This is a genomic window from Paenibacillus alvei DSM 29 (genome assembly GCF_000293805.1).
GTDB classification, from domain to species: Bacteria; Bacillota; Bacilli; order Paenibacillales; family Paenibacillaceae; genus Paenibacillus_B; species Paenibacillus_B alvei.
Genome location: NZ_AMBZ01000004.1, coordinates 145,001 through 375,686, shown reverse-complemented (window position 1 = coordinate 375,686; position 230,686 = coordinate 145,001). Strand labels below are relative to the sequence as shown.

The 230,686-nt window shown below is 47.6% G+C and carries 193 protein-coding genes, 13 tRNA genes, 2 rRNA genes, 11 pseudogenes and 1 CRISPR repeat array (1 of these 220 only partly in view); of the genes and pseudogenes, 28 read left to right on the top strand and 191 right to left on the bottom strand.

From position 1 onward, the window contains the following. Positions 1–125 precede the first annotated feature (125 nt). Positions 126–245, top strand: a complete 120-nt coding sequence (locus PAV_RS36175) for an IS3 family transposase (RefSeq protein WP_238555833.1) — start codon at positions 126–128, stop codon at positions 243–245. A 974-nt stretch (positions 246–1,219) separates the two neighbouring features. Here the strand turns inward: PAV_RS36175 and PAV_RS15455 are convergent. After that, on the bottom strand, positions 1,220–1,480 hold the full coding sequence (locus tag PAV_RS15455) for a hypothetical protein (protein ID WP_238555832.1): 261 nt from the start codon (positions 1,478–1,480) through the stop codon (positions 1,220–1,222). Positions 1,481–1,496: 16 nt separating this feature from the next. Here PAV_RS15455 and PAV_RS15450 point away from each other — a divergent pair. Further along, positions 1,497–1,887 (top strand): annotated as a pseudogene (locus tag PAV_RS15450) (IS3 family transposase); the annotation flags it as partial. A gap of 71 nt (positions 1,888–1,958) precedes the next feature. Here PAV_RS15450 and PAV_RS15445 read toward each other — a convergent pair. From PAV_RS15445 to PAV_RS15420, 6 genes and pseudogenes are all read right to left on the bottom strand, one after another. After that, the gene (locus PAV_RS15445; RefSeq protein WP_005547785.1) at positions 1,959–2,738 is read right to left on the bottom strand and encodes a tetratricopeptide repeat protein; all 780 of its coding nucleotides are present in this window, start codon (positions 2,736–2,738) and stop codon (positions 1,959–1,961) included. Positions 2,739–3,324: 586 nt separating this feature from the next. Further along, a pseudogene (locus PAV_RS37635) lies at positions 3,325–3,423 on the bottom strand (RHS repeat-associated core domain-containing protein); the annotation flags it as partial. Positions 3,424–3,571: 148 nt separating this feature from the next. Next, positions 3,572–3,928 carry a transposase gene (locus PAV_RS33465; RefSeq protein ID WP_238555831.1) on the bottom strand — a complete coding sequence of 119 codons (357 nt, stop codon included), beginning with the start codon at positions 3,926–3,928 and terminating at the stop codon, positions 3,572–3,574. Positions 3,929–4,152: 224 nt separating this feature from the next. Continuing rightward, positions 4,153–4,542: a hypothetical protein gene (locus tag PAV_RS15430; RefSeq protein ID WP_005547781.1), complete on the bottom strand. Its 390-nt coding sequence runs from the start codon at positions 4,540–4,542 to the stop codon at positions 4,153–4,155. Positions 4,543–4,556: 14 nt separating this feature from the next. Continuing rightward, on the bottom strand, positions 4,557–4,940 hold the full coding sequence (locus PAV_RS15425) for a hypothetical protein (protein WP_005547778.1): 384 nt from the start codon (positions 4,938–4,940) through the stop codon (positions 4,557–4,559). A gap of 21 nt (positions 4,941–4,961) precedes the next feature. Beyond that, positions 4,962–6,626: an RHS repeat domain-containing protein gene (locus tag PAV_RS15420; protein ID WP_005547776.1), complete on the bottom strand. Its 1,665-nt coding sequence runs from the start codon at positions 6,624–6,626 to the stop codon at positions 4,962–4,964. Between the two features lie 5 nt (positions 6,627–6,631). Here PAV_RS15420 and PAV_RS37630 point away from each other — a divergent pair, with 5 nt between their 5' ends. Then, positions 6,632–6,811: an IS3 family transposase gene (locus tag PAV_RS37630; protein ID WP_040735994.1), complete on the top strand. Its 180-nt coding sequence runs from the start codon at positions 6,632–6,634 to the stop codon at positions 6,809–6,811. 660 nt (positions 6,812–7,471) lie between these two features. On the opposite strand, the gene PAV_RS15410 is transcribed toward PAV_RS37630, so the two are convergent. From PAV_RS15410 to PAV_RS15360, 12 genes are all read right to left on the bottom strand, one after another. Beyond that, entirely contained in the window at positions 7,472–8,164 is a 693-nt protein-coding gene (locus tag PAV_RS15410; protein WP_005547774.1) for a hypothetical protein, read from the bottom strand. A 13-nt stretch (positions 8,165–8,177) separates the two neighbouring features. Next, the gene (locus PAV_RS34210; RefSeq protein ID WP_040735992.1) at positions 8,178–8,732 is read right to left on the bottom strand and encodes a hypothetical protein; all 555 of its coding nucleotides are present in this window, start codon (positions 8,730–8,732) and stop codon (positions 8,178–8,180) included. A 166-nt stretch (positions 8,733–8,898) separates the two neighbouring features. Next, entirely contained in the window at positions 8,899–9,030 is a 132-nt protein-coding gene (locus PAV_RS37625) for a helix-turn-helix domain-containing protein (protein ID WP_081505752.1), read from the bottom strand. 508 nt (positions 9,031–9,538) lie between these two features. Further along, positions 9,539–10,087 (bottom strand): hypothetical protein, encoded by a 549-nt coding sequence (locus PAV_RS15400; RefSeq protein ID WP_005547770.1) that lies wholly within the window; start codon positions 10,085–10,087, stop codon positions 9,539–9,541. Between the two features lie 26 nt (positions 10,088–10,113). Continuing rightward, positions 10,114–15,996 carry an RHS repeat-associated core domain-containing protein gene (locus PAV_RS15395; protein ID WP_005547768.1) on the bottom strand — a complete coding sequence of 1,961 codons (5,883 nt, stop codon included), beginning with the start codon at positions 15,994–15,996 and terminating at the stop codon, positions 10,114–10,116. 95 nt (positions 15,997–16,091) lie between these two features. Then, positions 16,092–20,462 carry an IPT/TIG domain-containing protein gene (locus PAV_RS15390; RefSeq protein WP_005547766.1) on the bottom strand — a complete coding sequence of 1,457 codons (4,371 nt, stop codon included), beginning with the start codon at positions 20,460–20,462 and terminating at the stop codon, positions 16,092–16,094. Between the two features lie 644 nt (positions 20,463–21,106). Continuing rightward, positions 21,107–21,826: a 5'-methylthioadenosine/adenosylhomocysteine nucleosidase gene (locus PAV_RS15385; protein ID WP_005547764.1), complete on the bottom strand. Its 720-nt coding sequence runs from the start codon at positions 21,824–21,826 to the stop codon at positions 21,107–21,109. Positions 21,827–21,839: 13 nt separating this feature from the next. Next, positions 21,840–22,688 carry a MetQ/NlpA family ABC transporter substrate-binding protein gene (locus PAV_RS15380; protein WP_005547762.1) on the bottom strand — a complete coding sequence of 283 codons (849 nt, stop codon included), beginning with the start codon at positions 22,686–22,688 and terminating at the stop codon, positions 21,840–21,842. A 49-nt stretch (positions 22,689–22,737) separates the two neighbouring features. Beyond that, the gene (locus tag PAV_RS15375; protein WP_005547760.1) at positions 22,738–23,508 is read right to left on the bottom strand and encodes an SDR family NAD(P)-dependent oxidoreductase; all 771 of its coding nucleotides are present in this window, start codon (positions 23,506–23,508) and stop codon (positions 22,738–22,740) included. A gap of 5 nt (positions 23,509–23,513) precedes the next feature. Next, positions 23,514–23,975, bottom strand: coding sequence for an S-ribosylhomocysteine lyase (locus PAV_RS15370; protein WP_005547758.1), 462 nt, complete (start codon positions 23,973–23,975; stop codon positions 23,514–23,516). Between the two features lie 89 nt (positions 23,976–24,064). Next, complete coding sequence (locus PAV_RS15365) at positions 24,065–24,745, bottom strand: methionine ABC transporter permease (RefSeq protein WP_005547756.1); 681 nt, start codon at positions 24,743–24,745, stop codon at positions 24,065–24,067. Then, entirely contained in the window at positions 24,742–25,809 is a 1,068-nt protein-coding gene (locus PAV_RS15360) for a methionine ABC transporter ATP-binding protein (protein ID WP_005547754.1), read from the bottom strand. The genes PAV_RS15365 and PAV_RS15360 overlap by 4 nt, the downstream gene beginning before the upstream one ends. Before the next feature lie 602 nt (positions 25,810–26,411). Here PAV_RS15360 and PAV_RS15355 point away from each other — a divergent pair. Then, positions 26,412–27,650, top strand: coding sequence for a chitinase (locus PAV_RS15355; protein WP_005547752.1), 1,239 nt, complete (start codon positions 26,412–26,414; stop codon positions 27,648–27,650). 260 nt (positions 27,651–27,910) lie between these two features. Here PAV_RS15355 and PAV_RS15350 read toward each other — a convergent pair whose 3' ends face one another. Then, a complete protein-coding gene (locus PAV_RS15350; protein ID WP_005547750.1) occupies positions 27,911–28,975 on the bottom strand; it encodes an LLM class flavin-dependent oxidoreductase in 1,065 nt (354 codons plus the stop codon). A gap of 259 nt (positions 28,976–29,234) precedes the next feature. Between PAV_RS15350 and PAV_RS15345 the strand changes: the two genes are divergently transcribed. After that, positions 29,235–30,062 (top strand): nucleotidyltransferase domain-containing protein, encoded by an 828-nt coding sequence (locus tag PAV_RS15345; RefSeq protein ID WP_005547748.1) that lies wholly within the window; start codon positions 29,235–29,237, stop codon positions 30,060–30,062. Positions 30,063–30,123: 61 nt separating this feature from the next. Here the strand turns inward: PAV_RS15345 and PAV_RS32400 are convergent, their stop codons facing one another. From PAV_RS32400 to pdxR, 3 genes are all read right to left on the bottom strand, one after another. Further along, entirely contained in the window at positions 30,124–30,300 is a 177-nt protein-coding gene (locus tag PAV_RS32400) for an aspartyl-phosphate phosphatase Spo0E family protein (RefSeq protein ID WP_157266866.1), read from the bottom strand. A 379-nt stretch (positions 30,301–30,679) separates the two neighbouring features. Beyond that, positions 30,680–31,027, bottom strand: a complete 348-nt coding sequence (locus PAV_RS15335) for a hypothetical protein (RefSeq protein ID WP_005547742.1) — start codon at positions 31,025–31,027, stop codon at positions 30,680–30,682. 93 nt (positions 31,028–31,120) lie between these two features. Further along, positions 31,121–32,599 carry a MocR-like pyridoxine biosynthesis transcription factor PdxR gene (pdxR, locus tag PAV_RS15330; RefSeq protein ID WP_005547740.1) on the bottom strand — a complete coding sequence of 493 codons (1,479 nt, stop codon included), beginning with the start codon at positions 32,597–32,599 and terminating at the stop codon, positions 31,121–31,123. 130 nt (positions 32,600–32,729) lie between these two features. On the opposite strand from pdxR, the gene PAV_RS15325 reads away from it, so the two are divergent. Further along, positions 32,730–33,365: a pyridoxamine 5'-phosphate oxidase family protein gene (locus tag PAV_RS15325; protein WP_005547738.1), complete on the top strand. Its 636-nt coding sequence runs from the start codon at positions 32,730–32,732 to the stop codon at positions 33,363–33,365. A gap of 258 nt (positions 33,366–33,623) precedes the next feature. On the opposite strand, the gene PAV_RS15320 is transcribed toward PAV_RS15325, so the two are convergent. From PAV_RS15320 to hppD, 9 genes are all read right to left on the bottom strand, one after another. After that, positions 33,624–34,736, bottom strand: coding sequence for an NADH:flavin oxidoreductase (locus tag PAV_RS15320; RefSeq protein WP_005547736.1), 1,113 nt, complete (start codon positions 34,734–34,736; stop codon positions 33,624–33,626). Between the two features lie 232 nt (positions 34,737–34,968). Further along, positions 34,969–36,147, bottom strand: a complete 1,179-nt coding sequence (locus PAV_RS15315) for an acetyl-CoA C-acetyltransferase (protein ID WP_040735990.1) — start codon at positions 36,145–36,147, stop codon at positions 34,969–34,971. Between the two features lie 125 nt (positions 36,148–36,272). Continuing rightward, positions 36,273–37,388 carry a histidinol-phosphate transaminase gene (gene hisC / locus PAV_RS15310; RefSeq protein ID WP_005547732.1) on the bottom strand — a complete coding sequence of 372 codons (1,116 nt, stop codon included), beginning with the start codon at positions 37,386–37,388 and terminating at the stop codon, positions 36,273–36,275. Positions 37,389–37,408: 20 nt separating this feature from the next. Further along, positions 37,409–38,083: a 3-oxoacid CoA-transferase subunit B gene (locus PAV_RS15305; protein WP_005547730.1), complete on the bottom strand. Its 675-nt coding sequence runs from the start codon at positions 38,081–38,083 to the stop codon at positions 37,409–37,411. Beyond that, a complete protein-coding gene (locus PAV_RS15300; protein ID WP_005547729.1) occupies positions 38,080–38,808 on the bottom strand; it encodes a CoA transferase subunit A in 729 nt (242 codons plus the stop codon). The genes PAV_RS15305 and PAV_RS15300 overlap by 4 nt, the downstream gene beginning before the upstream one ends. 46 nt (positions 38,809–38,854) lie before the next feature. Next, positions 38,855–40,042, bottom strand: a complete 1,188-nt coding sequence (locus tag PAV_RS15295; protein WP_005547727.1) for a homogentisate 1,2-dioxygenase — start codon at positions 40,040–40,042, stop codon at positions 38,855–38,857. Between the two features lie 56 nt (positions 40,043–40,098). Then, positions 40,099–41,034 (bottom strand): fumarylacetoacetate hydrolase family protein, encoded by a 936-nt coding sequence (locus tag PAV_RS15290; protein ID WP_005547725.1) that lies wholly within the window; start codon positions 41,032–41,034, stop codon positions 40,099–40,101. Positions 41,035–41,059: 25 nt separating this feature from the next. Next, positions 41,060–41,671 (bottom strand): flavin reductase family protein, encoded by a 612-nt coding sequence (locus PAV_RS15285; protein ID WP_005547723.1) that lies wholly within the window; start codon positions 41,669–41,671, stop codon positions 41,060–41,062. Between the two features lie 30 nt (positions 41,672–41,701). After that, the gene (gene hppD, locus PAV_RS15280) at positions 41,702–42,814 is read right to left on the bottom strand and encodes a 4-hydroxyphenylpyruvate dioxygenase (RefSeq protein ID WP_005547721.1); all 1,113 of its coding nucleotides are present in this window, start codon (positions 42,812–42,814) and stop codon (positions 41,702–41,704) included. Between the two features lie 319 nt (positions 42,815–43,133). Here hppD and PAV_RS15275 point away from each other — a divergent pair, with 319 nt between their 5' ends. After that, positions 43,134–43,427, top strand: a complete 294-nt coding sequence (locus PAV_RS15275; protein WP_005547719.1) for a YerC/YecD family TrpR-related protein — start codon at positions 43,134–43,136, stop codon at positions 43,425–43,427. A gap of 213 nt (positions 43,428–43,640) precedes the next feature. On the opposite strand, the gene PAV_RS15270 is transcribed toward PAV_RS15275, so the two are convergent. From PAV_RS15270 to PAV_RS15145, 28 genes and pseudogenes are all read right to left on the bottom strand, one after another. Then, positions 43,641–44,105, bottom strand: a complete 465-nt coding sequence (locus PAV_RS15270; protein WP_005547717.1) for a GNAT family N-acetyltransferase — start codon at positions 44,103–44,105, stop codon at positions 43,641–43,643. A 155-nt stretch (positions 44,106–44,260) separates the two neighbouring features. After that, the gene (pckA, locus tag PAV_RS15265; protein ID WP_005547715.1) at positions 44,261–45,841 is read right to left on the bottom strand and encodes a phosphoenolpyruvate carboxykinase (ATP); all 1,581 of its coding nucleotides are present in this window, start codon (positions 45,839–45,841) and stop codon (positions 44,261–44,263) included. Between the two features lie 332 nt (positions 45,842–46,173). Further along, positions 46,174–46,938 (bottom strand): LamB/YcsF family protein, encoded by a 765-nt coding sequence (locus PAV_RS15260; RefSeq protein WP_005547713.1) that lies wholly within the window; start codon positions 46,936–46,938, stop codon positions 46,174–46,176. A gap of 15 nt (positions 46,939–46,953) precedes the next feature. Continuing rightward, positions 46,954–47,930, bottom strand: a pseudogene (locus PAV_RS15255) (5-oxoprolinase subunit C family protein). Beyond that, the gene (pxpB, locus tag PAV_RS15250) at positions 47,915–48,610 is read right to left on the bottom strand and encodes a 5-oxoprolinase subunit PxpB (protein ID WP_005547706.1); all 696 of its coding nucleotides are present in this window, start codon (positions 48,608–48,610) and stop codon (positions 47,915–47,917) included. Before pxpB ends, PAV_RS15255 begins: the two are co-directional and overlap by 16 nt. 179 nt (positions 48,611–48,789) lie before the next feature. Continuing rightward, positions 48,790–48,912 (bottom strand): hypothetical protein, encoded by a 123-nt coding sequence (locus tag PAV_RS36905; RefSeq protein ID WP_262866989.1) that lies wholly within the window; start codon positions 48,910–48,912, stop codon positions 48,790–48,792. A gap of 397 nt (positions 48,913–49,309) precedes the next feature. Then, positions 49,310–51,830: a CRISPR direct-repeat array (repeat unit 32 nt; unit sequence ATTTCAATCCACGCATCCGCGTAGGATGCGAC). A 177-nt stretch (positions 51,831–52,007) separates the two neighbouring features. After that, positions 52,008–52,298, bottom strand: a complete 291-nt coding sequence (gene cas2, locus PAV_RS15245) for a CRISPR-associated endonuclease Cas2 (RefSeq protein WP_005547704.1) — start codon at positions 52,296–52,298, stop codon at positions 52,008–52,010. A 10-nt stretch (positions 52,299–52,308) separates the two neighbouring features. Next, positions 52,309–53,340: a type I-C CRISPR-associated endonuclease Cas1c gene (gene cas1c / locus PAV_RS15240; RefSeq protein ID WP_005547702.1), complete on the bottom strand. Its 1,032-nt coding sequence runs from the start codon at positions 53,338–53,340 to the stop codon at positions 52,309–52,311. Next, positions 53,324–53,995, bottom strand: a complete 672-nt coding sequence (cas4, locus tag PAV_RS15235) for a CRISPR-associated protein Cas4 (protein WP_005547700.1) — start codon at positions 53,993–53,995, stop codon at positions 53,324–53,326. Before cas4 ends, cas1c begins: the two co-directional genes overlap by 17 nt. Further along, entirely contained in the window at positions 53,985–54,845 is an 861-nt protein-coding gene (gene cas7c / locus PAV_RS15230; RefSeq protein ID WP_005547698.1) for a type I-C CRISPR-associated protein Cas7/Csd2, read from the bottom strand. The genes cas4 and cas7c overlap by 11 nt, the downstream gene beginning before the upstream one ends. Beyond that, positions 54,842–56,794 (bottom strand): type I-C CRISPR-associated protein Cas8c/Csd1, encoded by a 1,953-nt coding sequence (gene cas8c / locus PAV_RS15225; protein WP_005547696.1) that lies wholly within the window; start codon positions 56,792–56,794, stop codon positions 54,842–54,844. The genes cas7c and cas8c overlap by 4 nt, the downstream gene beginning before the upstream one ends. Then, positions 56,791–57,510 (bottom strand): type I-C CRISPR-associated protein Cas5c, encoded by a 720-nt coding sequence (gene cas5c / locus PAV_RS15220; RefSeq protein ID WP_005547694.1) that lies wholly within the window; start codon positions 57,508–57,510, stop codon positions 56,791–56,793. The genes cas8c and cas5c overlap by 4 nt, the downstream gene beginning before the upstream one ends. A 244-nt stretch (positions 57,511–57,754) precedes the next feature. Continuing rightward, positions 57,755–58,423: a hypothetical protein gene (locus PAV_RS15215; RefSeq protein ID WP_005547692.1), complete on the bottom strand. Its 669-nt coding sequence runs from the start codon at positions 58,421–58,423 to the stop codon at positions 57,755–57,757. A gap of 282 nt (positions 58,424–58,705) precedes the next feature. Continuing rightward, positions 58,706–58,912, bottom strand: coding sequence for a hypothetical protein (locus PAV_RS32395; RefSeq protein ID WP_005547688.1), 207 nt, complete (start codon positions 58,910–58,912; stop codon positions 58,706–58,708). Further along, complete coding sequence (locus tag PAV_RS15210) at positions 58,902–59,558, bottom strand: DUF4062 domain-containing protein (protein WP_005547686.1); 657 nt, start codon at positions 59,556–59,558, stop codon at positions 58,902–58,904. Before PAV_RS15210 ends, PAV_RS32395 begins: the two co-directional genes overlap by 11 nt. A gap of 404 nt (positions 59,559–59,962) precedes the next feature. Further along, positions 59,963–62,410, bottom strand: a complete 2,448-nt coding sequence (locus tag PAV_RS15205; protein WP_005547684.1) for a CRISPR-associated helicase/endonuclease Cas3 — start codon at positions 62,408–62,410, stop codon at positions 59,963–59,965. Between the two features lie 848 nt (positions 62,411–63,258). Continuing rightward, positions 63,259–64,560 carry a pyrimidine-nucleoside phosphorylase gene (locus tag PAV_RS15200; protein WP_005547682.1) on the bottom strand — a complete coding sequence of 434 codons (1,302 nt, stop codon included), beginning with the start codon at positions 64,558–64,560 and terminating at the stop codon, positions 63,259–63,261. Between the two features lie 150 nt (positions 64,561–64,710). After that, entirely contained in the window at positions 64,711–65,418 is a 708-nt protein-coding gene (gene deoD, locus PAV_RS15195; protein WP_005547680.1) for a purine-nucleoside phosphorylase, read from the bottom strand. 25 nt (positions 65,419–65,443) lie between these two features. After that, positions 65,444–66,625, bottom strand: a complete 1,182-nt coding sequence (gene deoB, locus PAV_RS15190) for a phosphopentomutase (RefSeq protein WP_005547678.1) — start codon at positions 66,623–66,625, stop codon at positions 65,444–65,446. Positions 66,626–66,705: 80 nt separating this feature from the next. Continuing rightward, positions 66,706–67,884 (bottom strand): NupC/NupG family nucleoside CNT transporter, encoded by a 1,179-nt coding sequence (locus tag PAV_RS15185; protein ID WP_005547676.1) that lies wholly within the window; start codon positions 67,882–67,884, stop codon positions 66,706–66,708. A 91-nt stretch (positions 67,885–67,975) separates the two neighbouring features. Beyond that, positions 67,976–68,392 (bottom strand): annotated as a pseudogene (locus PAV_RS15180) (cytidine deaminase); the annotation flags it as partial. A 64-nt stretch (positions 68,393–68,456) separates the two neighbouring features. Continuing rightward, positions 68,457–69,122: a deoxyribose-phosphate aldolase gene (deoC, locus tag PAV_RS15175; RefSeq protein WP_005547674.1), complete on the bottom strand. Its 666-nt coding sequence runs from the start codon at positions 69,120–69,122 to the stop codon at positions 68,457–68,459. 253 nt (positions 69,123–69,375) lie between these two features. Beyond that, positions 69,376–70,308 carry a sugar-binding transcriptional regulator gene (locus PAV_RS15170; protein WP_040735988.1) on the bottom strand — a complete coding sequence of 311 codons (933 nt, stop codon included), beginning with the start codon at positions 70,306–70,308 and terminating at the stop codon, positions 69,376–69,378. Between the two features lie 310 nt (positions 70,309–70,618). Beyond that, a complete protein-coding gene (locus tag PAV_RS15165) occupies positions 70,619–71,218 on the bottom strand; it encodes a TetR/AcrR family transcriptional regulator (RefSeq protein ID WP_005547669.1) in 600 nt (199 codons plus the stop codon). An 83-nt stretch (positions 71,219–71,301) separates the two neighbouring features. Then, positions 71,302–71,724: a hypothetical protein gene (locus tag PAV_RS15160; RefSeq protein WP_005547667.1), complete on the bottom strand. Its 423-nt coding sequence runs from the start codon at positions 71,722–71,724 to the stop codon at positions 71,302–71,304. Positions 71,725–71,956: 232 nt separating this feature from the next. Then, on the bottom strand, positions 71,957–72,838 hold the full coding sequence (locus PAV_RS15155; RefSeq protein WP_005547665.1) for an MFS transporter: 882 nt from the start codon (positions 72,836–72,838) through the stop codon (positions 71,957–71,959). Between the two features lie 193 nt (positions 72,839–73,031). Then, positions 73,032–73,871 carry a DUF4097 family beta strand repeat-containing protein gene (locus tag PAV_RS15150; protein WP_005547663.1) on the bottom strand — a complete coding sequence of 280 codons (840 nt, stop codon included), beginning with the start codon at positions 73,869–73,871 and terminating at the stop codon, positions 73,032–73,034. Between the two features lie 152 nt (positions 73,872–74,023). Beyond that, the gene (locus tag PAV_RS15145; RefSeq protein ID WP_005547661.1) at positions 74,024–74,734 is read right to left on the bottom strand and encodes a 4'-phosphopantetheinyl transferase family protein; all 711 of its coding nucleotides are present in this window, start codon (positions 74,732–74,734) and stop codon (positions 74,024–74,026) included. A gap of 430 nt (positions 74,735–75,164) precedes the next feature. On the opposite strand from PAV_RS15145, the gene PAV_RS15140 reads away from it, so the two are divergent. Continuing rightward, positions 75,165–75,779 (top strand): TetR-like C-terminal domain-containing protein, encoded by a 615-nt coding sequence (locus tag PAV_RS15140; protein WP_005547659.1) that lies wholly within the window; start codon positions 75,165–75,167, stop codon positions 75,777–75,779. Positions 75,780–76,002: 223 nt separating this feature from the next. Here the strand turns inward: PAV_RS15140 and PAV_RS15135 are convergent, their stop codons facing one another. The 28 genes and pseudogenes from PAV_RS15135 to PAV_RS15000 form a co-directional block, all read right to left on the bottom strand. Continuing rightward, positions 76,003–76,770 (bottom strand): DODA-type extradiol aromatic ring-opening family dioxygenase, encoded by a 768-nt coding sequence (locus PAV_RS15135; RefSeq protein ID WP_005547657.1) that lies wholly within the window; start codon positions 76,768–76,770, stop codon positions 76,003–76,005. A gap of 144 nt (positions 76,771–76,914) precedes the next feature. Next, a complete protein-coding gene (locus PAV_RS15130) occupies positions 76,915–77,550 on the bottom strand; it encodes an NAD(P)-dependent oxidoreductase (RefSeq protein ID WP_005547655.1) in 636 nt (211 codons plus the stop codon). A 183-nt stretch (positions 77,551–77,733) separates the two neighbouring features. After that, positions 77,734–78,171 (bottom strand): Rrf2 family transcriptional regulator, encoded by a 438-nt coding sequence (locus PAV_RS15125; protein ID WP_005547654.1) that lies wholly within the window; start codon positions 78,169–78,171, stop codon positions 77,734–77,736. A gap of 714 nt (positions 78,172–78,885) precedes the next feature. Beyond that, positions 78,886–79,740, bottom strand: coding sequence for a phenylacetic acid degradation operon negative regulatory protein PaaX (gene paaX, locus PAV_RS15120; RefSeq protein ID WP_005547652.1), 855 nt, complete (start codon positions 79,738–79,740; stop codon positions 78,886–78,888). Positions 79,741–79,865: 125 nt separating this feature from the next. After that, positions 79,866–80,288, bottom strand: a complete 423-nt coding sequence (locus tag PAV_RS15115) for a thioesterase family protein (RefSeq protein ID WP_005547650.1) — start codon at positions 80,286–80,288, stop codon at positions 79,866–79,868. Between the two features lie 51 nt (positions 80,289–80,339). Continuing rightward, positions 80,340–81,539, bottom strand: a complete 1,200-nt coding sequence (locus PAV_RS15110) for a thiolase family protein (protein ID WP_005547648.1) — start codon at positions 81,537–81,539, stop codon at positions 80,340–80,342. Next, on the bottom strand, positions 81,517–82,287 hold the full coding sequence (locus PAV_RS15105; RefSeq protein ID WP_005547646.1) for a 3-hydroxyacyl-CoA dehydrogenase family protein: 771 nt from the start codon (positions 82,285–82,287) through the stop codon (positions 81,517–81,519). The genes PAV_RS15110 and PAV_RS15105 overlap by 23 nt, the downstream gene beginning before the upstream one ends. Further along, entirely contained in the window at positions 82,277–83,155 is an 879-nt protein-coding gene (locus tag PAV_RS15100) for a 3-hydroxyacyl-CoA dehydrogenase family protein (protein ID WP_005547645.1), read from the bottom strand. Before PAV_RS15100 ends, PAV_RS15105 begins: the two co-directional genes overlap by 11 nt. Positions 83,156–83,158: 3 nt before the next feature. Next, entirely contained in the window at positions 83,159–83,965 is an 807-nt protein-coding gene (locus PAV_RS15095; RefSeq protein WP_040736060.1) for an enoyl-CoA hydratase-related protein, read from the bottom strand. A 14-nt stretch (positions 83,966–83,979) separates the two neighbouring features. Beyond that, positions 83,980–84,762: an enoyl-CoA hydratase-related protein gene (locus tag PAV_RS15090; protein WP_005547642.1), complete on the bottom strand. Its 783-nt coding sequence runs from the start codon at positions 84,760–84,762 to the stop codon at positions 83,980–83,982. Continuing rightward, positions 84,759–86,115, bottom strand: a pseudogene (locus tag PAV_RS15085) (phenylacetate--CoA ligase family protein). Before PAV_RS15085 ends, PAV_RS15090 begins: the two are co-directional and overlap by 4 nt. A gap of 11 nt (positions 86,116–86,126) precedes the next feature. Next, positions 86,127–86,939, bottom strand: a complete 813-nt coding sequence (locus PAV_RS15080) for an enoyl-CoA hydratase-related protein (RefSeq protein WP_157266909.1) — start codon at positions 86,937–86,939, stop codon at positions 86,127–86,129. Positions 86,940–87,111: 172 nt separating this feature from the next. Then, the gene (locus PAV_RS15075) at positions 87,112–87,543 is read right to left on the bottom strand and encodes a PaaI family thioesterase (protein WP_005547636.1); all 432 of its coding nucleotides are present in this window, start codon (positions 87,541–87,543) and stop codon (positions 87,112–87,114) included. After that, complete coding sequence (locus PAV_RS15070; protein WP_005547634.1) at positions 87,540–87,842, bottom strand: EthD family reductase; 303 nt, start codon at positions 87,840–87,842, stop codon at positions 87,540–87,542. Before PAV_RS15070 ends, PAV_RS15075 begins: the two co-directional genes overlap by 4 nt. Positions 87,843–87,908: 66 nt before the next feature. Further along, positions 87,909–89,369, bottom strand: a complete 1,461-nt coding sequence (locus PAV_RS15065; protein WP_005547633.1) for an NAD-dependent succinate-semialdehyde dehydrogenase — start codon at positions 89,367–89,369, stop codon at positions 87,909–87,911. Positions 89,370–89,669: 300 nt separating this feature from the next. Next, on the bottom strand, positions 89,670–90,158 hold the full coding sequence (gene paaD / locus PAV_RS15060) for a 1,2-phenylacetyl-CoA epoxidase subunit PaaD (RefSeq protein ID WP_085981368.1): 489 nt from the start codon (positions 90,156–90,158) through the stop codon (positions 89,670–89,672). A 27-nt stretch (positions 90,159–90,185) separates the two neighbouring features. Then, on the bottom strand, positions 90,186–91,019 hold the full coding sequence (gene paaC, locus PAV_RS15055; protein ID WP_005547631.1) for a 1,2-phenylacetyl-CoA epoxidase subunit PaaC: 834 nt from the start codon (positions 91,017–91,019) through the stop codon (positions 90,186–90,188). Between the two features lies 1 nt (position 91,020). Beyond that, positions 91,021–91,362, bottom strand: coding sequence for a 1,2-phenylacetyl-CoA epoxidase subunit PaaB (gene paaB, locus PAV_RS15050; protein WP_005547629.1), 342 nt, complete (start codon positions 91,360–91,362; stop codon positions 91,021–91,023). Next, positions 91,359–92,342, bottom strand: coding sequence for a 1,2-phenylacetyl-CoA epoxidase subunit PaaA (paaA, locus tag PAV_RS15045; RefSeq protein ID WP_005547627.1), 984 nt, complete (start codon positions 92,340–92,342; stop codon positions 91,359–91,361). The genes paaB and paaA overlap by 4 nt, the downstream gene beginning before the upstream one ends. Next, positions 92,335–93,777, bottom strand: a complete 1,443-nt coding sequence (lpdA, locus tag PAV_RS15040; protein ID WP_005547625.1) for a dihydrolipoyl dehydrogenase — start codon at positions 93,775–93,777, stop codon at positions 92,335–92,337. The genes paaA and lpdA overlap by 8 nt, the downstream gene beginning before the upstream one ends. Beyond that, positions 93,778–95,106: a dihydrolipoamide acetyltransferase family protein gene (locus PAV_RS15035; protein ID WP_005547623.1), complete on the bottom strand. Its 1,329-nt coding sequence runs from the start codon at positions 95,104–95,106 to the stop codon at positions 93,778–93,780. A gap of 22 nt (positions 95,107–95,128) precedes the next feature. Further along, a complete protein-coding gene (locus PAV_RS15030; RefSeq protein WP_005547621.1) occupies positions 95,129–96,112 on the bottom strand; it encodes an alpha-ketoacid dehydrogenase subunit beta in 984 nt (327 codons plus the stop codon). Further along, positions 96,109–97,200 (bottom strand): pyruvate dehydrogenase (acetyl-transferring) E1 component subunit alpha, encoded by a 1,092-nt coding sequence (gene pdhA / locus PAV_RS15025; protein ID WP_051135149.1) that lies wholly within the window; start codon positions 97,198–97,200, stop codon positions 96,109–96,111. The genes PAV_RS15030 and pdhA overlap by 4 nt, the downstream gene beginning before the upstream one ends. Before the next feature lie 101 nt (positions 97,201–97,301). Continuing rightward, positions 97,302–98,090: an ABC transporter ATP-binding protein gene (locus PAV_RS15020; protein WP_005547619.1), complete on the bottom strand. Its 789-nt coding sequence runs from the start codon at positions 98,088–98,090 to the stop codon at positions 97,302–97,304. Continuing rightward, positions 98,077–99,027, bottom strand: a complete 951-nt coding sequence (locus PAV_RS15015; RefSeq protein WP_005547616.1) for an ABC transporter permease — start codon at positions 99,025–99,027, stop codon at positions 98,077–98,079. The genes PAV_RS15020 and PAV_RS15015 overlap by 14 nt, the downstream gene beginning before the upstream one ends. A 27-nt stretch (positions 99,028–99,054) precedes the next feature. Further along, positions 99,055–100,056 carry an ABC transporter substrate-binding protein gene (locus PAV_RS15010; RefSeq protein WP_005547615.1) on the bottom strand — a complete coding sequence of 334 codons (1,002 nt, stop codon included), beginning with the start codon at positions 100,054–100,056 and terminating at the stop codon, positions 99,055–99,057. A 678-nt stretch (positions 100,057–100,734) separates the two neighbouring features. Then, positions 100,735–101,259: a hypothetical protein gene (locus PAV_RS15005; protein WP_005547613.1), complete on the bottom strand. Its 525-nt coding sequence runs from the start codon at positions 101,257–101,259 to the stop codon at positions 100,735–100,737. A 107-nt stretch (positions 101,260–101,366) separates the two neighbouring features. Continuing rightward, positions 101,367–102,128 carry a DUF3891 family protein gene (locus PAV_RS15000; protein WP_005547611.1) on the bottom strand — a complete coding sequence of 254 codons (762 nt, stop codon included), beginning with the start codon at positions 102,126–102,128 and terminating at the stop codon, positions 101,367–101,369. Positions 102,129–102,268: 140 nt separating this feature from the next. On the opposite strand from PAV_RS15000, the gene PAV_RS35295 reads away from it, so the two are divergent. Both PAV_RS35295 and trhA read left to right on the top strand, forming a co-directional pair. Then, a complete protein-coding gene (locus PAV_RS35295) occupies positions 102,269–102,445 on the top strand; it encodes a hypothetical protein (RefSeq protein WP_005547609.1) in 177 nt (58 codons plus the stop codon). Between the two features lie 134 nt (positions 102,446–102,579). Continuing rightward, positions 102,580–103,227, top strand: a complete 648-nt coding sequence (trhA, locus tag PAV_RS14995; RefSeq protein WP_005547608.1) for a PAQR family membrane homeostasis protein TrhA — start codon at positions 102,580–102,582, stop codon at positions 103,225–103,227. Between the two features lie 244 nt (positions 103,228–103,471). Here the strand turns inward: trhA and PAV_RS14990 are convergent, their stop codons facing one another. Both PAV_RS14990 and PAV_RS14985 read right to left on the bottom strand, forming a co-directional pair. After that, positions 103,472–104,515: a GntR family transcriptional regulator gene (locus PAV_RS14990; RefSeq protein WP_005547606.1), complete on the bottom strand. Its 1,044-nt coding sequence runs from the start codon at positions 104,513–104,515 to the stop codon at positions 103,472–103,474. A 198-nt stretch (positions 104,516–104,713) separates the two neighbouring features. Further along, the gene (locus tag PAV_RS14985; RefSeq protein ID WP_005547604.1) at positions 104,714–105,271 is read right to left on the bottom strand and encodes a GbsR/MarR family transcriptional regulator; all 558 of its coding nucleotides are present in this window, start codon (positions 105,269–105,271) and stop codon (positions 104,714–104,716) included. Positions 105,272–105,596: 325 nt separating this feature from the next. Here PAV_RS14985 and PAV_RS14980 point away from each other — a divergent pair, with 325 nt between their 5' ends. The 3 genes from PAV_RS14980 to PAV_RS14970 are packed head-to-tail and all read left to right on the top strand — an operon-like array spanning position 105,597 to position 108,641. Further along, a complete protein-coding gene (locus PAV_RS14980) occupies positions 105,597–106,880 on the top strand; it encodes a quaternary amine ABC transporter ATP-binding protein (protein ID WP_081505763.1) in 1,284 nt (427 codons plus the stop codon). Continuing rightward, a complete protein-coding gene (locus PAV_RS14975) occupies positions 106,861–107,700 on the top strand; it encodes an ABC transporter permease (protein WP_005547600.1) in 840 nt (279 codons plus the stop codon). Before PAV_RS14980 ends, PAV_RS14975 begins: the two co-directional genes overlap by 20 nt. A gap of 5 nt (positions 107,701–107,705) precedes the next feature. After that, positions 107,706–108,641: a glycine betaine ABC transporter substrate-binding protein gene (locus PAV_RS14970; protein WP_005547598.1), complete on the top strand. Its 936-nt coding sequence runs from the start codon at positions 107,706–107,708 to the stop codon at positions 108,639–108,641. A gap of 223 nt (positions 108,642–108,864) precedes the next feature. On the opposite strand, the gene helD is transcribed toward PAV_RS14970, so the two are convergent. Next, positions 108,865–111,162, bottom strand: coding sequence for an RNA polymerase recycling motor HelD (gene helD / locus PAV_RS14965; RefSeq protein WP_005547596.1), 2,298 nt, complete (start codon positions 111,160–111,162; stop codon positions 108,865–108,867). 79 nt (positions 111,163–111,241) lie between these two features. Continuing rightward, the gene (pcp, locus tag PAV_RS14960) at positions 111,242–111,901 is read right to left on the bottom strand and encodes a pyroglutamyl-peptidase I (RefSeq protein ID WP_005547593.1); all 660 of its coding nucleotides are present in this window, start codon (positions 111,899–111,901) and stop codon (positions 111,242–111,244) included. A gap of 84 nt (positions 111,902–111,985) precedes the next feature. Between pcp and PAV_RS14955 the strand changes: the two genes are divergently transcribed. The 3 genes and pseudogenes from PAV_RS14955 to PAV_RS14945 all read left to right on the top strand — a co-directional run bounded on the left by PAV_RS14955 (position 111,986) and on the right by PAV_RS14945 (position 116,982). Further along, entirely contained in the window at positions 111,986–112,438 is a 453-nt protein-coding gene (locus PAV_RS14955; protein WP_005547591.1) for a DUF441 domain-containing protein, read from the top strand. Positions 112,439–113,091: 653 nt separating this feature from the next. Further along, positions 113,092–114,825: pseudogene (locus tag PAV_RS14950) on the top strand (ABC transporter ATP-binding protein). 18 nt (positions 114,826–114,843) lie between these two features. Then, the gene (locus PAV_RS14945; protein WP_051135132.1) at positions 114,844–116,982 is read left to right on the top strand and encodes an ABC transporter ATP-binding protein; all 2,139 of its coding nucleotides are present in this window, start codon (positions 114,844–114,846) and stop codon (positions 116,980–116,982) included. Between the two features lie 77 nt (positions 116,983–117,059). Here the strand turns inward: PAV_RS14945 and PAV_RS14940 are convergent, their stop codons facing one another. The 13 genes and pseudogenes from PAV_RS14940 to PAV_RS14895 form a co-directional block, all read right to left on the bottom strand. Beyond that, the gene (locus PAV_RS14940) at positions 117,060–117,248 is read right to left on the bottom strand and encodes a hypothetical protein (protein ID WP_005547588.1); all 189 of its coding nucleotides are present in this window, start codon (positions 117,246–117,248) and stop codon (positions 117,060–117,062) included. Between the two features lie 332 nt (positions 117,249–117,580). Further along, positions 117,581–117,814, bottom strand: coding sequence for a hypothetical protein (locus tag PAV_RS34685; RefSeq protein ID WP_005547586.1), 234 nt, complete (start codon positions 117,812–117,814; stop codon positions 117,581–117,583). Between the two features lie 6 nt (positions 117,815–117,820). Then, on the bottom strand, positions 117,821–118,621 hold the full coding sequence (locus PAV_RS14935; protein ID WP_005547585.1) for an ABC transporter ATP-binding protein: 801 nt from the start codon (positions 118,619–118,621) through the stop codon (positions 117,821–117,823). A 2-nt stretch (positions 118,622–118,623) separates the two neighbouring features. Further along, positions 118,624–119,535, bottom strand: a complete 912-nt coding sequence (locus PAV_RS14930) for an ABC transporter permease (RefSeq protein WP_005547583.1) — start codon at positions 119,533–119,535, stop codon at positions 118,624–118,626. Between the two features lie 217 nt (positions 119,536–119,752). After that, positions 119,753–120,643: an ABC transporter substrate-binding protein gene (locus PAV_RS14925; protein WP_085981364.1), complete on the bottom strand. Its 891-nt coding sequence runs from the start codon at positions 120,641–120,643 to the stop codon at positions 119,753–119,755. A gap of 8 nt (positions 120,644–120,651) precedes the next feature. Beyond that, positions 120,652–120,807 (bottom strand): hypothetical protein, encoded by a 156-nt coding sequence (locus tag PAV_RS36170; protein ID WP_157266863.1) that lies wholly within the window; start codon positions 120,805–120,807, stop codon positions 120,652–120,654. A 416-nt stretch (positions 120,808–121,223) separates the two neighbouring features. Next, a complete protein-coding gene (gene sda / locus PAV_RS33450; RefSeq protein WP_081505748.1) occupies positions 121,224–121,364 on the bottom strand; it encodes a sporulation histidine kinase inhibitor Sda in 141 nt (46 codons plus the stop codon). A 10-nt stretch (positions 121,365–121,374) separates the two neighbouring features. Continuing rightward, on the bottom strand, positions 121,375–122,811 hold the full coding sequence (locus tag PAV_RS14920; protein ID WP_005547579.1) for an NAD-dependent malic enzyme: 1,437 nt from the start codon (positions 122,809–122,811) through the stop codon (positions 121,375–121,377). 39 nt (positions 122,812–122,850) lie between these two features. Further along, positions 122,851–123,987, bottom strand: coding sequence for a M20 family metallopeptidase (locus PAV_RS14915; protein WP_005547577.1), 1,137 nt, complete (start codon positions 123,985–123,987; stop codon positions 122,851–122,853). 13 nt (positions 123,988–124,000) lie between these two features. Next, positions 124,001–124,818 (bottom strand): annotated as a pseudogene (locus tag PAV_RS14910) (ABC transporter permease). Beyond that, positions 124,815–125,678 carry an ABC transporter permease gene (locus PAV_RS14905; protein ID WP_005547574.1) on the bottom strand — a complete coding sequence of 288 codons (864 nt, stop codon included), beginning with the start codon at positions 125,676–125,678 and terminating at the stop codon, positions 124,815–124,817. Before PAV_RS14905 ends, PAV_RS14910 begins: the two are co-directional and overlap by 4 nt. Before the next feature lie 3 nt (positions 125,679–125,681). Next, complete coding sequence (locus tag PAV_RS14900; RefSeq protein WP_005547573.1) at positions 125,682–126,791, bottom strand: ABC transporter ATP-binding protein; 1,110 nt, start codon at positions 126,789–126,791, stop codon at positions 125,682–125,684. 40 nt (positions 126,792–126,831) lie between these two features. Continuing rightward, entirely contained in the window at positions 126,832–127,926 is a 1,095-nt protein-coding gene (locus PAV_RS14895; protein ID WP_005547571.1) for an extracellular solute-binding protein, read from the bottom strand. Positions 127,927–128,160: 234 nt separating this feature from the next. On the opposite strand from PAV_RS14895, the gene PAV_RS14890 reads away from it, so the two are divergent. Then, positions 128,161–128,910 (top strand): IclR family transcriptional regulator, encoded by a 750-nt coding sequence (locus PAV_RS14890; protein WP_005547569.1) that lies wholly within the window; start codon positions 128,161–128,163, stop codon positions 128,908–128,910. Positions 128,911–129,047: 137 nt separating this feature from the next. Here PAV_RS14890 and PAV_RS14885 read toward each other — a convergent pair whose 3' ends face one another. The 5 genes from PAV_RS14885 to PAV_RS14865 all read right to left on the bottom strand — a co-directional run bounded on the left by PAV_RS14885 (position 129,048) and on the right by PAV_RS14865 (position 135,771). Beyond that, positions 129,048–130,580: a copper amine oxidase N-terminal domain-containing protein gene (locus PAV_RS14885; protein WP_040735987.1), complete on the bottom strand. Its 1,533-nt coding sequence runs from the start codon at positions 130,578–130,580 to the stop codon at positions 129,048–129,050. Between the two features lie 342 nt (positions 130,581–130,922). After that, positions 130,923–131,786 (bottom strand): hypothetical protein, encoded by an 864-nt coding sequence (locus PAV_RS14880; protein ID WP_238555830.1) that lies wholly within the window; start codon positions 131,784–131,786, stop codon positions 130,923–130,925. Positions 131,787–131,938: 152 nt separating this feature from the next. After that, a complete protein-coding gene (locus PAV_RS14875; protein ID WP_005547562.1) occupies positions 131,939–133,561 on the bottom strand; it encodes a UDP-glucose--hexose-1-phosphate uridylyltransferase in 1,623 nt (540 codons plus the stop codon). A gap of 13 nt (positions 133,562–133,574) precedes the next feature. Beyond that, positions 133,575–134,561: a UDP-glucose 4-epimerase GalE gene (gene galE / locus PAV_RS14870; RefSeq protein WP_005547560.1), complete on the bottom strand. Its 987-nt coding sequence runs from the start codon at positions 134,559–134,561 to the stop codon at positions 133,575–133,577. 4 nt (positions 134,562–134,565) lie between these two features. Next, positions 134,566–135,771, bottom strand: coding sequence for a galactokinase (locus PAV_RS14865; RefSeq protein ID WP_005547558.1), 1,206 nt, complete (start codon positions 135,769–135,771; stop codon positions 134,566–134,568). Between the two features lie 181 nt (positions 135,772–135,952). Here PAV_RS14865 and PAV_RS14860 point away from each other — a divergent pair, with 181 nt between their 5' ends. Together PAV_RS14860 and PAV_RS14855 are read left to right on the top strand one after the other, a co-directional pair. Beyond that, on the top strand, positions 135,953–136,906 hold the full coding sequence (locus PAV_RS14860) for an AraC family transcriptional regulator (RefSeq protein ID WP_005547556.1): 954 nt from the start codon (positions 135,953–135,955) through the stop codon (positions 136,904–136,906). 42 nt (positions 136,907–136,948) lie between these two features. Next, positions 136,949–137,164 (top strand): hypothetical protein, encoded by a 216-nt coding sequence (locus tag PAV_RS14855; RefSeq protein WP_005547555.1) that lies wholly within the window; start codon positions 136,949–136,951, stop codon positions 137,162–137,164. A gap of 90 nt (positions 137,165–137,254) precedes the next feature. Here the strand turns inward: PAV_RS14855 and PAV_RS14850 are convergent, their stop codons facing one another. The 5 genes from PAV_RS14850 to PAV_RS14835 all read right to left on the bottom strand — a co-directional run bounded on the left by PAV_RS14850 (position 137,255) and on the right by PAV_RS14835 (position 143,287). Further along, positions 137,255–138,739: an FGGY-family carbohydrate kinase gene (locus tag PAV_RS14850; RefSeq protein ID WP_005547553.1), complete on the bottom strand. Its 1,485-nt coding sequence runs from the start codon at positions 138,737–138,739 to the stop codon at positions 137,255–137,257. Positions 138,740–138,743: 4 nt separating this feature from the next. Beyond that, on the bottom strand, positions 138,744–139,406 hold the full coding sequence (locus PAV_RS14845; protein ID WP_338010904.1) for an NAD-dependent protein deacylase: 663 nt from the start codon (positions 139,404–139,406) through the stop codon (positions 138,744–138,746). Further along, positions 139,337–139,522 carry a hypothetical protein gene (locus PAV_RS37295; RefSeq protein WP_005547549.1) on the bottom strand — a complete coding sequence of 62 codons (186 nt, stop codon included), beginning with the start codon at positions 139,520–139,522 and terminating at the stop codon, positions 139,337–139,339. The genes PAV_RS14845 and PAV_RS37295 overlap by 70 nt, the downstream gene beginning before the upstream one ends. 423 nt (positions 139,523–139,945) lie before the next feature. Next, entirely contained in the window at positions 139,946–142,252 is a 2,307-nt protein-coding gene (locus tag PAV_RS14840; RefSeq protein WP_005547546.1) for a thiamine pyrophosphate-dependent enzyme, read from the bottom strand. Between the two features lie 24 nt (positions 142,253–142,276). Further along, complete coding sequence (locus tag PAV_RS14835; RefSeq protein ID WP_005547545.1) at positions 142,277–143,287, bottom strand: 2-oxoacid:acceptor oxidoreductase family protein; 1,011 nt, start codon at positions 143,285–143,287, stop codon at positions 142,277–142,279. Between the two features lie 993 nt (positions 143,288–144,280). Between PAV_RS14835 and PAV_RS14830 the strand changes: the two genes are divergently transcribed. After that, a complete protein-coding gene (locus PAV_RS14830; RefSeq protein WP_005547543.1) occupies positions 144,281–145,372 on the top strand; it encodes an acyltransferase family protein in 1,092 nt (363 codons plus the stop codon). Positions 145,373–145,668: 296 nt separating this feature from the next. Then, entirely contained in the window at positions 145,669–147,354 is a 1,686-nt protein-coding gene (gene ilvD, locus PAV_RS14825; RefSeq protein ID WP_005547541.1) for a dihydroxy-acid dehydratase, read from the top strand. A gap of 173 nt (positions 147,355–147,527) precedes the next feature. On the opposite strand, the gene hcp is transcribed toward ilvD, so the two are convergent. The 9 genes and pseudogenes from hcp to PAV_RS14780 all read right to left on the bottom strand — a co-directional run bounded on the left by hcp (position 147,528) and on the right by PAV_RS14780 (position 159,538). Beyond that, positions 147,528–148,820 (bottom strand): hydroxylamine reductase, encoded by a 1,293-nt coding sequence (hcp, locus tag PAV_RS14820; RefSeq protein ID WP_005547539.1) that lies wholly within the window; start codon positions 148,818–148,820, stop codon positions 147,528–147,530. A 164-nt stretch (positions 148,821–148,984) separates the two neighbouring features. Further along, complete coding sequence (locus PAV_RS14815) at positions 148,985–150,916, bottom strand: fructose-bisphosphatase class III (protein WP_005547537.1); 1,932 nt, start codon at positions 150,914–150,916, stop codon at positions 148,985–148,987. A gap of 334 nt (positions 150,917–151,250) precedes the next feature. Continuing rightward, positions 151,251–151,801, bottom strand: a pseudogene (locus PAV_RS14810) (dihydrofolate reductase family protein). Between the two features lie 178 nt (positions 151,802–151,979). Continuing rightward, on the bottom strand, positions 151,980–152,948 hold the full coding sequence (locus PAV_RS14805) for an ABC transporter ATP-binding protein (protein ID WP_005547531.1): 969 nt from the start codon (positions 152,946–152,948) through the stop codon (positions 151,980–151,982). Beyond that, positions 152,945–153,928 carry an ABC transporter ATP-binding protein gene (locus PAV_RS14800; protein ID WP_005547529.1) on the bottom strand — a complete coding sequence of 328 codons (984 nt, stop codon included), beginning with the start codon at positions 153,926–153,928 and terminating at the stop codon, positions 152,945–152,947. The genes PAV_RS14805 and PAV_RS14800 overlap by 4 nt, the downstream gene beginning before the upstream one ends. Before the next feature lie 9 nt (positions 153,929–153,937). Then, on the bottom strand, positions 153,938–154,858 hold the full coding sequence (gene opp4C, locus PAV_RS14795; protein WP_005547527.1) for an oligopeptide ABC transporter permease: 921 nt from the start codon (positions 154,856–154,858) through the stop codon (positions 153,938–153,940). 16 nt (positions 154,859–154,874) lie between these two features. Beyond that, positions 154,875–155,831 carry an ABC transporter permease gene (locus PAV_RS14790; RefSeq protein WP_005547525.1) on the bottom strand — a complete coding sequence of 319 codons (957 nt, stop codon included), beginning with the start codon at positions 155,829–155,831 and terminating at the stop codon, positions 154,875–154,877. 84 nt (positions 155,832–155,915) lie between these two features. Beyond that, positions 155,916–157,646, bottom strand: a complete 1,731-nt coding sequence (locus PAV_RS14785) for an ABC transporter substrate-binding protein (protein ID WP_005547523.1) — start codon at positions 157,644–157,646, stop codon at positions 155,916–155,918. A 518-nt stretch (positions 157,647–158,164) separates the two neighbouring features. Next, entirely contained in the window at positions 158,165–159,538 is a 1,374-nt protein-coding gene (locus PAV_RS14780) for a polysaccharide deacetylase family protein (protein ID WP_040736045.1), read from the bottom strand. A gap of 189 nt (positions 159,539–159,727) precedes the next feature. Here PAV_RS14780 and ytvI point away from each other — a divergent pair, with 189 nt between their 5' ends. After that, entirely contained in the window at positions 159,728–160,876 is a 1,149-nt protein-coding gene (ytvI, locus tag PAV_RS14775) for a sporulation integral membrane protein YtvI (RefSeq protein WP_005547519.1), read from the top strand. 42 nt (positions 160,877–160,918) lie between these two features. Here ytvI and PAV_RS14770 read toward each other — a convergent pair whose 3' ends face one another. The 17 genes and pseudogenes from PAV_RS14770 to cymR all read right to left on the bottom strand — a co-directional run bounded on the left by PAV_RS14770 (position 160,919) and on the right by cymR (position 180,907). Beyond that, positions 160,919–162,739, bottom strand: coding sequence for a peptidoglycan D,D-transpeptidase FtsI family protein (locus PAV_RS14770; protein ID WP_005547517.1), 1,821 nt, complete (start codon positions 162,737–162,739; stop codon positions 160,919–160,921). 228 nt (positions 162,740–162,967) lie between these two features. After that, a pseudogene (locus PAV_RS14765) lies at positions 162,968–164,307 on the bottom strand (peptidase U32 family protein). A 17-nt stretch (positions 164,308–164,324) separates the two neighbouring features. After that, a complete protein-coding gene (locus PAV_RS14760; RefSeq protein ID WP_040736043.1) occupies positions 164,325–165,260 on the bottom strand; it encodes a peptidase U32 family protein in 936 nt (311 codons plus the stop codon). A gap of 17 nt (positions 165,261–165,277) precedes the next feature. After that, on the bottom strand, positions 165,278–166,339 hold the full coding sequence (mltG, locus tag PAV_RS14755) for an endolytic transglycosylase MltG (protein ID WP_005547513.1): 1,062 nt from the start codon (positions 166,337–166,339) through the stop codon (positions 165,278–165,280). A gap of 96 nt (positions 166,340–166,435) precedes the next feature. After that, on the bottom strand, positions 166,436–166,735 hold the full coding sequence (locus PAV_RS14750) for a DUF1292 domain-containing protein (RefSeq protein ID WP_005547511.1): 300 nt from the start codon (positions 166,733–166,735) through the stop codon (positions 166,436–166,438). Beyond that, positions 166,732–167,031: a DUF1292 domain-containing protein gene (locus tag PAV_RS14745; RefSeq protein WP_005547509.1), complete on the bottom strand. Its 300-nt coding sequence runs from the start codon at positions 167,029–167,031 to the stop codon at positions 166,732–166,734. The genes PAV_RS14750 and PAV_RS14745 overlap by 4 nt, the downstream gene beginning before the upstream one ends. A 9-nt stretch (positions 167,032–167,040) precedes the next feature. After that, the gene (ruvX, locus tag PAV_RS14740) at positions 167,041–167,457 is read right to left on the bottom strand and encodes a Holliday junction resolvase RuvX (RefSeq protein WP_005547506.1); all 417 of its coding nucleotides are present in this window, start codon (positions 167,455–167,457) and stop codon (positions 167,041–167,043) included. A gap of 56 nt (positions 167,458–167,513) precedes the next feature. Then, positions 167,514–167,774 (bottom strand): IreB family regulatory phosphoprotein, encoded by a 261-nt coding sequence (locus PAV_RS14735; protein WP_005547503.1) that lies wholly within the window; start codon positions 167,772–167,774, stop codon positions 167,514–167,516. Positions 167,775–167,930: 156 nt separating this feature from the next. Then, the gene (gene alaS / locus PAV_RS14730; protein WP_005547501.1) at positions 167,931–170,567 is read right to left on the bottom strand and encodes an alanine--tRNA ligase; all 2,637 of its coding nucleotides are present in this window, start codon (positions 170,565–170,567) and stop codon (positions 167,931–167,933) included. Between the two features lie 443 nt (positions 170,568–171,010). Further along, on the bottom strand, positions 171,011–174,349 hold the full coding sequence (locus PAV_RS14725; protein WP_005547500.1) for a SwmB domain-containing protein: 3,339 nt from the start codon (positions 174,347–174,349) through the stop codon (positions 171,011–171,013). Positions 174,350–174,572: 223 nt separating this feature from the next. After that, the gene (locus tag PAV_RS14720) at positions 174,573–175,637 is read right to left on the bottom strand and encodes an AI-2E family transporter (RefSeq protein ID WP_005547498.1); all 1,065 of its coding nucleotides are present in this window, start codon (positions 175,635–175,637) and stop codon (positions 174,573–174,575) included. A 68-nt stretch (positions 175,638–175,705) separates the two neighbouring features. After that, entirely contained in the window at positions 175,706–176,239 is a 534-nt protein-coding gene (gene nrdG, locus PAV_RS14715) for an anaerobic ribonucleoside-triphosphate reductase activating protein (protein WP_005547496.1), read from the bottom strand. Further along, positions 176,188–178,077 (bottom strand): anaerobic ribonucleoside triphosphate reductase, encoded by a 1,890-nt coding sequence (locus tag PAV_RS14710; RefSeq protein ID WP_373399416.1) that lies wholly within the window; start codon positions 178,075–178,077, stop codon positions 176,188–176,190. The genes nrdG and PAV_RS14710 overlap by 52 nt, the downstream gene beginning before the upstream one ends. A 247-nt stretch (positions 178,078–178,324) precedes the next feature. Continuing rightward, a complete protein-coding gene (locus PAV_RS14705; RefSeq protein WP_040735985.1) occupies positions 178,325–178,540 on the bottom strand; it encodes a hypothetical protein in 216 nt (71 codons plus the stop codon). A gap of 47 nt (positions 178,541–178,587) precedes the next feature. Next, positions 178,588–179,070: a PRC-barrel domain-containing protein gene (locus tag PAV_RS14700; RefSeq protein ID WP_005547490.1), complete on the bottom strand. Its 483-nt coding sequence runs from the start codon at positions 179,068–179,070 to the stop codon at positions 178,588–178,590. Between the two features lie 149 nt (positions 179,071–179,219). Continuing rightward, complete coding sequence (locus PAV_RS14695; protein ID WP_005547487.1) at positions 179,220–180,404, bottom strand: cysteine desulfurase family protein; 1,185 nt, start codon at positions 180,402–180,404, stop codon at positions 179,220–179,222. 83 nt (positions 180,405–180,487) lie between these two features. Beyond that, positions 180,488–180,907 (bottom strand): cysteine metabolism transcriptional regulator CymR, encoded by a 420-nt coding sequence (gene cymR / locus PAV_RS14690; protein WP_005547485.1) that lies wholly within the window; start codon positions 180,905–180,907, stop codon positions 180,488–180,490. Between the two features lie 303 nt (positions 180,908–181,210). Here cymR and mnmA point away from each other — a divergent pair, with 303 nt between their 5' ends. Continuing rightward, on the top strand, positions 181,211–182,317 hold the full coding sequence (gene mnmA / locus PAV_RS14685; RefSeq protein WP_005547481.1) for a tRNA 2-thiouridine(34) synthase MnmA: 1,107 nt from the start codon (positions 181,211–181,213) through the stop codon (positions 182,315–182,317). Between the two features lie 90 nt (positions 182,318–182,407). On the opposite strand, the pseudogene PAV_RS14680 reads toward mnmA, so the two are convergent. From PAV_RS14680 to PAV_RS14640, 10 genes and pseudogenes are all read right to left on the bottom strand, one after another. Next, a pseudogene (locus PAV_RS14680) lies at positions 182,408–183,726 on the bottom strand (hemolysin family protein). Between the two features lie 263 nt (positions 183,727–183,989). Further along, positions 183,990–184,298 (bottom strand): ArsR/SmtB family transcription factor, encoded by a 309-nt coding sequence (locus tag PAV_RS14675; protein ID WP_005547475.1) that lies wholly within the window; start codon positions 184,296–184,298, stop codon positions 183,990–183,992. 179 nt (positions 184,299–184,477) lie between these two features. After that, on the bottom strand, positions 184,478–185,035 hold the full coding sequence (locus PAV_RS14670) for a PCYCGC motif-containing (lipo)protein (RefSeq protein ID WP_005547473.1): 558 nt from the start codon (positions 185,033–185,035) through the stop codon (positions 184,478–184,480). Between the two features lie 56 nt (positions 185,036–185,091). Further along, the gene (locus tag PAV_RS14665) at positions 185,092–186,420 is read right to left on the bottom strand and encodes a replication-associated recombination protein A (protein WP_040735984.1); all 1,329 of its coding nucleotides are present in this window, start codon (positions 186,418–186,420) and stop codon (positions 185,092–185,094) included. 14 nt (positions 186,421–186,434) lie between these two features. Further along, positions 186,435–187,178 carry a tRNA threonylcarbamoyladenosine dehydratase gene (locus PAV_RS14660; RefSeq protein ID WP_005547468.1) on the bottom strand — a complete coding sequence of 248 codons (744 nt, stop codon included), beginning with the start codon at positions 187,176–187,178 and terminating at the stop codon, positions 186,435–186,437. Positions 187,179–187,450: 272 nt separating this feature from the next. Then, a complete protein-coding gene (gene aspS, locus PAV_RS14655; protein ID WP_005547466.1) occupies positions 187,451–189,271 on the bottom strand; it encodes an aspartate--tRNA ligase in 1,821 nt (606 codons plus the stop codon). Positions 189,272–189,331: 60 nt separating this feature from the next. Then, on the bottom strand, positions 189,332–190,582 hold the full coding sequence (gene hisS / locus PAV_RS14650) for a histidine--tRNA ligase (protein WP_005547465.1): 1,251 nt from the start codon (positions 190,580–190,582) through the stop codon (positions 189,332–189,334). 702 nt (positions 190,583–191,284) lie between these two features. Continuing rightward, positions 191,285–191,428 (bottom strand): hypothetical protein, encoded by a 144-nt coding sequence (locus tag PAV_RS35290; protein ID WP_005547463.1) that lies wholly within the window; start codon positions 191,426–191,428, stop codon positions 191,285–191,287. A gap of 73 nt (positions 191,429–191,501) precedes the next feature. After that, positions 191,502–191,948 (bottom strand): D-aminoacyl-tRNA deacylase, encoded by a 447-nt coding sequence (gene dtd, locus PAV_RS14645; protein WP_005547461.1) that lies wholly within the window; start codon positions 191,946–191,948, stop codon positions 191,502–191,504. A 168-nt stretch (positions 191,949–192,116) separates the two neighbouring features. Continuing rightward, positions 192,117–194,295, bottom strand: a pseudogene (locus tag PAV_RS14640) (RelA/SpoT family protein). Between the two features lie 356 nt (positions 194,296–194,651). On the opposite strand from PAV_RS14640, the gene uraA reads away from it, so the two are divergent. Further along, positions 194,652–195,914, top strand: coding sequence for a uracil permease (gene uraA / locus PAV_RS14635; protein ID WP_005547458.1), 1,263 nt, complete (start codon positions 194,652–194,654; stop codon positions 195,912–195,914). Positions 195,915–196,013: 99 nt separating this feature from the next. Here uraA and PAV_RS14630 read toward each other — a convergent pair whose 3' ends face one another. The 6 genes from PAV_RS14630 to PAV_RS14605 all read right to left on the bottom strand — a co-directional run bounded on the left by PAV_RS14630 (position 196,014) and on the right by PAV_RS14605 (position 202,659). Further along, positions 196,014–196,532 carry an adenine phosphoribosyltransferase gene (locus PAV_RS14630; RefSeq protein ID WP_005547456.1) on the bottom strand — a complete coding sequence of 173 codons (519 nt, stop codon included), beginning with the start codon at positions 196,530–196,532 and terminating at the stop codon, positions 196,014–196,016. Positions 196,533–196,571: 39 nt separating this feature from the next. Further along, a complete protein-coding gene (gene recJ, locus PAV_RS14625; protein ID WP_005547455.1) occupies positions 196,572–199,001 on the bottom strand; it encodes a single-stranded-DNA-specific exonuclease RecJ in 2,430 nt (809 codons plus the stop codon). Positions 199,002–199,020: 19 nt separating this feature from the next. Beyond that, positions 199,021–199,974, bottom strand: a complete 954-nt coding sequence (locus PAV_RS14620) for a cation diffusion facilitator family transporter (RefSeq protein ID WP_005547453.1) — start codon at positions 199,972–199,974, stop codon at positions 199,021–199,023. A gap of 141 nt (positions 199,975–200,115) precedes the next feature. Continuing rightward, complete coding sequence (secF, locus tag PAV_RS14615; RefSeq protein WP_005547451.1) at positions 200,116–201,027, bottom strand: protein translocase subunit SecF; 912 nt, start codon at positions 201,025–201,027, stop codon at positions 200,116–200,118. Further along, the gene (gene secD / locus PAV_RS14610; protein WP_005547448.1) at positions 201,017–202,297 is read right to left on the bottom strand and encodes a protein translocase subunit SecD; all 1,281 of its coding nucleotides are present in this window, start codon (positions 202,295–202,297) and stop codon (positions 201,017–201,019) included. Before secD ends, secF begins: the two co-directional genes overlap by 11 nt. A gap of 104 nt (positions 202,298–202,401) precedes the next feature. Then, a complete protein-coding gene (locus tag PAV_RS14605; protein ID WP_005547446.1) occupies positions 202,402–202,659 on the bottom strand; it encodes a post-transcriptional regulator in 258 nt (85 codons plus the stop codon). A gap of 127 nt (positions 202,660–202,786) precedes the next feature. On the opposite strand from PAV_RS14605, the gene spoVB reads away from it, so the two are divergent. Continuing rightward, a complete protein-coding gene (gene spoVB, locus PAV_RS14600; protein WP_005547443.1) occupies positions 202,787–204,475 on the top strand; it encodes a stage V sporulation protein B in 1,689 nt (562 codons plus the stop codon). A 2-nt stretch (positions 204,476–204,477) separates the two neighbouring features. On the opposite strand, the gene PAV_RS14595 is transcribed toward spoVB, so the two are convergent. Then, on the bottom strand, positions 204,478–205,239 hold the full coding sequence (locus tag PAV_RS14595) for a YetF domain-containing protein (protein WP_005547441.1): 762 nt from the start codon (positions 205,237–205,239) through the stop codon (positions 204,478–204,480). A gap of 141 nt (positions 205,240–205,380) precedes the next feature. Next, entirely contained in the window at positions 205,381–206,694 is a 1,314-nt protein-coding gene (locus PAV_RS14590; protein ID WP_005547439.1) for an ArsB/NhaD family transporter, read from the bottom strand. A 171-nt stretch (positions 206,695–206,865) separates the two neighbouring features. Between PAV_RS14590 and PAV_RS14585 the strand changes: the two genes are divergently transcribed. Next, positions 206,866–207,264: a TIGR04086 family membrane protein gene (locus tag PAV_RS14585; RefSeq protein WP_005547438.1), complete on the top strand. Its 399-nt coding sequence runs from the start codon at positions 206,866–206,868 to the stop codon at positions 207,262–207,264. Between the two features lie 112 nt (positions 207,265–207,376). Further along, complete coding sequence (locus PAV_RS14580; RefSeq protein ID WP_005547436.1) at positions 207,377–208,234, top strand: phosphatase PAP2 family protein; 858 nt, start codon at positions 207,377–207,379, stop codon at positions 208,232–208,234. Between the two features lie 111 nt (positions 208,235–208,345). On the opposite strand, the gene yajC is transcribed toward PAV_RS14580, so the two are convergent. The 17 genes from yajC to PAV_RS14495 form a co-directional block, all read right to left on the bottom strand. Next, positions 208,346–208,660, bottom strand: a complete 315-nt coding sequence (gene yajC / locus PAV_RS14575; protein ID WP_005547434.1) for a preprotein translocase subunit YajC — start codon at positions 208,658–208,660, stop codon at positions 208,346–208,348. A 103-nt stretch (positions 208,661–208,763) separates the two neighbouring features. Next, positions 208,764–209,900, bottom strand: a complete 1,137-nt coding sequence (gene tgt, locus PAV_RS14570; RefSeq protein ID WP_005547432.1) for a tRNA guanosine(34) transglycosylase Tgt — start codon at positions 209,898–209,900, stop codon at positions 208,764–208,766. Positions 209,901–209,920: 20 nt separating this feature from the next. Continuing rightward, positions 209,921–210,967 carry a tRNA preQ1(34) S-adenosylmethionine ribosyltransferase-isomerase QueA gene (gene queA, locus PAV_RS14565; protein WP_005547430.1) on the bottom strand — a complete coding sequence of 349 codons (1,047 nt, stop codon included), beginning with the start codon at positions 210,965–210,967 and terminating at the stop codon, positions 209,921–209,923. 12 nt (positions 210,968–210,979) lie between these two features. Beyond that, positions 210,980–213,166, bottom strand: a complete 2,187-nt coding sequence (locus tag PAV_RS14560; RefSeq protein ID WP_005547428.1) for a SpoIID/LytB domain-containing protein — start codon at positions 213,164–213,166, stop codon at positions 210,980–210,982. Between the two features lie 64 nt (positions 213,167–213,230). Beyond that, positions 213,231–214,241, bottom strand: coding sequence for a Holliday junction branch migration DNA helicase RuvB (ruvB, locus tag PAV_RS14555; RefSeq protein WP_005547426.1), 1,011 nt, complete (start codon positions 214,239–214,241; stop codon positions 213,231–213,233). A gap of 14 nt (positions 214,242–214,255) precedes the next feature. Beyond that, positions 214,256–214,882: a Holliday junction branch migration protein RuvA gene (ruvA, locus tag PAV_RS14550; RefSeq protein WP_005547424.1), complete on the bottom strand. Its 627-nt coding sequence runs from the start codon at positions 214,880–214,882 to the stop codon at positions 214,256–214,258. Then, a complete protein-coding gene (ruvC, locus tag PAV_RS14545; protein WP_005547421.1) occupies positions 214,879–215,382 on the bottom strand; it encodes a crossover junction endodeoxyribonuclease RuvC in 504 nt (167 codons plus the stop codon). The genes ruvA and ruvC overlap by 4 nt, the downstream gene beginning before the upstream one ends. A 137-nt stretch (positions 215,383–215,519) precedes the next feature. Beyond that, positions 215,520–216,695 (bottom strand): cation:proton antiporter, encoded by a 1,176-nt coding sequence (locus tag PAV_RS14540; protein ID WP_040735981.1) that lies wholly within the window; start codon positions 216,693–216,695, stop codon positions 215,520–215,522. A 170-nt stretch (positions 216,696–216,865) separates the two neighbouring features. Then, positions 216,866–217,606 carry a BofC C-terminal domain-containing protein gene (locus PAV_RS14535; protein ID WP_005547418.1) on the bottom strand — a complete coding sequence of 247 codons (741 nt, stop codon included), beginning with the start codon at positions 217,604–217,606 and terminating at the stop codon, positions 216,866–216,868. Between the two features lie 171 nt (positions 217,607–217,777). Then, the gene (locus PAV_RS14530; protein WP_005547416.1) at positions 217,778–217,984 is read right to left on the bottom strand and encodes a hypothetical protein; all 207 of its coding nucleotides are present in this window, start codon (positions 217,982–217,984) and stop codon (positions 217,778–217,780) included. Further along, positions 217,977–218,411: a YxlC family protein gene (locus PAV_RS14525; RefSeq protein WP_005547414.1), complete on the bottom strand. Its 435-nt coding sequence runs from the start codon at positions 218,409–218,411 to the stop codon at positions 217,977–217,979. The genes PAV_RS14530 and PAV_RS14525 overlap by 8 nt, the downstream gene beginning before the upstream one ends. Further along, positions 218,404–218,928: an RNA polymerase sigma factor SigY gene (gene sigY, locus PAV_RS14520; protein WP_005547411.1), complete on the bottom strand. Its 525-nt coding sequence runs from the start codon at positions 218,926–218,928 to the stop codon at positions 218,404–218,406. The genes PAV_RS14525 and sigY overlap by 8 nt, the downstream gene beginning before the upstream one ends. A gap of 181 nt (positions 218,929–219,109) precedes the next feature. Next, positions 219,110–219,186, bottom strand: a tRNA-Pro gene (locus PAV_RS14515). Between the two features lie 6 nt (positions 219,187–219,192). Further along, a tRNA-Leu gene (locus PAV_RS14510) sits at positions 219,193–219,275 on the bottom strand. Between the two features lie 27 nt (positions 219,276–219,302). Continuing rightward, positions 219,303–219,379 (bottom strand) — tRNA-Arg (locus tag PAV_RS14505). Positions 219,380–219,387: 8 nt separating this feature from the next. After that, positions 219,388–219,462: transfer RNA gene (locus tag PAV_RS14500), tRNA-Gly, on the bottom strand. 214 nt (positions 219,463–219,676) lie between these two features. Next, positions 219,677–220,696 (bottom strand): asparaginase, encoded by a 1,020-nt coding sequence (locus tag PAV_RS14495; protein ID WP_005547409.1) that lies wholly within the window; start codon positions 220,694–220,696, stop codon positions 219,677–219,679. 163 nt (positions 220,697–220,859) lie between these two features. Here PAV_RS14495 and PAV_RS14490 point away from each other — a divergent pair, with 163 nt between their 5' ends. Next, complete coding sequence (locus tag PAV_RS14490; protein WP_005547407.1) at positions 220,860–221,726, top strand: AraC family transcriptional regulator; 867 nt, start codon at positions 220,860–220,862, stop codon at positions 221,724–221,726. A gap of 60 nt (positions 221,727–221,786) precedes the next feature. Here PAV_RS14490 and PAV_RS14485 read toward each other — a convergent pair whose 3' ends face one another. From PAV_RS14485 to PAV_RS14415, 15 genes are all read right to left on the bottom strand, one after another. Beyond that, entirely contained in the window at positions 221,787–223,070 is a 1,284-nt protein-coding gene (locus tag PAV_RS14485) for an MFS transporter (protein WP_005547405.1), read from the bottom strand. A 45-nt stretch (positions 223,071–223,115) separates the two neighbouring features. Then, positions 223,116–224,816 (bottom strand): ribulokinase, encoded by a 1,701-nt coding sequence (locus tag PAV_RS14480; RefSeq protein ID WP_005547403.1) that lies wholly within the window; start codon positions 224,814–224,816, stop codon positions 223,116–223,118. A 16-nt stretch (positions 224,817–224,832) separates the two neighbouring features. Beyond that, positions 224,833–225,942: an erythritol/L-threitol dehydrogenase gene (locus PAV_RS14475; protein WP_005547401.1), complete on the bottom strand. Its 1,110-nt coding sequence runs from the start codon at positions 225,940–225,942 to the stop codon at positions 224,833–224,835. A 252-nt stretch (positions 225,943–226,194) separates the two neighbouring features. Next, positions 226,195–227,316 carry an ROK family protein gene (locus tag PAV_RS14470; RefSeq protein WP_005547400.1) on the bottom strand — a complete coding sequence of 374 codons (1,122 nt, stop codon included), beginning with the start codon at positions 227,314–227,316 and terminating at the stop codon, positions 226,195–226,197. A 249-nt stretch (positions 227,317–227,565) separates the two neighbouring features. Next, positions 227,566–227,641 (bottom strand) — tRNA-Lys (locus PAV_RS14465). Between the two features lie 14 nt (positions 227,642–227,655). Beyond that, positions 227,656–227,730 (bottom strand) — tRNA-Glu (locus tag PAV_RS14460). A 33-nt stretch (positions 227,731–227,763) separates the two neighbouring features. After that, a tRNA-Asp gene (locus PAV_RS14455) sits at positions 227,764–227,840 on the bottom strand. A gap of 5 nt (positions 227,841–227,845) precedes the next feature. Further along, positions 227,846–227,921: transfer RNA gene (locus PAV_RS14450), tRNA-Met, on the bottom strand. A gap of 6 nt (positions 227,922–227,927) precedes the next feature. After that, a tRNA-Val gene (locus PAV_RS14445) sits at positions 227,928–228,003 on the bottom strand. A 62-nt stretch (positions 228,004–228,065) separates the two neighbouring features. Further along, positions 228,066–228,141: transfer RNA gene (locus PAV_RS14440), tRNA-Val, on the bottom strand. Positions 228,142–228,144: 3 nt separating this feature from the next. Next, positions 228,145–228,219: transfer RNA gene (locus PAV_RS14435), tRNA-Glu, on the bottom strand. 7 nt (positions 228,220–228,226) lie between these two features. Next, positions 228,227–228,319: transfer RNA gene (locus PAV_RS14430), tRNA-Ser, on the bottom strand. A gap of 1 nt (position 228,320) precedes the next feature. After that, positions 228,321–228,396, bottom strand: a tRNA-Asn gene (locus PAV_RS14425). Between the two features lie 5 nt (positions 228,397–228,401). Further along, positions 228,402–228,518 (bottom strand): 5S ribosomal RNA (gene rrf / locus PAV_RS14420). Between the two features lie 204 nt (positions 228,519–228,722). Beyond that, positions 228,723–230,686 (bottom strand): 23S ribosomal RNA (locus PAV_RS14415); it runs 964 nt beyond the window's last position.

Here is a 230,686-nt window from a genome sequence, read left to right as displayed (position 1 = left end):
CACCATCTTCCATTCCGACCAAGGTATGCACTATACGCACGCACCCTAAAACCCACCTCCTTATCGCCAAAGCTGGATTTAAACAGTCGATATCTCGTAAGGGAAACTGCTGGGATAATGCGTCCATGGAGACGTTCTTTGGCTATATGAAGGATGAGCTTAACTACAAGGACTGTAAATGTCTTAAAGAGCTGCGTCCACGAGTCAATGAGTACATGACCTACTACAATTCTGAACGCTACTAATAGATGACTCCTGATGAATTCAGAAGCCACCTTCTAACTGCTTAAGACTATGTTAACTGTCTTATAATACTGTCCATAAATGGGGTTACAGTTCAGAGGTTAGTCTCGTTTGTGGTTTGGATAAACTACATTAACTTTTTTGTATTTGTAATTTATTTTTACATTTTTATATGCTGACTTATTTTTGAAAACATCACTCGACCAGTACTCAACTGTAAGCTCACAACTCTTACTCCACTCGATGTTAAAATCACCGTATGAGATATAAACATTCCCTTCTTCATTACCTAATTCTGTTCCTTTTTTAGAATTGATAATTGATAACTTTCTTTTGTTGTCGCTCCACAATCTCTCTTGAAAAGGTAAGCTACATACGTGTGATCTGGGGATTCAATCATTTTGACTACTTCATTTGTACATAGGTTACTGGAACAACCAGAGAATAATATTATCAGTAACACTCCAATGACAAGTCTTTTCAAAGAAACACCACCAATATCCCAAAGGTTTATTTCTTGTGCCACTTATTATAAATGCTTATTCCTTGTACTATTCTTGCTTGGTCTCTTGGGTCATCTCCATATGAACTGAAATAACGAATATCCGATGTACCTGCCTTTACTTGCGCATATCCAGCACCAGATTTCAAAACCGCTCTAGTAATGGAATAACACCCCAAATTATACATATAATGCATCAATTGGTTTAACATTGTCAATAACTTCGCCAGCATAAATGAAATGAGAATGTTGCCAATCCGGTAGACTTTTTAAATCCAACTCTGCATGTCCCTTTACAATATCGTAAAAAAGATCCAGGTTTTTGACCCAAGGTAGCTGCTTTCCTCAGTATACATATATTCATAATTCAACATAACACCATTTAGTTTTTTGTTACATCGATGACCGTATAGTAATCCAAACTTTTTGTTTTTATACTGTCTACTTGACAGGGAGCACTTTATCATCCCAAGGTCAAAAGTTTTTGTTTATATCGAAATATTTGCTTTTAATCTGTTCCTTTAAACTCCAATTTTGTAGTTTATTTCTACTATTGCTAAACCATTTCGCACCCTCGCTAATCCATAAATCCCTGTATTTTTCAATAGTCATTGGTTCATCCATAGCATCATCATGAAAACCTGATTGAAAGCCACAACAAGGACAAATACATTGTGTTGCGTATCCCAGTTCATTTTCATGAGCCATTTTTTTAATTAATGGTAACTGTCGCACTTCATATTACAATCCGTCGTATACAATTGAATCCCGCCCCGTCTACTCTCTTGTTTCCAATATGCTGGTCGGAGGCATTTGAACGATTGGATGACGAAGATACTTTGCTTGTTCACTCCGATCGGGGCTGGCATTACCAAATGCATCATTTTCAGAAGACATTGAAGGAACTTAGAATAACGCAAAGTATTTCACGCAAAGGAAACTGTTACGACAATGCAGTCATGGAAAACCTCTTTGGCAAAATAAAGTCTGAGTTCATCTACACACAGGAGTTTGAACGTATTGAACAGTTCAAACAAGAGCTGGATGAATACATGAGATACTATAATCACAGACGGATCAAGGAGAAACTAAAAGGCATGAGCCCCGTACAATACCGGACTCATGCCGTAGAAGTCGCTTAACTATATCGTCTAACTTTTTGGGCTCACTTCAGTTTTTCACTCACATGTGGTTTGAATTGTTTATTCTCTACTTAATCTCCTTTATTGATAATTAACAATTTAACATTTGAAACTAACTTATTCGCGTAAGAATGCGCAGGATCGATATTCAACACTTTCTGTCCCCAATTAATAGAGTTTTCGAAGTCATTTAGTTTATAATAGCAATGAGCGATATCATACAGAACATCTATATCATCAGTCATATCATCGTATGCCTTGAGATAATTATCTAACGCTTCCTTGTAATTACCCATTAAATAATATGTTATTCCCTGATTATAAATTGCATACATGCACTCAGTGTCTAATAAGTAGGCCTGTTTAAATTCATATAGAGCTTTATCAAACACATGTAATTTAAGATGACACAATCCTAAATTTAAGTGAGCTTCAGCTTGCTCACTATCAATAGACAAGGATTTTTCATAACATTTTATGGCTTGTATGTAATTTCTTTCCTGAAAATAATACACTCCAAGATAAAAGTATGCATCCTCACTATCAGGTTCAACTTTAACAGCAGTTTCAAAAGACTTTAATGCTTCCTCAGTATTCCCTAGTTTTAAATTCACCCTCCCAAGATTAATAAACGGTCTTTCCCAAAGTGGATTCTTCGTATTTAAGTCCTGTAATATACTTTTGGCCTTAACTAATTCACCTAAATTCAAATAACAGCACGCGATATAATTTAAACAATCACCAGAATAACTTACAGTAAGTGCTTCCTTAAAAAGAATAAGAGCAGACTGATAATTACCTTCTTCATAGTTAATTTCAGCTTTCTCAAATAATTCATCAAAATCTTTCATAGATTGCATCACCTTCTAAATTTCAAATTTTGTTGAAGTGGAGTGGATTACCCTCTTTTTCACGGAATTGGAATAAGATTTCTTGGCGGAAATAGTCTAGTACCTTCCGAGATAATCCAGTAAATTGCAACCCCTGTACTAACTCCCTTTGCTACTTTTTCGGCAGTATCTGTTGATTGAAAATAGTTCTGTGGTTTCGGTGGCCCGTATACTGTTGCATAATTTCCTTTTTTAACTCGCCCCAACTTTTGTTACTATCGTTTCTTCCACCTTCTTTTGATCTTCGTTCTCTCTCCTTAGATCCTCGTTTACCAAATGCCTGATCAATCTGCTTCTATTCTCTCTTTTTAGCTTCAGATCCTCTACCTCTTTCAGTTATATTTCTATCATACAAGTCATCCCATTGATCATCGTACTTGTCTCCAAAATCAGATTTTAATACACTCAACAATTTAGCGTTTTGTGTAGCTGTACCCGTATACTGCGAAAGCCTATCCACAATTCCATATTGAAGAGCTAATTCGGCTCTTGTATCAAAGGAAGAGCCCCTCCCTATACCTTCTAAATAATCAACTACAGATCCTTTCACATGACCACTTGGGTCAATCCACTTCAACGGATTATTCTGTACATACGTATAAAGATTTAAACTTAGCGGATCATCAATCTGCCCCATATACGTATCCTAGTTTATAAAACGGAACTTAGAATAAAGAAGGTGGCAACTGGCTCTCTCAACCAATTACCACCAATTATATCATCCTACTTGCTCTCTCGGAATCGTCGATATCTCATAAGCTGATCTCTCCTTCATCATTGCATAGATGATATTATCAACTTCCTCGTAATGGCTTGCTGCTTCGTTTTCCCCTCGGATATCCGCTGTAAATAGTAAGCATGAAAATAGGGATTCCTCGGCACTCTTTTAGTGCGAGTAACGGCGATCTGACGGATAGCAAGGCTTTTGATGATGTCATGCAACTCTTGGTTAACTTGCTTACTTTTGACTTATTTCCTGAACCAACCACTATTGGAGCAATACCAGAAAATCGAGCCAACTTATCTCCTGTTGGAAAACGATGAATATCAATCTCTGCCACTAGTTCCGCTATGGTCATAAGATCTATCCCTGTCATGGATTCAAGCTGAAAGCCAAGTTGTCCCATCAACTGCTCGATTTCGATTTTCAACCCTAGCAATCTCTTTCTTGAGAAAGCAATCCTTCTTCCGTCGTCACTTGGGTCAGACGGTTATGGCTGTAGTATGCGTAGCTTGTTCTCTAAATGTTCGGTACCTGATCGCTTTGCAGGGAGCTGCGGTTATCCCGCTGATATAACTCTACACAACTGATAACCCTCATCAAAAAGAACAAGACTGTCGAATTTACTTGGTTTCAAAATACTAAATGCGGTCTTTATTCTTCCTCGTTAAACGCTTGAAGTATTTCTTCATTTGATTTTTCAATTTCTGCGATTACATTATTGATGTATTCAATATCGAGCGAAGATTCTCCACCTCCAGTTATATATAATAATTTTAACCAGAAGGCATTTTCTTCCGAGTAACTTTTGATTGCTTCATAAATATTTTCTTCCGTCAAACTTTTAACGATTATTTTTGGATGAGATGCAGGAATGTACTCTAGATCATTAATTTTCATATATTCTAAAATATTCATTGGCGTAGTTACTACCACACTATAACTAATTCCATCTTCCAACTTAACAAAAACATCAATATTATCATTAAAAATGTCTTTAACTTCACTTAACGGAACTGGATAATTTATACCTTTTATTTCCATATCAGTCTCCTTTACTATTTATAAAGATCTGTCAGTATATCAATTACTGTCTGTTCATTATGCTTATTTGCTTTAGCTAGAATCACCATTTCATCCTTTTCCATTCTAAAGAAAACTCTTGCTCCTTTTTCCCCTCGTAAGTAACTAATATCTTTAAATAAATTTTTCGTTCCGGTTCGTAGACCTGGATTTTTATTACCAGCTAAAAATTTTGCAATTAGATCATTTGCCTCTTTCTGTACTTTAGGATCTTTGCCCATCTTTTCAGCAGCCTTAACAAGATTTGGAGTTCTATTAATAATACTCCTTACCCCTTTTATACGTCCTCCAGCTGTACTAAGCATCATACTTGGTAAATTTTCAATTACCGAATCCAATTCTGCATCTAATTCAAACATCTTTTGCAGTTTTCCTTCAGCTCATTGAGCATTACCTAAGGTATTTTTCCCCTTTTCATAGTATGTACCTGTCGCTAGACTAAATAAATATTTAAACCTATTATTATTATCAGCTATATTCTGCGGTAATCCTGATACCTCACTCCCCAAAATAGATCTAATTTTCCAGTATGCTTCTGAATTTACTCCTTCGGACCTAGCTATTTGAAGATACGTATTCAATTGGATATTATCTACCATATGACCAGTAGAATCTATATATATGAGTGGATTATTATGCACATACGTATACAGATTCAACGTTAGCGGGTTTCCCAATTCCCCTTCATACGTATCCTCTGTAGTAAACCTCCCTATGTTCGGGTTGTACCAGCGAGCGTTGTAGTCCATCAACCCCGTCTTCGGATCGAGAATCTGGCCAGTATAACCAATCATGTTGTACTCAGGCGTAATCGGGGTCATCAGGCTTCCGAAAGCATCGTAGCGATATTGCTCCAGTGTCTCGCCCGTGCGATCCGTGATATGGTTCACCGATCCCAGTTGATCGTTCAAGTAGTACGTCATATCGCCGCGCAGCATGCCGCGTACCTGCGGTCGGCTCCGCTTGTTCAACGGCACGTCAATGTTGTCCCGGCCTGTATATTGAAACGCTCTTCTGGATATGATCTGGCCATTCGCTTCATAATACTGTGCGATAGGCTCCAGATTCTCCCTGTATTCCTTCATCACGTTCAATCCATCGTTCAGGTAGTACATGCGCTGCTTGGTCAGAGCTTCTTCTTTCCCCGCCTGCTGGCGTGGGTCGATTAAGGATTCGGTACGGGCAATCTTATCCAAGAAAGCGTCATATTCGTATTCGACTTTGGACCGGTCGTCATATTGCACACTTTTCAGCTTGTTGTAGCCTGTATAGCTGTACGTGACATGACCTTCCTTGCCTCCACTTTGCTTGATCAAGTTGCCGTTAGCATCGTACTTGAATTGTTCTTTACCCGCTTGGATCATGCGACCTGCAGGGTCGTACTTATAGGTTGTCGTCTTGCCGTCTTCTCTCATCGTCAGGTGGTTGCCGTCTTTGTCGTAGGTGTACTCGACCGTTTGAGACGGAGTCACCATGGCGTTGCGATACGAGTAGGGCGACCAGTTGCGGTACGCTTTCTTGAACGGCAGATCGTAGATTTTCAAAATATCCACGTTCTTCGCTTGCGGATATTCAACTTTCGACACACGATCCAGCGGATCGTAGGCGTAGGTCGTTCGAGCTCCGTCTTCTTCAACTTGAGATTTTTTGTTGCCGACCTTGTCATATTCGTATTTGAAAGAATTATGTGTAAAGCCCCCGCGATTCTCAAGGCCCGTCATCCAATGGTTGGCATTGTAGGTATACGTAGTGTTGATGCCATTCGGACGCTCGATGCTCGTTAGTGCACCTAGCTTGTCATACGCAAACTTCGTAGTAAAATCATCCGGGTCCGTCATCGACGTGAGTCGGTTCAATACATCGTACGTATACGTTATGGTTCGTTTTTCTGGATCGGTTACTGCTGTCCGATTGCCGGCGGCATCGTAGGCGAATTGAACTGCTTTGTTCCACGTTTCGTTATGGATACTTACTAGTTGCCCCCGACCGTCAAAGCTGGAATTCGTGGCAGCCTTATTCCTATAGCCTAGGTTATCCAGGTGCATAGACAATGGGCCAATGGAATCATTCTGGAGAGATGAAATTCGAAATGTATCACCTCAAGAAATTCAATACGTTCGAAGAACTCGAAACAGCAATTATGGAATACATTGAGTACTACAATAATCATCGATACCAAAAAAGACTAAACTGTATGACGCCATTGGAGTTACAGGCAATACCTTCTTAGTTCAGCACATAAAAAATGGCACCAACCAAAGTGTAGGGTCGGTGCCAAAGCTATTTTGTTTTTTATACTGTCTACTTGACAGGAGCACTTCACCCGTAAGAGGTCACTTTTTTCAAGTGTCCATCTTACGGGTTACAGTTCACACAGCATAACGGGTGGTTTTTTGTTTCGTGCGCTTCACGCACTCAACGGGCTAAAGCCCATAAACTAAAAGGCATGAGTCCGGTACAGTACCGAACTCATGCCCAACCAGTCGCCTAATGATATAACCTGTTTAACTTTATGGGCTCACTTCAGCGAGGGTTAGTCGCATTGTGGCTAATTAAAGTCTCTTCGCTACTCGAAGTGGGATAAAAGAACTGCGATTTTATATGGAGAGGCGGGCATGATAAGCTGGTTAGCATCGCGAAGTCCTTATGCTTCGCGGCATTCACGAGTAATCGTGCCTGCAGAGGCTCATGTCAAATCGTTCTATTAGCCTAGCAAACGTGCCTTTAACCACGCAATATAGCGAAGAGCCTAATTAAGCAAGTTCTGGAAAGCAACTATACTTTCATGAAATTCGGAGACAACAAGAGGAATGATTCGTATCCAAAGAACTCATAGCAAATAAAGAAGACATCCCAGGAACAACGAACTTTTTAACGTTCCCTTAGATTATTATGCCCATTGTAGTTGTGATATTAAATCCAACCAATGAATTACATTTACAATAGATGTCTCAGTTTTTGAGTGTACATCTACTTCTCTTTTAAAAATAAAATAGTCCGGCTCACCATCGCAATGATTTACTATCCTGAAATCATACCAATCTCTCTCATAATAATTATTTAATACAGAGAATTTTTGGGATTTAATACTATAAAACACAATTTCTGTAACATAAGGAAGTCTATCTTCAGATATAAAGACGATATAATCATCATTTGCTGTTAAAAACCGATGAAAATTATATGGTTGTATCTTGAAACAGTAATCTACCTTTAAAGTAGGTAGGTGAACCCTCCACATTTCCCCCTTACCATAATCTACCTCACTGAGTATTCCATCTTGATCCGCATCAATAATCTTTACAAAATAAAGATAGTTTCCCGTAACATACACATCATTTATGTCAAAATTACCAAACTGAATGATTTCTTTGCTTACTTCATTCTTAATATCATACATCCAAATAGAAGATATTTGTATTCTATCCTCAACTTTCGGGATAAAATTACCATTAAAATCATATTCCTTCATTTTCATCTTTGAATAAAATATATTATCTTTCAAGCTAGTTAGAATGTTAATGCTTTCGTTACTGAATATTCCCGATATAGGGTTATTTAACTGCAAACTAGAGATATTCAATTTATTCCTCCCCTTATGGTGCAAGTAAATTAGCTGGGATCGTTGGCCATAGTACAGGTACTAAGGAAGGTAGCAACCTAATTCCACGATAGATGATATACCTTCCTGTAACTACAGCTACTCCAGTTTCAAAATCTTTACTATCTATAAAGTTATTAGATGGGGCAGGAGGATTTTGAGCCGCTTCCTTCCATTTATATCTCAATTTCTTCTCCATTTCTTTCTGTACCCATTTAGGTGGCGAGCCTGGACTGTTTCTCTTTCTATCGTGAATATTCCCCTCAATATCACGTGACCATTCTTCTCCTTTAGGCCCAAAAATATGACCATGTCTTTTTGTCCCAGTACTATCATTTTGTGCATCAACTCTTCCCTTGTACCCTGCCCCTGAATCAACATTTTTACCGAAATAGTACCCTGCACTGCTCGCAGCATCAATTTCTCTTTGAGTAGGATCCACTATTGATCCGAAATAATCAAATCTAATATTCTGAGCCGAAAAGTGAATTATACCCCGAAGAGTTTTTATTTTTATTATTTTCCATAAATTATTTTTATTATTATCCAACGATAGTAGTTGACTCTGTAAATCATTCCATCCATCAGTTAAAGTTTCGATTTTTTCATTGTTTCTCTAGGAAGAACCTTATCGCTCTCCACTATTTTCCCACTCGGATCCACATAAATCAACGGATTATTATGCACATATAAATATCGATTCTGACTCTGTGGTGTCAAACTGTCTTTATGAATCTTTTCTCCTCAAGCGAAGTAATAGCAGATTTTACGGTAGACTCACTAATGCCTAAGTTACAAGCAATTGTTTCTAAGGAGGAGAATGCTTCCTCGTTTTTTCCTAAATACATAGAATGTCAAGCAATACTTTCCGCTCATTTATACTTAGTCCATAACACTTTCTAATCATATGAGGAAGCGGAATGTAGTACATATTCTGTTGAAAGGGACATAAGAAATTATGCCACTCTTCGTTTAACGATAATTCTATCAATCTCTCTTGAATACTCTTCGACTTCAATTTATTTCGGAAAAACCGTGAGAAAGCGAAGATATGCTATTTACATCAAAACACGGTGGTATCTGAAGATTTCGGAGTTATGACAATGAAGGAGGTTTGCCATAAAGGGTGGATATTATTCAACACTTATATGTACGCACAACCGTATAAGAAAAATATCATACGGGGTTGATGAGGGTTAGTTCTTTCGGGACATGCCGCCCGATTCATAACCACACGACGTATAGGTTTGAAAAATACTCTTGATTCCTTACATTTAGCATAAAGATAATCTTAAAATTAATAGACCGTCCTTAAAAAAGGAACGGTCTACTCACCTCAGGCAATCTTATTCAATTTTAACGTCGTAAATATAGCCCATGCTCCTTTGCAAGGTTACCCGTGAAAATTAATGTTTCTTCTGTCAAAGAGGAAACGGGGAGAGATAAATCATAATTTCCTATTACAAACATATCTTCCAAGTAGAAAATTGACAACACTATTTCTCTAATTGTTGCCTTTACTAGCACATCTAATTCTTCAATAAACTCGATTTTCAATAGTTGATTTTCATTTTTACTTAACTGCCTTATAAACTTCTGTTCATCCTTTGCTATACCCTTTTTTGATAAATATTTATTTGAAGTGTTGATAGTTGTAAATGGCCTAACGTAGATTGAGCTACCATTCTTTTGGTAGATGTCTCTAAATAATGCCAAATATCTGTGTTCATGTAATTTATACAATTCAAGAAAATCAATATTCTTTGATTCGGCTTCTGTTAGTGTTTTAGGGAAGATATCCAATACTCCATTATAAAATATGGTTTGACCTACCAATTCCTCCACATTTACTGTTGTATACAAGTTATTTATTTGCTGCTTTTCTAGTTCACTACATACTCTCATACCTGTAATCACCTTTAATTTGTTTATTATCTTCTTAAAACTTTTCCATCAACAGTAAGCGTCCATCTTTCTCCTTCACGATTAAACAATTTCCAATAAGATCCTCCATGAGAACCCCCACCACTATTGAGTCCAGTATCTCTACTAAGCTTCCATCCCTTATATTTTCCATTTTCGAAAAGTTCAATTTTAACCCTTTTGCCATCAAATATCTTCTTAGATAAACCTTTATAGAGATCTTTACCGAACAACTGTAAATCCAATTTAAGTAAATACTCTGTAGTCTGTTCAACACTTTTCTTACCCATTGTCTTTGCAGCTAATTTAACTGCACCTTTGTAGGCAAGTGCAAAAGTACCATCAAAAACATAGAATAGTGGGTCATCTAGTAATGGTACTTCTTTAGCATTACCAAACAACAGCTCATTGTACATATCTTTCGTAAGAGATTTATAGACTATTCCATCTTTAAAGAAGTTTGTTCTGTCTACCCTAGATTCGTAATTCAGTCTAAGATAATTTGCTGCGTCATGGGCAGATTGCATTATAAGCAGATTCTTTTCTTTTTGCCCAACAGAAAAGACAGATTGATACCTAAGTAGCGCTTCTTTATCTCCAACAGAAAATTCAAAATGACCTGTTGGATCGAGATATTTTAAAGGGTTATTTTTTACATACGTGTACAAATTCAAACTTAAAGGGCTTCCTAGATCCCCTTCATACGTATCCTCTGTAGTAAACCGTCCTATGTTCGGGTTGTACCAACGGGCGTTATAGTCCATCAACCCTGTCTTCGGATCGAGAATCTGGCCAGTATAGCCGATCGTGTTGTACTCAGGCGTAATCGGAGTCATCAGGCTTCCGAAAGCATCGTAGCGATATTGCTCCAGTGTCTCGCCCGTGCGATCCGTGATATGGGTCACCGAGCCCAGTTGATCGTTCAAGTAGTACGTCATATCGCCGCGCAGCATGCCGCGCACCTGCGGTCGGCTCCGCTTGTTCAACGGCACGTCAATGTTGTCCCGGCCTGTATATTGGAACGCTCTTCTGGATATGATCTGACCATTCGCTTCATAATACTGTGCGATAGTCTCCAGATTCTCCCCGTATTCCTTCATCACGTTCAGTCCATCGTTCAGGTAGTACATGCGCTGCTTGGTCAGAGCTTCTTCTCGCCCCGCCTGCTGGCGTGGGTCGATTAAGGATTCGGTACGGGCAATCTTATCCAAGAAAGCGTCATATTCGTATTCGACTTTGGATCGGTCGTCATACTGCACGCTTTTCAGCTTATCGTAGCCTGTATAGCTGTACGTGACATGACCTTGCTTGCCTCCGATTTGCTCGATCAGGTTGCCGTTAGCATCGTACTTGAATTGTTCTTTGCCCGCTTGGATCATGCGTCCTGCAGGGTCGTACTTATAGGTTGTCGTCTTGCCGTCTTCTCTCATCGTCAGGCGGTTGCCGTCTTTGTCGTAGGTGTACTCGACCGTTTGGGACGGAGTCACCATCGCGTTGCGATACGAGTAGGGCGACCAGTTGCGATACGCTTTCTTGAACGGCAGATCGTAGATTTTCAAAATTTCCGCGTTCTTCGCTTGTGGATATTCAACTTTCGACACTCGGTCCAGCGGATCGTAGGCGTAGGTCGTTCGAGCTCCGTCTTCTTCGACTTGAGATTTTTTGTTGCCGACCTTGTCATATTGGTACGTGAACGAATTGTGTGTAAAGTTCCCGCGATTCTCAAGGCCCGTCATCCAATGGTTGGCATTGTAGGTATACGTGGTGTTGATGCCGTTCGGACGCTCGATGCTGGTTAGCGCACCTAACTTGTCGTACGCAAACTTCGTAGTAAAATCATCCGGGTCCGTCATCGACGTGAGTCGGTTCAGTACATCGTACGTATACGTTATGGTTCGTTTTTCTGGATCGGTTACGGCTGTCCGATTACCGACAGCATCATAGGCGAATTGAACTGCTTTGTTCCACGTTTCATTATGGATGCTTGTGACGCGGCCTAATGCGTCGTAGGAAAGCGACTTCTTATCATGCAAAGTGTCGGCCCCCACGAGTTGCCCTCGACCGTCATAGCGGTAACTCAGTATTTCGCCGTCCGGCAGCCTTATTCCTGTAACCGCACCTCGTTTATCGAACGAATAGGTTGTGGTGCGACCAAGCCCATCTCTCTTCTCTGCTAGCTCTGCTGTCGTTGGGCTATAGCGGTACTGCTCCGTTTCGCCGTTCGGATTCGTTTCTTGCGTAAGACGGCCCAGCAGATCGTACGTCCATTGCGTTTTTGCACCGGAGCCTGTTGTTTTTTTAGAAAGATTTCCTAATGTATCATAGCTATAGGTCGTTTCCTCGCCCAGCGCATTGGTTACTTTCTTGAGTTGCCCCAAGGCGTCGTAGCTGTATGAAGTCTCGTGACTCTTCGCATCTATTTTCTTGAGCAGCCGTCCGACTGCATCGTATTCTTGCTTCGTCGTATTACCCAACGGATCGGTAATCGAAGTGATCCGTCCGAGTGCGTCGTAGCTATATCTTGTCTCTGCGCCCATGGCGTCTTTGGATGCAACAGCGCGGCCAAGCTCATCCAGCTGAATTGTCGTCACGCTGCCCATCGGATCGATGATTTCCGTCAAAAGCCCGCGAGCATCATATCCCATTCTCCAGATCGCTCCGCTAGGCTTAACCGTCTGTTTCAAACGCCCGACTTTATCATACTCAAACTTGGTTTCTTGCCCAAGCGCATCGGTAACCGTAGTCAGTCGGTTGAGTTTGTCGTATGTATACGCCGTCGTTGCCCCAAGTGGGTCGGTTTCTTGTGTCAGGCGTCCGAGCGCATCATGCGCATAGACGGTCACCGCGCCTTCAGGGTCTGTTACCTGCGTGGGCAGGTTGCGCTCATCATACTGAATTTGGGTGATGCCACCGTTCGGATTTTTCTGCCATTCCAAGTTGCCATTCGCATCGAATCGATACTCCGTTACGTAAGCGCGCTTCACGCCATGTTCGTCCGTATAATGCTCCGTCATCGTCTCGGTCCGGGTTTTATCGTTATAGCTATACGTTGTCACGGCCCCATTTGGCGCAATTCTCCGCTTTACCCGGCCGAGCTGGTCATATTCATACGTCGATTGATTACCTAGATGATCGGTTACCGTATGCACTTTATTGAAGGCGTACGTCATGGTTGTCTTGGAACCGGATGCATCCGTGTACGAAATCAGGTTGCTGTCCTTGTCGTAGCCAAATTGCTCGCGATTCCCAAGTGCATCGATCCGCGTTTTGACGCGATCCCGTTGGTCGTATTCTACTTTGGTGATTTGGCCTAACGGATCGATCTGTTCTTTCACACGGTGGAGACCATCGCGAAGCAAGCGCTGCTTAAACCCTGCCGGATCCGTCACATATTCCGCGAAGCCCGCAGGATCATTTCGCAGCTCGACCTTCTCCCCTTGCTCATTCACAATACCGTTCGGCATGCCGTCCGTATCCCGAGTAATGACCGACTGCTGTCCGAGCGCATCTGTCATGCCGATCATATTCCCATGTTGGTCGTAGGAAATTGTTGTGACGTTGCCAAGCGTATCTGTAATCGTCTCTGGCATGTTGAATCTGTTGTAGGTGGTGACAGTCGTATGTTGTAAAGGATCGATTGTCTTCGTCAAATTTCCTTTTTCGTCATACTCGTATTGCCAGTTGTTTCCTTTCCTGTCTACATGAATGGTCATGTTGTCGTTTCTGTCGTAGGCAAATCGTTCAACCGTACCATCCGGATAATGAATAGCGGTCTGACGATACCGATCATCGTATTCGAACGTTTTCTCTTGACCAAGCGGATCGGTCGTGATGGTCTTCCGTTCATTCAAGAGATATCGAACTGTTCCAGTATTTCCGTTAAAATCTTTTTGTCGGATAACCCGCCCATTATCGTCGTATGTATTAACGAGTGTGGAATTCCCCTCTGGGTTCGTCATCTCGGTCATCCGGTGCTTATCATCATATTTGAAGCGAATCACAGCGCCGTCAGGCAACTCGATCGAGATTAGGTCATGCGTGTCTTCATCGTACCCATACTTGACTTGACGCCCCGTTTGGTCGGTTACGGTTGCGATTTTTCCTCCCGGACCGTAATTGAACGTCATCGAAGCTCCAACTGTCTCTACTTTCTGCAATACGGTATTTTGGTAAGTCAGTTGGGTCTGGTTGCCGTTATGGTCTGTGATCGAATAGAGCCGTCCGTCTTGACGGAAAATATATTTCCAATTCCGAGGCGTCTCCATGAGATACGTGCCATCGGCCTGCTTGATGAGCGTATTGTAAGTCCCATCAGGCGTACGGTAATGGCCGTCGCTTGTCGGCTTATAGGTGTATTTGGCCCCCTCTGGCGTAACAACATTCACGATCGTCTGATCTTCACGTTCTACACGCCATTCCCAGGAATGGTGCCACCCGTATCCGATAGATCCGTTATAGTCGTCCCGGCTATGGTACGTTACCGCGAAATCGAGCGGCATGACTGCTTGCAACGACATGTTCGTATGCCTGAAATCGAAGTTGCCCGTTGCCAAGTTGATTGGATCCCACCAGGACGGGTTAGGAAAATTACCGCGTTTCGCAATAGCTTCAGGTGTTAAATCACCTAAAAATTGCTCTAAAATATTCCCTGACAATTGCAAGTCGTGTTGTTGATTAACCGGATGATCCTGAAGAATAAGGTTCCAGCCTTTCTCCATTCTCTGTGGGCAAACCACATTTTCCTTACAGATCCCTAGAGGAATAAGATTGTCATTCGCCATCTCTACAATTTTCTTATCCATCATGGCGATGCTTGTTGCTTTATAATAATACCCTGCCAGTGCACCCCAGCTAACGTCCCAGGCCGGTGCCACAAAACGCTCGACACGTAAATCCGAATAACCTCGCACATCAAAAATGCCGGAACTGTCCGTCAAGGCAGATTGATTCGAAGCAGGGTTGTTCGTATTATAGAACGGATTGCTTGGCAATCTTTCGGTAGTAGCCGTAATGTCTGCTAGTTCATATTCTTTCAGCTCAATCGGAAGCTGCCACTCCCGCACGTATTTAGCTGGCTTGTTATCATCTCTTTCCGGAAAGTCCGTGAAGTATGTGCTGTAATCAAAATCCTTCGACCATGTCAAGTGCGAGCCGTCGTTCTTCCCATTGTCATCGAACGGCACATTGACTTCGTAGGTTACTGTATCACCGCGTACCTGATCATACTTGTTGCCATTTTTCTCTCGTTTCGTGTACTGAATCGACAAACGCACCTTTGTCCCGCGCTCAGCAACCCCTCGAATGATGTGGGACGTCGAGTCCAAGTTAGGCAAAACTTGCAGGTGAGCAGGTTTTGGAGGAACAGGGTTATCGATCGTCACATTAGCAAAAGAAAAATATTTCTCTGCTCCGCTCGGAACAACGCATATCGTATAAGATTCGTTCGTGGCTGAAAGCGGCTTATTGTTCACATATCCGTTCCAGCTCTCCTTATAACTTTTCTGTCCGGTATCTGGAACCGTTCGAATTTGCTCCAACGTTGTACGGGAATATGGAGTAGGCGGTTCTGCTCCCTTAGGAGGGGGAGGCAGCTTAATTGGCTTCACCTTACATATTTCCAATGTTGTGCTGTGAGATCGATCCTGATAGTTCCATGCTATTTCCGTTTTCCCGCTATAGACCAAGTTAAACTTCGATGGGTTAATCGATGCGTTAATCGTCGCGGCATGAGCCTGACCCATTTGGTCTCCAGGGTATAGCGGGATTCCAGAAATGACTACAATAATTGCAATTATACCGCTTAAGAGCGGCTTTACAGCTTTCTTCGCCCATTTATGAAAATACGAATCTCGAACATTCTTTCGGCCGAATGCCGCTTTGATAGCATTCACGTAATAAGTGCCTCCTTGCAGCATGAGTAAAATAGGAAGGAAATGGATTCGAACGCAAGGCGCCGATCCATTTCCTCGTGAAGCTTCTTTAGAACTTATTTAGTTTTGTACGTAAATCCGTCTAGCAAAATACCTTCTTGACCATCCGGATTCACGATCCGGATATCTACAGGACCTGCTACTGCTGCTTTCGGTACTTTTGCTCTAACTCTTGTGTCAGAAACGAAAGTTGCTTCCCCTTCTGTATTGCCAAAGTACGCCTTTGCCCCTGGCATAAAGTTTGAACCATCGATATATAATAGACTTCCGCCAGCAATGGTATCGCTAGTACGCGATAATGTTGTAATTGTCGGAGCACCCGGTTGCTGCGGTAAGTTATAGGTGAACCCGGCTACTACAATGCCTTCTTGACCATCCGGATTCACGATCCGGATATCTACAGGACCCGTTACTGTTGCTTTCGGTACTTTTATTAAAATTCTTGTAGATGACTCAAAAGTTGCTTCCCCTTCTGTATTGCCAAAGTACACCTTCGCCCCTTTCATAAAGTTTGAACCATTGATATATAATAGACTGCCGCCAGCAATCGTATCGCTAGTACGGGATATTGTTGTAATTGTCGGAGCAGACTGTTGCTGCGGTTCGTTATAGGTGAACCCAGCTACTACAATGCCTTCTTGACCATCCGGATTCACGATCCGGATATCTACAGGCCCCGCTACTGCTGCTTTCGGTACTTTTATTAAAATTCTTGTAGATGACTCAAAAGTTGCTTCCCCTTCTGTATTGCCAAAGTACGCCTTCGCCCCTTTCATAAAGTTTGAACCATCGATATAAATATAAGTTCCTCCAGCAATATTATCGCTAGTAGGGGATACTCTTGTAATTGTCGGGGCAGTCGATGGTACGGAATACGTATACGCCATTGGTTTTACGACTTGCTGGCCGTCCGGATTCACGATTTTTACGTCCACAGTTCCACCCTTCATTGCTTTAGGCACCACAACATTTACTTGGGAACTGGATACGCTGTTGACCATAGCTTCTTCCCCACCAAAGTACACTTTCAGACCTTTAATGAAGTTAGTCCCACGAATCGTAACGACGGTACCTCCAGCAATGTCTCCGCTAGTCAACGAAAGATCCGTGATGCCGATCTTCGCTTGTTGACTTGAGCTAGTTGTGGCAAAGCTGATCACATTGGATAGTGCTGAAGTATTCCCTGAATCATCCACTGTCTTAAGCGCAAAGAAATACGTTGTATTTTCATTCAATCCCGTAACATCGAACAACTCGCTCTGTCCTGGAGCGTTCGCAAGCGCCAGGTAAACAGATTGTGTCACAGTTGCCCAGTTCAACTCATCGATCGGAGATGTACTGTAACGAAGATTATACTGTTTTGGTGTCTTCACTTGTCTGTCATCCACTGGCGATGTCCAACTCAATTTTATCGATGAATCGGTTGAAGAAATCGGTGACAAGTTCGTAACCTTACCTAACGGGCTAATAAGCTCATACATCTCAATGTACCCTACGCCCGTTGCCGAAGGATTCCCATTGTTCGTTGTGATGCTTAGGGCATATTTGGTATAGCTTCCCGGATTGGCAATCGTGAACTCCTTCTTCGAACCAAGTACCCAGCCTTTCTGGTCAGTGTAACTTTGAATCGTTATCCATTTGAACCCATCCCAGCCTAGCAGCTCAAAGTCCTTCGGATTCATATCGAGCACTTCAGTTGGATAAATCGCAAACTTAGCGACTTGCTTTGGTTCCCCGAATTCATACCAAACGCGTTGCGGTTCCGCTTGCGTTGGAAGGAAACCAGACACCCAACTGTTTCCTATTTGCACGTTCGGCTCAAAAGCCTTCCATGCTGCATAGAAATCTTTAACACTTGTTGCTCCAGCTCTGCCGCTTGGTGTCGTACTGCCTGTTAGCGTCGGGATGATCGTTGCAGAATATTTCTTCCCATCCGCTGAGGATCCCATCGGCAATGTTGTAGCCATTGCGATATTGGATAGCGATGAAATATTGCCCGACTCATCATGCGTCCTCATTGCTACATAGTACATCGTATCTGGTTCAAGACCTGTCAAAGTATAAGATTCGTCTAAGCCTGCCGCGCGAGGAAACGGTTCGCCATAAACTGCGTTCGTAACGGACCAGTTGTCCTCTGTAATCGGATCCTTGCTATAACGAATGTCATAGTACTTCGATGTTTTGATCGTTCCGTCATCGCCAGGCGCCGTCCATGTTAAATCAATTGTCGTCTCTGTTGGAGAATGAGGCGTTACATTATTGATCGCATCAATCGCCTTCTTGTATTCGTACATTTCGATAAATCCGATACCTGTGAAATCATTGTTTCCATTGGTTGCCGTAATACGAATTGCATATTTGGTATAACTTTGCGGTGCATTGGTCACAATGAATTCTTTCTTGGAACCGAATACCCAGCCGACAACATTCGTATAGCTTTGAATGGTTACCCACTGGACGCCGTCCCAGCCTTCCAGATCGAAGTCTTTCGGGTTGGCATCTAAAATTTCAGTTGGATAAATGGCTAGTTTCGTAATTTGTCTAGGCATTCCGAAATCATACCAAATCCGTTGTGGTTCCAGTTCCGTTGGTGCAAAATTGGAAAGCCAGCTATTCCCCGGTTCGCCAAATATTCCGAAGGCCTTCCATGCCGCATGATAAGCCTTGACACTAGTTGCGTCTGCTCTGCCAGACGGTTTATCCGGTCCTGTCATAAGCGGAATGACGTTGGTCGTATAGCGCTTAACACCCGGATCTGTAGGCAGCGGCAATGTCTTTCCATATACAACGTTGGAGAGTTCCGAGATGTTGCCTGCCTCATCATAGGTCTTCATTGCGAAGTAATACAATCTGTTCGCATGCAGCCCTTTAACAACCATAGATTCTTCTGTTCCAGGAGCACCAAGGAACGGTTCTCCAATCACTTGAGCAGCTTTCATCCAGTTCGATTCGGTAATCGGGATGGTGCTATATCGAATGTCATAGAACTTCTGCGTCTTGACTGTTCCGTCGTCTTTCGGTGTTGTCCACTTCAATTTCATCGAAGATTCTGTAGGTGCTTGAGGTGTCAAATCAGCCACAGCCTCAATCGCTTTCTTGAGTTCAAACATTTCGATAAATCCGATGCCTGTATAGGCTGTATTGCCGTTTGTTGACGTAATACTAATTCCGTATTTAGAGTAGCTGCCCAGCGTGCCTTGCAGCGTAAATTCTTTCTTGGAACCATGTACCCAACCTGTCACGTTTGTAAACCTTTGAATCGTTATCCATTGCGTACCGTCCCAGCCTTGAAGCTCGAAGTCTTTCGGACTTGAATTCAACGCTTCCGTCGGATAAATTGCAAATTTCGCAACTTGCTTTTGCGTATTAAATTCGTACCATACCCGTTGCGGCTCTGCCAATGTCGGCGCAAAGGCTGACAACCAACTTTTCCCCGCTTGAGTCCCTGGTTCAAACGCTTTCCATGCCGCATAGTAATCTTTCACACTTGTTGCTGCGGCTTTACCTGAAGGCAGATTTGAACTTGTCATGATTGGAATAATCGAGTTTGTATATCGCTCAAGGACAGGACCCTTATCAATCGTTACGCCTTTAACCACATTAGAAAGAGCGGAACCGTTATTCGCCTTATCATAAGTTTTCAGGGCAAAATAATAGATCATATTAGGATCCAGACCTTGCACAGTAAACTTCTCCAGCTCACCAGCCAAGCTAGGGACCGGCTCACCGGTTGCCTGAGTCGCATCATTCCAGTTCGCCTCCGTGATCGGCGATGTGCTGTAACGAATATCATAAAAGGCTGCTTTTCCTTTCATCTCATCATCGCCAGGCGCTGTCCACTTCAGGCTAACTGCTGTTGGCGACGTCGAACCTATTAGCAGATTATTTACGCTAGCAGGAGGTATAACATCAGAAGGCGTAATGAGATTGCCGCTCAACTGGCCGCCTGCCTGGCTCCCACCGAAATGAATTGGATGAAGACCGTTGATTGTGTCCACCCATCCATTAGCCGAAATTGTACCCGATGTAACCACAAGCTTTCCTGAATATACACGATCTGAACAATTATTCAGATGTCCGCCGTAAGAAATGTGGTAGGTTTCAGTGGAACCTCTTTGAATAGAAAAAGGGATTCCTGGCTCAATCGTAGATTCCAGCCCATCTATGCTCGTTCCTTTTTCCGTATACAAGCTACCATCTTTCTTAAATAAAAGTAGAGTTACGACTGCTTCAGTATCCTGCGTATTCGTAAATTCTAGGGATAAATCTATAAAGCTTGCTTTACTGCAATAGGTGTTGGCAGGTATTTGAAAATATCCCTGCAGCGTACGATCCTGTTCAACAGTAAATGCATGTACTAGATCTGGTTGCATCATAAGTGCTAATACGCATATGTAGAACATCAACTTACGGATTACTTTTTTCAAAATTTACAATCCTTTCCCCTAATCATGATAAATAAAATGAAGACTACTATGTTGATTCATTCAATTTTCAATGACATTCCAACACTCCTTTTTTACATTGATTTACAAAAAATAGTTTTACATGAATCGATTGGGTTTTATAGGAAATTATCATCGTATTTATTTCCGACTTTTTCACTGAAATTTCCCCAAACATTACTAATCTATAGGATAATAGGTCGAATATCAATCTTTTTTTCGAGGCGTTGTGTAGGTCGAAATATTCAGTAACAAAGACTTCGTGCAGTAAAAAAGTCTTATATATCCCAGTGAATGGAATATATTTGATTTATTAACTTTTAATTTAAAGTCTAAATTGTAGGTAGGTGTATTTGATATCTTTAGTAAACGGAGCTTTGCTTTCAAGTAGAATCCTGTCCAACGACTTGCTTCTTATGATAGGCGGGCTCGAACCTTTCAAAAAGAATACTCTAGTTGGTTTTAAGTAGTACCCGCTCATAAAGTCGTCCGTAACGGAATAAGTCACTTTTTTGAGTATAAACGCAAATAGACCGCCCCCGGCAAAGGTAACGGTCTATTTCTTGAACTGGCCTATTTATTCGCAGGGTACGATTTGCGAATCTGACCTATCTTCTCTATTTTGTTCAACTCGCCAATCTCGACTGCATCTGCTCAACCAGCAACTTCGTAAAATGCGCGGCATGGTCAGCAGCGACATCCAGATTATCATCGAAGCTGTTCGCCGTAACATCGCCATGTCCGGCAATGTCCGATACGGCCTTAACGGATAATACCGGAATTCCGTATTGCGCTGCTGACTGAACAATTGCCAATCCTTCCATATCGGATACCTTGACGAGAGGAAAGGTAGATTTAACCCCCTTCACCCGTTCGGACTCGCTCATAAATGAATCCAAAGTCAGTACCAAACCAAAATCAAGCGAGTATGGGAGATCTGCTGCTGCCGCAGCTCGCCGCGCCACATTCAACCACGCTGCATCCAAATCGTACTTGGCCGGCATTTGCGGAACCTGACCGGGTTCATAGCCAAAGCAGGTGGCATCGACATCACCATATACATATTGGGTAGCGACAATGACATCACCAATGTCCAACCCTGCTGCAAACGCACCTGACGATCCGGAATTAATGATGACATCCGGTTTATACCGTTCAATCACAAGCGTCGCCGCCATAGCTGCATTGACCTTGCCAATTCCACTTTCCACTAGAATCAGGGATTGGCCTTGGTAAATCGCCTCTTCCAAAATAACCTTGCCTACCTGTGTCCTTGCTGTAATTTGGGACTGGCTTCGAAAAGGAGCCATCTCTTCTTCCATTGCTGTTATAATTGCAATCCGCATGAAGCCAGCCTCACTATTCTTTCAGATAGGAGATCGGTTTTTCTACAGGCACTTTTGTGCCTCCGAACTCTTTCTCTATATAATTTTGCGTATCTTTGTTGTGATACAGTTCACCTAACTTCAAAATGCCAGGATCGTTCTGCTTGTCGGAGGTGGTCACGAGAACATTGATATTATGCTTGGTATCCACAGAAATCTCTTCATGGAACAACGAATCCTTTAATACATTCAACCCGCCTTCCATCGCAACTGTATTCCCGATCAATACCAAATCCACATCTTGAATGACCCGTGGGCCTGTCGTATCGTCAATTAGCTTGAATTTCAGATGCTTTGGATTATCAACAACATCACTTTCTGAACCCGTTCCCAGGTTGAACCCATCCTTCAACTTGATGAGTCCCGCTGCCTGCAACAAGCTAAGTCCTCTAGCCGTGTTGGCTGGGTTATCCGCCAAGGCAACAACAGCTCCGTCCGGTACGTTCTTAATATCCTTAACCTTCTCAGAATAGATCCCCATTGGCTCCAAATACGTTGTCGCTACTGCTGCAAGATTAGCTTTACTGTCTTTATTGTAGCTGACCAAGTACGCCCAAGATTGAAATGCGTTGACGTCCACTTCTCCTTCTTTGGTCGCGTTATTCAGCTCTACGCCGCCATTGATCTCCTTGACTTCGATATTGAGCTTAGCATCCTTGGCTGCCTGAGACTGCGCAATATGCTTCCAAATCTGAGCGTCCGATCCCTGGGAACCGATCACGATTTTATCAGCATCGCCTGATGATTTGCCTCCGCAGCCGGCCAACACCAGTGTCAAAGCCAATCCAACCGCTAATCCGCCCCATACTCTCTTTTTGTTCATACGATTTACTCCCCCCTATATGTAAAATAAAGATAAGAGCTTTTCTTGCTTAATGCATCGTCATCCCGCCTGTTACATTAATCGCCTGACCAGTCATATACGAAGACAACGGACTTGCTAGGAACAACACGACATTGGCCACATCCCGAACTTCAGCGGTTCTTCCGAGCGGAACCTGCGAACAATCCTCCGCATAGATTTCCTCTGCGGTCATACCACGGATGACTCCGCCTTCAATCCGCTCCCGATGCTTCATCGGTGTTTCCACAATTCCCGGACATACTGCATTCACAAGAATGTTATGCCGCGCCAGCTCGATCGCCATCACCTTCGTCAAGCCAAGAACAGCATGCTTGGATGCGCAATACCCGCCCATAGCCCGGTAACCGTTCTTTCCTGCTTGGGAAGCAATTTGAATGATTCTGCCCGGCTTCTCGGTATCAACCATTGCTTTGGCAAATATTTTGGAAACCAGGTACACCCCCGTAGCGTTAATGGAGAAAACCTTCTCCCAGTCCTCCAGCTTGCTGTCAATCACATAATCCATTGTGGATGTACCCGCACAGTTCACGACGATATCGGGAACCCCTGCATTCTCTACAACCAATCTGGACCAGCGATCAATATCCTCGGATTTGGACAAGTCCAATTTCGTCTCGATGAGTTGACCGTCAACCTCTCGATAATCAGCTTCGTACGCTAGATCAGCAGAGATGACCGTAGCTCCGCTTTGCAGCAAAATTTGTACAATACCGTGCCCTATGCCTGATCTCCCGCCAGTTACAATCGCTGTCTGATGCGATAGATTGAGCGTAATCATCGCGATTATAGTACTCTTTCAAAAGGATCTCTGCTGATTCCCGCTTCCAGTACAATCTTCGCATATTCTTGTGCAGCGAAGAGCGAATGATCCTTGTAGTTGCCGCATTCCAGTGCAGATACAGCGGGAATCTCTGTTGTCTCTAATACACGCTTCAGCGTGCTTTCCAAGGCGGAAGCAATCTCTTCCGGACTATGCTCATTCCACAGGATCAGATAATAACCTGTTCTGCACCCCATCGGAGAAATATCAATGATTCCTTGAATCTCGTCTCTCATATATGTAGCAAGCAGATGCTCAAGCGTGTGAAGCGCTGCCGTTGGAATTGCATCTTTATTTGGCTGCAAAAAGCGCAGATCGTATTTTTGCACGGTGCTGCCTTTTTCATCATGTTCAAGTCCTGCCGCTCTTACATAAGGAGCCTTTACAATCGTGTGATCCAGTTGAAAGCTTTCTACTTTTGCCATTGTTCTTCAGTCCTTTGCCTGTAGTATGTATTTAATCCAGTACGCGCCTGAGAGGGCATACTGCATAAATCAAGTTCGCTAATCTGCTTCTAATGCATCGTCTTTTTCGTGAAATAGTCACCGATGAATTGGCATACAAATACCAGAATTAAGATCAAAATGGTGGCTACAATGGTGATATCATTTTGAAACCGGTTATACCCTTTGCTAATTGCCAGACTGCCCAAGCCGCCCGAGCCAATCGCACCCGCCATCGTCGTCAGCCCAATCAGGTTTATGACCGTCACAGAGGAAGCACGGACAATAGCGTTCAATCCTTCCTTCAAATAGACACGGAACACAATCTCAATTGGGCCTGATCCCATTGACTGAGCTGCTTCCACAATTCCCGGGTCTACCTCTACCAGCGCATTTTGGATTTGTCTCGCATAAAAAGGAACGATCCCAATGACTAACGGCACAATCGCTGCATGCATGCCGATCGATGTCCCCGCAATGAGGCGAGTAAGCGGAACGACAACGGCGATAAGAATAATGAACGGAATGGAGCGAAACAGATTAATGATTTTGTCCAAGATACTGTAAACGTGCCTGTTCTCCAAAATCCCGCCCTTATCGACCACAATCAGGGTCACGCCCAGCAAGAGTCCGAATAATACCGAAAATAGTGAGGTCACGACCACCATGTAAATCGTTTCATAGATGCTGATCAGAATCTCTTCTCTTAAATTCCAGATGTTCGGAAAGTTGTTCATTAAAAACTCACTCACACCGTTTCACCTACTTTCCCTGTTTGCAGAAGATGGTCATCGAGCAATTCAACGGTGACTTGAATCGATTGCAAATATCGGAGCGCCTCTTCTAAATTGCTTACGGAGCCTGACATGACCACAATTAGATTGCCGATAGGCGTCTGCTGTAGAATTTCTACATTCGCATATAAGATGTTAGTCGTTACCCTGTAGCGAGCGGTTAGTGCCGAAATGATCGGCTCGCTCGTACTGTCGCCAATGTAGGATATCTTGCACAAAATATCATTGTCCTTCCGCTGCATTAATGACGGATGCTGGATAAGCTTCTCTAGTGTTTGTTCCATATGAGTTGCCGTATGGATAAAATCACGAGTTAACGCATTTTTCGGACGGCTGAAGATAGCGACAATATCGCCCTGTTCGATAATTTGTCCGTCTTCCATCACGGCAACCTTGTTGCAAATTTCTTTGACCACCTGCATTTCATGCGTAATGAGCACGATCGTTAACCCTAAGGTTTGGTTCAATTTTTTCAATAATTCCAATATGGATAGTGTGGTTTTAGGGTCTAAAGCACTCGTCGCTTCATCGCATAATAGGATTTCCGGATCATTTGCCAGCGCCCTAGCAATCGCTACCCGCTGCTTCTGCCCGCCTGACAATTGTGAGGGATATGCGTCCACTTTATCCGATAAGCCAACTAATTCAAGCAAATCCTTGACCTTCTGTGAACGTTCCCGCTTAGAAAGCTTAGAGCTTTTCAAGGGATAATCCACATTATCATAGATCGTTCTGGAGTTCATCAGGTTAAAGTGCTGGAAGATCATCCCGATCTTCTTCCTGGCTGTTCGCAGCTCCTTGGGGCTTAACGCCAGCAAGTCCTGACCGTTCACCTCTACACTCCCACTAGCAGGCCGCTGCAGCAGGTTAATGACACGAACCAAAGTGCTTTTCCCTGCCCCACTGTATCCAACGATGCCGTAGACGTCGCCAGCATCCACGTGCAGGCTGACATCCTGAACAGCAGCTACGGATTGAGTTCCCGTGTCAAACGTTACATGAATATTCGATAAAAAGATCATGATGTCCAACCCTTCCTGATCGTTCTATGTACTGTCGAATCAACGAAAAATTAAATTTCAGTAATTATACATCAGTTTACTCGGAATTACTACTATAAGTCTTTCTCCCACCCTGATCATTTTGCTACATAATATCGTTGGAAAGAAAAAAGGCTACAATTTGAGAACCGAGTAGTAAAGGAAGTCAAGAGCTGTGTATACAGCACAAATATCGCTATGGATACCGAACCGCTGACAGACCGAGCTTTTCTTTTATTGGGTGAAGTAGTTCCCGCACATACTATTCAAAAGTAGATAATATGTTTGTTTATTGAAGCCTATTCATAATGACCCCCTATTTTATACATTATTCAATCTTCAATTTATTTAAATTATGATGTAAGGAATGATATTATGGCAAATGCATGGCAAGCGCGTCATGCGAACTGATCTTGACAACCTGATGCGGACAATTGTCGGCCGCACTTTTATGCGTTGGTTACACAGGGAGCGTGTTGGTCTTCCCAAGCTCGCCACAGCAATTTTGTCATATCCAAAATGAAAGCGATATAAATATACATCAATACGATTTGCACTTATTCGAAAATAAAGGGGATGTATTGATGTCCAACGTTTCGTATGCGCTTTCAAAGAAATGGATTCGGTGCACGCTACTGCTGACACTCAGCTCAACGCTGTTTCTCACCCCACTTGTTTTCACAACGACCTCTGCCTCGGCTGCTGACGTTACTTCCATTTCAGGAAAAGCAGATATTGTGTACTTGCAGGACACCAGCTTGTCCGTTGGCGACAGCCGCATTCTGACCAGACAGCAAATTGAATTGCAATGGGATGGAATCGATCCCGACTATACTTCAGACAAGGCAGTTGACGCTGTTCGTTCTACACTCCCCGAGAAGGAATACGAAGCGTTATTCCCAATGCGCCTTGGTTCGAAGGAATGGCATGCCTTCAACAAAGATAAGAAAGACTATAATCCCAATCAGACCGACTACTACTCCTATCAAAATCTCATCAATGCCGTCAGCCATGTCGCCAATGTAAAATATAAAGTCTCTTATCGGGAAGGCAACTATTCTGCTCAAGAAATTTATCGTTTAGAGAAAGAGGGAAAAACCGAAACGCTCCTTGTACGCTCCGATGATTTCAATACACCAGAGAACAAGACCAAGCGCATCATCACGCAAATCGTTGATTACGGCGCCTTCCTGAATGAAGGGTTGGAGAAGGATCGCAAGCGTGATCTTGCGGCGCTGCTCGCCAATCTGTCTCATGAGACGGGCGGAGGCTGGGATACGGCACCGGGAGGCATGCTGCGCTGGGGTCTCTATTGGAATGAGAACATTGCAGGCAGAACGGGACAGAATAAATCGAATTTCGTAGACCCTGCCAGCAGCAAGGAATATCCGGGTGTTCCAGGCAAGCGCTATTACGGACGGGGCCCGATCATGCTGAGCTGGAATTTCAATTACGGGTTAATGAGTGCCATTATATATGGAGATAAAAATGTGCTGCTTCGAAATCCAGAGTGGATTGCGGCTGACGGCAAGCTTGGTTTTGCAACCGCCATCTTATTCTGGATGACGCCTCAAGCGCCGAAGCCTTCCGCGCATGATGTCATGATCGGAAGATGGAAACCGACCGCGGACGACAAAGCGAATGGGTTAGCACCTGCCGGATTCGGCGTCAGCATCATGGTACTCAATGGACTCGAAGCCAATCTGGATGAATCGAATGGCGCCATCAAACGCCGCATCGGCCATTACTTGGACATCACGAGCAAAATGTGCGTGGATGTTGCGGGCGAGAAGCTCAATACGCTTGGCATGCAGCCTTTTTGATCGTGCAGTTGCAAGCCAATAGTCAAGAACACGATTGAGAGGCATTGAGATATTTCAAGTAAACAGGCATTTAGGAATCGATATATTCAGGAAAGCCTGCGTTTCCGCAGTAAGTCAGTCCAGTCATTCCCGTATATAGTGAAAGACGCCTCCAACACCACTTTAATCGTGGAAATGGAAGCGTCTTTTATGCATGGTCATACGATACAGGGGTCCACGATTCAACATTGACTTTTCGGACTGTCCTGTTCGCATTTCGTTTAGCTATTATGACAATTATTTTTTTCCCAGTGAGCTACTTCTTCTCTTACCCGGGGCGCCACTTCTGTGCCGAACAGCCGTATCGCCTCCATAACCTCTTCGTGAGGCATGGTGCCGTGCGGCATATGCAGCATGAATCGTGTAACACCTACGTGCTTGCGGAGATCGATAATTTTTTGCGCTACCGTTTCCGGATCGCCAACATAGAGGGCACCTTCAGGGCTGCAGGCCGCGTCATAATCCGCTCTCGTGTACGGAGGTGCTCCTTTTTCCTTCGCTCTCACATTCGTTCTCGCAAACGTAGACGGGAAGAATGTTTCGATCGCTTGCTTCTGATCCTTCGCAACAAACCCATGAGAATGCGATGCAATTGTCAGTCGGCTTACATCATGGCCCGCTTGAGCTGCCGCGTTCTTGTACAGTTCAGCCTGAGATGCATAATCAAGCGGCTTCACTCCCCCAATGATAGCCAGAACGAATGGAAGTCCCATTTTCCCTGCTCTGATCGCGGATTCCGGACTTCCTGCACTTCCAATCCACACCGGCAATGGATCCTGCACAGGACGCGGAAATATGCCCAGATCATGAATGGCGGCACGGTGCTTCCCGCTCCAGTTCACCTTCTCCGACTTCTGAATGTGCAGCAGCAGATCCAGCTTCTCATCGAACAGCTCCTCATAATCGTTCAAATTACAGCCGAACAAAGGGAACGATTCCAGAAAGGAACCTCGACCGACCATAATTTCCGCACGCCCGTTAGAGAGGCCATCTAATGTTGCGAAATCTTGAAAGACACGTACAGGATCGGCAGATGACAGAATCGTTACTGCGCTGGTCAGCCGAATTTTGGTCGTCATTGCAGCAGCCGCTGCTAATACAACTGCGGGGGAAGATGCTGCGAAATCAGGACGATGATGCTCACCGATCCCATACACATCCAGCCCTACCTGATCCGCGAGTACAATTTCCTCCACCACTTCGCGCAGCCGCTGTGCATGACTCATCGTGATACCTGTGTTGACATCAGGCGTTGTCTCGACAAACGTGCTTATACCTAGTTCCACTATCCATTTCCTCTTTTCCATAGATGTTCATGTTCATAATTACGCACATAGTAGACGGTATATTAATTTATCACTTATTTTCATGAAGTCAAAGGTTGTAATTGGAAACCAATACCGCAGCACCGCCTTATTGTGGCTAGCACGCATTAAAAAAGATTTCAGTTGCCCGTTAACAATGTCCTTGTCCAGTTCTCTCTTTCACGCTACAATCGATGAAATATTTATCAGCCTATTATAAAAATAGAGAGGAGGCACATTTATGAATGACAAAAGCAAGGAACTGTTGCAGCAAGCGTACAGACGTGCAGGCGAACTGTCTAAGCATCCGATCCTCTCCCAGTATTGGAATCAGCTATCACTCGTTGTAAAGGGCAGTGTCTCTCGCGGCAATTGCGATCAGTATTCGGATATTGATTTTGTATTCTTCTGTGATGATAACGTTCGTAAGGCGATTATAAACGGATATCGATCAGCACAGTTGAGCACAAGGGAAGACGGGGTATTCCTGCCAATCGGAGACTGGGAGGGTCATTATCACTTTGAGACATTTGGCATGTTAAACGGCTATTTCGAAGAAAATAATTATCCGCAAGTCTGGGAGTTCCAACTGGCAATCCCGATTCATGACCCTGAATCACGCTTCAAGCATACTATTGCTCAGCAATCGGAGCACTTCTTAGCTCATCCGATTGAGGTTATCAAGCGTCTATACATCAGCTTGCAGCTTACGCTCGATTGGATGCGGCATCCTCTGAAGCGCGGCGATGCAATCGCCACTAACCTGCACTGCTCCCAGATTGTTAAGGAGCTCTGTCAATTGTCCTATATTCTGGACGGCAAAAGCTATCCGCATGACAAGTGGTTATCGACCTTTTTATCTACGACCCGATTAGGAAAGTTGCTAGAAGAGCGGATCATATCTTATTTAAGCGTGATACCGGTTGGAGGAGCGATTACTCCTCATTTGGAGTTGAATGAATATCCATGTTATCAGCAAGCTTGGGAGTTCATTAACGAGTCAGTACATTTTATTCGTGAGCATTATGGGGATTATCTATGGATTGATGAATGGTATTTGTACGGTTAGCTTGTCCGTGATTGACGCACACAGTGAGTCGATACCTTGCTCGTTGGTACAATGGGTGTTTTCAGGAATCGACTCCAGCATGTTTTCCTTGACCTCTATCGCCAGAAGATAAAGTGCACAACTGCTTCTTCTGATATGCTAGTAAATAAACATCTAATTCTTGACTAACCCTAATCACCTCATCGTCCGTAAAATCATTTCTTTCATTTACAATGGAAATAAGCCGTTGCTTAAGCAATTCGATTTTCTCCATCATATATACTTCATGGGGACAGTGGAGAAGACACAACTTCGATCACCTCTCATATGCGGCGTATTGTTATCGATCACTCACTAGCAGCTACATCTGCCGAAGCTCCATTTTCCCCAGCGTGATCGCGATCATATTCACCCTCTATTTCCCATTCTCCGATAGAGCCGCCTCGATTGCAACACACTGCAAACAACGCCCTACTGTTCATGGATAAGGATTAAATAACCAGAAAATCAGCGTTTGAAAATAGAAAGGTAAAATTTTCTGAAAGAAGTGTCTAACAGAACTGAAAAAGAGCACCGACAGCATAAGAAAGAAGTCCATGCTCTGCCAGTACTCTTATTATAACTTTCATCGGGACAATTTACTTTCTGTCCACCTGTAACAGTACCTTAGGCTGGAGCGTGTACGTATCTTTAATGCGCTCCTCCGAAACCACACCAAGCTGAACCAAGCTCTTAATCTTCGTTGTATCCGGCTTGGACAATAAGCGCCAAACCTCCGGATCAGGCAAGGCCGTATACAGCTTGGTATCATCATAATGCCGATGCTGCTGTTGGATAAGCTTCACCTGATACTGACCCGCAATAAGCTCAGCTTCGCCTCGCTCTTCGCAATACTGAATAATACTGCTGCGCAGTTCCGCCAGTTCGTCCTCGATTTCTTTCTGCTGCTGCTTCAGCTTATAATATCTTTTAACCTTCTCGTCCATAAGATCACGCTCCCTCCTTGCACTTTATGCGAGGAAGAGAGGTTCTAAGACAGCGGCGAAGCGTCATTCTTTTCATTTTACAGATGCTTGAATTCAATCTAAACCGATTGCCTGCATTCTGTTGACCCCATAAACGATCTCTTCTTCGGACAAGCGAGGAAAATAAAAATAAGCGCCATACCTAATTCCGTTTCCATCAGCTTGTTCTTCGATGCAGGTCTCCGACCACATAATCCCCGCCGCCAAGCAATTCGAGCGAAACTGTACGTATTGATCAGCAGTACCGTTCCACCATCCGAATATACTTAGCCCGGCATCCCCTTCAACCCATTGAAACCATGACGATAGCTTGGCAGTCAGCAGCTCCCGCAGCAGTTTGAACTTTCTTCCGTAAATTCGTTTCATGCGCCGCAAATGGCGTTCATATTGACCGTTATTCATCCAGGATGCCAATGTACGCTGCTCCAGCAAGTTGCTTGGACTCGGCTCAAATGCAGCTTTAGCACTGGCAAACACTTCGACTAACGATGACGGCAGCACTGCATATCCGATTCGGATATGAGGGAGCAATGTATTGCTGAAGCTTCCGATATAAATCACTCTTCCTTCACTGTCCAGCACCTTGAGCGGTTCGAGTGATTTGCCGCGGTGGCGAAATACACTGTCATAATCGTCTTCCAAAATAAGTGCATTGTTCTCCGAAGCCCATGCCAGAAGCTGCTGGCGGCGCTCCATGTTCAGCACGGCGCCTGTAGGGAACTGGCGATTAGGCGTGACAAAAAGCAGCTTCGCCTTCCATTTGTCTGGAATAATCCCTTGTCCGTCAATCGGAGCATGAATGCATCTTCCACCCTGTGCCCGGAAAACGTCAATGACTCCCCTATACCCCGGACTCTCCACCACTACATGATCTCCGGGATTGATGAACAAGTGGGCTGCTAAGGCAAGCGCCTGCTTGGATCCATTGAAAATCACAATCTGGCTCGCCTTGGCAGCAATGCCTCGGGCGCGTCTCAAATACTGTGCAATGCTGTCTCTAAGCGCTTCGTCACCCAAGGTCGAACCCATCCGGCTTCGTCGTTCTCCATTAGTCAAAAGTCGAGCCTGCGCATACAAGCACCGATTCCACTCTTTGTCCGGGAACGCCTGTATGCCTGGTCCAAATTCCTGAAAATTTACCGCCCTCTGTCCGCCCCCTATTTGAACCTTTATCTTCTCACTTGGTTCAGTTTGCTGTTCCTGCAGTTCCTTCAAACGGACACCCCAGTCGGACAACAAATGCAGCTCTTGACGTGGAAATTCATTGCCTTTCTGCTTAGGCGACTGAAACGATACGAACGTGCCGCGCCCTACCCCGCTTGTAATATATCCTTCGGAGGCCAGCATGGCGTACACTTCGCTGACTGTTCCTCGTGAAAGGCCGTATAAAGCAGCCAACTCCCGACTCGATGGCAATTTCGTTTCCATAACAAGCACTTGCGACGTAATACAGTCACGTATAGCCTGATAAAGTGCCAAGCGCTTGGATGAGCATTGGGCAAGATAAGAATAGTAAGGAATATGGAACTGCATGCGGTTGTCCTCCGTCACCAATGGTCTAGTAAAATTAATCTAAATTGGATCTTTTTAATTGTCAATCTGTGCGGTAAGCTGAATGCAATAAAAGAGATTGCAACCGGATATTTGGAAAGGAGTTTCGCAGATGCGAAGAAAAGAATTCGAAATGATGGATCATGCAGAAACCGAGGCGTTTTTGCAGGAGATGAGCTTTGGCGTTCTAGGAACCATAAATGGAGACGGCTGGCCAGAACTGACTCCTCTTAACTTCGTTTATCACAATGGTCATATTTATTTCCACGGCAGCGTAGCCGGACGAAAAATGAAAAACCTGAAGGCCGATCAACGGGTTACCTTTTCCGTAGCTAAGGAGTATGCCATTATTCCATCCTATTTCACGGAAGAAAAGCTGGCTTGCCCTGCAACTGCCTTTTTCAAGTCTGTGATTATAAAAGGTTTCGCAGAAATCGTTCCGGATCTAACAGAAAAGGCAGAGGCGCTGACTGCATTTATGCAAAAGCTTCAACCGGAAGGAGGCTATGCCCCAATTGATCCGGAGGATCCGGACTATACGGGTCAAATCAAAAGCACCTCCGTTGTCCGCATCAACGTTCAGGAGATGTCAGCTAAGTATAAGTTCGGGCAAAATGCGAAACAGCCTGCCTATGAAAAAATCTCTGATGGTCTGATTGAACGGAATCAAGGCTTGGACAAGGAAACCGTAGCCATGATGGAGGCCCTGTGCCCGCATCACCGAAAGAATGGCGACGATCTTGCTTAAGTTAGGACAAATAGCGGAAATTATATGATGTAGTCAGACACAAAAAATAAAGCCTATGTTGGTTTTTAAGTAAAATGGAAGTTGCCTCGACACCATTTGTACAGAATAAACCAACATGGGCTATTTACAGCTTTTCATTATTGAGAGTGCGGTAGCTGAATACCTTTATCTGCATCTACAAGTACAGGTAATTATAATAACGTCAATGTTGAGGAATGTTTCCAAGAACTCTTTCTTTAAGCGTAGTAAGCAAACGCATTAGAATAATACTCTTGACGCTTCCTTTGTAAAAGGAATTAACTCATCCACTCTTCCCTCGCGTATTTTTACAGCCCATTCAGGATCGACGAGCAAAGCCCGGCCTACCGCTACTAAATCAAACTCATCCAGTTCAAGTCTCTCAATCAACCCGTCAATGTTTACATTTTGGGCCCCTTTACCCTCCGCAAAGAAACTTAAAAATTCACTGTCTAGTCCCACAGAGCCTACAGTTATTACGGGTTTCCCTGTAATCTTCTTCGTCCATCCAGCCAAATTAAGAGAAGAGCCTTCGAATTCAGGTTCCCAAAAACGACGAGTCGAGCAATGAAATACATCTACCCCGGCATCTACCAACGGTGATAAAAATTGAGCCAACTCATCGGGCGTATAGGCCAACTTAGCCGTATAAGGTCTGCTTTTCCATTGAGAGAAACGGAATATGATCGGGAAGTCTGGGCCAACAGCATCTCTGCAAGCTTTCACAATCTCAACTGCAAAACGCGTCCGTTCCGCAATCCCGCCTCCATACTCATCTTGTCGACGGTTCGTTTGTTCCCAGAAAAATTGGTCGATAAGATAGCCATGGGCCCCATGGAGCTCAATACCGTCAAAACCAAGTCTTTGCGCATCTGCGGCACCCTGAGCAAATGCATCCACCACCATGTCGATTTCTTTCTTCGTCATCGGTTCGTTCACCTTCAAGCCATCAGCTGTTATGCCCGATGGCCCAATAGGCAAAGCCTCTGGATTCGGAGCTTGCCCGACTGCACGCTGGGTTCCGACATGCCATAGCTGTGGGATAATTTTTCCCCCTGCCTTATGTACCGACTGAACGATCCTAGACCATCCATCCAGCGCCTCTTCTCCATAAAATCTCGGTATGTTCGGGTGAGACGCTGCAGCGGGATGATTAATGACTGTCCCTTCCGTTATAATAAGCCCAACACCATTCTCTGCACGACGTCTGTAGTATGCTTCCACATTCTCCCCCGGAACACCCTCTGGAGAGAACATGCGCGTCATAGGCGCCATTACAATGCGATTGCTCAGCGTTAGTGAGCCAATCGAGAAAGGCTTAAACAATGCTTCAACCGACGGGGCTTGTTCCATGTTATTCCTCCTGATTTCAATTTGAAGTATACTGCCTCTTTAACATTATACAATAATTTACATTCAAGTGTAGCCATGACGAAGGCATTGTGTCCGCATCATCGGATACAAGATACGTCCGTATAAGCGTAAATCCTTCACGCCTCAATCCTTATGAAAACTTTCTTAATCGTCCTAACAAACGAAAGCACCTCCGACCCAATTAGAATCAGAGGTGCTTCCTATTTTTATGTTATACTTGCTCGACGACGACAGCGACGCCATGGCCGCCGCCGACACACAAGGCGGCGAGCCCGGTAGCTGCCTGCCTGCGCTTCATGGCATGCAGCAGCGTAACGAGGATGCGCGCTCCGCTAGCGCCAATTGGATGCCCAAGCGCAATGGCGCCGCCATTTACATTGACGATCGCTGGATCGATCCCGAGCTCACCGATGACGGCAATTGCTTGGGCGGCAAAAGCCTCATTTATTTCCGCCAGGTCAATATCCGCAAGCGACATCCCGGCCTTCTTAACCGCCACTTGTGAAGCCGATACGGGGCCCATGCCCATAATGGCTGGATCCACGCCGGTGCAGGCATAGCCGCGGATACGGGCCAGCACGGGCAGACCAAGCTGCTTCGCCATACGCCCGGAGCAGACAACTAACGCTGCCGCCCCATCGTTAATGCCAGAGGCATTTCCAGCTGTAACCGTGCCGTCCGGCTGGAAGGCAGGCTTAAGCCTGCCTAGGGCAGCAGCCGTCACATCAGGACGGAAATGCTCATCGGTTTCAATCGTCGCCAGCCCCTTCTTGGTCCGAATCTCCACCGGCACGATTTCAGCAGAGAACTCACTGCGCTCCCATGCCTCTCGAGCTCGCTGTTGACTTGTCAGGGCAAAGGCGTCCTGCTCTTCTCGCACAATTCCGTATTTCGCCGCAATATTTTCCGCAGTTTTTCCCATATGAATGTCGCATATCGAGCAGGTAAGTCCGTCTTTGAGGATGCTGTCTTCAACCACGCCATTTCCAAGCCGGTATCCCGTTCTTCCTTGCGCCAGCACATACGGCGCTAGCGACATATTTTCCATGCCGCCCGCAACAATGAGATCTGCATCGTCAGACTTGATGGCCTGCGCAGCCATTATGACCGCCTTCAAACCTGAACCGCATATTTTATTAATCGTAACGGCTGGCACCTCGCAGGGAAGCCCTGCCTTCATTGCGGCTAGACGTGCTGGCCCTTGGCCGCTGCCCGCCTGCAGCACATTGCCCATTATCACTTCGTGCACCGCTCCCGGCTGCACCCCGGCTCGCCCCAGTGCTTCTGCGATAACCCGCGCTCCCAGATCAACAGCCGGCACTTCGCTCAATCCGCCCATGAACGCGCCGATCGGCGTTCGCACAGCGCTTGCAATTACAACGTCCGACAGACCGTCACCCCCTTATCGCTATGCAAAGAATAATCGTGAATCATCATTGATTTTTTTGTATAACACTGCTCATCAAACTTCCCGTACGACCGTCATAGATAAGCATGCGATGCCATCCGATTCACTCATACCGGCTTGCAGGGGCCAAGTATATGCCGCAGCGCTTCGATGAACACTTGATTTTCCTGCTCTGTTCCTATGGATACACGAATCGTATCCGGATAGCCGAGCAAGCTGCCCGCGCGCACCACTACGCCACGCTCGAGCAAAGAGCGGAATACGTCGTCGCCGGAGCAATTCAGCTTCACCATCAGAAAATTAGCATGCGATGGATAACAGGACAGCCCCAACTGCTTCAATCCCGCAACCAGCTTTGTTCTCTCCGCCTCATTCCGCCGGGCGCAGTCTGCGGCGAACGCCGCATCGTCCAGCGAGGCGAGAGCCGCAGCTTGCGCCATCCGATTCGAGTTGAACGGCTCCTTTACCTTGAGCAGCTCCTGCACGATGCTCGGATGCATCATACCGTAGCCTGCGCGCAGCGCAGCCAAGCCGTAAATCTTGGAGAACGTGCGCAGAATGACCAAATTCGGATAGCTGGCAAGCATAGGCACGGTCTGCAAGTAGTCGGGGTCTGACACGTATTCATAATAGGCCTCGTCGATGACCAGCAAAATATGGCGCGGTACCTGCTCGATGAAGGCAAGCAGGTCGCTGCGTCCTACAATCGTCCCGGTCGGATTGTTCGGGTTGCATACAAAGATCATCTTCGTCCTGCTGCTGATCGCCTTCAGCATCCCGTCCAGATCATGAACGCCCTCAATGAGCGGCACCATAACAGGTACGCCGCCCTCGATACGAACGTTCGTCTCGTAACGTGAGAACGTCACATCGGCCATAATCGCCTCGTCCCCAGCGGCGATATAACTCCGCGTCAATAATCGGATGATTTCATCCGAACCATTGCCGACAATAAAATATTCTGGCTCCACGCCAAGATGGGCTGACAGCTTCACAGCCAATTCGGGAGCGGTGCCTTCCGGATACAGGGCACACTTCTCCATTTCACGTACGACAGCTTGGGCGGCCAGTTCCGAACAGCCGTACGGATTCTCGTTAGACGCAAGCTTGATGATATCCGTAAGGCCGAACTCCCTTTTTACCTCTTCAATTGGTTTTCCCGGTACGTACACGCCCAACGGTTCGATTTCTTTTCTCGTTGGGATCTTGACAGACACTTGCATACACGACCCTCCTAAGCCCTTTACTCCGATGCCCGAGGCGCTGCGTTCTCCGCGTTCAACACAGGACTTACCCGGAATGGCGCCTCGGTTTTGTGCCGAATCTCTTCTACGTCAACTCCCTGCTGTGTCTCGATCAAGACCATGCCTTCTTCGGTAAAATCAAACACGGCCAAATCGGTAATTAACCGGTTGACGACTCGTTTGCCCGTCAGCGGCAAGCTGCACTCGCGTTTGATTTTAGATTCGCCATGCTTATTCACATGCTCCATAATGACAACGATGCGCCGGGCGCCGTTCACCAAATCCATGGCGCCTCCCATGCCTTTAATCATTTTGCCGGGAATCATCCAATTCGCTAAATCGCCCTGCTCCGAAACTTCCATTCCACCCAGAATGGCGAGGTCGATATGACCGCCGCGGATCATGGCGAACGATTCGGCACTGTCGAAGTAGGATGCCCCCTCCACTGCGCTTACCGTCTCCTTGCCTGCGTTAATCAGATCCGGATCCTCGCTCCCTTCAAATGGGTACGGCCCGATGCCGAGCAGGCCGTTCTCCGAATGGAGCATCACATCGAACTCTGGCGGAATGATGCCTGCAATGAGGGTCGGCATGCCGATGCCGAGATTGACTGTCATCCCGTCCGCAATCTCTAACACGGCTCGCCGGACGATGGTCTTACGCGCGTCACTCATGCGTATCCCTCCGTTCTTTGCTGCGCCGCCGACTGGACAACGCGCCGTTCCACCCGCTTTTCGTATCCAGTTCCGTGGAGTATTCGCTGTACATAAATACCGGGCGTATGAATATGATTCGGATCCAATTGTCCCGGCTCTACCAGTTCCTCCACCTCGGCAATCGTAATTTTGCCCGCTGCCGCTGCCAGCGGATTGAAATTTCTTGCTGTCTTCCTGTATACAAGGTTGCCGAGCGTATCACCCTTCCACGCCTTCACGAACGCAACATCGCCGACAATCGCTTCTTCCATCATGTATGTGCGGCCATGGAACTGTTTATGTTCCTTGCCTTCTGCTATCGGCGTACCGACGCCGGTCGCCGTATAGAAGGCTGGGATGCCAGCTCCGCCTGCACGAATACGCTCAGCTAGCGTGCCCTGCGGAACGAGCTCCACCTCCAGCTCACCATTCAAAAGCTGACGTTCGAATATTTTGTTCTCCCCGACATATGAGGCTATCATCTTCTTGATTTGGCGGTTCGCAAGCAGGAGACCGAGTCCCCAGTCGTCCACGCCGCAATTATTGCTGACGACGGTCAAATTTTTCACACCGCTGTCTCTCAGCGCCGCAATAGCCAGCTCGGGGATCCCACATAGGCCGAATCCACCCACGATCAAGGTAGCACCGTCCTGAATTCCCTCTATCGCCTCAGCGGCGGAATGCACGACTTTCCTATCCTTCATGCCATGCGCTCCTTTCATCAGCGTTTCTTGCACTACATACACGCGCTTACACGGTTCGCGACGCTTCTGGCGAACCCACGCACCAGCTATACATGTATTGAGTATCCTCGTAGGATAGTGCTTGCTTGACAACGCGTAACGGACGGAACGTGTCGATCATGACCGCAAGCTCTGTCGTTTCCTTTTTGCCGATGCTGTCTTCGATCTTGCCGGGATGCGGGCCATGCGGGATGCCTGACGGATGCAAGGTAATCGAACCTTCCTTCACTCCCTTGCGGCTCATGAAGTTGCCTCTGACATAATAGAGCACCTCGTCGCTGTCTACATTGCTGTGGAAATATGGGGCAGGAATTCCCTCGGGATGATAATCGTATAATCGGGGCACGAAGGAGCAGATGACAAAGTTATTCCCCTCAAAGGTCTGGTGAATCGGCGGCGGCATATGAATACGGCCCGTAATCGGCTCGAAATCGGCAATATTGAAAATCCACGGATACAAATAACCATCCCATCCTACAACATCAAAAGGATGATGGTTGAATATATGCAGATGGATATATCCCCTAGACTTCGTTCTTACTTCGAATTCACCAAGCTCAGCATAAGTCTCCAGCTTATCTGGACCACGGAAATCCCGTTCACAGAACGGACTATGCTCCAAAAGCTGGCCATGCGGGTTGCGATAACGCTTCGGCGTCGTTATCCAATTGTTCGTCTCCACGACCAGGAGCTTCGTACGCCCACGCCCCGGCTCCGGCATGACGCGGTAGATCGTGCCGATCGGTATGTTAATATAATCCCCTGGCCGGTAATGGAGAGTGCCATACATCGTCTCTACAGAGCCCTCCCCTTCATGCACGAACAACAGCTCGTCCCCATCTCCGTTCCGGTAGAAATAATCCATCGGCCGATCAACGTTCGCAGTCGCGATAAGCAGATCCTCATTGCCTAGCATATAGCGTCTGCCAGCGACGGCGTCGTCCGTTTCCATGCAATCGCCGGTCAATAGATGACGGTGGCGAAGCGCTCCCGGCTCTTCGAACTCAATATCGAAGGCGGCATATACTTCCGCCTTGCTGACAGCCGTCGGCGGATAATGGTGATACAAGATAGACTGAATGCCGGAGAACCCTTTAGTACCCATCACTTGCTCACGGTACAGGGTGCCGTCCGGCTTGCGGAACATCGTATGCCTTTTGTCAGGAATGTCTCCCATGCGGCGATAATAGGCCATGACACGAATCCTCCTCTTCCCAATTCAATACCTGCAAAGCGGCTCCTTCGGCCATTTCAACCGATGGTGTTGCGCAGTAGGCCAAGCCCTGTAACCTCCAATTCAACGATATCGCCGGGCTCCAGCCAGCGATGCACCTCCGGCCCCAGTTCGAGAAGGCAGCCGGTTCCGACCGTGCCCGATCCGATAATATCGCCGGGATACAGTGTGGCGTCCGCTGAAGCCCGCGCGATCATATCCCCGAACGTATAGTGGAGGTCACGCATATTGCCGCGCGACAACTCGGCGCCATTAACGCGAGCCGTCATTGCCAAGTCATGGCGCGCGCCTACGCGATACCGCTCCAGTTCGTCCTTAGTAATCAGACATGGGCCGAGCGAGGTGGCAAAATCCTTGCCCTTGGCCGGGCCAAGGCCGACCTTCACTTCTTCCCGCTGAATATCACGCGCGCTCCAATCGTTCATAATGCAATAGCCGAATATATAGGAATCAGCTTCTTCGGCAGTAATATCGCGTCCTTCCTTGCCGATGACGCAGGCCACCTCCAACTCGTAATCCAGAGCGGAGGTGGCGGAAGGTCTGCGGATAAGCGCGTCCGGGCCGACTATGGCCTGATGGTTGCTGAAATAGAACACCGGGAACTGGTACCATTCCGGAATGATATCGAGCCCCCTTCTCCGCCTAGCCCCGATCACATGCGCTTCGAAGGCATAGAAATCACGGAGGCTCGGCGGCTTCGGAAGCGGAGCGAGCAGAGCGACAGCGGATGCCGGATAGACGCCCTTATGCGCGAGCATCGTTTCCGCATTAGAGCCAAGGCATCTGTCGATTCTCCCTGCCTCCTCCATATAGTCCTCATGTCGGCGTACCAATTCCAGCAATTCGCTCGGCAGGTGCCCGTCACTGACCTCATGCATGTCGACGATGCAGCCTTCCCGCAGCCAACCGGAACGCGGCGCGCCCGTTCCGGTGTCAAATGTCACGAACTTCATAGAACCTCCCGCTTTCCGTACGCCGTTATTTTTTTCGCTCCAGCATGAAGGTGTCAGCAGCGGCACGGGTGTAAACTTGGCCGGCCATGCGTCCGATCGGGAGCAGCTTCTCCATGTTGATTTTGCCGTCTGCATACAACTCGTCGTTTATATGCATCAGCACAACCTTGCCGATAACAAGGCTGCCAGCGCCCGGCTGATCGCCGAAATGGAGAATATCATGAACCACGCACTCCAAATGAATGCCGCTTTCCTTCACCCGGTAAGGGCGAATGACTTCGCTCGGGATTGGAGTCAAGCCCGCAGCCTGGAACTCATCCACCTCGGGATCGAATTCGACGGCCGTTTCATTCATCGGTTCGACGATCTGTTCTCCAACAATATTGACCACGAATTCGCCGGTCGCTTCAATATTGACAAGGGTGTCCTTCTTGCACCCGTCCGTCCCTCGGCGCATTGGGGCAAAGCAGATCAAGAGCGGCTCCGCGCATATTGCCGTGAAAAAGCTGAACGGCGCCAGATTCGCCGTTCCGTTCAGATCGATCGTGGACACAAAAGCAATTGGACGCGGCAGGATGGAGCCTATCATCAGTTTGTAAGCGTCTCTCCAGTGCAGCTCATGCGGTGTAATATCCATGCGGCTTCTACTCCTTCCTGCGGCGCTGGACTACAAGTTGCCGCGGCGTTCTTGCTCCCGTTCAATCGATTCGAACAAGGCCTTGAAATTGCCTTCGCCGAAGCCAATAGCTCCTTTTCGTTGAATGATTTCGAAAAACAACGTTGGTCTATCTACAAGCGGCTTCGTGAAGATTTGCAGCAAATATCCCTCATCATCGCGATCGACCAAAATTTTTAATTCCTGAAGCTTGGCAATATCTTCATCAATGCTTCCAACCCGGTCCGTCAGCATTTCGTAATAGGAATCCGGCGTACTTAGGAACTCGACACCGTTTTCGCGAAGCGCCGTCACGGTTGCAACAATATCGTTTGTCAGCAGAGCCAAATGCTGCACGCCCGGTCCTTTATAATATTCCAGATACTCCTGAATCTGCGATTTGCGCTTGGCAGTCGCCGGCTCGTTAATCGGGAATTTAATTCTGCCCCCATTATGCATCACTTTGGACATCAAGGCCGAATATTCCGTACTAATATCCTTGTCGTCGAAATGAATCATTTGCTTGAAGCCCATCACGTTTTCATAGTAAGCTACCCATTCTTCCATTTGTTCCACGTTGCCGACGACATGATCGATGCCGATCAGTCCGGCAGATTGATGCGGAAGAGTGTCTTCGATCGATTTGTAGCCCGGCAGGAACAATCCTTCGTAATTATCCCGCTCGATCAGCGTATGAATCGTATCGCCATATGTGCCGATGATTGCCTTTTTGACCTTACCGTGCTCATCCGAATATTCGGCCGGCTCCATAATGGCGATTCCGCCGCGTGAGACCGCATCCTTGTAAGCCTTTTCAACATTACTAACCCGCAATGCAACATCCTTGACCCCGTCCCCGTGCAATTTGACGAACTCGGCAATCGGATGGTCATCAGAGAGAGCGCCGGAGAGAACGAACCGAATTTTATTTTGTTCAAGAACATACGATACTTGCTCCCGGTTGCCGGTTTCCAGCCCAGAGTAGGCAATAGGGCGGAATCCGTACCCTTTGACGAAATAGTGCATCGCTTGCTTCGCGTTCCCTGTATAAATTTCAATGTAGTCGATTTCTTGGATCGGGAAAATCTCTTTCTCCGTTATTTCGAAAATCGCTTGTCTTTTCATTCCAACATCCTCCTACACTCGCATTGATTGCTTCCACTGAGAGTATAAGACGGATGCCAATATATAGCAAAAACGTACTAAACCGCGCTTATGCTCCAACGCACGGTGGATGAACCGCGGCTGCACTGGCACGCACAACTTCAGCATAAAAGAACTGCATAAACGCACTATCGTAGTGAAGCAGCAGCGAGTGAAGCAATCTGAATTGAATTTGTGAATTTTTTTCGAACAAACAGGAGGAAATAGAAGGCCCCTTGTCAAAAAGTAAATGGAAGGCGCATTCATGGTATTCATTTCGGAATGGAGTTGATAGGACGATATGTGTGCCAAGCGTTCCGGCGACCCGGCAATTGAGCAATTGCTGGAGGCCATCATCAAGCTGCAAAGCATCGAGGAATGTTATGATTTTTTCGAAGATTTGACGACACCTAAGGAATTGCAGGCGCTGTCCCAACGGCTGGAAGTTGCCAAAATGCTGTTGAACGGCAGCACGTACATGGAAATCGAAGCGGAAACCGGCGCAAGCACAGCCATTATTTCGCGCGTCAAGCGAACCCTGCACTTTGGCAACGGAAGCTATCGACTCATGCTTGGCAGATTGGATCAGCAGTAGCAGCAATAACGGAAATCAAATATGCATCACTCCATTTTCTGCATAACACAAACAGAGGCCAATGATTAGATGGCCTCTGTCCATTTTCTATAATAAAGATTTCTAAACAGTGAAGTGCACGCGAAATGATATTATTTCTTAAGAAAATCGAAGCTATCTTTTTACCCTAGCAGACCTTTAGATAGCTTCGATTTAGATATACTATTTTTTCAACTATGCAGTGCCATCACTAGACTGTTCATACACCAAATTATAAAACCCATCTTCATCCGCTTCCTCTTCCTTACTCAAATAACCAAGAGACTTGAAGCAAGCCAGACATGGCATATTATCTTCTTCGATGCCTGCTACCCATGTCTTTACAGATTCCATTTCCGGGAGCGCCATCACTTCGCGCACCATCGCTTTGCCGATTCCTTGGGAGCGAAGAGCCGGCTCCGTCATGAGTCCAATATATGCCGTTCCATCCTCCAATTCGACAAAGATGGCTCCGACAGGCTGCTCCCCGCGATAAGCCATCCATGCAAAGTACATGACATTGTCCGTCATGTAATCGAACCATTCCTGTAATGGAAGCATCCCGTCCATGCGTTCGCGCACTTCCGAATCTTCAAACCATGCCTCCAGAATCGGCAAATGGCTGTGGTTAAAAACATCCAATCGTTCAATTGACGCCATCAAGACTACACCTCACTTCATTCCCATTTTAGACAATTTCAATCCTTTTCCATCATAATGAAATGCTTTTCTATAAATTATTCTTCGCGCCAAATGAAACGAGGCCGCCTCTGCGTTATATTCATAACACAAGGGCAGCCCCTTCTCACTTATAACTATAGACGCGGGCCGGCAAGCTTGATTGATTCCGCTACATCGCTGAATTTTTCGAAATTGTGAGCAAAAATCTGCGCCAACTGCTTCGCCTTACGATCATAGGCCGATTTATCCGCCCACATATTTCTCGGATCGAGCAGTTCATGGGGAATGAATGGCACCGCATCAGGGGTAAGCATGCCGAATATAGGATGAGGAATGAAGGACGCCTTCTCGATACTTCCATTTATAATCGCCTTGACCATCGCTCGTGTGTGCGACAGATTTATCCGCTCGCCTATCCCATAGGGACCGCCGCTCCATCCTGTATTGACCAAATAAACCTTTACACCGTATTTCGTGATCTTGTCGCCGAGCATCTCTGCGTACACATCCGGTCTCAATGGAAGGAACGGCCCCCCAAAGCACGCCGAGAATGTCGCTTCCGGCTCGGCTACGCCGCGTTCCGTACCCGCCAGCTTAGACGTATATCCGGACAGGAAGTGATACATTGCCTGCTCCTTCGTCAGCTTGGATACTGGAGGCAGCACACCAAAAGCATCTGCGGTCAAAAAGATAATGACATTCGGATGGCCTGCAGTACCGGGGATGATCGAATCTTGAATATAATCAATCGGATAAGCTGCCCGCGTATTCTCCGTCAGTGCATTACTATGGTAGTCAGCCACACCAGTTACGGCATCAATCCACACGTTTTCCAGAACAGAGCCGAACCGAATCGCATTCCAGATTTGCGGCTCTTTCTCCTGCGACAGTCCAATGCATTTCGCATAGCAGCCGCCTTCGAAATTGAATACACCCGCATCGGACCAGCCATGCTCATCATCGCCGATGAGGCGGCGTTCCGGGTCAGCCGACAATGTCGTCTTGCCTGTTCCCGATAATCCAAAAAACAGCGCCGTATCTCCATCCTCACCTACATTCGCCGAACAGTGCATCGGCATGACGCCGCGGAAGGGCAGCAAATAGTTTAAAACGCTGAAAATCGACTTCTTTATCTCGCCCGCGTAATGAGTACCGCCGATAAGCACAGTCTTTCTTTCGAAGGAAATGGCAATGAACGTCTCGGAATTCGTTCCGTCGACAGCCGGATCCGCCTTCATGCCTGGCATTGTAATCACAGTAAATTCAGGTTCATGCGTTAACAACTCATTCGTTGTTGGACGTATAAACAATTGCTGAACGAATAAATTTTGCCACGCGTATTCATTAATGAAGCGAACAGGCAAGCGATAAGCCAGGTCTGCCCCTGCATATCCATCGAACACAAAGAGCTTGCGGCTCTTCATGTAATTGATCGTTTTGTTATACAGCGAGTCGAATTGCTCTGAGGTGATAGCCTGATTCACCTCTCCCCAAGCGACATGGTCAGCCGTGCCCGACTCTCTGACGATGAACTTATCCTTCGGGGAACGCCCCGTATATTTGCCTGTTGTGACTTGCAAAGCGCCTGTCGAAGTTAAATGGCCTTCTCCATTGCGGAGAGCAGACTCCACAAGTTTGGCAACAGCCACGTTTCTTTGAGATTCATCTACATACAGACCAGCCAATTGAGTACTTTCCTTATTTTTCGCGATCACGGTTATCCTCCCTATTCCACTGTTACCGAGTTCTTGTTCTATCCCGACTCCAAACAACAAGAAAATGTATATTTTATCCTTTTCAATTAATGTATAATATAAATAAATAATACGCAATATATAAAAACATATTGACTGAATCTAATTATTTATTACGTCATTTTGAAAATGTTTTCACAAAATCGACAAATAAAAAAGGTGTCAATGCTTTTCTAAGAGATGAACTCTCTAAAAGAGAAGCATAAACACCTTTTTCCCATTTAAGGCCAATTCGCCTGTCTCCTATAACACTATCTCTTCTAGAGTACAAGATAGATAAATTGAATAAACTCCTACTTTGCTAAAACGGATTGCATAACAATCCCTTCCCCACTCAATCGCTGCCGCAAGCTTTGGGCAAAAGCGAACGCGTGCGCACCGTCGCCATGAATGCATACTGTATCGGCTTGTATCGCCACATCAATACCCTGAACAGCGTAGACAACCCCTTCTTTTACCATGCGAATGACCTGCTGAACCGCTTCCTCGGTATCTGTAATCAGCGCATTGGCTTCCCGACGCGGCGTCAATGAACTGTCCCTTTGGTACGTCCGGTCTGCGAATACTTCATGCGCACAACGGAGTCCAACGGCTTGTCTAGCCTTTATGAGTTCACTACCCGACAGCCCGAACAACACCAGCTCTGGATTCAAATCATGGACAGCCCGGGCAATCGCCTCTGCCAGCGCATAGTCGCTTGCAGCCATATTGTACAACGCACCATGCGGCTTCACATGCTGCATCTGTCCACCGGTCGCCGTAACAAATCCGTACAGTGCCCCGACCTGATAGACAACCATATCATAAGCTTCCTCAGGAGTAATATCGAGGTTTCGCCTTCCGAATCCAGCTAGATCAGGCAGTCCTGGGTGGGCCCCAATCGCTACCCCGCGCTCAAGTGCTGCCGTTACAGTCCGCTTCATGACGGTTGGATCGCCGGCATGGAAACCGCAAGCAATATTCACGGACGTCACGAACGGCAATATGGCCTCATCTGAGCCAAGCCGATATGCGCCAAAGCTCTCTCCCATATCGCAGTTTATATCGATTCGATGCATAATACCTCTCTCCTCCTAACGCATCCGCAGGGACAGCCCCTGCCGGAATTGGGCAATTTCTTGTTCCCGCTTCACATACAATTCTTGCGCTTCTTCTTGTGTTACCTCTGTAAATCGAATGCACCCGCCTGGTCTCACTTGGGCGATAAGCGGCAAATCCACACTAATTACATGAGCGATTCGAGGATATCCGCCGACCGTTTGCCGATCCGCCAACAACACGATCGGATTGCCTTCCGGCGGTATTTGAATCGTGCCCATGCTAACGGCAGACGATATCATTTCAACAGGTGCTGCCACAGCAAGCGGCACATCTGCGAGCCGATAGCCCATCCGATCCGACTGTGTCGTGACACGGAACGGTTCCGTCCATAAACGCTGCTTGCTCTCTGCAATGAATTTGTCAAACTCAGGACCACGGACGACGCGAATCACCGGATTCTCTTGGTATGCAGGCCGAATCGAATGACCTGCCCCCCACGGCATGACGACTGTTTTATCGGAGCATGTTTTGAACCATTCCACAGATTCACCTGTTTCCAGCACATCTCCAGCCTCAAGCGCTCGACCATGCACTCCGCCTATTCCTGCCCGCAAATAAGTGCTGCTGCTCCCCATTGCCTTCGGAACGGCAATCCCGCCGCTTATTGCCAGATAGGCTCTACAGCCCGATAAGACTCGCCCGAAATTCAGTGTGCTTCCCGCAGGAACATACACGGGGCGCCAGAGCGGAATGGCCATTCCATCAATGCTAGGAGACAGGTCGCCTCCCGCTAAAGCGATCACGGCTCCCTTTCAAATTCAAGCTGTGGCCCAAGCAGCGTTATCTCCAAAGCCGCCTCGCCCTCTTCATTGCCTGCCAGCAAGTTCGCCATCCTTAGTGCCGCCGCATCCATTGCACCGCTTATAAGTACGCCATACTTTTGCAACCCAAAACGGCCGAGATCCTGAACCGTCGTCAACATGCCCGCCGCTTTTACCCGGATATACATGTCCCGTGCCCCTCCCATTTCTTGTATTCCTCTTCTGTAATCGGCAAAAAGCGTACACTATCCCCTGTCCTAAGCAAGGTTGGAGGATTCATGTCTGGACGAAATAGCGGCACTGGCGTGCGTCCGATCAATTGCCAGCCGCCAGGCGTAACGATTGGATACACTCCTGTTTGCATACCGGCAATCCCGACCGTTCCCGATGGAATCGCAAGCCTTGGTGTGGAGCGCCTTGGTGTGGAAATCCGCTCCGACATGCCGCCCAAAAACGGAAATCCTGGCGCAAATCCAAGCAAATAAACAACATATTCACCGCTGCTGTGAATACGAACAACTTCATCCAGTGATAGCTCGTTATGCGAAGCGACCTCCTCCAAATCGGGTCCAAAGCTCCCGCCGTAACATACCGGAATGTCAACAGTTCGAACATTGCCTTCAAGCTTCATTTGTAACGATTGGGCTGCGGCGCTTTCTAACGCTTTTTGTGCCTCTGAATACCGCAGTAATACCGGATTATAAAATACCGTAACAGTCGTAAAAGCGGGAACATATTCAATCATTCCATACATCGGATGCTCATCAAGGTAAAGCGACAACAACCGAACTTGATCATGAGTGTCCGATCCGATGACGGTACCAAATTCAACGACGATCGCTGTATCTCCAAGCGGAAAAAATCTCATGCAGTTCCCCCTTACGATAGCCCATGATAGCATGTTGACAGTCTATGGTCATGAATCCCCATATACATGCCTCCAACGTTTTAACTGCTCTTTGAATTTCTCACTTACTGAAAACGGATCGAATATCTCCGCTGAAGATCCATACTGCGAGATCCATTTCAGAAAGCTCTGCTCATGATTCAGGTTGCTTCGAACAGCAGGCTGCCGTCAGGCAAGTCATCCATCTTCGACTGAGTGGGGATAATCGATGAGTTGGTGAACCATATGTTTCCCCAATGTACGATTTCATTAGCAGTCAGCACATAGCTTCTTCGTTCATAAGAGAAATGAACGCTATTAAAGATATAACATATTGCTTTGCCCCATTTCAAAATGAGGTATGCCGCTACTATATATCTAACCTATGTCCATTGGGGAATCCCCAACAGATGAATGGCAAGCGGGACAATGATTATCCCAGTCCTTTTAAGTGTTGAAATAAAACAGTAAATATGCTAATAGGGGATAACATTAGGATGAAGCCGCAGCTCAAGAATTGTCGAGTCCATACTACTTTTTCACCTCTATACGATAGAATACCTCTATTATAGAAGCACCAAGTGACAAACTTTGTCAGCGAATATACGTTCTAGTATTCCGTCACGCATCCGCGTAGGATGCGACGACAAAAACGACTGATAACCTTCCCGCTGTTAGACAATTTCAATCCACGAATCCGCGTAGGATGCAACTCAGTAGGCTGACTATCCTACTTCTAACCTCATCTGATTTCAATCCACGCATCCGCGTAGGATACGACTTGCGTTGGATAACAGTTCCCTTGCGCGTCCATAAATATTTCAATCCACGCATCCGCGTAGGATGCGACGGCAGTTGATACTTTTCAGCCCCGTTATTGTAGCTATTTCAATCCACGCATCCGCGTAGGATGCGACGATACGGGACAACGTATAGAAATCACCACCATTGAATTTCAATCCACGCATCCGCGTAGGATGCGACTGCAACCAACCCGTCTATAATCGGTTTTACGAAATTATTTCAATCCACGCATCCGCGTAGGATGCGACGACGTAGCCCGTTTCAGTTTGGTTCCTTGTTCTCGAAATTTCAATCCACGCATCCGCGTAGGATGCGACAAAACGATTTCATTTGCTTCGCCATGTATTCGAATATTTCAATCCACGCATCCGCGTAGGATGCGACCGTATTGCTCTTCGACTGACTGTCTGATCCGCGATTTCAATCCACGCATCCGCGTAGGATGCGACGACTAGCGCCGCTGCTGCTTCCTTTCCCTACTTTAATATTTCAATCCACGCATCCGCGTAGGATGCGACTGCGGAGTCTCGGACATTTGGAAGACCATTCCGAATTTCAATCCACGCATCCGCGTAGGATGCGACCACTTGCCGTCCTTGTTGTTCTTTGCTTTGTCGGTATTTCAATCCACGCATCCGCGTAGGATGCGACATAGAGTGTATTTCTCCGAGGCTGAATATACGACACTATTTCAATCCACGCATCCGCGTAGGATGCGACAAAGTTCTAACCATGTTGTTTTTGCGAAGTCATCATTTCAATCCACGCATCCGCGTAGGATGCGACCGTGCACTCCGGTAAAGCTTACTTGGATGGCAAAATTTCAATCCACGCATCCGCGTAGGATGCGACTATTGTTGTTGTTTTGTTTCTCGACCTCAAATATAATTTCAATCCACGCATCCGCGTAGGATGCGACCCACATCGCCACCTGCGATAATAAGGCCCTCGGAATTTCAATCCACGCATCCGCGTAGGATGCGACTCCCCCGATTTTCGACAGCTGCATAGCCGTATTGTAGTTATTTCAATCCACGCATCCGCGTAGGATGCGACTTCGTCAATCTCTTCTGTCGTAATCAACGTTGTATTTCAATCCACGCATCCGCGTAGGATGCGACGATTTCAGCCTCTTCCTGCGTTTGGACGACTACCAATTTCAATCCACGCATCCGCGTAGGATGCGACGTGGCCGTCGATCCGAAAGGTTTTGACGGTTTGAAATTTCAATCCACGCATCCGCGTAGGATGCGACTTAGTTGGCCGTTAAGCCAGGGCGCGAGTTCGTTCGATTTCAATCCACGCATCCGCGTAGGATGCGACTGACGGATGGCGATGACTCTACATATGGATGGATATTTCAATCCACGCATCCGCGTAGGATGCGACGCATTCATGGGGGTTGTCCTTATCTCTCCAGTGGTATTTCAATCCACGCATCCGCGTAGGATGCGACTTTTTAAATATGCGGAGTGGCGAAAAATCTCTGAAATTTCAATCCACGCATCCGCGTAGGATGCGACGATGATACAAATGAAAAATGATCGTTGTATTTTATGTATTTCAATCCACGCATCCGCGTAGGATGCGACCAAAGTTATACTAAACCTAATGGTTCGGACAAAAAGGATTTCAATCCACGCATCCGCGTAGGATGCGACTTGGGAAGATAAATGACACCACTCCTCCAGCAATTGTATTTCAATCCACGCATCCGCGTAGGATGCGACATTAAGTTGAGTTTGGATAAGTAAAACATGCCTACTTATTTCAATCCACGCATCCGCGTAGGATGCGACATAGATCGTCTGTATCGTTCCAGAGCGTTATCGTATTTCAATCCACGCATCCGCGTAGGATGCGACCTTCTTCAAAATTCGCCGATCCGGTTGTACCAAAGATTTCAATCCACGCATCCGCGTAGGATGCGACTTTGCATTCATGGGGGTTGTCCTTATCTCTCCAGTAGTATTTCAATCCACGCATCCGCGTAGGATGCGACTGCATGATTGTGCCCGTCTCTGGACTGGATGGAGAATTTCAATCCACGCATCCGCGTAGGATGCGACTGATATTCGTGCATCCTCTTATACCTTGTATCGATTTCAATCCACGCATCCGCGTAGGATGCGACGGGTTTTATGACAAAAGCAATAATTAGTGCTGTATTTCAATCCACGCATCCGCGTAGGATGCGACGTGTTAAATGCGATTTTGGCGAAGCTGGAACAGATATTTCAATCCACGCATCCGCGTAGGATGCGACTTACTACGTATGGGCTTACACCGTCCACACCATATTTCAATCCACGCATCCGCGTAGGATGCGACTTAAAAAATTGAGTCCAAATACGACTTATAAATTTATTTCAATCCACGCATCCGCGTAGGATGCGACAGCGATTATTGACTAAAACAATCAAAATGTCTAAATATAATGATTTATTCAATCAAAAATCGCGATTTTAAATAAAAAACAACTGAGAACCATACATTGACATCATGGAACTGGTATAAAAATGGCAAAAAGCAGGTGCGAATGTCCCAGAGAAATCATGTGCACTTCACATTCGCACTAGAAAATCAATGACCCATCCAAATCAATCGATTCCTTCACGCCGATATGCTCAACCTTGTTCTTATAGTTGTTACCTAACTGATAGAATCGAAGACTGTCTTCCTTCTGATCAATGATATCCGCGAGCTGTATCTTGAGAGCAGCGAATTGAGCGGCATCTACATTACATTCGAACACCGAATGCTGCACACGCTGACCATAATTCTGGCACGTCTTCGACACCTTGCGCAACCGTCTCTGTCCATCGCTACTCGTAGTGCTGACATCATACGTAATTAACACCAACAATCCCATACACCTACTTCCATAAAAATGGAGGGTATTCATCCAGATCACCGCGCAAATAGCGAGCTAGCAATAGTGCCTGGGCATGCGGCACCAATCCCCAACTGATGTTCTCTCCAAGGAAAGGATGGCTAATCTTTTCTTGCTTTTTCTTCTGCCACGCATCCAAGAACTTCTTGCGCGCATCATCCGTCATCAGAACAGCGCCATTTTCCTTTTTGAAGAAATCATCTTTGTTCAATATGCGCTTGTTGATCAAGGCCAGAACAAATTTGTCCGCATAGACGCCCCGCAGCTCTTCCATCACATCCAACGCCAAAGACACTCGTCCCGGTCGGTCACGATGCAGAAAGCCGACATAGGCATCAAGCCCCACTGCTTCCAAGGCGGACGCCATATCATGAGCCAGCAAGGTATAAGCAAGCGACAACATTGCATTGACGTTATCGAGCGGCGGTCTGCGCGAGCGTGCATGAAAATAAAAGTCATCCTGCTGCTGCAAGATCATGTGGCCGAACACTTTGTTGTAGCTTACAGCACCCTGACCCTCCAAGCCTCTTAACCGCTCTAAATCTTCGCATGCTCTGACTTCAATCATAAGAGAGGATAATTGCTCCGACACTTTTTTGAATTGTGCCACATCGATCCGCAGCGGATAATCCCGAGTCATTCGCTCGACCATCCATTTATGATTGTAAATCTTGGCTACTATAAAGTTGCGGGCGATCTTCACAGACCAAGATTCATCCTCGGATATCGCATATTGCTTCTTCCTTAGCACAACGTTGCCTTTGCTCTGTCCAATAACCCTAGCCAGAAACCTTCCACTCATCGTCAGAAAAGTAATCGAAATATTCCGATCCGCACAATATCCCATTAAAGCCGGACTAGCACCCGTATACCCGAAAGATATGATCGCTTCCAAATTATGCAGCGGGAGTCTGCCAAGCTTCTCTTGCTCCTTTAGAAGTACGATATTATCACCGTCCAGCGACAAATAAACGTCCGGCTGGGTTATATATAACGTGTTAAGAAGACGCCTCATCCTTGATCTTCCCCTCAATATAGCTTTTGACCGTCCGTTTATTCATCAGTGCGGGCAAGCATATAGAATGAAGCGAACAGCTTTTGCAAAATGCTCCTGTCTTCACTTTCGGCGTAATCTTGCGCTTATAAAAATCTTGCATCTCTACGGCGATCTTCCGTACTTTTTGCTTCACATCATCCGTAAGCGGCACTTCAACCCGATGCTTCAGCTCTTGATAGAAAATATATCCTGTCTGTACATCACATAGCAGCATCTCCTCCAAACAGATCGCCTGTGCTGCTAATTGCAGCACGTCCGATTCATCCTTCTTCGGCTTGCCTCGCTTGTACTCAACCGGATATGCCAAGTATGTGCCGTCCGCTCCGTTGATAGGAACTCCGCGCTCATCTCGAATGAACTCTACGACATCGCACACCCCAGAGAACATCAGTTCATGCGATTTCACTGACATCGCACGAACGACAAGCTTATCGCCACGCTTTTCTCTCGTGAACGGCTGATCTGCATGACGATGGAGATGCTGTCCTTCGATGGTTCTTACATTTTCCTCCCACTGCTGCTCTACATGAATGAGTGCCCATTGCCGCTTGCAGAATTGGTAGTGCTGAATACCAGATAACAGCAAATAATCATCTTCATCCTTATAGGCCATCAATGACCTCTACGCTCAATCCGTCCAGCTCATTCCACGCAATCGTATAATCCTCTAAAGATTTAGGTTCTTCCTTGTTTTTGCTAACCTTCAAGGAACGGTGTACTTTCGCTGAAGAATACTGTCCGAGCTTCGAACGATGCTCCCACCAGAACACTTTCACTACTTCCATACTCCCATCAGGTCTGGCAGAAGAGACGTCATTTTCGAACATCGTTACAAGCGCTTGCTTGATTTTCTCTGCGTCGTCGTTCGTGAATCCCGTCTTCTCTGCCAATTGGGTGTTAATGCTGCCGTAGCATACATATATGCCGAAGTCGACGCGATGCTTCATCCCCATCGTATCCGAACCTTTATCTTTGCCTGGTTCAGAATTCACGCTTTTCGTAATTTGCATACTGGTAATATCAATCGGTTCTACGCTAGTTGCCGTATGAATCGATACTGGCCCGCGCACACCGACGGAGACTCCTTTATCTGATCCTCCTTTGAAAGCGAACACTTGGCCAAAGCTCCGGACATCGATCCATTCCTCACAAGCTATCTTAGCGAACTCCTCGCTTGCCCCGTCTTTTGCCTTCATTATTTTAGCCAGCGCCTCATTCGCTTCGGCACGTTCTCTCAAGCTCTTGAACGAATCCGTATTACGATCATTGGATTGGACAAAAATAGACTCTCCGTTGTCTTGCAATCGATTTCTGATTTTGCGTTTCAAGGCCACATCCGATATCTCGCCATGTCCATCATAGTTCTGACGTGGACGATTCCCATTTAACGGGTCGCCATTGGGATTCGCCTTCGTTACCGAAAATACAACCGCAAAGTCAACTTTATGATCCAAAACTGTCATGATTCCAGCTCCTCTTCATTGGATTGTTCACTTGAACTTTCAGGGCTTTCTTTCTTCTTATAAAGCTCGTGCCGCTGACTATAGAAGCCTAACAGATACTTTCCTGATAATGGCTTGTTATTAAAGTCATCATGATGAAATGCAGAGGCAATCTCGTCGATGATTCCAGATAAATAATAGCCTTTCGACCCTAATCTCGCTTGGTACGGCTGCAAGCTGGCCTGAATCGTTTTCCATGTTCGTTCTGGATGCTGTGCAAATGAATTCATATACCGAATCGCATTACTGGCACGTACATGACTTGACCCTGGTTTGCCGGATCGGCGTGATTCTTCGTCCAACACCCGACGCTCCAAGACATCAGCAACTGCCAGCAACCGCCCGAACAGATAGCTGCGATCCTTATTTTCCTTATCCAATGCCACCTCGTACCCCTCCTTCTTATTTAGCAACTCTCTATTCACCAAGGCGCAAGCGATGCTTAACGTCTTCTCCCATTCCCACTTCTCCATCGATATCGGGTTGGAAGCGCGGCGGATCGCACTTCTGACAATGTCGGACGGAATCACTCTTCCATCTACAATACAAGGCAGCATGCGCTCCATTAATCCCTTCACGATCTTCTCATTCGCCTTGGAACCATAAGCTGCAAATGCAATATCCTTTGTAGACGGCGCACCGGAGAACTGTACAAAATCCCCATTTTCGTCCTTGCGATAACGGTGCAGCCATACACAGCTCGTGTGCCATTTCAACAAACGGTCGAAGTATTGCTGCTTCTCCATCATCCGATAGTAGAGTACAGCCATTCGCCCTGTTGTCGCCGAGTCGAGAACGAGTAGGTTCACTTTGGAATCGGAAGATGCCAGCTTATTGCAATAGCCATCCAATGCCTTGGCAACTTCTTGTGCCAGCTCTGGATTCGTATACGATTTCCGCTGTACTACAAACGGTGTAGGATCGAGTGAGAACGTGTCGTCCTCCGGGGCAGGGACATATAGCGCATCGTTCGCCCATACGAGAAAAACACGCTGATCAATCATCTTGCCTTGCCGCTGAATAAGCCACTTTAATGCATTATGGGCTTTCTGCGATACTTCGTAGCTGATGCTTGCAACTTCAACACTATGACTGTACCTTCCTCTGAACGTGAAGCCGCTCGTATCATTCGCCGAGATGAGCTTAGCTTTATCTGCCGCATTGCGAATCTTATTTGCATGCTTGTCAGTGCTCGGCAGCATGTTGCCTGTTACATAGCAGAGCTTCTCAGCTCCAAGCCTCTGGTTGTAATACTGCACGAACGATTCATACATCTCTGGATCATCCCATACTTTGTCTAAATGCTCACCCGACGAGTAGACGTTAAACCGTATGAAGGCACTATCTTGTTCACCGGTTAATATAGAAAAAATCTGCGGTTTCTCGCTGTACAGAGAGGCATATTTCTTGTCCCATTTTCCGATCAGACGGTTGTTGGCATCCAGTGCGAGCTTCTTGTCCTCCACCAAGTCCTGTATCAACCGCCCTTTGCTCACATACGCATAAATACTTTTCACTTTGGCATGGGCATAGGGAGACGACGCCCAGTCACCTAATTGCTCGATATAAGCGGTGAACGGATCTTCCTTCTTTACTTGACCGCCATAGGTGGTATAATCTCCAGCCACATAGCTAATCTTATCGTGCAGCGGATACGGAGCGACTTTGGAGCCCGCCCGGCTCGCCGAAGCTTCCGTACACGGTATTAACGTACTGGCATCACTCTTATCTACGAAGCTGGAAGAATGAAATTCGCCGTCCTCCGTCACATTCACTTCGATATGTGCCGTCTGCGTCGTATGCGAAATCGGCAGCAGCGTAAATTCTTGCTCGTTGCGCTTCTTTTCTATAACACCTACTCGATCCAGATTCGCTTCATACGTCTCATATAATTGCAGCAGCCAACTCACCTAGCTTCACCCGCTTCCATTTGGGCGAACAGATCATCAACGGATTCCATATTCCCGCTCGTAAACTGCTTAGGCTCCATATCCGCAATAGTACGTACTTGGGTGCAATTGTCCGGCGCAATAAATTCAATAATCCCGTTCCGCATAACTGGATTCCACAATCGTGTCTCCATTTGCCGTCTGCCCGTCTCATCCGGGTAATTAATGCCGTGCACCATCGTTCCGAGATAGATGTCGCCATAATTATTGTAAAAGCTTTCACCTTCTCCGAATACACAAGGTTCCACATACCCTTGACACTCTCGTGACCCTAGGAAAATATCTCGCCGTCCACCAGCTTGCAGAGAACGCTTCAATATATTGTGGTGCTTGTGCTCGTTGCGGTCATATTCCAGATCCGGTCTGTGCGGGTTAAAAATAAAATGTGCTCTACATTGATATCGCACATCTTTCAAATACGTATAGTTAGCCAGTGTATTGCCCCCGCCGTAATCGATTGGCCGAATTCCCTTAGACTCCATGCGAATCGGATTCATGACGCGCACTGCATCCACGATAAACAGCAATGTCGGCTTCCAATAGATCGATTCTACAATTCCCTTCAGTGCTTGATAGGTAGGAACCTGATAAGATAGCTTCTCTCCACCCAGCTTCGTTAACGGATCAGTGAACAATGCATAGTTCCCGTATACTTCGAACTCGATACTATTTCTCATCATAGAGCCTCCTTTCCTTAATTGCGTCTGCTTTTATAAATGCTTAAAACAGACCTACATACCTTAAAAAATCTTTCAACTGAGTTAATAGGTTTTCTTCACTTTATAACAAATTGTTCATCTTAATCAGTAAAATCATTATTGCCTTGAATCAATGTCTGGTTGCTTTCCCTAATTCCGCACCATCCGCTTCAGTAGAATCGAAGTGTATAAATATCGCGTTGGTTAAGAGATTGGAGTTCTGTTAATTAATCATTTTATTTATTCTTTCTCTCGATTTTTCAACCCAAAATGGCTCTTTTGGTAACAGGTTATTAATACTAAATTCCTCTATATTCTTCGAAACATCAGTATGTATTCTCCAAAGCTTCTTTTTAAGATTGGTTCTAATCCATAAATCATCAAAATTGTTCATATTAGGTTCAAAGCAGAAATAGAAAGCCTGTTTTTTGTAGTTTGTACTAATCTTAAACAACTCTTCTAACGTCAAAAGTATATAGGGAATATATTCAATTGATAAATCTTTGTAATACCAAATTTTTTGTTTATTTGCCTTCTCTACTAGATTTCTAAACTCAGCAAAGCGAAGACTACCATCACATAATTGGTCGCATTTCAAATATATATAATAATAGTTTTCAACAAATTCCGACTTTACTTTTATTGCATTTTCTTTATCGATTGTTGTTGGAGTTAGATGGCTATATTTTGAAATGTTTTGTTCAATTGTAGGGCATTTGGTATGGGGTCTATTATGCCAAAAGTGAGCAGTTCTAGCTGATGTATGATCCGCACGAATTTTAAGTGAATTACCGCAAACCATACATTCACCCATATAATTTGGACCAAAGTTAATTAGCCAATCTTTTATCAAATATACCTTCCCATCTTTTCGATTTATAGCTTTGTCCACTGGAAATCCCCCCCTATTTCATAGTTTAATTTTGTTTTCATATTTTGAAATTCTTGAAAGATCATCCACTGTGGGAGACAAAACCCCGCCGTGATGCAGTTAGTCCCCTCCCTCATAAAATCCTCTCATTTTTTCTATGTCGAATTTTTTAAAAAGGCAAGTCATCATCGTTAATTTCAAATGATTTACTAATTTCCTCACTGACAAGCCAATCTTCATTCCACTCATCTGCAGTGAATACTATTAATCTATCATTTTCATCAAAAATCCCTTTAAATATTTTTAATAAAAAATCAAATTTTTGGTTTCATTTTTATAAATCAGATAATCTTCTTCATCTTCATCAGGAAAAAATGGGTCTCTCTCTTTTTCTTGATATCTTCTAGCCTCTAGCCAAGCCTCAAGATCAGACTTGTTTCTAAAAAATATTGGGTAAGGTGTATTTGTTAAATTTTTTAATTTTATAAAAACTGGATGATTACTTAACAATATTTCCTTTATAGCATGATCTGAATTTTTCCTTTCTTCCGTTAAAAAAATTCACTAATTGATTCAATGTCTTTGCAGTTGCATTAATATTTTCAAGAGATTTATTTTCTGACAGTCTTGATTGTTGCTGTAAGAATCTCTGGAACAATCCAGACCATTGTTCTTTTAAAAAGATAACGATTTCATTTGAATGTTCGAAAGTAGATATAGGATTGTTTTGTGGGAGATTTTCTAATTCCTCTATAAATTTATAAACTTTCACATCATCAACATATCTGTACTTAATATCTTTCACATCTTTATTATTAAGATAAGTGTGATACTCAGAGTAAACTGACTTATCAATAAAAATATACACTTGTTTCCCTTGTTTAAGTGCAGTTTTAATTTCCATTTGAGTAATAGAATATTGTGAATTGAAAGATTCGCTTCCATATCTCCCACCCACAATCGCTACAAGTATATCTGTTAATTCAACTTCTTTGTAACAGTATTCTTCTAATCTTTCATCACTCCCATAAGAAATATTTCCTCTTTCATTTAAAACGGGATCATAGCCCATTTCTCGTACAAATCTTTCAATATCAGCTCTTACATATTTTAAATCATAAAAAGTTGAACTGATAAATACCCTTGGCTTAGCCATAATGTCCTCCTTGATTCAATTCAAACCATTAACATTTTATTGTGCTTAAAGTACAGGAGATTTCATTGTTTTATAAAACCTATTTTAGGTACTTGTTCCTTAATCGTTAGGATCAAAACTCTTATACTTTCAATTTCGAAATGCTATAAATTTTCATTTTAAGTTGACATAAAATTTTCAAATTATAATCGAAGAATTATTTACATATCCATATTTTACACAAACCCTCAGCGTCGGTCAATTAAACCTAATTAAATATTATATGAACATAATAAAAATATATATAACAACATTACACCTATTCATTATCTTTATGCTATAATGGATTGTCGCTACAAGCGTGGATTGAAATATATATTATTTTATTAGGAAACCTATCTATTATCAAAGATAGGTTTCATTCGTTAGAAATTCAAAAACTCTATCTCACTATCATTTTCAAGATCCACTCCATAATCTTCACTGTAAGCGCCTTCTTTCAGTACAAGAACACTCCCATCCAAGCAACAATCCAGCCCACTATTGTGGTCAAGTTGATTCAGTTCATGCTTATAGAGATTGACCGTGAATTGCTGCGCTCTCCGGAGCAACCGTGTGAGGTCATCAATCGTGCAAGCACCGTTCAATTCTGCAATAACTTCCCTGCCCTCCCCATATGGGACAATGACAGATGATGTATGGCTATCTATGACCTCAAAATGCTTCGCCGCCGTGCCATAGCTGTTCGCGATAAACAGCGGAAGCTGTGCATTCTTCGTTTGACAGTAGGCTTGATAATATGTGTCTTCCCCGCCCCGTCCTGCGTACAACAATTCTGTCATATTCTTTCTAAGCGTCGGAATCGGATAGTTCAAGTTCAATTTGAATTCCGAATAATACGTCTGGAAATACCACTCCATCGCTCGACGCGACAATATGTCACCACCGTGAGCCGACGAATCACGCTTCATGTCGATGAGCATCTTCTTCGCCGCTTCTTTGCCAACCCTGATTTCCTTCAGCTTGTCCAAGTTCTCTTCCGCATGATCAATGATATAAACCTTTCGAATCGCATCCTTCCCGTGCCGGTTGCAGCGTCCTGCCGCTTGCGCTATCGAGTCCAACCCGGCGAGAGAACGTATGACGCAATCAAAGCTAACATCAACCCCTGCTTCTATTAGCTGGGTGCTAATACAAATGACTTTTTCCTCTCGTTCCAGATGCTCTTTAACTTTCTGCAAAATATGAAACCTGTGCGCTGCGCACATGGAAGTGCTTAAATGATAGAGGGGAATCATCTCGTATTGCGCTTCCTTGAACCGTTCCATTAATTGCTGGTATAAGCTTTTGACAACAGACTTCGTATTCAAAATAACGAGAACACTGCGCATGTCTTCGATCGTCGCCTGCACAAAATCAGCCAGCTTATCGGTATTAAACGTCTCACCTGTCGCTCGATCTACAATGTCGACACGCTTAAATGCTTCAATGACATGGTCTATCTTGCCTATTATCTCGGCGTCTGGATTGATATCGAGCTTCTGCTCAACGAAGTCCAGTGCCGGCTGCGTCGCCGTACAGAGTACGATGCTGGATTGACCATAGTGCTTCAGGAAGTTTAACGCCTGATTGAACAATGAAATGCAAGGTGTTGGAACCTTCTGCACTTCATCGAAGATGATAACACCTTCGCATAAATTATGAAGTCTCCGAATGTTACGACTCCCATGAGCAAAGAACACATTAAGGAATTGCACCATCGTCGTGAAAATAATAGGAGCATCCCAGTTATCCTTGGCCAGCTTGGCTTTCTGCTGCTGCGTCAGGGCGAAGCCGTCCAGTTCTTCGTCATTATCATGTTCATGTTCGATCACATTCGAATGATGTTCCAATATATTCAACTCGTCCTCTAAGATACTGCGAACCGTTGCGGCATTCTGTTCAATAATCGTAGTATAAGGAACGACATAGATAATGCGTTGCTTGTGAAAGGTCATGGCATGCCTCAAGGCATATCGCAAGCTTGCTAACGTTTTGCCGCCTCCGGTTGGTATTGATAAGGTATAGATTCCGGATGGTTTCGCGGCAAATTGCTCAGATTGCGCTGACATCTCACTTCTGAGCCTATTAATAGGCTTATTGGCATCTTCATGCTCTGCAAACGAACATACCTTTTCCATTAATTTCGCATAGTAGTCTTCGAACAGGTTCGCCACATTCACTTTTGGCTCTTCGTGCACATTCGCTTCAAAACATCTAGTGTTCGTTCGATCTGCATCGATTAATGCACTGAACACGAACTTCGTGAGAAACATGAGCTTCTGTTCAGAGCTGCCTATCGTATTTTGCGCCATAAATTGTTCCAGTTCTATCGCAGCCCAATCTACATATTGATGAAATTCCCGCTCGTTGATGACGTGCGTGAAGAAGGAGTGTTTGCTTGCCTCATATTCTTCCATCTGCTTATCCCTGACACGCCGTAAATAAGGAGACTCCAAATCCTGATTGAGATAATCATGCAAATAGGAGTGGTGCGAAATGATGGCGTTGCCGACAACCTCAGCTAACAGGCCTTTATATTTCGTGATATTGGTTATATGAAAAAGCTCGTATAAAAGCTTGCCTCCTGCCGTCGAATGGTCAACACTGCCTCTCTTTACCAGTACATTAGTACTACTTACAGCCGCTAAAATATATTCACAAAACTCTTGTGAATATTTTCCCATGTCATGGAGCATACCTGCTAGTCCGGTCACATGAGGGACACCCAGCTTACTACCGTAACCTTCCGCTAATGTTCTTACCTCTAACAAATGCGCCTCGACCGTCTGTACCTGTTGGTCGTTTTCACGAATATGAGCAATCGAAAACATATCAACGCTCCTCGTTGTGTGTCATGATTTTCAAGATATGAACAAAGACAACAAAGGCAATACTTTTGACCTATTTCTACAGAACCTCACAATTATCTACAATTTACCATATTATTTGTATATAGTAAACGACATATGTGAACAAGAAAAAGGACACCTCTCGAACTAGCGTTAGTTCCATTGATGTCCTGTGCAGGTTATTAGGTATTCGATTCATGCTCTCATATCGGATATGACTCTCCACTCCACCACTCCGTACAACCTTCACGACCAAAAATTACGATCCGCGTAGGATGCGGCTATACATTGATGTATCTATGCAGATCACACGCATATTAATTTCAATCCACGCATCCGCGTAGGATGCGACTTATCGAGTTGTTTGCTCGTAACTCCGCTGTTTTAATTTCAATCCACGCATCCGCGTAGGATGCGACCTTATATCCATAGCTGACGTTTTTGCGTAATTCATGATTTCAATCCACGCATCCGCGTAGGATGCGACAGCGGAAAGTGAGCCTATATTTATAAAATCACTTCCGTTAATGATTTGTTCACTCATTATAACGAACTTTTCGGTCTAAAACCAAGATAGATACAGTGTTGCCGAGAGAAAAAAATGGATAAAAATGCATAATAACAGATGCGAATATCCCGGCATTTTCATGTGCACTATACATTCGCACCAGAATTAACCCTGCTTTATGACCACACTTATACCCCCCAATATATACCATTCTGATAATTTAGGTAAATACTATATTTATAAAGCAACTACAAAATACAAAAGCCGTGCATGACTCAGGTCGAAATACCCCCTTCGTCATACACGGCTCTCCTTTTCCTATTTATTCCGTTACGATATTATGGACAAGCACCGGTGCCTCAGCATGATCGCTAATCCGAATGTTCTCGTAAATTTTTGCAATGACGTCATCCACATTTTCACGATTCGCATGGATTGTTACCAAAGACTCGCCTGCCTTAACAGCATCGCCAATCTTCTTGTTCAGCATTAAGCCTACTGCAAGATCGATTTCGGATTCCTTCGTTGCACGGCCTGCTCCCAGCAGCATTGCTGCTGTCCCGATCTCGTCAGCAATGATTTCAGCAACTACGCCGTCTTCACGCGCCGGAACTTCGATCTTGTATGCCGCTTGCGGCAGCTTGTTCGGATCGTCGACAACTTCTGGATTGCCGCCTTGGTTCGCAATGAACTCCTTGAACTTCTCCAATGCCTTGCCATTGTGAATAACTTCCTTCAGCTTCTCTTCTGCTTCTTCTAAAGAGGAAGCCTTGCCAGCCAAGAATACCATCTGTCTGCCGAGCGCAAGGCAAAGCTCTTCCAAATCCTCAGGTCCATGTCCGCGCAGTGTATCAATCGCTTCCTGTACCTCAAGCGAGTTGCCGATTGCCCGGCCAAGCGGCTGGCTCATATCGGAAATAACAGCCATTGTCTTACGGCCGACATTGTTACCGATGCTTACCATCGCGTGAGCTAGTTCCTTTGCATCCTCAGCTGTCTTCATGAATGCTCCTGCCCCAGTTTTCACATCCAGCACGATAGCGTCAGAGCCGGCAGCAATCTTCTTGCTCATAATTGAGCTGGCAATGAGCGGAATGGAGTTGACAGTCGCTGTTACATCACGCAGTGCATACAGCTTCTTGTCTGCAGGCGTAAGGTTGCCTGTCTGACCGATAACTGCAATTTTATGATGATTAACAAGGTTCACAAACTCGTCCTTGGTAATTTCCACATGGAACCCTTCGATTGCCTCAAGCTTATCAATCGTGCCGCCTGTATGTCCAAGTCCGCGCCCGGACATTTTGGCAACTGGAATATCCAATGCAGCAACTAGCGGCGCCAGTACAAGCGTTGTCGTATCGCCGACGCCACCAGTCGAGTGCTTATCCACCTTAACGCCTTCAATTGCGGAGAGATCAATGGTTTCTCCGGAGTTGACCATTGCCATCGTCAGATCTGCCCGTTCACGCTCCGACATATCCTGAAAATAAATGGCCATCGCAAAAGCACTGACTTGATAATCCGGGATATCCCCCTTTGTATAGCCTTCAATAACAAAGTTGATTTCCTCTGTTGTCAGTTCCTTGCCGTCACGCTTCTTCGCAATCAAATCCACCATTCTCATCGTTGAATCTCCTCGCTCTCCATTGGATATTGGTTAACTTGCTGATATCAGTAACGAAGACTATTCTCTTCCTTTGTAAACGAACTTACTCAGAACATGCAGCAATTTATTTCTTTTTACTGACTCCTAGTGACAATTTGAGATTCCTTCTTACAACGAAATAGCTGTCTCCAACGCTACTTCCATCATGTCGTTGAACGTTGTTTGACGCTCTTGCGATGTCGTTTCTTCACCTGTCAGCAAGTGATCACTCACGGTTAAAATTGTCAGTGCGTTGACACTGTATTTCGCAGCCAGCGTGTAAAGCGCCGTAGTTTCCATTTCTACCGCCAATACGCCATAGTCCATCAGCTTCTGAACTACGGACTTGTCGTCGCGATAGAACATATCGGATGTGAAAATGTTGCCGACATGTACATTCATGCCCTTCGCAACCGCATTGTCATAAGCGTTCTTCAACAATGAGAAGCTGGCAATTGGGGAGTAGTCGTATCCGCCAAATACGTGACGGTTCATGCTGGAATCCGTACAAGTTGCTTGTGCAAGCACGACGTCGCGCACATGAACGTCCTTCTGCATCGCGCCGCATGTGCCTACACGGAACAAATTCTTTACACCATACTCATTGATCAGCTCATTCACATAAATGCTTGTTGTCGGAATTCCCATGCCTGTACCTTGTACAGAGATGCGCTTGCCTTTATATGTCCCTGTAAAGCCGAGCATCCCGCGAACCTCGTTGTAGCAAGTAATATCCTCCAAGTACGTTTCTGCGATATATTTCGCGCGCAGCGGATCTCCTGGCAGCAATATCGTTTCTGCAATTTCGCCCTGTTTCGCTCCAATGTGTACACTCATAACTATGTTCCTCCAGTAAGATGAATTATTTCAAATCCGTTAAAAAGCTCTTGCCATAAGCAGGCGCTGCAACAGCAAAGTTTTCTGCCACCGTTGCCGCGATATCCGCAAACGTGCCGCGCAGCGGAAGTTCCTTACCTCCAGCTGCAAAGCGTGGAGAGTAGGCAATCAACGGAACATACTCTCGCGTGTGGTCTGTGCCCTTGTAAGTTGGGTCATTGCCATGATCCGCAGTAATAAGAAGCAGATCGTCGTCTGTCATCTTCGCGAATACCTCTGGCAAGCGCGCATCGAACTCTTCCAACGCGTGTCCATAGCCTTTTGGATCGCGGCGATGCCCGAACAATGCATCAAAGTCCACAAGATTCAGGAAGCTTAGTCCCGTGAAGGACTCATCCAATGTTGAAATAAATTTATCCATACCGTCCATATTAGACTTTGTTCGAATCGCCTTTGTAATTCCTTCACCATCATAAATATCCGAAATTTTACCCAATGCGATGACATCAAAGCCTTGATCCTGCAGTTCATTCATCGTTGTGCGGCCAAATGGCTTCAGCGCATAATCATGACGATTCGCTGTTCGCGTAAAGTTTCCAGGCTCTCCTACAAATGGACGAGCGATGATCCGTCCAAGCATGTATGGATCATCTCGGGTAATCTCGCGACAGAACTCACAAATCTCGTACAGTTCCTTCAATGGAACTACCTCTTCGTGTGCTGCAATTTGAAGGACAGAATCCGCAGATGTATAGATAATGAGTGCGCCTGTCTTTACATGCTCCTCGCCAAGCTCATCGATAATTTCGGTTCCGCTTGCCGGCTTATTGCCAATTACCTTGCGCCCTGTCTTCGCCTCAATACGCTCAATCAGCTCAGCGGGGAATCCATCAGGGAATACGCGGAACGGGGTATCAATATAGAGACCCATGATCTCCCAATGACCTGTCATCGTATCTTTGCCGCGGGAGGTTTCTTGCATTTTTCCATAATAGCCCAGGGGACGCTCGGCCACCTCTATGCCAGGAATCGAACGGATATTGGACAAGCCGAGTGCTGCCATGTTGGGCATGTTGAGCCCTCCGCATTCCTGTGCAATATGTCCTAATGTATCTGAGCCTACGTCATCAAATTGTGCAGCATCAGGAGCTTCTCCGATGCCTACAGAGTCCATTACGATAAGATGTATTCGTTTAAATGTTGTCATCATGTCGTTCTCCTTCCCCAAGGTACGATAATAGATGCTTACAACGTCCACTTAACCAGAAGTGGACGTTGTGAATACTTTTATAAGAAAATACCTGCAACAATCGCAGACAATACGCTTACCATCGTGGCGCCGTACAACAAACGCAGACCAAAGCGAGCTACAACGTTGCCCTGCTTCTCATGGAGTCCTTTCACCGCACCAGAAATGATGCCGATCGAGGAGAAGTTAGCGAATGATACTAAGAATACGGATACAATACCCGTAGTGCGCTCAGACAAAGTAAGCTTACCAAGATCAAGCATAGCGACGAATTCGTTTGCAACCATCTTCGTTGCCATAATACTTCCCGCATCGACCGCTTCCTTCCAAGGTACCCCCATTAGGAACGCGAACGGTGCGAACACATAGCCAAGCACTTCCTGGAATGAAATTCCGAAGATACTGCCAAAGATGCCATTGATAAGTGCAATCAAGGCGACGAAACCGATCAGCATTGCAGCAACTGTAATCGCTACTTTAAAGCCGTCCATTATATACTCGCCCAGCATTTCGAAGAACGACTGCTTATGCTCTTCCTGCACTTCCAAAATATCTTCTTCCTTCGTCACCTTATATGGATTCAAAATTGAAGCGATAATAAATCCGCCAAACAGATTAAGCACGAGCGCGGTTACTACATATTTAGGCTGAATCATCGTCATATACGCACCGACAATGGACATCGACACAGTCGACATCGCAGAAGCACACAGTGTATATAAGCGGCGTTCCGGCAACAGACCAATTTGCTTTTTCACCGAAATAAATACTTCGGACTGACCTAGAATCGCGGATGCAACTGCGTTATACGATTCCAGCTTTCCCATACCGTTAACCTTGCTAAGTGCAAGACCGATGTACTTAATAATGAAAGGCAAGATTTTCGTGTATTGCAAAATTCCAATCAGCGCGGAAATAAATACAATCGGCAGCAACACGTTTAAGAAAAATTGAGTGCCTTGGCTATCATTCACGATTCCGCCAAATACAAAGTTGATGCCTTCGGCTGCATAACCTAGCAATGATTCAAATATAGAAGCAAACCCCCGGATTAAGGTTTCTCCTACCGTTGTATTCAATAACACAAATGCCAAAATAGCCTGCAACACAACCATAATGGCTAGTGGGCGATAACGAATGTTGCGACGATCCTTACTTGCGATATAAGTGAGTCCAAATACAGCTAGCAGACCAATGATCGCAATGACAAATTTCATGTAATGTTCCTCCCATGCTTAAGCATGTATAGATTTATTAAATTGGCAAGTTTTCATGTTACCGCTTTCAAAATGAACGGAATGCTATAGCTTATTCACTGTCCTTTTCCATATCGGCACCAGAGAACGCGCCAGGAAGCAATTGGGACATTGTCCATTCCTCAGTGTTACCCTTGAGATTCGTCAAGTATATCTTCGTATCGCCATCGCAGAACTCTGCTAACACTTGGCGGCAAGCTCCGCACGGAGACACAGGCCCGTCCGTATCAGCAACTACTGCAACAGCTTCCACCTTCGTCTTGCCTTCCGATACAGCCTTGAATACCGCCGTTCGCTCTGCACAATTCGTTAAGCCATAAGATGCATTCTCTACGTTGCAGCCGCGATAGATAACTCCATCTGCCAATATAGCCGCTCCAACCTGAAAGTGAGAGTATGGTGCATACGCTTGCTTGCGGGCTTCCAACGCTTCTTGAATCAACTGATCTTTCATGGGCTGATCCTCCTCATTGAATGTTGAATCATTCCGTCATGAACGTAACGTACCCTAACGGAATGATTCCGTCTCTATTTTAATAAGAAGATGTTGATGTTAGGCCTTTCATGATGCTGACACCGGAACTCGCACCGATACGGGTTGCCCCTGCTTCAATCATGCTGTTCACATCTTCCAAGCTGCGCACGCCTCCAGATGCCTTCACACCTGTTTGTTGTCCTACCGTCTTGCGCATGAGGGCAACATCTTCACGTGTAGCACCGCCTGTCGAGAAGCCTGTAGATGTCTTAACAAAGTCGGCCCCTGCCTTAACAGCCAGTTCGCAAGCACGAACCTTCTGTTCATCTGTCAACAGGCACGTTTCAATAATGACCTTTACAAGCGCTTTTCCTGAAGCCGCTTTCACAACTGCCTCAATATCCTTTTGCACAAATTCATCGTTGCCTGCCTTCAGCTCTCCAATATTAATAACCATATCGACTTCGGTTGCACCATTGGCAATCGCATCTTGCGTTTCCAATGCCTTCACAGCAGAAGTAGATGCGCCGAGAGGAAATCCGATAACCGTGCATACCTTAACTTCTGTACCGGCTAGCTGCTCTGCACAGTAAGATACCCAAGTCGGGTTGACGCATACTGAAGCGAATTGATACTGCTTTGCTTCCTCAACCAGCTTGGCAATATCCGCTTGAACAGCGTCTGCCTTCAACATCGTATGGTCAATCATACGCGCTATGCTCATGCTGTACACCCCTTATATACTTGTGTCATTTGTATTAGGTAATTCTAATATTGATTTCATGGGTATCATAACACGCGATCTGAACAGATGTAAAGTTAGCTTTGAAATTTTGTTCATTACAATATCGTGAACTGCTTTCTTACAATATTTTGAACAAAAAGGATATAAAAAATCCCCATCGAATAAGCCGTGAGACATGAACGCCACGTACTTACTCTAAGGGGAAAGCGGGTTTACCGCATGGCGGTAATTATTACATTAATGCTTGGGCTGTAAATTGATCCGTAACAAGTATATTTGCATACCTTCCTATAAGCGCAGCTCGGATCGCTTCTATCTTGCGCTGTCCACCGGCTACTAGTATTGACTTTTCCTTCTCCCGCAAATCGGATAGGTCGATGCCCACAGTGCGATCATTGATCCCTTCGCTGCATATATTTCCTTGTGCATCGAAGAATCGCGAACATATGTCTCCTACACCACGGCTCTGCAGCAGCTTCTTCTCTTCGTCGCTGAAATAACCCAGTCGAAACAAAAGTGCATCATCATTTACAGTACCTACAGTGAACATCGCAATATTGGCCTGCTTGCCAAGCTGAATAATCCGGCGAATATGCCGATCCTCCTCCACCATCTGCTTCAGAGCAACACTGTCGAATATTACGGGCAACGGCAAATAGCGGGCAATCGTATGGTATGCTGCCGCAAATAAATTCACGGTTTCCGCTGCATACGTATTTACATGAGAGTGGCTAATGCCTCCCTTGAGCTGTACAACCTCCACGCCCCGAATTTGCTTCTGCTGAAGCTGCAACGCTACGGCATGCATTGTTCGCCCCCATGTCACCCCGATAATATCCGAGTCTTGAACGGTTTCGTACAAATATTCGGCTGCACGCTTGCTAATATGCTTTTGGATTTCTTTATATTCATTGACAGGCGAATAACAGACGAGCGCCGTATCCAGTCCATATTTATGTCGGAGTCGTGCTCCCAATGCATCGAGATCCTCAAGCGGATCGACAATATCAATCCGGACATATCCTTGCTCCTTCGCATATTGCAGCAGCCGGGATACGGTCGGACGAGACACCCCTAGTTTGGAGGCAATATCCATTTGGCTATAATCCGATAAATAATACAGTCTTGCCGCTTCAATACTCAATCGCTGTTTTTCATGATCCATGTCTACAACCCACTTCTTGTGAAATGATTCTATGAACATGCTGTTATTGAAACATCTAGCTACTGCAGCATTTCGCACTTTAAGCCGCTGTTAGGAACGTACACATGATAAGGCTTACTCGCTTCCTTCTTTGAACCTATACTACCATATTATGAAGAGATGTAAACGCTCACGAATAAAATTAGAGACCCTCCTTAAACTGGGAACACAAACCTAATTACCTGCTGCAACACGGATTAGTCCCCCATCTAGGCCAAGTCTCTATCACTTATCTGCTATTCATTTTTATTTAGCTGTGAAACATGTCCAATTACTTGAACAGGCGAACAATCATATCTGTGTCAGGCATACTGAAATACTCCCCCGCTTCAATTTTCATGAGCGCTAGGCCTTGAATCATCGACCAATAAAGCGTCGCCAAACGCTTTGCATCCTCAAGTCGAATGATTCCGTCCCGTTGCCCGTCCTCGATGAATTGAAGCATATGCTTCATTGGGCTTGATATATTCTGCATTTGTGTCTTAACCGATTCCGGAATGGAAGCAAAGGTCGACGCTTGAAGCATAATATGGTGATAGTATACAGCTTCTTCGTTATGAATAAACGCTCGTAAAATTTCTTGCGTCATCCATTCAATTTTGTCCAAGCTGCTCCCTTGTTTCTCTGCGGCAAGCAGCGTCAATTGATTTGAAGATTGGAGCGCACGCTCCACTAATGTAGCAAAAATTTCATCCTTTGATTCAAAATAATGATAGACAAGGCCGTGACTGAATGAAGCTTCCTTGGCGATATCACTGATTTTGGTAGCTACGAAGCCACGATTTGAAAAAACCTTTAACGCGCTATTCAGAATCTGCTCTCTTCGTTCATCCCGAATTAACTTATTTTGATCCGCATTTCTAGGTGACATATGTATACAGCTCGCCGTACGGAGCTTCCTTTATCGCCCCGATAAAACTGAGCCTCCTCCTTTTTTCCAATATAGAAAGATGTCTATACGGTTGACTGATCCGTTTGTTGAGAACAACATACTTCCTTCGTTATGCGGAAGCGCTCGTTCCCCATGAAAAAGGCAAGAGGAACCGCCACTGCCGCTGCCAAAGCAAGAAAACAAAAGCCATAATGAATAGATTCTACAAGTGAAACCCGTACTGCCAGGGCTAGATGCTCAGGTATCATTCGATTCGCTCCAATAAGCGTTTCAGCCTTGCTGAATTTCTCTAGTAATGCTGGATCCAGCTTCAAAAAAGAAGCTTGGCGCAGAAGTTCAACAGCTAGACGTTGGTTCACCAAAGTACCCGTAATGGATGCGCCTATCACACCGCCAATTGTGCGAAAAAAGGAGACCATAGAAGTAGCCACCCCTTTGAACCGCTCAGGTGCAGCAAGAGTTGCTGCTGTCTGTGCATTCGGCATTAAGATTCCAATCCCAATACCTATTAAAGCAGTGTTCCCCTAACATACCACATATTTACCCCAAGCGGCAGGGACGAAAATAAGAATGAACTTATCCCCATAAGGCATATAGCGAGCAGTACCGATCCTCTCCAACTCATTCGTTTCATAAGCATCGTTCCTATAACCGTTCCCACCATAACCGAGAACATCATTGGAGTTAGTGCATTTCCCGCATCTCCTATATCTCCTCCTAGTCCCGCCTGAATAAAAAAGGAATGTAAAGCATAGCTCCGTACATGATCATCCCTTGTATAAAAGAAGCTGCCGAGACTCCGGCAATTGTACGATTGCAAAACAATTGCAGAGGGATAATTCCCTCGACTGCTCGAAGCTCTATGACAATAAAGAAAATAAGAGCTATCCCCCCGCTTGCCAGCATGAACACTACTTGCCACGAGGCCCAACTGTATTCTCCGCCTGCCAGTTTGAACGCTAATAAAAGAAAAACCGTTGTTAATATGAGAAGCACTGCACCCGCATAATCCACCTGTCTGCTGCTCTTCTCATTGCGGGATTCGACTAACGAACAGCTTACAATCAAAATAGACGCGATGCCAAAAGGGATATTAACGAAAAAGTTCCAGTGCCAGTTCAATTGTTCGGTTATAAATGCCCCAAGTGATGGCCCAACAACGGAGGAAAGTGCATAAACACCCATGAATAACGCCTGGAACTTGCCAGCTTTCCCTTGCGGAAGAATCGTGAAAATTAATGTAAATGTAATTGGCATAAGAAAACCCGCTCCCAATCCCTGAATTCCACGGAAAGCAATAAGCTGGGGCATTGATGCGGCAAAACCGCATAATAAGGAGCCTGCAGTAAAAAGAATCAACCCGGAAATAAAGAAGCATTTGCGCCCATACATATCGGACAACTTGCCTACCACCGGCATAATTGCTGTTGAAGCGAGCATGTAAATTGTAAAGACCCATGATACCGAATCAAGCCCCCCTATCTTCTGAACAATGGAGGGCAGAGCAGTAGATACAATCGTTTGATCCAAGGAGGAAAGAAAAATGCTTAACAGCAGCGCTCCTATCGTCCAATTTCGTTTATACGGATCCAACTCCATACGAATTTTCCTTTCTACAATGGGATAAATGCCTGCGATGTTTTTCTATTGACTAATTATTCAATCAAAAAATTGTAATCTTACTATTACAAATAATCAAGCATAAATTTAATCTCTTTCCTTGTTTTGCAAATTCATAAAGACAACAAAAAAAGCTTCAGCACGCAGCGCTGAAGCTTTTTCTAACTTTATTTTATTTTTCTAAGATCATTTTCCCGGATGAAGTCGTTACATCCAACACAGGCGACTCAGAGGTTGCCTGATTGACGCTAGCTTCAAATTTGCGTTTTCCTTCTTTTTGCTCTAGCGTAACCGGAATGTTGAGATCCGCACGATCCAGCTTCGTATCCGCCACAATGCGGAACACAGCATCAGAACGTACCCGAATCGTGGCATTGCCGGAGCTTGTATGTACGCGAACCGATTCATCAAAGGAATCAATCGCCATATCTACGTTGCCAGAGGAAGCCTCGACACTTCCTTTTCCCGTCATTTTTCCAAGGTGAATATTGCCGGAGCTTGCAGCCACTTGATATTCTTTGCCCGAATAGCCCTTCACATTGATATTCCCGGAAGAAGATTGAGCAGACAACTTGCCTGCTTCAACTTTGTCAGCTGTAATATTTCCGCTTGATGCCTCCAGCTTCAACTCATCATATACCTTCGCAGGAACTGCAACCTCTACAGTGAGAGACGTATTAGTCCATACTTTCCCCTCTACTGGCCCTACTTTGATCGCTAACTGTCCTTGCTCCAATGTCGTGGTAAGCAGTTCATCCATCTCATCCTCATTGCCGTCGAATTTGCCATTCACTTGCACTTGAATGTGCTCACCGCTGCCAGCTTTTAATTGTACATTAGCCGCTTTCGTCCGAACATCAATGCGAGACACCTCTGCTGCTGCAAATGACCGTTCAACATGAACTGGCGTGCCAGGTACAGAGACAACATTTGATATTCCTTGATTACATGCACTTAAACCGATTAACAGTGGAATCAATGAAAAAATTGTCAAGCAACGTTTTGTATTCACTTTATCCGATCCCCTTTATGCCATTTCATGATTGTGGAAACTTTTGAAAGTAAGACGTTTGTCTTCGCCCCTCTACTTCAATATATGAAATCTTGTATGCATAGAATTCTCACAAACACCGTCTTCCCACATATAGTAGTAAGATTCATTATCTAAACATGAATATACTGATCTCGGAATTGCTGCAAAAAATCTGAGGCTCTCATCACAGCACACACATCCGGCAATGCCTCATACGATGAACATGCCGTCAATTTATAATCAGGATGAATGGAATAGGACTTCCAATAAAAAGGCTTTTCGCTAGGTGACGCCAATTGCCAGGCAACCTCATCAGCGTGACACGAAGTGAAAGCGCATAAATCTATTGGCATAGATAATCCCATACCTGTTGTTTTTACATAGCTTTCCTTGTATGTCCACAGCTCAATGAAGCGCTCTTTCCTTTTGCTCGCTGGCAAAGAATCAAGCACCCGTTTCTCGTTTATAGACAAAATGCTTGCAAAGTTTCCTACTTCCAAATCCTCATCAATCTGTTCAATATCGATCCCAACGGGATGCCCCTTATCGTTCGCAATACCGACAACCCATATACCAGAATGAGAAACATTGAATTGAATATGCTTGTACGGTTCACTCACAATAGGCTTGCCGAACTGATCCGCTTGAATGGCAATCTGTTCAGTAGTGCAGCCTGTCATCTCTACTAGTAAACGCTTGGCGACGAGTTCACTTAACATGGAGCGAATGGAGTCCATCTCTCGATAGAAGCGTCCCACCTTCTCTCTTCGTTCCGGCGATAAATAAGGCAGCCACTCGTCCAATCTGATCATGCTGTCGATCCGAACGGCAATTGCTTTCATGATGTTCTCCTTCTAAATACTTCCTGTTATATGACAAAAATTATACACTCAGCCCTCTTAATCTACAATATTTTCCTGTTGGTCTCAACCTACATCTAGGTTACTCCTAAAAAACCAACATTCATAGGTTAGGCACAAGTGCTCAAAGACGATGAATCAATCTTATTGATTCCCTATATACATTAGCAGCCAATTCCCTACTAGAACTATGGAAAAGATTACAGCCAGCATATTTCAATACCAAGATGAATGTATCCAAATCCTCTCTCTCCATTTGGTTGTTTTTCTCGCAACACAAAACAAACCCTATTATTGTATTAACTAATATTGTTAGTTATAATATAGCCAAAAGCAGGAATCTCTCTATAACGCAGACTCCATTTGCACGATAGCAATAATAAAAAATTACGTACACAGAGGAGCAATGATCATGTCACCTAGAGTTGGTTTAAACTCCACAACAATACGAGAAGCCGCTACCTATATAGCAGATACCCAGGGCTTCGAAGCGGTTACGCTTGCTTCGCTTGCACAGCAGTTGAAGGTGCGCCCGCCCTCTCTCTACAATCATGTTGATGGCTTGCAGGGCATACGCCAATTATTATCCATTCATGGACTCGAACAATTAGAATACACCATGTCACGCGCAGCAATAGGACGAGCAGGAGATGAAGCTGTTCGCGCGATTGGTAAAGCATATGTCGCCTTCGTCCGCAATCATCCTGGTCTCTATGAAGCTACGCTTCATGCACCTGATCCGCATCATGAGAAAGTACAGCAGATCAGCAATGATATCGTCGATCTCGTTATTCAAGTCCTTCAAGCATATGAGCTATCTGGCAATGCAGCCATTCACGCCGCACGCGGCCTCCGAAGTTTGCTGCACGGGTTTGCATCCTTGGAGCAAAAAGGGGGCTTTGGCATTCCTCTTGATCTCAATGTCAGCTTGGAAATACTTATCAATGCTTTTATCGCTGGCATTCATACGATCAAAGAAAATTCAGATTCAAAGCGATCAACAACAGTCACCGAAGATAATAAATAGAAAATATGTCCAACCCACAAGAGACGCACAAAAAAGAATGACAATAGCTCTTCGACAAATCAAGCTGGGGCAGCGGCAATAACTCCAATTCTTCGGGAGGATTGTCTTGGCCTTTGTTAGCAAAACATAATATGCTGCGCTCCCTAGACCATCCTTGCCTAACAAGAAAGAGAGCTATCTACCCGCATCATGCGCGGAGGATAGCTCTCTTTTGTGTCAGAAGTTAATTGAAGGACAAGCACATGTAACTTAGTGTCCCTAGTTCATAACTGCGATGGATAACTTTCGGATTCAAGCCATCCCCTGCGCTCCCAAGCGCAATAAAGAGGGGAACAAAATGCTCTGCCCGCGGAACAGCTAGTGATGCATGAGGAGCATGTTCCTGATAGGAGGCCAACTCACTCCATTGCTTTTTCTCCAGCTTTTCAATTAGCCAGTCGTCGAACTGGACAGCCCAAGGTTCAGGCTCTGTCTGTTCCCATTTCAACATGCGCAAATTATGAACGCTCGCTCCGCTGCCTATTAGTAGAATGTCCTCATCCAGCTCACTAAGAGCCTCTCCGATTAGCAGTTGTTTCTCTGGAGAAAGGAATGGATTTACAGATATCTGTACAACTGGAATATCAGCATTCGGATACAAATGCTTCAGCAGCGACCATGAACCATGATCAAGACCACGTGATTCATCACGGTTTACAGAAATACCATGGGCAGCGAAACTGCGTTCTACTTCAGTTGCAATCTGTGTGGAGCCCTTCGCAGGATACTGTACCTGATACAATTCATCAGGGAATCCATAGAAGTCATAAATCGTCTCATACGTCCCATCATGGAAAGATACTGTTAACTCCTCGCTTTCCCAATGGGCACTGAACAGTACGATCGCCTTTGGCTTCATACTTGCTCCGAGCTTAGTTAAAAATCGAGTATATTCATTATCCAATACAGCAATCATCGGCGAACCGTGACTGAGAAAGATTGATTTTGGCATCGCGATTCTCCTTTATGTTCAACATAGCGGCTGTCCAAGCGATATCATGAGCAGCGCCATGCGGTGTGTCCATGAGATGTTCTCAAAGGATCACACAGAATGTACGAATGAATTGTTTCTATGCATTTGCAGCCAAAATCGTGATTAATAAGCTGCTGTAAAGCGGCGGCCCGAAAATTGCGGATTCTCCACTTCATCCAGAATTGCTACAGAGAAGTCCTCAGCTGAAATGCGGCTATTGCCTTCAGCATCCACAACCAATTGGTCTGTTCCAGTACGATATTGTCCAGTGCGCTCACCTGGCTCAATCAAAGCAGCAGGGCTCACGTTCGTCCATGCCAGCGTAGATTCATGGCGGTACACATCAAGCGCGTCGCGATGTGCTAGCGCGATTGGCTTCCAAGCATCAGGGAAGTCTGGTGTGTCCACAACTTGAACGCCTGGCGCCACTTCAAGGCTTCCTGCTCCGCCAACAGAGATCAAACGTCCTACTCCAGCCTGCTTTACACCAGCGATCAATGCTTGTGTTGCTTCCACAAGTGTAGATTCTTCTCCCATCTTAGGCCCAAAAGCACTAACGACAACATCATGACCCGCTGTACGCTCAGCCACGCTTGCGGAATCGAGAATATCGCCAGTCGCCACTGTCAAATTGTCATGAGACTGCGCTACGCGCGAAGCATCACGAACGATTGCCGTTACTTCATGACCTCTTGTCAAAGCTTCATTCACAATACGTTGTCCAATTGTACCTGTAGCACCATATACCGCGATTTTCATAATAAGTTCTTCCCTTCTATAGTAAAAAGTTTATTTATTATTTCCTTCTGGTAAGGACAGCAATCCACGCTTAGCAAATTACTTTAATGTAATAAAGAATGTTACAACTAGCGTACGAAAAACTCCATGAAACATTGGAGTCATTCTTATTCAAATTGTAGACCGCCTGCACTCTACTATGAATCACGCATCCTCCTGCATTCGATCCTTCAAATCTCCTGCTAACTGATCCAGCGTCACTTCTGCCAGCACCTTCTCCATCGCAGATTGTGCACGCAGCATAACAAGCTGTAATACAGATTCAATATTTGCGCCTATTGGACACTTGGGATTCGGATGTTCGTGAAATCCGAACAATTCCCCTTCCTCAACCGCCTCAACTGCGCGATATACATCAAGAAGATGAATATCACTAGCTGGCTTGCACAAGGTTGCTCCCCCTGTACCAGGACGGACATCTACGAGTCCAGCCTTCTTCAGTTGGGATGTTACCCGCCGAATGACAACAGGATTCGTGTTGACGCTGCCTGCCATCCACTCCGACGTATGATGGGCATTTGGTTCAAGCGCCAGCAAAGATAGAATGTGGACGGCTACACTAAAGCGGCTGCTTATCTTCATGCTGCTCACCCTTTCATGTAACCATTATAGTTACAACTAGATTGAATTGTCAAGCTTCCTTTTTCCACTTGCAAATGAATAGCGGTCACGCCGTTTGATTCATGGCGAATACCGCTATCTCGCCTAGTAATATTACACCTCGTTCACCCGCAATTCCCTATATGTCCAAGCTGCCTATGTAGAAATTCGCATTCTCTCGCTACCCAAACCATTTCACCGCATCATGATAAAAAACACCTCGCACCGGGATAAAGTTACTATGATCACAGTACCGATAATGAAAAGAAGAATTCAAAAAGTGCGCAATGGAAAGATAGTACAAATCGTAAAAGCGAAGCGCTTATCTTTTATGTGCAAATTGAAATGAAGAGCTATTTGTACGTTTCCCCATCAATCAAATTCGAATTCAACGAAATGCTTCCGCAAGCGGGGAAGCTGTGACATCAGAATTTTTTACACAAACATACAAGATAAGATAAGGAAACAAGTATACGCACAGGATGAGACAAGTGATAAAATGGCGCCTTGGAATCATTGAAATGCTGTGCACTCCATAGCTTATAACTCGCAAAAGCCTCCTCAAAAACACTCAACGGCAACACGACCCTACGTTAAAGCACAGAAGCAAAAATGCTATAAAGAGCCCTTAAAAATCAAATCCACCGCAGTTCATATGCCCCAAAATAAATACTTATCGCGAATGTTCCATAAGTGTTATGCATGCTCGATATTGCGAAGCGGAAGCGCATCAGGTGAAGGTTCATATACTTGTTCAAAAAAACGACTAGCTCCTGTATGAAGCAAATCATAGTAGTTCTGGAACAATTGATCCGCTTCCTTGCCTAACCACACATCTGGCAACAGCTCTTCAGGGAAGTCCGGATCAATGAATAAGAACTTCCGATACCAGTGAACCAGCTTGCTCTTCTCTACGAAGCAATAACCGTCAGGCATAGCATCCTCCTGCTGAATCATCGCGAGCAATTTTTCATAACTTGGACGGTATACCTCAATAAATTCAGCATAAGCAGCATTAATCTCATCGATGTTCCAGCATTTCTGTACCAACTGCTTAGATTTGCTCCAAGCAATATGATCCGCCTTGAAAATTTCCACATATCCGGAAATTCCGCGTGATTCCACGATGTCCCTCACCTTGTCAGTCAGATCGTTAGGACTGATCCAGGTGCTCGTCGTCAACATGCCGAAGCCGAGCCATGCCAGCTCCTTGCGCAATTGATCCCTTATGCCCCGTTCCTTTTCGGGAATGTTGTAGCTCGCAATGCACCATTTGCCGTCCCATGTATCCGACTCCTGTTTATAAATGCGGGCCGCCGCCTCATCCAAGCGCCGCTTGCCGCGCGAAGACATTGAATAATAGCTGCGATTCCCCACCTTGCGCGACTCCAGCCAGCCTTGGCGCAGCATGCGCGAGATTGCGGCCCGTACAGCCTGTTCAGTCAACCCGAATTCCCCCATCAGGGCGGTCAGGCTCCCAACCCAGATTTCGCTTCCATAATGACGTACATACTCGCCGTATATGGTAAACAGCATCGATTGCGGCCTCATGTTCACCACTCCTAGTCGATCATGTGATTTCCAAATGTTGCATCTCGTCAAATTGTATCACTTGCCTCTCCATAGCTCAAGCAAAATGGAGGACATGTCGGAGTGGAGGAACCGCCGCTCAATTGTCAGGACAGCTTCTGCTCTTCTTCCGTCTTGCAACGCAAAGCCGTAAGACGCTCTGCCATCGTTTTCTTATCGAAAATCGCCTGCGTAAACGTTCCTTTTCCGACTAGATTGATTCTCGTCTCCGCCGTCACCTCGCAGACAATGCGCTTCGCCCCCACCTCGGTACAAACAGCTCGGAACGTTACCTCCTGCCCGTCAACCGCAGGCCCTACGTGCTTGATATCGAGAGCGAACCCCGAACCCTCTTCCTCTTCCTCCAAAAAAGGAACGATCATCTTTCGTCCTGCTTTCTCCATATAGTAAATCATGGTGACGGTAGACATCACTTCGTGTATGGTTGTGCCGTCAAAAGCAGGATGCATATCCGGTGTAACAGTCACAGAAAAAGATATTTCGGCGCCCGGAGCCAATCCTGGCTTCACTTCGATTCCTCCTCGCCAGAAAAATACCATGTCCTTCAAGATAGCGCCTGATCATATTCGCTCAATTACAGTGGCGATGCCTTGACCCACGCCAATACACATCGCGGCCAATCCGTATCGCACCTCCCGGCGCTCCATCTCATTGAGTAGTGTTGTTAATATGCGAGCCCCGCTGCACCCGAGCGGATGACCGATCGCGATTGCCCCACCGTTCACGTTCACTCGTTTCGGGTCGATGTTCAACTCTCGCATGCTAGCTATCGCCTGAGCGGCAAATGCTTCATTCAGCTCGACCAGATCGATGTCCCCGATACTTAACCCAGCCTGCTGGAGCGCCTTGCGCGCGGCCGGCACGGGGCCGATTCCCATCACGGACGGATCAACGCCTGCAGATGCAGCAGCAACCACGCGGGCGCGTGGCCGAAGACCGAGCGAATGAGCGGCCTCCTGTTCCATTATGAGCAGCGCCGCTGCTCCGTCGTTAAGACCCGATGAGTTCCCAGCCGTCACGGTTCCCCCATGCTTGAAAGCCGGCTTGAGCTTCTGCAGTTGGGCCAGGGTCGTCTCAGGACGAGGATGTTCATCCTGCTCGATCTTCGTGATCTGGCCCTTGCGCCCAGTCACCTCCACCGGAACAAGCTCTGCGTCAAACTTCCCGGCAGCCTGAGCCTCAGCATATCTCCGTTGGCTGGTGAACGCAAACTCATCCTGCTCTTCCCGGCTGACACCGTATTGCTCCGCCACGTTCTCTGCCGTCTCTCCTAGACTGATTGGCGGATATAGGGCAGCCAGCTTGTCATTAGTCATCCTCCAGCCCAAAGTCGTATCATAGATCTGCTGGTGCCCGCGCTGAAAAGCAGCCTCCGGCTTCATCATCACAAAAGGGGCACGCGTCATGCTTTCCGTCCCGCCGGCAATATACACTTGCCCTGCCCCTGCCATAATTGCATAGGCGCATTGCTGAACGGCTTCCATGCCGGATCCGCACAGACGATTTACCGTCACTCCCGGCACCTCGACCGGCATTCCCGCCAGCAGCAGCGACATGCGCGCCACATTGCGGCAATCCTCCCCCGCCTGATTCGCACAGCCGAAGATGACGCCGTCCACCCGCTCCGGGGCGACCGGATTCCGCTCCAGCAGGCTGCGAATAACGATCGCGCCCAGATCATCGGCGCGCACATCCTTGAGCGCTCCGCCGTAGCGTCCGATCGGCGTCCGTACTGCATCAATGATTACGGGTGTTGCCATCTTGTTTCCCCCCAATATCATAGGAATAGAAGCCTTGGCCGCTGCGGAAGCCTAACCGGCCTGCCAGCACGAGCTTGCGCAGCAGCGGAGCCGGGCGATACCGCTCTTCACCCAGATCTCGGTGGAGCCCGCTCAGTACCGCCAGCACATCATCCAGCCCGATTCTGTCTGCCCATTCGAGTGGGCCGTACGGATAACTAGTTCCCAGCTTCATAGCCGTATCGATATCCACAGCGGAAGCCGTCCCTTCCATTAGAGCGAAGGCGGCTTCATTTACGATTAAGGCGAGAATGCGCGGGAAGACGAGACCAGCTTCATCCTGCACGATTTCTACCTGCTTACTTAAAGAGCGGAACAGTTCCTCCATGCTTTGAAGGGTTTCCTTTGATGTCTGCAAGGCAGGAGCCACTTCAATCAACTCGCGTTCTTCCAAGGGTGCGAGTGTACCAAAGCCGCATATTCGCTTCGGCTGAGAAGCCCATGATGCGATCTCGGTGGCTGATAGAGCTAGCGAGGTAGCCGCGATTGGTGTTTCTGGCGGCAACAGCCGATCCATTTTTACGATGTTCGCCTGCTTTTCAACCACATCATCATTGGTTACTTCCACACCGTACCGAACTGAGAGGGCCGAACCGCATTCCTCCGCCTCTTCCAAGGAAATGATCTCAAATCCGCTGCGTTCCAGCAGCACATGAAGACCTTCGCGCAGCGGGCTGTTCCCAACCAATAGGATTGCGTTATTGGTCATATGAATAAAACCCCTCTCCTGTCTTCCTGCCCAAGCTTCCTGCCTGCACCATGCGCTGCTGTATCCGGCTCGGCTTGAAGCGGCTCTCATGATTGAACCGGGTATAGACCGATTCCGTTGTCGCCAGATTCACGTCGAGACCAATCATATCCTGCAGCTCGAACGGCCCCATTTTGAAACCGCCAGCCTGGTTCATAATGCGATCAATTTGCTCCGGTTTAGCTACCCGGTCGCTTATGATGCGCAGTGCTTCATTATAGTAAGGTCGGGCGACGCGGTTGACGATAAAGCCAGGCGAGTCCTCCGCCAGCACAGGCACCTTGCCCAGCTCCTCCGCAAACCTGCGAGCAGCAGCTACGCAGGCGTCTGCCGACTTGTGGCCGCGAATGACTTCCACGAGCGGCATAACCGGCGCAGGGTTGAAAAAATGAAAGCCTATGATGCGCTCCGGATGAGGCAAGCCCGCTGCAAGCTCCGTAATGGAAAGGGAAGACGTATTACTCAACAGCAGCGCATCACTCCCACAAAGCTCTGTTAAGCGAACGAACACAGAACGCTTTAACTCCAGCTTTTCGGGGATCGCCTCGATGACGATCGAGCACGAGCTTACTGCTGCCATGTCCTGCACCAGCTCAATAAGCTCATGTGTCGACCGCTGTTCCTCCACCGAGATTTTCCCCTTCGCAACGTCCTTCGAAAGAACCGAACCTATATAGGCTTGCGCAGCATCCAGCACCTCTGGCTTAATATCCTGCAATCGAACACGGCGGCCCCGCCGGGCGCATACAAGCGCGATCCCCGCTCCCATCGTGCCGGCACCGATAATACCGACCGTTCCGAGGCTTCCTCCGGAAATATAGTCTTCCATCGGCTATACCCCCTTGAACGTGGGCAGCCGCTTATCCAGAAAAGCCTGCATGCCTTCCCGGTGATCCTCCGTGCGTCCGGCGATCTCCTGGGCATATGCCTCCTGCTCCAGCGTCTCCGCCAGCCCCTTTTCCAGTCCCCGGTTCATTGTCTGCTTCATCAGCCATATCGCTCGCGTCGGAAGCTGAGCCAGCTTGGCTGCAAGCTCAGCTGCTTCCTCATCCAGCCGTTCGGCGGAGCATACGCGATTGACCAAGCCTATCCGATGCGCCTCTTTCGCCGTAACGCGATCCCGAATCGTGGCAATTTCCATCGCCTTGGCCAAGCCGACAAGGCGCGGCAGGAAGTAGCAGCCCCCAGAGTCGGGAACAAGCCCAATATTGATGAATGCGCTGACAAAATACGCCCGCTCGGACATCACACGCAGATCGCAAGCGAGGGCGAGGCTCATTCCTGCTCCTGCCGCTACGCCATTCACGGCTGCGATAACCGGCAGCTCCGTGTTGCGGATTTGCATAATGAGCGGATTGTAGCGCGAACGCAGCATGTCGCCATGATTTGCGGCTCCGGTCTGCCCGGCCACATCCTGCCCGCCAGCTCCCGCCACATCACCCAGATCCTGCCCTGCGTTGAATGCTTTGCCCGCTCCGGTCAGGACGATGCAGCGCGCCGCAGCATCTTTGCCTGCTTGGCGGAATGCATCGATCATCTCGGCGATCATCTTCCCGGTGAAGGCGTTGTACTTATCCGGCCGATTCATTGTAATCCGGGCTACGCCTGCTGATACTTCGTATAGAATCGTTTCGTACACAGCCATGGTTCCTCCTATCTGCCCTTGAATTGGGGACTTCGCTTTTCTTGAAAAGCAAGCATGCCTTCCTTCTGATCCTCGCTCGCGAACAGCAGATGGAAGTATTGCCGCTCAAAATCGAGTCCTTCGGCCAACGAGAGATCCTGCGCTTTGCGAACGGCCTGCTTAATAAGGGCAACAGCCAGTGGCGGCTGGTTGGCAATACGCCGCGCAAGCTTCAGTGCTTCCTCCAAATAGAGCTCAACTGGAGCTACCTTGTTAATTAGACCGCAGCGGAGAGCCTCTTCCGCGGGCATCGCATCCCCGGTCAGCAGCAGTTCCATCGCCTTGCGCTGCCCCACCGCCCTGGTCAACCGCTGCGTTCCTCCTGCGCCGGGCATAACGCCAATGCGAATTTCCGGCTGCCCGAAACGTGCCGTATCCGAAGCAACAACAAGATCACAGTTCATCATCAGCTCACAGCCTCCACCGAGCACATATCCGCTCACAGCAGCGATGATCGGTTTAGCGATGCCGCCGATACGATCCCAGACATCGAATTGCCGCTTCAACAGCAGCGATACAGCGGATTCATCCGCCATTTCCCTAATATCCGCTCCTGCGGCGAAGGCCTTATCATTCCCTGTAATAACAAGCACCTTCACAGCATCGTCCCGATCCATCCGTTCGAGTTCGGCCACAAGCTCCTGCATCAGCTCGCGATTCAAGGCATTCAACACGTCAGGCCGATTCAGGGTAAGCACACCTACCGCGCCGTCCACCGACACGGCCACATAACGACTGCCAATCTTCGTCATCCCGCCTCCACTCCTTCACTTGCTTGAACGGCTGCCGCTCGCTTGCGGTTATCGACAATGCGTACTGCTTTGCCCTCGCTGCGCGCAATCGAACCCGGCTCATTCACATGCAGCAAAAACCGAGACGCCGAGCGAGCATTTAATCGCTTTGCCGATCTCCTTAACCAGTTCGGCCACCTCGTGGCTTTCCTGAACACTGTCTACCTGACTCCAGAATTCCGGTGTAATCTCGCAATGAATCTCGAAGCGGTCAAGTGCATTGTCCCGCTCAATGACGACTTGATAATGGGGCGCAAGCTGGGAGAAATTAAACAGCACGGCCTCCAGCTCGGTCGGGTAGACGTTGACACCGCGTATAATCAGCATGTCATCTACTCTTCCTTTAATTCGGGACATCCGCATCGTCGTGCGGCCGCATTTGCAGGTACCGGGGTGAAGCGACGCAATATCGCCCGTCCGGTATCGGATGACCGGGAACGCTTCCTTGGTCAGTGATGTAAACACCAGCTCGCCTTCCTGCCCATACGGCAGCGGTTCACCCGTCTCGCGATCGACCACCTCCGCCAGGAAATGATCCTCGGCAATGTGCAGACCATCCTGCGCTTCTTGGCATTCGATGGCGATACCTGGCCCAAGCACCTCACTCATGCCATAAATATCAATCGCCTTAATGCCAAGAGCATCCTCCAAATGGCAGCGCATTTCCTCCGACCAAGGCTCTGCGCCGAAAATGCCATACTCCATGCTCGTTGCCCGCGTATCGATGCCCTGCTTGCGCATTTCCTCCACCAGATTCAAAATATAGGACGGCGTACCTGACAAACCGCGCGGCTTGAAATCCTGAATAAGTGTAATTTGGCGCGGGGTATTCCCTCCTGATACAGGCACAGCCACTGCGCCCAAACGCTCGATGCCATAATGAAGGCCCAACCCACCTGTAAACAAGCCATATCCATACGCATTATGGAAAATATCCCCGGGCTGACCGCCCGCGCAGCAAATGGCGCGTGCTACAATCTCTGCCCATGCTTCAACATCCCGCTTCGTATAGCCTACAACGATCGGTTTGCCTCTCGTGCCGGATGAGCCGTGGATACGTACAACTTCGCTCATCTCGGTCGCGAACAATCCGAAGGGGTAATAATCACGCAGATCGGATTTCTTCATAAACGGCAGGCGGCGGATATCCTCCAAACTGCGAATGTCCTCCGGAGCCAGGCCCGCCCGATCTAACGCAGAACGATGAAAAGGCACTCGGTCATATGCCCGCTTGATGGCGTGGCGGAGTCTCTCCAACTGGAGCGCTCGCATCCGTTCGTGCGGCATCGTTTCCATCTCGACATTAAATATCACGCGCTACCCTCCTACTCCCCGCGGAAGACAGGCTTTCGTTTGTCTGCAAAGGCTGCCAATGCCTCTACCCGATCCTTCGTTGGGATAATCATCTCATAGGCTTGTGCCTCAACCGCCAGTCCGGAGTACAAATCAACATGGCTGCCCCGGTTTATGGCATATTTGGCCTGATAAACCGCGAGCGGCGCATTAGCAGCAATTTCATTCGCCAAGTCAAACGTCATGATGCGAAGTTGGTCTGCGTCATCGGCTATTCCGTTCAGCAATCCGTATTGCAGCGCATCTTGGGCGTTAATTTTCCGCGCAGTCAGGATGAGCTCCTTCGCCCGCGCTGATCCGATAAGCCGCGGCAGCCGCTGCGTTCCACCCGCACCGGGAATGATGCCCAGACTCACCTCGGTAAGTCCCATACGAGCATCCCGAACAGCCAAGCGCAAATCGCAAGCCAGCATTAATTCGAAACCGCCGCCAAACGCAAATCCGTTCACCGCTGCTATCGTCGGCTGCGGAAGCTCCTCCACGGCGGTGAACACATCTCGGATCGCACGCACGTTGCGTCTCACCTGCTGCTCATTCAGCGTGCGCCGTTCCTTTAGATCGGCCCCTGCGCTGAAGGAGCGGCCCGCGCCCGTTACGATGACAGCTCGAATCTGATAACGATCTTCCCTGATCTCCGCGACGATTTCTCCCAAGCGCACCAGCGATTCATAATTAAGGGCATTTAAGTCGGCAGGCCGATTCAACGTAATGACGGCAACATTACCGTGACGATCCAGCTTCACTGACTGTCCCGAATCATGCTTCTGGAACGGTTCCTGCCCCATATTCAGATTCAGGCCTTGTTCCTGATTCTGTTCCGGTGCCTGATACTGTTTCGGTGCCTGAGCCTGCACCGGCGTCTCCCTCTGTTCCTGCCTCTCCATCGATTCGTTCAGCCCCCTCTTTTCCGCTGATTCAACGGCTCGACATCCTCCACTGCCATTTACTCCATTGACCTTACTCCTGATTCGTGGACGGCAATTCCTTACCTAGTCCCCTTCGTTCCGGGCTGACGCGCGCGTATGTCCCCAATGCGACGGCAACAAGCTTCCCATCGCAGGTAATGCGCGCATCCGTCACAATTAAATTGCGCCCGCGCTTCAGCACCCGGGACTCCGCAACGAGAAGTTCGCCGATGGCTGGAGATAAATAATTGATCTTGCTCTCTACGGTTACACACTGCTGCACCCCGTCAATCGGGGGTGCAGCCGCATGACCCATGGCGGCGTCAGCCAACGTGTTCGTCACGCCGCCATGCACGAAGCCTTCGATACTGTTATGAAGATTGGGGTGGGTATGCAATTGCATAACGCAGCCATCTTCGTCCAGCCGAACGACCTCGATTCCAAGCAAATCATTAAACCGGTTGCGATGCGTCGGCTTGCTCACTCATGAACCTCCGCCATATGCATGGATACCAATTTGCCGGCAAATCCCATCAAATCCTTACCTGACGCCTTGCCCTCAGCGGATGACATGGCTGCCTTCAAGGCCTCCTTCGATTCAAAATACATCTCGCAAATCAGGTGCAGATCGCTCTCGCCCATTGGCGTTCCATAGATCGTTCCTACCTCCATCTTCACGAGTCCAGGCATTTTCGCCGCCAATGGAGAATGGGTATTGAAATAATGCTCGTTGAACGCCTCGACATCTTCCGGCTTTCGATAGATCGCTATTAATTTGACCATGTAAAAAATCCTCCCTTATCTCTCAATATTCATTCTTAAAATCTATCAAACAATGATTACATCCCATTACACCCCAAACGAGACAAATTTCGTTTCCAAAAATGCATCCATTCCGTAACGTCCGCCCTCCAGGCCAAGTCCGCTTTCCTTCCAGCCGCCGAATGGCGCCTGAGTCTGTGTCGGCGCGCCGTCGTTAATACCTACGATGCCGTATTCCAGCGCCTCTGCCAGACGGAAACAGCGACTGCTGTCGCGCGTATAGGCATAGGCAGCCAAGCCATATGATGTGTCGTTCGCCATTTGGATTACGTCAGATTCATCCGTGAAGGTCATCATTGGCACAACTGGGCCGAATGTTTCTTCGCCTGCAATCTCCATCTCCTTAGTCACGCCCGTAATCACGGTCGGCTCGCAATAGAAGCCTTTGCCGTATTCCCCCTCTGTCAAACGCTTGCCACCGAATACAACTTCCCCGCCTTTTTCTTGTGCATCCTGAATATGGCGCAGCACTTTATCAAGCGCCCGTTGATTGACGAGCGGGCCAATTTCCGTCTCTTTGCTGCGGCCATCGCCTACCTTCGCCTTGCTCAACCGTTCGATCAGCTTGGCGCTGAATTCCTCCACCACAGACTCGTGGACGTACAGGCGGTTCGTGCAGATGCACATTTGCCCCGAATTGCGGAACTTGCTCTCGAACAGCCCCACAACCGCCGCGTCCAAATCCGCATCCTCGAACACAATAAACGGCGCATGGCCGCCTAATTCTAGGCTGACCCGTTTAACGTGCTTGGCTGCCCCTTCCATTAACAGCTTGCCGACACGCGTTGAGCCGGTGAAGGCAATTTTGCGAACCTTTGGATTGTCGAGCAATTCCTGGCCCACCGTCTCCGGCTGGCCGATGACCAGATTCACGACACCGGCTGGGAACCCGGCTTGTGCAATCAGCTCGAATAACTTAATTGCGCTTAGTGGCGTGCTCTCGGCTGGCTTCAAAACGACAGTGCACCCTGCGGCGAGCGCGGGCGCAATCTTCCGCGCGACCATATTAACCGGGAAGTTCCATGGCGTGATCGCTCCGACGACGCCGACCGGGTGGCGGCTGACCATAATCCGCTTGTTCGGCACGGAGGATGGAACCGTCTCGCCATACACCCGCTTCGCTTCCTCCGCATACCACATGAAGTTGTCGGCCGCTCCCAGTACCTCGCCTTTTGCCTCCCGCAGCGGTTTGCCCATTTCGGCCGAGATGATACCCGCCAGTTCATCACGATGGCTGCGCACCAATTCATATAATTGGTACAAATATTTTGAGCGCTCACGGGCAGTCAAGCGAGACCAGCCTGGGAATGCCTGGTGGGCCGCATCGACGGCCGCTCTTGCGTCCAAATGGTCACCATAGCTTACCGTCCCTACCTCTTCTCCAGTTGCCGGATTAACGACGCGGAGCATACCGCCGCCTTGTGCTTGCGTCCATTCTCCGTTGATGAACATCGACTTCAATTCAACAGTCTGCATGCTTTTTTCCATCGTAATCGGATACCCTCCCTTGGCCTCTGCAGCTTACTCCGCCCCCAAAGGCCGCACAAATGTGCATAATAGTTTTTCTTGCCTTCCTTGTCGCTGCTTGCAAAATGGCTTGATCAACCCTTACAGAACCTTGTAACACCATACAAAAAACGCAATGCAACAAACCAAACGTCTTATTAACATCACAGTCTTGCAATGACTACAGGTATTAACCTTAGAGCCTTAGATAGAGCTTAAGCATTAAGTATTAAGTACTAGGAACTAGAGCATTAAAGCATTACGAACCATACAATCCTAGCCTCACAACACTTTCAAGGCTTCAAACGGATTTTTACAGTGCCTGCAATATAAAATGCTGCGGCAAGCCGCCGGACCGAACATATTGTCCATGCGAGTGTACGGAGAATCGCAGTAGGGACACCGCACCTTCCACTCCTCGCCCGTCGTACAACCGCGCGGCGGCGCAACGATGCCAAACGAACGCAGCTTCTCTCGGCCTTTGTCGCTAATCCGATCCGAGGTCCAGGCTGGCTCCCGCAGGAAGCGGACGATCACCTCGCGCACTTTCTCGATGGAGAGCAGCTCCTCCCGAATTTTGCTCTTCATCAATTCCAGAGCAGGACAGCCAATGAAGGTCGGCAGTACCTCCACCTCAACTACACTCTCGCTTACAACCACCCTGTGAATCATCCCCATCTCAATCATGCTGATAACGGGGATTTCCGGATCCTTGACTTCCTGCAGCAGTGCCCAAATTCGTTCCTCAAGCCCCCTTGGCATCTGCCGCATAATCTGTGTCACGATGAACCGCCTCCTTCACCAGCCCGCCGCCGGGTCAATCCGATACACCTCCGACAAGATGGCGACGACCTGCGCCAGATCGTCGGTATGCTGCCCGTCTCGTCCAGTCCCGATAGGACTTATCCAATCTCCCGGCCATGCGAGCCCGCTCGCTTCGAACAAGCTCTGCGCCGACATCTTCCAGCGCCGTGCCAATTCATCGCTGCCTATGCTCAGACCGAAGCGGACAATCGCTTCCTCCTCGCTGCCTAGCGGGAACAGGCTGCCGACATCGTTCCACGCCTGGGCTACGGCCGCATTCAATCGGGAACGAGCTTCGTTCGTGCCGCCTGCCAGCCGCGTGAACCAGGAGCGCCAATACCGGATATGGTACTGATGCTCGCGCAGCATTTTGCTGGCCTCCTGCGTCAGCGGCACATACGAAGAACGGGTCAACGCTTCCAGCCGGACTTCCTTGAATAGGCCGTACAGGCAGCAGCGGGCAATCGCGAAGGCCCAGTCATAATGCGGCTCATCCGCATATTCGCCTGGTCCGTTCGGTCGCTCGAGCAGAATGGCATTGCGGAACGCCTCTGGGCTGCGCAAATGCGCCAGGTCATCCGCCTTGCCGGCTCCTAGCTCCTCCAGCATCCCGTACAGCATCGCCGCATGCCCCATCATGTCCTGCGCCATCGAGGAGAAAGCGACATCTTCTTCGATGTGAGGGGCCAGCCCAAGCCATTCCGATCCCCGGTATGCCAAAATATAGTCATCGTCTGCAATCTGCAGCAAAAGCTCCTGCAGCGCCCGGGTATAATCGGGGCGGCGCTTCGCCTCTTCCGCAGCCGCTACTTCGATATGCTCCGACATTTCACCCCTCCTTCCGTGTGGTATCCGCCTTGCCCTCGTACGCTTCCTTGTGGCGCCGCCACCTCGATTGAATGTCGCCATATCCCTTTGTTTCGCGGTAGCTTTTGTTGTCCAGCCGTTCGAGACTCGCCCGTTCCTCCGGCGTCAGTCCGTGAATATCGTCACGGTTCACAACCCAGATATTGATACAGGGCTCGCGGCGCATGAAGTTCTCCCGCGCCATCAGGAGCGCAGCTTCCGGATTAGGCGCCAGCAAGCTGAACTGGTGCATAAAGCCAGCAGACGGGCTTTTCTGGCTGAACACCTCATAGATAGCAAATTTCTCTTTCGACTCGCTGCTCATATGGCCCCTCCCGCCGCATAGGATGCGCAGGGCGCCAGCATCGCTTCCCGCACCCATTTCGCTTCTTCGTAGGATGTTTTCCGCAGCCGCAGCCGCTGGGCCGAGCAAGGTCCGTTTCCGCGCACAATTTGTACAAAGAGATCCCAATCGGGCTGCTGGTAATGCCAGACGCCCTCCGCCTCGTCGAAACGAATCGTATCGTCCGGAAGCGTCAAACCCAGATGATAGATCCGGTTCACGTATTTATGGAAAAAGACCTGCCGCAGCTCCTCGTTCGTCTGTGTGCGAATCTTGTACCGCATGTTCATTTGCTGGTTGCTGGATACAGTTCCGCCTTCTGGCGGACCAAAGAACATCAGCAAGGAAGGCCACCAGCGGTTTACGGCCTCCTGCAGCATCCGGCGCTGCGCCGACGTTCCTTCGGCCAGCTCCAGTACGATGCTCTCGCCATGCTGAGCATGGAATTTCTCTTCTGCGCATATGCGCTGGAGCGCGCGGGCATAGGGCGCGTAGGATGTCTCAAGCGACATGGACTGGGTAATGATCGCGGCGCCGTCGACGAGCCAGGCAATGACGCCAGCATCGGCCCATGTGGGGGCCTCCATATGGAACACGTTGTGGAATTTCAGCTTCCCCGAGAACAGATTGCGCAGCAGATCCTCGCGAGTCTGGCCGAGCGGCGCCATTAAGTCCTCCGCGACCCGCAGCAGCAACTGTCCATGTCCCATCTCATCCTGCACCTTCGCCATAATCGCTAGTTTGCGCCGCAGCGTCGGCGCCTTCGGAACCCATTCCTTCTCCGGCAGCGCCCCCATTATTTCACTAACGCCGTGCATCGATATCAGCTTAATTAACTGGTTGCGGTAATCGTCTGGCATCCAATCGTCCGCTTCAATCTTGTCTCCCCGGTCAATTCGGTGCAGAAAATGCGCCAAACGCTCGCTGTCCAGCGATCCATCCAGATCCTTCCGATTACTCATCTTCCATCCTCCTCTCATTCACAATGTGTATGGCATGCCCCAAAGCGGCGGCGGCTGCTTCCAGCCAGCCTTCACTAAGCGTCGGGTGCGGATGCACCATCATAGCCAAATCCTCCGCTCTCGCCGCCATTTCGAGGGCGAGGACGCCCTGGCCAATCAAGCTGCCGGCATCCGCCCCCACTGCATGCATGCCCAGCAACAAGCCGGAATCCTCCTCGACGACCACTTCCGCAAAACCGTCTGTCTTCCCGGCCGCCAGTGCGTATCCGTTGGCACGGAAAGGGAAGCGGCCCGTCTTCACCTTCATGCCCTGACGCTCAGCTTCCGCCCGCGTCAGTCCCACTCCGGCAATTTGCGGGTCAGAAAAAATAACGTACGGCACATAAGGCGAGTCGAAAGCGCTCGGCAGTCCGCCGATCACCTCCGCGGCGACCGTGCCCTGCTTCGCAGCGCGATGAGCGAGAGCAGGCCCTGGCGTAATATCACCAATGGCAAAAATGTGGCGCACATTGGTTCGGCATTCCGCATCAACTGGAACATAGCCGCGCTCATCCATTCGTATCCCCGCCTGACTGAGACCGAGTCCTGCCGTGTTCGGCATGCGTCCGACCGTCACAAGCACCTTGTCGCAGAGGACGCTTTCCTCCCCTTTCTGTTTCGATTCGAGTCGAAGCTCAACATAATCGTCATTCTCCATAACCGCGCGCACTTCCGTGCCCGTCTTGATGACCATCCCCAGCTTGCCGGCACGCCGCTTTACTTCCGCAGCGAGGCTGCCTTCCACAAGCGGGAGAATCCGCTCCTCGCGCTCAATAAGCGTAACGCAACATCCAAGCTTGGCGAATGCCATGCCTAATTCGATGCCGATATAGCCGCTCCCGATAATAGCTAGACGCTCCGGCATACTGTCCGATTCTAGCGCTTCCGTAGAAGTAAAGATGCGGGAACCACCTGCCGCTGCAAATGCCGGGAGATGTGGTCGCGATCCGGTCGCGATAATCGCCTGCTTGAACTTGTAGGTCTCGAAGCCGGATTCCGTCTCTACCCCTACGCGGTCGTCAGACAGGAAGACTGCGCTCCCCTTCACGACCGTAACCCCGTTGGCGGCGCAGAGCTGCGCCACTCCGCTTCCCAGCCTGCCGACAATGCCGGACTTCCACAGCTGCCATGCGGACATATCGAAGGAAAGAGCCCCAGGCTCCATCCGCAGTCCCAGCTTGGAGGCCGATCTGGCTTCGTCATACAATCCGGCCGCATGAATCAGTGCCTTGGACGGAATGCAGCCCGAATGAAGACAAACTCCTCCGAGCTCCTCTTTTTCCACCAACACGACCGATTTGCCCAACTGACCCAGTCGGATCGCCGACGTATAGCCGCCGGGCCCGCCGCCAATGACAACAACATCCGTTTCTACTGCAATTTCACCGACGACCATCTATACCATCTCCGCCCATAATAAGTCAGGCTGCTCTAGCAGCCGCTTGATCCGATTCGTGAATCGAATCGCCTCCGCCCCATCGATAAGCCGATGGTCAAAGGAAAGCGCCATATTCATCATGAGGCGGATAACACCTTCCCCATTGCGGACGACCATGCGCGGCTCCATTTTGTGCAGCGCCAGGATGGCCGCCTCCGGATGGTTAATGATCGGCGTTGCGAGCAGGCTGCCAATCGGGCCGACGTTGCTGATCGTGAAGGTACCACCGGTAATTTCCTCAAGCTTCAGTTTTCCTTCTCGCGCCCGCTCCGACAGCTGCCCAATTTCTTCTGCCAGCTCAAAAACTGTCTTCCGGTCGGCATCCCGGATAACTGGAACGATAAGACCGTCCGGTGTATCGGTCGCAATCCCGATGTGATAATAGCGCTTCAATACAATTTCTTTCGTCTCGTCGTCAAGCGAAGCGTTGAAGAATGGGAATTCCTTAAGCGCGATGACAATTGCCTTTATGAAAAACGGCAAGTATGTCAGCTTCACCTGCCGTTCGGCCGCCAGCGGCCGAAGCCGCTCACGCAGGGCCTGCAAGGCATCGGCTTCCAGTTCATCCACCTGCGTGACATGCGGGATGGTGGTCACTGCCTTAACCAGCCTCTCGGCGATCTTCAAGCGAATGCCGCGCAGTGGAAGCCGTTCCTCTATGCAATCAGAAGCCGGTGCGGCTCCCCGCGGCCTGACAACACCCTCGCTTTTCTCCCTCGCAGGCGGAGCCGCCGTATTTATCCGCGGCAGGTCAGCCCCTTCCGCTTCCTTAGTCGTGTCCCCCGAAGCATAGCGCCGCACGTCCTCTTCGGTTATGCGCCCGGCGGCTCCACTTCCCTTCACCTGCTCGATGTCGACATTCAGCTGCCGCGCAAGCTGGCGAACATAGGGGGCTGCGCGCACTCTTCCCGCAGGTAATCCAACAGACGCCGGCGGCGATGCCGCAACAGACAATGGCAAGGCCGCTGCAGGCGATGGCGAAGGAGCATTGACAACCGCTGCCACTGAAGCCGCCTGTTCCGCCTTGCCCGCTTCTATCGCTGGAATGCGCCCTTCCGCTTCGAGAATGAACAATACCTCGCCTACTCGAACTCCGGCACCCTCGGCGAACATCAGCTTGCGCACTACGCCGGCCGTCGGAGCGGTCAGCTCGGCGTTCACTTTGTCCGTCTGCACCTCGACGATCGGCTGATCGCAGGCCACCCATTCCCCTTCCTTAATGAGCCATTTTCCGATCTCCCCTTCGTGGATGCCTTCTCCTACGTCGGGAAGCTTGAACTCTATCATTCGCGTTCCTCCTTCTGAACGGTCAGAACTGTATCGCTGCAGCGATTCCTTCTCTTACCCGCCCGACCGTCGGAACATAGACATCCTCGAGCGAGAATTGCGGAACTGGAACATCAAAACCGGTAATCCGCTGAATCGGAGCCCGCAAATACATCAGCGCTTCGTCATTAATCAACGAGACAATTTCTGCGCCGACGCCGGCCGTCTTCTGCGCCTCATGAACAATTAGCGCGCGGCCCGTTTTCTTCACGGATGCGGCAATGGCATCCCGATCAAGCGGATACAGCGAGCGGAGATCAATGACTTCACAGGACCAGCCTTTCTCCTGCTCCAACTGCCGCGCCGCTTCAAGCGCCACCCGCATCATGGCCCCCCATGAAATCAGCGTAACATCTGTTCCTTCCCGGACGATGTTCGCTTTGCCTAGCGGAATGCGATACATCTCCTCCGGCACTTCTGCCTTGAAAGCACGGTAAATCCGGGCCGGTTCCAAAAATACGACCGGATCGGGATCCTCGATGGCGCTAACAAGCAGACCCTTGGCATCGTAAGGATTGCTCGGTACGACCACCTTAAGCCCAGGCGTATGAACGAAGAATGCTTCCACACTCTCTGAATGAAGCTCCGGCCCTCTAATTCCCGCGCCATATGGCGCGCGGATAACAAGCGGAACATTGTACTGTCCCCGCGTCCGATACCGCATGCGGGCTGCATGTGTGACGATCTGCTCGAAGCCTGGATAAATGAAGGCCAAAAACTGAATTTCAACGACCGGAATGAAACCATTCAGCGCCAGACCGATTGCCGAGCCAATAATGCCGGCTTCAGCCAGCGGCGTATCCACAACCCGCTCCTTGCCGTACTTTTCGAACAGCCCTTCCGTTGCCCGGAATACGCCACCGTTGACGCCAATGTCTTCTCCTGTCAGCATGACGCGCTGATCGTCGGCCAGCTTCTGATCGAGCGCTTCGTTAATCGCTTGCAAGATCGTTAGGTTCCGACTCATGCTTCACCCTGCCTTTCCACATACAGGCCGCACTGTTCCCGCTGCTCAGCCACGGGCCACGGCATATCAGCGCTAACGTGCATGAACATATCTTCAGGCCGGGAATTCGGATAGCTCTCCGCCTCTGCAACCGCGGCCTCGATAAGGCCGCTGATCCGCTCCATCAGACACTCCTCATGCTCCTGGCCCCAAATTCCCCTATTTACAAGATACCGCTTCAAACGCTCTATCGGATCGCGCTGCTCCCTCCATTCGGCAGAGAGCCGGGCCTGATCCCGATATTTGCGCGGATCGTCACTGGTCGTATGCGGCCCATAACGGAACGTGACTGCCTCAATCAGCGTCGGTCCGCCGCCGTTTAAGCCGCGTTCAATCGCTTCACGCACAGTCAGCCAAACGGCGAACACATCGTTGCCGTCCACCCTGACTCCTGGCATATCATAAGCCGCCGCACGCTGGGCGATCGTCCGAGAAGCAGACTGCGCATGGAACGGCACGCTGATTGCGTACCCGTTATTCTGGCAGAAGAATACAGTAGACGTCTGATATACCCCTGCAAAATTCAAAGCCTCATGGAAGTCGCCTTCCGAGGTTGCTCCTTCGCCGAAGTACACAATGCTCGCCTGCTTCTCACCCTTCAGCTTAGCGGCCCACGATGTGCCTACAGCATGCGTCAAATGCGTGGCTATCGGCACGCACGGCGGCATAATATGGCGGCCTTCCGGACTGATCGATCCTTCCATATGGCCCATCCAATAAAGCAGCACCCTGCTGAGCGCCTGCCCATGCGTAATCGCAGCAGCATGATCGCGATAGCTGGGAAACAGCCAATCATTGGGGGACAGCGCCAGTGCGCTCCCAACCTGGGAGGCTTCCTGGCCCTCATAAGGGGCGTACGTACCCATTCGGCCCTGCCGTTGCAGGTTGACAGCCTTCCGATCGAACATTCTTGCCAGCATCATGCTCTCGTACATTTTTATTGCCAGATCCTCGTCAATGTCTCCCTCTGTAGGGTGGCGAAGCTCTCCGTCCGGCGCCAGCACCTGATAGGGCTCAAGCACTTGATACGGCTCTAGCAGCCCGCGCATATCTTCATACTGCGTTTTCTTTCCTGCCCTCTCTTTAACTGGCGAGGCAGACGGATGCCCCTGACTTTGAATCATCATTACCGCTCCCTTTCCTTTTTTAGCTATCCCAACAGCAAGCGGTCATCCGCGACTCCCTTCAACTGGGCGAATTTTTTCAACAATACCTCAATCGTCAAATGCTTCTTTTCCTCTTCCGGCACATCCAAAATAATCTGGCCTGCGTCCATCATAATCAGACGGTTGCCGAGCTCGATGGCTTGCTGCATATTGTGCGTTACCATCAGTGTCGTGAAATTGGAACGCTCGACGACTTCCTTCGTCAGCGCTGTAATCAACTGAGCCCGCGCCGGGTCAAGCGCGGCCGTATGCTCATCCAGCAGCAGCACCTTCGGCTGCGTGAAGGTCGCCATCAGCAGGCTAAGCGCCTGCCGTTCTCCGCCTGACAGCAGTCCGGCCTTAGCTGACAGCCGATTCTCGAGGCCTAGATGCAGCGAGGCCAGACTCTCACGGAACAGATCCTTCCGCTTCTTGTTCACACCCCGGTGCAGGGTGCGTCTTTTGTCGCGCGAGAAAGCGACCGCAAGATTCTCCTCAATCGTCATCGTCGGCGCCGTACCAGCCATCGGGTCTTGGAACACGCGTCCAATCTTGCGCGAGCGCTCGAATTCAGAGAGGCTGGTCACGTTCTCGCCGTCGATTTCAATGGTGCCGCTATCTGGGGTCATCCCTCCCGAGATCATATTCATCAACGTGGACTTGCCCGCCCCATTGGAGCCGATAATCGTTACGAAATCACCCTCGCGAAGCGTCAAATTTAGATTTTGCAGTGCAATTTTCTCACTCGCTGTCCTGCGGTTGAACACTTTTCGAATCCCCTCAAGTTTCAGCATGGCTTCCCCCCCTTGCTCCGTGGTCGATGGACAGGTGTGGAACATCCTCTTGCAAGGACTTCATCCGCCTTTCTTTCCACGTTGCTACAATCCGCGTCATGACGAGGGCGGCGACCACAATGACAGCGGTTAGCAGCTTCAGGTCATTCGGATTCAACCCGATGCGGAGTGCCAGCATAATAATGAGGCGATAGACAATAGCTCCTCCGATTACGGCTAAGGTCGCCCGTCGAATGGAGGCATGGCCGAACACAGCTTCCCCCATAATGACAGAGGCCAAGCCGATGATAATAATGCCGATTCCCATCGAGACATCCGCAAATTCCTGATATTGGGCGATAAGCGCGCCGGATAGCGCTACCAATCCATTTGACAGGCTCAGTCCGACAATTTTCATATTGTCGGTATTCGCGGAGAGGCTGCGGATCATTTTCGCATTGTCGCCGGTTGCGCGAATCGCCAAGCCAATCTCTGTATCCAAAAACCTGTCAATGGCCCATTTGATGAGCAGAACGAATAGTCCAAAGGCCGCTAAAATCGCTAGCGGCTGCAGACTGGACAAGAAGGAGTTGATCTGCGTAAATAGAGTGCTTTCCCCCAGCAGCGACGTATTCGCCGTGCCCATAATCCGCAAATTGATCGAATATAATGCAATCATCGAAATAATGCCGGACAGCAGCGTATTAATTTTCCCTTTCGTATGGAGCAGTCCAGTTACGGTACCCGCCACGCATCCTGCCAGCAGCGCGCCCAATGTAGCGAGCAGTGGGGAATAGCCGGACGTAATCATGACCGCCGCCACGGCTCCGCCGGTGGCAAAGCTGCCATCGACGGTCAAATCGGGAAAGTCGAGAATCCGAAACGTTACATAAACGCCCAGAGCCATCAACGCGTAAATGACCCCTGCTTCCAAAGAACCTGTCAGCGCATATAGCACGATAGCATCCTCCTAATTTGGAACGACTTATTTCTCTATCAGGATTGCGCCTTGTGTCATCTCTTCGGTCAATTTGATTCCTTGCGCCTCTGCCGCTTTCGGGTTGATCATCAGATCCAGCTTCTTGGAGACCTCAACGGGGATGTCTGCCGGAGATGTACCCTTCAGCACCTTTGCAGCCATCTCGCCTGTCGCATATCCCAGATCGTAATACTTGAATCCGATCGATGCGAACGCGCCTTCTCCAACTGATTCACTGCTCTCGCAGAAAAGCGGAATGTCCTTGTTATTGGCTACAGATACGACCGAGCTTAATGCTGAAATGACTGTATTATCAGACGGGAGATAGATGATATCCGCGCGGCCTACCAGCGAATCAGCGGCCTGCTTCACCTCCGAACTGTTCGTAACGGTGGATTCAACCGTCTCCAATCCGCCTTCTTTCAGCACCTGCTTCACGTTGGCAATGTTGACGACAGAGTTCTGTTCCCCAGAATTGTAGATAACGCCTACCTTGCGGGCCTCAGGGAAAAACTTCTTAATCGTCTCCATTGTCTTCTTAATCGAGTCAGGATTCGTGTCGCGCGTGCCCGTCACATTGCCTCCAGGCTTTTCAAGACTGCCGACCAGCTTCGATGCAACCGGATCCGTCACAGCCGTGAACAGTACGGGAATGTCTTTCGTCGCCTTCACAACCGCCTGCGCGGTCGGTGTGGCGATTGCCAGAATGAGGTCATTTTTATCGCCTACCAGCTTTTGAGCGATCGTAAGATTGTTGTTCATATCCCCCTGCGCATTGTGGAAATCAACTTGCAAATTGATATTTTCCTTGTACCCAGCGTCCTTCAGTGCCTGCAAAAAGCCTTCTCGCGCCCCATCCAGCGAAGGATGATTCGCGTACTGCGCAATGCCGATTTTAACCATCTTATTGCCGTCGCCATCCTTGCCCATGTCCTTCGGCTCGCCCGAGTTCCCACATGCCGCCAGCAACAGTGAGCAAACCATAAAAATCGGGAAAAACAGTTTCATCCAACCTCGCTCCTTTGCAACAATAATTGGTATTGATTGCGCTTTCATTATAGTGATTAGATAAAAAGCGTATTGGCGAGTTGTTTGGCATAAGGTTTTCAAGGTTTTCTTGCGATATCGAGACATGTTATGTACTCACTCTGCTGCTTCATAGAAAATTCGTTCCTAGACTGTGTGATGTGTTCATCTGGAAGGATAATGTGAATGCGCTCGTCCTCGCGGTTTAGCGCTGCTGCCTGTTGGCTTAGATGTGGAGATTGTTGCGTATGCGTTGCAAAGATCGTGTAGATGCACAGTGCCGTGCTGAATGCTGGAGTTTTTTAATTCAAAATCAATGAGTTATTCAGGATTGTCGAGCATTTGTAATACGTTTTTTTCATGGTGCGTTATTTTAACGTTATATTATCATATCGTCATAATCAATGTCAATATTTGGACACATTTTTAACTAAATTGTGTGATCTATGTTATATCTTATATCATAAAACAAACCAAAACCTAAAAGCACAAGACCATTCAAGGTGGATGGAACACTTATGCGAGCCTTTCACTATTTTTTCCTGGTCAAAAAAATGAAGCGGTGACACCGTGATCATCAAATCATCAGCGTACACCGCTATCCTGTATTTAGGGGTTCACTCCCCTATCTTTTATAAGCAAAACATTTTTATGTACATGTTAAAAATCCGAAATCTCCGGTTTTTTGTACAGCATCGCTGATCCACCCATAATAAGAAACGCTGCGAATGCAATCCCGATTAGGGAAGAGCTTGCAAACATACTCAAGGAAAAGACGGCAAAGAACAAAAGCGATACGCAGGTCAGAATACTAATCGGAATAAGAAGCCATTTATTACGGTTCCCCATGATATAAAATTCAAATAAGCCGAAGGCCACCGCAAGCGGAAATCCAGGCCATACCGTACCGAATGCATCGAACAGCATCCCGATTTGACATACCACACCGCTGACGATCAAAATTCCGCCAGGTATGAGCAGCCCCGCTGCGCGCCCCTTGGTAACAAAGAAGAACATAAAATGAAAAAATAATCCGAGTGGGATGACAAACAATGTCGGCCAAAAATAACCAAATATGCTTCCTGCAGTTGCAAACTTCTCGGCGCCCCATCCGCTCCATGTAACCAGCATCAGCAAAATGCCTAAGCCGATTAAGGAGAGAGCCTTAATACTTCTGCTATTCAAGCTCCTCTACCTCCCTTTCCTTCCCCATAGTTTCCCCTATATCGTTCTCATACTCCGCATTCTAGGACGACACTCCCTACGCTCCCCCCTTCATCACTCATGAAAAATTACACGAAATGAATGACCTGCTTTCTCCGTTCAGCCTCCTTATAGGCGCTCGCAATCCCTATCTTGCGTATTCGCTCCTTGGCTACAACTTTATAAGATAACATGGCGGTAAACGGTTCCGTAAATGGAGTTGGAGTTACCCGAATCGTCCTGTCATCCAGCCACTCGGCTTGCAATTGCTCACCTGATTGTACATTAAAAGGTTCTGTACGCTCGAAGCCGTCCTGATACCAAGGAAACTCTTTATCTTTTGACACTCCTGGCTCATTTAAGCACACATACAGGGACAGATCATCGCAAAATTGAAGCATTCGAAAATGATTGGCTATTGTCAAATCCGGCAAATCCACAAATTGTTCCCTTATTCGCCGCTGACGCTGCCGTTCATGCTGAAGAAATTCGATTACGTCCTTCTGCTCCTCTATATGAAAGAAAGAAGCGAAATGCTTACTGCATAATAGGCTGGCATATGGATTGACTTTCTCGATATCGTCCAGCCCCTTTCGATAGAATGCAAGCCTTAAGGGCATCGGATAATCCATGAATGTATACGGCTCCTGCTGTGCGTCATTCCAAATGGGTGTATCATCAAGTCCGATCCAGCTGCAATCATGCTCATAGGCAGCATATACGGCATCCTCATATCCGTCACGTGTACCAAGCAATTCCGTTCGGAACTTCGAAGCGATTTCGCCTGATAGATATCCATGGTCATGTTGTGCAATGAATACGATTTCATCTTTCCTCGTCCGAATAATCATTTCTATACAGCTCCTTTGGCTTCGTATCGTCCATTTAAGGAGAAGGAAGTGCCCCCTTAATCCTAATTAGGACTTACGGTTATTGATTTTTCCATTGGCAGCGGTTATGCTGTGTGAGATAAACATATAGGAGGGATACCATGAGCAAGACATCCAACAAGCGCCGCAAGTTAGAGCGCGCAGGACAACTCGACCCTAGCTTGCTGCGAGGCAGCTGGACCCGAAAGCCGTATACGCAAGTAGTACCGAATAAGAAAGCAGAGCAGCGCCGAAGCCTATGCCGGAAACGGATAGATGACGGCGCTGTTGCTATGTAACGGCCTCTACGTTCCTCTGTTTGTTACCTTTTTGAAAAGTATTATGGATCATTTGCAGCACCCTTCCCACTTCGTTACAATAGAAGTAACTAGATCCGCATGAACGGATCCAATAGAAAGGAAGGTGCCGCCGTATGGCTAATACTCACACCTACTCGCGCGGCGAAGAAATCGCTAACGCGATCACTCATGGAATTGGCGTGGTCATGAGCATATCTGCCTTGACGCTATTAATCGTATTTGCCGCCTTGTATGGACAGCCCATTCATGTCGTCAGCTTTACGATCTATGGCATATCCATGCTGCTCCTGTATACCTCATCAACATTGGTGCATAGCTTCCCCGAAGGCAAGGTTAAGGATCTGTTCGAAACATTCGACCATGCGTCCATCTATTTATTTATTGCCGGCACCTATACACCGTTGGTTTTAATCGCACTGCCTAAGCTTATTGGTTGGACACTATTCACGATTGTATGGACAATTGCTATCGGAGGCGTAGTATTCAAAGCATTCTTCACCAAACGATTCCTCTTTATGTCCACGCTGCTCTATATTGCGATGGGCTGGCTCATCGTGTGGGCGTGGCATCCACTGACAGAAACTATGCCATCCTTCGGTCTGACCATGCTGGTCATCGGCGGCATCCTGTATACGCTGGGTACGATTTTCTACGTATGGAGAGGTTTCCCCTTCCATCATATGATATGGCACCTATTCGTGTTAGCGGGCTCTATTGTCCACTTCTTCTCTGTACTCACTTTGGTTGAAATTCGGGTGTAGCTCTATCTATGAATTACCCTGTTCATGATTCCGCCAATCTCCGCATGTACGCTGAGATTGGCGGTGATGTGAAGTATAATGTGGGGGTTACTGTTCAGACTGACATGGTCCAGTTGAACGTCTGTTTACGAACTGAGGCTCAAGAATAACTTTATGATACACTTCCTTGCCTGCTGCACCGTCCTGCTCCGGACGATCCATAATATCGGCCAGAATCGTAGCCGCTCGGCGGCCAATCTGCGCTTCATTTTGATAAATATGACTGAAAAAATGTCTCTCTCTCTTCCAGATGCTCTGGATCATCGAATGTCACTATCGAAATATCTTCGGGAACACGTAGTCCAGCCCGCTTCGCAATTTGGTGCATACGCATGCCTAGTTTGCCGTGCAATGCAATATATGCAGTAGCTATCCCGCTCCTCATATACCGAGCCAAAACAGAATCATCCGCTTCCTCGCCGACAGGAATTGTGAAATCAGTCAAAATAAGCGCCGGATTAATCATGGCACCCCTTCTCTGATATTCATTCATATATCCAGCTATGCGATCCTGCACGCTGACGCAATCCCGAAATGCATCCGTACATATTGCAATATTGCGGTGTCCCAGCTCCCACAAGTGAGCGACAGCCATTTCAGCCCCTAGGCGATTGTCCGAGCACACATAATGCGTATCCACTCCAGGCAAATAGCGATCAATAAGCACGAACGGGAAGCCATTCACCTTCAATGACAGAATTTCCTCGTTATACATATCTTCATCCACCGGAAACAGCAGCAAGCCCGCTATGCCCATCTCCAGCATCTCTCGTATTTGCTGTTCCTCCCGATCCTTCGAGCCTCCACTGAATGCAACGATAAGGGAATAACCTCGCTCATTCAGCGTTTTCTGAATGGAATTTATTAGTCTCATCGCAAAATAATCATCGAGCGTAGGCATGACGAATCCCACGACTTTCTTTCTTCGTTCACGTCCGGCAAATCCTGACACGCTGCTATCTCGCATTTCATTTGTATTTGCGTTATTCGACTCTTCCTGGGCCATGATCATTTTGCCCATAATCTGCTTTGAGACAAAGCTTCCTCTCCCCGGAACTCGATAGATCAACCCTTCCTTCACAAGTGCTGCAAGCGCATTCACAACTGTAATGCGGCTTACTTGGAACTGTTCCATCAGCTCCTTCTCTGTCGGAATTCGATCATTCGGCTTCAGCTGTTTATTTTGAATCATATCCTCAATATATCGCTGTACTTGCAAATATAGCGGCGATCGAGAATCATAGCTCATTCGTATCATCCTTAATTATTAATTTAATATATATAATATAGCATTTAGGAAAAAGAGACAATGTTCAGGGAAAAACCGGAAGAAAAAAGGACGGTTGGTTACCGCCCTCTTCAAGCTTACTAAAATAGTTAAAATTATTAAAACTAGTGAAATTAAATTATGCGGATCATTGCAGCTAGTATCAAGCTGTTCACTCGTTTATTGCTCTCGTTTCGGCACAAGTGAAAAAATATCCCCGGACTCGAGTGCATCAATCAATCGGTCAAGCCATTCGTAGTAGGCTTCCGCCTGCCTCATCTTGGAAAGATCTAGAGAGATGACAGCAGCAAGCTGATCATCATCCGAGCTGCTGCGCAGCGTCTCCAACTCCCTCATCGAGCGTCGGATGGCGGACATATTCATCTCAACCGCTTTTCTCCACTTCAGGCCAAAATAGTCGGTAAAGGTCTGATACCAATCCTGCTCCGCCTCATATAGATCCTTGCGCGTCCCCTTCTCCCACACTTTGTGCACCATTTTCATGTCCACAAGAGTTCGCACGCCCGTACTCATGCTAGTCTTGCTCATTTCCATTTCCCGCTTCATGTCATCCAATGTCATCGGATGATCGCTGAAGAACAGCAAGCCGTACAGATGACCTGTCGAATGGGTCATTCCATACAAGTCCATATTTTGTCCGATCGCTTCAATGACACGATTGCGAGCTTTCTCGACAACGCTCTTCTGCTCCTGTGTCAACTGTGCGAACGTAGCCATGTGTCATTCCTCCTGTGCCGAATCATGTCTGTGCGGCCACTGCCGTTCGATTCGAAACCGTCCCGTATATGTATTAGTGAACGCTGGTGGGTATACTCCTTCTCCATGTTCAACGAACACATTGTAAGAGAACAGGAACAAATTGTAAAGGAGCAAATGGAATAGCAAATATTAGCATCTGCAAGCATATGAAAGCATAAGTTTATAAAGTTTTTTCTGAACGTTTTTTACGAACAGTTTTAATAGTTGTTATCTAATTTTTCCAAGGGTTAAAATGGATATATCTTTCATGCACAAGAATCCATACGCAAAAGGGGTGACAGGATTGTCCATGATCAAGGTCAGCCAAGTGACTAAAATATTTGGACATCACGAACAAAAAGCACTCGCTCTGCTGCAGCAAGGATGGTCAAGAGAACGGCTAGCCAAAGAAAAACAAGCAACCGTAGCTGTTAACCAAGTGTCCTTTGCCGTGGAACAAGGAGAAATATTCGTCATCATGGGCCTATCCGGCAGCGGAAAGTCTACACTCGTCCGCATGCTGAATCGTCTCATCGAACCGACCTCCGGTGAGATCTGGCTCAAGGATCGTAACATCTCCAAGCTGAACACAACTGAACTGCGGGAGGTTCGACGCCGAACCATTGGAATGGTATTTCAGAAATTCGCGCTCTTCCCCCACCGCAGTGTGCTGGACAATGCCGCATATGGCCTCGAAATACAAGGACTCTCCAAAGAAAAACGCTACCGCAAAGCAGCCGAAGCACTCCGTCTCGTCGGTCTTAACGGCTGGGAGGACAAATACCCGGATGAATTGAGCGGCGGCATGCAGCAGCGAGTCGGCTTAGCACGCGCTCTAGCCAACGATCCAGATATTTTGCTTATGGACGAAGCATTCAGCGCGCTCGATCCGCTCATCCGACGCGACATGCAGGATGAACTGCTTGCCCTGCAGCAAAAAATGCACAAAACGATCATTTTCATCACGCATGACCTGGATGAAGCGCTTCGCATCGGCGATCGCATCGCCCTGCTAAAAGACGGCATGCTGATCCAAATCGGAACTCCTGAGCAAATGTTGATGCAGCCGGCAGACGAATATGTAGAGCGATTCGTTGAAGGCGTAGACTTATCCAAGGTACTCACCGCCGCGCATATCATGCGCAGGCCAGAGACGATATCCCAAGATCGCGGCCCTCGTGCAGCGCTGCAGTTAATGAGGGATATTGGAATTTCCACACTGTTCGTGGTCGGGAAGGATAAGTCCCTTCAAGGAGTCGTTACAGCCGAACAGGCAAGCGAGGCTGCACGCAGCAGGTTAACGTTACAGGAAGCCATGCACACAGAAGTTCCAACTGTATCGCCCACTGTTGTTCTAAACGAATTGTTCGCCTTGTCTGGCGAGGCCAAGCTGCCAATAGCTGTAGTTGACCCAGATGGCAGGCTGCTTGGCGCGATTGTCCGAGGAGCTGTGCTTGGAGCGCTTGCAGGCAATCTGCCCGATTCCCCACCCTCATCCCAATCCCAACTAGAGCTCTATTCTGCATCAGTCACTGATATCAGTTTTGCAGCGGAAGGAGTGTTAAATCATGCAGCTGAGCATCGGTAATTGGGTCGAACATGGTGTTGATTGGCTAAGTACGAATGCTGACGGATTGTTCCAACTGCTCTCCAAATGGATTGAGCATAGTGTTGAGGCAATATCAAGCCTTTTTCTCATCATGCCGTCTTACTTGTTCATTGTTGCGGCCGCTTTGCTCGCATTTTTGCTGGGCAGATGGTCACTCACTCTGTTAACCGCTATCGGGTTGCTCATCATCGACTGGCTGGGTTATTGGATACCCACCATGAACACACTTGCACTAGTCATCGTTTCCACTGTAATTTCCATCTTTATCGGCATCCCGCTAGGCATTGCCTGCGGCAAGTTCAATAGGCTATCTCGCCTTGTGAAGCCTATTCTTGATTTCATGCAGACCATGCCCGCATTCGTCTATTTGCTTCCTGCTGTATTTTTATTCGGTTTAGGCATAGTTCCGGGTGTAATTGCCTCTATCATTTTTGCAGTCCCTCCTACCATACGCCTAACCGAGCTTGGCATCAGGCAGGTTCCCCATGACATGATTGAGGCTGCTTCCGCATTCGGCTCCACATCCATGCAGACGTTATGGAAGGTGCAGCTCCCCGTCGCCATGCCAACCTTGATGGCTGGTGTGAATCAAACGATTATGCTGACCCTTTCTATGGTCGTTATCGCCTCGATGATCGGAGCGCAAGGCATCGGCACCGAGGTCTACCGCGCTGTCACCATGCTCAAAATCGGCAAGGGCTTCGAGGCAGGCTTGTCTGTCGTACTATTAGCCATTATTTTAGATCGTTTCTCTCAACATTCGCTTAAAAACCGGAAAACGAACAAACAAGGAGCGTGATGAATATGAGACAAAATCGTACGAGGTACTGGATGTTAATCGGTCTGATTGCCGTATTGGGATGGACGCTGGCTGCTTGTTCATCTGCTTCAGGAGGTAAATCGGACAGCCAAGAGGAAGGTGGAAGCGGTGGTTCGACCAGCGAGAGCATTGGGAAACAGGTTGACTATAAGATTATAGGAATCGATGCCGGAGCCGGAATCATGCAATCCACCGAGAAAGTGATTAAGGAATACGGGTTAACCGACTGGAAGCTCATTGAAGGTTCAGGGGCTGCTATGACCGCGGCTCTGGATAAGGCAATCAAGAAACAGGAGCCTATCATTATCACGGGCTGGACACCGCACTGGATGTTCGCAAAATATGATCTGAAATATCTTGAGGATCCGAAGGGGATCTTCGGTGGTGACGAGCAAATCCATACCATCGCTCGCAAAGGCTTAAAGGAAGAGGAGCCCGAGGCATACAAGACATTGGATCAATTCAAATGGGTTGCTGACGATATGGCTCAGGTGATGGTTGCTATCCATGACGGTCAGGAACCGAACATCGCGGCCAAAGCTTGGATAGAAGCCAATGCGGATAAGGCCGCTGCTTGGACGAACGGCATAGATAAAATCGAAGGAAAGAAGCTGAAACTCGGTTATGTGGCTTGGGATTCTGAGATTGCAAGCACAAATGTTATCGCAGCGGTGCTTGAGGAGAAAGTCGGTTACAAAGTCGATCTTATTCAAGTAGAAGCCGGCCCCATGTGGACAGGTGTCGCAAATGGTGATGTCGATGCTATCGTAGCAGCTTGGCTGCCAAAGACTCATAAGGATTACTACGATCGATTCAAAAATGACGTGGATGATCTTGGCCCGAACTTAAACGGAACGAAAATTGGCCTTGTCGTTCCGTCCTATATGCAGATTCAGTCGATTGAAGATATGACGAAATAGAGCGGATGGTCGTTCATGGAGCATAAGATATCATTCCCCCTTTGCAGATGATTACATTCAAGCTACAAAACGATGGATATCGATCGTACACAAATGAACGAAATCGAATCTATCACAACATAAGCCCCCAATAAAACAAGCGCCGGCGGCACTGCTCGGAGGTTACATCCGAACCCCGTGCCATCAGGCGCTTTTCCTACTTAGAATATCCATGCTGTGAAGATTAAGCTCTTTCTCCGCTCCATGCATCGAGGAACGGCGTTACTTGACCTACAGCCAGCAGTGCAAGACGATGCATCGCGCGAGTACACACCGTGTAGAACAGCTTCCGATCTGCTTCATGACCATACGCTTGCTCTTGCGCGTCAAATACGATAACCCCGTCGAATTCTAATCCCTTAGCAAGGTAGGAGGGGACAACCCATTGTCCGGTAACGAACTGCTTTGTATGCTTCGATACCCGCTTCAATTGCGGGAAGCTATGCTGCAGCTGATTATGAACCCGTTCCGCGGTAGCTTCATCCTTTGTAATAATTGCAATAGAAGCAAGATTGTTCTCTGCTGCCCATGCCGCCAGTTGCTCACCAGCCTGCTTCATTTGCTCTTCTTCGTCCTCGCAGCGAATGATAGTGGGCTCTTCTCCTTCTCTGCTGAACGGTTCTACCTGCTCGCCATTCGGAAGAATGCTGCTTGCCAGCTCCATGATATTGCGAGTAGAACGATAGCTTTTGCGTAGTGTAATCACGCCGGCCTTCTTCTCCGTAAATACATTTTGCAGCGCTGCTGCTGAGCCCATGCGATTCGATTCGTAGATCGCTTGATTCCAATCACCCAATATCGTGAACCGGCTGCGTGGAAATAACCGTGTCAGCAGTGCATATTGGAATGGAGAATAGTCCTGCGCTTCATCAATGACAACATGGCGAATATGGTTGAAGGTGTCGAATCCTTCTACACTTTCAATTAGATACAGCAATGGAGAGGCATCCTCGAATGGAATAATTCCCGCTTCGAACTGCTCTACTGACCGCAGTCCGATCGCACGTATCGTTTCCACATCCACGGTATCATTTACGTTCGTGATGGCCGCGGCCTGTTTCGCCCAATGCTCAAGACTGCGCATGCAGTCGCAATACATCTCTTCCCACTCGACAAAACGAAGTTCCTTCGCCTGCTTGCGGAACCGCTTCAACCACTTGTTCACCTGCTTGCGGCTCATATCACGAAGCTCTTCTTCCGTCCCTAAGTAATTTGGCTGCTGCTGCAGCTTCCGGTATATGCGCTTCTGCTCCTTAACCGCCCAAGTCCGGAGCTGTTCCAGCAGCCAGTCTCTTAGTTTGTCCATTCTAGCCGGCAAGGACCAATCCGCAAACTGAACATAGAATTGTTCTGCAAGCTGCTCAGCGCTAATAATTGTTCGCTTTGGCGTACCAAAGCGGATAAAGCGCACGCCTTCCCGCTGTAAAGAGTCGATATAGCGATCCAGCACCTGCTGATAGCCGGCTGAAGCCTTCCATCTGGCAGCCGCAGCCTCGACTCTCGCTTCTCTCGAGGCTGTCCAGCGATCCATGCCGCGCATAAGGCGTTCAGTCTGATCATAAATATCCTCAATGCTTCGCTCTGTAACGAGACGGTGCTCAATATAAGACTGGAACGTCGTCTGCGTCATATTTTCCTCGCCAAGCTCCGGCAAAATATTGGATACATAGTCATTGAACAAATCATTTGGCGAGAACAAAATAATCTGCTCGGATCGCATGCTGCTGCGGTACTTATACAGCAAATACGCGATCCGCTGCATCGCCGCAGACGTCTTCCCGCTTCCAGCAGCCCCCTGTACGATTAACACGTCTTGCAAATCATCCCGGATGATGGCATTCTGTTCGCGCTGAATCGTGCTGACGATGCTCTTCATCTTCGTATCCGCGCTTCGCTTCAGCATTTCCTTCAGCATATCGTCGCCGATTTGAATGCCAGTATCAAAAACGGCCTCCAAGCGGCCATTACGGATGAGGAACTGACGTTTGAGCGTCATCTCCCCCTCAATAACACCCGCTGGCGTACGATACTGAACCGGTCCAGGCGCGTAATCATAGAATAAACCGGCAATTGGCGTACGCCAATCATAGACGAAATGCTCACCGCTTTCCTCATCCGTTACAGACATCAGTCCGATGTAAACCGGAAGCGTCTCCGTATCCCCTGCCTCTATAAAATCAACGCGTCCAAAGTACGGCGCTTGGATATGCTTGCGGAGCTTGTTCAGCCATTTGGCTGCATGCTTCTGTACACGCTCATGACTAGCCAAATCCTTCGCTTGCTGCATGATGCTTACATACGTTTCGAACATCTCGTCATTATCGACTGTGACCTCATCCCAGAAATGACGCTTCATTTCTACAATTTCAGCCTGCCGCTCCTCAGCGGTTGCTTCCAATGCAGCGATCTGGCGATCCATCAAGCGAAGCACGCGTGTCAGATATAATTCTTCCTCATCCTTCATGGAAGGTTGTTCGTTCACCTTGCAACTCCTTTCCGCCTACCGGCCGATTCGAATTCCCTATAGGATTTATTTCGAAAAGTACTATTATATCCTAAACTTAGGCGCCATGTAACGTCCCCGCGCTGTCGCTTGTATTTTCCACATCATTCAAGTGAACAATAACCGTCTCCAGCGCCTTCACCACATCATTAATCGACATGGAAGACATATTGGAATAACGAGCAGCCTGTACGGGCAAAAATGGGATATGAATAAATCCGCCGCGCATTTGTTCACTGCCTTCCTGCTCAGCAAGCCTGTTCATTAACCAATAAAATATTGCATTGCATACGAAGGTACCCGCTGTATAGGAAATGGAACAAGGGATGCCGGCCTCCAGCACGGCGGCGCGAATCGCTTTCAGCGGCATTCGTGCCCAATAAGCAACAGGCCCGCCCTCAACAATAGCTCCATCTGTTGGCTGCGCTCCATCATTATCCGGAATGCGCGCATCCTGCAAATTAATTGCCACGCGCTCAAGTGTAATATCCGGTCTGCCTCCGGCTTGTCCGACACAAATCACAGCATCCGGCTTGATTTGCTCCATCGCTTCACCAAGCACCGCGCCCGCGCGTTCGAATGAGGTCGGAAGCTGAACGGCATGAACGTTGTAATGACCGATTGTACGTCCATGAAGCTGCTTCACGGCTTCCCAAGAAGGATTAATGGCTTCATCCCCAAATGGGTCAAATCCTGTTATCAATAATGTGTTGCTCATCTATGCAGCACTCCGATCTGTTTTATTTTCAATACATAGGAAATATGCTATTCTTGTCAACGAATGTGAAAGGAGATACATACCATGTCACAACTAGATATTTCATCCCTCATCCTTCTCGGATTTGCGGGGCTAGGCATCGTGAGCGGCAATTCTACCGTTACCATCGCAATGGTCGTTCTATTGCTGCTCCGCGTGACGAATATGCAGAGCCTGTTCCCTTGGATCGAGAAGTACGGGCTGACCGTAGGCATCATTATATTGACAATCGGGGTCATGGCACCTATTGCGAGCGGCAAAATGTCCATTGATACGATCGTACAGTCCTTCATGAATTGGAAATCCCTTTTAGCTGTAGCCGTCGGCATGCTCGTCGCCTATTTGGGAGGGCGCGGCGCTCATTTAATGACCCAATCCCCCACCGTTGTAGCAGGTCTGCTCGTCGGTACCGTTCTGGGCGTTGCCTTGTTCCGCGGTGTTCCTGTCGGCCCCCTGATTGCAGCAGGCATACTGTCGCTGCTGCTTGGAAAATCATAAGGATATAATCAAATCATCTACATCATACGATGATTCCCTATGTACGGCAAACAGTTCGCAACTACATTCGGATGCTGTGCCATTCATACACAAATGCCCTCCCTCATCTAAAGTTGCCGTTTTAGCAGCAAAAAGCGGCAATAGGGGATGTGGCTTTGTGAAAAACGAGAGGCAATCATCGCTATAAAGTCAGATAAGTCAAGTGTTAAATTTGTGCAATAAAATGATTGACAATGCTTTATCCGCAGTGCTAGAATCAACAAGCAGACAGGACGATCACGATGTCGTCCAACTAACTTTGACAGAAAGGCAGGCGAACTCCATGTTAACAGTACAATTGCTAAACCTACATGTGGATAACACAACACATGCAATTTCATATCAATGGAGCCCTGCTGAACCGAGCGATTTGACTTATTCTTAATTCAGATCGAACGGTAAAATGAATCCATTTCGATTGATCATGCTGTCCTGATACGAGTATTCGATTCAGGAGCATTTGTAATCGTACAATGGAATCAACCATCGGACAACGGGCGGCCACCGCTCGTATATATGACCTTACTCATCAAAGGGATATCGTTTACGAACGGTATGCCCTTTTTTTATTGTCTTGATATCAATCTGCACCAAATGACAAAGGATGTGAGTGTATGTTTTCCGTACTAGGAAAGCTCGGCTGGTTCTTCAAAGAACACAAAACGAGATACTTAATCGGGGTAACCCTACTTATTGCAGTAGGTGTGCTAGAACTGCTTCCTCCCCGACTGCTAGGCAATGCTATCGATGATATCGTAACGGGGACGATTACTTGGCAGTCCCTTTCGAAGTACTTATTTTACATTTTAGGTTCCATGGTGATTATTTATGGAATTACGTACGTATGGATGTATCAGATCTTTGGAGGAGCCAACCTCGTAGAACGCAAGCTGCGCTCTAGGCTGATGCGCCATTTCCTGAAGATGACACCTCCGTTTTTGAAAAAACCGTACTGGTGACTTAATGGCACGTTCAACGAATGACCTGCGTTCTGTCGCAATGACAACAGGCTTCGGCATGCTCACCTTAACAGACTCGACCGCTTTTTGGCTACTGTACTTGTCGCTATGCTCCTCATGCAGTGGAAATTGACTCTGGCGGTTCTGCTGCCTCTGCCATTCATCGCAATTGCCATGAAGATCTTCGGCAAGATGATTCATGAGCGCTATACCATTGCGCAGGACGCATTCGGCAAGATGAATGACCAGGTGCTTGAATCGGTTGGCGGTGTGCGCGTCCTTCGCGCTTACGTACAAGAGAAATCAGACGAACAGCACTTCCGCAATATCGTCCAGGACGTATATGAGAAGAATGTCGCGGTTGCCAAAGTCGACGCGTTGTTCGACCCAGTTATCCGCTTATTTATCGGGCTTAGCTATATGATCGGGCTTGGATTCGGAGCTTATCTGATTATTCATAATGAGATGACACTGGGAGAACTGTTGACTTTCAATATGTACCTTGGGTTCATGATCTGGCCAATGTTCGCTATCGGCGAGCTCATTAATGTTATGCAGCGCGGAAATGCCGCAATGGATCGGGTAAACGAAGTTCTCCATTATACACCAGATGTACAGGATGCAGTACAGCCGAAGGAAGTCGAAGTTCCTGCAACCTTCACTTGGAAAAATTATAAGTTCCAGTATCCATCGTCTACGGTGCCTAATCTGGAGGACATTTCACTGACGCTGCGCAAAGGCCAAACGCTGGGCATTGTCGGACGTACCGGCAGCGGCAAGTCAACATTCATTAAACAATTGCTGCGGGAGTATCCAATCGGGAATGGTCAGTTCTTAATTAATGACGTGCCGCTTGATCAAATTCCAATGGATCAGCTCCAAAGCTGGATTGGTTATGTGCCACAGGAGCAAATTCTGTTCTCCAAGACCGTGAAGGAAAATATTCTATACGGTTCCGAACACGGTACGGAACAAGATGTGATGAATGCGATTGATACAGCCTCCTTCACACATGACCTTCCTACCTTGGTCAACGGTATCGACACCATCGTTGGGGAGAAGGGGGTTGCACTGTCTGGCGGGCAGAAGCAGCGTGTGTCTCTGGCACGCGCCTTCATAAAAGACCCAGAAGTGCTTATTTTGGACGACGCTCTATCTGCAGTAGATGCACGGACAGAAGCGAATATTATTAAGAACATTCGCGAGCAGCGTGCCGGTAAGACGACACTCATTACGACGCACCGTCTCTCCGCCATCGAACATGCGGATATGATTATCGTCATGGATGATGGCCGCATCGTCGAGCAAGGTACGCATGAGCAACTGCTTCAGCAGGGCGGCTGGTATAAAGAACAGTATGACCGCCAGCAATTGGAGTCGGGATTGTAAGAAGGGAGGAAATACTACGTGGAAATCGAACAACCAAAAGCAGCGCCCCGTCATGTAGGCAGACGATTGTGGCGCTATGCGTTGAAATATAAAGGCACGTTCATACTTGCCTTACTGATGTTAGCGTTAGCCGTGGCAGCCGAGCTGTCCGGACCATTTATCGCCAAGACGATTATCGACAAACATATTTTAGGGATAGAAAAGCCCTATTATGAAGCTAATTCTTCAGCAGAGGGAACCATCACATATGAAGGGCGTACCTTAAAGCGTGAGGATCGCTTTGAGCCTGGCGAGGAGAAAGGCCCAGAAGCGCGCATTCTGCAAGTCGGATCCCAGTTCCTATTCGTGAATGGTCACATTCCTGAGCAAGCGACGGGAGAACGATCATACAAGGATGGAACCCTGACGATTCGTACTGGCGATCAGGCTTGGTCTTCCCCTGCTGCCGTTATGTCCTTGCAGGACATACTTCGATTCTATGAGCCGGAGATTGCAAGCATTGTGAAGCTGATGGCTCTCTATTTCGGATTGCTTGTCGTCAGCATCTTCATGAGCTTCGGCAAGACGCTTGGCTTGCAGACAGCAGCGAACCGCGTTATCCGCACACTTCGCGGCGACGTATATGCACATGTGCAGCGACTGCCTATTCCGTACTTTGATAATTTGCCTGCAGGTAAAGTAGTCTCGCGCGTTACCAATGATACAGAAGCAGTGAAAGACTTGTTCGTCTCCGTTCTTGCTAACTTTACGTCAGGAATTATTACGATATCCGGGATTTATGTAGCGCTCTTCATACTGGATGTGAAATTGGCATTCGTCTGTATGTTCGTGCTGCCGCTAATCGTATTATGGGTCATCCTTTACCGTAAGTTTGCAACCCGCTATAACAAGATCATTCGTTCACGGCTTAGCTCCATCAACGCAATGATCAACGAATCTATTCAAGGAATGCCTGTTATTCGTGCATTCGGCCGTCAACGGCAAACGATGGATGAGTTCAACGCAATGAACGACGAATATTTTACGTATCAAAATAAGATGTTGAATTTGAATGCATTCACCTCGCACAACTTGGTGAACGTATTGCGTAACATTGCATTTGCGGCTGTACTCTGGTATTTCGCAGGTGCTTCCTTAAACGGCTCCGGGATCATCACGCTCGGTGTGCTGTATGCATTCACCGACCTGTTGAACCGCTTGTTCCATCCGATTATCGGAATGGTGAACCAACTAGCTAATCTGGATTCATCCCTGGTATCGGCTGGCCGCGTATTTGAGCTGATGGATGAGTATGGAGAGGAGCTCGACGAAGGTTCCATGCCGCGCTACAAGGGTCATGTTGAGTTCGACCACGTATCTTTCGCATACAAGGAAGATTACGTCCTGAAGAACCTCAATTTCGAAGCAAAGCCAGGACAAACAGTTGCTCTCGTCGGCCATACCGGATCCGGCAAGAGCTCGATCATGAACCTGCTCTTCCGCTTCTACGACCCGCAAAAAGGGGAAATTCGCATTGATGGCACGCCTATTACAAGTGTACCGAAGCAGTGGATTCGGGAGCATATGGGAATCGTACTGCAAGACCCGTTCCTCTTTACAGGAACAATTGCAAGCAATGTAAGCCTTGGTGATCCGCGCATTTCCCGCCAGCAGGTGGAGGACGCCTTGAAGGCCGTTGGTGCAGACCGAATATTGAAGCAGCTTCCGAATGGGATTGATGAGCCTGTGATTGAGAAAGGAAGCACACTTTCTGCCGGACAGCGGCAGTTGATTTCCTTTGCCCGTGCACTTGCGTTCCAGCCTTCTATTTTAATCTTGGATGAGGCGACAGCGAACATTGATACCGAGACAGAGGCATTGATCCAGGAAGCGCTCGATGTATTGAAGCGTGGGCGTACTACATTCATCATCGCCCACCGCTTGTCGACGATTCGCAATGCAGATCTGATTCTTGTACTGCATCGTGGAGAGATTGTAGAGCAGGGTTCACATGACGAACTCATGCAGCTGCAAGGACGATATTATAAAATGTACCAGCTTCAGCAGGGTTCAGTGGCTTCACCTCTTGAGCAGCCTCCTGCACATACAGTGAATGCTTTGGATACAACCAATCCGAAGCTTAAAGCAGATACATCAACGGCCGTTTCTGCAACCTAATTGGCCACAAGAAAAAAGCGTTCACCTCGTCTGCATGTGCAGGCTTAGTGGACGCTTCTTCTTTTAGGCATTATTGATTAACGCAGGGAGCACTTATTTTTAATAAAGTGAATTTGATTTTCCACTCGATTGATTTCCTGCTCCAGATCATAAGACATTCCTCCAATCGCCTTCGTGCGAAGCGATTCGAGCTCTGCCTTAAGCTGGGGGAGATCAGAACTTGCCTGAGAACAAGAATAATCGCTCTCCAGATTCAGATGATCCATTGAATTGGCATCCTCCTTGAAAGGCGTTTGACATAGAAGACATGGAAGAAATACTTATTCCTCCATGTAAGAGCTTAATACGTTATAAACTAGGATTATTACCGGTTGAAGCCAAATATAATGGCCTTCGTTTTACTTATTCTTACCTTTTGCGTTATTGGCATCTGATGTACGAGTCGTCGTATTTTGACGGGAATGCCCTTGCTGTTTGTGTGCCATTGTCTACATCTCCTTTGTCATCTCTTATTCATGAGGCTTACCAAAGCAGCAAAAGCTGTCCCCAACTCCTAAGTACGAGGCATCAGGCAATCTGTCATTAATGGATTATCCCTCTAGCCTTGCTGCTTTGGAATTTGGTTCAAGCTTGCTGCACGGTGGGCAATCTTGCCGGTTTTCGGAGTTACTTGTTCCTCCATAATGCTGGCTTGATTACGTTGATGATGAATTCGCTGCGGTTTGTTATGCGGCATATCAATCACCTCCACCTTTAGACTTCCCGCTTCCACCTGAATTATAACGACTCGAATCGATCTAATTCCTGTAGGATGTTTCGTGCTGGGTGGCAAAAATTGCTATCCCCCCCCAAGCACTACCCGATCATCAACAAACTTCTCTCCACGAACTCGCTCGAATTCACGGAGCAGTGAATCTATTGTGAGTGTCTGCTTCACCTTAGCAGGAATATCGAGCACAATCTTCCCTTTATCCATCATTATAAGACGGTTGCCAAGCCGAATTGCCTGCTCCATATTGTGCGTTACCATCAGAGTGGTTAAAGAAGAAGCATGTACAATTTCATCCGTCAATCGGGTAATCAGCTCTGCACGGCCTGGATCAAGCGCTGCAGTATGTTCATCAAGCAGTAATATGCTAGGCTGTGTAAATGTGGCCATAAGCAGGCTCAATGCTTGGCGCTCTCCGCCAGACAGCAGACCAACCTTGGCATTCAATCGGTTCTCCAGACCGAGCTTAAGCCTTGACAGCTCCTCCTTAAACAAAGCCCGGCGACTCCGCGTAACACCTATGCCAAGCCTTCGTTTGGCGGCTCGTTTCAGTGCAATAGCCATATTTTCTTCAATCGTCATATCCGGAGCAGTTCCGGCCATTGGATCCTGGAACACGCGTCCAATCCAGCGGCTGCGGCGATGCTCTGGCATATACGTCACATCATGGCCATTTATAGATACACTTCCTACATCAGATGTAATCATACCGGAAATGATATTCATTAAGGTCGACTTCCCTGCACCGTTGCTGCCGATGACTGTCACAAAATCACCAGACTGCAGATGAAGCTGGATGTGTGACAGCGCCATTTTCTCATCCGCTGAGTTCGCATTGAAAAACTTGCTTACCTGATTGACATGCAGCATCTTCATTCACCGCCCTTTTCAATCGTCTGGAACGCACGCAACCTGCTTGCACGCCGTTGATGTAACGTTTTGCGTATCATTGGTATCGTTAAGGCAACAATAACGATAATGGAAGTCAACAGCTTTAAGTCGGTTGCATTCATTTGCAATCGCAAGGCTACTGCAATAATGATCCGATACAGAACTGCACCTAATACGACAGCAAACGTAGCGCGCAAGATCGTACGGTGACCGAATATCGCTTCCCCGATAATTACGGATGCCAGCCCGACGACAATCATGCCGACGCCTGACTGGATATCCGCAAATCCTTGTGATTGCGCCACCAGCGCTCCTGATAAGGCAACCAGTGCATTAGAAAGGCTGACACCGAGAATAATCGTATTGTCGGTATGCACACCAAAGCTGCGAATCATGCGTGAATTGTTCCCTGTCGCACGCAGTGATAAGCCGATCTCGGTGCGCAAAAACCAGTCCAGACCGAATTTAATTAGCATCGCAAATGCGCCCATTACAATCAACAATGTAAATCCATGCGATATAGGGGTAAGCAGCGTTTCTTTTTGCATGAGGCCGATATTGGCTTTGCCCATAATTCGCAAGTTAATAGAGTGCAGCGCAATCATCATCAAAATTCCAGATAAGAGGGCGTTGATTTTCCCTTTCGTATGAATAATACCTGTAATCATGCCAGCGATTCCGCCCCCAACGAAAGCGAGCAAGGTTCCTAGCCATGGTGACATGCCTGATGTGATAGATAATGCAACGATCGCAGCTCCTGTTGTAAAGCTCCCGTCTACCGTAAGATCAGGAAAATCGAGTATGCGAAAGGTCAAATATACCCCTAGCGCCATAATGGCATATAGTACACCCAACTCGGCTGATTTCAGCATTGCTAATCCAACTCCATCCACAAGCGATCGCTCCTCTCATCTTCAAAATAAATGAACGGCCCGCATCGAAAGCAGTACGCACCACCGTTACAGTGAACTACGAACCGTCATCGTACAGGCCGTATGTATTCCGCCGTCTGCAGCTTAACGGATAAATTATGGTTAGGTAGAGGCTGCATAGAAGTACATTATGCTTGTTCAACGCTCGTACAGCTAGCTGTACCTCGCACTCAGCATGTTATTGGAACAAATTTTCCGGCTTCACCTGCTGCTTCATCGCATCGGTAACTTCAAATCCTTGTGCTTCTGCTGCCTTCAAGTTCAGCGCCAAGTCAAGGGATTCAGGAATGCGGGCAGGAACCTCCGAAGGTTTTTTGCCATCCTTTAAGATTTCAACAGCCATCTTTCCTGTCGTATAGCCCAGGTCGAAATATTCAAAACCGAAGGAAGCAACACCACCGTTTTTCACGGAATCTTTCTCAGCGACAAATACCGGAATCTTATTGTCATTGCCTACACCGATGACCGAGTTCAATGCACTTACTACGGTATTGTCAGAAGGCACATAAATAGCCTGAACCTTCCCAATAAGCGATTCCGCTGCCTGCTTCACTTCAGAGCTATTTGTAACAGGTGCCTTCACAACAGATAATCCAAGCTTCGTCAAGGATTCTTCTGCCTTCTGAACATTGACTACTGTATTCTGTTCTCCTTCATTCGCAATAATGCCTACTGTAGTCATATTTTTAATACTATTCTTAATGAATTCCATCAGCTTCGATATTGCCTCCGGATGAAGGTCTGTCGTTCCGGTAACATTACCGCCTGGGCTCTCCATACTCTGGACAAGACCTGCCCCTGCCGGATCCGTTACAGCCGTGAACAGGACAGGGATATCCTTCGTTTCCTTCGCCGCCGCTTGTGAGACAGAGGTTCCAATGCCTAAAATAAGGTCAACTCCGCCAGTTGCGAACTTCTGAGCAATCGTAGCTGCATTTGTCTGATCCCCTTGTGCATTTTGATAATCCAGCACCAGATTTTCCCCTTCAACATAGCCACTATCCTTCAAGGCCTGAACGAATCCTTTGTACGCTTCATCGAGGGATGCATGGTTGACAACCTGCGTAATGCCAATCTTTACTTTTTCCCTTCTGCAGACTTGGAGCCGGTCGATTCTCCGCTTCCTTCGCTGCCGGAGCTATTGGAAGCCCCTCCATTGCCGCATGCGGCTGCGAACAGTATAAGCAGCGACATCATCGCAGTCATAACCAGATGGCGACGTGATTTCTTCATGACTAACACACCCTTTCTTTTTCGATTGATCTCATTAACTGCCTACTAAACTGTCTAATTACCACCTCGTTACAGAACCAAGCTGATTGGACGTTACATCATCAGTGGTCAATACCGCCTAATATTTTACTACATAAAAGCGTAGATCCATAAAAGCTTAAAAGCATGATCTGAGTAACGTATTATAGGCATATTGTACCTGCATATTCCATATCGTCAATAATAACGTTTGATAAATATGTTATAAATTAGCACTTTATTTCATTTTTTTGTCTTTTTTCAGTTGAAATCGCTTCCCATCCACTTTCAAGCAGAACAGCCACCCTTTCAGACATTGCTGTTGAAAGAGTGGCTGTCACAAAATCTATGTTGGGATTCCTATACGTACTGCGCAATTGTATCGCTTACCATCACCATCAAGTCGCATCCATACCTGCCTGCTTCTTGCGAAATTCAATTTCAGCATGAAGCATATCAACAAATAATGTCTCTAATTGCATGCGAACGGCTTCCTGATAAGCCTCCTGAAGTGATTCGTCAGTCAATAACATATACATGACACGTAGATTATACCCCTTTGTTCATCGCGTCTCTGTAGTCACGTCTCCGTGCCACACCATCCGCATAGGCCGCATCCACGACCGCATCACGAACCTTCGGCACAACTTGTGCATTAAAGACGCTTGGAATAATATATAGTTCGTTCAATTCTTCTGCGGGTACAACTTCAGCAATCGCGTTAGCCGCTGCCAGCTTCATTCTCTCCGTCACCTTTGACGCACGGCAGTCGAGCACGCCGCGGAACAGACCTGGGAAGCAGAGAACATTATTAATTTGGTTCGGATAATCGGATCGGCCTGTTGCGATAATGCGGGCGATATCTTCGATTTCATCTGGATCAATCTCCGGAGTCGGGTTAGCCATAGCAAATACAATCGGATCGGAAGCCATCGTCATGACATCCTCTCTCTTCAATACGCCTGGTCCAGATACTCCAATAAATACATCAGCACCTCGGATCACATCACTCAGCGAGCCTCGTTCTAAGTTCGGGTTCGTCTTTGCCGCATATCGATTCCATGCGTCATTTTCATATACCGTATCTCGAACAAGTGCTCCTTGACGATCCACGCCAATTATATTTACAACGCCAGCCGTCAACAGCATTTCTGTACATGCCATGCCGGCCGCACCGACACCGCACAATACAATCTTGCAGTTCTCAATTGATTTTCCAACAATACGAAGGGCATTGAGCAGCCCTGCAAGCATAACGACAGATGTGCCATGCTGGTCATCGTGGAAGATTGGAATGTCTAATTTTTCACTCAGTCTCTGCTCAATTTCAAAGCAGCGCGGCGCGGATATGTCTTCCAGGTTAATGCCGCCAAATGCCGGAGCAATCGCTTCAATGGTACGAATAATCTCATCCGTATCCTGCGTATCCAGACAAATTGGAAATGCATCTACATTGGCAAATTGCTTAAACAGCATCGCCTTTCCTTCCATAACCGGCATAGCTGCCAGCGCACCGATGTTGCCAAGCCCGAGCACCGCCGTTCCATCCGAGATAACAGCAACCGTGTCACGCTTGATCGTAAGCGTATAAGCACGGCTTGGATCCTCGTGAATGGCCATACATACGCGTGCTACACCTGGCGTATATACGCGCGACAAATCGTCACGGTTACGAATCGGCACCTTCGGGGTCATTTCAATTTTGCCGCCGAGATGCATCAAGAACGTCTGATCCGATACGTTTACAATCGTAACACCCTTGAGCTGCTTCAGCCGCTGTACGATGCGGTCACCAACACTGCCATCATACACATTGACTGTAACGTCCCGTACGGTAAATGCCGGAGTGCCGCGAATAACGTCTATCGCAACAATATCCCCGCCGCTCTCACCGATTGCTGCTGCAATCTGAGCAAATGTACATACATGCTTGTCAATTTCCATCCGGATAATAATATTCGTGCTAGAACCTAGTGACTTGGCCATGGATTGCACTCTCCCCTGAATCAACTGCTTCCTTCAACGTTACAGACGTTCCAGTATACTAGCCAACAATGCAGTTCGACGCGGCAGTTCATGCAGCCAAATAAATTCTGATGGCGAATGCGCGCCGTCTCCGCGCACACCTAACCCATCGAGAGTGGGTGTTCCACACGCTGCTATGAAGTTCCCGTCGCTTACACCGCCCGTGCTCGTTTCCTCCAACTCCAAGCTCAATTGTTCCATCGCTGCTTCTCTAGCTATCTGATACAGCTTGGCAATCGAATCGGTTCGCTCCATAGGCGGACGATTCATGTCTCCAGTCAACTGAAGACGTACATCAGGATGAATCGAAGCAAGTCCGTGAATCAACTCCACAAAACGATCGAAATCCTCCATCGTTCGGACGCGCACATCAATCTCTGCCTCGGCATAATCGGCTACTACATTTGCTCCAATTCCACCACTAATTTTTCCGACATTCACATGTATGCCGCGTTCTGCATCCGACAACCGGTGAAGACGAATAATTTGTTGAGCCAACTCTTCAACAGCAGAGACGCCAGACTCGGGATTGACACCAGCATGAGCGGCTCGTCCAATTACTGACAGATGAAAACGACCACTTCCCTTGCGAGCTGTCTTCAATGCTCCAGAAGGCTCCATTGGCGGTTCGAGTACGAAGGCCGCCTCGCTGTCTCTCGCAAAGGATTCAATCCATTTCCGTGAAGTAGGACTTCCAATTTCTTCATCACTATTAATTAATAACATAATTGATAGCTTTTCGGGAAGCCTGTTTGTAAATTGTAGAATTTTTATCGCAAATAAAGCTTGAATCAAGCTCGCCTTCATATCATATACGCCAGGCCCGTAAGCCCGTTTGCTGTCTATTTGAAACGGTCTTCTCTTCGTTTCTCCCGCAGGCCATACCGTATCCGCGTGGCCGACGAGCAATACCTTCCTCGGCCCACTCCCAACGCGAACAACGAGTCTATCTCCATACTGAACATTTGGCACACGTTCAACTTCAGCCCCGAGTTCTTCCTTGAAGCGCTCCTCATACCAGTCGATCATTCGATCGGTCAAACCTTTGTTGGCAGACGGAGAATCCATGTTCACACTCTGCTCCAGCAGGGCAAGCATTTCAGGCATCCACCGCTCTAACTGCTCCAGGTATTTCATTATTCTACCTTCCTTAATGGGATTGCGAATTGGAACCGAACAGCCGATCCAATCCATAGACCCGTTCTAGGATAAAAATAAATACGAGACTAAGCAAAATCATGATGGAAGAAATCGATGCGACAAGCGGAGTTAAAGACTCCTGCATATAATTGAAGATTGCCATTGGAAGTGTAGTCGTAGATGGAGAGATTAAAAATAAGGATACAGTTACATTATCGAACGATGTTAAGAACGCAAATACCATTCCTGAAAAATAGCAGGTCGGATGACAGGAAGCGTAATATCCCAGAATGTTCGTACCGGATTTGCCCCAAGAATCGCTGCAGCCCGCTCCAACGTATAATCGAAGGAGCTTAAGCCGGTCAGCACAAGCCGCACAACATACGGAACTGATATTAAAATATGAGAGAGCAGCAGACCAGTAAACGTCCCCGCCAATCCAATTCTTGTAAAAAACAGCAGTGCAGATATCCCGATAATGAGAGACGGCACTGTCAGCGGCGACAAGAGCAGCGCATTGATCGTCCCGCATCCCGGTGGCTTGTATTTGTGAAGAGCGAATGCGGCCAATGTGCCGATAATTGTCGCAATGACTGCGCTAATGGACGCCAGCTTCACACTAACCCAGAACGATTCGATAAATTCAGGCCGATCGAAGATTTTTACATACCATTGCAAAGAAAAGCCCTCAGGCGGAAAGCGAAGCACCCCTGTCGAGGTGAACGAGGTAGGCACGATAATAAGGAGCGGTGAAATAACCATGAGAACAACGAAAAAAGTAATTATGCCGAGCGGCGTAATTCGAAATCGTCTCGATTCGTTTATCATGACGAGAACACCTCCTTGTATCGATTCGTTTCAACCATTCGGGTAAACAGAGCTACGAGCCCAAGCGTGGATCCGAGCAGCAAAAAGGCAAGCGCTGCACCTAACGACCAATCATATGCTGCCATCATCTTCTCATAGGCAATAACCGGCATCACCTTCACAGATGTGCCCCCCATCAGTGCAGGCGTAACAAACGCGCTCATGGCCAAACTGAACACAAGCGTCGTGCCAGCGAATATGCCAGGCATGCTTAACGGCAGTGTCACACTGAAGAACATCCGCGAACGTGATGCGCCTAATATTCCTGCCGCCTTATAAAGCGAAGCATCCACTGCATACAGACTCGTTGCGACCGCAAGCACCATATAGACAATTAATGAATCTGCGAGACCGATAACGACACCGAGCTCGTTGTACAGCAGGCGCAGAGGCTTCTCGATTACTCCCAGCGAGATAAGGCTGTTGTTAATAAAGCCATCGTCTCCTAAGATGACGACCCAGCCAAAGTTTCGGATGACGACACTAATTAAGTGTGGAGATATAATTAAGAACGTGATGAAGCCCCGCATTTTCGGCGTTGCCTGCGCCATATACATGGCAACCGGATAACCGAGCAGCAAACATACGATTACCGTGTACAGACTTAGCTTGATTGTCCGCCACAGCACTTCCAAGTAATACGAATCCTGAATGAAGAGCCGGTATTGTGCCAGCGTATACGCCCCCGCACCTCCATCTTCACGAATACTGATCACGAACATGTACAGCATTGGCAACACAAATACACCCAAAATAACGATAAGACTGGGAACGAGCAGCAGCATAGCCGCCCAAGCCTTGCTTCGTGCGGGCTTCGCCATCTGCTACCCCTCCTTCCGCGGGAATACGACGACGTCTTGCTCAGCCCATGCCAGCTTTACATGCTCTCCGTCTGAGACATGATGATGGCGCCGCTGAGAATGTGTTCGTACACTGATCGAGCCATCTGCTGTGAGCACAACCATTTCTCCATACGAGCCAAGGAAGGATACTAGTGAAACGATCCCGGACATGTTATTGTCTTCATCCGCAGAATCTCCACCGGCCGACATTGCAGCCTCCATACGTATATGCTCAGGACGCACATAGGCTAGCACCTGCTCTCCTTCCTTGAACGGATATTTCTTACGTTGAGCCTTCAGCTTCATCCCCCCGGCTGTACGCAGCTCGCCCCATTGCTCATGTACAGCAACGACAGTAGCCTCAAAGCGATTGGATTTCCCGACAAATTCATGTACAAATGCCGAGGCTGGCTCATGATAGATCTGCTCAGGTGTCCCGATCTGCTCTACAGCGCCGTGATCAAGCACGACAATTCGATCAGAGAGATACATCGCTTCCTCCTGATCATGCGTGACAAATATCGTCGTAACGCCAATTTCCTGCTGCAGAAGCTTCATTTCCTCCCTCAATTCCTCTCTCAGCTTCGCATCGAGATTGCTTAAGGGCTCATCAAGCAGCAGCAGTGATGGCTCCGTAACAAGTGCACGAGCAATCGCGATTCGCTGGCGTTGTCCTCCAGACAACTGCTTCGGATACCGGTCGCCCACATGTGGAAGCTTAACAAGATCAAGTACCTTCTTCACGCGATCCGTCATTTCTGACTTCGGCGTCTTTCTCAGCTTCAAGCCGTATGCAACATTTTCCCCGACCGTCATATGCGGAAATAGCGAGTATGTCTGAAATACCATACCCAAATCCCGTTTATTTGCCGGGACGCCGCGCATGGATTTGCCTTTAATTCGCAGTTCTCCTCCATCCGGTTCTAAGAAGCCGGCGATCATATTCAATGTCGTCGTCTTCCCACAACCCGAGGGACCGAGGAAAGTAACACACTCCCCCCGCTCCACTCCCAAGCTGAAATTGTCAACGACGACCGTTCCACCGAAGCACTTGTGAACGCTCTGCAATTCTACGTCGTACGTGATCGTCATGAGCCTATCCTCCATCCTATTTATCTGTAAGTTATTTAAGTTATTGGCCAACAAGCGGCGCGACTTCCTTATTGAATTGATCCAGCCATTTCTTCGTATTGTCGCTAATGACACCATAGTCGAATTTCACGATCTTGCTTTTATCAAAATCAAGCAGCTTCGCCGTATCTTCTGGCAGCTTCACATTGACCGCCGTATTGTAAAAGAGCTTCGTTGCATACAACGTCTGTACGTCATCGGTCAGCAGGAAATCGATGAATGCTTTCGCTGCGTTCGGGTGCTTAGCGCCTTTGACTAAGGAAGCAACGTTTGGCACAATGTTGGCCCCTTCCTTCGGTATAACGAATTCCAGCTCCACACCTTGATCCTTCTGCACGATGCTGCGTGCCATTGTCCATGCTGTATAGGCTGCCGTATTATTTTGCAAATTCTGCTGCAATTGAGCTGCCGTCTTCGCAAATGTCGGCATATAGCCCGCTATCGTCTTCAGCTTATCGAAGCCTGCAGCCATATCTTTTTCAGAGCCGCCATTCGCATATGCGAGCATAATTGCTGCTGAACGTCCGAAGTTGCTCGACATTTCAGTTAATATCAGATTGCCCTTCATTTCTGAACGAGCCAGATCATTCCACGACTCCGGTACAGGCAATCCCTTCTCCTTCACCAGCTTGGCATTGTATGAGATGCCCATTGGGGTGTAGTTGACTGTTACGCCGCTGTTATCATTGATTTTAAGTTGTTCGTCAACTTTGGACATGTTCGGAATCTGAGCAGGAACAAGCGCCTCCCAAAGCCCCTTGATACTGCCAGCCTCCTGCTCGCCGCCTTCAATTACGGTTACATCGATTTGCGGAGATCCCCGTTGAGCTGTGACCTTGGCCACAATATCCGTTGATACGCCCGATACATAGGACAGCTTCACATCTGGATATTTTTCATTGAATTTCTTGAAAATTTCATCCTTCATCAAAGTCTCTACGGTTGCGCCATTCCCTGCGATAACCAATTCACCTTCCAGCCCTGAATTGGAACCGCTTCCATCTTTGATGCTGGAACTAGACGATCCACAAGCTGCCACCAAAGATCCAATCAAGGCTAAAGTTAATATCAATGATGCCCAGCGACATGCTTTCATTGTATTCCTCCCCATTATTATGTTCACTATTTGTGAACATTGTTTATAATTGGTGAATCTTGGTTTGATTTTAGCATAGGGTCATGGTATGTTCAATATAGAACCATGATTTTTGTCACATTTTAACACATCATTTGTATTGTAGACGTACAATTGCTTGAACAATGCCAACCTATCAGCTTCATTTTTTTCATTGATGAAAATATCGGATACACCGAACTTAGGAGAGAGAATATGGAGCACTATCTGTCATCCGTCCAGAAATGCTGTACACTGCTGAAGCTGTTCCTACACGGGGCCAAGGAATGGGGCGTAACGGACTTAAGCCGTGAATTGCAATGGTCCAAGGGGGCTGTTCATAAGATGCTGACTACCTTGGAAAGTGAAGGGCTGATTAAGCAGCATCCCCGAACGAAGCTGTATTCATTGGGCTATACTCTATTAGAATTAGGCAATAAGGTGAAGAATGACGATGATATGGTCAGCTTTGCTAGACCTTATTTGCAGCAGCTTGCAGACTTGACAAAGGAATCGGTATGTTTATGCATTCGCGATCAGCAGGATGCAATCTATGTAGACAAACTGGATTCTCCGCTGCCGATTCGCTTTATCATTGATGCCTATCGACGATTCCCGCTTTATGCGACAAGTGCCTCGCGCGTCATTCTGGCTTATAGTCCGGAGACGCTGCAGGAAGCAGTGCTTGCTGAACCAATGGCTGCTTTCACGAACTACTCCATTACAGATCGGGAGCAAATGAGCCAGCGTCTTGCGAGCATCCGGCAGCGCGGCTATGAGATGAGCTCGAACATGCGTAATATTGGGGTGACTGGCATTGCGGCCCCGATATTCTATGGGGACGGGAATGTTTCCGCAATTAGCTTAATCGGGCCTAGTGATCGAATGGAGCCCCACCTCGAACGCTGGATTAGCATACTGCTGCAGGTCACACAGGAGATGTCGCGCCTGCATGGCTTTAATTAGGCACCGTATATCTTATACGGAATGCATCGCCTGACATAACATAAGGGAAGCCAGATTGAAGAGGAATCACCCCTTCAACCCGCTTCCCTTATTGTTGATCTAGCGATCAGATAATTATAATATGCACAATATACGTCTTATTCGCGGTTCATTTCGAGCCACTGAGTCCCGTCAGATTTATTGATCGTAAACGTGAAGCCCAGCATTTGCGCCAGCGAACGAAGTGGAACATATAATTGCCCATCCTTCTCCTCTGGTGCTAACGGCATGTCAATCGTCTGTCCGCCAACCTTAGCCTGCTTGCTATTCATCGTCAGCTCGGTTACGCCCCCCGTAATATCATCGATAATGGTCAGCTTTGACTTGCCTTCCCACTTCAACTTTGCATCGAATTCATCCGTGACGACGCGCAGCGGCACCATCATAGTTCCATTTTTCGTATACGTCATTGCCATTCCCTCATAGAACCACTCATCATAGTTCGATGCTGAGACAGGTATTGTTGTCCACTTCTTCGTGATCCCCGCCTGCTTCAGCCATTTGTGCGCGACAGATGAAGAATCGAAGTGTCTCAGCCATTTCCCTGGGGTCATCTCGGGATCTGTGAGGGATACATAGGAAGAAGTTGCTTCCCATTCATCTGCCTTCACAGTTCCATTCACATTGCTGTATTCCGTGGATTGGTTGATCGTAACCTTAGTGAACGGAGCTTCAGCAGAAGTAGGAACGGCAATCGCTAGCGAAGCTTTTGATTTCCGAACATTCATGTTCTGATCCACGTACAAATCCAAGACAAGCTTGGTCTCTCCGCTAAGCAGTGCCGTCAAACCCGAATTGTCCTTCAACCATGTGTCATTGCTGCGCTCCAGCTCCGAAATGATTGCAGGCGCCTGTTCCTTGAACATCTTGTAAGCCGTTAAGCCGAGCAGCTCGCCATCTTTCAGCAATGCGGGAATTTCTCCCTCCATCTCATGTCCAGCTTGCGCAATCGCAGCCGTAATCATAGGCGCATACCATTTGCCCATTTCCATGAACCAGGCCTTCAATCCTTCTTCATCCTTCAGAGCGGATTGAAGCAATTGTTTCAACCAAGGAATCAACTCATTGCCGCCGAATTCAATATGAACCTGCGAAAGTGGGAGCGACTGTCCCATGACCTGCTCTGTCACCTGCTTCACAGATGCATTTGCAGGATTCGGCGCATGTTTGCCGAGCAGGGCGAATGTCGATTCGACAAAGGCCTTCATCTGCTTCGTGGAAGGCTGTACGATAGACAGCATTGTTTTCATTTCTTCGCCAATTACGATCGGAGATTGAGCGCCTTCCACCTTAATCACCGTCCGATTGTCCTTCAAGCCAATTGTGAACGGAACTTCATCGCTCGCAACCTTCAGCTTGCCAGTCATCGAGAAATGCTCTGGATCCTGTGCCTTCACTTGGACAGTCAGCAGCGCATCATTGAACGCCTTCATCATTGCAGCGTCCTCATCCTTCAGCTTGCCTGAGGCGGGTTCAAAATGAATGCTCATTGTCTGCTGCGCTTCGTAAGCATGAATGTCGAGCTGCTTCTTCAGCACCTTCGTCACATCAATACCGCCGATGGATTGGCAGCCTGTCAACATCACTAGCACAATTGCCATACATAGGGCTAACCATTTGTATGTTCTCATGTCCTCTATCCCCTCTTCCCATTTGGATAAGTTCTTACCTGAACCCACTTTACTCCCATTACATTATGTAAGTCGCTAGTTTGTTCATGATCATTATGAATGACTTCGGAATACGGTGTAAAGAAAATAATTGCAACAAAATGATGGCAATTCCTTACTGTCTCATCTCCAATCAATTCATTGCAATGCACAAACTACAAAAGCGCCCCGCTATATACAAATACAGCAGATGGCGCTCATGAATATAAGTTTATACGATTATTATTCAACGATAAGTTCGAAGATCAAGCTCATCAATGAGTCATGACTCATGGCAGTAAAATGAATACCCCCTGTGGTTGCTCAGACCTTCACATCCGATTGCAGAGCTAAGCTCCATACCTCTTGATGAGTTGCCACTGCATTCGGTTCCAGCGTAACAAGCGGCCCAAGCGACTCTAGCTCCAAAATATGCTCGTTCGTGTACAATTCCAAGGAACAGCCTCCATCTGGATACGTTGCTCCATGTACAGGCTCATAACGTTTCTCAAATACGATTCCGTTGCGGATATAGGACGCCTTGCCCTCTTCTTGAAGCATACCGAACTTGAAGGCTTGTGGAAGATGAGCTAACTGCTTCACCTCGATATGGCTCTCTCCCCACGACACTCGCTCGTCATTCATCGCAGCATACGGCCACAGCGATATCGAACGGTTCGGCAGCAAGCCGGTATCTCTCGTAATTTGAGGGACAATCGCCGTTCCTCCCGACGCCATAACCGTAATGGCCCACGGAGCCAGTTGGATCGGCCACGCTCCCTTATTCGCAATCCGGTGCACTACGACGACATCTGCTCCTCGGAAAATGAGCTCAATCTCTTTGGCACATTGGGTCCATTGCTCTACGGGAGCGATAAGCTTGACACCAGACGCTGTGCGCACATATTCAATCGGTTTATCATCTGGCGTATAGGTCCGTGGATAGGATTCTGGACTAGCCCATAACCGATGGCCTCCGCGAAGCTGCCAGCCTTCGCTGCCAAAGGCTTGGAAGGCCTCACCTTCCTGCCGTATCGACCCTTCGCGATCCTCGAACAGAATGTTTTCATGGCCGCATAAGCTAAAATGCATAATCCGGATGCCAAATGTGAGCGGCACGATTATCTCATAGATTCCATTGTCCAGATGCAAGCTTTCTCCCCAACGTTCATGTTGTATTGTATTCATTTGCAAAGCAGCCACCATCGTTTCCCCTTCCGTTTACTCCCTATTTCTATTTATCTCTATCTGGACTGCTGATCGCACGCCGAGCTGTTGTACCGCTGCTTGTACTGCCGCATACCGCATTGACTGCCCGCTACGCAGCACTTTGGATCGTCTTACATGGCTGAAGGTATTTCTACACGCTGATAGCCGCATGCAGCCGCGAAACGGCAGAAGGCGTCCCAACCTTGAGCGTTATTTTTGAACACTCCCGCCTGCCAAAGTATGGACACGAACTTGTTGCCAATCTCGTGCAGAATGACCTGCTTCGCCTTGTCAGCTGCCATAATTCCATACTGATTCAGCAACTGATCCACCCACGCACGGTGCGGATACAGGCTGTCCGTTTCTTGCAGTTGACTCCGCGCTTCCTCCCATTGTCCATGGTCGGACAGCAACATCGTAATTCGCTCAATATCTTGCTTCAGGCGTCCTGGTAGAATCGCAAGCCCCATTACTTCGATCAATCCGATATTTTCCCGCTTAATATGGTGATGCTCACGGTGAGGATGGAAAATGCCTTCTGGATGAGCCTCATCCGTGCGATTGTTCCGCAGTACCAAATCCATCTCAAATAACGAGCCGCGTCGCCTTACAATTGGCGTGATCGTATTGTGCCGAATCGATTTGTCTCCGTGATTTGTGATAGCCGCAACCCCAACACTTTCATCGCTGTACCCTTTCCATTGTTCATACAATTCGTCCGCGCATTGCAGCAGGACATCCGGCTGTTCACTCTGCAAGCGCAGCACCGACATCGGCCAACGAACAATTCCCGCCGTTATGCCAGGGTATGCAGGATGCACAAACTGGACATCAATGGGTGCCCGCTCAATCGGAAACGTATGTTTTCCCGCTTGAAAATGATCATGACTGAGAATGGAGCCGCCGACAATCGGCAAATCTGCATTCGATCCGATGAAATAGTGCGGAAACTGCTCTGTAAAGTCCAGCAAGCGAGCAAATGTGTTCCGTGTCAGCTTCATTGGAAAATGCTCTTTGTGGAAAATGATGCTGTGCTCGTTATAGTACACATACGGTGAATATTGAAAATACCAGTCTTCCCCGTTCAGCTTTATCGGAAGAATGCGTAAATTTTGACGTGCAGGATGATCAAGTCTGCCGGCATACCCTACATTATCTGCGCACAGCAGACATTCGGGATAGTGGGACGCTGTCAACTGTGCTGCGAGCGCAATTTCCTGCGGGCTCTTCTCCGGCTTCGACAAATTGATCGTCATTTCCATTTCACCGAACTCGCTCCTATGAAGCCAATATTCATTATTGCGGACACGATCGGTACGAATGTAATTGCACTTTTGATTGATGCGATAAAAATCAGCTGTCGCGCGCTCGATTCCTTCTGCCTCCTGAACACGCTGGAATCGATTCTGCAGCTCAGCAGGACGCGGCATCAGCATACCCATTATTCGTGCATCAAGAAGATCTCGCTGCGTCACTGTTCGATCCGGAATCAGCCCGCTCTCATAGGCACAATCAAGCAGTTCTTCGAGTATATGATGCGGCTCCTCAGGAATGGCTTCCCACTGCTCTTCCCGATATGCTGAACACGGTTCAGAGATGTGGAACAATTCTAACAATTGATTGCGAACATAAGGCATATCAAGCGGGGCCATCATCTCATGATGCACGGCATATCGAATCAAGGCTTCAATTGCGAAGCTTGCCCGCTCGACAGATATTTGTGACAGCGCTAATCCTTCTACACCTTGTGCCATCTCGCACTCCTCCTCAGCTATCGTATCCGGTCGGACGCGCCTGATGCCAGTTCCAAGCGCTTTGGATCAGCACATTCAGGTCGTCCCGCTTCGGACTCCAGCCTAGAACAGACTTCGCCTTGTCTGCCGAGGCAATTAACACCGCAGGATCACCTGCTCTACGCTCTTCCGTTACTGTCGGAATGCTACGCCCTGTTACCCGTTCTGCTGTCTGAATCACTTCCAGCACCGAAAATCCATTGCCGCTGCCCAAGTTGAACACATCGCTCCGGCCGCCGCCGCGCAAGTACTCGACTGCCATCACATGAGCATCAGCCAAGTCGCTGACATGAATATAATCCCGGATGCATGTACCGTCAGGCGTAGGATAGTCGCTGCCGAATACCTTCATTTCCTTCCGCTGTCCAAGTGCGGTTTGCAGCACTAACGGAATCAGATGGGTTTCCGGACGGTGGTCTTCCCCGATCTTGCCGTTCTCATGAGCGCCCGCCGCATTGAAATAACGCAGCGAAACATAGCGAATCTCATGCGATTGATCGAACCACCGCATCATTCGCTCCATCGTCAGCTTCGTTTCCCCATATACATTCGTTGGGTTCGTCGCTTCTGTCTCTTGAATCGGAGTACGCTCCGGCTCCCCATACGTAGCAGCCGTTGATGAAAATACGATGCGGGATACATGATGCTTGCGCATTGCTTCGAGCAGCACAAGCGTGCCATGCACATTGTTATCGTAATATTTCGCTGGATTGCTCATGCTCTCGCCTACGAGTGAATAGGCAGCAAAATGAATAACCGCATCAATAGAATGCTGCGCAAATACAGAATCGAGAAATGCGCTGTCTCGAATATCGCCAATATGAAGCGTCCCCCCAAGCACCGCCTCTTGATGTCCCGTTTCGAGTGAATCTACAATAACAACCTCTTCTCCGCGCGCCAGCAATTCCGCAACGGTATGCGAACCGATATAGCCTGCTCCACCTGTAACTAATACTGCCATGCTGTTACCCCTCCTTATCAATTTTCGCTGTCTTCGCCAATGGTGCAAGCTCCCGCACACCATCTCCTACTCGACAAATATAAAATTCCGGGTGCAACCCGGTTTGCTCCTCGTACGCAGCGCCTACCCGAACTACGAATTGTTCAGCCGCATCCTCACGAACGAGTGATACCGTACAGCCGCCGAACCCGGCTCCTGTCATTCGAGAACCGAGCGTTCCCTCTATGCATCGAGCTTCCTTTACCATAATGTCCAGCTCCTCGCAGCTGACTTCATATAAATCGCGCAAAGAATCATGGGAAGCATTCATCAATTCGCCAAACCGAATCAGATCATTGTTCTTCAATGCATCAACCGACTGCTTAACACGATCATTCTCTGCAATCACATGTGCAGCTCGCGCACGAACCGTGTCATCTGCAATCTTGTCAGCCTCCGCCTCAAATTGCTCCGCCGTAAGATGCGCAAGCAGGGTCATATGCGGATATGCAGCCTGCAGCGCACGCACTGCTTCTTCACACTGTGCCCTGCGCTCATTATATTTCGAATCCACTAATCCACGGCGCTTATTCGTATTGCCGATGATCAGACAATATCCATCCGTCTGAAACGGCACATGCGTATATTCCAACGTATCGCACAACAACAGAATGGCATGGTCAAGCTTGCCCTGTGCTACTGCGAATTGATCCATAATGCCGCAGTTCACACCGACAAATCGATTCTCCGCACGCTGAGACAACAAAGCGATGTCCGTTCGATCAATGTGATGCCCCTCCAGTGTAAGCAGCGCATAAGCGGTCACCACTTCTAATGAGGCAGATGAAGACAGCCCTGCGCCATTCGGAATATCCCCATGGAACAGTAGCTCATATCCTTTTGTCAGCCCTCGATCCGACTGCTGCAACTGATTCATAACCCCAATTGGATAATCGGTCCATTGATCCTGCTTCGCATCTGCAAGTGCGCTCACATCTATTTCAAGCTGATATTCAAAATTCGTCGTCGCCAATCGCACACAATGATCCTCACGCTCACGGATGAGCAGCGTAGTCCCAAATTCCAATGCCGCAGGGAGCACATATCCTCCATTATAGTCAATATGTTCACCGATCAAATTCACTCTGCCTGGAGCATGGAAAAAACGAACCGGCGCTGGGCTCGCTCCATATTGTTGCTCGAATCGTGACAGCAGCTTGCTTGCTTCCATTACAATGACCTCCCATTGTTTCAACGTGAATATGATACCGTTACATCAATCATACAGATTTCCTCTTGCCCCCGTAATATATCGATGTGCGCTACATATGGACTAATGTGACTCTACCATCATTTTCATGCTACAATATAACTATTGGACATGCAAGATTGGACGCGCAAGGAGGTACAAAATGACGGACTCCCCCGATTTTCAGAATGCACAAGCACAATCCGAACAGATAACAACCGAGAATGATTTAGTCAAAATACTAGAAACGTACACGGTCGCTTCGAACCCAACTTACGCTGAACAAGAAGGGATACGAGTCTTATTCGCAGGAGAAAGCCAGACCGTTCCCTCTCACAAGCTCGGCCCCAAGCTGTACGACTACTATTTGCTTCATCATATCATAGACGGTCAGGGGGCCTTCTCAACAGAGACCCATACCTATCATCTGAAAACAGGAGATGCGTTCCTCATTGAACCAGGCCGACTCGTAAGCTATGAATCTGATGCTGTCCAGCCGTGGAGGTACTGCTGGATCGCTTTTCAAGGCATTCACGCGAATGACCTTATATGCCGTGCCGGATTCTCAGCCGCCAATCCGATTCTACATGCAGGTGATCAAATCGAGGTTCCCTATCAGATAAAGCAAATTACAGCGGCATTTCAAGAAAGAAGCGTGGCAGCAGATTTGATCGCGCACGGCTGCCTCCATCTTATTTTGGCGAAGTATGCCGGCATGCAGCAGCACATGGAAGAGGCGAATAGACTGCGGCCCGAATCAGAAATGCAGCAGACTGTACGTCAGGCCATCCAGATGATGTCTACGCAGTATGCGCATCCGATGTCCATGGAGCAAATTGCGGAGAGCTTAGGCTACAGCAGGGCGTATTTCTCCCGCATATTTAAGCGCATTACGGACATGACGCCTGTCACCTTCTTGCTGAAGCTCCGCATTGATAAGGGACGGCAGTTGCTTCGAGAACGACCGGATTTGACTGTCGAGCAAATTGCAGCTTCGGTCGGAATTCCTGACGCATTGTATTTTTCCAGACAATTTCGACGCTTTTATGGACATCCCCCTACTGCATATCGCAATCAAGTCATGCAACCCGATCATACATTCCAACGTAATTCTTAGTATAGGCTTACGCTGACAATCAAAATTAGGAGGGCATTCCGCATGAAACGTCTGAACATCAAGGAAGAATGGCAGCAGCAGGCACGCATTGTTGAACAAAGCCGTAAGGAAGCAGCTTCAAAATCCAACGCCGAACTTATCCAGGATGTTGCGACTGCAGGTGGGGTGCATATGCAATGCCACAAGCAGACAAGCGCAGTTGCAGAGCTGTTCCGGCGCGCAGTCGATAAGGTGGCAGCAATCAACAAGTCTAAATAACTTTACATAGCAAAAAGGAGCGGGCACTTCACAGAAATATGCGCCGCTCCTTTCTATATCACAGTCGATAACCTTCATCCCCGATTGGGATTACAACTCACGAAGCACTTTTGCTACAGGGATATAGCGTGTGTCGTACACCTGCCTATACTGCAAATGACGTTCCGCATTAGGCTGGTAAGTCTCAACACCACGGCTTTGCATCGCTTGGCGCACTTCATCTGCATCGGCAAAATATCCGCCACCTAGCGCAGCGGCGCAGGCAGCGCCGAGCATCGTCGCTTCCTCAATAGGCGGTACAATGAGTGTTGCGTTGGAGATATCCGACTTCATCTGCAGCCAAGCCGGCAATCTCGTCCCGCCGCCAACCGCACACATGTTGCGAATGGCATGCTCCGAATTGCGTTCTGCACTTTGACGAATCATTTCCAACTGATAGGCCGTACCTTCAAACACCGCCCGCAACATTTCCTTCTTCCCGTGTTCCTTAGATAATCCGATAAACGCGCCGCGCGTCTTTGAATTCGGATATGGCGCCCCGCATCCCGACAAGTACGGGAAAAACATCGCTTCTCCTGGACCATCGTTCACATTGTTCATCAACTGCTTAATGTCATCATAAGATAAGGCTTCGTCCGCCAGTTGTCTGCGAATCCATTCGACTGATCCTCCTGAAGAGGCATTACCGCCCATCCAGAAATGGTATCCAGGCACAACGTGGTACCCGTAGGATAGCCCGGTATCGAACTCTGCTTGCCCGAGCGGCCGCTTCGAGATGGTTCCCACAAGCGTCTCCGCTGTTCCCATGGATACATAGACATCTCCCGGATGAACAGCCCCAACCGCAAGCGCTGCACAGACATGATCATGCCCGCCAATGGCAACACGTGTATAGCTGGACAGACCGAGCGCTCCCGCTGCATCCTTCGTCACTGTCCCAAGCGGCGTCCCGCTTGGCAGAACTTCCGGGAAGATGTGTTCATCTAGTCCAAAGTGTCGAATCCATGGTACATCCCAACTATCACTATACATGCTGTATGCAAATGTTCGAGTCGCAAGCGAAGGATCAAATGCCATAACTCCAGTCAAGCGGTAAGCAATATATCCGGATACGGACAGCCACACTGCATCCTCGAACATCCCAGCATTCTGATCCTTTAGCCAGAGCAGCTTCGGTAAACCGTGCTTAAACGAGAGATGCAGGCCTGTACGCTGGAACAGCTCCAGCGGCGTCCCTTCCTGGCGGATCCGTTCCGCTTGCTCAGAGGAGCAGGTCTCAAACCACGGCAGGAGCGGTGATTGCACCTTGCCTGTATGCCGATTTACGAGCAGTCCGCTTTCCGCCATGCTCGTAATTCCAATGTAATCGACGGGAACATCGTTATGGGTATTCATAAGCTCACGGATCATCGTCGATACATCATCCCACATCGCGTCTGGATCATAGACGACATACCTTGTGTTCGAATCAACGGTTACCGTCGGACGGCTCGCTTGGCCGAGCAACTTGCCCGACTCATCGAATAGGCCAACCTTGCGGTTCGTTGTCCCGAGATCGATTCCGATCATGCGCATATAGCTATACCTCTTTCCCTGTTAACTTGTAATAAGCAGCGGCGAACAATTCACCCATCGGCTCACGATATACCGCATCTGCACGGCCATCCATGGTCGTTGCCGTCCGATTCATCAATACCAGCTTCGCCTTTTTCGCCAGTTGAACAAAGCTTGCTGCCGGGTGCACAGTAAGCGAGGTTCCTCCTACAATGAGCAGATCCGCCTCTTGAATGCGTCCGATTGCCCCTGAAATCACTTTATCGTCCAGTGATTCTTCATAGAGAACAACATCCGGCTTTAGTGTTCCGCTGCATTGCTTGCAGGATGGAATGATCTCCTCACTCTCCAGCACTGCATCCAGTCCATGTATAGCTCCGCATCTCGTACAGCGGTTCCGGTGTACCGAACCATGCAGCTCCCACACTTCCCTGCTACCTGCTGACTGATGTAGACCATCAATATTTTGAGTCACAACCGCGGACACAATGCCATCCTCTTCAAGCCGCGCCAACGCCCGATGTGCAGCATTCGGTTTCGCAGCAGGATGCAGCATCTTCGCCCGATAGAAGCGATAGAAGGTTGCCGGATCACGATCATAAAAGGAGCGGCTGAGCATCACCTCCGGGGGATAACGGAATGCTTCATCATCCGCAAATACACCATTGTCCGAGCGGAAATCAGGAATCCCACTCTCCGTCGATGTTCCTGCCCCGCCAAAAAAACAACATGCTTGCTGCTGCGCAAAAGATCTGCCAGCTCCTCTGCATGAGCATGATGGTTACGGTTCTTTTGTTCTGTCATCGTCGTCGCTTCCTCCCTTTTCCACAAATATGAGCCTATCCTTTAGTATACCTTAGCTGCACCAACAGGGAAAGAATTCAGAGGATAGCAAGCAAGTACAAGCGCTTAGCGTTCTGCCTACAGCGTTGCCTTGATCGGCCAAATGGTACTGCATCACTAGCAGTTCATGGAGACTTAGCTGTAATTCAGCGGTAATTCAGCAGTGATTCAGCAGTGATTCAGCGATAAATTTAGCAGTGATTTAGAACTGTGAATTAGCATTTAGCGCATTTTGACGGAGACTCAGCCTTAGCCCAGACTCCTAGAATAATCGAACTTCATTGCTATGAACACAAAAAGCCTGAGAACCTGTCCCAACGGATCGTTCTCAGGCTTGAATAAATAATGACTCCAAGAATTGTGAATCGTTAAATAACGATAAGATTATAAATGCGGATGTTCACTCTTCGCTTTAAGTGCATTCCAGCGGCGCTCCACTTCCCGTTCGAACGTCTGCAGCGCTTCCGCATTCTCCGCCTTGCTCAAATGCTTCGTCTTGCCCATCATATTTAACCAGTCGAGAAGCGGAACTTTCTTATTCTTCTCTTCCGGATTATACGTAATAGACGTAATCCCATGCTCCACTTCATACAGCGGGAAGAAACAAGAATCTACGGCCGCATTAACAATTTGTGTGCCCATCTTATCTTCAGACAACCAGTTGAGCGGACAAGTAATTAAGATTTTGCCGTAAACAAGCCCTTCATTCTGCGCATACCATTGCGCTTTGGCCGCCTTTTTAAGCAAATCCTGCGGAAATGCTTCGCTGCCCGTGAATACATACGGAATGTTCGTTGCCGCCATAATTTGCGCTGTATCCTTATGATGGAACATCTTGCCTGCTTGCACCTTGCCAACATTAGATGTTGAAGTGCGGTGACCTAGTGGGGTAGAGTACGACAATTGCGCTCCCGTATTCATATAGCCTTCATTATCGTATTCCAAAATAATCATCTTATGATTGCGCAGTGCCGCACCTATTGCCGGCCCCATGCCGATATCCATGCCGCCATCGCCCGTAATCATCACGAACGTAAAATCATCCGGCAGGTTCAATTCATCCAGCTCTCCGCGGCGTTTACGTTCCCAGAACATTTCCACGACACCGGATAGTGTTGCCGCACCGTTCTGGAACAAGTTGTGAATGTATGTCGCCTTATGAGCTGAATATGGATAGCCTGTTGTCACGACCATCGCGCAGCCCGTATGGAACAACGCTACGATATCCCCCTCAATGCCCTTGAAGAACAGCTCGAGACCGGAGAATATGCCGCAGCCCGGACATGCGCCGTGGCCTGGAGCAATTCGCTTCGGCTTCTTTGTCAATTGGCGCAGCGGCGGAACACGAACACTTAGCTTTCCGGACTCCTCATCCTGCTTCACCGTAATAAGCCCTGTCTTCAAATCCTCATGCTTCATCGGCTCGATGACGCGCTGCGGAGCCTTGGATGGATCACCAGGCGTATGACCGTGATAATCGAACGGCTTCTCGACATAGCCCTTCTGGGCCGCCTCAATGGCGCACTCGAACAGCGCATGGCCATCCTCAGAATAGAAGTCCTTGCCGCCAAGACCATATATGCGGCTAATGATCATCGTATCGCGGTTGCCGTGCGTGAACAGCGCCGCCTTCACCTCGTTGACCATATTGCCGCCATGACCGCCGTACGAATCGGCGCGATCTCCAACCGTAACGACCTTGATATGAGCAAGCGCGTCTGCGATCTCCTTCGCCGGGAATGGACGAATGATGTTCGGAGAAATGGAGCCCGCTTTAATCCCTTGCGCGCGAAGCTGATCGACGACATCCTTAATGATTTCCGCTGCGGAATTAAGCAGGAATACAGCTACCTCTGCATCCTCCATCCGGTACAAATCCAAAATCGGATAATCTCTTCCGGTCAGCTTGGCATATTCCGTACGGATGCGGTCGAATACCTCTTCTGCCTTGTACATGGCCATCGACTGCTGATAGCAGTTGTTAATATAATCCGGCTCATTCATATACGGCCCGACTGTTATGGGATTATTGCGATCCAAGGTATCCGCGAATCCGCGTACAGGCTGCTCTCCAATGAAGCGATGCACATCCTCACGATGGGCAAAGGTCTGGACTCGACGCTTCTGGTGCGACGTGAAATAGCCATCGAATGCGACCATCACCGGAAGCCGAACCTCTGGATCCTCCGCAAGCTTCAATGCCATAATATTCATATCGTATACAGCTTGTGGATCACGACAGAGCAATATCGGCCAGCCGGTATTAAGCGCAAAATATAAATCCGAATGATCACCATGAATATTCAACGGACCAGATACAGAACGGCACACTAGATTCAATACCATCGGGAATCGTGTTCCTGATTGAACAGGCATTTGTTCAAGCATATACATATAGCCATTCGCACTTGTCGCATTGAACACACGTCCGCCTGCAGTTGAAGCCCCATAGCAGATTCCTGCCGAACCATGCTCGCCGTCCGCCGGGATAAGCTTAATATCGTGCTGCCCGTTCGCCTTCATTAAATCGAGGAATTGCGCAACTTCCGTCGATGGTGAAATCGGATAATAGCCCATAATATGATAATTAATTTGATGTGCAGCATAAGCTGCCATCTCGTTGCCTGATTCATACACCATTCGCTGCTCAACCGTGCCGTGAGTTATTTCTTTCTCATACTCAATTGCCATAGCCCTCATCCTCCTTACCTTCCATCAATGGTGTGCAGTCAGCTCGAACCGATGCGGAACACGGTGCTCTTCCGCATATCCGTCTTCTTCCCGTTCATCCGTTAATGCCTCAGTTGGACATGCATACACACATTTCAAGCAGCCTTTGCAATATTGATAGTCAATGCCTTGCAGGAACATTTGCGGCCGCCCCTTCTTGTCCGGCTGCTCTTCCCACACAAAGCAAAAATCAGGACACACGTTATCACATGCCGCGCAATGAATGCACTTATCGGAAGCAAAATGCGGCATCATGCCGGCACGGGAGATACTCAGATCCTTCAAGATGGAGTTGCCTGGATTTACGACCATACCGCCAATGGGCTGCGTCTCATAGCCTAAAGCCGTTGTATCCCAGCGAATTGGCTTCGGCATCTGAATGTCCTCAGGGAGGGAGAACGACTGAAACTTCACTTCGTCATATCCTCTTTGGAACGTATTCAGCGCTGGCTGAACAGCACCTGGATATTTTTTCTCCAAAGACTTGCGTATGACGCCCTTCATATGCTCCGCATCCAGGAAGTCGCATAAGCGGAACAGTGCGCCAAGCATCGCCATATTTACGCGGTTCTTCTCTTCAAGCGCAATTCCAATCGCATCGACCACCGCAATCGTTCCGCCAGGCAGCTTCAGCTTCTCCTTTAACTCCTCCGGAGTCTTGGCCGAATTAACGAGAACGAGGCTGTCTTCATATATGCCGCTCGTTACATGTACAGATTTATATAAGGATTCATGGAAAATCCCGACGATGTGCGGCCGTTCCACCGGAGTTGTATCCCGGATAAGCGTTCCCGGCAAGCAGAACCGGATATGTGCTTTAACAGGAGACCCTTTCTTCTCAGATCCATACGATGAAAAGCTGACACCATTCAACTCGCTGCCAGTAACACCGGCTTCTGCCAGCATTTTCCCAGCCAAATTTGCTCCAAGCCCCCCGATTGATTCCAACCGGATTTCAAAGAAACCTAGTTCATTTACTTTAGGCAGTGTAACCATTTCGGCACTCCTTTCCTAACTGACCCTGTCTTCTGGCACACAAGGCGCCGTGAGTAGATCAATTGTCATTATGTGCAGCTGTCTTGCAGACAGATCGAACCGAATTGCAATATTGCTTACAACATCTCAATGGGGAAGTAAACATACGGAATTCGCATCCGTAACAGCATAATAAAATGGTAAGTCTGATAGACGGTGCGTAGTATGATTTATGTCACTATTCGGAAAGGGTAAATTGACTAGTAGGTGAAATTTGAATGAATGCAATCTAATAGAATGAAGAGACAGTCTAGGTGAGAATGGAGCTGTGCATTGTAAAATCTGATAGATCATCCATGAAGAACAAGGTTTGAACGGCGATGTAATGCCATAAGAAGTTGATCCGTTCCATTTTAATAGGTAGAAAAAGACAACGCTCCAAAAGAGAGTTGCAGAGTGTGTCCTGCTTACAGGCCCCTGACATTCGCTTATACACGAATATGCTAGAGGTCTACTATGTGTATGACAACCGAGGCTCATTCATGCCAGATTGCACGAGTAGCCCTATATTCGCTGAAAGAGGAGACAGCGTCTATCGATATTGGGGAGATAACGTAATATTACTACTATTCTATACAAATCTGCTAGGCAACGTTTGCCTTGATTTCGAATCCTTGTTACGGTCATAACATGCAGCTATATTGAATGCTCTATTCCTTTCATTGACAGCGTTTGCAATCCTCATCCCCCTTCTTTCTTGCCACAATATACTCTATTACGGCTAATCATAACCCTACATTTACCAACTCGTCAACAAGGAATAGCCGTCCGAAAAGCCTTATCAGAACAGCATGCAAACAATAGGCACAATTGAAAGCGTTATTCGTGATTAAAATCACAATATATGCAAACATTCTATGTTACGTTGAAGCTATAACAGACAGCTAACGAGCGAATCGGCTTATTCTAGATAAATAAAGAAGCCGGCTATCGCTTAGGTAAGGAGGGAATATCATGCGGGAGCAAGCAAGCAGCCCCACTGCCCCCGGATGCCAACTGTCGACGTCAACCAGGAGTGGAGAGACGTTCGGCTTGAATTTACGCTTCCTCTTAATTGTATGCGTATTTGTCGGCAATGCTATTGAGCCGCTTATTATGCGCATGCCTGAGATGAAAGCCATTTTTCTATGGATTTTTACATTTCATATGCCTTTATTCGTATTTGTTACAGGCTATTTTGCGCGCAGCAATTTAAATGGAGCAGCGGGCATTCGTATATTGAAGCAGATTGCGCTTCAATATGTGATCTTTCAATCGATCTATTCCCTGTTGGATTATTTCGTATTCCGCGTGCCTGGCATTACTCATTCATTTTTTATTCCGTATTTACTGCTGTGGTTCCTGGTCGGCCATCTATTTTGGAGACTGATGATGCTGATGTTCACACGATTCTCTATTCGCCACCCACTGCTGATATCAATTGTTCTAGGATTTTTAGTAGGCTTTCTGCCGCTGCAGGGTGCTTGGCTCGGCATTTCTCGCTCAGTCGTCTATTTGCCATTCTTCGTCATTGGGCACACGTTCTCCTATGATCGCTTTCGAGAGCGGCTGACACCAACCGTACGCTATGCAGGAGCCGCTATATCCATGGGACTTCTTGTAGTGCTTTATTTCATGTCTGAGCCAATCAATCCAATCTGGTTCATGAACCATATGACCTTCCATGAGCTTGGATGGACACAGTCGGGATGGTTTGCTCTATTGAATCGAACGATCATCTACTTGACCGAGATCGTTGCTTCACTGGCCTTTTTGACATGGGTGCCTATGCGCAATACACGCATTACGAACCTAGGTAAACGAACCTTGTACGTATTTTTGCTTCATGGGCTGATTATACGATGTGTGGTTTTGTCTGGCGTGTACGCTTACATCTCATCAGGGTGGAGCGCAGCCCTGCTCATCGCAGCCTCGATTGCCGGTGCGGTTATACTGGCACAGCCGCAGGTCAGTGCTTGGTTCCATCCGATTATTGAGCCCAAGTGGGACACCATATCGGCATGGATACGCCACAAGCTATTCCGAACGAAAATAGAGCATAGCTGATAGATTGTGTATGCTGTCATATTACGAAAATACGATATACATTCCGATTCGATTATTACAAAAACACCGCACAAAATGGCGTTATCGCTTATCATTTTGTGCGGTGTTTTTGTCCATGCAACAGCGTGTTCGCCTAGAATGGATTGGTAGAAAAACCCGAACAGTTGTGATAGACTACTAAGAAACCTATTGGCAAGCATAAGAAAAAGCCATTCAGAAGTTCGATTTTATGCATGATGTAGAAAAATAGAACTCGTCCCGTGCGACGGGAAGGACATGAGATGGAGGTTCACCATATGACAGCCAAAAAGATGCGCTCAGACATGATTAAAAAGGGTTTTGATCGTGCGCCTCACCGCAGCTTGCTGCGTGCCGCAGGTGTTAAAGAAGAAGATTTCGACAAGCCGTTTATTGCAGTATGCAACTCGTATATCGATATCGTTCCCGGTCATGTACACTTGCAGGAATTCGGCAAAATTGTGAAGGAAGCCATTCGGGAAGCCGGCGGTGTCCCATTTGAATTTAATACAATCGGCGTTGATGATGGGATTGCCATGGGTCATATCGGCATGCGCTACTCGCTGCCAAGCCGTGAGATTATCGCGGATTCCCTGGAAACGGTCGTATCCGCACACTGGTTCGACGGTATGGTGTGCATACCAAACTGCGACAAGATTACACCGGGCATGATTATGGGCGCCCTGCGCGTCAACATCCCGACTGTATTCGTCAGCGGCGGGCCAATGAAAGCAGGTAAGGACTCTAACGGCCGCTCGATATCGCTTTCCAGCGTGTTCGAAGGTGTTGGCGCATACCAAGCCGGCAAGATTGACGAAAAAGGTCTACAGGAATTGGAACAGTACGGTTGTCCAACTTGCGGATCATGTTCCGGCATGTTCACAGCCAACTCCATGAATTGCTTGGCGGAAGCACTTGGCATCGCGCTTCCGGGCAACGGAACCATCCTTGCTGTTGCTCCTGAGCGGCGCGAATTCGTCAAGCGCTCTGCGAAGCAGCTGATGAGTCTGATTGAGCAGGACATTAAGCCGCGTGATATCGTCACAATGGAAGCCATCGATAATGCCTTTGCCGTAGATATGGCGATGGGCGGTTCTACAAATACGGTGCTTCATACGCTTGCTATTGCAAGAGAAGCCGGCTTTGAATACCCAATTGAACGTATTAACGAAGTAGCAGCACGTGTGCCTCACTTGGCCAAGATTGCTCCTGCTTCCGATTATCATATTGAAGACGTGCACAATGCCGGCGGCGTGAGTGCCGTGCTGAATGAGCTATTCAAGAAGGAAGGCGCTCTCCACGGCGAATGCCTGACGGTAACCGGCAAGACATTGTATGAGAATGTGGCGGACAGTCCAATTCTCAATAGCGATGTTATTCATACCCTGGATAACCCGCACAGCGAACGCGGCGGCCTGGCCGTACTGTTCGGCAACCTGGCTCCGGAAGGCGCTATCGTCAAGGTCGGCGCGGTTGATCCATCTGTTGGTGGACATCACATGGGCCCAGCAATCTGCTTCGACTCCCAGGATGAAGCATTGGCCGGCATTGCGAACGGCAAGGTAAAGGAAGGCCATGTTGTGGTTATCCGCTATGAAGGCCCTAAGGGCGGTCCAGGCATGCCCGAAATGCTCGCTCCTACCTCACAAATCGTAGGTATGGGCTTAGGTGCCAAGGTAGGTCTGATTACAGATGGACGCTTCTCAGGCGCTTCCCGCGGCATCAGCATCGGTCATATCTCTCCTGAAGCGGCGGAAGGCGGCCCTATCGCCTTTGTTGAAGACGGTGATATTATCGAACTTGACCTTAACAACCGCAAGATCGAGCTTAAAGTATCCGATGAGGAGCTTGAACGCCGTCGTACAGGCTGGAAAGGATTTGAGCCAAAGGTGAAGTCCGGCTATCTCGCTCGCTACTCCAAGCTCGTTACGAATGCAAGCCAAGGCGGAATTTTGAAGATCTAAGCGATTAGATATAATGTTAGACATTTTATTAGTGAAAATAGAAATGGATAGAACGTTCAGAATACATCTGAATCTCTATCCATTTTTTGTTCATTTACAATGACATCATGAGTTCGTAAAAAGTATTAGCTATTATCAGTGAAACTCCGTACATACTTTACCCCATTCACCATCTAGACGAGACGGAGCATTGCCTTCATATCTTCCTGCGCATTTCCGATAAGCTTCAGGCCGAACAGATCGGTCAGCACATTCATCACGCCTTCCGAGATGAATTCCGGTGGCTTCGGCCCGATGCGAATATCACGGATGCCCAGACTGAACAGGCCAAGCAAAATCGCAACCGCCTTCTGCTCGAACCATGAGAGTACGATTGACACCGGCAGTTCGTTGACACTGCAGCCAAAGGCGTCCGCAAGCGCAGCCGCGATCTTGACCGTGGAGCCGGAATTATTGCACTGCCCCAGATCGATATAACGCGGAATGCCCGTATCCGCCACCGTACCGTAATCGACATCATTGAACCGGAACTTCCCGCACGAGGTCGTCAATATAACAGTATCGTTCGGCAGTGATGTCGCGAGCTCCCGGTAATACTCGCCGCCCTTGCCTGGCGCATCGCAGCCCGCGATGACGAAGAACCGCTTGATTTTGCCATCCTTAACGGCCTGAATAATTTCCGGCGCCAGCCCTAGCACCGTCTCGTGATGATATCCCGTTGTCAATGTCTGCTCGCTCTCCACATCCCCCGCAGGCAGCGCCAGCGCACGCTCAATCAGCGGAGAGAAATCGTCGTTCACGATCTTGGTCACGCCCTCGAGCCCGGCCACGTCATAGGAGAAGAACCGATCGGCATAGGTTCCCTTAATCGGCATGACACAGTTCGTCGTTGCAAGAATGGCGCCAGGATATTGCTCAAACAGACGGCGCTGGTCATACCAGGCTTTGCCGATATTGCCTTTTAAATGCGGATATTTCTTCAATGCCGGGTAGCCGTGCGCCGGAAGCATCTCGGAATGAGTATAAATGTTAATGCCCTTACCCTCCGTCTGCTTCAGCAATTCCTCCAGCGCATACAAGTTATGCCCTGTCACGATGATAGACTTGCCCTCTATCTTGTTCTGCGGGACGGTAACCGGCACCGGAACGCCGAAATGCTCCGTATGGGCCCGATCCAACACATCCATAATGCGGATCGCTGCGCCCCCTACCTTCATCGCCATGTCCAGATGTTCCTGTAAGTTGAAATTGGAGTTAGTCAACGTCATATAAAGCGCTTCATGCGTAATCGCGTCAACCTCTTCATCGACATATCCCAACTGCCGCGCATGCGTCGCATACGCCGCGATGCCTTTCAACGCAAACACGATCGTATCTTGCAGACTGGCAATCGTCTCGTCCTTGCCGCACACTCCTACAACCTTGCAGCCGCCCGTCGGCGTCTGCTCGCATTGATGACAGAACATTTGCGCTTCCCCCTGTCAAAATGATTTTCTATTTCCAACATACTAAATGGGGAAGCACCTTCGAGTGCGTACGATCACAACAAATATTTCAAAATCTTGAATATCGCGTCAGCTTCACAATTTCGCCTCATGTCACAAAAAACTTATTTCTTTTAGCAGTTGATTCATTTCATGTAGCGATATTCCAGGAGATTCTTCAAATTTGATATTTTCTGCAGCAGCTTCTCCCCGATATTGGTTTCCCTTACCAGCTTCCGCTCCAGTACTTTGTCCACCAGTCTTTTTACAGACAATACGTCCGTTCCGTTACATAACACATCTTCTTTTGAATTAAATTTCTTATGGGCGACAAGCTGCATGCCAAAGGAATTATACAACAAGGTATATCCGGCGATGCCCGTTGTGGACTGATAGGCTTTGGAAAAACCGCCGTCAATGACGATCATTTTCCCATTTGCTTTAACAGGGTTCTCTCCACGAATTTCTTTAACCGGCGTGTGACCGTTAATGATATGTCCATAATCCGGATTCATGTCAAACTCCAGCAGGATTTTCCGGCAAATTTCCTCATTTTCACGCAAATGGTAGTAAGGGTTCTTTCTCTCCTTATGTGTTTCTTTATCTTGGATAAAGTACCGTTCAAATGTGGTCATTTCTCTCTTTCCAAAGAGCGAGGAACATTCCCCTGTCCAGATGTACCATACCATATCCGTAGCCAGATCATCCGTTTCTTCCGGATGCGCAAAGGCATAACGTAAATAATATTCAAAAACATCGAGTAGCTGGCGGCCCGAATACGTCTTGTCTTCAATCTGCATTTCTTCCATATTTCCTTCTTCATCCAAAGGAATACAGCCGTGGATTAACAAATTCCCGTTGTATTTTAAATAAAGGCTGCCCTTTTTCATGAGAAAATTCATATGTCTGGCTAGCTTTTCAGAATGCTGAACGGAGAACAGCAGCTTTTCCATCACCTGCTGTTCTTCCTCCAGCAATTGTTCAGGCTGCTGTGGATTTACAGTTGCGAAACAGGTGTTTTCCAGCGGGTAAGTTTTTCCGCCGATCTTGATTTCATTTTTGTCGTAATCAATCTGCTCAAGCAAAAGCCTTTCAGACATATGAAAGTAAGGGCGTCTCTTAATAATCGGGACTTCAAGCTTAAACTGGATCATGGCAATGGCTTGATGAATTTTGGTAATCTGCAAGATTTCCTGCTCCGATACGTTATGGTCGGCCTGCAGCTTAGGTCTGAAGGCCGGATTGTCATCATAGTATTTCTCTGCCAAGTTCAGCAGTGGGCGAAGATTGATTCCGTATACGTCTTCAATGATGTCCAGATTGTCGTATCTGGCGCAGATCCGGATAATATTTGCAAGGCAGACCAAGGAACCCGCATAGGCGCCTATCCACAGGACATCATGGTTCCCCCACTGGATGTCTACAGAATGGTGGTTGATCAGCGTGTCCATAATTTTATCGGGGTCCGGCCCGCGGTCATAGATATCTCCGACTACATGAAGATGGTCAACCACCAGGCGCTGGGTTGTATAAGCAAGGCCGATAATGAGCTTTTCCGCCTGGCCCAAGGAGATAATTTGGCGGTATATTTCCTCATAATAAGGATCCTTATTGTTGGTCAAATCCGTCTTGTATAGAAGCTCTTCTACAATATATACAAACTGCTCCGGCAGAGCTTTGCGCAATTTCGAGCGCGTATATTTAGAAGAGGCATAAGAAATGAGCTTAAGCATTTGTTCAATTGTTTGTCTATACCACCTGTTCAAGGCTTGTTCATTGCACAAGTCTCCTTTAACCAGCTGTATTTTTTCTTCCGGATAATACACTAAGGCCGCAAAATCATTAATTTCTTTATCCGTCCAAACCTCACGGAACAAATCTTTTATTTTCTCTTTTACAGTACCAGAACCGTTTCTCAGTACATGCTGAAAAGCCTGGAACTCCCCATGCAAATCACTGACAAAATGCTCAGTTCCCTTGGGGAGATTGGAGATCGCTTTAAGATTGATGATTTCTGTTACGACTTTTTCTTCCGTATCATATTTCTGGGCCAATAAATCTAGAAATTGCGCATCCAAAACAGTAGTCCTCCTTCAAGGAAACGGTGATATCTTGCCGGGTGTACTTAGAAGCCCTATGGCCTTTTAAGAGGTTTTTTAATTGGGGCTAGCCGCGTACCTTCAAACTTAGTCTAAACAGTAAAGGGAAAAACCTTAGGTTTCCGAGGTTCCCTTTGGTGTTATACTAACAACTTCGCTTTTGGTGCATCAATTCCTCTTTCGATAGCACTCCATCCTTATGTAACCGTAACAGTTTCTACAGTTCATCTGCTACTGAATGGAGTGGGCTATTTAGTGAAAATAACAAAAACCAACCAGCGTAAGACCATAACTTGAAAAATAGAATCTTAGACTATCGCTGCATCCTGTAGATTAACTGCACAACGCCGGAGGTAAATGTTCTTGTATGAACCATATTCAAATTTAACCTCTGTTTTATATCAATAAACAACGGTTTTCCTTCTCCTAAAATAACAGGGTGGACAGATAATCTAAATTCATCCACAAGCCCTAAATTGATAAAAGTTGTAATAAGACTTGCTCCACCATACAGCCAGATGTCCTTACCAGGTTTATTCTTTAATTTATTTACTTCTTCATGAATATTATCATTTATGAATATTACTTTATTATCAGCTCCTTGCTGAGTTTGTGAAAACACATATTTTTTTTACTATGGACTAATTTCCACATTTCTTTTTCTGTTTCCGTATTTTCACTTCCTGGGGTGAATTGTCCCCATAAATCATAGCTTTTTCTTCCATACAAAATTGTATCAATTTGATTTAGGAAATGAGAAAAACCCATCTCAGAGTCCATAATGCACCAATCAACTTCCCCATTTTTCCCTTCAATATAACCATCTGCCGTAACTGCTAAATCTAAAATAATTCTTCGTTCCATAAACGGCCACTCCTTTCATTAAGCTTTCCCTCATTATAGACCCTAATTATGTCATCCTATGTCATATTGATAATAGAAGGAGCTTCTTCTAAACCATTCAGTCCTTCTTAATCAGCGCACGCAAAACAGGCTGCCTCATCTTAATGAGACAGCCTGTAAATTACGCATAAGATTCAAATTAGACCAAGTGGCAGGCAACGTGATGTCCGCCGCCCATATCACGGTACTCCGGCACCGCCTGCTTGCAAATATCTGTCGCGAACGGACAGCGTGTATGGAACTTACAGCCAGATGGAGGGTTTGCCGGGCTTGGAATATCCCCTTGCAACACGATCCGCTCAGGCTTGCGTGTTGGATCCGGTACAGGAACTGCAGACAACAGCGCCTTCGTATATGGATGAAGCGGATTGCGGAACAGCTCATCACGAGGAGCCATCTCAACGAGCGACCCCAAGTACATAACCCCGATCCGGTTGCACAAGTGCTCTACGACTGACAAGTCGTGAGAGATGAACAAGTACGTCAGGTTCTTCTGCTCCTGCAAATCACTCAGCAAGTTGATAATCTGTGCTTGAATCGATACGTCGAGCGCCGATACCGGCTCGTCAGCTACAATAAATTCAGGGTTCAGCACCAAAGCGCGCGCAATCCCGATACGCTGGCGTTGTCCACCAGAGAATTCGTGCGGATAGCGATCGATATGATACGGAGCCAAACCGCAAATCGTCAAAATCTCTTTAACCCGATCACGCACTTCGCTCTTCGAAGAAATGCCGTGGTCAATCAAGGCTTCGCCGATTGCATCGCCAATCTTAATGCGCGGGTTCAAAGAGCTGTATGGATCTTGGAACACAAGCTGCATCTTAGGACGCATATTGCGCAGATCCTTTTTTGACAGATCATGAATTTCTACACCGTTGAACAATACTTGTCCTTCGGTCTTATCGAGCAAACGAAGGATGGTACGTCCCGTAGTTGATTTCCCGCAACCGGATTCTCCTACAAGACCAAGCGCTTCTCCTTTATTCAAGTTAAAGGACACGCCGTCAACCGCACGAACATGGCCTACCGTTTTTGAAAAAATGCCGCCTTGGATGGGGAAGTATTTTTTCAAATTGTCTACTTGCAACAACGGTTGTTGACTCATTGTACGTCCCCTCCCTTTTCATACAGCCAGCATGCTGCCTTATGTTTGTTGTCATATACTTTAAGCTGAGGCTGCTTATCCGTACAAATGGACATACAATGCTCGCAACGATCATTGAAGTAACAATTCTCTCCAAGCTCTACAGGGTTCGGAACCTGTCCTGGAATCGTATATAAACGCTCCATACGCTCATTGATGACTGGTTTCGCCTTCAAGAGACCTTGCGTATACGGGTGCTTTGGATTTTTGAAGAGCTCCAGCACAGGAGCTTCTTCAATCACTTTACCTGCATACATAACGACAACATGGTCTGCCATTTCCGCTACGACACCAAGGTCATGCGTAATCATCATGATCGCAGTGTTGAATTCCTTCTTAATGTTGCGCATCAAGTCCAAGATCTGTGCTTGAATCGTTACGTCGAGCGCGGTTGTCGGCTCATCCGCAATGAGAAGCTTCGGATCACAGCTAAGCGCAATCGCGATCATGATCCGTTGACGCATACCGCCGCTAAGCTCATGCGGATATGCATCGAAGATTTGTGCCGCGCGTGGAATGCCGACCAGTTCGATCAGCTCGATCGCGCGCTTTTTAGCTTCCTTCTTCGTAACGCCTTTATGCAACAGGATAGGTTCTGTCAGCTGTTCCCCGATCGTAAATACCGGGTTCAGGGACGTCATCGGCTCCTGGAAGATCATCGCGATTTCATTACCGCGGATCTGACGCATTTCACGTTCCTTCAAGCCAAGCAAGTCTTTGCCATTATATAAGATCTGACCGCCCTCCACTTTACCTGGAGGAGAGACAAGACGCATAAGAGACATCGCTGTTACGCTTTTTCCGCATCCGGATTCACCAACAACACACAGCGTTTCTCCTTCTTTAATCGAGAAGCTGACATCATTGACCGCTCTTACGACGCCACTGCTAGTATAGAAATTCGTCCGCAAATTGCGAAATTCGATCAAGTTATTTGACATAACGTATCCCTACCTCTTCATTTTCGGATCGAGGACGTCTCGCAAGCCGTCACCAATGATGTTAATCGAAATTACTGTCAAGAAAATACATACGCCCGGCGGAATCCACAACCATGGACGCTTCTGGAAATCAATCAAGTTGTTCGCCGCTGTAATCATGTTCCCCCATGATGGTGTCGGCGGTACTACCCCTAGACCCAAGTAACTCAATACCGACTCTTGCAAAATAGCACCCGCAACTGTCAATGTAGCTACGACAATAATGATCGGAATTGTGTTCGGCAGCAAGTGGCGGAAGATTTTGCGGCGGTCACGCAGACCGAGCACTTCTGCCGCTTGCATGAACTCTTGCTCACGAAGCATCAAGATCTGTCCGCGCACGAGACGGGACAAGCTCGGCCAGCTCATGAATCCGAGCAAGAACATAACGACAAAAATCCGCTTGTCCGGTGGAACCTTCATATCCGAAAGTACCGCGCCAAGAATAATGAGAAGCGGCAAGCTCGGAATCGACATCATAATATCCGCTAGACGCATGATGATGGAATCAACCCATCCGCGATAGTAACCTGCAAGTGCGCCAAGCGTACTACCGATTGTGACAGAGATAATCATAGCAACGAGACCGACGATCAAGGATACGCGTCCTGCGAGCATTACCCGCAGCAGGATGTCGCGACCCAGGTTGTCCGTACCAAGCCAGTGTGTAGCGGAAGGGCCTTTATTTTTCATCGGGCCCATCGTATCCAATGTATATGGCGAGAACAGCGGACCAATAAAGCAAATGACGAACATCAATAGTACAACGACAAGTCCGCCCATTGCGAATTTGTTTTTGCTAAGTTGCTTAAATGCCAACCTCCACGGGGAAGCAGGCTTCGTCTTCGAAGCAGCTGTTGCAGCTGCAGAGTTAGTAGCAGTTTGAGACACGAGCTTTTTCCCCTTTCTATTTCATGCGTACACGTGGATCGGCCACGCGGTACAGCACGTCAGCTAAGAAGTTACCGAGCACAGTGAGCAATGCCAAGAACATTGTGAAGCCCATCAACAGGAAGTAGTCACGCGACGTGATTGCTTCCAAGTTAATACGGCCGATACCCGGCCAGTTGAAGATTTTCTCTGTAATCATTGCGCCACCGAACAATCCCGGAAGCTCGATGCCCAACAACGTAATTGCAGGCAGCATTGCGTTGCGAAGCGCGTGTTTGAAAATAACCGTTCTTTCTTTCAAGCCTTTCGCACGTGCAGTTCGGATGTAATCCTGACGAATAACTTCCAGCATGCTCGTACGGAAATAACGAGTAAGTGAGCCTACACTCAGTGCAGTCAATACGATAACTGGCAGCATTAAGTGATGAATCAAATCCCAGAATTGCGCCAATCCGGTTGCATTGCTTCCGGAGGTGTACATTCCGCCTACAGGGAATATTTTGAAGTCGACAGCTAACGCTTTTATTGCATATAAGCCAACAAAGAATGATGGCAATGACATTAAAGCAAAAACGAGAAACGTAACTACTCCATCAAAAAAGGAATATTGCCTGATAGCAGAAAATACACCGACTAAAATTGCAATTGCCCATGATAGAACTAATACGATTGCAGCAATCATAAAGGAATTCCACATATAGCGATTGAGTACAGTTGTAACCGGTTGCTTATGCTGTATCGACATCCCCAGGTCTCCCTTGAGTGTATTGCTAGCCCAAGTGAAGTAACGTTCTGTTAGCGGCTTGTCCAAACCGTGAATCGCTTTAAGTTCAGCAGCGCGTTCTTTGGAAATCGTCGGGTTCGAATCGATAAAGTTACCCGGTGCCAATGCAAATACGGCGAACAGGATAACGGATACCCCTATTATCGTAGGAACCAATTGTAACAGCCGCCGGATGGCGTATTGCTTCATAATTATTCCTCCTAGCTTTATATAAGCCTAAATGCCCAGCCCGAAGGCTGAGCATTTTGCAGGCACTATTCATATGCCTTGCGGCTATTGAATTTGCAATTGTGGCAAGCTGTACGTGAAGTTACGGTAAGGCGACATATCGAAGCCTTGCAAACGAGCATTGTTAGCCCACATGTCACGACGTTGATACAAGAAGATATATGGAAGATCTTCGTTCAACTCTTTATACAACTCTTTAAAGACTTCTTTACGCTTTTCTGTGTCTACCATTGCTCCAGCTTTTGTGAACAGCTCATCAACCTTCGGATTGGAGTATCCAACATCGTTCTGGGAACCGCCAGTCTTGAACACATTTTCCCCGGATTGTGGGTCTGGAGTTAAGGACCAAGCCAAGAACATCATGTCGAAATCGCCTTTTTTACGCTTGTCTATAGCTGCATTGAAGTCCATTTGCTCTGCAACGAATTCGATGCCAAGCTCTTTGTAGCTCGCTTGAGCAAGCGGAATGATTGCATCGTTTACAGGGTTAGGCGTTGTAGCTGTAAACGTAATCTTGAATTTCTTACCGTCTTTTTCACGGATGCCGTCTGCGCCGACTTTCCAGCCTGCTTCATCCAGCAGTTGTTTTGCTTTTTCCAAATCGAAATCGTACTTATTCACATCATCCGTGTACGCCCAAGATACTTTGGATTGCGGAACGTTCAGTACGTCTGCATAGCCTTGATATACCGCATCGACGATTTCCTTACGGTTCAAACCGTATGTCAATGCTTGGCGAACGCGCTTGTCTTTAAATTGATCATGCTTATGGTTGAATGCGATAAAACCGTATCCGTTAGTAGGGAACAAGTTAATATCAACAAACCCGAATTCTTTCAATTGCTCGATTGTATCTTTGTTAACATCGATGAAATCCATATCTGTTTCGCCAGCTTGCAGCAATTGGACATTCGTTTCCGATGTCGTGAACTTATAAATCAATTTATTGATTTTCGGCTTGCCTTGGTAGAAAAGCTCGTTCGCTACCAATACCGCTTCTTGACCTGGAGTGAACTTTTCAAGCTTGTACGGCCCATTGCCGACTGGATGTGTGAACAGATCTCTCATATAACCAAGGTTACCTTGTTTGTAATCCTTGCCATAGATTGCTTTAGGAAGCACGCCTACGGAACCGATAGCGGAAAATGCCAAAGCGTTAACTTCGGTCGTCGTCACTTGAATCGTGCGCGGATCCAACACTTTAATGCCTTCGATGGATGTCGCTTTTCCTTCTTTATACTCTTTGCCGCCCTTAATATGAGCGTCCTTGATAATGTCGGTAGGACCGTCATAAGACTTGTCGTGCAATACAGTCAAGCTGAATGCTACGTCATCCGCAGTCAACGGAGTATTATCACTGAACTTCAGGCCGTCACGCAATGTGAACGTGTATACAAGATTGTCCGGGGAAATTTCCCATTTCTCTGCTATGCCTTCCTTATAAGTACCGTCTTTGTTCACTTCGATCATACTGGTGAATATGGAAGTATTAATAAAGTTATCATATGATGTTTCACCATACAGCGGATTGAAAATTCCGCTTGGCGCTGAGATGCCGATAATCATGGTGTCCTTACGGTTCTTCGCAAGCTCTGGAGACATGGATGTATCCGAAGCTTTAATCAAGCCATCGGTTACCAATTCTTCAGCCGGTTGTTCTGTATTTTGCCCAGTAGACTTGTCCGCACCCTCAGAGGAACTTCCGCCTCCGCAAGCAGACAGGATAAGTGTCAATGACAACAATAAGCAAATCATAGTGCTAAGACTTTTCTTCACAACATTCTCCCCTTATTTCTCAGATGGCATTTATAAATAGTATAAAAGTTGTATACATATTACCTAGATTTAATAGAATGTTCGGCTATATCCTCTTTTATAGAACATTGGTCAATAAAATATGAAAGAATGACCAATTCCTCCGTAGGAAACGAATATTTTTTCATAATACTACTTGATAACTTCGTATTTGTAAATGCTTATGTCAGCTTTACCTTAAAAGATTTTAATTTTCGTTCGATAACTTTTTTTATCAATGATAGGCAATTCGGCTTAAAAAATCATTTTTTTCATATCTAAAAACGGAAATCTGTTCCTAATTCACTATTTTGTTTCCTCTCAGTGGATAACTGTTCACATAGTCCTCTCAGAAAGTTCATTCCTCTGTTTTTATTCTTTTGCATAAAAGTTGCATAAATACTCAAAACGACTTTACACAAAAAAATAGCTTTAAAAAATGGTCAGTACCATTTTCTAAAGCTATTAAACAAATGTAATTATATGGTATTATCGGTTGATTATAGTGGATGTGCCGCGTTTTCTACTTTCTGATCAACGAGTACGATTCGCTCAGAAGCATTCGCATCAAATGCATAATTTCTGTTTTTCCCATATCGCGACAGCAATGTTTCTGTAGACATAATAATCAACTTCGGAATCATCTGCTCCGCTTGCTGCTTCAAGCGATTCTGTCCTTGAGGATGAATAATGCTCATAAGGAGCCGTAAATATCTTCGGGTCACCCAAGAGAACAAGCCTCTTGGTAAATCCCGCACCGTAAACCCAAATTGCTCAGGGCCGCGATGCATCATACTTACTCCGTACAACGCCTTCACATTCGCCCGCAAATTATCATCGCTTAACAAATAATCTGCAAGCTCAGGTAATGTGCGCTCGACTGAGCGTATCATCTGGATTGCAATTTGCATTGAAGTCCGCGACCGATGACCGATATCATACAATAACTTATTGTCAAAATGCAGTTCCAACACAAGGTCATTGTGCTTCAGTTCTACCCCGTCATCCAACATGATGGCTTTGCCATGGTACGGGCGGACACGGAAGTGGAACACCGGTTGTTCACTGTTCGTTGTCTTGAGAGCAAAAACGGAGTGAAACCCTTTCTCGTAGAGAAACCAAAGACGCACAACCGTTCGTCTAAGCCAGCTTGGGTTCTCGATTCGGGCTTGATCAGTCAAGCGGATAAGCTCATCGATACGGACACAGCGCAGTTCTCGCTTCTCTGCTTCCTCCATGAACCGTTCCAACGCCACAAGCATATTTGCTGGTGCTTCACGATCCGCTCCCAGCGTCAAGCCGCAATCATGCAGCAGCAGCACTTCTCCACCCCGACATCGTTTCATCATGCGTTGATATAAGCGTTCGGCGCCAAGCTTCTTCCGCCAATCCCCGAACAATACAGACCATAAAATAATTTGCAGGTAACCGAGGTTGCCATAGTCGAACAAATTAACGATTCCCCATGGGGGCCGATAATAATTCGTACGCTTGCCCGTTACTGATTGAATAATGTCTGACGTTTTGCGAATTTGTCGTTTCACCGTTTTTGGACGCATCAGCCAGTTGGACTTATGAACATAGTTGTGAATGCCGATAAGATGCCCCTCATCGTGCATTCGCTTCAGCAATTCCGGATGCTGCTCTGCATGTATGCCAACAACAAAAAATGTTGCCTTGGCATTATATTTCTTCAACAGGTCTAACAGTTGCGGCGTATAGATTGGATCTGGGCCATCGTCAAACGTCAACGCCAGCTCCCGTTCTGCACGTCCCTTCTGAAAGACACGAAATCCAAACAGGCGGCTGATTAAGCCAGGGAGAAACGCATAAAACGTCAGGATGTAAAACCCCCATAATAAAATGAATTCCACCATCCTAGTTCCCCGTTTCTTTTTACAAAATAAATGCGACATTCTTATACTTTACGAATTGCATGTACGTATGTATTACTCTACGTATGAACTGTTATTATTGTAACATAATGAACAAAGAATAGGCACGGGAAATCGTTTCGTGTACAATGGAAAGCATACTGTATTTGGTGAAAAGGAGTCTGTTCTATGATTGCATTTTACCGTAAGTATTGGCGTACGGCATTTGATATCGCATTGCTGATCGTAACCGCTTATTTAATCATGTATACGTTCAGCTATTTGTATTCAATCGCCGCCCCTATCTTCTTGGCTTTTGTGGTATTCATGTTCATCGAGCCGTTGGCCGCTTTTCTCAACCGACGAGGCATGAAGAAAGCAATCGCCTCGGCCATCTCTGTATTATTGTTCGTGCTGGTCATATTAGGAGCTATGTTCGGTCTTGGATTTATTGTCGTCCATCAAGCCATTGAATTGCAAGGTCAACTGCCCTCCTATATTAAGGCTGTTCAGAATGAACTGGTTAACATCGCCAACTACTTGCAAAATCGCTATGAGTCATTGCCGCCTGATGTATCTAACCGCATCAATGATTATGCGGGCAATGCTGCGAAGCATATTTCTGAATTTATCGCTGGACTGCTCGGCCTGCTTATTAAGCAAATTACATCCTTTTCAACATTTACGCTGAACTTTGCCATTGCTATTATCCTTGGCTATTTCCTCAGCATTGAAATTGATACGTGGCGCAGAGTTGCCCGCAACAAAACACCGCGTACTTTTCTCAAAGCGTACCTATTTTTAAAAGAAAATGTTTTAAAGGGATTATCTGCCTATTTGAAGGCCCAGCTGAAGTTGATTTCCGTAACCTTTATCATTGTTTTTATCGGTCTTCTTTTGCTTGGTGTGAGCAATTCCTTCCTTGTCGCCTTGTTATCGGCTCTCTTTGATTTGCTTCCCTTGCTTGGAATTCCATTTATCTTCATCCCTTGGATTGCCTACCTACTTATCATCGGCAATACGTCACTTGCAATTGGACTTGCTGTTGTCATGGGCGTCACACTTCTTGTTCGGCAAATTCTCGACCCTAAAATTACAGGAACATCACTTGGAGTGTCCGCATTTACCATGCTATCCTTCATGATCGTATCGATGTCATTGTTTGGGGTAATCGGTATCGTTATGTCCACCGTCCTGTTAATTTTAATTAAAGCCCTCTATGATCAAGGTTATTTAAAACGTTGGATCCGTATGCCTAAAGAAGAATTTGATTCTGGACATCCGTTTGACAGCACCAGAGAAGATAGCGGGGACAATAAGGATAATACCCCTTCTTGACTTACTAGCCGTTCCGTCCTCACATCCGTAAAGATGGAACGGCTATTTCTGTGCGTGCTGTGCCAATACCTCCATAACTGCACCAAATACCTCTGTAGCTTTATGAGAAGCACTTGCTGGATCATTTTCACTTACTACACTTACCGCATATTGCGGCTTCTCTACCGGCCCATATCCGACAAACCAGGTATGTACGTTAGCCGTTCCATATGCTTCAGCCTGAGCCGTTCCGCTTTTCCCTGCAACATTCCATGAAACCTGCCTGAGCGACTGTCCTGTGCCGTACTGCACCACATCTACCATCATTTTTTGGACACTGCGGGCTGTCTCTAACTTCATAATCCGCTCCTTCTTCGCTTGTACAGCGAATCGAGCGAGCGGCATTCCCGTTGCATACTGTACCTCCTGAATTAATCGCGGGGAGCCGTAATTTCCATCCTGCAGCAGTGTCACAACAAAATTGGCTGCTGCCAGCGGTGTTATTCGAACATCCCGCTGACCAATTCCTGATTGTGCCCGTACCCCTCCCGACACATCCAGTGGCTGCACACCGTCTGGAAAAACACGACTTTCTTCTTCACCCTCGAAGTGATGCAAATTGCGATGCCCCATGCCATCATCAGATATCATGCCAACAAGCCCGCTCACTCCCATCCTCTGCGCATAGCTAGCTAATTGCTCTCCAGACAAACGCTCTCCCAGTTCAGCAAATACTTCATTGCACGATTCTGCCAACGCTTCCCTCAGCGTAAGCATGCCATGTCCTTCCGGCAGCCAACATGCCAACCCATACTTTCCGTAGTGGCCGTCGCACTGGAAGCGTTCATTCAGTTCCGTCAATCCCGCTTCCATAGCAGCAGCTGCAATGAATAGCTTATATACAGAGCCTGGAGGAAGAGCCTTAGTCGCTCGGTTGTTCCATGATCCCTGTTCAGGTTCAATATGATAGGGATCTGCGGATGGGCGGGATACCATCGCTATTACATCTCTTGTTGCAGCATCAAGTACGACGACGGAGCCTTTTGCAACCTTGAACCGATCAAGCACTTGTTCAATGGCAGCTTCGATCATCTGATCGGTTGTTGTAGTTAGCCGCAAAGGATAATACGGATTATCAGGCCGTCTTATGCGAACATGAAGGCCATTTAGCGGATGTCGCCCAGCATCTGTATAATGCACGGCCGTCGTTGCTCCCAAGCCCTTCAGCAGCGGCCCAAAGGATCGCTCCAATCCCGATATGCCAACAACGCTGGAAACCGCATTGTTTCTATTCCTTTTAGAAGTGATTGTGTTAGCAGAGCCCGCCAAATCTGCGATTGCTCCTACCCATTGCGGGGTATGCTGACGCAGCGGATACCGAATCGTATACGGAAGCGCGCTAACTCCCTCCCAGTCGGACGATTGTATCTGAGCCGCTTGATCCGCGGTAAGCTCGAAGGGCAGCTTATTATCCTTCTCATTCGGCCAAATCAAAGGCTCCGCAAGCTTCTCCCATCGTCTGCTGACCTCTTGTTCCGGCAAATGCAGCCATAGCGCCAAGCTGCGAACCGCGTCTGTGCTTATCGTATTTTTATTCACAGGAAAGAGAACCAGAGCCGTAACGAGTTGACCGGTATACGGTCGCCCTTCCCGATCAACAATCGTTCCGCGTCCATCATCCAGCACCACAGCACGGGCACGCTGAATAACCGTACGCTGCATTACCGTATAAGTGCTATCGTCTACCTTACTGTGAACGAACAGCAGTTGAAGCCAGCCCAGCCTTACAATATAAATACCGATAATTACCGTAATGACACATGCTAACAAAGCAAGCCGATTGTTCATGAGCCGCTGCCGCTTAGAACGTTGGCGTGACAACACTTTCACCCACCACCTTCACAACAATCGAGATTTGAAACATCTTTTTAGTATCATTACTTCCCACTTCCCCATTCTCATAACCACGACTACGGGTACTATCCAACAGTCTACTTCTTATTAACGGTGATCCAACGTTATTGCAGAACAAAAAAGCCCTCGCCATCTTCTGGCAAGGGCTTAAAACGACTGCTGATTATTACTGCTCTTATTTAATTGCTGATCTATGTTTTACGCTTTTGCGTTCTTCTTGCGCATCATATCGAAATACGTTACCGGCTGATCAACCTTCATGCGTACGAGCTGCAGCGGATGGCGAGCTGCATCCAGCTCATTGCCTTCTGTATCCCACAGCTTATCCACCGTTTGCTTGAAGAACGTGTTGTTCGGGCCAAAGAACTCAACCTCAGCTCCCACCTTGAAGTGATTGCGCTGTTGGATCGTCGCAATGCCAGTATCGGCATCGTAATCCATAACCAAACCAGCAAAATCATAAGGTGCCGGCTTGTCTTCCGGCTCGTAAATATGATCCTCATGATCCGGCTCTTCGTAGAAGAAGCCAGTATTAACAGGACGGTTAGCCGCCTTATAAATCTCATCCAACCATTCCTGCTTCAGCTCATAGTTGTCTGGATCGGCCATATAAGCATCAATGGCTTTCCGATATACGTTTACTACCGTGGCCACATAATGAATCGACTTCATACGACCCTCAATTTTGAAGCTGTCTACCCCTACATCGATAAGATCCGGCAAATGCTCGATCATGCACAGATCCTTCGCGCTCATAGCGAACGCATTGTCATTCTCATCGAACAACGCCTTCTGATTCACTCCCAGACGGAACTGCTCCAGAACAGAAGAACCCGATGCTTCCTGTTCGCTGATCATATCCATTGCATCTGCACGGTCATCCTCGAATAGATCGTATTTCCAGCGGCATGATTGGCAACAGCCGCCACGATTGGAATCGCGGTTTGTAAAGTGGTTGGACAACACGCAGCGTCCGGAATAGGAAGAACACATCGCTCCGTGAATAAAGGCCTCAATTTCGATATCGACATGATTTTTCATCTCCTGGATTTCATCCATGCTCGTTTCCCGAGCCAAGACGACGCGAGGCATGCCTTCATTTTTCCAAAATTGAATCGTTTGCCAGTTGGCGATCGACTGCTGGGTGCTTACGTGAACCTCCAGCTTCGGTGCCACACGCTGCGCCGTTTCAATAATGAATGGATCTGCGGCAATAATCGCGCTAATGCCTGCATCCTCCAAATTGCGAAGATATTCCTCTAACCCTTCGACATCTTCATTATGCGCATAAATATTCGTCGCAACGAACACCTTTGCGCCATATTTTTAGCAAACTCCACACCTTCACGCATTTCTTCAAAGCTGAAATTGTCTGCATTAGAGCGCAAACCGTACTTCTGACCACCAATGTATACGGCATCCGCACCATAATGGATGGCGAACTTCAACTTCTCCAAATTGCCGGCGGGAGCGAGCAGTTCCGGCTTGTCCAAGCGATATCGCTTGCCGTTATATTTATGTTTTGTTTGTGTGCTCATCGTTGTACGCCCCCTCCTTAATACATTTGTTCTTTATAGAAAAATCCGAATGACAGCTCTCGCTCAGGATCCTGAACAGCACGGATGCGATCCATCCATTCATCCTTCATGACATACCCTTCAGGATCGGCGATATAGGCATCGATTGCTTCACGATACACGCGAACGACGGTTTCATTGTATGAAATAGACTTCAATATTCCTTCGATTTTGAAGCTGTCGATACGAGCATCAAGGAGTGACTTAAAATCTTCAATGAAGCAAATATCGTCAGAACTCATGATGTGGGTTCCGTTGGCATCTTCATACATCGGGAACTTCTCATCCTGACGTTCCCGCTCAACGAGGAAGAGCTTCTGATCCATGCCCACTTCATACGTACCTTCCTCTTTACCAAGATGATGCATGTAATGATGAACTAGGTGACGCTTCGAATGATAAATATTAGTCATGCCATGAATTTGCACTTGGACTTCCATGTCAGGAAGCTGATGTTTCATCTCTACGACTTGCTCCAAGTTCAGCTCACGGGCAGCAACAATGCGACTTGCGCCGCGCTTCTGCCAGTATTGAGCTGTCCGGTAGTTCGTGGATGTCATCTCGGCATTCCATTGCAAACGAAGAGATGGTGCCGCAGTTTTTGCAACCATCAGCACAGCCGGATCACCATAGGCAATCGCATCGACTCCAAGATCCTCCAGTTGTTTCAAATATTCAGACAAATCCGTTAAATGCTCATTATGCATAATATTATTAACTGCAACATACAGCTTGGCGTTATGGCTGCGGACGATCGGCAGGCTTGCCTGAATATCCGCGATTGTCATTTCACCCGGCATGCGCACGCTATATTTTACTTCCCCGACGAGGACTGCATTCGCACCAGCCTGAAGCAGACGCTCCAGTTCCTCAACACTGCCTGCGGTAACAAGCAATTCCGGTTGATAAGTCATATTCATTTCACCACTTTCTATTGACCTGCCGTTTTCTTGCTCTGTTCGATATTACGCTCATGCTCTGGAAACGTTTTGGCGAACAGATGCGTTTGGGAGCCGTCTTTTTTGGTCACATAATACAAATACTCTGAAGCCTCCGGCTTTAACACTGCTTGAATGGAGGCTGTACTTGGACTAGAAATAGGGCCCGGCGGCAATTTATCTATTTTATACGTGTTGTATGGACTATCGATTTCCAAATCTTTATAATACAAACGTTCCTTCGGCTTGTCCAGTGCATATTGAACGGTAGCATCGATTTGCAGCCGCATGCCCTTGGCGATTCGATTATCAATGACGCCCGCAATCAACGGACGCTCTGTATCAACGACAGCCTCTCGCTCGACCAATGAAGCCAGCGTCATCATTTCATGAAACGACAATCCACGTGTCTTCAGGTCAGCCTCCCAGCTTGGTGACGCTTGTGACAAACGCTTCTCTGTTTCCTGCACCATTCGAGTAATAATGTCTTCCTCGGAGCTTCCCTTCTTCAGTTCATAAGTCTCAGGGAACAAGTACCCCTCAAGTTTATGCTTCAGCTTAACACCATCAGGAATATGCGTAACAAGCGGCGCTGACTGCTTGAGCCAAGACGTATCATCCGTCAGTTTCAGGAAACGCTCCTTGTCCACAATGCCGTCCTTGCTTAGTTTGTCCGCAATCTGTTCCACGGTATAACCTTCAGGGATCGTGAAGCGCACCATTTCTTCCGCAACAACATCACCGCTGTTCAGCTTGGCAATAATGTTGTCATAGGTAGAACCTGAACGGAATAAATATTTCCCCGCTTGGAAACGGCTGCCCTCCCCGTTCCATTTCAGATACACTTTGAATATGAGTGCATTGCGAATAATTCCCTGCTCCTCCAACTGCGATGCGATCGCTGCTGTTCCAGAGCCTTGCTCGATTACAACCGGGATATCCCGCTCCCCTTGCGCAGAAGGACGCATTTCGCTCCATATATAACCAATCCCAACCCCGGCCACAAGCAGAATCACAAGGCTGATCGTCAGATAAATCTTCAAGCCTTTCCTCATCCACACACTCTCCTACATGGAAAAAGAGCGGATTTCCGCCCTTTTTCCGTAAAGTATCAGTTAGCTGATGCCGCGTATCACTCAACAAACTACAAATTAAAATTCGTCTCGATACGTCAGTTCATCATACAGTTCGGCTACTTCTTCCCACTCATCATCGTCTTCAATCGATTCGAGTTCCCAGCCTTCTTCTTCACTTCCGATAATGCGATACAGTTCCTGCTCAGATTCCTGAGCACCTTCTGGAAGCAATACGGCATAGGCTTGATCGTCAAGTCGGAATTCAGCGATTAGCGACAGAACACGGCTGTTGCCAGCGTCGTCCGTCATTTCAACGAATTGACCGAAAGCATTCTTCAGCTGCTCTGTCAATTGAAGCTCCACTCGTTCGGTCACCCTTCATTCTCCTCGTCTGCGGTAAATAAAGTATTGAACGTTTCCTCAACGATGTTCCATTCTTCTTCATCCGTGATGGTAAACAGCTTCAAGTCGTCTTCGTCTTCCTCATAACGGAACGCGTACACTTCGTCGGAATCATCATCGTCGGATTCAACAGGTACGACCATCATATATTTTTTGTTCGTGCCATCTACATCGAACTTCATAATGACTTCGAATTCTTCCTCGTTGCCCTCGTCGTCCGGAATATAAATGATCTCCGGTTCTTCTTGCAAATGTTCATCTCGTGTCATAGTAACCCCTCACCTTCTTGATTGATAGTCAAGATATGTTTGTAATATAATGGTTGCCGCCATCTTATCGATGACTTGTCGACGCTTCTTGCGACTGACGTCAGCTTCCAGCAATGTGCGTTCTGCCGACACCGTACTCAAGCGTTCATCCCACAGGTGAACGGGCAATCCGAACGACTGCTTCAACTGTTCTGCAAATGACATGCTTAGCTCGCCCCGAGGTCCGACTGTGCCATTCATATTCTTCGGCAGTCCGAGAACAATGGCTTCCACGCCGTGTTCCTTTACAATGTCACCAAGTCGCTTCAGATCATCCTCTGGTTTGCGGCGTTCAATGACTTCCAGCCCTTGCGCCGTCCAACCGAAAGCATCGCTAATCGCGACACCGATCCGTCGATCTCCGTAATCCAAGCCAAGAATCTTCATTCATTCTCTCCCAGTGCTGTGTGCTTCTTCATCCGTGATACGTTCATCTTCGCGACTTAACGGTGATGATTCAAGTAGAAACGAACCAATTCTTCTATCAGTTCGTCCCGCTCCTTCTTCCTCACGATACTTCGAGCATTGTTATGCCGCGGGATATAAGCGGGATCCCCGGATAGAAGATAACCAACGATCTGGTTAATAGGATTGTATTCCTTCTCGAGAAGCGCATCATAGACAGACAACAGGATATCTTCGTTGGAAGCTTGCTGTTCCTCCGCTTTTACATTGAACTTCATCGTCTTATCCATGGAATTCATCGCTAACACCTCGCTTTACTCTTATCATAACACATACCCGAACAAACTAGAAAATATTCCGCTTCATAGCTTGGCATTGTTCACAAATTTGACGACAATGCGACACTTAATGGAATCGGATCAAGGAGCCCTATACAACAGGGCTCCTCTCTTATATTATACGCCAAGCTGCTTCGTAACAAGCTCTTCTACAAGAGCCAACGCCGCTGGAAGCTTGGAAGCGTCCTTGCCTCCCGCCTGTGCCATATCCGGTCGGCCACCGCCTCCACCGCCGCATACAGAAGCAAGCTCCTTAATCAGCTTGCCGGCATGAAGCCCCTTCTTCACAAGCCCAGGAGCAACTGCAACGACAAAGTTCACCTTGTCTTCGTTCACTGCACCGAGCGCGATAATAGCTTCTGGCAGCTTCGCCTTCAGCTCGTCCGCTGTCGTACGAAGCGCATCCATACCGCCAGCATCAACTTGCGCTGCCAATACTTGAACGCCAGCAACGGTTTTTACCTGATCTGTCAATTGTCCTGCTTCAATGCTGCTCAACTTGCCCTTAAGCGATTCATTTTCACGGGAAAGCTCTTTCTCGCGGGTAAACATCGCTTCAATACGCTTCGGCACATCGGCCACATTTGATTTAAGCAATGAACCAGCTTGCTTCAACAGCTCCAATTGAGCCTCCATATATTGATACGCATGACGTCCAGTTACGGCTTCAATTCTGCGTACGCCAGAGCCAATACCGCTCTCGCTTACAATTTTAAAGAGGCCAATTTCCGAAGTGCTGCCAACATGGCAGCCGCCGCACAACTCAATGCTGTAATCGCCGACTTGTACGACACGCACAACATCGCCGTACTTCTCGCCGAACAATGCCATTGCGCCCATTTCTTTTGCTTCATCAATCGATTTTGATTCGATGACGAGCTGTGTGCCTTTCCAGATTTGCTCGTTGACACGATGCTCAATGTCAGTAAGCTCTTCTTCACTAATGCTTCCTAAATGAGTGAAGTCAAAACGAAGGCGATCAGGCTGAACAAGAGATCCTGCTTGGTTCGCATGCTCGCCCAATACGAGCTTCAGCGCCTTGTGAAGCAAGTGTGTTGCGGTGTGATTCTTAATAATATCCTCGCGGATCGCACGATCAACTGCAGCTTGTACCTTCATGCCAACGCGAAGTGATCCTTCTTCCACGCGAACAACAGCAACATGCTGGCCATGAGGCGCCTTCACTACATCTTGAACCTTTGCCTTGAACCCGGCTGCTGTAAGCAGACCGCTGTCGCTTACCTGACCGCCGCTTTCTGCGTAGAATGGCGTACGATCAAGCACCACTTGGCAAGTCGTATCTGCTTGTGCTTCCTCAGCCATGTTGTCGCCAACGATTATCGCCAACACACTGGATTCCGTTACCAACTCATTATATCCAACGAATTCGCTTTTAGTCGTGAAATCAGCAAGCGGTCCGCCTTGAACCTTCATGCTTCCTGTATCTTGACGAGCTGCACGAGCACGATCACGCTGCTCTTGCATTGCTTGGTCGAAGCCTTCACGGTCTACCGTCAACCCATGTTCGGAAGCATAATCTTCCGTTAGGTCGAATGGGAAGCCATACGTATCATACAGCTTAAACGCTTCTTGCCCACCAATTTGCGTACGGCCCTCCTGCTTCGCAGCAGATGCTAAGCTTTCTAATATCGCCAATCCTTCGACAAGCGTTTCGTGGAAACGTTCTTCCTCGTTCTTAATCACTTTTTCGATAAATTCGCGTTTTTCAACGATCTCCTTGTAATGCGCACCCATTACTTCACATACCGTTTGTACCAGTTCTACCATAAATGGACGGTCGATGCCGAGGATTTTCCCGTAGCGAACCGCACGGCGCAGCAAGCGGCGGATAACGTATCCACGACCTTCATTCGATGGCAATACGCCGTCGCCTACTGCGAATGTTACCGTACGAACATGGTCAGCAATAACTTTCAAGGCAACGTCGAACTCTGGACGTTCATTATATTTCACGCCTGCAATGCGGCATGTTGCTTGAATGATCGGCTGGAACAGGTCAGTATCGAAGTTGGAGTCTACATCCTGCAAGATCGATGCAAAGCGCTCCAAGCCTGCGCCTGTATCAATGTTTTTGTTCGGCAGCGGCGTGTAACTGCCGTCCTTGTTGTGGTTGTATTGCGAGAATACATTGTTCCACACTTCCAAATAGCGCTCGTTCTCACCGCTTGGATAGCATTCTGGATCCTCTTCCAATGTTCCGTACTTCTCTCCGCGATCGTAGAAGATCTCAGTACACGGGCCGCAAGGTCCTTCCCCGATATCCCAGAAGTTATCATCGCCTGTCTTTACGATGTGGTCAGCAGGGAGGCCAATTTTCTCGTTCCACAGCTTGTACGCTTCTTCATCCTCGTTATGGACGGTAACATAGAGACGGTTTGGATCAAACCCAATCCATTCTTTGCTCGTCAAGAACTCCCAAGCCCAAGTAATTGCTTCTTCTTTGAAATAATCGCCGATGGAGAAGTTCCCGAGCATTTCGAAGAACGTATGGTGGCGGCGTGTCTTGCCGACATTTTCAATATCGTTCGTGCGAATACATTTTTGCGAGTTTGCAATACGCGGGTTTTCAGGCTTCACCCGTCCGTCAAAATAAGGCTTCAGCGGGGCCATGCCCGCATTAATCCAAAGCAGCGATGGGTCATTGTGAGGCACAAGCGATGCGCTCGGCTCAATGTGATGCCCTTTGCTCTCAAAGAATTTTAACCATTTCTCGCGAATTTCACTAGCCTTCATGAATAAACGCCCCCAACTAAATTGTCATATAAAAATAAAAAATCGCCCCTGAAAATCAGGGACGATTCGTATATCGCGGTACCACCCTGGTTATCGCATACAGTCTTATCCAATCAATCAAGCCTGCACCATGATGCAAGCAACGGGTAAGACAAGCGTCTGCGATCGCCTTGACGTTGATAACGGGCACGTCCCGGTGAAGTTCCATTCACACTCAGAAATTAGCATTCAGCTGCTCTTCTCGGTGAAGATTCTTACAGCCAGCCGGCGTTCGCCGATCCGGAATCTTCTCTCTGCTCCCAGGGCTTCAGCTTACTTGAATTCGTCGTCGTTTTGTTCCATATATCTATCCAATTATCTAGTATAAGCAGCAGGCAAACAGTTGTCAAACATCTTTCCTTTGAACCAAGTCTGCCTGCACTGCGGATATGAATAAGAAGCGTCTATCCTAGATATTCAATTTGCTCAAGCATGCGTTTCAGCATAACTGCAGCCTGCGCACGTGTCGCCGTAGCCTTTGGCTGGAATGTATTGGCGGTCATCCCTTGAACTATGCCTGTAGAGACTGCCTTGCTTACGCCGTCGCGCGCATAGCCGCTTACCTGATTGCGATCGTTGAACTTATTAAGCGAACTTGGATTGGAAGCAACATCGCGTCCTGTATATTCCATCGCTCGAACGAGCATAACAGCCATTTGTTCACGGTTGATCGACTCATTTGTACGGAACATGCCATTTTCATAACCGCCAATAATTCCCGCTTTGGTTGCAGCCCCAATATAAGGAGCCATCATGCTGGACGGATTCACATCACGATAGGCGGAAGCTCCAGACGCATCAGCTTGAAGCCCAAGCGAGCGTGCCAGCAAGATCGCGAACTGTCCGCGTGTAATGTTGGCATTCGGTGCGAATGCGTCATTACTAACACCCTCAATAATATACTTTGATGCCAATTCGCGAATAGCGTCGCGTCCCCAGTGGCTTTTAATGTCAGAGAAATCTTTCGTACGATCCATCATGGCCACAGAACGATTGCCTTTGAACTGGAAAGCGTACACCGTAACGCCAAGTTCCTGCTTCGTTACCGTTGGCACATATCCCGCCTTGTTCAGCACGGAATCATAACGGACGGCTGATGCATTTCCTCGTTGTACCAATTGTACGTTGCGCACCTTGTATTTCAAATTCGCCTCAATCGTACGCGGCGTGGCGGAGCCTGCGAATGCCGACAAGCGGAATTCAATCGGATTGACTCGTACGCGTGCACCTGTATCATTCAGGCTGCGCAGCAATGCACGAGAATCCGATCCAGATTCCGATTCTGCTTGGAGCAGCAGGTATGCCTGATTGTTCCCCCACTCCCGCTCGAGAGCACGAAAGTCCAACTCTCGCAACGGAACCGACATCAGGATATCTCCATAACGAATAGAGAATACCGCATCATTTGCCTTACTGTATACCTCATTCAAGGTTTGCAATGGAACAGCGACCACCGCTCCGCGTTCGGATGTCGGAACATCGAACGCCAGATGATTGCGCGTACCGTTTTGGAGTACATATTCAAAGGATGATTTCAACTTGTTTGCCGGTATCGTATAACGCTTAACAGAACTGCCGCTTAATGAACGATCAGAGCTAGTGTCCGCTGACGAGCTCGAGAGCAAATACCAGCCATCATCCAAAAACCAACGGAAGGAAGCAGGTTGTATATCGCCCGGGCGTGTGGTGGAACCATCCGTTTTATTGGTCACAGCGGTAGATGCGAACGACTGCAAGGAATTGCCTGCCAAATCTTTAATCGGGTTTTTCCCTTGCAAATAAGCAACGGTTACCGTGCTGTAGGCATTGACCGCTTCGTCCAGTGTCAAGGTAACCTCTTCGTTGCGAGTAGAAGCACGCTTTACTTTAATTGTCCGGTTGTCTGACTGTACCACAAATTGTGATGCGTCAGGAGAAGGAAATTCCTTCAGCCGCTCGGAAAAGACAAGCGTTATCGCACTGCCCTTCACTGAAGCCGAACGCAACGTTGGCGCGGTTCGGTCAGAACGGTTATCAGCCTTCATCAATGCGAATCCGGATGCCTTATTTCCAGCCAAATCAGAAATTCGAGGCTCCCCTGGCAAGTACGATACTGTGACATCATCGTTGTCGCCAACACTGGAGCTTAAGACGAGATGAACCTCATTATTTCGCACTTGAACAGAATCGACACTTTGGGATGAACGATTGACATACACCGAGAAATGACTGCGAGGCGGTACCTTGCTCGTATCCAATGATTCATTATAAGTCAACGTCAGCAGGCTCCCGCTAACCTCTGCCCTTTGAACCACAGGCGCCTTCGTATCTGCATCATTTCGCGCCAAAAGATCCGTAAATGCCTCAAGCTGGTTGCCACTGCGATCTTTCAATGGATAACGATCCGGCTTATAGCTCACTCTTACCGTTTGATTGTCGCGGATCAGATAAATAAGCGACAACGTAACTCTAGAACCATCCACTGAAATACGGCTTACCGACTTTTCCTTCCCATCCACGGTAACCTTGAACTGTTCATATGCACGGGCAGATACGGTATCCATCGGATTCGATATGTCCAGAATTACCTTCATTCCTTCCGCACTAGCCTGTTTAACGATAGGTGGAGTACGGTCAACATCATTACTGACTGCCGCCTTCTCGAATGCGGCTGCTGGATTGCCTGCCGTATCCTGTATTGGCTTGCGTTCAGCGCTCGGACGATAGGAGATGAGCACATTTTGCCCGGCTGCAATCCCGCTTTCTACGCTGACATCGACATAATTGTCCCCCATAGCTGTCCCCGTAACGCGGCGTAAATTTCCATTCACCGTTACTTCGAAGCTGGCGGCTGGCGGCTGTGAGTTCTTATTCAAACTCTTATTGAACGTTAAACGAACGGTATCCAGCTTACTAAGTGCAGCAGACTTCAAAGTAGGAGCCCCTGCGTCCTCATTGCCCGTTGTGAACTTCCATGTATTCAATCCCGGGTAAGACTTTCCGCTTGCATTGCGCAGGGAATCTGCCGCGATTTCTATCGTATACTCTGTGCTCGGCTTCAATTGCTGTACCGGATCAATCGTAATCGTATTTGTGCCGTCACCAGCAACACGATTGGAGGACATCGGCAGCGCCTCAAACACTTTGCCATCCTTCGCCTGCTTCATGATGATACTTCCGCCGGATTGCTTCCATACCTTCTCCTTGAAGGTCAACACTAGCTTAGAGTCCACACGGACATCTCGCTGCCCAATCGATGGCGCCAGTACATCCAGTTGAGGGGCACCAGCATCGGCTGCAGTCGTGAAGGTCCACTCCGTTGGATCATAAACACCGAGGAACTCTGAAGTGCCTGATTTGAAAGTACCGAAATCAACCTGTACCCGGTAAGCATTCCCAGCCTCCAACGGCTTTGATAACGTAATCGTCGCTTTTTTCTTCGACTCATCCAAGCGAACTTGGTTGCTGTCTACTGCAATATCCTCAACCTTGTCACCATTCTTCTTCCGCAAGGTGATGTTTCCGCTTCCTTTTTCTACTTCAGTATTGAACGCAAGAATCAACTCAGTTCCGACGTTGACATCTGTCGCCCCTGCGGCAGGGATCATGGACGACACCTTAATTGTTTTTAAGCCTTCTATTTTGTCTTTCCATGCATCTTTAAGCGTTGTGCTTGATCCCGTCTGCGGCAATGCCATCGCGGCATTCGCAGAAAGTTCCATTGCTAAAGCAATAGTCAATAATATCGCAAGTGTTCGTTTCACGTAAGAACTCTCCTCCTAATCATTCCTATTTCATTTCGCAGGACGCGGCATCTGCAATCATTCACGAATAAAAAACGGCGTCCAATATCCTTAAACGCCGCATCCACTTCTTTAAACGCGCCTGACAACGAATTTGTTGTTCAAGATTGCGAAACTTTCTGAAAAATAGGACTAAAGTAGGGGTTTTTATCTTTAACATTCTCCTTGATTATCCAAAATTGATTTACACGGTTTTGCGGCGAATCTGATAAGCTACAATGTGCTGACAGATTACTTTAATCACTGCAAAAAAGGGTACTGCAAGGATAAGCCCTACAACGCCAGCAAGCTCGCCGCCGACCAGCAGAGCGAAAATAATTGTGAGTGGATGCATATGCAGGGTTTTGCCTACTACCTGAGGCGAAATAATATTGCCCTCCACGATTTGACAGATTGTATTGACCACAATGACCAAAATAATCATCTTGATCGATACAGTCGCTGCAAAAATAAGCGCAGGGGCTGCACCGAAATATGGCCCGAGATAGGGAATAATGTTGAACACCGCAACACATAAGGCAAGCAGCAGTGCATAAGGCATGCCGATGATCCAGTAGCCAATATAAGCAAGCACGCCAATAATGACGCATACAAGGAACTGTCCCCGTATGTAGCTGCCCAACGCCTCATCGATTTCCCGGAACAGCAGTACCGTGTGTTTCCGATGCGAGCGCGGCACATAGGCGATAACAGCACGCTCGAACACATCGAAATCCTTTAATATATAGAAAATGAGAAAGGGAACGATAAGCGCAATGAAGAGCATATTAATGGCAGCTCCGATATTTTCCATAAAGTCTGAAATCGTCTTGCCGATGCGCTCCTCAAGCGCGTAAATCGAGTTGTTTAATCCAGAACGTACGGAAGGCGGCATCGTTTTTCCTACACCATCCATCATCTGCTCCGCCTTCGCATTCAGATGGGGCATCTGATTGTTAAGCTCTGCAAGCTGCTTCACCAGCATCGGGATCATATTGACTAAAATGACTGTTACGACTGCAATGAATACCGCATAAATAAGCAAGACCGCCATTGTGCGGGGAACTTTACGCTCATTGAGCAGGGTTACGATCGGATTGAGCACGTAAGCAATAATCATCGCCACGAAGAAAGGGGCAAGTATAGCTTTAAGAAAGCCATAGACATGCCCAATTAGAGGTTTCATCATAAACAATAAATAGAGGATGATAAGACCTAGCAGACAATAGATGCTCATGACGAATAGACGGTTTTTCCAAAAACGCTCCACTGTACCATACACTCCGTTCCAACTAGCTAGTATGTAGAATGCTTGCAATACAGTAAAGTATGTGTAGCCTAGGGAAAAATTAATCCAACAGGAGTTCCATCTTCTATTCGCCAGATACGCTGATTGTCGCTGCCGCGGAAAGGGAGTCCGGGACAACGGCGCTCTGCTATGAAAGGCCCGTCGACCAGGACATCAATACTGTGAAGCAGTTCCTGTTGATCTGGAGTACCGTGCTCCATCAACCGCTCGACCGTATACCCTGTATATGACCATATATGTCGGCCAGACTGACGCAGCAGCCGGGCCAACTCCGACACTTCCTTTGCCTGCATGAACGGTTCTCCGCCGGATAGGGTTACATCTGTAAGCGGATTGGACAGCACCTCGGCTGCCACCTCCTCTACAGTCATCTCCGTACCGTTCATCATGTTCCAGGATTGCGGATTATGGCATCCTTTGCACTGGTGGGGACATCCGCTGAAGAAAATGACTGTGCGCAGACCCTCCCCGTCAACAACACTGTCGTGCAAAATGGATAGAACGCGCAGGCTCATTGATGCTTCACCCGCTCCGACTCCTCTGTCCGCTTTGCGGTATTCCATTTGTTCATATCCCCAACCAGATATCCAGTAATGCGGCGAATGCGCTCGATTTGGTTGCCAGAGCTTCCGCATACCGGACAGCTGTCCTCAATTGTATCTTGATGGCCACAAGTGCGGCAGCGGTCGACAGGATGATTAAGAGAGCCATAGCCAATTCCGCTGGCCGCCATCGCACGCACGATTCGGTCAAGCGCCTTTGGATTAGCCTTGGCACTGCCGTCCAGTTCCACATAAGTAATATGTCCTGCATTGCACAGCTCATGGAAAGGCCCTTCAATCCGGATTTTATCGATCGCCTTCACGGAGCAATATACAGGCACATGAAAGGAATTGGTGTAATACTTCCGATCCGTAATGCCCTTTCTTACACCAAAATCAGCCCGATCCCGGCTTGTAAATTTCCCAGATAGTCCTTCTGCCGGTGTCGCGATCAATGAGAAATTAAGACCTGTCGCTGTAATTGCCTCATCCATTCGCATACGCATATGAGTCACGATCCGCATTCCTAGCTTGCGTGCTTCCTCAGACTCGCCATGATGGGTACCTGTAAGCGCGACCAGAGCTTCTGCAAGTCCGATAAAGCCAACGCTAAGTGTCCCTTGCTTAAGGATTTCCCCAAGCTCATCCTCTGGCTGCAAGTTTTCACTGCCACGCCATACACCCTGCTTCATCAAAAATGCAAAGTCTCTTACCTGCTTCTTCGATTGGTACTCCAGCCGCTCCGTCAGCTGCTTGACCGTCAGCTTCAATATAGTGTCCAAGCGAATAAAGAAATCATCTATACTGCTTGACAGCATAGCAAGACGAACGAGATTCAACGAGGTGAAGGACAGATTCCCTCTGCCGATCGCCGTTTCCTCTCCGTTCACATTCCCCATGACGCGCGTTCTGCAGCCCATATAGCAGGCCTCACTTTCTGGCGTACCATTATCGTACTGTGCATTAAACGGAGCATCGAGAAAGGCAAAGTTCGGGAATAACCGCTGCGCTGTCGTTTGCAGTGCAAGCTGATATAAATCGTAATTCGGATCAGATGAGTCGAAGTTGACTCCCTTTTTCACTTTGAAAATTTGAATAGGGAAAATAGGCGTCTCCCCTCTGCCTAGTCCAGCTTGTGTCGCCAGCAGAAGCTGCTTCACAAGCATTCGTCCTTCCAAGGATGTATCCGTGCCATAGTTGAGCGAGATGAAGGGCACCTGCCCGCCGCCTCTGGAATGCATGGAATTCGCATTATGAATGAATGCCTCACAAGCCTGATATACATCCCGCTCCGTTAATCGCCATACTTCTGCTGCAAGATCGAAATCCTCTGGCAGCGGCAGCGATTCCATATAACGAAGATGCCGGTTGTAAGTTTTGCGTACATAAGGGGCTACATCATAATCGAACATCGGATATGCTTGCCCGCCGTGCTGCTGATTCTGGTTCGCCTGCAATATAATCGACGCCAGCGCAAGCGCACTCTTAATATCCTGCGGCTCGCGCATATATCCATGACCCGTGTTGAACCCTTGCTTTAACAGCTTGCCAAGCGGGATTTGGCAGCACGTTGTCGTACCGGAAGCATAGAAATCGAGGTCATGCGGATACATCAGGTTTTGTTCCACTGCCTCTCTTACGTCAGCAGACAGCAGATGCTGAATCGTATACCAACGCGCGCTCTCGCTTGCGATTTTACCCATCATCCCCATAGGCGAACGTCCATCCACATTCGCATTTTCCTGCATCAGATCCTGATTTCCGCCGTCTACGATGTCATGCAGCGATGCCGTTAACCGCTCCGTGCCCGTCGGCTTGCTCCGTTCCCATACCGTGCTTGTTCGTTTCATGGATACCATCGTCATATCAACTCAGTCCTTTCACATTATGTACCTTCATTTTCAGTGCAAATCGTCTATGTCAACTATATCTAGTGTGTTTGTTTGAAAATGAGCACAATATGTATTATGAACGAACTCTTTTTCTCACAATATGAGATTCATCACGGACAAAATGACGAGCATGCAAAAAGCGCCCGTTCTCGCCTCTACGAAGCGATTACGAGCGCCAATGTTCCATATGATGGATATTTGTTCTGCCCAATCCTTAGGACGAGGCCTGTGCTTCCGGGAACGCAGGCGACGCAAATTCATCGCCAAAAAATAAATCATCCAGAGAGCTTAATGTACCGTCCTCTTCGACCTGGTACACGGACATCTTGTCTCCGTTCACCGTCAGCTCTATATAACATCCCCAGCAATAAAATTGGTGGGAGCCAATCTTCCCGATATCTTTGGAATTGCAGTTCGGGCATCGCAACATCGTTCTCACCATTCCGTCCGTTGACTAATTTGTTCGTACCGTGCAGGCTATCCGCTATCCTCGAAGACAATAACATCAGTCCCCCATTTCAAGCGGCTTGTCCCATCTATCCGCCGTCTGCCCTCCAGCAGGTCAGACAGCAAACCGTCTGAAATTTCCAGACCTGTTACTTGGTTACCCATATTTGGCTGAAAATAAACATCAGCGACCCATCCTAATTGCGATCCTTCACTTGTCATGACAGGCAAATCCTTCAACGCTCCATTCCCTGTCAAGAAAGTCCTCTCTATATGGATAGCCTCCGTCTGGCGGATGGCTGTATCATTCGCGATCATTATTGCGTCTTCTCCGCAGGCAGTTACCTCTTCCCAGCTAACCGATGGAGGAGGCGAACCCTTACGGGAACGACCATCAAGCTCTATATGCGTTATAGTCCAATCATTCGAAATGCGGATATCCTTCACCTTGGCCAATCGCTTCCCCGTCTCAATTGCATACACGGGAAGGCCGATCAGTTCCAACAGCTTCATATCGGGGCCCCCTCTTCAGCTAACGGCAGTTTACAAAAATCATGCAGGTCGTTCTAGGTTCGAAATTGATGAAACCCTTCTTCGAGTACGACCTCGGCTAGCATGCCGCGTTATCTCAATCGCCCCTCCTTTCACGCTGTGACAGTCCCTTACTGTCTAGTACGAACACGTGATACGATGGTTGCAATTTGTTGCGCAGCGCAAGCAGCCTCTTCATTAGTATTGCCCAATCCGAAGCTGAATCGTACAGCCGTTCTCTTGCGCTCATCCGGTAAATCCATAGCTTCAAGCACATGCGACAATTCCAGCGAACCTGAAGTACAGGCGGATCCGCTTGAGGCCATAATGCCAGCCAAGTCCAAGTTCATCAGCATTGTCTCGGTTGGCACGTCCAAGAAGCTGACATTCAGTACATGCGGCAAGTGCTCAGTAGGATGCCCGTTCATGACCACGCGATCCCCAAGTGCCAATGACAGCTCCATCCACAATGTATTGCGAATTTGTCCGAGCCCCTCAAGCTTCTCACTCAGCGAAGCATTCGCCACTTCCAGCGCCTTGGCCATACCAGCGATACCCGCTACATTCTCTGTTCCTGCTCTGCGCTTGCGTTCCTGGCTTCCTCCATATAACAGCGGATCCCAATGCACACCCGAACGCACATATAGAACACCCACGCCCTTAGGACCATTAATTTTGTGGGCAGAGAAGCTTGCGAAATCTACGGGGATCTCGCACAATCGAAATTTCAAATGACCCAGCACTTGCACAGCATCAGTATGCATAGCAATTCCACGCTCACGAGCCAAACGCCCGATTTCCTCAATTGGTTGAATTGTGCCTACTTCATTGTTGCCGTACATGACGCTTATAAGACAAGTATGGGGCTGCAGCGCAGCCTTAATTGCTTCAACCGATACTTTCCCAGTCTGATCCGGCGCCACATAAGTCACTTCAAATCCGAATTGCTCCAATCGCTCGCACGCATGCAACACCGCATGATGCTCAATTTGCGTCGTCACGATATGCGGCTTGCGAGCGGATGCTGGTTGATTGTGATCCGAACATTGCTGCAGCCAAGCAGACCATGCGGCACCGAAGACGGCAGCATTATCCCCTTCCGTCCCTCCGCTCGTGAAGATAAGCTCCTGAGGCTGGCACCCGAGCTGCGCGGCAATGCGATCACGAGCTTGATTCAAAGCGAGCTTCGCTTCGCGCCCGAACGCATGAACGCTGGAAGCGTTTCCGAACACTTGATGCATACTGTCGGTCATCGCTTGCAAGACATCCGGATGAAGTGGGGTTGTTGCTGCATGGTCGAAATAGATGCGTTCCATTGTATTCCCTCGTTTCTGCTAATCCATATATCCTTATCAAGCTTATCTATTACGATAAGAAACTTGCTGTTTATCTTTCAATATTAAATATAGAACATATAGCTGTCTTGGCTTCCCTCATCCTTGTAGTTAACCAAATCAGCCAGTGTCGTGGAGTCCAAAACCTGTGCAATGCTGTCACGAATACGCAGCCACAAATCACGCTTCGCCGGATCGTCCTCTTCTGTAAAATCGACTGGCGAGATTGGACCCTCCAGCACGCGAATAATTTCACCTGCTGTAATATGCTCAGGCACTCCAGCTAGCACATAGCCGCCATAGGCCCCACGAATACTTTTTACCAATCCTGCATTACGCAGCGGAGCAATCAATTGCTCTAAATAATGCTCAGAAAGTTGGTTTTTCTCCGCAATGCTCTTTAGTGATGTTGGACCTTCTCCACAACTCCTTGCCAACTCCATCATAATGGTAAGGCCATAACGACCCTTTGTTGAAATTTTCATATTGTACACCTCATTATTTAATATCGTATCAATCCAATGTATTCCGATTAAGGCACCCTGTATATCGTAACATAACTCTTCCCTTTATGGACAATATTCTGCTTCGGCATTCACAAATTATTTCCATTTGCTTGAAATTTTCTTGACAACATGTCATATTTCCGGTATATACCCCCTTATGGTATAATACAAAAGGATGTGAATAAGGCGTGCCTTTGTAGCAATCCTTTATTATAAATTCGCGAGCCGACAGCCTTCAAACGGGCCGCAATTGCCACAGCTCGCAGCAAAGACGGTGATACAATGACAAAATCTAATGCGGACACTCGCGTCGTCGTCGGCATGTCAGGCGGCGTAGATTCCTCGGTGACGGCTCTGCTGCTCAAGCAACAAGGCTATGATGTCATCGGCATATTCATGAAAAACTGGGATGACACGGACGAATTCGGTCAGTGCACAGCCGAAAGCGATGCGGAAGATGTACGCCGCGTCTGTGAACAGATTGGCATCCCTTATTATACGGTGAACTTTGAGAAGGAATATTTCGATAAGGTCTTCACCTATTTCTTGGACGAATATCGTCGCGGCCGTACGCCAAATCCAGACGTTATGTGCAACCGCGAAATTAAGTTCGGTGAATTTTTGCAAAAAGCACTCGACCTAGGCGCGGATTATTTAGCGACAGGCCATTACGCTCGCGTCCTCCACGAGGATGGCAAGCATACCCTGCTGCGCGGTGTTGATAGCAATAAGGATCAAACATACTTCCTTAATGCCTTGAATCAGGAGCAGTTGGCAAAGGCGATGTTCCCTATTGGACATTTGCCGAAGCCGGAAGTTCGCCGTATTGCCGAAGAAGCAGGGCTGGCCACTGCCAAGAAAAAGGACAGCACCGGCGTATGCTTTATTGGAGAGCGCAACTTCAAGCAGTTTCTAAGCCAATACTTACCTGCACAACCAGGTCAAATGATCGATATTCGAACACATGAGGTGAAAGGCCGCCACGACGGACTCATGTACTACACCCTAGGTCAACGCCAAGGCTTGGGCATTGGCGGCTCAGGTAGCGGAGAGCCTTGGTTCGTAGCAGAGAAAGACTTGACTAATAACGTGCTGTATGTCGTGCAGGGTGACGATCATCCTAGCCTCTACTCTACAGGACTTGTCGCTTCTCAAGTCAACTGGATTGCTGGCGACATGCCAAATGAGCCAATCCGCTGCACAGCCAAATTCCGTTACCGCCAGCCGGATCAAGGTGTCACACTCCAAAAGAACGCGGACGGAACGGTAGAGGTTACCTTTGATATCAATCAGCGTGCAGTAACCCCTGGACAAGCTGTCGTTTTCTATGATGGGGACACATGTCTAGGCGGCGGCACAATCGATATCGTTCACAAATTAAAGGCATAACCAATTCATATTCATAGGAATCAACAACAAGGGGGTTATCCCGCAGCTGCGCTTTAAAGCCTGCTCGGGATAACCCCCTTCGTCATTATGCTATATGCTTGAAGCTGTATTCATCATCGAATCATGATTGCTCGCTGCCCCCAGCTTTTTCACATGGAGACGCGCAATCCGGAAATGATCGGTTTCTTCAACAATAAATTCATACTCAAAAGCACCTTCGACTCGAGTACGTTGGCCAACCCGTGGCGGAACCTCGACCATGGCATACATCCAGCCACCAATCGTGTCGTAGTCTTCAGAACTGATCTCTGTGCCGAAATAAGCATTAACTTCCTCGATCAGCAACCGTCCGTCAATCGAAAAGTTTGTTTCGTTTTCTTCTCGATTTGTGGCCTTTCCTCATCGAATTCGTCCTGAATTTCGCCTACGATTTCTTCCATAATATCTTCTAACGTGACCAAACCCGCTGTTCCACCAAATTCATCGATAAGCAGCGCGATCTGCACCTTATTTTTCTGCATTAATTTCAACAATGCGCTAATGGACATTGACTCCGGAACACTTAACATCGGTCGTACGATGGAACGAATGCTGTCCAAGTTTTCTGGCGCCTTCACAATGTCACGGATATGGATAAAGCCGATAATATTGTCCTTATCGTTATCGCACACCGGATAGCGTGTGTGCATTTCCGTAAGAACCTTCGTCTTGTTCACCTCAAACGAATCCTGTACATATAAACAAATCATATCCGTTCTTGGTATCATAATTTCACGTGCATGCGTTTCCGTAAAATCGAAAATGTTGTCCACAAGTGCCAGTTCAGTATTATCAATGTACCCACTCTTATGGCTTTCCTTGACCAAGATACGAATTTCCTCTTCCGTATGTGCCGATTCATGCTCTGAAGCCGGCTCAATACCGAACAACTTCAGTACCAGGTTGGCCGTACCATTTAATAGCCAGATGAACGGATACATCACCTTATAGAATAAGCTTAATGGACCGGCAGTCCATAACGCTACTCGTTCAGACTTGCGTATTGCCAAAGTCTTCGGCGCAAGTTCCCCAAGAACGATATGCAGCACCGTGATGAAAATAAACGCGATAGCAGTTGATATGGAAGTGATAACCGCTGTTCCTGCCCCTAATGCCGTCAATGGCTTATACAGCAGTTGAGCAACTGTCTTCTCCCCGATCCAACCAAGGCCAAGCGAAGCAAGCGTAATGCCTAATTGGCAGGCTGACAAGTAAGCATCCAAATGCTCTGTCACATGCCGCGTCAGCTTTGCTTTTGCGTTCCCCTCCTGCACGAGTGTATCAAGACGACTCCCGCGCACCTTCACCATCGCGAACTCCGCCGCAACGAAAAAGCCATTCAAAAATACTAACAGCAGAACAAACAACATTCCCCAAAATATCGGTAACGGATCACTACTCACCCGATCTCCTGCCCACTCCCTATTCGAAACGGACAGGAACACCTCCCCATACAATAAAATAAAGACATACATCTATTATATAAGAAAATACATAAGAATCCTACTCTCATCCACCCAGTCATTGAACACATGAATATTAATGGGATTTTCATTATGTATATTCTTTCTTTATATCGTCCTATCACCAATTTTGTTGAAGATGAATCGGAACATAAAGTTTAATACATTCACTATTGTTCGGTCGCGTATCGAACCGCCTCATTTAACAGTTCGATAATATAGGCATCATCGCATGTGTACAAAATGTTCTGTCCTTCCCGGCGATATCTGACAAAACGATATGCCCGCAGTGTCTTGAGCTGATGGGATACTGCAGACTGAGATAGCTGCAGCGCGTCTGCCACTTGGTTCACAGCACATTCTTCACGCGCAAGAAGCGACAAAATTCGAATACGTGTTGGATCGCCCAGCGCTTTGAACGTTTGCGATACCCTTTCCAGCACTTCTGCATCCAAATCTTTTCCCAGGAAATAATTCATCTTCTTCTTCTCCTTTGTGTTGTTCATCCATATCTTGCTGCTATGCGTGAGAACGAGATGAACATACCTACATATGTATGGCACTGTTGCCAGTAGGTTATGACAAAGCGAAGAAAAATAAACATGGATTCCTTAGGAATCCATGCCAATTGGAAATTGGGCATGCATGAATTCTTCTTCTACACGGAAGGAAGCGGTGTAGGAGTAGGCTCTGCATAACCCTCTTTGTATTTAGTATCAATCGTTTGACGGATATCCTTCATCGACTTGCCATCACGGAGCATCAGGGAAGCTTCAACGGCGATATCAAGGCATACGCCACAACGAGTGCCATGATCATCCCATTCAATCTTTCCTTCTTCCTTCGATACAACGAAGCAATTCAGGTTGCTCTTATGTCCAGCCACTTCTCCACAGCCGCAATAACAAGGCATATATTGCAGCAGTTCACTGTTCGTAGCTGCAAGCTGATAAATTTGCTGCATTTCCTTCTGCTTATCCTTCAAGAATGGCGGAAGCTCATCAACAGACGCCGTAATTTGACGCAAATCACCATTTTTCATCAACCGATCATGCTGTCCTTTCGAAGTATCCGCATGACCTTCCGCTTCCATGCTATCAGAGGAGTTCCCACAGCCAGTTACAATTGCCAATACCAGTAAACTAATAACGAGTGCCAGTTTCGGGATTCGATTGCGACTTTGTTCTTTGTTAGCTCTTTGCCTGTGACTGAACATGAAAATACCCCCCACCAAAGTATTCATTTCAAATTCAATATAAAGGTCTGTCTAAACTAAGCGTCGCCTCGACCATGCGAGCCCCTTCTCCGCTCTTGGTTGATGCGCATTTTGGCTTCTGTCCCCTGCTCGTTCGCCATAAAGAATACCCGCTTCTTTATGGCGTCAGGCAGGTATTGCTGCTCCACATAGTGTCCTGGAAAGTCGTGTGGATACTGATAGCCCTTGTGTCCGAGCTTGTCCGCGCCTTTGTAATGCGTATCGCGCAAATGCAATGGCACTTCAGCCGTCTTAATATCTTCAAACGCCTGCATGACGCGAGCAATGGCAAGCGGGATCGAGTTGGACTTTGGACTTTCAACCGCGAATAAAATAGCTTGCGCCACGATGTACTTCGACTCCGGCCAGCCTATTCGATGATAGGCCTCCAGCGCACTAACAGCCTGCACCATTGCTTGCGGGTTCGCTAGTCCGATATCTTCGCTGCATGCAACGGTTAATCTGCGAATGAATGTCATTGGATCCATGCCCAGCTTCTCGACCGCATACAGGAACCAGAACAGGGCCGCATCACTTGATCCGCGAATGCTCTTGTGGAAGGCAGACAATACATCATACTGTACCGATTCATCTGCCTGTACAATCGGCCTTCGAACAGATTCTTCCGCCACTTCCAATGTAATGTGGACTGTCCCGTCTTCCCTCGGTGTCGTCGTCATTGCCGCCATCTCCAGCGCGTTCAATGCACGGCGTATGTCGCCATTCGCCATGGAAGCAATGTGTTCAAGCGCATCCGAGTCTGCCTGAACCGGCATGAATCCAAGTCCCCGCTCCTTATCAACCAAAGCCCGCTTCATCGCAATTAGCGAGTGCTCCTTCGTGAGCGGCTTCAATTGGAACAAGGTCGAGCGGCTGATTAACGCCCCATTTACATGATGGAATGGATTTTCCGTCGTTGCGCCGATGAATATAATCGTCCCCTTTTCAACGGCAGGCAGCAATGCATCCTGTTGTGATCGATTAAAGCGATGAACCTCATCCAAGAACAGAATAGTCTTGGTATTGTACATCTTCTTATTCGTATCAGCTTGTTCAATAACTGCTCGAACATCCTTAACTGATGCATCGACTGCATTTAAGCGAACGAATTCACCCTTCGTCTGCTCCGAGATGATATTAGCGAGCGTCGTCTTGCCGCAGCCTGGCGGCCCATACAGCAATATCGAGGAGACTCGATCCGCTTCAATCGCTCTTCGCAGCAGTCTTCCCGGCCCTACTATATGTTCTTGGCCAATATACTCTTCCAATGTTTTTGGCCGAATTCGATCAGCCAGCAATCGCATCGTCGGATGCTGCTGTTCTTCCCCATAAGAGAATAAATCCATATCTGTCACCCAAATTACAACTCTGCCAGCATGTCGCGGATCACGACACTGACCATAATAAGCCCAGCCACTGGCGGCACGAATGCGTTACTGGAAGGTGGCTGCTTCGCCTTGCGAATATCAGGGGCAGTATCCGGTACGATGCGCTCCGTAACATCCTCACGCGGCTTGATTGGCTCCTCTGTAGAGAACACAACCTTGACCCCTTTTCGAATGCCATCCTTACGCAGTTTTTGCCGAATAACGCGAGCAATCGGGTCGTAAGACGTCTCCGAAATATCAGCCACTTGGAAACGCGAAGGATCCATCTTATTCGCCGCACCCATACTGGAAATAATAGGTATTTTCCGCTTTAAGCATTCTTTGATCAAGTGAATTTTATATACAATCGTATCCGATGCATCGACAACATAATCCAGATCATACTTAAATAATTCTTCGTATGTTTCTTCCGTATAGAACATGTTAAGTGCAATCGCATCACAATCTGGATTGATTAGCTTAATCCGATCACGCATCAATTCCGCCTTCTTCTGACCAACAGTAGTCGTCAAGGCGTGAATTTGCCGATTAATGTTCGTAATATCGACTGTATCTTTATCAATGAGAATAATTCGACCTACACCGGTGCGTGCCAATGCCTCTGCAGCCATTGAGCCAACACCGCCGATTCCTAGAACGGCGACTGTGCTGTTTTTAAGCTTCTCCAAGCCTTCCGGCCCAATCGCAAGTTCCGTACGTGAAAATTGATGCAGCATAACGTCCTTTTCCTCCTGCGTCTCATTATCCATGCATGGTTTATGCATCGTGTCATGTGCAAATTTGCCCGTCAATTGGCACACTTCTGCACAAATGGCAACACTCTTCTGCACAAAAAGCCATCATGCATCAAGTTCGCATCCTAGATGCTTAATCTTCTACTCTATATCGTATCATAGACAGGCCCAAGAACATAGCGTAACGCCCCTTGCCCAAGCATCCGCTAGATAGGAATTTCGGGCGAGGGGCGTTATGTGCTAACAGCTTCTTTTCAGCCGTCCGGCTTATTGCTCTTCGTTATTCTCTTGTGTCTTCTCTTCTTTTTCTTTTTCTTGTACGTCGACTTAATATGCAATACGTCCAACTGAGACCTATCAACGACGTTAGGCGCATCTGTCATCAAGTCTGTCGCACTTGCCGTTTTCGGGAATGCAATCGTTTCACGCAAGTTCGTACGACCTGCAAGCAGCATTACGAGACGATCCAAGCCAAACGCAATACCGCCATGCGGAGGCGTACCGTATTCAAAGGCATTCATCAAGAATCCGAATTTTTGCTGTGCTTCTTCTGGTGTGAAGCCAAGCGCCGCGAACATCTTCTCCTGTACATCCCGGTTGTAAATACGCATCGAACCACCGCCGATTTCATAGCCGTTCAAGACAAGGTCATAAGCTTGAGCGCGAATTTGACCTGGATCTGTATCGAACAATGCCAAGTCTTCGTCTTTCGGACGTGTGAACGGATGATGTTCAGCCACATAACGCTTCGCTTCTTCGTCATAGCCGAGCAATGGGAAATCAACAACCCAAGCGAACTTGAACACACTGTCATCAATCAGATTCAAGCGGCGGCCGATCAAGAGACGAAGGTTGCCGAGCACATCGTATACGACTTTACGCTTGTCCGCCGAGAAGAGCAGCAAGTCTCCTTCTTCTGCGCCTGTACGCTCACGAAGGGATGCGATTTCTTCCTCACTCATGAACTTCACGATTGGACCGCGGAATTCGCCGTCCTTCACTTGAATCCAAGCCAAGCCTTTTGCCCCGTAGCGTGCTGCAAACGGCGCCAAATCGTCAATGTCCTTGCGGCTCCATGTTCCGCAGCCTTTGGCATTCAGGACTTTTACAACGCCGCCCTTTTCGATCACTGACGCGAAGACCTTCACACCGCTGTTTTGTACGATATCGCACACATCCACAAGCTCAAGACCGAAGCGAAGATCCGGCTTATCGGAACCGTACTTCTCCATTGCGTCTTGATACGTAATGCGTTGGAATGGCGTAGGGATATCTACACCAACCGTTGTTTTAAACAAGCGAACCATCAATTGTTCCATCATCTCGTGCAATTGCTCGGTAGACATGAAGGACGTTTCGATGTCCACCTGAGTGAATTCTGGCTGACGGTCTGCACGCAAGTCCTCATCGCGGAAGCAGCGCGCAATTTGATAGTATCGCTCAACGCCGGATACCATAAGCAACTGCTTAAAGATTTGCGGAGATTGCGGCAGCGCGTAGAATTCGCCTGGATGCACACGGCTCGGTACCAAGTAGTCACGCGCACCTTCTGGCGTGATCATCGTCAAGATTGGTGTTTCTACATCGATGAATTCATTCTCTTCCAGGAAATCACGGAATACTTTCGTCGCTTTGGAACGAAGCATCAGCGTCTTCTGCATTTCCGGACGACGAAGATCCAAATAACGATATTTTAAGCGAAGGGATTCATCAATTTCGATACCGTCCTCAATGAAGAACGGTGGATTCTTCGCAGCATTCAAAATTTCAATTTCCGTTACACGAACTTCTACTTCGCCAGTTGGCAGGTTAGGGTTCACTGTTTCAGCATCACGCTCAACAACCGTACCGCGTACAGCAAGCACATATTCGTTGCGAGCACGATCTGCGATATCATGCGCTTCTTGAGAAAAATCTGGGTTAAATACGATTTGGACAAGACCACTTCTATCGCGCAAATCGATGAACAATACGCCTCCCAAGTCACGGCGACGTTGTACCCAACCATTCAGGGTAACCGTTTCACCAATTTGATCTCTTGTAATCTTTCCGCACTGATGCGTTTTGTACATCATAGGATGCACGCTCCTCACTTCAATATAGTCAGTCCATTAAACGAATGGAATCGAGCCTTGTTAAGCTCGTACGATCGCTTCAGCCAATTCTTCCAGCTTCACGAACTGCTGCTCGCCAGTAGCTAGGTTCTTCAATGCGATTTCACCGCGCGACAGCTCGTCGTCGCCGAGAATCCCTGCATATCGAGCCTGCATCCGGTCAGCAGACTTCATTTGCGCCTTCATCTTACGGCCTTGGTAGTCCTTCTCGGCGGCAATCCCGGCTGTACGCAATGCGTACAATACCTTCGTCACCTCATCCTCGGCCTGTTCACCCAAGCCGACAAGATAAATATCAAGCGGAGGCTGCTCATTGCAGGCAATGCCTTGCTTATCAAGCAGAAGCACAATTCGCTCCATCCCGATACCGAAGCCGATACCTGTCTGCTCAGGCCCGCCAATTTCAGAGACAAGACCGTTGTAGCGACCTCCGCCGCCTACGGTGTCAATTGCTCCAATACCTTGCGCTTTATATTCGAATGCCGTATGCGTGTAGTAATCCAACCCGCGTACAAGACGGTGGTTCACTTCATAATCAACGCCCATCGCCGTTAAATGCTGCTTCACCTTCTCAAAGTGTGTCGCGCACTCTTCGTCCAAGCTGTCTAGAATGGATGGTGCATTCGTGAACTTGTCCTGATCGACCTTACAGTCAAGCACACGCAGCGGATTACGCTCCATCCGGGACTGGCAATCCTTGCACAGCGTCTCCTTCATCGGCATCAGGAAGTCGAGCAAGCGCTCGCGGTAAGCCGCACGGCTTGGTTCGTTGCCGACAGAATTAATCTCGACGCGTACACCGCTTAAGCCAATATCTTTCATAAACTGATAGCCAAGCGCAACAATTTCGGCGTCTAAGCTAGGATCAACAGACCCGAAGGCCTCCACACCGAATTGGTGGAACTGGCGATAACGTCCCGCTTGCGGGCGTTCATACCGGAACATTGGACCAATGTAATACAGCTTCGTCAAGTCAGGGTCGCCATACAGCTTGTTCTCTACATACGAGCGAACTACGCCTGCTGTATTTTCCGGGCGCAGCGTCATGCTGCGGTCACCCTTATCACGGAACGTATACATTTCCTTTTCAACGATATCCGTTGTTTCACCAACACCGCGCTCAAACAACTCAGTCTGTTCGAAGATCGGAGTCCGGATTTCTTTAAAGTTAAAGCGGCGGCATATATCCCGAGCTTTTTGCTCGACCGTTTGCCAAATTTCAACCGTCCCTGGCAGCAAATCCTGCGTACCCGTAGGTTTTTGATATGCCATGAGCGCTAACCTCCTAATTGTTTTGTCTGTAAAATAAAAAATCTCCCGCCCCGCAAATGATTCATTTGCAAAGGGACGAGAGATGGTATGTTCCATTCACCCGTGGTGCCACCCACATTCCGCAATCGTAAGCATCAGTGCTCTAAAAACATGTGCACACAGATGTAATCTCCGATCACGCTTCATTCACGTGTAACGTACGTCATACGCCGTACGGCTACTAATTTGGACATCACTATTGTCCTAACACGAAAGCTTCGGTTCGATAAGTCCGATGCATTTCCGTTCGCCGCAGGTTCTCGAGGATGTCATTCATCCGTCCATCAGTAAGGTTCTTCCAGCCGTGGAACCTCTCTCTGCACATGTGGGTTCGAATTACTTGTTCCTGTCATCAAATCATCATTTTCATTTTACATGTAAAGTCGGAATATAAAGAACATTGTAATGATGTAGCACGCTAAAGTCAAGAAAAAACCTACATCACTGTAGGTTTATCAATAAGATATATTTTTAAAAGGGGGTCATGTCTGTTATTATAGGTATCCAATGTTAAAGAAACATGAAACAAAGATTACAATCAGATTACAAAAATAAAGCGCTTTATTTTTTCTATCTCCTCCGAAAACATACGCGCTCTAATGGGCACAGTGCATTATCCAGAAGTTTAGAAGTAAAGCTGAGATTGCAATTGGGCATGGGCCACTATCGCTTCACCCCTGCCCCATCCCGACGCATCGCTTGCCGATGCTCTTCCTCCTGCTGCAATGCCGCAGCGGATTCACGCATTGATTGCATTCCTGATAAACAACTATACTGTATTGCTAACTGATGCAATGACTGGCGCATCGAATCGCTCCTCTGCCTAGGACGTCAAATAAGTACATAAGTACCAGTCCTAGTATAGCCAGCCAGGAAGCTGTTATTCAGAGCGACTGTCGAGGACAAGCGTAACCGGCCCATCATTGATTAAATGCACGTCCATCATAGCGCCGAACTTCCCTGTCGCAACCTCTAAGCCAAGCGTGCGAAGGCGCTCATTGAACGAATCATACATGGGTTCTGCCTGCTCAGGACGAGCCGCTGCCATAAAGTTAGGACGTCTGCCCTTCCGGCAATCCCCGTACAATGTAAACTGCGACACCGACAAAATTTTGCCGTCTACGTCCTGCACAGAGCTGTTCATTTTCCCCGTTTCATCTTCAAAAATACGAAGACCTGCTAATTTTTCCGCCATCCATTCGATATCACGCTCTGTATCTTCATGAGTAATACCAACTAGCAGCATTAATCCATGCTCAATTCGGCCAACCGTTACTCCGTCAACATCTACATGCGCCTCTTTACAGCGCTGCACCACTACCTTCATATCGCTTCCTCCTTGTAATTCCGCCATACAATGCCAACCGAATACTGTTCTAACCATATAACTTCTATCGAAGCAATTTCATCGCTTGGCTTACCTGTTCATCTTGCAGATGCATCACAGTTTGTCTGCGCAATGTCAACTTCCCCTACATGACAAAAAGGCAGCGAATTATTGCATAATTCGCTGCACCGTATATACATCTTTTACTCGTTTAATCTTCTCCACTACAGATTGCAAATGATCCGTATTCCGAATCAAAATTGTCATATGAATCATTGCCAGCTTATTGCGGTCAGAACGACCGGATACCGCCGCAATATTTGTCTTGCTTTCCGACACAGCCTGCAGCACTTCATTCAGGAAGCCGCGACGATCCATGCCTGTTATTTCAATATCGACACTGTAGTTCGCCTCAGCAGACTCTCCCCACTCTACATCAATCATGCGCGCAGCGTCTTCGCCGTCGGTTGTTGATACGACGTTCACGCAATCCGCACGATGAACGGATACGCCTCTCCCCCGGGTTACATAACCTACAATGTCATCACCCGGCACAGGATTGCAGCATCTTGCAAAGCGGACAAGAAGATTATCGATGCCCTTGACCGTAATTCCGTGAGTCGGCCGATGTTTGCGAACCGGCTCCTTCTTCACTTCCTTCACTTCATGCGTCAATTCAATCTGATTTGCTTCCTCGGCCTCTTTGCGCATCTTCTCTGTCATACGCGTACAGACCTGCGCTGCAGTTATCCCACTGAAACCGACAGCAGACATCATATCCTCAATATCGTTGAAGTTGAATTTCTTAGCTGCTTCCATCAACTTCTCATCGCACATCCATACGAATGGCTCGAGTCCAAGACGCTTCAGCTCACGCTCAATCGCTTCCCGGCCCTTCTGCACATTTTCTTCCCGCTTCTCCTTCTTGAACCACTGCTTAATCTTGGAGCGCGCATGTGAGGACTGGGCAATCTTAATCCAGTCTGGGCTAGGCCCATAGGAATGCTTCGAAGTCAAGATTTCAACAATATCTCCGGTCTTTAGCTGATGATCTAGCGGTACAATCCGCCCATTCACCTTCGCACCGATTGTCCGATTTCCGACCTCTGTATGGATACGGAATGCAAAATCAAGCGGTACAGATCCGGCAGGAAGCTCAATGACTTCCCCCTTAGGCGTAAATACGAATACGAGATCTGAGAAGAAATCCATTTTAAGCGACTCAACAAATTCCTGAGCATCCTTGGTTTCCTGCTGCAAATCCAAGATCTCACGCAGGAAGTGCATCTTCTCTTCAAAGCTGCCGCCAATCGTACCATTTCCTTCTTTGTAAGCCCAGTGAGCCGCGATACCATACTCAGCCGTACGGTGCATATCCCAGGTGCGAATCTGCACTTCTGTTGGCTCGCCCGTAGGCCCAATGACCGTGGTATGCAAGGATTGGTACATATTCGTCTTCGGCATCGCAATATAATCTTTGAAGCGACCCGGCATCGGCTTCCACAATGTGTGGATAATCCCCAAGGTCGCGTAACAGTCTTTAATATTGTCGACGATAATTCGAATCGCAAGCAAGTCATAGATTTCATTAAATTGCTTGCTCTTCGCCGTCATTTTTGTACACACTATAAATATGTTTTGGACGTCCAGACAAGTCAGCCGTAATGCCCATCTCATCAAGCTTTTCCTTAATTCGGGAAATGACATCCGAAATATATTGCTCTCGCTCTGCCCGCTTCTTATGCATTAAATTGGCAATGCGATAATACTGCTGCGGATTCAAATATCGAAGCGCAATGTCCTCCATCTCCCATTTGATCGCGGAAATACCGAGACGATGCGCAATCGGACAAAAGATTTCCAGCGTTTCGTATGCAATCCGACGCTGACTTTCCTCCGACTGATATTTGAGCGTTCTCATATTATGGAGTCTGTCCGCAAGCTTAATCACGATGACTCGAATATCATTCGCCATAGCTACGAACATTTTGCGATAGTTTTCATTTTGCTGCTCTTCTTTGGAGCGGAATTGAATGCGTTCCAGCTTCGTCAGTCCGTCAACGAGCATCGCGCATGTTTCCCCGAATTTAGCACGCACTTCCTCCAGGGATACGGATGTATCCTCGACGACATCATGCAGCAAGGCGGCAACGACAGAGGTAGGATCCATCTGCATGCCTACGACAATGTCTGCAACAGCCAGCGGATGCAATATATAAGGTTCACCAGATTTCCGGACTTGTCCGGTATGCGCTTTGTCCGCAAAATCGTATGCTTCGCGGATGCGATCGAGATCCGGTTCTTTCATATAGGTCGCAGCTTTCTCAATTAATTGCTCGATACCCATTGGAGTCGACTCGGTTCCTTTCTTCATCCGGGGGCACCTCCCCTAGATTACAGAGTATCCTATAATTATGCCTTTATTCGGTGTCACTCGTCAATGGTTTCCGATCTTCATCGTTCATAGATCTTGCTTATATATGTCGAAATTTGTAGATTATTCTCGAATTTTATGGGCATTTGACGTTTTTTTATGCAAAACGAGTAAAATGTTGTTGAAATGAAGGGGCCTTAACCTGTAAATTATATAGTTGGGTCTGTAAGCGGTAGTTCAAAAAGTCCATTTTGATTACAAACTTTTGAACATTGATTGTAAAACCCGTCCCTATCACAACTACATATCTGAAAAAGGAGTGCATTCGCTTGCAACGCGAAATTCAAGTGCATGAAAAACCTGGCTTCGCTCCAGGACTGCTGCTAAGCATTCAACATTTGTTCGCCATGTTCGGCTCAACCGTGCTCGTACCTAACCTGTTCGGAGTCGATCCAGGGATTGTGCTGCTGATGAACGGGCTAGGCACATTATTCTATCTCATACTGTGCCGCGGTATGATTCCCGCTTATTTGGGATCCAGCTTCGCCTTCATTTCGCCGGTCTTAGTTGTTCTCGCTGGTCATGCGGAGAACTATGCGCAAGCATTGGGCGGCTTTATCGTATCGGGCATTATATTTATCCTGGTGTCCCTCATTGTCAAAATGGCAGGCACCCGCTGGCTTGACGTATTGTTCCCCCCTGCAGCGATGGGCGCCATTGTTGCGGTTATCGGATTGGAACTTGTACCGGTTGCAGCCAACATGTCTGGCTTCATTCCTGCGGGCCCAGATGCCGCGTTGGATGGAAAAGCGGTAACGCTCGCATTGATCACATTGGGTGTAACCGTAATCGGCAATGTCATGTTCCGTGGATTTTTCAAAATAATCCCGATACTGATCGGCATTATTTCTGGTTATGTATCAGCTTACTTTATGGGCTACGTGAATATGGATAAGGTCGTTGAAGCATCATTTATCTCACTGCCTACGATTACAACTCCAGAATGGAATATGACTGCCATACTTACTATCGTTCCAGCAGCGCTCGTCGTTGTCGTGGAGCATATCGGTCACTTGATGGTAACGAGCAACATTGTTGGCAAAGACTTATCCAAGGAGCCTGGTCTGCACCGCTCCTTGCTTGGCAACGGAATATCGACGGTCATTTCCGGATTCTTCGGTTCTACACCAAATACAACATACGGTGAAAATATCGGCGTTATGGCGCTGACTCGCGTCTATTCGGTCTGGGTTATCGGCGGCGCTGCTGTATTTGCGGTAATCCTGTCGTTTTTCGGCAATGTATCCGCACTAATTGCGAACATTCCAGTTCCCGTTATGGGCGGCGTTTCCCTGCTCTTGTTCGGGGTCATTGCCGCATCCGGTCTCCGCGTTCTGGTGGACTCGAAGGTTGACTTCAGCAAGCCGAAAAACCTGCTGCTGACAACACTCGTCATTGTCATCGGTATCAGCGGTGCCAAGCTACAGTTCGGTGCTGTAGAATTGAAAGGGATGGCGCTTGCAACTGTGCTCGCGATCGTACTGAACGTGTTCTTCATCATTTTGGACAAGCTGCATCTGTCTAACGAATAATATGAATGCAAAAATCCCCTTGCTCACCAAATCTCCATCCTGTAACGGATGAAGAAGGTAACAAGGGGATTTTTATGACTTTTTTGTCAGTTATGCATATTAATATTTCACAAGAGAAATAATGTCGATATCCTCGCCCAATTTTTCACGGCCGTTCAAATGACTGAGCTCAATCAAGAAAACTGCACCAACCACTTCCCCGCCCAATTGACGAACAAGGTCGATCGACGATTTGATTGTTCCGCCTGTCGCAAGCAGATCATCAGCGATGAGCACTTTTTGGCCAGGCTGAATCGCGTCTTTGTGCATAGCCAGCTTATCCTTGCCATACTCCAGATCATAGCCAACCTCAATTGTCTCACCCGGAAGCTTGCCGCTTTTACGAATCGGAATGAAGCCAGCACCGATAGACAACGCCAATGGAGCGCCTACTACGAAGCCGCGAGCTTCTGGTCCTGCTACGAGATCAACTTGTTTGTCCTTTACGAGTTCATGCATCGCTTCAATTGTCTTCTTGTATGCTTGACCGTCCTTGAGCAATGTCGTAATATCCTTGAAGCTGATGCCTGGCTGCGGGAAATCAGGAATCACCCGAATATACTGTTTTAATTCTTCCATGTAAAAATCCTCCTTCATAATCATCCAACTTAAATATCGTTACTTGTAACGCGCTTCATCCCAATATGACCATAGCCATGCTGCCAATTCTTCAGTAACCGGCTCATACCAGCGACTTTCCCATGCAGCTGCGGTCATCCAATCCTGATAGCGCTGTGATTGTTCAAGTGATGTACGGTTCGGCTGCTGTACAATGCTGTAAACGGTATTGTGCGTAGAAGATGTACATGTAATAAAGTCCAATTCCTTGAACACTTCCATCAGCATCAGCAGTTCTCGTTCATTCATGCGCAATCGCTTCGCAAGCGAAGACTGTGTGGACTTCTCCATATTCCAAGAGCCGATCCGCTTGAGCTCGGTATATGCGTAGCCCATTCGATCACGGCTTGGCGTGAACAGTCGTCCGCCTTCCGGCTGTCGAGGGAGAATGGCATATATTCTGCCTACGTTCGGGAGCTGCTCCGCCAGCCGCTTCAACTCCCACTCGGATGGAGGGATGCTGCACAGCACCAACTCATGAATATGCTTAGACATATTCCCGAGCATCGATTTATCCGCTGTCCATCCCCAAGAGCTCGGTATTACAGTTGGCCCTTCTAATTCATCACTGTATAGCCACACGAACGGTTCGGCGGCATATACACCTGCTTGTTCCCGTGTCATGAGCAGTGCGCTAGTTTGCGGTTCATCCTGCTCCAATGTTCTTGCCAGCTCTATCGCCGATTCAAGCGGACGCGCTGTCGATCGGTGATCGAATAGCTGTCGTTTCGTGATGCGGATATCCTGCATCATCAGCTGTGGCTTGCGCTGTCCATTCCATTCATTGATTGACAGCTCCCCAAGCACATCAGCTTGTACATCAGTGGCAATCCGGTGAGACAGTGCCCCTTTGTGAAAAGCCACCGCATCCAATGTAGCACGCTCTTTGCCTAACATCAACTTTAAATGTTGTCCTTCTTTCCCCATTGTGCGCTTGTCACGCACTACCGCGTTGCGAATGACCACACGGGGACTAGGATTGCCCATTCCAAATGGAGCGAGACGGTCTAGCTGTTCAATGACTTCCAGCGGCACATCTGCAAGTTCACATTCCGCATCGACTTCCGTGCAAGGAATATAGTCCTCTTCCGTCAGCTTATCCGCCGCCATCTGGTTCAAGCTCTCCTCCAGCGCAGACAGTCGGTCTCGATGCAGCGTCATGCCAGCAGCAGCTTGGTGTCCGCCAAAATGTTCGAACACTTCTGCGCAATCTGTCATCGCTTCATACAAATCAAAACCTGCAATTGAGCGAGCCGATCCCTTGCATAAACCAGATTCTTCATCAATCCCAAGCACGAAGGTAGGCCGATAGTATCTTTCAACTATTTTGGAAGCGACAATGCCGATAACCCCGACATTCCAGCCTTCTGCTGCAAGAACGATAACATTCGGAATTTCTCCCGTATCTGCCATTTTCTCTGACAGCAGCACCTCTGCTTCCTTCACGATGCTTTCGACGATCTTCTGACGCTCCTTATTCAATCGATCCAGTTCCGTTGCATAAGCAATAGCCGTCTCGTCATCATCAGCCGTCAATAGCTGCACTGCAATATCCGCGTGATCGAGCCGGCCGCTTGCATTAATGCGCGGAGCCATCGAGAAGGCAATGCTTGTCGATGTTACATCTTTCGGATCTATCGCTCCAATTGTCATCAAGGCGCGAATGCCCGCATATTGCGATCGCTTCATGCGATTCAGCGCTTCTTGTAAAATGACCCGGTTTTCTCCAAGCAGCGGCATTAAGTCGGCTACCGTCCCAATAGCAACAAGCTCCAGCCATTGCTGCGGCACCTCACCTATAAGCGCATGCGCCAGCTTGAAGGCAACACCTACACCTGCCAGTCCCTTAAATGGGTAAGGGCAATACGGAAGCTTAGGGTTAACGAGAGCGTATGCTTCAGGCAGCTGCTCAGGAGGCTCGTGATGATCCGTTATGACGACATCGATGCCAAGCTCCTTTGCATAAGCCACCTGCTCAACAGCGCTTATTCCGGTATCTACCGTGACGATAAGCGTACAGCCTTGCGCCTTCGCATCATCAATCGCCCCATTGTTCAGTCCGTAGCCTTCATTGGCACGGTGCGGGATATAATAATCAAAGTTCGCCTTTAGCTCCCTCATGAGAAAAATCATGAGCGAGGTGCTCGATACGCCGTCCGCATCATAATCGCCATAAATTCGGATTTTCTCCCCGTTTTTCAGCGCCCGTTGTATCCGTTCCACCGCTTCTACCATCCCTGCCATGAGGAACGGGTCATGCAGGTGGTTGACATCAGCATATAAAAACTGATGGATCTGCTCCGCAGTGTCAATCCCGCGTACGACCATCATACGAGCCAGCAATGGTGAAATGTTGGCCTCTTCGGCTAATTGACTCACACGCTCGTCTGACGTTTCCGCGCAAATCCACCGTGAACGTGGATGAAGCATTCCTTCTCTCCTTTATTCCTTATTGCAGCAATGTGGATGTATCCTCGCCGACACGCGCTTCCTGTGGTCGATAAGGGAATCCGGGATCAAATGGATTCACATGCACGAATACATCTGCCACATGAATAAACCGCTGCATTAAATGTTTTTTGACTCGCTTGGCGACTGTATGTCCTTCCGCCACAGTCAAGCGAGGATTGACGCTAATTTTGACATCTACAATGACGTAATGCCCATGCTCACGGGCCCGCAGCTCATCGATAGTTATGACCCCATCGACTGACTGCACGGCACGAATGAGCGGATTCGCATCTTCGTCATGCAGCACATGATCCATTGTCGAGTGTATGGAATCAAGCACAAGCCGATAACCCATTCTCAGGACAAGCAGAGCCACTACAGCGCCTGCCACCGGATCCATATACAGCAACCAGCCGATTCCCAGCTTCCCGCCTATCATCGCTGCGCCAACACCAGCCAGCGCTGCTATGGATGAATATACATCGGAGCGATGCTCCCATGCATTGGCAATCAGTGCCTGCGAAGACAATCGCTTTCCTAATCGGAATTTATATTGGAACATGCCTTCCTTCACTGCAATAGACAAAATAATAGCTGCTAGTGCATACCATTCCGGCACGACGACACTCCCATGCCATATGGACTTCACTGCCGAAATAGCTAATTCGATGCCGACAACTAATAGCAATACCGATACTACTATCGCAGCAATCGTTTCGGCTTTCCCGTGACCATACGGATGATCCTTGTCTGGAGGCCGCTTAGCCGCCTTCAAGCCGACTAGAACAGCAAATGAGCCTGCTACATCTGAGGCGGAATGAAAAGCATCTGCGATCAGCGCCTGACTCCCGGAAAAAAAACCAGCAATTCCCTTGACTCCAGCTAATAAGATGTTCCCGATAATTCCTACCCAGGCTCCCATCTCCGCCTTGGCAAATCGATCAGTAGACATGCAGCATCCCTCGTTTGGTCATCATAGTGATCATGGCGGCTTACACAACGCCAAAACCGCGTCACAAACGGACGCGGCTTTATCGTATGTTTCTTAACTCCAGATTATGAGAGAAAAGAAAACAAATGGGTTCTTAACGCATTACTTCGCTTCCTGCGGTTTAGCAGCAGCTTTTGGCTTCTTGTTTTCCTTGTTCTTTAGTACGACCCACAATGGGCTCGCAATGAAGATAGAGGAGTAAGCACCAAAGCCGAGTCCGAACAAGATCGCAAGTGAGAACATCCGAATAGACTCACTGCCGAAGATGAACAAGCAGAGCGCCGTTACCAATACGGTCAATACCGTGTTGATGGAACGGGTCAGCGTTTGGTAAATACTATCATTTACCAAGTGAGCCAAGTCGTCCATGCTCTTGATCTTTGAGAACCGCAAGTTTTCCCGAATCCGGTCAAAAATAACGATCGTGTCGTTAATGGAATAACCGATAATCGTCAGCACCGCAATAATGAATGGGAGCGTGACCTCCAATCGGAAGATAGAGAACAAGCTGATAACCATAAAAGCATCATGCAGCAGGGCGACTACCGCAGATACGGCAAAGCGCCATTCAAAGCGAATGCTGACATAAATAATAATGCCGATACTCGCAATCAATACAGCAAGCAGTGCATTACGTTGCAATTCACGCGCAATTTCTACATCAACCGTATTGACTTCCATCGAAGAGCCTTGATCGAGCTTCTTCATATCAGCTTTGAACTGCTTCTCATGCTGTTCATCAAGAACCTCTGTGAAACGGATGGTAATACGCTCCGTCCCCATTGTGATCGTAGGTTCTTTTTTGAAATTATACGTTTTCAGCAGATCTTCCACCTGTGACTTCTCAATTTTTTTGGTCAGGTTGATATCCACATTCGTACCAGAGCTGAAATCAACACCATAGTTCAATCCGAATATCGATAGAGACAACGCACCGAGAATGGTAATCACGATCGAGAAGATAAAGAAATATTTACTCTGATGAACAAAGTTGAATGTTCCTTTAAAGCGCACGGATTTCACTCTCCTTTACGCCGAAATATCCTGGCTTGCTCAATAGCTTCGATTTCGCAAGCAGATGCAGGAACACACGAGATAAAAATACGTTTGTAAAGATACTGCAGATAACCGTCATCATCAAGATAAGTGCAAAGCCTTTAACAGAGCTTTCACCCATAATGTACATAACGACACCCGCAATAATGGTTGTTACGTTCGCATCCATAATCGTTCTGAACGAGTTCTTGGAACCTGCCTTGAGAGCAGAGTTAATCGACTTGCCGCTGCGCAGCTCCTCTTTGATCCGTTCATAGGTAATAATGTTCGCATCGACTGCCATACCAAGACCGAGAATGAACGCTGCAATCCCCGGCAATGTCAATGTAATGTCAGCCAGCCAGAACAACACGAGCAGAAGCCACGTGAACAAGATGAGCGAGAAGCTCGCAATTACCCCTGGCAAACGGTAGACTAGAAGCATGAACACGAGAATGAGTGCCGATCCGATCAATCCGGCTTTCACCGTTTGTTCCAACGATAGCTTACCAAGTGTAGCAGCTACACTTTGCGAATATTTCTCGGTCAGCTTCAGCGGCAATGCGCCGAGGTTAATCGTATCGCGAAGCTCATTTGCTTCTTCATTCGTGCGTTGACCCGTAATCGTTGCTTCGCCACCTGGAATCTCGTAGTTGACAGCAGGATCAGAAATCATTTGCTCGTCCATGTAAATAGCGAGATGATTGCGGGCTTTAGCAGGGTCAGGATCTGCAAGTGAAGCAAGTCTCTTCGTAATCTCAGAGAATTTCTTCGCATCCTTCAGCTTGATTGCTACGATCGGACGTTGCAAATCATCAAACACGACGCTAGCGCCGCCTTCTTTGAAGTCTGTACCTTGCAACTCAATTTTGCAATAATCCGTTGCATTTTTACAGCCATCGCTGCTGCGGAACGTCAATACAGAAGGTTCCTTCAATTTTTTACGCACTTCTTCTTCATTTTTCACATCGGCCAGCTTGACGCGAATCCGATCCGAACCTTCAATCGTAATTTCTGGTTCGCTAGTACCTTGAGCATCAATACGCTTACCCAAGCTCTTTGCCGTTTGTTTCATCGCCTCATTTGTAATTTTCCCACCCGACTCAAGCGGCGATGCTTGATACAATATTTCAAAGCCGCCTTTCAAATCGAGTCCAAGACGTATGTTGTTGACGATCGAAGGGCTTGTCCATAAAATGACGCCTAGCGAAACGACAACGATGAGCAGGAATGCGATCACCCTTTTCATATCGTCCCTAGTCCCCTTTCATATTCAATATTCCTATTATATCGGCGCTTATTTTTCGAGTCAATTTTAAGAGTCATGGCAAAAAACATAAAAAAGGCCTCGCCTTATAAAAAAGGAGAGCCCCGATATGCGGCAATTGTCATATAATTCATGAATTGCGTTGCTTTCAGCGATAAAATATCATTCACAACTTTATGCAGCGCCGGCTCACTTCCGCTTTTTACATATTTCGAACTTACACACTCCCATACATCTTTTCCGGTAACATGCTCGTATCCAATAAGACGAAGCTCTTCTGCTTTGCTTTCACAGCACAGCTCAATTGCCTCAATACGATCTGCATCACTAATCAGTTCTGTCATGCCGCTTAACTCCCTTCTCCTCGTCAGACATAATTCGACCTGCCCTTTATAAATTCCTGCTAACGCTGAGCTCCAAAGGCTGAAAAATCTCTATCATGTATCCGGTATGGTTTGTGGACAACCGCATATGAATGATATTGGGCGGCAATCATGCGCTGAAGTTCGCGTGAGAAGAGGGATACCATTGTTAAAATCTACTTTACAAAAGCAAACATTTATTCAAGGCACACTTATTTTATTGGCTGCTGGCATTGTTAACCGTATCCTAGGATTTATCCCGCGCATTATGCTGCCTCGCATCATCGGTGCAGAGGGCGTTGGTATTTATCAACTTGGATACCCTTTCCTAATCGTGATCATTACCCTAATTACAGGTGGGATTCCCCTTGCAGTGGCCAAGCTTATCGCCGAAGCAGATGCCGTGGGCGATCAGCAGCGGGTAAAACGGATACTGTCATTGGCACTTAAAATAACAATTGGTGCCTCTATTGTATTTTCAGCAGCTCTTCTGATCCTTGCACCATGGATTACAACACACGTCTTAACTGACAGCAGGGTGTATTATACGTTTTTAGTAATGACTCCGATTATCATCGTTATCGCTGCCTCATCCGTGTTTCGCGGCTACTTCCAAGGCATGCAGAATATGATACCAACCGCAACCTCTCAGGTGGTAGAGACCATTATTCGAATTTTCACGGTTATTGCATTTGCTTATATATGCTTGCCGTATGGCTTGGAATGGGCAGCTGCAGGCGCCATGGCAGGTGTCGTGATTGGGGAAATCGGAGGATTTGCAGTTCTGGCATGGATGTATTACACATCTCGGAGACGTAGTACGAACAGTACATCCGAGCCTACAGATATGGTTTTGAAACCCGCTAAAAATGGACATGCACCAACTGCCCCTCCGCCAAACGTCCTTCGACGCTTGTTGCAAATTACCCTCCCTGTTACAGGAGGAAAGCTCGTCGGATCTCTGTCATATTTATTGGAATCGATCACGATCGCACGCAGCCTCGCTGCCGCTGGTGTCATTACCGCAATTGCCACTGCCCAATACGGGGCGCTTCAAGGTATGATTATTCCTATCCTAACATTGCCGGGAGCCCTTACTTATTCTCTTGCCGTGTCACTCGTTCCCGCCTTATCTGAGGCGTTGGGCCGCAATGATACCATTACGATCCAGAAGCGTATTCATCAAGCCGTTCGGCTTGCACTTGTAAGCGGAGCTCCTTTTGCCGTTGTTATGTTTGTACTGGCCGTTCCCTTGTGCGCTCTGCTTTACAATGACGCAACAGTTGCCCCTATGCTGAAATGGATGGCCCCTGTTGCCATTTTCATTTATTTGCAGGCGCCGCTTCAAGCTGCTCTCCAAGCATTGGAGCGCCCTGGAACAGCTCTCGTCAATACATTTATAGGAGCCATCCTTAAAATTGGGCTAATTCTATGGCTTGCCTCAAATCCACAACTCGGCATAACAGGCGCGGTCATTGCCATTAATGTGAATATCGTTGTCGTTACAACTTTACATGCATTCAGTGTAGTTCGTCATATCGGCCTTAAGCTTCCCTGGATGGACTTTATTAAGGTTGGAGCCGCGATGGTGATTACTGCTGGTTGTATCCAAGCCGTTTATATCCATTTGTCCAGCTCTACGGATGAGCATATTTTGCTTCGGTTTATTCTTTCATGCATAGTAGGGATTATTGTTTATATTTTACTGCTCATACTAATGAAATTAATTAACCGCAGCGATATTGCCCGTTTCCCGATCTTTCGTCGATTCTTTCCACCTAAGCCCGATCCAAAATAAGGTTATTGTTTCATTTTACTTGGGTTGCTATCGACGTAGATATTTCCTTTGTGGTCAATGGAGCAAAAGAAAACTTGCTTAAAATCATGAGCGCCTTTTTGCTGAATTTGATTTTTTAGCCAAAATCGTGTCTTGTCAATGCTATGCAAATTGTGATCTTGAACCTTGCCCTCCATAATGAGCGGCAATGGAAGTGAAGTAAAACGATAGTTCTGTGCTTCGGGCAGGGCGGGCTTGGCGTTGGATGACTTACTTTGCTTTTGCCCCTCCTGCTTATTTGCGTCAGCACCTGACGAATTTTGCTGTGATTCATCCTTGCTCACCTCAAATATTGACAATTCCCCCGTAGATTCCAAAATGGCATAGGCCACATCATTGATGTTGTCGATTCCTTGCCCTCGAAGCTGCAGCATTAAATCATCCAAATTGTATCGCTGTTTTTTCATCGTCTCCTGTTGCAGCACTCCATTTGCGATAATAATGCTCGGAGTTCCGTCAAATACTTCTCGCATTTTCGGACTTTTCAACGTCACAAAGGCCAGCGTAACTTGAATAACCGTCAGCACTATAATAGGTGCAAATTCCACAAGGATAGGGCGTTCAGAATCATCAATCGTCATAACTGCAATATCTGCTATCATGATCGAAATAACGAGGTCAGATACAGACAACTTGCCAATTTCACGCTTGCCCATTACACGAAGAACGATAAAAACCGCAAAATACATTAATATTGTACGAAAAATGACGGTCCAAATATCCATATGTAACGCCTCCTTCGCTGCCGATTGTCGGATTACGATAGTCGCATTCATTGGTATTCTGACCGCCATGATCGTGAAGCATACTGCTTCATTGTTATCGAATTGTTCCCATCCTGTATCTTACAACTCTTCCTGTTGCAATTAAAGGATGAACAGCAAAATGTAGCCTGTTGAAATCAACAAGGAAATGATCGTAATTGGTGCGCCTATTTTTAGAAAGTCCATATAACCGAACCCGTTGCCTTCACGCTGCGCCATACCTGCAACAATTACGTTTGCAGATGCGCCAATCAAGGTTCCGTTGCCACCCAGACATGCTCCAAGAGCAAGCGACCACCAGAGTGGATTCAACTGATTTGGATCTGTAATACCCATTTGTGTGCCGATATCCTGCAAAAGCGGAATCATCGTAGCTACGAACGGAATATTGTCGATTGTAGCTGACGCAACACCTGACACCCATAATACAAGCATGGAGGTCTTCGTCATATCTCCATTTGTCAATCCGAGTGTCAGTTCTGCAAGACGGTTGATTATGCCTGCTTCGATTAAGCCACCGACAAGAATGAACAAACCGATAAAGAATAAGATTGTAACCCACTCCACCTGATGGAGCGCTTCTTCGAGTTCTTCCTCACTTTTCAACCCAATGAGCATCAAAATCGTAGCCCCTGCCATTGCGACTACGGCTGCCTCCACGTGAATAACAGAATGGAGTGCAAAGCCAATGATCGTAAGAATAAGCACCGTAAGAGACTTCTTCACTAGCTTGGCATCTGTAATATAAGAGGCTGCCGACAGCTCCATTAGCGCTTGCCGCTGCTCATCTGATACCTGCAGCTGCTTACGGTAAATAAACAGCAGGCATACGATAATAACGAGTGCGATAACAAGAACAACTGGTGCCAATTGAGCCAAAAACATATTAAAAGTCAAATGCTTATTAGCTGATCCAATCATAATATTAGGCGGATCCCCGATAAGAGTTGCAGTACCGCCAACATTTGATGCAATGATTTCGGCGATAAGAAACGGCACTGGATTCATCTTTAGCATACGAGTGATTGAGAATGTAATAGGCACCATAAGCAGCACCGTCGTTACATTATCAAGAAATGCAGATCCTACTGCAGTGAGCAGAAACATAATAAGCATGATGCGCTTCGGATATCCCTTAGCTCTTTGTGCGGCCTTAACAGCAGCATATTGAAAGATACCGCTTTTGTTGGTAATCCCAACCAAAATCATCATCCCAACGAGTAGGAACAACGTATTCCACTCGATGTGTGTTGTAAATGCTGTATGTACATCTACAATTTGCAGGACGAGCATAACAACTGCGCCCAACAACGCAATGACTGCCCGGTTAATCTTCTCTGAAATAATGATGGCATACGTGATTAAAAACACAATGACCGCAGCGGTCACCTGCCAGCTTGCTAATGTATGTCCCACAATACTCCATCCCTCTCTACATTATTAAGGCTCTATTTGCACTTTCCACTCATGACCTTTTGTTCACACATTATAACGCCGTCTTTTTTTTCGTCTATGCCTTGTACTAAATTGGATAGCTTGCCCATACGATGATTACTAATCAAATAAATGATGGGAGGAGCGTGTAAAATGAATGCGATCCAGAATGTGACGCGTTGGAAATTGGGTCACCCGCTGCTGGCGGGAATTGTCTACGCATTTGTATGGATGGCTCTCGGAGCACTCGCCTTGTCAGTCTTGCTGTATTCCAGCTCAGCTAGTGAAGACGAAATGAAAGGCTATATTTATATTGTCCATTGTATCGCACTTTTTATCGGTGGTTGGATTTCTGGCAAAAGAAGCGGCAAAAAAGGCTGGTACTATGGAGGAATGACAGGAATTGCGTATGCTCTGCTCGTTATATTAATTGGATTTTTAGCGATGGATGCAGGGGTCAGCCTACAAAAATTCGTCCAAACGATAGCTGCCTTTGCAGTCAGCGCTATCGGGGGAATTATCGGTGTAAATATGAGCAAATCCGCCCAGTAAGGGAGGCTATAGCTTAAGGGTCGGATAATCGCACCATGTAATCCCCACCCAATTGTGTTATACTATTGGAGTTTACAAAATGGCAATATGACCTAACATTAGGGGGATTCTCGTGGTTCTATTTCAATCCATGCAGACTGTCACGCTGTGGACCATTGTAACCGTCATTGCACTCGTATGGTTCGGTTCACGCACACAGCCGCTAGCTGTCGCTGGAGCATTTCTTCGCTCGTTGTGGACATCACGTTCTTTTCTCTTCGCCTTCATTGCGATGGTGCTTATTCTCATGGTTAACGGCATGGAACTTACGCTTGAGAAAATGCTGCAAATCAATTGGGATTTTACTCCCAACATTCATCAACTTGAAGGACAATTTGTATACAGTGTACAGCAGATCTTTAACCATCCGTTATTAACGCAATTTGTATCCTTTTTCTATATTGTTGTCTTTCAAGCACTTATTGTAGCTTCACTTGGGATTTATACAACGAATGGGAACCTACGTATGGCGCATGCTGTGTGTTATGCTATTATGATCAATTACATCGTGGCCATTCCATTCTATTTGTTTTTCCCAGTCAACGAAGTATGGTCTTATCCGCCATCCGGCGTCAACTTCCGCATGCTGGAAGTATTTCCGAACTTTGAGGAGCAATACCGCGCCTTCTCTGGCATTGACAATTGTTTCCCTAGCTTGCATACGTCCATCTCGATAACGGTTGCATTGCTGGCTTCTCAGTCCGGCAATCGCAGATGGGCCATTTTTACGGCTGCAAGTGCTGTTATAATCGTGTTTTCTATCTTCTATCTAGGCATTCACTGGCTGACAGATATGCTTGCTGGAACCGTTCTTGCAACAGCAGCTTCATGGGCTGGCTTGAAGCTTGCGGGTGTTCAGCCCAAGCACAGCTTGTTGCCAGATCGCCAGAGTACGTTCAGCAAATCTTACTCTGAGTCCAATGAAATGTAAAACTACGATGGCGTCACCCTCTTACTTTCTCACGAGGGATGGTACATGAAAAAGGGCTGTCCATTGCTTTTCCTGCAATGGGCAGCCCTTCTTCTATGATTTGGCATCGTATTAGGATGCACTTGCGGATTCTTCTGCTGACACAACTTGGCTAATCGCACTGCGATCGAATGTCATTTTCGTAACATCGTTAACACGCAATACAATTGTATCGTCTGTAATCTCAACGATTGTACCATGCAAACCACCAATCGTTACGATTTTATCTCCTTTTTTCAATGCACTAAGCATTGAGTTCCGCTGCTTTTGCTTCTTCTGCTGAGGACGGATTAACAAGAAATAAAATACAGCAAACATCAAAACGAACGGCAATAACATTTGAAGAAACCCGCCAGTTCCTCCTGCCTCTGCTCCTGCAATCAACATGTATGTATCCCCCTTTCATAAAATGAAATCAATTATGTATAGACTGCCGAACGAGCTGAACAGTCCACCCATGTGGACAATCCAGCAGGCAGCATGTCTATCGTTAGAACCCGCTCTCGTTGCGATCCATGCCATAGGCTTCGAAAAATTCGTCTCTGAAGTCACGAAGTCGATCTTCACGAATTGCCTCGCGCACTTGACTCATCAAATTCACCAAGAAATACAGGTTATGATACGTTGTCAAACGAAGCCCAAATGTCTCATCAGCCTTAATAAGATGGCGCAAATACGCACGCGAATAGTTCCGGCAAGTATAGCAGTCGCACTTCGGATCAAGCGGCCCGAAATCGCGAGCATACTTCGCATTGCGTACGACAAGACGGCCTTGGCTTGTCATGGTTGTACCATTGCGAGCGATGCGGGTAGGCAGTACGCAGTCGAACATATCCACTCCACGCATAGCTAATTCGATTAATGCATCCGGTGATCCAACCCCCATCAAATAGCGAGGCTTATTGTCTGGCAGCAATGGAGTTGTGTAATCCAGCACCTCATACATCAAGTGCTTGGGTTCGCCCACACTCAGTCCTCCAATAGCATACCCCGGGAAATCCATCGAAGTCAAATCCTTCGCGCTCTGGCGACGAAGGTCTTCATACATCCCGCCTTGGATAATCGCGAACAGGGCCTGATCATGCGGTCTAGTATGACTTTCCAAGCAACGTTCCGCCCAGCGTGTCGTACGTTCCAATGACGGCTTGACATATTCGCGTTCAGCCGGATATGGAGGACATTCATCGAATGCCATCATTATATCCGATCCCAGTGCATTTTGGATCTCCATTGCCTTCTCCGGCGACAGGAAGAGCTTGTCCCCATTTAAATGAGAACGGAAATGAACCCCTTCCTCTTCAATCTTACGCATATCGCTAAGACTAAATACCTGGAATCCACCGCTATCAGTCAAAATTGCGCGATCCCAATTCATAAACTTATGAAGCCCGCCAGCTTCTCGAATAATGTCATGACCTGGTCGAAGGAAGAGGTGATACGTATTGCTCAAAATAATTTTGGCTTCCATCTCCTTCAATTCTTCGGGACTCATCGTCTTGACTGTCGCCAATGTCCCAACGGGCATAAAAATAGGTGTCTCAAAGGAGCCATGGGGTGTATGCACCTTTCCAAGCCGAGCACCCGTCTGCTTGCAAGTCTTGATTAATTCATATGTTACTGCTGCCATAGTCTTATCTCATCCTTGTATTAGGTTTCCTGTGCATGATCGTAAATGAACATTGCATCGCCGAAGCTAAAGAAACGATATTCCTGATCAATCGCTTCCTGATAAGCAGCCATGATATGATCGCGGCCAGCCAGTGCGCTGACGAGCATCACTAACGTTGATTTCGGTAGGTGAAAATTCGTTAAGAGTGAGTTCACAAGCTTGAATTCATATCCTGGATAAATAAAAATGTCTGTCCAGCCTGAGCAAGGCTCGATTGGCTTGCCATCAAATCTCCCTGCAACCGTTTCTAACGTTCTAGCTGATGTAGTTCCTACTGCAACAATACGGCCGTCCTGCTGTTTCGTTTCATTAATTATTGTCGCCGTGTCTGCACTCATTTCATAATACTCCGAATGCATGACATGCTCTTCAATCGTATTGGAAGACATGGGACGGAATGTGCCTAACCCAACATGAAGGGTAATGTAAGCAACGTGAACGCCCTTCTTCTCAACCTCTGCCAAAAGCTCCTTCGTAAAGTGCAACCCAGCCGTAGGGGCTGCAGCAGAGCCTTCATGCTTCGCGTACACCGTCTGGTAGCGTTCGCGATCATTCAACTGCTCCTTAATGTATGGAGGAAGCGGCATTTGTCCGAGTTCGTCCAGAATCTCATTAAATATGCCTTCGTATGTGAACCGAAGCAATCTTGCTCCCATCTCACGCTCTTCCAGCACTTCTGCTTTAAGCTTGTCGCCAAACAATACGGTCATTCCAACCTTGACTCTCTTCCCTGGCTTAACGAGCGCTTCCCAACAGTCATCCTCTTCTTGCTTCAGCAAAAGAACCTCAACTTTGGCCCCCGTATCCTCTTTAACACCGAACAAGCGTGCAGGGATTACCCGCGTGTCATTCAGCACAAGCAAATCGCCTGGCTGCAAATAGGAAAGGATTTCGGGAAAATTGTGATGCTCCACCTTCCCAGTATGGCGATCCAATGTTAATAATCGAGATGCAGTCCGATCTGTCAACGGTGTCTGCGCAATCAAATGCTCTGGTAAATGAAAATCAAATAAGTCCACATTCATCTGCTATCCGTCCTAACGCTTCACTAGCTCTACATTTTTGTAATAGTATTGCAAAATCGCTTTATAGTCATACCCTTGATCAGCCAATCCCTTAGCTCCCCATTGCGACATCCCAATCCCGTGCCCGTTGCCTTTGCCGACAAACAAGAATGAATTCGCTTCGACAACAGGCTTCTGCTCGACCTTATCCGATCCTACTTTGCCGGTTGTTCCCTTCCCGTTCACAGCAGCAATGCTGTTTGGTAGCTTCTCGCCTGTCTTGCTGCTGCCGCTTACGACACGAAGCTTGGAGGAGTCTTTGACAGACTGCAATTTTCCATCGGCTCCAATAATCGAGATGGATGACGAGCCTGAACCTGTTCCACTGCCACTGCTCAGAACATTTGATACAACACCTGTTCCATTTGGAACAATATCAAATAACGTACTCGGCAAACCGCCAAACGCATATCGGAAGTTATCCGGGTAACTTACCTCGACCGGCTTGCCATCTGCTTCAATCTTGATCGCACGTCCAGATGGCCCTCTTTCTGTAACAGCAAGCGTCTTTATTGTCCCACTCAATGCTGTATCTGTGCGCTCCTTCAGCCAGCTTGTTATCTGCTCAGCCGTATAAGGGCCGCGTACCCAATTCATTTCGTTGTTTTCAAACACGGTTTCCAGAACCGTAAGCTTGGTGCCTTTGTCCACTTTGCCAACAGGCTGTACACCTGTCTGAATAGCTGGTGTTGGACGGACGTTGGTTCCGTTCTCCAATACGGTCGCTGTCTGCCCTGAGAGCTTCACGACATCCTCACGAACATATCCCGTCTTGCCGTCAGGAAGAGTTACACGGTACCAGGACTTTGCCCCTTCCTGGGCAGCATCATCAGGGCTGTCTACCACTTGGAAATAATCATAAGATCCGCCCCATACTTCCATTGGATCAGCTGTTTTGCCCCCCGCACTGGAATTAAAGATGGCTTCAATCAGCTTGCCATTTTGCATGAGAACTTCGCCGGCTGTTGCTTCAACAGCCTTTTTAATGTCTGGATGCTCCTTCTCTACGCCAAAGTAGGCTTGGCTCAGTGTCGTATCCACAACATTGGCGATTTCAAATTTATTGCCTTGATACAAGGCAAATGTACGAGCGGCTACCGCTTGCGCTTTCAACGCATCCATCGGCCAACTCGAGTATACTTCGCCGCCAACCACAGACAGCAAATACTCTTCGAGCGGCACCTCATTAACAAGCGCCAACTTATCCTTATAGATGCTTACCTCCATGATTCCACGATAAGCTCTGCCGCTGCGTTCGTTCACTTTAATCGTGGTTTGCGTGCTTGGCTTGACTACCCATTTCGCATTCCCGAACACTCGATAATGTGGTGTAGTGTTATTCCCAGCTACTTCAACGGTATGTATGACAGCTCCTTGAGCTTGTACAGCACCTGCTGTATACCCCTTTGACGCAACTACCTTCTTAATCCCGGTTAATTGCGTATCAGAGGCTGCTTGCCCTGCCCACACCGCTGTTCGCGCCCCGCTGTCTGTTGCCAGCGTTACCACATATGCATCTAAGTCGGCATCCAGCAAAGCTTGCTGAACGGATTTAGCCTCGTCTCGTGAGCTGAACGTGCCAGCTTGTACATATTGAGGGCCTACTACGGACGGCTCATACCCTTGGAGTAATGAGCTCATGCCCGATGCTCCGCGAAGCTTGTCCGCTGCTTGACTAGCCGATTTGTTGCTGGCATAGCTTCCTGCATATACAGCAAAAAATGTCGTCCCACGTCTTGGGATCTGAATGATGTACGCCGATCCTGAAGCCTGCGCCTTCTTTAATGCAGATTGCGCCGCTGACAAGTCATCGGTCTCTAGCAGTTTCACTTTATAATCATCGGCACTAAAGCGAGCCTGTTCTCCGCCTACTTCAACACTGCCCTTCGAGCTTGATCCCAATCGTGCTTCTAATTGGAGAGATGCTGTTGAGGCAAGTGAGAGCAGTTCCGTTTGTCCAGGAGAACCCTTGCTCAAATTCGCGAATAATGCCACACGAATATGATTATTGACTATTGATTGCTCAGGCCTTGCATCATTGCTTGCTGCCGCATACGCGACGTTAGCTGGCTGCATAAGCGCATACGGAGCTCCGCTTAGCAGCAGAACTCCCGTAAGTACACTAGCAACGGATCGGATAACGTTCCTGTTGTTATTCATGTTTCCCCATTCCTTTCTCTTCTGCCACGTCTCCTCTGCATACGTCAATTTGTACGCGTTTTCCTTAACTTTGTTCCGGTATAGGCAATCCTAAATGAGTATAGGCTTGGGGGGTAACCATTCTTCCCCGCGGTGTTCGTTGGAGAAATCCAATTTGCAACAGGTACGGTTCATATACGTCCTCGATGGTTTGACTCTCCTCGCCAATCGTAGCCGCAATCGTATCAAGGCCAACCGGCCCTCCGCGGAAATTCGTTATCATTGTGCGTAGCATCTTATGATCAATCTGATCAAGACCAAGCGGGTCTACTTGAATGAGCCGCAGCGACTCTTTCGCAATGTCGGCTGTGATCACGCCATCTCCCCGTACTTGAGCGAAATCTCTCACCCGCTTCAGCAAGCGGTTGGCAATCCGTGGTGTCCCCCGTGATCGAACCGCAATCTCATCGGCGGCATCGCCCACGATTTGAACCTCTAATATGTCTGCTGCACGAGAAACGATGTAGCTCAATTCGTCCTTATTGTAGAACTCTAAGCGACTGACGACACCAAAGCGATCACGAAGCGGCGCCGAGAGCAAGCCTGCTCTTGTCGTAGCACCTATTAAGGTGAACTTTGGCAGGTCGAGCCTCACGGATCTGGCACTTGGACCCTTGCCGATAATGATATCAAGCGCAAAGTCTTCCATTGCCGGGTACAGCACTTCTTCAACGGTACGATGCAGCCGATGAATCTCATCAATGAAGAGGACATCGCCTTCCTGCAAGTTCGTAAGCAGTGCAGCGAGATCTCCAGGTCTCTCAATTGCGGGTCCCGAAGTCGTCCGTATATTAACACCGAGCTCATTGGCAATAATATTCGATAGAGTCGTCTTGCCAAGGCCTGGGGGACCATAAAGCAATACATGGTCAAGCGCTTCCTTCCGGAGCTTTGCAGCTTCGATAAATACCTTTAAATTGTCTTTCACCTGTGATTGGCCGATGTACTCGGACAAATAACGCGGTCTCAGGCTTAACTCGACTGCCTGATCTTCCATCATGCAATTGGCTGATATGATGCGTTCGTGCTCTTCCATCTTAACCGCCTTTCTTATCCTTTAAACAACGCCTGCAGCGCCTTCTTCATTAAAGAATCTACACTTTCATCCGCATGAATGCGATGTTGCAAGTCTTTCCATACACGATCAAGCTCTGCTTCCGTATAGCCCAATGCTTTGAGCGCTTCTCTCGCCTCAGACCAAGCGCTTCCATCTGAACTGTCCTCATCTGCTACCGTAACACTTGTGAACAACGAATCCGGATGGATATCCAATCCAATGCCGTCCAGCTTGTCTTTCAAATCTAAAACGATGCGCTGAGCCGTCTTCTTGCCAATCCCCGGCAGCTTCGTCAAGAATGTAATATTCTCTTGCTGAATGGCGGTAACGACTGCCTCCGGCTTGCCGCACCCAGCCAGGATGCCTAGAGCAACCTTCGGCCCTACCCCGTTCACATCTATTAACCTGCGAAATAGCTTCTGTTCCTCTCGCGTGCTGAATCCGAACAGCAGCGTTGCATCTTCACGTACATGATAATGGATAAATGCCGTTACTGCTCCGTCTTGCTTCGCAAAAGCATAGGGATTCGGTGTAAACACTCGATATCCGACCCCCTGGACATCCAAGACGATATATTCTGTTTCTAAGTGAGCAACTTGTCCACGCAAAAAATCGATCATGATCGCCATACTCCATTCAATTTGTCATTAAGCCCACTCGAATGCGCATGGCATATCGCCACCGCAAGCGCATCCGCCACATCGTCCGGCTTCGGTATTTCCTTCAGCTTTAAGAACAGCTTCACCATTTCTTGAACCTGCTTCTTCTCTGCCTTTCCGTATCCAACAATAGCCTGCTTCACCTGCATGGGGGTATATTCTGCAATCGGTATGCCGCGCTTGGCAGCTGCTAATATGATGACACCACGTGCCTGTCCCACAGAAAACGCATTCGTGACATTTCGATTGAAGAACAATTTCTCAATCCCCATTGCATCCGGCTTATATTTGTCAAGCAATTGCTCGGTTGCTTCATACACTTGAAGCAGCCGCATCTCTGGCGCAGTCGAAGGCTCTGTCTGAATACAGCCATATTGTACAGGTACAATCCGGCTCCCCTGCTTATCTACAAACCCAAAACCTGCAATCGCAATCCCTGGGTCTATTCCTAAAATACGCAAAAAAATCTCTCCCTCACCGCATCCATGTACCAGTAAGCGAACATATGTGTTCACTCCATTATAACATAGATCGTGAAGAAGAGAATGAGTCAATCCTATGATGTTTGCAGGGAATACAGCCTAATTACAGCGATTACTTACTTCCCAGCAGATACTTGATTAGCTGCCGGCACTTCCGTAGACTGACGAAAAGCAGCCTTCAACATCGGCGGCGTTACCAGTGTTGTTAAAATAATGACAATGACGAAAGGTGTGAAATACACTTTATCGAACAAAGCGCCTTCGAGCCCCGTTGTCGCTATAATGAGTGCAACCTCGCCGCGGGAGACCATCCCTGAACCGATACCTATGGCACTCTTGCGATCGAATCCAGTCAGTCGAGCTCCCAATCCGCACCCAAGCAGTTTGGTCAGAATCGCAATGATCGTAAATAACACGATAAACCACACATATTCTCCAATACCATCGAAGCTAACGTTAATCCCTACGCTGACGAAGAATATCGGCACGAAGATACCGTAAGCAATCGGCTCAAGACGATGCTCGACTTCATGCTTGAACTTCGTTTGTGAAATAGCAATGCCGGCGGCGAATGCACCGATAATGCCTGCAACACCCAAGTAGTCCGCAAAATAAGAAAATGCAAAGCATATAATGAGCGCGGCACTAATTATGGCCTCCGTAACACGCAGCGGCGCGAGCCATTTCATGATTTTCGGCACCACATAAATGCCTGCAAGAATAACGACTACAAAGAATAGAACTTTTTTACCAATAATAAGTCCGAGGGACGCGCCTCCGCCTGTACCGAGCAAGCTGAGCATGAAGGCAAGAAGTATGACTACAAGTATGTCATCCACGACTGCTGCACCAAGAATGGTCGTACCTTCTCTAGTGCTGAGCTGTCCTAGATCCTTCAGCGTCTGCACTGAAATACTTACCGAAGTAGCACACAACAGCAAGCCGATAAACATCGATTGGTTCGAATCTAGGCCTAACATCAGACCACCACTATATCCGCCAATAAACGGAAGAATGACGCCGCCAACTGCTACTGCGAATGCCGCCTTCCAGTTTTTCTTCAATTCTTCTAAATCCGTTTCCAAACCAGCGATGAACATCAGCAAAATGACGCCAACTTCCGCCATTTCCTTGATCAGTTCGCCATCCGTAACCCATCCAAGCACAGCTGGACCGATAATAATCCCTACAATTAGTTTACCTAATACGGCTGGCTGACCCAATCGTACAGTGAGATCACCTGCGATCTTTGTCGAAGCCAAAATGATGAGCAACATGAGAATAAGTTCCATTGGCATTCCCCTTTCCGCTGTACAATTATTATGACCGTAAACCGACATTTCTTTTGTAGGTGGCTAAGGGCAATCCATTCCTTCATTCTCTATTTCTTACATTACATGACCTACCCCGCTGTTCAAAAAAAGAAGGACGTCGGTTACGGCGTCCTACTCGTTACTGCTTCTTATTTTGTAATACGTTCATTAGGAGGGGTTGGTTTCATGACTTTCTTCGTTTCTTCTATTGCATAATCGCTAAATGTAGACAGCACACTATGATAAGCATCGACATCTGTAATGCGAATCCCTTGGTACAACTGCTTCATCACCTTTGGCGGAAGCGAGCTCTCCATGGACTCCACGTCTAATTGGAAAAAAGTACGTATCACTTTGCCATCTTCCGGAGGCCCATCATACAAGGTCAGATTCCCATCCTTATCAAGACTAATATGCGCTCTATCCTTGCATGTACCTGATAATTCTTCAATCTGCTCCTCCAAAATAACTCGTCCATCCGCATCCATGGAAACGGACCAGTCTGGGTGATTCAGCACAAGCTGAATAATGTCGCGCGTGGGCTTAATACCCAGCACTTCATCATTTTTTCCACATATATATTGCTTGCGAGCAATGACCTCACGCTTAATATCCTCTTGAACCAACTGTGCAATTACAAACTGAGCTGTTTCATTAAGCTTGGCCTCATTATCCTTCCAGAGGGCGAACGTTTCAATTGAAGTCGGTTTATCATATTTCGCCATCAAATTCCGTACATGATCAGACAGTTGTATGCCGACAGCTATGATCACAACAAACAGCACAATTGCAGCTAAAGACCATATTGGTCTACGTAAGCGCCGCAGACGCTTCATCCATTGCTTCACTCGAAAATAGAACCAAGAGCCGGTACGGTGTTCTCGAGCCATAAGTAATCCCCTCTAATTGCTTATTTATTTGAGCGAACAGACTCTTTCCGATGATCCATCATCTGTTCTCTCGCATATAAGAAAAAGCCGCCAGATGTTATTATCCATACTGAGTAGCTTTTCTTATAGTGTGGCCCAGAAAAAGGGGATGTTATACACGTTTTAACCTACTTAGCGGGATTTTCTCCACGGTCGTATCACAAAACAAATATAGAGAACAAGCGGGAGGGGGGTATTCAAAAATCCCCATATCCCCCAGAACCATGGATATTTGTTGCGATTGCGCGCATCCAGGAACAACCACGTTCCTTGAGCAAGCAGAATACTTCCAAGGAGAATCCATGCCCACCAAGGCAAATTTCCCGCACCATTATTCATGCCGCTCACTCTCCTTGCTTGGTTGGATGCATGTTAACCAAATGATAACTGCTCCGCTTAACAGGAATACTTGGGCCCATACGTATACCTGCCAATTTGTTGCTGCAAGGCTGCAGCCGCCGCCAACGAGCAGCAAAGCAATGCTCCATAAGCCAAGCAGTTCCTTCCATAGCCGCCTACGGTTTTTCATCTTAGCCTGAAGCAGTACCTGCTGAATTTGAGCTGAACTCGGATGAGGAGCATGGACATTACTCCAAGCGTCTAAACGTTCCCAGTGGGGATGCAGCATTTTATCCCATTCCAGTTCTTGTGAAGGAACTTCTACATTTTCTGAATGTTTTGGGTGAGATGCATCTCCATCAGATAGAGATGACTCGCGGTTTGAATCAGCATTCCCTGCTTTCTTCTTATTTTCTTGTTCACTCATCTTGCTCCCACTCCTTCCGCAGCTTCTCCAAGCCGTAATGTAGGCGTGATTTGACAGTCCCAGCTTGCACGTTCAACATATTTGCAATCTCATTCACCTGATACCCATAATAATGTTTTAACACTATGGGAGCCCGCTGCTCATAAGTCAGCTCTCCCAATAGCTCCATGGCAGTTGTCCATTCGATATTGCAAGATTCCATTTGATATCGCAGCTGCCGTAACCCCTGCTCCTGTTCCCGCCATCTGTTCTCGACTTTCTTGCGGCGCATCATATCATAATATAAGCGTGTTGCAATGGTAATGAGCCATGATGAAAAGCGTGATTCTCCGTTGTACGTATGGATCTTTTCCATACAACGCACCATCGTATCTTGAACCAAATCCTCTGCACAGGCGGAGTTCATCGTTAATTTCAAGGCATATTTAAATAGGAAGGAGTAATTTTCATGCAGCAGCACAGCGAGTTCATTCATATCTCCTCGTACTGCCTGCTCTATTCGATGCTGCTCAGACATGCATTCGCCCCTTTCCTTGTCATCCGTTCACAAAGAACTTTGCCGTCAAGCATTAATATTACGGTTTACACTGATAAATCGTTCAAATGAAATCAAGGAAATTATAAGCAAATAATAGAAGGAAGAAAGAGGAAGGAACATAGCAAAAAACCGCCGGCTAATAACCAACGGTTAATGATAATGGTCGGGACGACACGATTTGAACATGCGACCCCCTGGTCCCAAACCAGGTGCTCTACCAAGCTGAGCTACGTCCCGAATGGATGGTGCCGGTGAGAGGACTCGAACCTCCACGGTTTCCCTCACGATTTTGAGTCGCGCGCGTCTGCCAATTCCGCCACACCGGCTTAGTAGATATCCATTATGAAATTAAGTGGCGCGCCCTGAGAGATTCGAACTCCCGACCTTTTGATTCGTAGTCAAACGCTCTATCCAGCTGAGCTAAGGGCGCATATATAATGGAGCGGACAACGAGATTCGAACTCGCGACCCTCGCCTTGGCAAGGCGATACTCTACCACTGAGCTATGTCCGCATATTTCCTCATCTTATACAAACTTGACGACTTCATTCACTTCGTTGTCGTCGTTTCCGTTCAACAAGGACAAGTAATAATATATCAGACTGAATATCGAATTGCAAATGTTTTTTAAAGATTTTATGATGGTATTTTTTTCTTGCAACAAAACCTGCTTAACAAGCCATTTTTCAGCTCGTATAAGCAGGTTCTAATAGTATATTCTTGTATTCTATTTCTTTATCCATTCAAGCGTAAAGACAGGCTTACGAAGTCCCACTACCCTAGCATTATCATTTTTCGTTTCGGCAGGGCTTAGCTTTTTCAAACGTTCGATGGTTGCTTTTGTCGGGTACTCGAGCTGCTGTAAGATGTCAGCTGCAATCATCGGCCATTGGTCTTCTGAACCGTCCATTACCTTAAAAGCGATTCCCATTCTCTGTTCACGCAAGCCGAAGCAATAAATGCCCTTGGCTCCTCCCTTGGCAACGATATTCGGATCCTGCAACAATGTAGGACAAATAAGCTCTGTGCCTGACACATAAAGTGGATGCTTGTTCATTAGGCCCGTTAAGCGTGTAATTGCTCTGCGTACTTGCTCATCTGCAATTAAATCCGGACAAGCCAGTCTCAAATACAAGAGGGCTATATTGCGAATTGGAATCGCATATACCGGGAATCCACAGCCATCCGTTCCTAGTTTAATTTGCTCTACAGGAACATCAGCAAGTTGAGACATCAAGCGCAACACCTGCTGTTGAACGGGATGCTCAGGCTCAGCGTAATCATGGGTCGACCAGCCCATCATTTTGCATAACGAAAGTACGCCCAAGTGCTTGCCCGAACAGTTGTGATATAAGGAACGCGGTGGTTGCCCATTGGCAATCCGCTCGTCTCTAGCAGCACTATTGAGCGGATAGGTTGGTTTGCACACAAATTGCTCCTCAGTGATCCCGGTCTTCTTCATGAACGATTCGAGGGCTTGGACATGGAACTGCTGTGCACGATGGGATGCGGTCATCAGGACGATTTCTTCCTCATTTAGTCCATAATGCTCTGGCACACCAGCCATCAAAGCAGGAAGTGCCTGCACTGGCTTAGATGAGGAACGCATAAAGCTCACATAGTCGGGATTACCGACATGGAAAAGCGTTTCTGCTTGCTCGTTCACCCCCACAATGTGTCCTGTATATGCACATTCCAACCAACCGCCTCGTGATTCTTCTACTAACACCTTGCCCAAATCAACCATGATTGTTCCTCCTCGTCAACACATGCTGTCATCATTTTCGTTTGCAGACTTCCCCTATCATGACATAACTCTGCAAACATAGTATCATGTTCCTAGCTGCTCGTATTTATAACAAGTTCCTGTCAGTTATAAAAATTTCCGCTAACGAACCGGAGGGATAGGCATGAATACCATTGCGGATATAAGGCCATACATCCGTGCAGCGCATATGTATAATTATCGGGGAACGCGAGAGGAACAGCTGCGCAGAGGATACAGCTATGCATTCCACTTATTCTTGGACGGCCATGGGCACATGACGATAGATGACCATCGATATGCGGTCTCAAACGGCACGCTCATCTTTGTCCGTCCTGGCCAATGGCATTCCTTCGAGCATGCACCAAATGAAACGATGAATGCATGCAATATCTACTGCGATCTCTGGGAGGCTCCCCCACCAAACCAGCCTACCTTTGCTTATGAATGGGATGAATTCGATCCGAAGTGGTTAACCGCACAGAAGCCTTGCACAGAACTGGAATCATTGCCGACCTGCACTTCGCTTCGCCCTTATCCATACTTCATTGAGTTGGTGAAGCATGTGCTTGCCGCATATAATCGGCGCGGCTGCTATACGAAGCAGGCTGCATCAGCTAGCTTTTACTCCTGGTTGATCCAATGGTACGATGCTAGCAGATTGCCCAATCCTTCGGATTATCGTATAGCTCGAATCTTGGAACGCATGGACGAGCATCCCGAGCAGCGGCATTCGGTTGATTACTGGTGCAGCGAATGTGGATTGGAAAAATCCCAATTTTATCGGCTTTTCAAGCAAGAGACAGGAATATCTCCTAAAACGTATTTGCTGCAGGCTCGCATGAAAAAGGCAGCCGTTCTGCTGATGGAAAGCCGCCAATCGATTACGGAAATCGCGCTGATGCTGGGGTACGATTCAATCCATTACTTTTCAAACCAATTTTCCTGCGTGTACGGAATCAGTCCTACCCTATACCGAACAAACAATAGTTATCACAAAATGGATCGCTAGCATTATGATGAAAGCAGCCCTCTACCAAGTGGAGAAGAGCTGCTTTTTTAGATTACATTATTAAGCGCTTACAATTTCGGTGTGTGCACTCGCGTCCTTTGTTGTTTTTTTCTCAGCAGGAAGCGTTACAAAGATCATCATAATGCCTGCCGCCGCAAACAGCCCAGCGAAAAGCCACGTAATGCCAGCGTAACCAAGGCTTCCAATAAATAAAGCAACAAGAGCCGGGCCAACGAATGCACTCAATCCCGCTCCTAGGTTCAAGATTGACATCGCTGCACCCTTTTCTTCCTTTACCAAAGACGGGGCTATCGCGGACAATGGCACAAATCCTGCCAGACATCCTCCCCACAATATCCCGACAATTTGCACAAGCCATACATTTCCTGCCGCAAGTTGAGGAACGTAAAAGAGCACAATCGTAAAGAAGGCCGAACCCGCGCATCCAAACCACATCACCGTATTTCGCCAGCCAAGCTTGTCGCCCACAATGCCGAACAGCAGGTTAAACGCAATATTGCCAATAAAGATCATTGCCCATAGATGCAGCCAAGATGCAATGCTTATGCCCTGACTCTCCATGTACAGCGGCATATATACAGGGAAGCCGAATTGTGCAGCCGTATTAATAATACGAACCAAGCCGACCAATACGATTTTCGGTTCCTTTTTGACAATTGCCAATCCTTTTGCAAGCTCTTTTAATTTGTTGTTGTCGTGCTGCTCTGCCTTAGTCTTATCCAGCTTGCCGCCGGGATTGATAACCAGTGCGAACAATGCCCCAAGGAGTACCCATACAATTGCGCTCCATAGTGTGTTAATATGCCCCAAGTACTTCAATGCCCAGGTGGAATAGTATGCGCCGAGTACGTTCATGCCACCAGTGAACACGAACCAGAACCAGCCGACAGCCGTGCCCAGCTTCTTCTGCGGTGTCCGATAAGCGATCCATACAAGAAACGAATAGGCAAACAAAGGATAGCCTAGTCCTTTAAACGCATACGTCGGCAGCATCGTTGCAAACGAAAGTTGGGTAATTCCTAAACCGATAAAGCCTACGGATCCGAGAATATATAGGATTAACCCGGTCAACATTGCTTTTTTAGGGCCTATCGCGTCAACGAATAATCCGGACAGGAAAGAAGACAATGCAATCGTAACCCCGTATACCGTAAATAAAATTCCAGATTGCTGTACGGTGAGACCTTGTTCAACCAGATATGGGCTTAACCATCCCTGCTCCAACCCATCCCCCATCATAAAGATCAGAATGCCGAGATAGCCCCAAGCTAGAGATGAAGGAATACCTACTTTGTCCAAAATATGTCTGCCTTTCAAGTGCATCACTTCTTTCCTGAATGATCATTTCCTTCTTTGTCCGCAATGCAGTTAATCAATAGAGGTCTTAATTGAACGATCCTTACTCATCACTTCTAATTTAATCGCTTTCAATTGTTTGATCGGACTCTGCTCATTGCGACCGAAATAATCATGCAGCCGCACATACTGGGCATAGAGTCGATTATAAATGTCCCGGTGCTTCCTTTGCGGCTCATACGTTTTCTTAATGCCTCCGCCCATTGCTTTCCCAGCCTGCTGAATGGAATCATATCCCCCATTAGTACTGCCTGCTGCGACGGCTCCGAGCATGGCGGCCCCCATCGCTGTCCCTTGCTGAGTTGCCGCCACGTGAATCGGCATGCCGATAATGTCCGCGAAGGTCTGCATAATGAATGGGCTTTTTTCCGCAATCCCGCCTGTAGCCATGATTTTGGTGATCGGAACTCCGTGCTCTACAAAGTTCTCAATAATCATCCGCTTCCCAAACGCAACGGCTTCAACCAATGCTTTGTACATTTCTTCGGCTGTCGTAGCCGTCGTCATGCCGAACATCGATCCTGTCAGATCCGCATCCACCAGAACGGAACGGTTCCCATTCCACCAATCCAGCGCAATCAAGCCGCTGGCCCCTGGCTTAATCTTCTCAGCCTTCTCATTGAGAAGCTGCAGCACATGCTTGTTCGCTGCTCTTGCCTCTTGCTCCAGGCGCTCTGGTACACAATGGTTCGCAAACCATGAGAAATGGTCTCCCATGCAAGATTGTCCTGCTTCATAGCCGTAGAACCCAGGCAAAATGCCGTCCTCGCAAATGCCGCTAATGCCCGGCACCTTTACTGCCGTTTCACTGACCAGCATATCGCAGCCGGAGGTCCCCATTACCATCAATAAAATATCGGGGGTCGTAATCCCGCAGCCGATTACGGCACAGTGGGCATCGCCTATTCCTACGGACACCGCTGTCCCTGCAGCTAGTCCCGTCCATTTTGCACTTTCTTCTGTAATTGATCCTGCTTTGGTGCCGACCGGATAAATGGTTCTCGACATTTTCTCGTCAACGACGTATTCCAGCCTTGGATCGAGCGATTTCAGAAATGCATTCGATGGAAATCCGTTCTGTTTGTGCCATATGGCCTTATATCCAGCTGTGCAGCTATTACGTGTTTCTGTACCAGTAAGCTGCAGTGTGATCCAATCGGCAAGCTCCATAAAGCGATCTGCAGCATCATATACTTCAGGTGCCTCATTCAGAATTTGCCATATTTTTGGAAACATCCATTCTGAGGAGATTTTCCCACCGTAATAATCCAAAAATTCCTCGCCCCGCATACGGGCTATTTCATTGAGCCGATCGGCTTCCTCTGCCGCCGCATGGTGCTTCCACAGCTTCACATACGCATGCGGATTGTTCTTGTATGCATCCAGCATGCACAGAGGTGTTCCATCCTTCTTTACGGGAAGCATTGTGCATTCCGTAAAATCGGTGCCGACGCCAATAATCTGCCTGGCATCAATGCCGCTCGTTTCTAGAACCTTTGTTAGCGTTACAGAGGTGCATTGTATATAGTCCTGCGGATGCTGCAAAGCCCAATCCGGCCCCAGCTTCGTTACGCCGTCCGGCAGCACCTGATCCATTACGCCGTGAGGATAGCTCATCTCTGCAGAAGCGCATATCTCTCCGGTGGATACGTTAACAAGTATCGTACGGGCGCTTAATGTGCCATAATCAATTCCAACTACATATTTCTCCATTTAGCATTCACCCTTTTTAGAACGTAATCGCGACCTTGAAATCACCATGCTTCCCGGATGCATATTCAAAGGCTTCTTCCCATTGCTCAATCGGGAACTTGCGAGTCACAATGCCGTTCGTTTTCAAATTGCCGTTCGCAACATTTTCAATGACGAATGGGTAACAATAGGGGCTCAAATGTGAGCCTAATACATCCAGTTCCTTGCGGTCGCCAATGATGGACCAATCTACGGTAGTCGGCTCCCCGAACACGCTAAACTCCACGAAGCGTCCTAGCTTGCGAATCATGCTCAATCCTTGCGTCACGCTGGATGGATGCCCTGTCGCTTCAATGTAGATGTCGCAACCGTAACCTTCCGTCATATCCAAAATCGTTTGAACCACATCCGTCTCTTTCGGATTGAGGACGATATCCGCGCCGAATTCCTTCGCCTTTTCCAAACGGTTCTCGATCAAATCCAGTACAATCAATTTTTTTGGATTTTTCATTCTCGCATACGTGATCATTCCTAAGCCCAGAGGCCCTGCCCCAGAGATCACGACGACATCTTCGCATCCGATTTGCGCCCGATCCACGGCATGCTTCGAGCAAGCATAAGGCTCAATCAGCAATGCGGACTCCAATTCCATCTGTCCAGGCACCTTATGGACAACCGCCGTTTTCGGGTATCGGACATATTCCGCCATTCCCCCGTTGTTTGTACCTTGGAATCCGAAAATATTATGGGGCTGGCACATCCAGTACTCCCCTCTTTTGCAAAATCTGCATTCTTGACAAGGAACGATCTGATCCGCAGTTACTCGATCGCCTATTTTGAAATCGGTTACATTTTCGCCAATTTCTACGATCGTTCCTAAAAATTCATGACCCGGAATAAACGGTGGCTTCACCCATTCCGGCTGTGTCTCATTGCCCCAGAACATTGCTGCCCCGTGCATGCACTTAAGATCTCCTGCACAAATGCCACAAGCTTCCGTTTTAATAATCATATCGTCTGGCCCGCATTCGGGTGTAGGATAGTTGGCTTCAAAGCGGTAATCATGCTTCCCATAGGCTACAAGCGCTTTCATAGTTGCCGGTACGTTTCCTGTTGTGGCTTTTAAGCTGGTAGATTGTTGATTCATTATGCATCCGCCTTCCCCATAAGTAAACTAGTTTTGTTAAACTGTTTTATAAAACTACTTAATGCAAGGATATTCCCTCTCGTCGTTCTTGTCAATATGCTTTAAAAAAATAATTTATTTTGGAGAACAAGATCCGAAGCATTTCCCTTCTTGTTCAGCCGATTGAAGGATAAAAAAATCGCATGAAGCAGGTAAAGGAACTTGGTTCCATTTGACCGACTCCATGCGATATGCTGTAAGCTTGGCATCTTCTTATATTTGATTAATGAACCGATCGATGAAAGGCAGGGCAGCCCCTGCGGCAATAGCCTCCGTTTTATAATTGCATATGCGAACATAATCTGCATGATCTTCGAACGTATTGCGGCTGGCCACCAGCTCCTTCAACGTATCAATATAATCCTCCATATAAGCCCCTACGTAACCGCCAAGGATAATGTCACAGTCGAACAGCATACGAATATTATTAATGGCGATTGAAAGATGGCGCAAATAGTTGTCCCATACGATCTGCTTTTCACGGTCGCTATTCTGTACCCCCTCAAAAAAACGTGCCAAACTCCCATCAGCTGTATCTGCTAATAAAGAAGCCGAGCAATAAGCCTCTAGGCACCCCTTTTGACCGCAATAACAAGGGAGACCGTCCGGAATAATCGTAATATGTCCGATTTCTCCGCTCTTTTGATTCTCTCCGGCAAACACCTTATTTCCAATATAAACGGCTCCGCCAATATTATTGCTAAGTGAAATATAAAAAGCATTTTGCGTATCCGGCGTTGCCCATATTTCTGAGTACCCAGCTGCATTCGCATCATTCACAAGAATGGCGGGATATGGTATGTACTTGGCGAAGCGCTGCAGCGTCTCTCCAGTGAAATTCAGGATCTTCCCATAAAAAACAGTTTGATGATCTTCCGTAATTAATCCTGGCACCCCGATACCGACACCTAATATTTTCGAATCGTCAATATCCAGTTCCTTTATGTCTTCCTGAATGATATTTCCCAATAGTTGAAAATAAGGGTCAGAGGTTTCAAATTTTTGTCTTCTTCTGTTGATACGGATAATATCCCCATTTAAATCAACAACCACAGTTGTGACATGGTTCCGCGTAATGTCTAAGCCAATGGCCACTTTGGCATCGCTGATATAAGAATAAACCTGTGCATTGCGTCCTCCGGTATTGCCGACGGTTCCCGTATTCGCGATCAGCTTCTCCTGCAGCAAATAATTTAAATTCTGCGTAATCGTTGGCAAGCTAATCTGCAAAAGCTGCACAATATCTTGCTTAGATAAGTTTTTTTCTTGCCGCAGCAGCTTATATATTCGATTTCGATTGAATTCCTTAATATTAACGGTTTTGTCTCCCATCATAGCGTCCCACCTTATTGAAACCCTTTTATAAAAGGAGTTAGTTATCTATTCTTTTTATCATAATGTCTTTAGAAAAAAACATCAATAGAGCATGACACTATCATAATTCTAGGGGTAGTACTAATTGACACCCATACATCAAATCTTGCGTACTCATAGCATCTTACGCTCTCTCGAATCAGCTCTTCTTGTCCGAACAACGACAAAAAAAGCCTGACGCTTCCGCATCAGACTGAATATTGCACAAACTGGTGAGCCATGAAGGACTCGAACCTTCGACACCCTGATTAAAAGTCAGGTGCTCTACCAACTGAGCTAATGGCTCTCATAAGAGAGAAATGGTGACCCGTAGGGGATTCGAACCCCTGTTACCTCCGTGAAAGGGAGGTGTCTTAACCCCTTGACCAACGGGCCTTATTCTATTCTTTCATTTCTCAAAAGAGAAAATGGCGGAGCTGACGGGATTCGAACCCGCGGTCTCCTGCGTGACAGGCAGGCATGTTAGGCCTCTACACCACAGCTCCATATTTGGTTGCGGGGGCAGGACTTGAACCTGCGACCTTCGGGTTATGAGCCCGACGAGCTACCAACTGCTCCACCCCGCGATATGATGGTGGACGCTGACGGGATCGAACCGCCGACCCTCTGCTTGTAAGGCAGATGCTCTCCCAGCTGAGCTAAGCGTCCATATACTAGTTCATATAAGTGCTATGTATCTTAATCTATTAACCATTATTCATAGCTTTTTATGGTGGACACTAACGGGTTCGAACCGCTGACCCCCACCCTGTCAAGATGGTGCTCTCCCAGCTGAGCTAAGTGTCCATATGGTGACCCGTAGGGGATTCGAACCCCTGTTACCTCCGTGAAAGGGAGGTGTCTTAACCCCTTGACCAACGGGCCAGATAACTGGCGGAGAGAGAGGGATTCGAACCCTCGAGACGCTTGTGGCGCCTACACGATTTCCAATCGTGCTCCTTCGACCAAACTCGGACATCTCTCCATGGCTCCCCGAACAGGACTCGAACCTGTGACAACTCGATTAACAGTCGAGTGCTCTACCAACTGAGCTATCAGGGAATATTGCTTGGCGGCGTCCTACTCTCCCGGGACCCTGCGGTCCAAGTACCATCGGCGCTGGAGGGCTTAACGGTCGTGTTCGGGATGGGTACGCGTGGAACCCCTCCGCCATCGCCACCAAACAGCATTGGCTTAGTGCCAATATTTAATTCAGGTTCAGCACGACCAAGTGCTGTGTGCGTTTCTTCATCTGCACTAATCAGACTCCAAAACATTGCACCCTGAAAACTGAATGCGAAAGTTCGTGTTAAGATGTTCATCCGGGGCCCCCGAAAAGTAATCGGTGTTGCTGCAAAGCTTCACGTCACTTTTTGGGGTATATCTTTTAGGATAAGCCCTCGACCGATTAGTATTGGTCAGCTCCACACATTGCTGTGCTTCCACCTCCAACCTATCTACCTCGTCGTCTTCAAGGGGTCTTACTAAATTGGGAAATCTCATCTTGAGGGGGGCTTCACGCTTAGATGCTTTCAGCGCTTATCCCTTCCGCACATAGCTACCCAGCTATGCTCCTGGCGGAACAACTGGTACACCAGCGGTGCGTCCATCCCGGTCCTCTCGTACTAAGGACAGCTCCTCTCAAATTTCCTACGCCCGCGACAGATAGGGACCGAACTGTCTCACGACGTTCTGAACCCAGCTCGCGTACCGCTTTAATGGGCGAACAGCCCAACCCTTGGGACCTACTTCAGCCCCAGGATGCGATGAGCCGACATCGAGGTGCCAAACCTCCCCGTCGATGTGGACTCTTGGGGGAGATAAGCCTGTTATCCCCAGGGTAGCTTTTATCCGTTGAGCGATGGCCCTTCCATGCGGAACCACCGGATCACTAAGCCCGACTTTCGTCCCTGCTCGACTTGTAGGTCTCGCAGTCAAGCTCCCTTATGCCTTTGCACTCTTCGAATGATTTCCAACCATTCTGAGGGAACCTTGGGGCGCCTCCGTTACTCTTTAGGAGGCGACCGCCCCAGTCAAACTACCCACCTGACACTGTCCCCGAACCGGATCACGATCCTAGGTTAGAACTCCGATACGAACAGGGTGGTATCCCAACGGCGCCTCCACCTAAGCTGGCGCTCAGGCTTCTCAGGCTCCCACCTATCCTGTACAGTCCGTACCAAAGTCCAATATCAAGCTGTAGTAAAGCTCCATGGGGTCTTTCCGTCTTGTCGCGGGTAACCTGCATCTTCACAGGTATTAAAATTTCACCGGATCTCTCGTTGAGACAGCGCCCAAGTCGTTACGCCATTCGTGCGGGTCAGAATTTACCTGACAAGGAATTTCGCTACCTTAGGACCGTTATAGTTACGGCCGCCGTTTACTGGGGCTTCGGTTCATAGCTTCGCCTTGCGGCTAACCACTCCCCTTAACCTTCCAGCACCGGGCAGGCGTCAGCCCGTATACTTCGCCTTGCGGCTTCGCACAGACCTGTGTTTTTGCTAAACAGTCGCTTGGACCTTTTCACTGCGGCCCCCTCGGGCTATTCACCCTACCGAGGCACCCCTTCTCCCGAAGTTACGGGGTCATTTTGCCGAGTTCCTTAACGAGAGTTCTTCCGCGCGCCTTAGAATTCTCTTCTCACCTACCTGTGTCGGTTTGCGGTACGGGCACCTTCACCTGGCTAGAGGCTTTTCTTGGCAGCATGAAATCAAGACCTTCGGTACTATAATTTTCCCTCCCCATCACAGCCTAGCCTTACGATGTGCGGATTTGCCTACACATCAGCCTCACTGCTTGGACGAGCATCCATCAGCTCGCGTCCCTATCCTTCTGCGTCCCCCCATTGCTCATAACGGTTACGGTGGTACAGGAATTTCAACCTGTTGTCCTTCGACTACGCCTTTCGGCCTCGCCTTAGGTCCCGACTTACCCTGAGTGGACGAGCCTTCCTCAGGAACCCTTAGGTTTTCGGCGGACATGATTCTCACATGTCTTTTCGTTACTCATACCGGCATTCTCACTTGTGTACAGTCCAGCAGTCCTCTCGGTCTACCTTCAACCCGGTACACAACGCTCCCCTACCACTGATACATAAGTATCAATCCATAGCTTCGGCAGTATGTTTAGCCCCGTTACATTTTCGGCGCAGAGTCACTCGACCAGTGAGCTATTACGCACTCTTTAAATGATGGCTGCTTCTAAGCCAACATCCTGGTTGTCTGGGCAACTCCACATCCTTTCCCACTTAACATACATTTAGGGGCCTTAGCTGATGGTCTGGGCTGTTTCCCTCTTGACAATGGACCTTAGCACCCACTGTCTGACTCCCGGATATAAGTCGATGGCATTC

What these genes read in the sequence shown, in the direction of transcription:
- PAV_RS15425 (WP_005547778.1), bottom strand. Translation starts at nt 4,940, where the DNA reads ATGTTTGAATTAGATGCAGAATTGGATTCGGTAATTGAAAATTTACCA.
- PAV_RS15030 (WP_005547621.1), bottom strand. Translation starts at nt 96,112, where the DNA reads ATGAGTCGGAACCTAACGATCTTGCAAGCGATTAACGAAGCGCTCGAT.
- PAV_RS14915 (WP_005547577.1), bottom strand. Translation starts at nt 123,987, where the DNA reads ATGAAATACCTGGAGCAGTTAGAGCGGTGGATGCCTGAAATGCTTGCC.
- queA (WP_005547430.1), bottom strand. Translation starts at nt 210,967, where the DNA reads ATGAATGTGGACTTATTTGATTTTCATTTACCAGAGCATTTGATTGCG.
- cymR (WP_005547485.1), bottom strand. Translation starts at nt 180,907, where the DNA reads ATGAAAATTTCAACAAAGGGTCGTTATGGCCTTACCATTATGATGGAG.
- PAV_RS14710 (WP_373399416.1), bottom strand. Translation starts at nt 178,077, where the DNA reads ATGGTATCCATGAAACGAACAAGCACGGTATGGGAACGGAGCAAGCCG.
- PAV_RS15105 (WP_005547646.1), bottom strand. Translation starts at nt 82,287, where the DNA reads ATGACCAATAACGCAATCCTATTGGTTGGGAACAGCCCGCTGCGCGAA.
- PAV_RS14835 (WP_005547545.1), bottom strand. Translation starts at nt 143,287, where the DNA reads ATGGTTACACTGCCTAAAGTAAATGAACTAGGTTTCTTTGAAATCCGG.
- PAV_RS14885 (WP_040735987.1), bottom strand. Translation starts at nt 130,580, where the DNA reads ATGAGAACATACAAATGGTTAGCCCTATGTATGGCAATTGTGCTAGTG.
- PAV_RS15145 (WP_005547661.1), bottom strand. Translation starts at nt 74,734, where the DNA reads ATGAAAGCAATTGCCGTTCGGATCGACAGCATGATCAGATTGGACGAG.
- PAV_RS15130 (WP_005547655.1), bottom strand. Translation starts at nt 77,550, where the DNA reads ATGAAAATCGCGGTATATGGTGCTACAGGTACAATTGGACAACGTATT.
- PAV_RS15305 (WP_005547730.1), bottom strand. Translation starts at nt 38,083, where the DNA reads ATGAGTGACGCGCGTAAGACCATCGTCCGGCGAGCCGTGTTAGAGATT.
- alaS (WP_005547501.1), bottom strand. Translation starts at nt 170,567, where the DNA reads ATGAAGGCTAGTGAAATTCGCGAGAAATGGTTAAAATTCTTTGAGAGC.
- paaB (WP_005547629.1), bottom strand. Translation starts at nt 91,362, where the DNA reads ATGAGCAGCGAGTCGAAAGAGAAATTTGCTATCTATGAGGTGTTCAGC.
- PAV_RS15325 (WP_005547738.1), top strand. Translation starts at nt 32,730, where the DNA reads ATGCGAAGAAAAGAATTCGAAATGATGGATCATGCAGAAACCGAGGCG.
- PAV_RS14900 (WP_005547573.1), bottom strand. Translation starts at nt 126,791, where the DNA reads ATGACGATCACGTACGACGTAGAATTGCAGAGCGTTCACAAGTGCTTC.
- PAV_RS14875 (WP_005547562.1), bottom strand. Translation starts at nt 133,561, where the DNA reads ATGGCACAAGGTGTAGAAGGATTAGCGCTGTCACAAATATCTGTCGAG.
- PAV_RS15125 (WP_005547654.1), bottom strand. Translation starts at nt 78,171, where the DNA reads ATGAAGATAAGCAGCCGCTTTAGTGTAGCCGTCCACATTCTATCTTTG.
- PAV_RS15135 (WP_005547657.1), bottom strand. Translation starts at nt 76,770, where the DNA reads ATGCCAAAATCAATCTTTCTCAGTCACGGTTCGCCGATGATTGCTGTA.
- PAV_RS15000 (WP_005547611.1), bottom strand. Translation starts at nt 102,128, where the DNA reads ATGATTATTCGGACGAGGAAAGATGAAATCGTATTCATTGCACAACAT.
- ruvB (WP_005547426.1), bottom strand. Translation starts at nt 214,241, where the DNA reads ATGGAAGAGCACGAACGCATCATATCAGCCAATTGCATGATGGAAGAT.
- PAV_RS15300 (WP_005547729.1), bottom strand. Translation starts at nt 38,808, where the DNA reads ATGAAGGATAGGAAAGTCGTGCATTCCGCCGCTGAGGCGATAGAGGGA.
- paaX (WP_005547652.1), bottom strand. Translation starts at nt 79,740, where the DNA reads ATGAGGCCGCAATCGATGCTGTTTACCATATACGGCGAGTATGTACGT.
- pdhA (WP_051135149.1), bottom strand. Translation starts at nt 97,200, where the DNA reads ATGCGCGGGCTGCTAGAGCCGTATCAAGTGCTTGAGCCCTATCAGGTG.
- PAV_RS14830 (WP_005547543.1), top strand. Translation starts at nt 144,281, where the DNA reads ATGCGGGAGCAAGCAAGCAGCCCCACTGCCCCCGGATGCCAACTGTCG.
- deoD (WP_005547680.1), bottom strand. Translation starts at nt 65,418, where the DNA reads ATGAGTGTACACATTGGAGCGAAACAGGGCGAAATTGCAGAAACGATA.
- PAV_RS14675 (WP_005547475.1), bottom strand. Translation starts at nt 184,298, where the DNA reads ATGAATTATTTCCTGGGAAAAGATTTGGATGCAGAAGTGCTGGAAAGG.
- PAV_RS15345 (WP_005547748.1), top strand. Translation starts at nt 29,235, where the DNA reads ATGAATGACAAAAGCAAGGAACTGTTGCAGCAAGCGTACAGACGTGCA.
- cas7c (WP_005547698.1), bottom strand. Translation starts at nt 54,845, where the DNA reads ATGACAGTTTTGGATCATAAAGTTGACTTTGCGGTTGTATTTTCGGTA.
- PAV_RS14800 (WP_005547529.1), bottom strand. Translation starts at nt 153,928, where the DNA reads ATGTCAAATAACTTGATCGAATTTCGCAATTTGCGGACGAATTTCTAT.
- PAV_RS14935 (WP_005547585.1), bottom strand. Translation starts at nt 118,621, where the DNA reads ATGCTGCATGTCAATCAGGTAAGCAAGTTTTTCAATGCGAACTCAGCG.
- PAV_RS14670 (WP_005547473.1), bottom strand. Translation starts at nt 185,035, where the DNA reads ATGTTCAGTCACAGGCAAAGAGCTAACAAAGAACAAAGTCGCAATCGA.
- PAV_RS15360 (WP_005547754.1), bottom strand. Translation starts at nt 25,809, where the DNA reads ATGATCTTTTTATCGAATATTCATGTAACGTTTGACACGGGAACTCAA.
- pdxR (WP_005547740.1), bottom strand. Translation starts at nt 32,599, where the DNA reads ATGCAGTTCCATATTCCTTACTATTCTTATCTTGCCCAATGCTCATCC.
- PAV_RS15080 (WP_157266909.1), bottom strand. Translation starts at nt 86,939, where the DNA reads ATGGGGCAGGAACCGTTCCAGAAGCATGATTCGGGACAGTCAGTGAAG.
- cas4 (WP_005547700.1), bottom strand. Translation starts at nt 53,995, where the DNA reads ATGGCCTATAAGGATGAAGATGATTATTTGCTGTTATCTGGTATTCAG.
- PAV_RS14890 (WP_005547569.1), top strand. Translation starts at nt 128,161, where the DNA reads ATGGAGCACTATCTGTCATCCGTCCAGAAATGCTGTACACTGCTGAAG.
- PAV_RS14840 (WP_005547546.1), bottom strand. Translation starts at nt 142,252, where the DNA reads ATGGCAATTGAGTATGAGAAAGAAATAACTCACGGCACGGTTGAGCAG.
- PAV_RS14480 (WP_005547403.1), bottom strand. Translation starts at nt 224,816, where the DNA reads ATGGAGAAATATGTAGTTGGAATTGATTATGGCACATTAAGCGCCCGT.
- PAV_RS14535 (WP_005547418.1), bottom strand. Translation starts at nt 217,606, where the DNA reads ATGGCTCGAGAACACCGTACCGGCTCTTGGTTCTATTTTCGAGTGAAG.
- PAV_RS15200 (WP_005547682.1), bottom strand. Translation starts at nt 64,560, where the DNA reads ATGAGAATGGTGGATTTGATTGCGAAGAAGCGTGACGGCAAGGAACTG.
- PAV_RS14585 (WP_005547438.1), top strand. Translation starts at nt 206,866, where the DNA reads ATGAATGCGATCCAGAATGTGACGCGTTGGAAATTGGGTCACCCGCTG.
- PAV_RS14895 (WP_005547571.1), bottom strand. Translation starts at nt 127,926, where the DNA reads ATGAAAGCATGTCGCTGGGCATCATTGATATTAACTTTAGCCTTGATT.
- hisC (WP_005547732.1), bottom strand. Translation starts at nt 37,388, where the DNA reads ATGCAAGTGTCTGTCAAGATCCCAACGAGAAAAGAAATCGAACCGTTG.
- PAV_RS15020 (WP_005547619.1), bottom strand. Translation starts at nt 98,090, where the DNA reads ATGCTGAAACTTGAGGGGATTCGAAAAGTGTTCAACCGCAGGACAGCG.
- PAV_RS14855 (WP_005547555.1), top strand. Translation starts at nt 136,949, where the DNA reads ATGAAACGTCTGAACATCAAGGAAGAATGGCAGCAGCAGGCACGCATT.
- PAV_RS14530 (WP_005547416.1), bottom strand. Translation starts at nt 217,984, where the DNA reads ATGAATAATGGTGCGGGAAATTTGCCTTGGTGGGCATGGATTCTCCTT.
- PAV_RS14560 (WP_005547428.1), bottom strand. Translation starts at nt 213,166, where the DNA reads ATGAATAACAACAGGAACGTTATCCGATCCGTTGCTAGTGTACTTACG.
- ruvA (WP_005547424.1), bottom strand. Translation starts at nt 214,882, where the DNA reads ATGATCGATTTTTTGCGTGGACAAGTTGCTCACTTAGAAACAGAATAT.
- ilvD (WP_005547541.1), top strand. Translation starts at nt 145,669, where the DNA reads ATGACAGCCAAAAAGATGCGCTCAGACATGATTAAAAAGGGTTTTGAT.
- PAV_RS36175 (WP_238555833.1), top strand. Translation starts at nt 126, where the DNA reads ATGGAGACGTTCTTTGGCTATATGAAGGATGAGCTTAACTACAAGGAC.
- PAV_RS14475 (WP_005547401.1), bottom strand. Translation starts at nt 225,942, where the DNA reads ATGAATCAACAATCTACCAGCTTAAAAGCCACAACAGGAAACGTACCG.
- PAV_RS15430 (WP_005547781.1), bottom strand. Translation starts at nt 4,542, where the DNA reads ATGGAAATAAAAGGTATAAATTATCCAGTTCCGTTAAGTGAAGTTAAA.
- PAV_RS15260 (WP_005547713.1), bottom strand. Translation starts at nt 46,938, where the DNA reads ATGCATCGAATCGATATAAACTGCGATATGGGAGAGAGCTTTGGCGCA.
- cas5c (WP_005547694.1), bottom strand. Translation starts at nt 57,510, where the DNA reads ATGAGAAATAGTATCGAGTTCGAAGTATACGGGAACTATGCATTGTTC.
- lpdA (WP_005547625.1), bottom strand. Translation starts at nt 93,777, where the DNA reads ATGGTCGTCGGTGAAATTGCAGTAGAAACGGATGTTGTTGTCATTGGC.
- deoB (WP_005547678.1), bottom strand. Translation starts at nt 66,625, where the DNA reads ATGACAACATTTAAACGAATACATCTTATCGTAATGGACTCTGTAGGC.
- PAV_RS15160 (WP_005547667.1), bottom strand. Translation starts at nt 71,724, where the DNA reads ATGCCGAATGCACAGACAGCAGCAACTCTTGCTGCACCTGAGCGGTTC.
- PAV_RS37295 (WP_005547549.1), bottom strand. Translation starts at nt 139,522, where the DNA reads ATGACAGAACAAAAGAACCGTAACCATCATGCTCATGCAGAGGAGCTG.
- sda (WP_081505748.1), bottom strand. Translation starts at nt 121,364, where the DNA reads ATGTATATGTTATTGACTGACGAATCACTTCAGGAGGCTTATCAGGAA.
- PAV_RS14940 (WP_005547588.1), bottom strand. Translation starts at nt 117,248, where the DNA reads ATGGATCATCTGAATCTGGAGAGCGATTATTCTTGTTCTCAGGCAAGT.
- PAV_RS15170 (WP_040735988.1), bottom strand. Translation starts at nt 70,308, where the DNA reads ATGGATCATGAAAAACAGCGATTGAGTATTGAAGCGGCAAGACTGTAT.
- paaA (WP_005547627.1), bottom strand. Translation starts at nt 92,342, where the DNA reads ATGAGTAATCGGAAGGATCTGGATGGATCGCTGGACAGCGAGCGTTTG.
- PAV_RS14735 (WP_005547503.1), bottom strand. Translation starts at nt 167,774, where the DNA reads ATGAATTCCATGGATAAGACGATGAAGTTCAATGTAAAAGCGGAGGAA.
- PAV_RS14495 (WP_005547409.1), bottom strand. Translation starts at nt 220,696, where the DNA reads ATGGTTGATTTGGGCAAGGTGTTAGTAGAAGAATCACGAGGCGGTTGG.
- aspS (WP_005547466.1), bottom strand. Translation starts at nt 189,271, where the DNA reads ATGATGTACAAAACGCATCAGTGCGGAAAGATTACAAGAGATCAAATT.
- PAV_RS14860 (WP_005547556.1), top strand. Translation starts at nt 135,953, where the DNA reads ATGACGGACTCCCCCGATTTTCAGAATGCACAAGCACAATCCGAACAG.
- PAV_RS15110 (WP_005547648.1), bottom strand. Translation starts at nt 81,539, where the DNA reads ATGGCAACACCCGTAATCATTGATGCAGTACGGACGCCGATCGGACGC.
- PAV_RS15445 (WP_005547785.1), bottom strand. Translation starts at nt 2,738, where the DNA reads ATGAAAGATTTTGATGAATTATTTGAGAAAGCTGAAATTAACTATGAA.
- yajC (WP_005547434.1), bottom strand. Translation starts at nt 208,660, where the DNA reads ATGTTGATTGCAGGAGCAGAGGCAGGAGGAACTGGCGGGTTTCTTCAA.
- PAV_RS14745 (WP_005547509.1), bottom strand. Translation starts at nt 167,031, where the DNA reads ATGACACGAGATGAACATTTGCAAGAAGAACCGGAGATCATTTATATT.
- PAV_RS15070 (WP_005547634.1), bottom strand. Translation starts at nt 87,842, where the DNA reads ATGGTCAAATTAATAGCGATCTATCGAAAGCCGGAAGATGTCGAGGCG.
- PAV_RS14975 (WP_005547600.1), top strand. Translation starts at nt 106,861, where the DNA reads ATGCAGCTGAGCATCGGTAATTGGGTCGAACATGGTGTTGATTGGCTA.
- PAV_RS14540 (WP_040735981.1), bottom strand. Translation starts at nt 216,695, where the DNA reads ATGGAACTTATTCTCATGTTGCTCATCATTTTGGCTTCGACAAAGATC.
- PAV_RS15065 (WP_005547633.1), bottom strand. Translation starts at nt 89,369, where the DNA reads ATGGAAAAAAGCATGCAGACTGTTGAATTGAAGTCGATGTTCATCAAC.
- PAV_RS15210 (WP_005547686.1), bottom strand. Translation starts at nt 59,558, where the DNA reads ATGGCTAAGCCAAGGGTATTTATCAGTTCAACTTTTTATGATTTAAAA.
- PAV_RS15400 (WP_005547770.1), bottom strand. Translation starts at nt 10,087, where the DNA reads ATGAGAGTATGTAGTGAACTAGAAAAGCAGCAAATAAATAACTTGTAT.
- PAV_RS14665 (WP_040735984.1), bottom strand. Translation starts at nt 186,420, where the DNA reads ATGGATTTATTCTCTTATGGGGAAGAACAGCAGCATCCGACGATGCGA.
- PAV_RS14705 (WP_040735985.1), bottom strand. Translation starts at nt 178,540, where the DNA reads ATGTTGCGATGCCCGAACTGCAATTCCAAAGATATCGGGAAGATTGGC.
- ytvI (WP_005547519.1), top strand. Translation starts at nt 159,728, where the DNA reads ATGATTGCATTTTACCGTAAGTATTGGCGTACGGCATTTGATATCGCA.
- PAV_RS15090 (WP_005547642.1), bottom strand. Translation starts at nt 84,762, where the DNA reads ATGACGAAGATTGGCAGTCGTTATGTGGCCGTGTCGGTGGACGGCGCG.
- paaC (WP_005547631.1), bottom strand. Translation starts at nt 91,019, where the DNA reads ATGTCGGAGCATATCGAAGTAGCGGCTGCGGAAGAGGCGAAGCGCCGC.
- sigY (WP_005547411.1), bottom strand. Translation starts at nt 218,928, where the DNA reads ATGTCTGAGCAGCATCGAATAGAGCAGGCAGTACGAGGAGATATGAAT.
- PAV_RS14660 (WP_005547468.1), bottom strand. Translation starts at nt 187,178, where the DNA reads ATGCTGCATCAATTTTCACGTACGGAACTTGCGATTGGGCCGGAAGGC.
- PAV_RS35295 (WP_005547609.1), top strand. Translation starts at nt 102,269, where the DNA reads ATGAGCAAGACATCCAACAAGCGCCGCAAGTTAGAGCGCGCAGGACAA.
- PAV_RS14955 (WP_005547591.1), top strand. Translation starts at nt 111,986, where the DNA reads ATGTCACAACTAGATATTTCATCCCTCATCCTTCTCGGATTTGCGGGG.
- deoC (WP_005547674.1), bottom strand. Translation starts at nt 69,122, where the DNA reads ATGAGCATAGCGCGTATGATTGACCATACGATGTTGAAGGCAGACGCT.
- PAV_RS37630 (WP_040735994.1), top strand. Translation starts at nt 6,632, where the DNA reads ATGGGCCAATGGAATCATTCTGGAGAGATGAAATTCGAAATGTATCAC.
- PAV_RS15335 (WP_005547742.1), bottom strand. Translation starts at nt 31,027, where the DNA reads ATGGACGAGAAGGTTAAAAGATATTATAAGCTGAAGCAGCAGCAGAAA.
- PAV_RS14905 (WP_005547574.1), bottom strand. Translation starts at nt 125,678, where the DNA reads ATGGCGAAGCCCGCACGAAGCAAGGCTTGGGCGGCTATGCTGCTGCTC.
- PAV_RS14525 (WP_005547414.1), bottom strand. Translation starts at nt 218,411, where the DNA reads ATGAGTGAACAAGAAAATAAGAAGAAAGCAGGGAATGCTGATTCAAAC.
- PAV_RS15270 (WP_005547717.1), bottom strand. Translation starts at nt 44,105, where the DNA reads ATGGCGTCAATTGAACGATTGGATGTTTTTAACCACAGCCATTTGCCG.
- tgt (WP_005547432.1), bottom strand. Translation starts at nt 209,900, where the DNA reads ATGGCAGCAGTAACATATGAATTAATCAAGACTTGCAAGCAGACGGGT.
- PAV_RS15185 (WP_005547676.1), bottom strand. Translation starts at nt 67,884, where the DNA reads ATGAAATTTGTCATTGCGATCATTGGTCTGCTAGCTGTATTTGGACTC.
- PAV_RS14850 (WP_005547553.1), bottom strand. Translation starts at nt 138,739, where the DNA reads ATGCGCATGATCGGAATCGATCTCGGGACAACGAACCGCAAGGTTGGC.
- PAV_RS14605 (WP_005547446.1), bottom strand. Translation starts at nt 202,659, where the DNA reads ATGACAGAACTGATTAGTGATGCAGATCGTATTGAGGCAATTGAGCTG.
- PAV_RS15385 (WP_005547764.1), bottom strand. Translation starts at nt 21,826, where the DNA reads ATGCGGATTGCAATTATAACAGCAATGGAAGAAGAGATGGCTCCTTTT.
- cas1c (WP_005547702.1), bottom strand. Translation starts at nt 53,340, where the DNA reads ATGAGGCGTCTTCTTAACACGTTATATATAACCCAGCCGGACGTTTAT.
- trhA (WP_005547608.1), top strand. Translation starts at nt 102,580, where the DNA reads ATGGCTAATACTCACACCTACTCGCGCGGCGAAGAAATCGCTAACGCG.
- PAV_RS15100 (WP_005547645.1), bottom strand. Translation starts at nt 83,155, where the DNA reads ATGGAAGACTATATTTCCGGAGGAAGCCTCGGAACGGTCGGTATTATC.
- PAV_RS15155 (WP_005547665.1), bottom strand. Translation starts at nt 72,838, where the DNA reads ATGGAGTTGGATCCGTATAAACGAAATTGGACGATAGGAGCGCTGCTG.
- PAV_RS15290 (WP_005547725.1), bottom strand. Translation starts at nt 41,034, where the DNA reads ATGAAGTTCGTGACATTTGACACCGGAACGGGCGCGCCGCGTTCCGGT.
- PAV_RS15035 (WP_005547623.1), bottom strand. Translation starts at nt 95,106, where the DNA reads ATGATAGAGTTCAAGCTTCCCGACGTAGGAGAAGGCATCCACGAAGGG.
- mnmA (WP_005547481.1), top strand. Translation starts at nt 181,211, where the DNA reads ATGACAAAATCTAATGCGGACACTCGCGTCGTCGTCGGCATGTCAGGC.
- PAV_RS14920 (WP_005547579.1), bottom strand. Translation starts at nt 122,811, where the DNA reads ATGGCCAAGTCACTAGGTTCTAGCACGAATATTATTATCCGGATGGAA.
- PAV_RS14630 (WP_005547456.1), bottom strand. Translation starts at nt 196,532, where the DNA reads ATGGAAGAATTAAAACAGTATATTCGGGTGATTCCTGATTTCCCGCAG.
- PAV_RS15375 (WP_005547760.1), bottom strand. Translation starts at nt 23,508, where the DNA reads ATGATTACGCTCAATCTATCGCATCAGACAGCGATTGTAACTGGCGGG.
- PAV_RS15140 (WP_005547659.1), top strand. Translation starts at nt 75,165, where the DNA reads ATGTCACCTAGAGTTGGTTTAAACTCCACAACAATACGAGAAGCCGCT.
- hppD (WP_005547721.1), bottom strand. Translation starts at nt 42,814, where the DNA reads ATGAAAAGACAAGCGATTTTCGAAATAACGGAGAAAGAGATTTTCCCG.
- PAV_RS14985 (WP_005547604.1), bottom strand. Translation starts at nt 105,271, where the DNA reads ATGGCTACGTTCGCACAGTTGACACAGGAGCAGAAGAGCGTTGTCGAG.
- paaD (WP_085981368.1), bottom strand. Translation starts at nt 90,158, where the DNA reads ATGCGGCAGATGCCAAGGGGGCTTGAGGAACGAATTTGGGCACTGCTG.
- pcp (WP_005547593.1), bottom strand. Translation starts at nt 111,901, where the DNA reads ATGAGCAACACATTATTGATAACAGGATTTGACCCATTTGGGGATGAA.
- PAV_RS14695 (WP_005547487.1), bottom strand. Translation starts at nt 180,404, where the DNA reads ATGGAACGCATCTATTTCGACCATGCAGCAACAACCCCACTTCATCCG.
- secD (WP_005547448.1), bottom strand. Translation starts at nt 202,297, where the DNA reads ATGAAAAGGGTGATCGCATTCCTGCTCATCGTTGTCGTTTCGCTAGGC.
- PAV_RS14470 (WP_005547400.1), bottom strand. Translation starts at nt 227,316, where the DNA reads ATGATGGGAGACAAAACCGTTAATATTAAGGAATTCAATCGAAATCGA.
- spoVB (WP_005547443.1), top strand. Translation starts at nt 202,787, where the DNA reads ATGAATGATATTGGGCGGCAATCATGCGCTGAAGTTCGCGTGAGAAGA.
- PAV_RS14620 (WP_005547453.1), bottom strand. Translation starts at nt 199,974, where the DNA reads ATGTCTACTGATCGATTTGCCAAGGCGGAGATGGGAGCCTGGGTAGGA.
- mltG (WP_005547513.1), bottom strand. Translation starts at nt 166,339, where the DNA reads ATGAGGAAAGGCTTGAAGATTTATCTGACGATCAGCCTTGTGATTCTG.
- PAV_RS15010 (WP_005547615.1), bottom strand. Translation starts at nt 100,056, where the DNA reads ATGAAACTGTTTTTCCCGATTTTTATGGTTTGCTCACTGTTGCTGGCG.
- PAV_RS14790 (WP_005547525.1), bottom strand. Translation starts at nt 155,831, where the DNA reads ATGAAGCAATACGCCATCCGGCGGCTGTTACAATTGGTTCCTACGATA.
- PAV_RS14805 (WP_005547531.1), bottom strand. Translation starts at nt 152,948, where the DNA reads ATGAGTCAACAACCGTTGTTGCAAGTAGACAATTTGAAAAAATACTTC.
- PAV_RS15420 (WP_005547776.1), bottom strand. Translation starts at nt 6,626, where the DNA reads ATGCACCTGGATAACCTAGGCTATAGGAATAAGGCTGCCACGAATTCC.
- hcp (WP_005547539.1), bottom strand. Translation starts at nt 148,820, where the DNA reads ATGTTCTGTCATCAATGCGAGCAGACGCCGACGGGCGGCTGCAAGGTT.
- recJ (WP_005547455.1), bottom strand. Translation starts at nt 199,001, where the DNA reads ATGCTTCATCCACGTTCACGGTGGATTTGCGCGGAAACGTCAGACGAG.
- PAV_RS15380 (WP_005547762.1), bottom strand. Translation starts at nt 22,688, where the DNA reads ATGAACAAAAAGAGAGTATGGGGCGGATTAGCGGTTGGATTGGCTTTG.
- PAV_RS14880 (WP_238555830.1), bottom strand. Translation starts at nt 131,786, where the DNA reads ATGAATACAATACAACATGAACGTTGGGGAGAAAGCTTGCATCTGGAC.
- PAV_RS14970 (WP_005547598.1), top strand. Translation starts at nt 107,706, where the DNA reads ATGAGACAAAATCGTACGAGGTACTGGATGTTAATCGGTCTGATTGCC.
- PAV_RS15285 (WP_005547723.1), bottom strand. Translation starts at nt 41,671, where the DNA reads ATGGATATTACACCGCATGAGCTGCACTGGAGAGACGCTTACAAACTG.
- PAV_RS14485 (WP_005547405.1), bottom strand. Translation starts at nt 223,070, where the DNA reads ATGCACTTGAAAGGCAGACATATTTTGGACAAAGTAGGTATTCCTTCA.
- galE (WP_005547560.1), bottom strand. Translation starts at nt 134,561, where the DNA reads ATGGCAGTATTAGTTACAGGTGGAGCAGGCTATATCGGTTCGCATACC.
- dtd (WP_005547461.1), bottom strand. Translation starts at nt 191,948, where the DNA reads ATGAAGGTAGTGGTGCAGCGCTGTAAAGAGGCGCATGTAGATGTTGAC.
- PAV_RS15320 (WP_005547736.1), bottom strand. Translation starts at nt 34,736, where the DNA reads ATGGAACAAGCCCCGTCGGTTGAAGCATTGTTTAAGCCTTTCTCGATT.
- pxpB (WP_005547706.1), bottom strand. Translation starts at nt 48,610, where the DNA reads ATGAGATTTTTTCCGCTTGGAGATACAGCGATCGTCGTTGAATTTGGT.
- hisS (WP_005547465.1), bottom strand. Translation starts at nt 190,582, where the DNA reads ATGGCATATCAAAAACCTACGGGTACGCAGGATTTGCTGCCAGGGACG.
- nrdG (WP_005547496.1), bottom strand. Translation starts at nt 176,239, where the DNA reads ATGGAATACCGCAAAGCGGACAGAGGAGTCGGAGCGGGTGAAGCATCA.
- PAV_RS37625 (WP_081505752.1), bottom strand. Translation starts at nt 9,030, where the DNA reads ATGTATTTAGGAAAAAACGAGGAAGCATTCTCCTCCTTAGAAACAATT.
- PAV_RS15355 (WP_005547752.1), top strand. Translation starts at nt 26,412, where the DNA reads ATGTCCAACGTTTCGTATGCGCTTTCAAAGAAATGGATTCGGTGCACG.
- ruvX (WP_005547506.1), bottom strand. Translation starts at nt 167,457, where the DNA reads ATGAAGATTCTTGGCTTGGATTACGGAGATCGACGGATCGGTGTCGCG.
- PAV_RS15165 (WP_005547669.1), bottom strand. Translation starts at nt 71,218, where the DNA reads ATGTCACCTAGAAATGCGGATCAAAATAAGTTAATTCGGGATGAACGA.
- PAV_RS14700 (WP_005547490.1), bottom strand. Translation starts at nt 179,070, where the DNA reads ATGAAGCTGTTGGAACTGATCGGCCTTCCCGTGTATGCAATTGAGACG.
- PAV_RS14865 (WP_005547558.1), bottom strand. Translation starts at nt 135,771, where the DNA reads ATGGAAGCAAGCAAGCTGCTGTCACGATTCGAGCAACAATATGGAGCG.
- PAV_RS36170 (WP_157266863.1), bottom strand. Translation starts at nt 120,807, where the DNA reads ATGAAGAAATCACGTCGCCATCTGGTTATGACTGCGATGATGTCGCTG.
- PAV_RS14990 (WP_005547606.1), bottom strand. Translation starts at nt 104,515, where the DNA reads ATGAGCTATGATTCTCGATCGCCGCTATATTTGCAAGTACAGCGATAT.
- PAV_RS15295 (WP_005547727.1), bottom strand. Translation starts at nt 40,042, where the DNA reads ATGGCCTATTATCGCCGCATGGGAGACATTCCTGACAAAAGGCATACG.
- PAV_RS14760 (WP_040736043.1), bottom strand. Translation starts at nt 165,260, where the DNA reads ATGACTTATCAACCGGAATTGCTTGTTACCGCAGGCAGTGTTGAGGAA.
- PAV_RS15370 (WP_005547758.1), bottom strand. Translation starts at nt 23,975, where the DNA reads ATGGCAAAAGTAGAAAGCTTTCAACTGGATCACACGATTGTAAAGGCT.
- PAV_RS14595 (WP_005547441.1), bottom strand. Translation starts at nt 205,239, where the DNA reads ATGGATATTTGGACCGTCATTTTTCGTACAATATTAATGTATTTTGCG.
- PAV_RS35290 (WP_005547463.1), bottom strand. Translation starts at nt 191,428, where the DNA reads ATGCGCCAGTCATTGCATCAGTTAGCAATACAGTATAGTTGTTTATCA.
- PAV_RS15205 (WP_005547684.1), bottom strand. Translation starts at nt 62,410, where the DNA reads ATGTTTTCGATTGCTCATATTCGTGAAAACGACCAACAGGTACAGACG.
- PAV_RS14490 (WP_005547407.1), top strand. Translation starts at nt 220,860, where the DNA reads ATGAATACCATTGCGGATATAAGGCCATACATCCGTGCAGCGCATATG.
- PAV_RS15275 (WP_005547719.1), top strand. Translation starts at nt 43,134, where the DNA reads ATGTGTGCCAAGCGTTCCGGCGACCCGGCAATTGAGCAATTGCTGGAG.